A 230686-nucleotide genomic window follows, 5' to 3' on the forward strand; every position below is an offset into this window, starting at 1 on the left:
TTCCAATTAGTCTCAGCTTTGACGGCACGCCACTGTCATTGATCGCCGGTGTGTTGGTCTTTGAAACGATAGCGCTTCTGTTGATGCTCCGGCTTGGCCCACGCGAACAACCGGCAGAGCTGGCCGCCTAAACGCGGCTCTAAACGCGTGCCTTATGGGCAAGATCACGGGCAATCGCAAAGGCGCCTTTGATCTTGTCCTTCTCGCTCTTCCAGTCGCGCCGCACGACGATCTTATTCTCTTTGATCTTCGCAAGGCCCTTTTGTTCCGTAATGAACTCCACAAGACCTTTTGGCGATTTGAACTTATCGTTGTGGAACTGAATCGTCGCGCCCTTTGGCCCACCATCCAGCTTGGCAATGCCCGCCTTTTTACACATCGCCTTGATGCGCACGACTAGTAGCAAAGTGTTGACCTCACGCGGCAATTTCCCAAAGCGGTCAATCAGTTCTGCTGCAAAGCCTTCGAGTTCCACTTTGGTCGACAGACCAGACAGACGGCGGTAAAGACCCAGACGCACATCCAGATCCGGCACGAATTTCTCCGGGATCAGAACTGGGACACCAAGATTGATCTGCGGTGCCCATTGATCGTCAGCCTCTGACAGGCCTTCCATCTCACCCGATTTGATCTTGGCAATCGCGTCTTCCAGCATGGACTGATAAAGCTCATAGCCCACGTCCCGCATCTGGCCCGATTGTTCTTCGCCCAAGAGGTTGCCTGCACCGCGAATATCAAGGTCTTGGCTCGCAAGCGTAAAGCCCGCGCCGAGCGTATCCAGAGAGCCCAGCACGCGTAGACGCTTTTCAGCAGTAGCCGTCAGTTTCTTGCGTGGTTTCGTGGTCAAATAAGCATAGGCGCGAGTCTTAGACCGACCTACACGACCTCGGATTTGGTAAAGCTGGCTCAGGCCAAACATATCCGCACGGTGCACAACCATCGTATTGGCTGTCGGAATATCGAGGCCCGATTCCACAATTGTGGTCGCCAGTAGCACATCGTATTTGCCGTCATAGAAGGCATTCATGCGATCATCGAGCTCTCCCGCCGCCATCTGACCATGGGCAACCACATAGGTCAGCTCTGGCAGTTGTTCTTTCAGAAACTCCTCGATCTCTGGCAGGTCCGAAATGCGCGGCACCACGTAGAAGCTTTGCCCACCACGGTAATGTTCGCGCAACAGCGCCTCGCGGACGGTGATCGCGTCAAACTCACTGACATAGGTGCGGATCGCCAGTCGATCCACTGGTGGGGTACCGATGATCGACAAATCACGCACGCCAGACAGGCTGAGTTGCAGAGTTCGCGGGATTGGCGTTGCGGTCAGCGTCAGAACGTGAATGTCAGACCGCATCTGTTTCAAACGCTCTTTGTGGCCCACCCCAAAATGCTGTTCTTCGTCGACAATCAGCAGGCCTAAGTTTTTGAACCGAATAGATTTTGCCAGCAAAGCGTGGGTACCGACAACGATATCAACGGTGCCTTTTGCAAGGCCCTCACGGGTTTTCTCCGCCTCTTTGGCAGAGACAAATCGGGACAAGCCGCGCACTTCCAACGGGAAACCCCGGAAACGTTCTTGAAAGCTCTTTAAATGCTGACGCGCCAACAAGGTTGTCGGCGCAATCACGGCCACCTGAACACCCGTCATCGCTGCGACAAAGGCTGCGCGCATGGCGACTTCGGTTTTGCCAAAGCCCACGTCACCACAAACTAGTCGATCCATTGGTTGACCATTTGTGAGGTCATCCAAGACATCAGTGATGGCATTCAGCTGATCATCGGTCTCTTGATATGGGAAACGGGCTGAAAAGCTTTCCCAAGCATGATCCGGCGCTTCCAGAATGGGCGCTTTTCGCAAAGCACGTTCAGCGGCCACGCGGATCAGCTTATCCGCCATCTCGCGGATGCGTTCTTTGAGTTTGGCCTTCTTCGCCTGCCAAGCGCCTCCGCCGAGTTTATCCAGTAGCCCTTCATCGTGACCGTAGCGCGACAGGAGTTCGATATTCTCGACCGGCAAATACAGCCGAGAGCTTTCGGCATATTCGAGGCTAAGACACTCATGTGCCGCACCTGCCGCCGTGATAACCTCCATCCCGTGATAGCGACCAATCCCGTGGTCCACATGCACCACCAGATCACCCGGAGACAGAGATTGCGTCTCGGTCAGGAAGTTCTCAGCCTTACGTTTGCGCTTTGGTGCGCGGATCAATCGGTCACCCAGAACGTCTTGTTCGGAAATAACTGTTAGACCGGGGGCTTCAAAGCCATTCTCTAGGGCCCAGACCGTTAGATAAAGCCCTGATTTACCGATGTTTTTGGCGTTATCCACAGGGATCGTCTCGGCCAATCCCTCGTCTTCAATCAGGCCAGATAACCGTTCGCGCGCGCCTTCCGAATAAGAAGCAACAACAACCGGCCCCTCTTGAAGTTTTGCATTAATATGCGTCGCTAGCGAACCAAAAAGACTAATGTTTTCCTGTTGGCGCTCGGGTGAAAAGTTGCGCCCAATCCGCCCCATACTATCGATTGCGCCGGGACCCGAAGCTTGCGGGAGTGGCTTTAAACTCAGCACCCTCTTGCCTGCGACTGCATCGTTCCAAGCGGCCTCATCCAGATAAAGCTGATCCGCAGGAACGGGTTTATATACGGAATCTAGCCGTTTCTTTTGCGTGAGCGCGTGTTTGCGGGTTTCATACTGATCCGCGACCGACTCCCAACGTGCCAACCGCATCGCATCGGATTGATCATCCAATGAGATCGAGGCACCGGGGAGGTAATCAAACAGGGTCTCTAAACGTTCATGGAAAAACGGTAACCAGTGTTCCACACCTTGATGTTTGCGCCCGGCAGAAACTGCTTCGTAAAGCGGATCATCTGTGCCAGCAGCGCCAAACTCGATACGGTAATTCTGCCGAAACCGTGTAATGGCCGCCTCGTCCAGAATGACTTCAGAAACCGGAGCCAGTTCAATGATATCCAGCTTTTCGGTGGTGCGTTGTGTTGCGGGGTCAAAACGACGTGCTCCGTCCAACACATCACCGAACAGATCCAAACGCACTGGTCCCGTTTCACCCGGAGGGAAGATATCGATGATCCCACCTCGTACCGCGTAGTCACCGGGTTCCATAACCGTTGGCGCTTGGGTGAACCCCATACGTACTAAAAACGCACGCAACGCCTGCTCGTCGATGCGATAGTCAACCTGTGCGTGGAAGACTGCGTCTTTCAATACGTCTCGGGCTGGAACGCGCTGAGTGGCAGCGTTCAAAGTGGTGAGCAACACAAACTTCTTGGGCATCGCGCCATGCAGCAACCCGGCCAAGGTCGACATACGGGCCGCAGAAATATCCGCATTTGGAGAGACCCTATCGAATGGAAGGCAATCCCAGCCCGGAAAGGTAACCACAGGCATATCAGGCTGAAAGAACGCCAGGGCCGCCTGCATCGCAGCCATACGCTTGTCATCACGCGCCACATGAATGATCGGACCACCAGATTTGGCAACCTCATCCAAGATCAATTTGGCATCATAGCCTTCGGGCGCCCCGCCCATCGTGACATGCGTTTGTTGCATTTCTACGTCCCAGATAAATGCCGATAAATGCTGTTAGTTCAGAGGAGAAATCTGAAAATTCTGATACATGCCCCAAATGGACGTCACAAAAATTGCAATCATACCAGTAAGTTGAACATAAATCCTATGACGTGCGAGACGCTTATACAGCTCTTCGCCTTGCACCTGATCTGCCTCGATGCTGCGCGCTGTTCCGAGCGTCAAAAGTCCGACAAGGCCCAAAGGAAAAAAGATCAGGAAAACGGCCTGTGCAAACTCAATTTTGTAAACAAACCCCAATACGGCCACGATACTTAAGAGAAAACAGCCAAATGAGGTCATCCATAGACCGGATGTACGACTGATAAACAAAAGTCGCCCGACGTTGATGCGCACAAGATCGTGTAAATCCTCTTCGTGACGCCCGCCTTTACGACGCGCGCGTAAAACCAGATCATTGGGCACGCCCAGGATCCAATGGCTCGCAGAAGACCAGATCACAGCCAGCATGATCCAGAACCACAGGTTCGAAAAACTGCGAAAATCGATCAATTCGAGTACGACGTTATACCATTCCACGGGCGGCATCCTTGACTTCAACGCCTCCACATAACGCGAGAGCGGGCCAATTCCTACCCTTGTCGCCAAGGATTATCCATGGCAACTCTTTCGCAACACATTATGAGGTTCTTATGCGCCCAATCGTAGCTCCCTTTCCCGCAGCACGCCTACGTCGTACGCGTAAATTCCATGCGATCCGCTCCCTTGTGCAGGAAAACACCCTGACCTCTGCAGATCTGATCTGGCCGGTATTCGTACGTGACGGAGACGGCATCGAAGAGCCAATTGAAAGCATGCCGGGCGTGATGCGCTACTCTGTGGACCGCGTTGTTGAAGCGGCAAAACGCGCCCATGATCTGGGCATCCCTGTGATCTGCCTCTTTCCGTATACAGATCCTTCGCTCAAGACTGAAGATTGCGCCGAATCTTGGAACCCTGAGAACCTATCAAACCGCGCCACACGCGCCATCAAAGCTGCTGTGCCAGAGATAGCGGTCATGACCGACGTTGCGCTGGATCCCTATAACATCAATGGCCATGACGGTTTTGTGGAAAACGGCGTGATCGTGAATGACCGCACTGTCGAGGCGCTGATCAAACAAGCTCTCAGCCAGGCCGAAGCAGGCGCTGACATCATCGGGCCGTCTGACATGATGGACAATCGTATTGGCGCCATCCGCGACGCATTGGAGGCGGCCGGCCATCAAGACGTCATGTTGATGAGTTACTCTGCAAAATACGCCAGCGCATTCTATGGCCCGTTCCGTGATGCGGTTGGTGCCTCTGGTGCGCTAAAAGGTGATAAGAAAACCTATCAAATGAACCCTGGCAATTCAGATGAAGCCTTGCGTTTGGTTGAACGTGATCTGCAAGAAGGTGCGGATATGGTCATGGTCAAACCCGGCATGCCCTATTTGGATATTTGTACGCGGGTAAAAGACACTTTCGGGGTGCCGACCTTCGCCTATCAAGTCTCTGGTGAATACGCGATGATCAAAGCCGCCGCTCAAAACGGTTGGATCGATGGCGAGAAGGCTATGTTTGAAAGCTTGCTTGCCTTCAAACGCGCAGGCTGCGACGGCATTTTGACCTATTTTGCACCAGAGGTGGCGCGGTCGCTTTCTCAGCACTAAGTCGCGCATAAGCCGAGCTTTAGATGACAACCTGCGGGGCATTGGCTATAATGCGCATAACGACCGCGAAAACGCGGCGAATTGCAGTTTATTTGGATACGGGCAAGACCATGAAAATGATGAACAGACGGACTTTCGCGATGACCGCATTGGCGGGCGCATCTGTGACCGCGGCCTGCGGCAACGGTATTGGCGGTAATGGCGGCGCAGCGATCGACGCGCGTGTGGATCAAACGCTGAATCACATGTATTCCCAATACCCCAACACCGTTGACTTAAAGGGCAAAGCAGCCGGCATGTTGGTCATGCCACTGGTAACCGAGGCTGGGCTGGGCGTTGGCGGCGCTTATGGCCGCGGTGCGCTTCTGGTAGATGACATTACGGTGGACTACTACTCCACCACCAAAGCCAACTTTGGCTTTCAGATTGGCGCGCAGCAATATGCTCATGTGCTCTTCTTCATGACGCAAGATGCTTTGTTGAATTTCCGTCGCTCTAACGGCTGGGCCGCGGGCGCAGATTTGGAATATGTTTTCACCGATCAAGGCGACAGCCTTGCGACGGAGACCACAACTCTGACAGCTCCGGTTTTGGCGGTCGTCTTTGGCCGCGCAGGCCTGCGAGTTGGCGCGACCCTGGAAGGCACCAAGTACACACGGATTATTCCGTAACCTTTGCTTCTTTTAACTTGTCGACGATTTGTGCGCCGCCCACTGGGCGGCGCACAACACTTTAGAATTGACTAAATCTTGGAGGTTTCTGCAGTAAATTGAATTCTAAACAAAAAATGCGGTTTTTGCGCATCATATGTCAGGTCGAATTCCATTTTCCGCATAAGTTAACGCACAAACATTGACGCAGATCACCCCCGGACGCTAAGCACCTTAAATAACAACATAATTCTTAATTTATGTCATCTGGGGGACTAAATGATTAAGACACTTCTACCTAATGCGCAAAAATTGCTTTGCGCAGGTCTAGCAACTTCGTTGATTTCAATTGTAGCAGCACCTGCACATTCGCAGGCAGTGGTCAGCTGCGATTCACTTGGTACCGTAACGATCGGTGGCTTTTACAGAGGCCTTGGCGAAGGCTCGAAAGTTTTCGATTCTGCAACCGTTATCCTCCGGGGTGTTAACGTCAGCATGAACTCAGGTGACACACTGAATTTTGCGTTGGCAATGGCATTAGAACCGGCGAGCACCGAAGCCACGGCAGAGCCGCCAAAAACCACGCGACCAGGGACAAACGTATCCGTGTTTTTTGACGGGAATAAGGGACTTGTTGAAGTACCAGGCTCCTTTACGGCGAATACAGATGGTGTCGCAGCGGTTGGTGCATACTCCGGCGCGACCACCGTAACTTGTACGCCAGCAGGCACTGCATCAAATCTGATCGATCCACAAGGTCAACCTCATGCAATCCAGACCGCACTGTTCAAGAACGCTCAGTCCCGTCGCGGGAATGGCGGTAACGTTGCCACCCAAAACAGCCTGTTCTTTGCGACACGTAACTTGATCAACGGCACATCCTATCAAGACACTCCAGAATTCAACGCTTGGCTTTCCTTAGAGGGTCGTCGTTTGGACGGCGACACTGATGGTTCAACCGTCGATCTGACTTTTGGCTTTGACCAAGAGATCGGCGACGGCACAATTGTTGGTGGCTTTGCGGGCTTTGGACATCAAAAATTTACCACAGCTGGTGTGACATCGACGGCAAAGTCTCCAGCGGTTGGGGCCTATGCATCCTTTACGCTTGGCACAGAACTGTTTCTTGATGCACACTTGGGTCTTGCGCGCCCTAATTATGAAATCGGCGTCGACTCCTTCGTTGCAGACCGACTGTTTGGTGGCTTGTCACTGAGCGGTCATATCGACACTGTAAAGGCACGTTACACGCCCTTCCTGACACTGCAAGCAGTGCAGGAAAAACGGCCAGCATATGCGGCGGTCGCGGCCAATACGATCCGTTCTAACTTGGGTACTCTTGGTCTTCGGGTGGACGCAAACCAGCCGTTCAGCGGCGGCTTAAAACCCTATGCAAGCGTTGCTGTAGATTTTTCCAAATCTAGCGATAGCACCGGTGCACAAGACGATTTCGTATCACCACGCATTGGCTTTGGCGGATCCTACGAAACCGGCGCGGGTCTTTTGCGATTTGATTTTGACTTGGGCAAAGTCGGAAGCAACACCCGGGATTACGGAGCCAATATTTCCTACGAGCTGAACTTCTAATTCAGATCAGCAAACTTATGATGCGCCGCCCACTGGGCGGCGTTTTCATTTCCGATTGAAAACAACCAGATAAGAACAAATCAAACTGCCTGGCGCATCACCAAAGTAAAGCTCATGGGCATTCCAATATCAGCAGCTTCAACATTCCACCAAAGGTTGGAAATATGCTTCGGTCGTTCTTCAAAATGCTCCAGTTGCAAGCCAGCCTTTACGCAGCTCATCAGAATATCGGACATTTTGTGATTGAATGAGATATTCGGCGTGGCTTCGTAGTGTTCGCCTTTAAAGTAGTCTAACCCGTCCTCATCCACGTAAGGCGCTTTTGTGAAATAGGACAGCTCGAAGTCAACAGGCGCGTCCGCCGGTCCTGGTTCCATCATCAACAAGACCGAGTGGTGTTCATAGATAAAGACAGCGCCACCTCGGCGCAGCAACAGCGCCACACCTGCCATGAAGGTATCTATGTCCGGCATCCAGCTGAGGACGCCAATCGTGATGATTACCAGATCAAATTCAGCGTGATACGTCGCTGGTAGGTCATAGGCGTCACAACAGACAAAGGCGACATCCTGCTGTGCGGCGGCCGCGATCTCGCGCCCTTGATCCAGAAACCCTGAGGCCGCATCAAAGCCAACGCAGCGCGCAGCCCCCATGTTTTTCGCCGAAATCAGCTCGATCCCGTTGTTACAACAGACCTGAGCAACATCTTTGCCGGTGATGTTGAGCGATTGCAGCATCTCGGTCGCGACATCGTCAAAACTCGAGTGCCCCGATGCCTTAAACGCTTTGATCAACCGCGCTTGATTATGCCGCGCATGAATGGGAGCAGCTTCCTCCCATGCGATCCGGTTTTGCGCGGTCACATCTTGCCGGTTTAATCTCTGACTCATCAGATGTCCTTTCGCTGCCCCTAGTCCAGCGCCCGCAACCGTTTAATCAAACTAGACGTATCCCAGCGTCCGCCGCCGATTTTCTGCACATCTTTATAGAATTGATCGACCAGTGCTGTCACAGGTAGGCTTGCGCCGGTTTCATCAGCGGTATCTAGACAAATACCCAAATCCTTGCGCATCCAATCCACGGCAAAGCCGTGATCAAAATGATCGTCCAGCATCGTTTCATACCGGTTGTTCATCTGCCAACTGCCCGCAGCCCCCTGAGAGATCACTTCGACAACCGCGCGTCCATCCAGACCGGCTTTTTCCGCAAAATGCAGCGCTTCAGAAAGGCCCTGCACCAGACCTGCAATGGCAATCTGATTGCACATCTTGGTCATCTGCCCTGCACCGCTTTCACCAATGCGACGACATATGCGCGCGTAGGTCTGCATCACAGGTTCGGCCGCGTCATAGGCGGGCTCATCCCCACCGCACATAATCGACAGGACCGCGTTCTCTGCCCCGGCCTGTCCGCCAGAGATCGGCGCATCGACAAAATTCAAACCAGCGGATTTTGCGGCTGCATAGAGCTCGGAAGTCACTTTGGCCGAAACCGTTGTGTGATCGACAAAGGTCGCGCCCTCTTTCATGCTGTCAAATGCGCCACCGTCGCCAATACAGACCTCGCGCAGATCATCATCATTGCCGACGCAAGCCATGACAAAATCTGCTCCTTCTGCAGCCTCTGCAGGAGTGGCTGCCATGGCCCCTCCGTGCTGCGCCACCCAGGCCTCTGCTTTTGTCATTGTCCGGTTGTAAACCGTGACCTCGTGACCTGCGGCCTGCAGGTGCCCCGCCATCGGAAACCCCATAACGCCCAACCCCAAAAACGCGACCTTCGCCATGTGCTTTCCCCTTCGGATATTTCGCAGTAATACTTGCGCATGATTTCTGGGGGGCAAGCTCCGCGTATGCAAGGCAATAAGGGCAAGTAATGGTAGTAATTTTCAAATGGCTCCTGAGAATCGTCAGCGGCCTTCTGATTCTGGGCGGCTTGACCATCAGCCTTGTGTACTTCTTTGCCTCCCGATCCTTGCCGGAATACGACAAAGACCTGCAAACGGGGTTTGTTTCTGCCCCCGTCGAAATTGTGCGCAACAATGCCAATGTGCCGCATATTTTTGGCGAACGTGACGAGGATGTTTTCTTTGGTCTTGGCTATGCCCATGCCCAAGATCGGCTTTGGCAGATGGTTACTCTGCGCCGCACCGCACAGGGTCGCCTATCTGAAGTCTTTGGCACAGCAACAGTCGATGTGGATCGGCTGATCCGTCGTTTGGACATCTATCCACTTTCGGTGCAATCTGTAGATGCCCTATCTGATGAAACCAAGTCCTTGATGACCGCCTACGCCAATGGCGTGAATACCCGTATCAATGAGGTTAATACCGAAGCCCTTGGGCGTGGTGCGCCAGAAATGTTCATGTTCAACGCCCCCATCGCCCCTTGGCGTGTGGCGGATTCCTTGTCCATTCAACGGGTTATGGCGTTGCAACTGGCGGGACATCTGAAAGAAGACGTGTTGCGCGCGCGTGTTTCTTTGCTGGTACCTGACGAAAAACGCTTGTCTGACATCATGCCTGACTTCCCCGGAACCGGCATCGCAGCACTGCCTGAGTACGCGGCCCTCGTGCCCGGTGCCAAACGGTTTGTCGAGGCCAGCCCTGCCGTACATCACCCGCTGTCCCCATTTAAGCCACGTGGACTGGCCGGTGCGTCCAACGCATGGGCCGCTGCAACATCACGATCCGCTTCTGGCGGGACTTTGCTGGCCAATGATCCGCACCTGCAACTCAGCGCCCCAGCGATCTGGTACCTAGCACGCATGGAGCTGTCTATGGGTGGTGTGATCGGTGGAACCATCCCCGGTATTCCAGCTGTCCTAACCGGACGCAGCGATCGTCTGGGCTGGGGTTTGACCTCTGCCTATCTTGATGATCAGGACGTGCTGATCGAAGAGCTGAACCCCAACAATCCAAATGAATACCGTACCCCAAACGGGTTTAAAGAATTCGAATCCCGCAGCTCTATCATCAATATCAAAGATGCCGCGCCGATCACTTTGACCCTGCGTTGGTCTGACAATGGACCGATCCTGTCGGGCAATCAGTTTGACCTGAAAACCATCACGCCAAAAGGTCATGTAGCTGCGATCAGCTGGACCTCGCTTAGCCCGAATGACACCTCGATGGAGGCCGCCATTGGCCTGATGTATGCCGACAACGTGCGCGGGGCCATTCGGGCCGCCGAAAAATACATTGCCCCAGCGCAAAACCTGACACTGGTGGATCGCGAGACCATCGCAATGAAAACCGTTGGCGCCAACCCGCGCCGTGCGGCCTTGCATCAATCCAAGGGCCGTTTACCCAGCCTTGGCTGGCGGCCAGAGAACCGCTGGCAGGGTCGCCTGCCCTATGCGTCCAATCCAGAGTTCATCTCTCCGATTGGTGGCATCGTGGGCAACACGAACAATAAGATCATCGACCGCGCCTTTCCGCTGCATATGTCCTTCACTTGGGGTGACAGCCAACGTGTGCACCGCTGGGAGCGCCTAATGCAGGGCCGTCAGGTGCATACGCGCGACAGCTTCATCGAAGCACAACTTGATACGGTCAGCTTTACTGCCCGCAGCCTGCTGCCTCTGGTGGCGGCAGACCTTTGGTTTACCGGTGAATCAGCACCCGATGGCACACCAGAGCGTCAACGTCAGCGCGCCTTAGCGTTGCTCGCCGAATGGAACGGCGAAATGAACGAACATCTGCCAGAGCCTCTGATCTATTCCGCTTGGATGCGCGCTTTACAAACTCGGATCATCAAAGACGAGCTGGGACCGCTGGAACCTGAATTCACGCATTTGGAGCCACTATTCATTGAACGCGTCTTCCGCGATGTGGACGGGGCAAGCGTCTGGTGTGACGTGATCCAAAGTGCGGCGACCGAAAGCTGCAGCGATATCGCGCGGCTGGCGCTGGATGACGCCATCATTTGGATCGAAGAAAAATATGGCCGTAACCTTGAAAGCCTGCGCTGGGGCGATGCGCACCAAGCGACCCATGATCACCAAGTCCTGGGCAAAGTCGCGCTGCTACGGAATTTTGTGAACATCCGCCAGTCGACCAGCGGTGGTGACAATACGCTTCAGCGTGGCAAAACCATTGGTCGTGGCCCCGATCCGTTCCTCAATACGCATTCCGCAGCTTACCGTGGGGTCTATGATTTTGCTGATCCAGACAGTTCAGTCTTCATCATTTCCACTGGCCAATCAGGCCATTTCCTGAGCCGCTATTATGATGACATGGCACAGCTGTGGCGGCGTGGGGAATATGTTCCGATGTCTTTGGATGAAGAGCTGGCACGTGCGGCCGCTGTTGGAATCACTCGGCTTCTACCTTAAGTCGGTGGTTAAGGAGCGAGGGGCAGCCCCTCGCAAACTTTAATATTTTAACCACAAGGAATATTAGAGCGTTTTAAATTTAGCAGCCTGGCGCGCGGTCCATTTGACAGTGATGTCAAAACCATTTTCGGTTTGCTCTTCTTGCTCGACGATGTTTTCCGCAAAAAGCCACGCGCGTTCTTTACCCGCTGAGAATGGCAGGTTCAGCGTTTCGATACTCACGTCGCCTTGCAGGCGATTTGTGACCTCTGCGAGCAGAAGATCGATGCCTTCGCCGGTGATCGCAGAGATTGAGAAGATATCTTCGCTACGCAACGCTTTCGCGTTCATGCCTTCGATATCGTCAGCATCCAACAGATCAATTTTATTCCAGACCTCAAGCTGTGGAATGTCTTCGTTCACACCCAATTGGCTAAGAATTGTCGCGACATCTTCGGCTTGGTTCTCGGTCTCTGTATGCGAGATATCCCGCACGTGAAGGATAATGTCGGCCGACAGCACCTCTTCGAGTGTCGCGCGGAAGGCGGCAACCAATTCGGTTGGCAGATCCGAGATGAAACCCACCGTGTCAGATAGAATGACTTCGGGGCCATCTGTCAGCTCAAGGCGGCGCATGGTGGGATCAAGAGTAGCAAAGAGCATGTCTTTGGCCAGCACTTCAGCACCCGTTACGCGGTTGAAAAGCGTGGATTTTCCGGCGTTGGTGTAGCCCACCAAAGCCACAATCGGATAAGGCACTTTGGCGCGTGCACCGCGATGCAACTCGCGGGTTTTAACCACTTTGGCCAGTTGCCGACGCAGACGCACCAATTGATCATCAATTGCTCGACGGTCAGCCTCGATCTGGGTTTCCCCCGGACCACCGACAAAGCCCAAACCACCACGCTGACGTTCCAGGTGGGTCCAAGCCCGCACCAAACGTGTACGCTGATATGACAGAGCCGCCATTTCGACCTGCAGCACGCCTTCACGCGTGCGTGCACGGTCAGAGAAAATCTCAAGGATAAGCCCGGTGCGGTCTAGAAGTTTAACCTTCCATTCCTTTTCCAAGTTGCGTTGCTGCACAGGTGTGACCGGGCCGTCAATCAAGACCAGCTCGACCTCTTCATCGTGCAGACGCGTCTTTAACTCTTCGATTTTGCCTTTGCCAAACAGCTTGCCCGGCTGGATCTTTTGCAGACGCACCACATCAGAGCCGACAACTTCAAGGTTGGGCAAGGCACCCGCAAGCGCAACCGCCTCTTCCAATGCAGAAGAGGCGTCGCGTTTTTGATCGGCTGATTTGACTTCGGGACGCAGCACCCAAGCGCGGGTGACATGCGTTTCATGTTCCATCATAGGATATCTTTACTCGGTATTGGAACCGGGCAGCAGGCTTATTGGGCGTCTTCGCCTTCATACAAGCTGATCGGTTGCGCCGGCATGATCGTAGAGATCGCGTGTTTGTAAACCAGCTGGCTTTGCCCATCGCGACGCAGAAGAACGCAGAAGTTATCAAACCAAGTGATTACACCCTGCAGTTTTACGCCGTTAATGAGGAAGATTGTGACCGGAACCTTGGTCTTACGTACGTGATTTAGGAATGCATCCTGGAGGTTCTGTCTATCCGAAGCCATTGCTTGTTCGCCTTTATTCTTCTTATGCCGCGGTTTGTATACTTTAGCGCGATTATGGAGCGAGTAAGACTAAGTTTCCACCCCCAAAAATCGCATCAATTCACTTAGTTCGCTGTTTCTGCGTCAGTTTCGCCACAGATTTGGCGACAAAAGCGCGATAATGGCAAGGGTTTCCAAGCGGCCAAGCACCATGGCTGCAGATAAGACAACTTTGACGCCCGCACTTTCCGACAGGATATCCACCGGAACAGAGACCGCACTTTGCGCCAAAGGCCCTGTCGTCGACAATGCCGAAATCGCAAGAACCAATCCATCTTGAAATCCAATTCCAAGCCCGGTCAGCAAAAGCGTGACACCCGCCAACGACAGCGCAAAAAGCATAAAGAACACCCAGGCAATGAGCGCCCCTTGGCGGCGAATACGCTTGGTGCGACTGCCAGATCCACTAATAGAGCTTGGATGCACCAAGCGCTCCATCTCACGCAAACCTTGCAGATAAAGAGCATAGACGCGCAGCAGCTTCACACCGCCCGCAGTTGTCGCAACACCGCCACCAATCATCGACAACCCAAGCAGGATCAACCCAGGTGTGCCAAGACCAGACCAGTTCTGCGCGGTTTCCCATTCAGCGCTTTCAAAGCCGGTTGTGGATAAGAAAGACAGGATGGTGAAAACGGCGCCCCATGCGGCTTTGAAAGCCGCAAGAACATTGGCTTCTTCATCCACTTCAATCGCGCCGTACCAATGGCGAAGCAGCAAGAGCGCGGGCACGATAGCCACCAAGAACAGGGCAAAACGGAACTCCGGATCCTGAAACAGGCTTTCGCGACGTGTCGCGCCAAGGTCAGTGGCAAAGGTCTGGCGCGATAGAGCAAAGAACAGGAAGAGAAAGACCAAAACCTCGCCCGCAAGACCCGTGGATGCGTTTTCAACGCCGCCGATGTTTGAAATACCACTGGTTGCCATCACTGACATGGCGTGGGTCATCGCCGTCAGAGATCGTTCGCCAATGACCATCAAAAGGATCCACAAGACCATGGTCAAACCAACGTAGATCGGCAGCAAATGAACCGCAGTGCGACGCCAACGTCGCCCAGCATCCAATCGTCCAAGCCGTTGTCCGTGCTCATTAAATTGGCCAAAATCTCCACGTGCGGAAACTTCAAAGCCACCAAGGCTCAATGGTGAAAACACCGCCACGGCCGCGACCCACATCATCATGCCACCCATCCAGCCCACAAGGGACCGCCACAGGTGCAGCGCCGGCGACAATCTGGATGGGTCATCGAACAGAACCAAACCTGTGGTGGTTAGACAACTGACCATCTCAAGGTAGGCGTTGAGAAAACTGGTGGTACGCAGAGATTCATAAAACGGAAAGGCCAGCGCAATTGGCAGCACCGTGTAGGCTGCAAAAAGCGCAAAGAGATAGCGTTGCAGACGTACGTTTTGCTCATCCGCTTGACGCATCGTGATGGCAATCAGCGAGGTCGCAAAAAGGGTAAGCAAACCGCTATAAAGAAAGCTGCGCGCAATATGGAAGTCTTCCAGTCGCAGCGCATAAATCGCGGGCAAAAACATCGCCAGCCCTGCAATCCCAGCGAATTGCAGTAAAAGTGGCATATTGTAGAAAGCCCGGATCATTGCGCGCTAGAAATAATCGATGGAAACCTGCAACAGGCGCTCCACCTCGCCGACGTCCTTGGACAGGGCAAAAAGCGCAATAATGTCGCCTTCATTAATCCGAGTGTCACCAACGGGCTTGATCAGCTCATCGTCTTTCATGATCCCACCCAGCAAAACACCTTCAGGGAAATCAATATCCCGCAGTTCTTGTCCTGCAATGGGTGAAGTCGAGAGCACCTCGGCTTCGATGATTTCCGCTTCGGCATCGCCAATCGAATAAACGTCCCGCACGCGACCATGGCGGATGTGGCGCAAAATGGACGACACAGTTGTGCCACGCGGGTTGATATGTGCGTCAATGCCCAAAGGCGCCATCAAAGGCACCAAGGTTGGGTCATTGATCAAAGCAATTGTCATCGGGCAGCCTTGGGATTTGGCGCGGACAGCTGACAGGATGTTGGTTTTATCATCGTCGGTGACAGCCAGTACAGCGTCAGCACGAGAAATCCCTGCTTCGCGCAGCAAGGCTGCGTCCATACCATCACCGTTCAAAACAATTGTGCGCTCCAACGCGTCAGCCGAGATCTCAGCGGTTTTACGATCTTTCTCGATCATCTTGGCACGGATCGCGCGGTTTGGCAGGGCTTCAAGCTCCTGCGCAACCATACGACCGACGTTGCCGCCCCCAATCAGGATCACCCGTTCTTGTTTGCGCGAGGTCTTGCCAAAGATCTCCATGGTGCGCTGGGTGTCACGCACATCAGTCATGATGTAGATGTCGTCACCAACAAAAAGCTGATCGCCCGGTTCAGGGGCAAAGAGTGTGCCGTCACGCCGTACACCGACCACAACAGCACGCAGCGTGGAAAAGAGGTCAGACAGCTGCCGTAAAGGCGTGTTCACCACTGGGCAGTCTTCATCCAGCACGATGCCGATCATCTGCATCTTGCCGTCTAGGAAGAATTCCGTATCAAAAGCTTCCGAAGCCGCGAGACGTTTCAACGCCGCTGCAGCGACTTCACGTTCCGGGCTGATCACAACCTCAATCGGCATGTGTTCACGGCGATAAAGGTCGGAATAAATCACGTCCAAATAAGACTGCGCCCGTAGGCGCGCGATTTTGCGCGGCACGTCAAAAACCGAGTGGGCCACCTGACAGGTCACCATATTGACCTCATCAGAATGGGTGGCCGCGATGATCATATCCGCATCCCGCGCCCCTGCCCGATCCAGCACATCAGGATAGCTCGCAAAGCCCGCCACGCCTTGGACGTCCAATGTATCCGTCGCACGGCGCACCAGATCTGGATTGTTGTCGACAACCGTGACGTCATTGCGCTCGTTCGCCAAATGACGGGCGATCTGCCAGCCCACCTGGCCTGCGCCGCAAATGATGACCTTCATACGTGCCTCCGCTTTCGTCGGACCCTTGGTTTGGCAGACCCCAACGGGGGCGTCAACGGCTTGATCAACAAGCCAATCTGCCCCTTATTCGACTTGATCCACGCTGGCGACGCGATTGCCTGCTTTGTTAGAGGTGACAACCCCAAGCGATTTCAGCTTTCTGTGAAGGGCTGAGCGCTCCATGCCCACAAAGGTCGCTGTGCGGCTGATATTGCCACCAAAGCGATTGATTTGGGTCAGCAGGTACTCACGCTCAAAGGCTTCACGCGCCTCGCGTAGCGGCAAGGTCGCCAAGGCACCAGACAACACAACGCGACCATCTTCTTCTGCAGGGCCTTCATTGCCGGGCAATTCTTTGGCTTCAATGTCGCCATTGCCATCCCCAAGGATCAACACACGTTCAATCAGGTTTTTCAACTGACGAACGTTGCCCTGCCAGGTCATGGTCTGCATCAGCGCAATGGCTTCTTCAGACAGTTTGCGCAGCGGCAGGCCTTGGCTGTCGTTGAATTCCGCAATGAAATGTTCGGCCAGAGTTGGGATATCCTCGCGGCGCTCTTCAAGCGATGGCACTGCAATGGGCACCACGTTCAGACGATGGAACAACTCCTGACGAAAACGCTCTGCAGCGATTTCTGCCGCGAGGTCTTTGCTGGTTGAGGAAATCACCCGCAAATCCACCTTCTGCGCATCGCTACCGCCGACACGGGTAAAGCTTTGATCCACCAGAACCCGCAGGATTTTCGACTGCGTGCCCATCGGCATATCAGCCACTTCGTCAAAATAAACCACACCGCCATTTGCCTGTTCCAGCAAACCCGGTTCCACACCCCGTTCTGCAGTTTCGCGGCCAAATAAAACCTCTTCCATGCGTTCAGGTTCCACACCTGCGCAATTCACGGTGACAAAGGGCGCAGAGGCCCGATTGGAATGGGCATGAATGAAGCGTGCGGCCACTTCTTTGCCTGAACCCGCCGGCCCACACAGCATGACACGGCCATTGGATTTGGTGACTTTTTCCAAGTTGGACACAAGCATTTTAAAGGCTGCGCTTTGACCAATCATCTCGGTCGATTTGTTGTCTTGTCGCTTGAGCGCATGATTTTCCTGCCGCAGACGGCTGGTTTCCATCGCACGACGGATCACCACCATCAGCTGATCGATGTTAAAGGGCTTTTCGATGAAATCATAAGCGCCCTGTTTGATCGCTGCGACCGCGATTTCGACATTGCCGTGACCTGAAATGATCACCACCGGCACTTCAGGATAATCGCGCTTCACAACCTTCAGGATGTCGATGCCATCCATGTTGCTGTCTTTCAGCCAAATATCGAGGATCATCAGCGCGGGCTGTTCCGAAGTCACCTGCTGCATGGCCTCATCACTGGTGCCCGCCAGCCTTGTCGTAAAGCCTTCGTCCTCAAGAATATCCGAGACGAGCTCTCTGATATCGCGTTCATCATCAACGATCAGAATGTCACCTGACTTACCACCCATGGTCTTTCCCCCAACCTATTCATTACTCTCGGCAACTGCCGCACTTGTTACAGGCAGAGTGATCTCTGCCATTGCCCCAAAATGGGCATTTCCTTCGAACACCGGCGCATCCAGCAGCGCCAATGTGCCGCCATGTTCTTCGATGATTTTCTTCACAATCGGCAGGCCCAACCCAGTCCCTTTGTCACGTGTCGTGACATAGGGCTCAAACAGTTTGGCCCGATCTTCTGGTAGCCCAATACCGTTGTCCGCAATGCGGATCACACAATCGCTGTCATTCAGGGTCAAAGAGACCCGAATTTCTGGTTGCAAATCTTTGGGTCCATCTTTGTTTTGCAAACTTTCGATGGCCTCGCCTGCGTTTTTGATCAGGTTCGTCAATGCCTGGCCCAGCATGGTTTCATCTGCAAACCCATGCACTTCATGTGTCGGAAAATTAGACACAAATTTCACATTCGGCTGGCCGGCCTCTTGCAAAACAACAGAATCCTTCACGAGCCTTGCGATATCTACATCCCGGCGCTCAGGTTCTGGCATCCGGGCGAATTTAGAGAACTCATCAACGATACGTCGAAGATCATTGGTTTGACGCACAATAACATCTGTCATTTGATCCAGCTTCTCTGAATCGTCGCCAACACGCGGTGAAAATTTCCGTTTGATCCGCTCAGCAGACAGCTGAATCGGTGTCAGCGGATTTTTGATTTCATGTGCAATGCGACGCGCCACATCACCCCAAGCCGCCATCCGCTGCGCGGTAACTAGGTCTGTGACCTCGTCAAAGGCCACTACATAGCCTTCCAGCGCCCCATCTTCACTGCGACGCCGAGCAATGCGCACCAAAAAGCTTTCAAGCTTGCCATCACGCAGAACTTTGATCTCTTCCTGCGCAACTTCAGACCCTGAATGACGCAACGCTTCAAATACTTCGGTGAATTCCGGGATGGCCACACTTAACGGCACCATGGATTCATGCTGCGCACTGTCCAGTACATGTTCTGCAGAGCGATTCAAAAAGGTAATGCGTCCTAGAGGATCCAAACCAATCACACCTGACGTCACTGAACCTAGTACAGAATCGAACAGTCGCCGCCGACGTTCAATCTGGTCGGTGTTTTCCAGCAGAGTGGCGCGCTGGCCTTTCAACTGCCGCGTCATCTGGTTGAAGTAGCGTCCTAGCATGGCGATTTCATCATCGCCCTCTTCTTCGATCACCTGAACATCCAAGTCACCGCCGCCCACTTGCTGGGCCGCATCGGTTAAACGTCCGACAGGGCGGCTCAGGCGCTCTGCAAACATCAATCCCAACCAAGTCGCGGCCAAAATCAAAATGACTGCAAATCCCATGTAGATCAAACCAAAGCGGATCAGGAAATCGCCCCGTTCATTTTCCATCTGGCGATAGAGCTTGGCAGATTCTTTGGTTTCATCAAGAAGGCTAAAGATCGAAGCATCCACATTGCGGCTGACATAAAGGTAGCGATCCATAAACCCTTCCAGCTTGACCAATGCGCGCAGCTCACTTTGCTCAAGATCACGGATAATGACCAATTCACCGGTATTGGCCGTGGCCAATTGATCCTCAGTCGGGTGTTCAAAATCAAAAAGGTAAGATCGATCGCCACGTGCAATAAGTTCTCCACTGCCGTCAACGACAAAGGCCTCGCGCAGTCCACGTTGCACCAATGATTGTGCTTGGCTCAACGATTCACGAAAATCACCTGTGCGGACTATACTCGAATTTGTCTGCCGACTTGCCGTCATAAAGGCCGCAACCGCAATAGCATCCGTTTCAAGACCACTGATATGCTCAGCCTCGTAAGCCTCCGCCGCAGCCACCGAACTGCCAACCACCTTACTGACACGATCAGAAAACCAACCTTCTAAACCCAGGCTAATTGTTAGCCCGGCAAAAATCGCCATTGTCACCGCTGGCGCCAAAGCCATCAAAGCAAAGGCACCGGTTAAACGAAGGTGCAACCGGGATCCCGCCGACTTCGCGCGGCGAGAGGCTATCATACGCACCACACGGTGCATCACCAGCGCGGCGACTAATAATACATAAACCAAATCGGCAAGCAGAATGGAGCGCAGCGCGTCAGACGAGCTCCCTTGTTGCAGAGGTCCAAAGACGTAAAACGTCATCGCTGCCAAAATCGGCCCCAAAATCACCAACCCATAGGTGGCGAGATTCTGCGCACGACGCTGGCGCCTTAGCCGCCTGAGGCGGATCCAATGTGATGTTTTTGCCCGGGTTGCCACCCGTCGCCCCCAATTGATTTTGCGCCCAACGGGCGTATCCCTGCTATATATAGTGGGCGAACTGGCTTATGAGGCCAATTCGCCACGCTATGTGGCAGTTTTACATCAACTTGCGGCGGCGTGTCACGTGAATATCGAGGTCGGTGATTTTCTTACGCAAAGTATTTCGGTTGATCCCCAGCAGATCAGCGCATTTTGCTTGGTTTCCGCCAGTTGCATCCAAGGCAATCTCGATCAGTGGCATCTCAATTTCTTTGAGAATACGACCATACAGACCCGGCGGCGGTAAGATGTTGCCATGCAGATCAAAATAGCGACGAAGATGACGCTCAACAGCGCCGGACAATTTTTCGCTTTCTCCGCCTCCCAAAAGAGGCACCGCCTCGGGCTGACCGCCCAAAATCGACTCCGCTTCAGACCGCGTAATTTCTTCGCCACGCGCAGTCAGAATCAAACGCTTTACTGCATTCTCAAGCTGACGCACGTTGCCTGGCCAACTATAGGCACGGAACAATTCACGGGCTTCTGCAGAAAAGATGCGCATTGGCCCGCCATCGCGTTCTGATCTCATCAAGAAATGCTCGATCAGCAGCGGAATATCATCAACCCGCTCACGCAGACTTGGCACATGAAGCCCAGCTCCGTTCAATCGGTAGAACAAATCTTGGCGCACTTCACCCTTTTCAACCATTTCCATCAAATCGCGCTGGCTGGTTGCCATAAAACGAGGAGCGTGCTCACTAGGATTGTCGATCATCCGCACCAAGCGGGCCTGATCTTCATCATTAAAATCACTGACCTCATCAAAAAGGATCGTGCCCCCTTTGGCGCGCGCAAAGATCCGTGCGGGGCCTTCCAGATCACTGATGTCTGCCTTAGTCACTGTGATAAACGGCAAGTTCCGGCGATCAGAGAAATCATGAATTTCCTTTGCTATCAAAGATTTGCCAGTTCCGCTCTCACCAGAAATCAATACTGGTAGATCCGTATTCATAACGCGCGCCACAACGCGGTAGAGCTGCTGCATCACCGGCGTACGGCCAACCAATGGCAGTTCTTCCGGCCGTTCGCTTTCAGTAGATTGCTGCGCAGATACAACGCGTTTTTGGTTCAACGCCTTCCCGGTACGCTTCATCAGGTCTGGCAAATCAAACGGCTTAGGCAAGTAATCATATGCATCCGCCTCCGCCGCCTGGATGGCTGTCATAATGGTATTCTGCGCTGAGATGACGATGACCGGCAGACCAGGTCGGTCCTCAGAGATCTTAGGCAGCATCTCAAGGCCATTGCCATCTGGCATGGCAACGTCGGTAATCACAACGTCCCCTTTGCCTTCGCTGACCCAACGCATCAGAGTGGTCAGCGAGCTGGTCGCATGCACCTTACAGCCTGCGCGGGTTAAGGCTTGGGTCAAAACGGTTCGGATTGTGCGGTCGTCATCTGCGACGAGTACGGTGCCATCCATGGTTTAGCTCTCCTCTGGAGGGACAAGGTCCTTTGGGGCCCTTGGGAGTGATAATCTAAATACGGTGCGACCCGGGATTGAATCGACAGAGATCCAACCGCCGTGGTCCGACATGATTTTGCTGACAAGCGCGAGGCCGAGCCCGGTGCCGTTTTCCTTGCCTGAAACAAAAGGATCAAAGATATCACCTTTGATGGCTTGTGGTAGTCCGGGGCCGTCATCTATTATTTCAATTTGCAGGGGCAAAGATTGCCCGGTGCCGTCACTGCGACGCAACTTGAAGCTATGTTCAAAATAACTTCTCATGCGGATTGTTCCCTTACTTTCAGCAGCTTCTGATGCATTCTTCAACAAATTCAGAATGACTTGCAGCAGTTGATCCGCATCACCTAAAGCAAATGGTAATGAGGGATCGTAATCCTCGACAATGGCCATATGCCCGCCAAATCCCAACAGTGCAGATTTACGGGCACGGTCCAGAACGTCGTGCAGATTAATGGCGTTTCTTGCAGGCGGCTGGAGGTTTCCAAATTGCTCAACTTGTTCCAGCAGCTTCACAATGCGGCGGCTTTCTTCGACGATCAGATCCGTCAGTTCCAGCTCTTCTTGTGGCAGGTTCATCGACAAGAGCTGCGCCGCACCTGTGATCCCCGCCAACGGGTTTTTAATTTCATGTGCTAGCATTTCAGCCATGCCAATCGCTGATTTTGCAGCACTTTTAACGGTATCAGACTTATTCACGCGACTTGCGAGCTCTCGTGGAGAGATCAAAATGATCATATCCCCATCGCCGTCGCTGATTTGCGCAATCTGAACATTGCACTGCAATGGAGGTGCATTGCCAGTGCCGACGTCAACATCGTTCACAAACAATGGAGTTCCCTGCGTACGAGCACGCTCAAATGCATCTTCTAATGGCGCATCCACAGCAATGCGATCCCAGACGGGGACACCGCGCAATGATTTTGCTGATGCATTCAGAAAACTTTCCGCCAAACCATTGATGTCGGTGATTTCATCCTGAGCATTAACCAAGACCGCTGGTACTGGCAACGAAGCCCAAAGAGACGCATTATCGATCATGCCGCAGTCCTTTCATCCGAAGATGCCAAAGCACGTGGCAACAATGCTAATACTTCAGTTGGAGATTTCGCCGTAAGAACTTGATTTCGCGCCACCTTATTGGTTTGCACGTGATCCATATACCACCCCAGATGTTTCCGCGCGACACGCAAACCCAGCGGCATTCCGTAAAATGACAACATCGCCTCGTAATGCTTTGATACCATATCAATAAATGCATTTTCAGTTGGCACTTCCGGGGCTTTGCCTCCAAACACCTTTGCCGCGACCTGAGCAAGCTTCCAGGGCTGCCCCTGAACACCGCGGCCCATCATGACGCCGTCAGCACCCGATTGCTTCAATGCGCGATTAGCCGTTTCAGCATCCACAATGTCACCATTGGCGATCACCGGCACCGAAACTGCATCTTTCACAGCTCGGATGGCATGCCAATCGGCCTGCCCCTTATAAAACTGACATCGGGTGCGCCCGTGAATCGTGACCATCTGAATGCCCGCATCCTCTGCGCGTTTGGCAAGTTCTGGTGCATTCAAAAGCCGGTCATCCCAGCCAAGGCGGGTTTTTAGGGTAACCGGGACAGTCACCGCGCCCACAACAGCCTCGATCAGGGTCAACGCGTGATCCAAATCGCGCAGCAACGCAGAGCCTGAGGCCCCAGCACCGCTGCTGCTGGTCACTTTTTTCGCCGGGCAGCCCATATTGATATCTATGATCCGGGCGCCACTTGCCTCTGCAAACCGCGCAGCTTCCGCCATCCAATGGCCTTCACAGCCTGCAATCTGCACAGACGTTCCTTCTACACCAAATCCAAGCTCTGCCTTTTCGCGCACACCGGGTTTGGCGTTCAGCAGGTCCTGAGAGGCAATCATTTCAGACACAACAAGCCCTGCCCCAAACTCTGCAACAAGTTCGCGAAACGGCAGGTCTGTGATTCCCGCCAATGGGGCCAAAAATACAGGCGGCTCTAATGTCAGATCTCCGAGGCGAATGCTCAAACGTCTATTCCTTGTCACTTACGCTCAATTTAAGGAGGATTCGGGGAGCCCTCAACGTATTCAAGCGGGATTTTGTATCAAAAAGATGCAAATGCCTAATTTTTAATCAGATGCAAGGGGGTAATTGCGTCTTCGAGCGGCAGCCCATAGACAGGCTGCATGACCTATTCGGATAAAAAATCAGCAGCGAATTTGATCGCGACGGTCGGTGGCACCGGTTATTTGAAACCAGCACCCGGCACTTGGGGCTCTGCAGTTGCGGTCGTCCTTGCACTGCTTTTGCACTTTGCAGGTGGATTTCCAGCCCTATTGATCGGCACCATTTTGGTCTTTCCGCTCGGATGGTGGGCAACTGCAGTTGTGACGCGCAATCAAGAAGACCATGACCCAAGTGAAGTTGTCATTGATGAGGTTGCCGGTCAGTGGATTGCCCTTCTGGTCACCAGCTATGGCGCATGGCATTTGAATGCCAATCCATTGGATCTTTATCCCGGTTGGATTGCGGGTTTTATATTCTTCCGACTGTTTGACATCACCAAACCCAACTTGATTGGCTGGGCTGATCGTCGCGGTGATGCCCTGGGCGTTATGCTGGATGATGTGATTGCAGGTGTCTATGCCGCCATTGCGACGGGTCTTCTCGCCATTCTATTCCACGTGGTGATGTGATGCCTTTGGCAGCAGAGGTTCTGGATCTTGCTAAAACAAAAGGCCTTATGATCACGACCGCAGAAAGCTGCACGGGCGGACTGGTTTTTGCGGCGTTAACGGACGTCGCCGGTTCATCTGCCGTGATGGATCGCGGATTCATCACCTACACCAACGATGCCAAACATGAGATGCTTGGCGTCAAACGCCAAACCCTTTCAGCCTTTGGCGCAGTGTCCGAAGAAGTCGCAAAAGAGATGGCAGAAGGCGCCCGCGCGCGCAGCAATGCTCAGATTGCAGTCTCGATCACCGGCATTGCGGGCCCCGGCGGATCAGATCATAAGCCCGAAGGCCGTGTTTGTTTTGGCGTCACTCACAACACCGAAACAATTACAGAAACGATCGAATTTGGGGCGCTTGGCCGTGAAAATGTGCGGAATGCGGCGCAGAATCACGCCTTAAAGCTGTTACTAAACGCCACTTCGCAATACTGATGCAAAAATAAGCATACACCCAATCTAAGCGCACATTTTTTAATCAATTGCCAAATTGACCTTATATTAAGCATCCTATGACTGCTTGCTGCTTTGTTTTGCACCCGACTTCCGCTTTGACCGCTTGCAACGGAACACTTCTAAGAAGGAACGGGACAATGAACGGAGCGGATACCGCTTGGATTATCGTTGCCACAGCCCTGGTGCTGTTTATGACCTTACCGGGTCTGGCTTTGTTTTATGGTGGCCTTGTGCGCGCGCGCAACGTGCTGAGCGTCTTTATGCACTGCTACGCCATCGCGTGCTTGATGAGCGTCTTGTGGCTGGTCTTTGGCTACTCCATCGCATTTGGCAGCGGCACCTCTGGCTATTGGGGCGGTCTGGACAAGATGTTCTTATCGGGCATCACCGCTGACACGCTGTCGGGCACCCTGCCTGAAGTACTGTTCTTTGCCTTCCAAATGACATTCGCCATCATCACCCCAGCGCTGATCGTTGGTGCCTATGTTGAGCGCATCGGATTTGGCTTTGTGATGCTTTTCTCTGCTCTGTGGATGCTGCTGTGCTACGCACCGGTTGTTCACTGGGTTTGGGGCGGTGGCTTCTTGGCTGACGGCGGCATCTTTGGTGAAACCGGTGTACGTGACTTTGCTGGCGGTATTGTGGTTCACGAGACCGCAGGCCTGGCGGCACTCTTGTTGGCTGTCGTGCTTGGCCCACGCAAAAACAAAAACACCCCGCCACATGCGCCTTGGATGGTCATGATCGGTGCAGCGATGCTTTGGGTTGGCTGGTTTGGCTTTAATGGCGGTTCTCAGCTGGCAGCAGATGGCGGCGCAGCGATGGCATTGACCGTCACACATATCTCTGCGGCAACCGCGTCTTTGACCTGGGCTGTTTGGGAAAAGATCAAATACGGTAAAGCGTCTTTGGTGGGTCTGGTCACCGGTACGATTGCTGGTCTGGCATCCATCACTCCAGCCTCTGGCTTTGTTGGTCCGGTTGAAGCACTGATCATCGGTGCGGTCGCAGGTGTCCTCTGTCAGGAAGCTGTGAACCTGATCCGCAACGGTCTGAAAATCGATGACACATTGGACGTATTCGCAGTCCATGGTGTTGGCGGTATCTTTGGCACAATCATGATCGCTGTCTTTGGTGCAGGCGCTTGGGCGGCTCAGCTGGGTTCGCTGGTGATCGTTGGTGTCTTCACTGTGGTTGTGACTTTGGTTCTGATCTACGTGGTGAAAGCGATCACTCCTCTACGTGTTGACGAAGAAACCGAAACCAACGGTCTGGACCTCGCGGTACACGGCGAGCGTGCCTACGACGTGAGCTCGTAAGCAGCTTCACATACTTTAGATTTGGGCGGCCTTCGGGTCGCCCTTTTTTCTTGCGAGCGGCCGACCTCAAGACATTGATGTGTATCAAGGCGTGAAAATGCCAGAATTCCTAAGCTGAACAGATAATCACATTAGGAGTACTACAATGTTCAAGAAGATTGTTGTTGGTTTAGATGGCTCCGAAACTTCTGAAAACGCCCTGAGAGCCGCCTGTGATCTGGCACACGCCAGTGGGTCCAAGATTTATCTAGTTCATACACCCCAACCGCAAACCGTAGCTTTCGCGATGGGCGCAGTTACCGGCTATCATGCCGTCACCACAATGCCTTCTGATGCAGAAGTCGTGGCGGCTGCGCAAAAGGTCATCAACACTGGCAAGGCCATTGCCCAGGAATTTGGTCAAGACATCACTGAAACGCATCAACGCCGAGGTAATCCAGTGGATGAAATCATTGCCTGCGCCGAAGCTTGCGATGCTGATTTGATTGTCACTGGACGACGGGGATTGGGAAGTATTGAAACGCTTATTCATGGCAGTACCGCGCAAGGCGTAGCCCATAAGGCCAATTGCGCTTGCCTTACCGTCATTTAGGTGGCGAAAAAAACTGCTGCACCCTGTTTCCAAAGCGCGGAAATGAGTAGAACCGCTCGCCTTTCCCCTATTCTCTACCCACTGACTTCCTAGGGTGGGTGCGCCGCATAAAGGGAGCGGCGGTCAGTAAGGGAATGGTATAATGAGTAAGCAGGTTGCCGAATTCATCGGCACGTTCACATTGGTTCTGTTGGGCTGCGGGGCCGCGGTTATCGCTGGCGCAGAGATTGGCTTCACCGGGATTAGCTTTGCCTTTGGGCTCGCGTTGATTGGTATGGCCTATGGCATCGGCGCTGTGTCGGGTTGCCATATTAACCCGGCGGTTTCACTGGGTATGGTGGCGGCTGGCCGTATGGAGATGTCAGAGGCCGTCAAATACATCATCGCGCAGATTGCAGGCGCTGTGGTGGCTGCCTTGGTCTTGCTGATCATTGCAAATGGGACGGCTGATTATTCCGTGTCCGAAAATGGACTTGGTCAGAACGGCTGGGGTGAAGGATATCTTGGCGAATATGGGTTCTTTTCTGCCTTTGTGTTCGAGTTTGTGGCGACCTTCCTCTTTATGGTGGTCATCCTTGGCGCGACAAGCGCGTCAGCCCCTGCTGCGATCGCAGGCCTGGCGATTGGCTTAACGCTTGTGGTCATTCATTTGGTTGGGATCAACATCACCGGCGTCTCCGTGAACCCAGCACGCTCAATTGGGCCTGCGTTATTTTCGGGCTGGTGGTCTATCGCACAGCTGCCAATGTTCATTGTTGCCCCAGTTTTGGGCGCGCTTGCAGCGGGCTGGCTGTTTAAATCAGACCTTCTGACAGTCGAAGACGAAGATACGTCGCCATCTGATGATCAGACCGCCCTGCACGCAGAGTGCAATGCTTTGAAACAAGAGCGCGATCAGCTTGCCGCAGATTTAGCAGCATGTCGGGCGACATCCGCGATGGCATCAGACACAACAGGCACAGGTGAAAAACCGGCCAGTCTGTCCGGGCCACGCGGCGGCGCAGCCGATGATCTGAAGCAAATCAACGGCGTTGGCCCTGCAATGGAAAAACTGTTGCATCGCTTAGGGTTTTACCACTTTGACCAAGTTGCAGCCTGGACACCTTCTGAAGTCATGTGGGTTGATGAAAATCTAGAAGGCTTCAAAGGGCGCGTCACACGCGACAATTGGGTGGAACAAGCCAAGTCTTTAGCTGGCAAATAATCAAACGCCTGCGGTTGCCGATCTAACATTTAGATTGGCAACTGCGCTTTGCTTAAACCGTGCCGTAAAGGTCTGCAGCACGCTTCTCAAACGCCTTCACAATACGCTGCATGGCTTCATTGAACACCACACCGATAATGCCCTGTAAGATCGCATTTTTGAATTCAAAATCGACATAAAATGATACTTCACATCCGCCCTCTACATCCTTGAAATCCCATGTGGATTTGAGAAATTTAAAGGGCCCATCCAAATATTCAGAATCGATACTTTTCTGGTCCGGATGCAACAGGACTTTCGATCCGAACCGTTCGCGAAACACTTTGAAAGAGATCACCAAATCCGCCAGCATCAACTCTGCATCGCCCTCGGGCGTACGAGACCGAATACGCGCGGCTGCGCACCACGGCAAAAACTTGGGATAATCCGCAACATCTGCCACCAGATCGTACATCTGTTGCGCCGTATAGGGCAATTTCCGGGTTTCTGAATGTGATGGCATATGGTTTTTCTGCTCGGATCGTCATAGACAGTGCTCGCCCATTTCGTATGCTGGGCGCGGAAAATCAAGAGGGCAGCATGACACAGCCAGATTATGTGATCGATCAAATGATCTCAGCCAAGAGCATTGCAGCGCGGATCGAAGGGCTGTGTGGTGAAATCCAAAGCGAATTCAGCGGTACAGACAAATTGGTCGTGGTTGGCCTGTTGCGCGGATCCTTTGTGTTTATCGCCGATCTGGTGCGCGAATTGGACCTGCCCGTCGAGGTCGATTTCCTTGAGGCGTCTTCTTATGGCAATGCTATGGAAAGCAGTCGAGAAGTGCGCATTCTCAAAGACTTGCGTGGCGAGATTGAAGGACGTGATGTCCTTGTGGTCGAGGACATCGTCGACACTGGCCACACCCTGCATCAGGTGAAACACCTTCTGGAAAGCCGCTCTCCGCGCAAGATGAAAACCATTGCCTTACTGGATAAACCGAGCCGCCGCGAGGCTGAAGTGCGTGCCGATTGGATTGGTTTTGAAATCCCTGATGAATTTGTTGTCGGCTATGGCATCGACTATGCGCAGCGCAATCGCAACCTGCCGTTTATTGGCAAAGTTCGGTTTGTCGAATGAACCCGCGTTGGTTGATGAAAATGGCGCTTTGGGCGCGCAACCCGCCCTCTAAACGGCGTATCCAGATTGTCATTTTTGCAGTGGTTTGCACCGCCATCTTATATGGATTTGAACAGTATTTCGGCTGGCCCGAAGCGCTGACCGCCGAGAAAATCGGAAATAAAGGCCTGCGCTAAAGGGCTGTCTTCAACTAAATGTGACAATTTTCTAGGTCTCGACACTTCGATTTTACAAAAGTCGGGGTAAGGTGACGTCATAGAATAACGATTTTAGGGAGAAAGCCATGAAACGCCGTATTATGACCGCCGTCCTCGCCATCACGGTTGCAGGATCCGCCTTTGCGGCAGGTCACGCAGACAAAGCCATCCAAGGTGCAATCAAAGCCCGCCAAGGTCAGATGCAACTTTATTCCCACAATCTGGGCATTCTGGGCGCCATGGCGAAAGGCGAAGTTGAATATGACGCGGCGGCGGCTTCTGCTGCAGCCAACAACCTGAAAGCGGTCGCAAATCTGGACGCGATGACGCTTTGGCCACAGGGCTCTGACATGGACAGCGCGGAAAATACGCGCGCCAAGGCGGAAATCTGGACAACCTTCCCTGCTGTTATCGAAAACTCCAAAGCAATGAGCGACGCTGCCAATGCGATGGCAGACGCTGCAGGCAAAGATCTGGCGTCTCTGCAAGCGGCGATGGGCCCGGTTGGCGGCGCATGTGGCTCTTGCCACAAAGCCTTCCGCGGTAAGTAAGAGATCATCGCAATGGCCCGCCTTTTTCGTTTCCTCATCGTCATGGGGCTTGCGGGCCTTGCGGCTTTCTATGTCATCACCATCCCGCGTGGGGTGGATGAAGCGCGATTTGTGGGCCTGACCGGCGACACAACACGTGGTGCAACGGTGTTTCACGCCTCGGGCTGTGCCTCGTGCCACACCGAACCTAAGGCTGACTTTTCACAAACACCCATCTTGGCCGGCGGGCAAAGCTTCCCGTCAGATTTCGGTACGTTCTTAGCCCCCAATATCTCGCCCAGCGTGGAGCATGGGATCGGAGATTGGACTCTGCCTGAATTTGCCAACGCCGTTCAGCGCGGGGTGTCACCGGATGGTAAACACTACTTCCCCGTCTTTCCTTACACGGCATATGCGCAGATGACCGAACAGGACATTGCAGACCTGAAAGCCTTTATGGACACTCTGCCCATCAACGACACACCAAGCCAAGCGCATGAGGTTGGTTTTCCATTCAATATCCGCCGCACGCTTGGCGGCTGGAAATTACTCTTTGCAGGCAATGATTGGGTTTTACAGGATGCAGATACGCCAGAGCTGATCCGTGGGCGCTATCTGGTAGAAGCCCAAGCCCATTGTGGCGAATGCCACACGCCACGCAATGCTTTAGGTGGGCTTGATCGAACTGCATGGCTGACCGGTGCGTTTTTACCGGGTGAAGGCGAGGTGCCGGGGATCACCCCAGCCGGACTGGATTGGTCACCAGAGGATGTCGCCTATTATTTAGAAACCGGGTTCACGCCAGATTTTGACAGCGCAGGCGGGCCAATGGCGCATGTTGTTGAGAACATGGCACAATTGACACCCGACGATCGTCTGGCGATCGCAGCATATCTGCAAGCACTCGCGCCATTACCCCAATAGAACCCCAATAAAAAACGGCGCCAGTTGGCGCCGTTCAACTCTCAAATTCGCAAGTTCTTAGCCCTGACCGAGCTTGGCCATACGGTTGGCACGCAGTTTCGCAAAGTCGTCACCTGCATGGTAAGAACTGCGCGTCAGAGGTGTGGCTGAGACCATTAAAAAGCCTTTACCAAAGGCAGCTTTTTCATAGCTTTCAAACTCTTCCGGCGTCACAAAACGGTCTACGCCGTGGTGTTTTGGCGTAGGCTGCAGGTACTGACCAATGGTCAGGAAATCCACATCCGCCGCGCGGGCGTCATCCATGACCTGCAGCACTGACTGACGGTCTTCACCCAATCCGACCATGATGCCGGATTTGGTAAAGATCGATGGATCCAGTTCTTTCACACGCTGCAACAGGCGCAGGCTATGGAAATAGCGCGCACCCGGACGGACCTCAGGATAAAGCCCCGGCACGGTTTCAAGGTTGTGGTTAAAGACGTCAGGCTTGGCTTCGACAACAGTTTCCAAAACGCTATCGTCGCATTTCAAGAAGTCCGGTGTCAGAATTTCGATTGTGGTTTTTGGCGATCGGTGACGTACGGCGCGAATGGTCTGCGCGAAATGCTCGGCCCCACCATCTTTCAGATCGTCACGGTCCACCGAAGTGATGACCACGTGATTGAGACCCAGCTTCTGAACTGCATCGGCCACGCGGCCCGGCTCAAACGCATCCAAGGTGTCAGGACGACCGGTCGCGATATTACAGAAGGTACAACCGCGCGTACAGATATCACCCATGATCATCATGGTGGCGTGGCCCTGGCTCCAGCATTCGCCAGCATTCGGACAGCCCGCCTCTTCACAAACTGTCACCAGCTTGTTTTCACGCATGATCTTTTTGGTAGCGTTATAGCCCTCGCCGGTCGGCGCTTTCACGCGGATCCACTTGGGTTTCTTCGGCTGGGCATTGTCCGGGCGGTGCGCCTTTTCCGGGTGGCGCTGTTCTGGGATCTTCAGGTCTCGCACGCGCGTATCCTTGCGATGTGGTTTGCGTCAATTCAGGCTAACATAGCGACAGAAGCTGACCAGTACCAGAGATGCAATGCTGTTATGCGTTTTCAAGGATCACCGGTGAAAATCCACGCATTTTTCCGTCGGATGACAACTTCAACAGATCCCAAGCAAATCCAGCGTTGCCCGTTCTTTAGAATCATTTTAAATCGCTTTCCGAGTTCAACCCGAACATTGAGGACCAAACTATGTTTGCAGGCCAAAACCTACCTAAAGTGACCTTCCGCACGCGCGTTCGCGACGAAAGCATCGAAGGCCCGAACCCATTCCGCTGGCAAGACATGAGCACAGATGACTACTTCGCGAATAAGCGCGTTGTTCTGTTCTCACTGCCAGGCGCATTCACACCGACATGCTCCACATACCAGCTGCCAGGTTTCGAAAACGGCTTTGCTGATTTCCAAGCTGAAGGCATCGACGAAATCTACTGCATGTCCGTCAACGACAGCTTTGTGATGAACAAATGGGCCGAAGCTCAGGGCATCAAAAACGTCAAAGTGATCCCAGACGGTTCTGGCGAGTTCACACGTAAAGTTGGCATGCTGGTCGACAAAGACAATGTAGGCTTTGGCATGCGCTCTTGGCGCTACGCAGCTGTGATCAACAACGGTGTTGTTGAATCCTTCTTTGAAGAGCCAGGTCGTGATGACAACCACCCAGAAGATCCATATGGCGAAAGCTCCCCAGAAAACGTTCTGAAGGTGCTAAAAGCGGTAAAAGCAGAAGCTGTCGCATAAGACTGGCGATAAGCTTTAAATAGAAGACCCGGCTGAGTGATCTCGCCGGGTCTTTTTCATTTTCGCTTTTTCTTTTGCGATTTCAGGTATTTCTTAAGATCCGTGTAGCCGCCGACTTTCTGACCATCGATAAAGATCAACGGCGTCGTTGTGACGTTATGCTTGTCTTTAAATGCATCGGTTTCTCGGCGCGTGCGCAGGATGTGTTCGTCAAATGTCATGCCGGAGCCACGCAATAGATCGCGCGCGGCGGTGCCGTAGCCGCAGGTGTATTTGGGCAATTCCATCCGGTATAAAACGGCGTGTGCCATCGGTGTCTCCTTTTTCAGTTCTGCTGAATAAAGGAAGCCTTCTGAAACATCTCAAGCCCCAGACCGTCACGTTTCCGTGCCCTTCTGTAATACTCACCCAATCATGTCATGCGCATCAGAAGGCAGGCCGTTGTAGTACTCGCGCAGTTTAATCAATGCGATCCGCAGCACCACTTTGCCGGACCGCGCCGGCCAGCCAAGACGCTTTTCAACGCTTTCCATGCCTTCTTGGTGACAACAACACCGAAGGGCGACATCAGACAGCCCCTCCCCGAGCATTCCCAATGCGGCTTGCAACCGATCATTGGCATCTTGACTATGGCCGTAACCAAGCCCTGCCCCTACGCTGCTGGTTGCACCCGCTGTTAGGAACCGATCCCAATTCTGCGTAACTGCCGTGCCCAACTGACTGAGTTCGAAATCTTCGCGTAACCGTTCTGATGCAGCCACAAGCTCCGTCGCTAAAAAAGGTTGTCCATCTTTGTCTTTGCGGCGTGCTAACACTGCAACAGGATTTTCATGGGTCGAAAATCGCACACGGCGCGCGCCGGAGGCCGCCACCTTGCCCAATGTTTCCACTTCAAACCCGGCCTGCGCCTCGGCAAATCCCGTGGCAGAATTACTTGCATCCGCCAGAATCTTTGCCAACTCAGCGCGTCCGCTGGCGGTGATTTGGTAGCGAGATATCCGCCCCGGAGATTTGCAACTGATCCAATCCTTCAATGCCATGGCCTGTGCCACTGGGCGGTCCACAACGGCTGTGCGTCGGGTGGATCCATCTGGCAGGTCGCGCACCACAACGGCCTTCTCCATATCCTTGGCGAAGGCCAGAACCGCGCCTGGTACACTCAACCCTTGCAAGACAGTTCCTGCGGCTTTCTTTAAGGATTGATCATTCAGGGATGGGTTAACGGTTTGCTGCTTCATCACATCTGCCTCCAGTTTCGGATTATTGCAGGTAGGATCGGAAACGATCTCTCCCAGTTGCGCTAAAGCTTCATCGATCAATGGATCATCGCGCTTGGTCTCCACGCGTCTGATTTGGCGCATCACGGTGGAGGCATGCACCTGAGAATGCCTTGCCAGTTCCCTGATTGATATGCCTTTTTCTGTATGTGCAAGGTAACGTACAGCGAAGTTTGGAACCCAATTTGGAACTCGGTTTAGCGCTGGATCTTCCTGCCAGTGTTTTTTCATTCTTCCCCCCAGTCGGTCTCTGGTACGGTTCATTAATCCTTAGATGTTCACCCAATTCAGATTGAAAACCTAGAACTCTACCTAGAAATTCGGGGCGCACCGAGGGATCATCGGTTGGTGAAATCCAGTGTGTTTCCAAATCTTAAACAGTTATGAAACGCCCAGCGCGCTGCGTGCGGACTGGACGCAACACCCCTTAAAGTTGTGCGATGCTCCTTTGAAATTCACCCAAAGAAGGAGAATGTCATGCTTGATGTCTTGGAATTAGCTGCTCAATTGAACCGCCCAAAACTCTTGGTGCGTACGGCCAAGGCCGCTGCAGGCAAGTACCGACGAGACACGCATCTGCCGCGGGTTTTACCCGGCAAGAAGGTCTCTCGGCACAGCGAAGCGATATTTAATCTGATAGAACTTGAACGCGACTTCGAAGACCGCCGCCGCGCCAAAGGTGCTGGCTATGCGCTGTCCGATCATCTGGATGTTCTGATTGCTTTGATCGCAGAGGTTCGGTTGCTATCCGAGGCACGCCAGTCTCGATCCTGACGTGCCCAAGCCCCTAAATCAGTAAATCTTGAAGTTCGCGACAAAGGGCAAATGGTCGCTGACTTCATCTTTGAACCATTCCCGCCCCTTATCGAGGCTCCAGTGCATCGGGAACAGTCTAAGACTACCGCGAATGTAATCGGTGGAATAGGTGCGCGAGACCGCAAAGCCGTCCAGCAGATTGGCACGCCCTTTGTCCAGAATATGAGAGAAACGATCTTGAAGATCCCAGTTGCTGACAAAATCCATCAGGTCATCGCCACCCAAATGGTGGAAATTGCTGACATCCTGACCGGGGATCATATTGAAATCCCCCATCAGCAGAATGGTCTTGGTCTTAAAGCCCGGAGTTTCCCGCAGGGTCTTGATGTAATCCCCGATCACCTTGCATTGGCTATCGCGTAGTTTCTGTTCATCGCGATCACGTCCCGACTTCAGGTGCACTCCGATCAACACAGCAGAAAATTTACCGCATTTCACGTCAACAACGATGGCCTTACGCCCATTCGCGTAGTCCCCCTCTGACCCAACTATGAACCGAGGGTTCTTAACCTCCATGCCGCTCTTATGAAGAAAGCCAATATGCAAGCTTCCATGATCTTGCGGCAGGATGGTTTTCTCATAAGACAGCCCTATATCAGCCAGACCTGTAATCAGCTCATCCAGATAGCTCACGGGGTTCACTTCTACGAGGGTGACAAGCTCTGCATCGAGCATGGCAAGCCCTTCGATCTGCTGGGCTTTACGTGCATCCGATATCCCGCCGAACCCGGCAAGGTTCCAAACGGCAATCCGCGCATGGGCATGTTCAAACTTTGGCATTTCAATCTCCCATTCTTAAATCTTTGGTCAAATAAAGTGCGAATAGACTACCACAGGAGCCCAGCGCATTTGTGACAGTGGTTTTTTCTGGCCTCCCAAGGCTTGAAATACCCTATAGAGGCTTGCGCAAATCGCTTTCTGGCCCTAGTCAGCGACCATGACAGAGACATCCCATGACCGCCTCCTCATCATCGACTTCGGCAGCCAGGTTACGCAGCTGATTGCGCGTCGCCTTCGCGAGCTGAACGTCTACTGTGAAATTCACCCTTATCAGAACGTCACGATGGATTTCGTGCGCGAGATGGCCCCTAAGGCGGTTATCTTCTCTGGTGGCCCAGACAGCGTGACCCGCGAAGGCTCTCCGCGTGCGCCGCAAGAGATTTTTGACCTGGGTGTACCTATCCTTGGTATTTGCTATGGTCAGCAGACCATGATGACCCAGCTGGGCGGCAAAGTGGATAGCGGGCATGGCACAGCCGAATTTGGCCGCGCCTATGTGACCCCTCAGAACAAGCTCGACATTCTGGATGGTTGGTTCGCGGATGGCGACGAACAGGTCTGGATGTCCCACGGGGACCACGTATCGCAGATCGCGCCGGGTTTTGAGGTCTATGGGACCTCCCCTAATGCGCCTTATGCGATTACCGCTGATGTCTCTCGTCACTTCTATGCGGTGCAATTCCACCCAGAAGTGCATCACACACCAAATGGTGCCAAGCTCTATGAGAACTTCGTCAAGCTTGCAGGCTTTAAAGGCGATTGGACTATGGGCGCTTACCGCGAGATCATGATTGAAAAGATCCGCGAGCAGGTTGGCGATAAGCAAGTGATCTGTGGCCTCTCTGGTGGTGTTGATAGCTCTGTGGCTGCGATCCTCATTCACGAAGCCATTGGCGATCAGCTGACCTGTGTATTTGTGGATCACGGGTTGCTGCGTAAGGACGAGGCGAAAGAAGTCGTCTCTATGTTCCGCGACAACTATAACATCAAACTGATTGCCGCTGATGAAAGCGATCTGTTCTTGGGCGAGCTGGAAGGCCAGTCTGATCCAGAAACTAAGCGCAAGATCATTGGTAAGCTGTTTATTGACGTGTTCCAGAAATACGCCAATGAGATCGAAGGCGCTGAATTCTTGGCACAAGGCACCTTGTACCCTGATGTGATTGAATCCGTGTCCTTCTCTGGTGGTCCTTCGGTGACCATCAAGTCGCACCACAATGTGGGTGGCTTGCCAGAAAAGATGGGCCTGAAACTGGTTGAGCCTCTGCGTGAACTTTTCAAAGACGAAGTGCGCGCCTTGGGCCGCGAGTTGGGATTGCCCCAATCCTTCATCGGTCGCCACCCCTTCCCAGGACCAGGTCTTGCGATCCGCTGCCCAGGTGAGATCACGCGTGAAAAGCTGGAAATCCTACGCGAAGCAGATGCGGTTTATATCGACCAAATTCGCAAGCATGGCCTCTATGATGAAATCTGGCAGGCCTTTGTTGCGATCCTTCCTGTGAAAACAGTGGGCGTGATGGGCGATGGCCGGACCTATGACTACGCATGTGCAATGCGTGCCGTGAATTCGGTGGATGGTATGACAGCGGACTACTATCCTTTCACCCATGAGTTCCTTGGTGAGACAGCGACCCGGATCATCAACGAAGTCAAAGGCATCAACCGTTGTACTTATGACATCACCTCGAAGCCTCCGGGCACGATCGAGTGGGAATAAGAAAACCATTCAGCAAAGCCCTTCGGGGCTTTGTTTGTTTCTGAGTATAGGTGACGCTGAAAGGGTTTGACATGTGGGGTAGCTTGAAGATCGTATTGATCCTTGGTCTTGTGACACTGCTGTCTGTCACCGCATGGACCTATCTTTGGCCCACCCAAGACGTTACCAAAGTCGACAAAGCCAGCGCAATTATCTGTCTTGGCGGTGGCATGTCTGACGATGGCACATTGCACCCGCCCACAATTAAGCGCGTTGAGACCTGCGTGGCGCTCTATCATGCTCAGCGTGCACCAATCATTGCCTTCTCAGGCGGCAGAGGCATTCCCAATGGACCCGCAGCCGGTGAACAAATGGCTACGTTGGCGAAAACAATGGGCGTGCCGGCTAAGGCCATCGTCACCGAATCCGCCTCGCAATCCACGTTGCAAAACGCTCTCTTCACACTCCCGCTGCTTCGGCAGTCCAATGACTTGATTTTAGTTACCGAGGCGTTTCACCTTCCACGTAGCTGGGCGTCTTTTTGGTGGTTTGGTGGCCGCGACATGAGCCTCTTTGCGTCAGAGCGCATCCGCCGTCACAGCCATAGTGCCGCGGGGTGGACGATGATCCCGCGCGAAGCCATCGCCATCTGGTTCAACATTGGCCGAGCCTCCCTCTGGTCAACGGCCTCGCTCTTTGGCAAACAGGACGATATCTGGCTGTATTAGGAGCACCAAAATGATCCGTCTAACTGGATATATCGACGTCCCCGCAGAACGTTACGCCGATGTCGCGGCAGCCCTGCCCGAGCATATCGCTTTGACGCGCGCAGAGCCGGGTAACTTGACGTTTCATGTCACAGAAAACCCAACCGTACCGCATCGCTACGAGATCTCAGAAACCTTTGTAGACAAAGCCGCCTTTGAATTTCATCAGGCGCGCGCCGGGGCATCACCTTGGGCAGAGATCACCAAAGGCATCCCTCGAAACTTTAAGATCGAAGATATTGCAGATTAAGCCTATGGCCTTTCGGTCTTTTTGCTTATGAACATGCCAAAGACACCCGGAGCCAACATGACCGAAAAACCACCTCATATTGTCGTCACAGGCGCCTCTGGTTTTGTTGGAACACATGTCATGCGGACCCTTGTCGAAGCAGGGGAATATCCGGTCGGACTGTGCCGCAAACCGACCAAAGGTTTGGTGCACGGCTTTGATCTGTCAGATATGGGCGATCTGTCTAACGTTTTAAAAGGTGCGAAGGCCGTTGTGCATTGCGCAGCGCGGGTGCATGGCAAAGAAGACCCTAAAACTGAACGTGAAGATCATTTGAAAGCCAATCGTGACGGGACAGCCGAGTTGCTGCGCCAAGCCGAGGTCGCAGGCGTTCAGCATTTTGTTTTTCTGTCCACAGTTGCCGTCTATGGATTGGAGCAGTCTGATCAGGTGATCGCACTTGATCATCCAACTGCTCCAAACACCGCCTATGGTCAGGCAAAACTGGAAGCTGAGGCTATTTTGCAAGCCAGCCCCATGCGGACCACAATCCTGCGTGTGCCGATGGTCTATGGCCCCCATGCGCCCGGTCTTTGGCGCAAGTTAATGCGTCTCTGCGCAAGTCGCTATCCCCTGCCCTTTAACTATGCCGGCAATCGTCGCAGCATGATGGCCGTACAAAACTTGGCTGATCTGATCCGCCATTGCCTGCAATCTGAGGCCACGCCAGAACTGATCCTTACCACCGACCATGATGACCTTGGCACGACACGCATTTGCACAGAACTTCGCAAAGCCATGGGCAAATCACAGCGGCTGTTTACGGTTCCAAAGGGTTTGATGCGAGGGGCCGCCAATTTGGTGCGTCGCCCATACCTCTACGAGCAGCTTTACGAATCCCTGCAATTCGCACCTACGGATTGTGGCTGGACCCCGCCTTTGACGGCGAATGAAGCCTTGAGACGCTGCGTTCCTGTAAAATAACATCTTTGCTCGCAAAGTTTTCTGGTCCAATCTCCGCCGGAAAGGACTTTCATGCATACCTATGTCAAAGCTGCGCTCTGGATGAGCGGTGCAATCCTGTCGTTCATGGCAATGGCTGTGGCTGGCCGCGCTGCCAGTGCGGAACTCGATACGTTTGAGATCATGACCTACCGCAGCGCATGTGGCGCTATGATCATGGCCGTGGTGATCAGCTATTTTGGCCGCTGGGCAGATATTTCTGGCCGGCACATCAAGCTGCATGCTTTGCGAAATCTGTTTCACTTTATGGGGCAGAACCTGTGGTTCTACGCCCTGACATTGCTGCCGCTGGCTCAGCTATTTGCGCTGGAGTTTACCACGCCAATTTGGGTGATCCTACTGGCACCGTTTTTTTTGGGAAATCCTTTAAGGCCAGCTGGTCTAATCGCCGCCTTAATTGCCTTCTTGGGTATTCTGATCGTCGCGCGTCCTGGGACGGTTCCTCTTGGGGCAGGCACCTATGCCGCCCTTGGCTGTGCGATTGGTTTCGCACTGACCTATATCTACACCAAGAAACTTCTGATGCATGAAAGTATCTATGCGATCCTGTTGCAAATGTTGCTTATGCAAACCGTTCTGGGCCTTGTCTTTGCAGCCTATGACGGTGACCTCACCTGGCCATCCGCTGCGATGCTCCTGCCAATGAGTGTGATCACGATCACCGGTCTCGTGGCCCATCTTTGCATCTCAAAAGCGCTGCAACTGGCGCCCGCTTCAGTCTGCGCTCCGATCGATTTCGTGCGTCTTCCGGCCATAGCGGTGGTGGGCGCGCTGCTCTATTCAGAGCCGCTGGATGCGGTGGTTCTTTTAGGGGCAGTTTTCATATTTGGCGGTAACTATCTGAATATACTGTCAGAAATGAAATCCAGTCAGAACATAACTTCGCGGTAAACTGGTAAGTCTTACCCTTGGTCAACCATTGACTGAGCCGCGCGCGGTTTTCTACCTTTCCTGTCATCATTAAGCACGTGGGGAGGCGTGGATGAAACAGGCATGGAAAACAAGGGCGTTGTCAGCAACGGCAATTGCCACTTTAGCTGCGACATCGGTCGCTGCAGGCGGCGTTGAACGGACCACACAGTCCGTTGGCATTCTTTTCGAAGAAGGCAATGTGGCCGAACTGAGCTTTGGATCGGTGAACCCAACAGTCTCCGGCGTTGGCGCTGGCGCCGCGGCTTCAGCGTTGCAACCAACCCCCGGTGTTCCGTCAGGCGATATGACGGATAGCTACGTCCGGTTTGGTTTTTCATATAAGCACCAATTTAATGAGAACCTGTCTTTCGCATTGATCCACGATCAGCCCTTTGGTGCAAATGTGACCTATCCGCTGACCGGCTATTACGCATCAGGCGCTACCGCAGAGCTGAAAAGCAACGCGCTGACAGGTGTGTTGAAATATACAACAGACAACAATGTCAGTGTCTTCGGCGGCCTGCGCTATCAAACCCTTGAAGCCGTCGCATCTGGCGTGCCAACTGCAGGTGGCGCATACGCTGGTGTCAGCAACAATGACGGCTCGGTCGGTTATCTTGCAGGTGTGGCCTACGAACGGCCTGACATCGCGCTGCGTGTTGCGTTGACCTATAACTCTGCGATTACACATGATTGGTCGATTTCTGAAACCGTCGGCGCTGGCCCTGCGGTGGCGGGCACCACCTCTGTCACCACTCCGCAATCGGTCAACCTTGAGTTCCAGAGCGGCATTGCCCAGGACACATTGGTGTTTGGTAGCATCCGTTGGGTGGATTGGTCAGAAATGCGAGTTGCCCCAGACGTCTATTCTGCGGCGACGGGCGGCGGCGCTCTAGTGGCATACGACGAAGACACAATCACCTACAATCTTGGTCTTGGCCGACGCTTCAACGACACATGGTCCGGGGCGGTTTCGTTAACACATGAACCACAGGTTGGCGGTTTCGCCCGCAATCTGGGTCCGACCGATGGGCGCACGGGTGTGACGCTGGCTGCGACCTACAAGCATGAAAACATGGAGATCACCGGTGGCGTGTCCTACATCTGGATTGGGGATGCCGACACGCGGGTCAGCCACCTTTCGCCCGTTGCGGCAGGCGAATTCAGAGACAACACAGCAATTGCTGGCGGGGTGCGCGTTCGATTCCGCTTCTAAACGCACGAAACCAAGCTCAGACGCAAACCCCGCCACATATGGCGGGGTTTTCTTATGGTCTGTGTTGACCGCCGCTATACTGAGGGCTACCAACGACGCAGTAGTTTGAGGCCCAAGATGATCTATCAATCAGCAGATGACTGGCGCAACGCCAAGCAAAAGAAGGTTTTGCTCTTCGCCATGTCTGGCCTAGGAAAAACCCACCTTTCCAATATGTTGCGCGACACTCGTGAGTGGTTTCATTACTCCGTAGATTACCGCATTGGCACCCGATACATGGGTGAACACATCGCTGACAATGCCAAAGCCGAAGCCATGAAAGTCCCGTTCTTGCGGGAACTCCTGCTGAGCGACAGCATCTATATCGGCTCAAACATCACCTTCAACAATCTGGCGCCGTTGTCGACTTATCTGGGCAAACCCGGCAACCCTGGCAAAGGGGGCGTGGCCTTTGATGAATATATGCGCCGTCAAAACCAGCATCACACAGCAGAAGTCGCCGCCCTTTTAGATACACAGCATTTCATCAACCGTGCGCAGTCGCTGTATGGCTATGACAATTTCATCTGCGACACAGGTGGATCGATCTGCGAAGTAGTAGATCCCCAAAACCCAGATGATCCTGTCTTAAAAACCCTGTCTGAAAACGCTCTGATGGTCTGGATCAAGGGCTCTGATGACCATTCAGCAGAGCTGATCCGCCGGTTCGACAAAGCACCTAAACCAATGTATTATCAGTCAGAATTCCTGATCAATCGTTGGAACGAATACCTCGCGCAAGAAGGTTGCACTGCCGAAGACGTCGACCCTGACGCTTTCGTGCGCTTTGCATACTCCAAGGCGCTCGCCCACCGCCAACCGCGCTACGAGTCGATGGCCAAATGGGGGGTCACTGTGGATGCAGAAGACGTGGCAAAGGTCACATCTGCGTCAGAGTTTGATGCGCTGATTGCCGAGGCTCTTGAGCGTAAGTAACAACTGACTTACATAGGGCTTCCAACATATAGGAAGTCTGTCCAATGCCCATCAAACTGCCCTCCGACCTGCCTGCCTTTGACGTGCTTTCGCGCGAAGGCGTGATGGTCATGTCGGAAGACCAGGCAGCACGGCAGGATATTCGCCCGATCCGCATCGGTCTATTGAACCTGATGCCGAAAAAGATCCAAACCGAGAACCAATTCGCACGGCTGATTGGGGCAACTGCCCTGCAGATCGAGCTGACGCTGATCCGCATGAGCGAGCACAAAACTAAGAATACCGCCGCTGCACATATGGCAGAATTCTACCGCTCTTTTGATGAGGTCAAAGCCTCTGGCGAAAAATTTGACGGTCTGATCATCACTGGTGCGCCGATCGAGCATCTGCCTTTTGATGATGTGACCTATTGGAAAGAGCTTTGCGAGGTCTTTGACTGGACGCAAACCCATGTGCATTCCACCTTTGGCGTCTGCTGGGGCGGCATGGCGATGATCAATTATTTCCACGGTGTGAAGAAACACATCTTGGACGCCAAAGCCTTTGGTTGTTTCCGTCACCAAAACCTAGATGCCTCCAGCCATTACCTGCGCGGCTTCTCGGACGATTGTGTGATCCCTGTGAGCCGCTGGACCGAGATGAAGCAGGAAGAGATCGACGCAGCCCCGGCTCTAAAAACGCTTTTGGGCAGTGACGAAGCTGGGCCCTGCTTGGTCGAGGATCGCCAACATCGCGCGCTCTATATCTTCAATCACTTTGAATATGACAGTGATACGCTAAAGCAGGAATATGATCGCGATGTCGCCGAAGGCACGCCGATTAATGTGCCGATGAACTACTATCCGGATGATGATCCATCCCAGGCGCCACAGAACCGTTGGCGCAGCCACGCGCACCTGCTTTATGGCAATTGGATCACCGAGGTTTATGAAACAACCCATTATGATCTAAATGAAATTGGCAGCTAAGCTGTTGGTTTTCTTGCTGATCCTTTTGGTCGCTTTCGCGGCTATAACCCTATGGAGGGCGCGCAACAACGAGCTGCGCGCCGAGGCCGCTTACCCGCCTGAAGGCAAGTTTCTTACAGTTGATGGCGTGCGCGTGCATGCTCTGGTGCGCGGCGAAGGCCCGGATCTGGTTATGATCCATGGCTCTTCTGGCAGCACGCGGGATTTCACATTTGGTCTGATCAATGCGCTTGAAAAAGACTACCGCGTGATTGCCTTTGATCGTCCCGGATTGGGCTATACCGATCTGATCGATGATCCATCGATCGAGCGTCAGGCCGCGCTGCTTCAAAAAGCGGCAGCACAACTTGGTGCTGACAATCCAATCGTGTTTGGCCAAAGCTACGGCGGCTCGGTTGCGCTGGCTTGGGCGGTCAACCACCCTGATACATTGGCTGCGGTAGTTGCACTTGGCACGCCTTCTATGCCTTGGGCCACCCCTCTTTCAACCTTTTACAAAGCCATGTCTCACCCAATGATTGGTCCGGTCTTTGCACCAGCGCTAACAGCATGGGTCAGTACCCAGCGGGTGTCTGATGCGGTCGAGGCAGTCTTTGCACCGCAAACAGCTCCCGATGGCTATGCGGAACACTTCGGTCCCGGCCTGACTCTGCGTCGCCAGTCTTTGCGCGCCAATGCCATTCAACGCGCCAATATACTTGATGAAATCACAGCCTTGTCACCGCAGTATGAGGCAATCACCGTGCCAGTCGAATTGGTACACGGCGAGGCAGATGACACGGTCTGGATCAGCATCCACTCTGGCCCACTGAGTGAACGCCTGGATAATACCCATTTGACCACTCTGCCCGGGATCGGTCATATGCCACATCACTCTGCGTTGGATGACATCATTGCCGCAGTCCATCGCGCAGCGTCCAGGGCTGCATTGCACTAGCGCCATCCCATTGCCATATTAAGAAAAAAGACGGAGACCACCGATGGATCTGCCCTTTGATGGCGCGATCAGCAGCTTTTATACATCCGATGCTCCTGCAGATGTGCGCAAGGCCATCGCAACAGGCGAAAAGGGTGATATTCTTGATCGTTCCTACCCGCATACAGAACGCATGGGCCGCAAGGAATATGAACGTGAAATGGCGGCGCTGCAGATTGAACTGGTGAAACTGCAAGCCTGGGCCAAAGAAAGCGGCAAACGCATCGCGATTGTCTTTGAAGGGCGCGATGCGGCCGGTAAAGGCGGCACCATCAAACGGTTTCGCGAAAACCTGAACCCACGCGGCGCGCGCGTTGTAGCCCTTTCCAAACCAACAGAGACCGAGCGCACGCAGTGGTATTTCCAGCGCTACATCCAGCACATGCCTGCAGCCGGCGAAATCGTGTTCTTTGATCGCAGTTGGTATAACCGCGGCGTTGTTGAAAAAGTCTTTGGCTTTTGTGACGAGACCCAACGCGAGCATTTTTTCGACCAAGTTCAAGACTTTGAGAAGATGTTGGTTGATGACGGCATCCTCTTGTTCAAGTTTTGGCTCAACGTAGGTCGCGCAGAGCAACTCCGCCGCTTCCTCAGCCGTGAAAGTGATCCGCTAAAACAATGGAAACTCAGCTGGATCGATGTTGAGGGCCTCAAGAAGTGGGACGACTACAGCACCGCGATCCGCGAAACGCTGGAGCGTTCAGACAGCAAGCCCGCCCCTTGGACCATCGTGCGCAGCGACGACAAACGCCGTGCCCGCGTGAATGCGATCCGTCATGTTCTAAGCCACATTGACTACAGCCGCAAAGACGCCAAAGCGGTTGGGACCTGCGATCAGCAGGTCTGTGGCACAAAGGACATCTGGAATGCCTAAACGCGGCTATCACCACGGCAACCTACGCCAAGCCCTAGTTGAGGCGGCCCTGACGCTGATCGAAGCTAAGGGCCCGACGGGTTTCACCCTATCAGAGGCTGCCAAAACCGCTGGTGTCACCCCAGCTGCGGTGTATCGTCACTTTGAGGGCCGCGAAGACCTGATCGCCGAAGCTGCCCGCCAAGGCTATGAAATCTTTGCCGATTTAATGCAATTTGCATATGATAAAGGCCAGCCATCTGCCCTTGCGAGCTTTGAAGCCACGGGCCGCGCCTATTTGGCCTTTGCCCGCAAATACCCTGGCCACTACATCGCAATGTTTGAAAGCGGCATCTCGGTCAACCGGACCCCCGAATTGGCCACCGTCGCCGCCAAAGCCCGTGGCGTGATGGAACAAGCCGCCGCTGACCTTTCAGAGCATATCCCGCCAGAAAAACGCCCCCCCGCCAGTATGTTCTCCGCTCATATTTGGGCCATGAGCCACGGCGTGGTCGAGCTTTTTGCCCGTAACTCCCCCGGAACTCAAAGCCCCTTCCCACCCGAAGATCTGCTTGAAACCGGGATTGGTGTTTATCTGCGCGGCCTCGGCCTCATCAAACCAGACAATTAAATTTGCTATGTCGAATTTGGGTATTTGAACCAAAAAGAAACTAAGATCGGTTTTCTTTTTGGCTGAAGTATCTTGGGGTCTGGGGGTTGGCCCCCAGCTTGCTGACCCGTTGCCTATTGATAGGCCAAGGCCACCCAAATATGCACAATCACCAGCGGGAGAAGCACCGCTGACAAGCCGATATGGCAAAACTGCCAAACGGCGTGAATCCAAGGCTGTCGATATTTCAAAACTTGCCGGTTCAAAACTCCTGTCACCCCAAGCAGAAAAAACACCATCGCGAGCCCCGTCGTCCAGGTATGCCCCATACGCACCGCATGAAGGATAAACATATAGGTTGCTGCTACCCCCACCCAGCGATGCGCCATCATATGAAAGCGTGCATTGCGCGTGTCATTGCACATGCGCTTGAGCAGCAGGATCCATTGGTAGACCACGAAACCCAATAAAGTCAGCCCTGTCACCAACTGCCAAGCAAAGGCAGACATCACAGGCAACCAATCCAAATACTGCTGCCAGACAGTCATGAAAATCAGCCATAGTCCTAAAATAACCCAAGGGACGTGTGGGGCACGCCCAACAAGATCCATCAAAGTACGCATGGTGTTGTTCCCCCGTTGATCTTTCGGGCAAGTCCTAGGGCCATGGCGTCAACGACCTGTAAAGCCACATCTTGGCGGACGCGCTGCATAAAGATTTCAGCACTGGGCAACATCCGCCGCCCTTCCTTGGGCCAAGCCGATCCAATCGCAGGAGGGTCTGAAAAACCGGCGGTTTTATCGAGGTAAATTTGATAGGCCTCAGCGACGGCTGCCAACATCGCTTCAGTTGTGACAATTAGTGTATCTGCTGAAAGCGTCTCTGACGGAAAAGTCCAGGTCGTCGCGCCCATCATGTCATCGATATTCCAATCCTTTTTGGGGCTGTCAGCATGATTATTGTGGCAACTCACACAGGGCTGAACACTGGCGATGTCAGGATACATGGCCACCGCGTTCTCATTGGCATCTGTCAGAAATACGGGCTCACGTGTCTCTTTAACTTTTTTAAAGGCTTCAGCCTGTTTCCCGCTGAAGAGATTAGATTTATTGATCGGCTCGTCTGAACCAAGATAAAGTCCCAACTGCGGCGGCATGCGTTCCAATCGTGCAGCCGTCAGCCGTAGGAATAAAGCCGGTAATGGCCCTTTTTCCACCTCCGGCTGTTCCCAATCTTCGCCAAACTTCAACCCAGCCTTCAACCCGCCGCCGACAATGTTCTTTGTATAAAGCGTGCGCGCCACATCATTGATGGCATTCACACCTTCAAACAAATGTTGCGCCGCATAGCTGCAGGCACCGTCTGCTGATGCTTGCTGGTCTGGCAATTTTGACGGGGCCGATACGCCCAGATAGACCGCCCCGACCAGAAACATGCCGGAGAGTGAGATTTTTGTGATGCTCATTTGCGCTCCCCCTCAAAGAATTTGTCGTCCCCATAAGGCGATGCGCCATCACGCAGGTATGCCCTTATCTCCGCCTCGGGGATCGCATTCCTGACTTCATCAGGCACCACGTGACGGTGGTTACCGTGAAAATCATGACAGCCGAGGCACCTGTCCCAATTCTTCTGCTTAATCAAATCCACATGAGACACATCCAAAGGGTCTGCCTTTAACTTCAGATCGCCATGACAGGCGCGACAGACCTGAGGTTTTGAAAAGACGCGATGGCCTGTGTGTTCGGAATGGCAACCCAAACAAGATGTGGCATCCACTATGCCAGCCGCATCTTGAAAACGAGGTTCATTAAAGCGGTAAATCGGGTGACGTTCGTTAGGCCGTTCATGACAGGCCAAGCATTGCTTGGATGTAATCTCAGCATAGCCGAAATCCACATAGGCTTCTCGCAATCCCAGCCCGTAATGCAGCTTGCCCTGAATTTGCTGCCGCGTGGTCCCAGGACTGGCGATATGGCAGTCCGCGCAGACCAAATCCGTGTGACCATTTTGAATGGGACCATGCGCCACCAAGGTCATTTGCGATGGAAACGTCAGAGCGGCCCAGCCCAACACCGCCACAGGAATGGCGAAGACAAGAGCGATCTTTCGAATGGTCTGAGCACCTGGCAGCACAAGTGACCTCCAGCACGCGGGTTAAGATGTGATAAAATCCCCCGCGACCCTCAAGCCTATCCGTTAAATTTTAGTAAATTTCTCATAAAAACATGCATTGCAAAATGCGCATAAATAAACGGCCGCACCAAGATGCGACCGTTTTGAAAATCGTATGGAAGCGAATTAACGCTTGGAGAACTGGAAGGAACGACGCGCTTTGCGGCGACCGAACTTCTTACGTTCAACAACACGGCTGTCGCGTGTCAGGAAGCCAGCGGCTTTCAGTGCGCCACGCAGGGATGGTTCATAAAGCTGCAAAGCTTTAGAAATACCGTGCTTAACCGCGCCCGCTTGACCGGACAGACCGCCACCTTTCACGGTTGCGTATACGTCGAATTCACCTTCAACGCCTGCAACAGTGAATGGCTGTGCCAGGATCATTTGCAGAACCGGACGTGCGAAATATTCGTTCTGTGGTTTGCCGTTAACAACGACTTTACCAGAACCTGGCTTGATCCAAACACGTGCAACAGCGTCTTTACGCTTGCCGGTTGCGTAGGAACGGCCCAGCTCGTCACGTACAGGCTCACGAGGTGCTGCTACTTCTACAACAGCTTCTTCGCCTGCAACTGCGGACAGCTCTTCAAGGGAGTTGATTTGATCAGTCATGATTAGCTCCGCGTGTTCTTAGAGTTCTTGGACGCAACATCCAGAACTTCTGGTGCTTGCGCTTCATGTGGGTGCTCAGCACCAGCATAGACGCGCAGGTTGGTCATGATCTGACGGGACAGGCGGTTGCCTGGCAGCATGCGCTTAACCGCTTGGGTTACAACGCGCTCAGGGAACTGACCTTCCAGGATTTGACCCACAGTGCGGGACTTGATGCCGCCTGGGTGGCCTGTGTGCCAGTAAACGTTTTTGTCGGTACGTTTCTTGCCAGTCAGCTGAATTTTGTCAGCGTTGATGACAATAACATTGTCGCCGCAATCCATGTGTGGAGTGAAAGACGGCTTGTGCTTGCCGCGTAGGCGAGTAGCAACGATCGATGCAAGACGGCCCAGCACCACGCCTTCAGCGTCGATGATGATCCATTTCTTCTCGATGTCTGCCGGAGTAGCAGAGAAGGTTTTCATAATGGTCTACCTAAGTTTGGTGACAAACATGACGAGTCACTCGACATGTCTTAATTCGATGGCCGGGTTATAAAGCTGTGGAAAACACAGTCAAGCGCATCAAGATTGAAATTAGCACGCAAAAACAATGACTTGTGAAATAGGTATTATTTTACCCCACAAAAACAGCACCAAATCTGGCTTTTTGCTTAGGTTGTGAAGCTACGGGGGGGATTATCCAGTAAAGATCGGACAATCCGCACACCTTTCTCAAAGCGTTCCTGATCCATTTGGCCATTCAACGCGATCCGGACCGCGTGAACAGCACGCCCTTCTCGTAATGTAAACTCATCGGCGGACTTCATTTCAACGCCGCGCGCTTCGGCAGCCTGAGCAAAGGCCGGTGCGCGCCATCCAGTGGGCAATTCAACCCAGACCAAAGGCACATTACTGCGCCACCGAATAGGATAGCCACCCAATTGGTTCACCACATAGCGCAAATCGGCGTTTATCTTGGCCTGAACTTTGTCAATGATTGCTGGCAGTCTTGGGCTTGTCATCACAGAGGCAAAGGCCTCGGTCAAAATCGTAGAGACCCCAAAATGACTGAATTGCACGCTACGCAACATTTCCCCCACCCAGCCTTTGGGCGGAATGGTGAAACCGACGCGCAAGCTGGGAGAAACCAGTTTTGATGGCGAGCTGATGTACCATCCTAGTTCAGGCAACAATGCGCGATAGCTTTCCGCACTATGACGGCCAGTATGATAACAGTCGTCATCCAGTACATGCAGACCATGACGCAGGGCGATTGATGCGATTTCACGACGTCTGCGCGCGCTTGTCGCGCGTGTTGTCGGATTGTTTACTTCAGCCGAGGTACAATAAAGCGTCGCCCCAGTTGATTGTACCAATTTCTCCAAGGCCTGCGGGTCCGGACCCTCGCCATCCCATGGCACGCCAACCACTTTCGCGCGGCAAAGCTCTGCTGCCTTACGAAACCCAGAAAAGCTCACCTCATCCACCAAAACAACCGGATCATTGCCGCGCAATACCGCCTGCATCACGTGCAGAATAGCGTTTTGCCCACCATGGGTGATGACAATGTCATCCAATTCATAATGTCCTAATGGCGCATCACGCATCCAGGCCATGAAGGCTTTGCGCGCAGGTAAATTGGATTCCCGTTTTGGGTATTGCATCAAGGCGTTAGATGGCAACTCTGATGCAACTTTCTTGACCACATCCCGGATCAGAACTTCTTGCCCCATATTCGGAATACGTGGGCTAAAAAAGTCGATCATACCTTCAGAACTGGACGTATCTGTCACCGGGCTGATGTCTGCGACATAGGTTCCGCGACCGACCCCCGCCGTTAAAATCCCATCCTCAACCAAGATGGAATACGCCCGTGCAACAGTGCCCGGAGTGATGTCCAAACGAAAGGCTAGTTCGCGGACAGGAGGCAGCTTTTGCCCTGCTTCCAATGCGCCTTCTGCGATGCCTTTGTTGATACAATCAACCAAAGCACGATATTTTGCACGGCCCGTTTTCTCTAAGAGAGGCTGCCAGTTTGTACTCATTACAATGTTTTCCTAGACCGAACAATTTTCGCATTGTACCCAGCAAGTGTAGTACACCTGATGGTTTGTATCAATACAATTCACTAGGTTTCCGTGACGTAAGCCAAGGTGTCGAAGACCAGTTTACATCCCTTCGCAGCCCACACCTCTTCCGGGTTGTCCAAAGGATTCAGATTGCGACATCGAAGGCCTAAATCACGGATACGCCTGCGCACGATGTGCTTTGTCCTAAAGCGTGCAAAGGCTATGCGGCGTCGGTGTCACTCCCGATTTCGCGGTTGCACTGGGCAACCACCACCCTTCCGGCGGACGCAAACCCCGTCGATCGCTGGAAAACACTTTAGCCGGGGCTCTGCCCCGGCCTTTTTTTCCAGCCTGCAGATGTATTAACGTTTTGGTGGAATAGCGTAGGTCAGGCTTGCATTGGCAACTACATCCGCCTGCCCTTCTGAGCGCAACTTCACATCAATCACCGCCAGACTGCGCCCGAGCTTCAAAAGGCTCGCCGTGGCGATCAAATCTGCATCAGCCGCAGGTTTGCGCATAAAATCTATTGAACAATGGGTGGTCACCGTTAAAGACTCGCGCCCAATCCGCGCCAGGATCGCCACATAGGCCACAACATCAGCCAAAGCGAACATGCTAGGCCCAGATACGGTGCCACCCGGCCTCAGATGCCGTTCAGAGGTTTTTAAGCGCATCACGCTGGTCTCTGCATCCACGTGGTCAATCACAAAGTCGCCGTGAATTTGTGGAAAGACATCTTCCAGAAACCTTGCGATTTCGTCTTTGTCCAACTTCTGCGCCATCTGATCCTCTTGTTCCTATGCCGTAACGTTTCAAATCGCAGCGCTATGCAGCGCACGCCCTTGCGCCTAGGCTTGCGAGAAATGGGAGGCAGAACAAGATGGCAATTCTAGAACGTTACGACACTCAGGCGATTGCGCGGCTGACATTAAATGCGCCTGAACGCCTCAACAGCCTATCTGATGAGATGATGGCAGCCTTACAGGCAGAACTTGAAGCCATCGCCAAAGACGCCTCTATCCGCGCAGTTATTCTTTCGGGCGCAGGCAAAGCCTTCTGCGCCGGTCACGATCTGAAACAAATGACGGCAGGACGCGCAGCAGAAGATGGCGGCAAATCCTATTTCGCTGATCTATTTGCACGCTGTTCAGCCCTGATGTTAACCATCCAATCCATTCCCCAGCCAGTCATCGCCGAAGTTCATGGCATCGCCACTGCAGCGGGCTGTCAATTGGTTGCGACCTGTGACTTGGCCATCGCCGCAGATGACACACGGTTCGGTGTCAACGGCATCAATATTGGCCTCTTTTGCGCAACACCTATGGTGGCCCTTACCCGAAACATTCCGCGTAAAAAAGCCTTTGAGATGTTGACCACGGGCCAGTTTATCCATGCCGATGAGGCGGAGCGCATTGGATTGATTAACGCCGCAGTTCCGGCAGATCAGTTAAGGTCGGAAACAGAAGCGCTGGCACAAAAACTTGTAGAAAAATTAAAGGCCGTCGTAAAAATCGGCAAAGAAGCCTTCTATACGCAAAGCACAATGACAACCGCAGAGGCATATGATTATGCGGCAGATGTCATGGTGCAAAACATGCTTTTCAAAGACACCGAAGAAGGCATTTCAGCCTTTTTGGGCAAACGTGCCCCAAATTGGCAGCAATAGGCAGAATTCCCCGACCAATTGTGGCAAAAACATGGCAAATCGGCACCCATACAGCATGTTAACTGTGCTTTAACCCATTGAATTTGATGGATATAGGCCGAAAATCGACCATTTTATGCATTGTTTCCTATTTTGCGCCCTATTTTTTCCCAATTTGCACTAGCGCGCCTGAAATTCACGTGTCATAACGATCCCAACGAAGGCAACTTCGTAAGATGAACCATTGGGTCGCTGAACGGCGGATCGTCCCTCCAAGGTCAACTCTCTCTGACCTGACAATCCTAGCCTCAGCGACCCAAATGTCTTCCCCCAAGCCGCAAGCCTATTCTGATCGAGCCATCGCAAACGCGTTGCTGGCCTTTTCAAACTCGGCGTTCTGGCCTATGTCGCGCCTATGACAAAAACATTGCACATCATCGGCGGCGGTATGGCCGGATCAGAGGCCGCCTGGCAGGCCGCAAACATGGGCGTTCAAGTGGTTATTCACGAAATGCGCCCCAAGGTGGAAACCTTCGCCCACCAGACCGGTAATCTGGGCGAGATGGTTTGTTCCAACTCTTTCCGTTCTGACGATGACGAGCAAAACGCCGTTGGCCTGCTGCATTGGGAAATGCGCGCGGCAGGTGGTTTGATCATGCAAACCGCAGATAAACACCGCCTTCCTGCCGGGGGGGCTTTGGCCGTGGATCGTGATCCATTTGCCGAAAGCGTCACAGCCGCGTTGAAATCCCATCCGAATATTACGGTTGAGTACGGTGAAATTACTGAACTCCCAACAGACGGGCACTGGATCATCGCAACGGGTCCGCTGACTTCTGCGGGCCTTGGGGCCGCAATTCAGGCCGAAACCGGTGCTGACGCCCTCGCCTTTTTTGATGCCATTGCTCCGATTGTTTATACGGAGTCTGTGAACATGGACGTCGCGTGGTTCCAATCGCGCTATGACAAGGGCGAAACCGAAGAAGAACAGAAAGCCTACCTTAACTGTCCGATGACCGAAGAGCAGTATGAGGCGTTCATCGACGCGCTTTTGGCGGCAGATAAAACCGAATTCCACGAAGGTGAAACTGCTGGCTATTTCGACGGCTGCCTGCCGATCGAAGTGATGGCGGAACGCGGCCGCGAAACGCTTCGGTTTGGTCCGATGAAGCCGGTTGGGCTGACCAATCCGCATGATCCTGAAAATAAAGCCCATGCGGTTGTGCAACTGCGTCATGACAATTCTCTGGGCACATTGATGAACATCGTGGGTTTCCAAACCAAGATGAAATACGGCGCGCAGACCGAGGTCTTTAAGATGATCCCGGGGCTGGAAAACGCATCTTTTGCGCGTTTGGGTGGCATTCACCGCAATACATTTATCAACTCGCCAACCTTGCTTGATGATCAGATGCGGATGAAATCCAAGCCAAATATCCGCTTCGCCGGTCAGATCACTGGCGTAGAAGGCTATGTGGAAAGTGCAGCCATGGGGCTTTTGGCAGGTCGACTGGCCGCCGCGGAAATTCTTGGTCAACCGCTGGAAACAGCACCATTGAACTCGGCCATGGGCGCATTGGTGAACCACATCACAGGCGGTGCAGAGGCAAAAACCTTCCAGCCGATGAATGTGAACTTTGGTCTGTTCCAGCCAGTAGATGGCCTCAAGGGTGGTCGTCGTGGCCGTAAAGACCGGTACAAAGCCTATACAGATCGGGCCAAAGTCGAATGGCAAGCATGGTTGGATGCGCAAGACAGCTCTGCTAAGGTCTAAGGAACTTCTTAGAAGGCATTGAAACCTTTGACCTTTCGAACGCGCTTTGCCCCATCTCCCACGGGTCCACTTCACATTGGTCACGCCTATTCGGCGATAGTCGCCCATGACATGGCCAAAGCCGCTGGGGGCGCGTTTTTGTTGCGGATGGAGGACACAGACCTTCAACGCTCCAAGGCAAAGTGGGATGCGCAGATTATCGAGGATCTGTCTTGGCTGGGCCTCACGTGGGAAGAGCCTGTGCTGCGTCAAGCGCAGCAGCTGCCCTGTTATGATCCGGCGTTAAGGAAACTCGAAGAACTAGGCTTGCTATACCCATGTTCTTGCAGCCGCGCCGACATCCGCGCCGCAATGGCTGCCCCGCAAGAAGGTGTTGATCATGATGTCTATCCCGGCACCTGCAAACATCGCTACATGTCTGATCGCCAAACCGGGGACGCACTCCGCTTGCATTTGGATCGCGCTTTGGACCTACTGAACGACAAAGACGTATCCTTCACTGAAACCGGTGGCACCCATAAAGGGACGCATCGGCTAAACCCAGAACTGACCTTAAAAACCATCGGAGATGTGGTGCTTTCTCGCAAAGGAGAAGAAATCGTCGCCTATTTCCTTGCCTCGGCGCTAGATGACATCACGCAAGGCATCACCCATGTTGTTCGCGGCGAAGACCTTTTTGACTTTACCCAAATTCAAGTGATCTTACTGGCGGTTCTTGATCTGCCAATCCCGATCTATCACCACCACGGGCTGATCCGCGACGATGCAGGCAAACGCCTCGCCAAACGTGATGATGCTCGCGCCATCGCCAAGTATCGTGAAGACGGCGCAAGCCCGTCTGACATTCGCGCCATGGTCGGCCTTTAGCGACGGGGAAGCACTGTCGGCTGTTTGAATGCCTATTTCCAGGCTTGATTTCGAACATTCGCTAAAGATTGAAAATAGTCGTCCCAATGCTGGTACGGCCGCCCAGCGACGGATTCAAAATCACTTGAACAAAAACCGAGTGAACTTTGGATAGACCAATCAAGGGCCTGCTTCCCTATTCTGGTTTTGGAAAAATCAAAATCGCTCTGAAGTCATTCACGTTTGTCAGTGTTGGCCCCGTAACGATTTGGCCACCCGCGTTTGAAAAGAAGCTATGCGCATCATTGTTCAAAAGGGCGGCCTCAGCTTCTGATCGTTGGCTATCTGATTTGATCGTCTCCGGTCCAAAGTAGCCTCCAGCAACTTCGGCCGCACCATCCACGCCATCGGTGTCACAAGCGACTACGTGAATACCTGCGTTTGACCCCAAACCTAGACCTGCGGCCAAGGCATACTCTGCATTTGGGCCCCCGATACCATCGCCGATACGCGTCACTGTGCATTCACCACCCGACAACAGCAAAAGAGGTTTCGATTGGGGCGTCATTTGATCCTGTAGTGACAAGGCAAGCTCGGCATGGGCTTGCCCTAACTCTCTGGCCTCTCCTTCAATCGCATCTCCAAGAAGCTTCACATCACATCCATTCGCACGCCCTATGTCTGCTGCAGCCGCAAGTGATTGAGAAGGCGCTGCAACGATGGCTAATGTACCGTCGGCTTTGTTCTTGAATGCCTTATCTTGGAATTTTGACAGAAACTTCAACACCTTATCGCCAACAGAAATATCGTGTTGTGTGATCACCGCCAGCGCCTTTTCATTGGTCGCAGCGCTAGGGACAGTTGGACCAGAGGCAATTTCGGCGGGATCATCACCGGGTACATCAGAGATGATCAAACTGTGCAATTGTGCAGGTGCAATCGCCGTAGCCAAGCCACCGCCTTTGACCTTTGAAAGCCGCATGCGCACCGTATTCATTTCTCTGATAGGTGCACCTGATGCCAATAGCGCAGCATTGACCGCCTGCTTATCAGCCAGTGTTAAACCGTCAATCGGCGCGCACAGCAGTGCTGAACCACCACCTGATATCAAAGCCAAAACCGTGTCTTCAGCTTGAAGATCCTGCACCAATTCCAACATGCGCGTTGTTGCATCGACACCAGCCTGATCCGGAACAGGATGGGCTGCTTCAATGATTTCAATGCCTTGGCATGGACGTGCATACCCATAACGCGTGATAACCAAACCTTCGCATGGCCCGTAAATAGCCTCGACTGCCTCCGCCATACGCGCGCTTGCTTTACCTGCCCCTATAACCACCAAGCGCCCCTTGGGACGTGGTGGCAGATGCTTTGCTACAACTTGCATGGGGTCCGCAACTGCGACCGCCTCATCAAAAAGATCGGTTAGCAAGCGTCTTGGGTCATTGATTTTCATGGGAATGCCTATTCCATCGATCCGCCGGTATGGGATGCAAAGGTGAAGCACCTTTCCCGCCCGCTTTGCGGTGCAGGTTAGGTGGTTCTTTTGTGGCTATTCAAGCCAAGACTTGTAGTCGCTGACCAACAGATGAGTTGGCGCTTCGTCTTCATCGATGTCGGCAAAGCGCCCGATCGGCTCGCGAAAAATATTATCGGATTCATCGTCATTTACGGTAGAGACTTCGCCGATTAAAACATCGCCGCCCTCACCCCAAAACGCGTGCCAGTCACCGGGTTGCAGGGTGATGCTTTCTCCGGGAGCCAGTTTGAGCTTTTCGCCTGCCGCATAGTCACGACGAATGCCGTCACACCAGACCGTACCCCCCATATCGCTGGCAAACTGCCCCTGATCATCTGACCCAAAGAGTTCGATCACCAAGGTTGCACCACCACGGTTGATTATGTCTTCGGCTTTGATGGCATGCGTGTGCATCGGCGATAGCTGATCTTGTCTAGATATCAATAGCTTCTCGGCATAACACATGCCACCACCGCGCTGAAGATCAGCAAGACGTCCATTGCGGAGCGTGAACAAAAACAGCCCCATATCGTCATAACGCCCTGCGCCATAATCAGTGATGTCCCAGCCGCAACGTGCGTCCACCAGATGCTGTGCATCCTTAGCACGCGCCTTAAACTCATCTGGCGTCCAGTAAGCAAAGGGTGGCAAGGTAAAACCATATTGGCGGATCTTTTCATCGGCTTCCGCCATGATCTGATTAATGCGCGATCGCTTCATGCGACTTCTCCGGTCAGCTTTAAGAACTCGATGACCATGGCCGCAGTCCAAGTGAAATGCAATCCACCACAGGGTTCGCCTGTCATTGGATCAAAATACTCTGCAAAGCCGCCGGTTTCGATCAGCTTCACACTGTCACTGACGATGCGCGCTGCCGTATCGTAATGGCCTTCGCGTTTAAGCCCATCTGAGATCATGTAGTTGACAATCAACCACGCTGGACCACGCCAATACCGGGCCGCATCAAAGTTCTTGTCGTCAGGATGGTGGCTCGGCACTAGATATTTTACACGCTTTCCCAGCTCATCGATATGGTGGGCAATGGCAGCCGAATGCGCTTTGTCGATATGCGCAAAAACGGGGAGCAGGCCACCGATTGAAGGGCTATCGATCAGCTCGCCACTTACACGGTCGAAACACAGATATTGCTGGCGTTTATCGCTCCAAAGCTTGTTAAGCGCCAAAAGCCCCTTCTCTGCGCGCGCGCGCGCCTCTGCAGCGAGTTCAATTTCGCCCAACTCTTCGGCCATCGCGGCAAGATCTTGGCTTGAACGCAAAAGGATTGCGTTGAAGCCCGGGTCGACAACCTGAAACGGCGACGCATCATGCAGCTTCGTGTAATCCCAGTTTAAACTGCGGAAGAGCTGCACCAACCAGATATAACGTTTGTATTGTTCTTGTGTCGGACGATGGGCTGGGTTTGCGTGATGTAAATCGCGCCGTTGGAACTCTTCAACGCCTTCTGTTGGAACCCGCTCAAAGGCTTCATCCCAATCGACCGAGTTATCGCGACCAGATTCCCACGGATGCAGAATGGCCACCAATCCAGTGTGTTCGGGATCGCGGGCGCGGTAGAACCAATCATGCCAAGCGGCAATCTTTGGCAACAGCGCGGCCGCTCGGCGGCGCGCCATATGCTTGTCTTTTGCCCGGTCTAAAAGTCGACGAACGGCAAAGCCCGCGACTGGAGGTTGAGTGATGCCAGTGGTCGGCACCTCGCGGTTGGTCTGCCAAACATCTGGCCCCGGATAGTAGCCGTCATCATCCTTATGAAAGATGATATGGGGCACCATTCCGTCGTCCCATTGATGTGCAAACAGAGTTTCGATTTCTGTCCAAGCACGGGATTCATCCACGTAGTATTGTCCAAGAGAGGACAGCGCGCTGTCCCAATTCCATTGAAACGGATACAGCCCGTGCGTTGGAACCGTGTAGTGACCCAGGTCATTGCGTTCGAGGATTTCGACGGCTTGATCGAATATTTTGGAGGTCATGGTTTTTCCTGAGGGTTACGCAATAGCGAGGCTGGTTTGAGTATCAAACCAACGAATGCGGTCGGTTTGCGGTGCCAAGGCAAGTGTATCGCCGACTTTCAATTGCAGATCGCTTTCCAAAATCGCGCGGAACATGGTGCCATTCACATCGCAGGTCACCAGCAGATGGGCACCCAGAGGTTCGACAAGTCGCACTTTTGCGGGCAGCCCCGCGTCGCTTGGCGCGATATCTTCTGGGCGGATTGCGAATTCAACATTTCCGTTGTTTGCCGCCGGACCATCAAACGTGTTTCCAGCCACTTGCCATTTGCCACCATCCATAGGCTCGGCCGGCAAGAAGTTCATTGGTGGGTTGCCGATAAAGCCAGCCACAAACCGCTCTGCAGGATTGCGATAGACTTCAACCGGTGTGGCCGCCTGAACGATCCGGCCTTGGTGCATGACAGAAATGCGGTCTGCAAGGCTCATGGCCTCAACTTGGTCGTGGGTCACGTAGATCGCGGTGGTATTGCTTTCGGCAAGCACACCTTTGAGTTCTGCACGCATTTCCAGGCGCAACAGCGCATCAAGGTTTGAAAGCGGTTCATCCATCAGGATCACATCCGGTTCCATCGCCAATGCACGTGCAACCGCCACGCGTTGCCGCTGACCCCCTGACAATTCGCCAGAATACCGCCCCAGAAGCTGTTCGATGTGCATCAGCTCTGCCGTACGTTCGACACGTTTTTTGACCTGATCATCTGGCAGTTTCTGCATGCGCAGACCAAAGCCGATGTTTTCAAAAACTGTAAGGTGCGGAAAGACCGCGTAGTTTTGAAACACCATCGAGATGCCCCGATCCTTGGGCGCAAGGTGATCCACGCGGCGGCCGCCGATCCAGACTTCGCCTTCGGTTGCCGTTTCCAAGCCGCAGATGATCCGCAAAAGCGTGGATTTACCACAACCTGAAGCTCCCAAAAGCACCATGAATTCTTGGTCAGCAATGGTTAAATTGATGTCGTGCAGCGCTTGATACTCTCCGAAACGCTTTGCGACGTTTTTGATTTGAATCTCAGCCATATCTAGGCTCCTTAACTTGCAACCGCGATCAGCGGTTGGCGATGCCCCACATCGCGAAGAGGTATTTGCGCACGGCAAAGATGAAAATCAGTGCTGGCACGACGAGGATGAACCCACCCGCAAACTTCAGATGAAGCGGAGATGTGTCTAGGTTTTGAAGAAGGAACGCGGTGAGCGTCCGGTTTTCGATGGTCAAAACAGCGGCCGCAAAAACTTCGTTCCACGAGATTACGAAAGCAAAGATCGCAGAGGCCGTGATGCCCGGAAGGATCAGCGGAAAGACCACTTTTTGGAAAGCCGTAAGCCGATTGCATCCCAAGGTCCAAGCCGCCTCTTCAAGCTCAATCGGGATGCCCGAAAACAGCGAGAAAGTGATCAGCACCGAAAATGGGAGGGCCAAAGTTGTGTGTACCAAAGCCAAGCCAAAGACCGTGTCGTCAATCCCGGTACGGATAAACATGACGGCCAGTGGCAATGCCAGCAACGGCAGTGGGAACGCCCGTGTGAGCAGGATCAAGAACCGGAACAATTCTTTGCCGGGAAACTCAAAGCGCGACAAGGCGTAGCCTGCCGGCGCTCCGATTGTGATCGACATCACCATGGTCAAACCAGCCACCAACACTGAGTTTTTCAGGGCTGTCAGAATGCCCGCGAAATTGGCGAAGAAGGTCAGGCTGCCCAGATCAAACTCTGGAATGAAAGCCTTAGGAAAGGCATTCACAGCTTCTGGCGAGCTGAGCGTGTTGATCAGCAAGAAGTATAGCGGCACCAGAACCCAGGCACATAACATGACCACGGAAGCAACGTAGACGAAGCGACCAGCTTTGCGGGTGTCTGCCGGAGCGGCAGTATCGGTTGCATCGCTCATATCGAAGCTCCTTTCGGAACGCGCAGGGCACGCAGGATCATCAGGGTGAAGCCAATTGAGATCACAAGGATGATCAAGGCGATTGCAGCTGCGGCACCACTGTTCAACAGGTCAAATTGATAGGTGTAGACCTCGCCCATAAGGACTGGGAACAACGTGCCCCCGAGGGCCGACACGACCGCAAAGATTTCAAATGCTAGAATGACGCGCAGCACCAAAGCAGTTTGCAATGAAGGGCGCAAAAGAGGCAGGGTCACTTTGAGGAAGCGTTTCCAAGGAGACGCGCCAAAAACTTCGGCTGCCTCATAATATTCCTTTGGAATAAGGCCGATACCAGCCACAAGGATCACCAACATGATGGCTGTTGCTCGCCAGATTTCTGCCAAGGCAATCGCGAGGAAGACAAGGCCAGGGGTTTGATAAGACAGCAGGTTGAAAGGTTTATCGATCACCCCAATGCCGCTCATCATTGAATTCAGAAAACCTGACTGCTCAAAGATCGCAAGCCAGATGATGCCTGCTGCCAGATCCGAAATCCCAAGTGGGATGGTCCAGATGTAGAGAACCAGATCGCGGCCCCTTTTCATCTTGTTGACCATTGTGGCCATCAAAAGTGCGAGGGCGACTTGTACGGGCACAACAGCGGCCGCAAGAAGCAGAGTGTTCTGCAGTGAAATTGAGAATTTCCAGTGACTAGTGACATCACGGAAATTTTCCAACGTGAAGCCTGCTCCGGTGCTGAAAGCCTGCTGTGCCACCAATACAAACGGGTAAAGGAAGAACAAGCAAAGAAACAACGTGACCGGGAGGATCAGAAAATACGGTAGGAACCGTGCGCTCATGGAATCGCTCCGGGGTTAACGAGGGTTAACTCAAATTTGAGGTCAGTATCGGGTGTCCGGGCCGGCGATGGCCCGGACAATTGTGGGCCCAAGACCCACAACAGGAGAGCATTACTCTACTGGGCAAGCACCTTCAGAAGGCGCATCCGGTGCCCAGCAAGGCGCACCAGTTTCGTTCATGATTTTTTCCAGAGTTTTCTTCTGATCATCAAGAACCGCACGGATTGGCTGGCCCGCAAGAACGATACGCTCGAAGCTATCGACAAACACACGGTTAAAGTCACCGCCCTTGTCACCAAGTCCTGCTGGCAGCAGACCCGGGTTCGCATCGGCGGATGCGCTCATGATTGCAACTGCACCACCTGCAGCCTGTACGGATGGCGGCAGATCATCTGGCAGCGCGACGTCGACTACTGGGAAGAAGTTGGTCGCCCGCAGCGTTGCAATCTGTGTTTCAGGTTTCAGCATATGCGCAACCAAAGCTTTGGCGGCATCCATATCCGGTGCGGTCCGTGGGATCGCGACACCTGCGATGACCGGCATAAAGCCACGGCCTGTTGGACCGGCTGGCGCTGGGAAGGCCACAAAGTCGTCTGGACGTTCGTTAAAGGCTGCGGCCAAGCGAGACGTGTGATCAAAAGCGATCCAGACATCTTCAGACAACAACTGCTCTTGCAAGAATGAGAAGTTGGTTGAAGCTGGGTTGGTTACAGCCCAAAGCTCACGCATTTTTTCCCATGCAGTCACAGCGGCATCAGATGCGAAAGTACGCACAACACCGTCAGTATAGGATGGGTAGAGGTAGCCTTGGAAGAAGCGGTGCTTCAAACCTTTTGGACCCGCAGGGAAACCAAATTTCGCTTCGCCAGTTGCTTTTTTAACATTACCGGACCATTCGATCAGCTGATCATAGGTTAGTGCATTGATGTCTGCACCCGCTGGCAGGTGCTCCAATGCCTTTTTATTGGCAGCCATAATGTAGCTCGCCTGCATCCAAGGGATGTACTGCGAGTCTGCGGTTCCCAGTTTGGCAAGATCGTTAAAGGTTGCGCTTGCTGCGCCTACCCCTAGTTCACCCAGATCAACAAGATCGTCAGGGTTCATCGCCGAGAAGTCACCGTGTAGCGCACCCAAAACACCAATAGAGCCTGAACCGGCCTGCAATTCAGCGTTCAGACGTGTCATCCATGGACCACCATCGTTTGGCTGATAGTCAACATCTTGGCCGCCCAGAACCTGCTCGCGCATCGCCTGCGCTTCTTCGACTGGCTTTGCTTGTGTCGACCAGAACAATACTTCGGCATTCACTGCAGCGGCTGAGACCATAATGGTCAAGCCAGATACTGCACCCGCCAGATTGGCTGTAAATTTCATGGTTTTCTCCCAATTGAATCACAAAGCCTCATTTTTTGAGGCTCCAAATTACATTCGCGATCCACTCCTCCCCTTTGGAGCAAACACCGGTTCCGACCGCCCATTTGGCTAATCAGGAATCGGTGAAGATCTACCTACAGTTTGGTATAACGTTATACCTCACGTCAACAGTTTTTCAGAAATTTGGAAACCAATCATCAATAAATCAGCTATAATTGCTTGTAAAAACCTAGTAATCGCAGGTAAAACTGCTAAAACGTTAAGCCAAAAATACGGAATATGACCCAGAAACCTAAACTTGAAACAGTCGCCAAAGAAGCTGGCGTATCCGTCGCAACGGCGAGTCAGGTCATGCGTGGCACGGGTCGAATTTCCGAAAAAACCCGTGAAAAAGTTCTGAATGCTGCACGTAAATTGCATTACGTGCCCGATGCGCGCGCAGCGTCGATGCGCTCTGGCGAGAACCGAGAAATTGGGTTCACGATCCATCAGATTGCCAACCCTTTTAACGCCGAAGTGATCAGTGGCGTGAGCGATTTGCTCGAAAACGAAGGGTATCTTGTTTCTGTTTTGGATTCCAAAGACGATCCGGAACACCAGCGCCGCCAATTGGAAGCCTTTATCAGAAGCTCTCGTGGCGGCCTGCTATGGGTTCCGGCCCACGACACACCGCAATCCAGTATCGACCTGTTGCGCAACCATCGAATTCCGACGGTGACCTTTCTGCGCCGCGAAGGCGCATCTAACTTTGACCACGTGGGTATTCTAAATACCGAAGCCACAAAAACCGCAACAAACTACCTTGCGGATCTTGGTCACAAAAACATCGCGTTTTTGGGTGGGATGGCAAATGTTGACGTACGAAATCAACGTATTGCAGGATACCAATCTGTCGTCGCGGAGCGCGATCTGGGGCCGGAAATCGTGTGGGATACGACAGATGATAAGCTCGCTGGCCTGAATGCAATGTTAGAACTACGCGCAGCCCACCCCGAAGTCACTGCAGTGGTGTGCAACGGAGACCAAATTGCTCTTGGGGCCTGCTTGGCGTTGGCACGCAAGGGCGAGGAAGCGGGCAAAGACGTCTCGATTGTCGGCTTTGACGATATCCAAGATGCGGCAGTGGCAACGCCGCCACTGACCACCATGGCGACCTCCCCCTATCAATTGGGCCGTCGATTGGCACGCGCCTTGTTAGACCGCTTGCAAAACCCTAATTCGCCCGTCGCCATATCCGAGATTTCGGCAGAACTTGTCATTCGCGAAACCACAGGCCCACGGGTTTAGCAGCCTGACTAGGCGTCATAAATTGTCCGCGATACTTCGAGCGGCAATTTTGACGATGCACCCATGCGTATAAGAGCAATTGGTTGACCAAAACTATTCAGGTTAAGAGAAGATAGGGCCCTAACAAACGCTAGTGGTCGTGATCGTCACACATCGGCTTCATCAGCTCAACGTTCTCGCCATCCCGTACGGCTGTATAAAAGCAAGACCGACGGTTCGTGTGACAGGCTGGGCCTTCTTGTCGCACCACAACCAGGATGCAATCTTGGTCACAGTCATAGCGAAAATCGACCAATTCCTGCGTGTGACCACTGCTTTCACCTTTGATCCAGAACGACTGACGCGACCGAGACCAATAGGTCACCTTCTGCGTTTCTATTGTCTTTTCAATGGCTTTTGCATTCATCCAGGCCATCATCAAGACTTCATGAGTGTCCGCGTCCTGCGCAATTGCTGGGATCAAACCAGCCTCGTTGTATTTCAGCGCATTCACATCAAAAGACATCTCAAGCCCCTTTGCATCTCTGGTTAGGCTCTCTATCTAGGAATCTCATGCAAAAGGAAACAGCCATGTCCGGTGAAACCGATCTGATCAAGCTCTACTCAGGCCAAATTTTGGCACTGGCGTCGGACATGCCTCACACGGACATGCTCGATACTCCTGATGCCACGGTCAAAAAGCGTGCGCCGCTGTGCGGATCGACCATCACTGTCGACGTAAAAACCGAAGACGGCAAAATCGCCGCCTATGGCCAAGACGTCAAAGCCTGTGCTCTTGGCCAAGCAGCCGCCTCGGTTGTTGGGAAATCGATCATCGGCTGCACAAGAGCTCAAGTCGAAGCCGGCCGCGATGGATTGAAAGCCATGTTGAAAGACGGTGGACCTACCCCACCCGCTCCATTTGAGGGCCTCGAAGTCTTGCGCCCTGCTCAGGATTACCGCAATCGTCACGCGTCGATTTTGCTGTCGCTCGAAGCCACTCTGGAAGCTTTTGATCAAGCGGACCAAAGCGCCTGCGCCTAAATCCTAATTCCTAAATCCTAAGTCAAAAAAAACGCCGCACTTCCCGGGGAGGAAGGCGGCGAAGGTTGCGTTCTCGGCGCAGGGTTGTTCGAAATGGGATGTTGTGAGGCAGACCCATAAAGAGACAAACTGAAATCGTTGGGACAGGCAGTGTCAGTGAAACGCACAAATGGGGACAGGTGCGTCGTATGAACAGCCCCGGCCCGAGAACGCCAGGCAGTCAGAGGTTCTTCAAATTCCTTTTGTCAGCTTAGGCAAGGCCCGGGATATGCAGGGCAACAATCATCATCACAGCCAATGCACCAACGCCAATGGCGTCTTGCAGCAAGTTGGAGTGTGAGTTGCGGATCACTGTTTTGATCTGAGACATCATGGCGTTGCTCCTGCGGTTAACTCTTTGTTGCCTATTTGTTCTCATTTTTTGTTCTCCCATGCAAGAACTTTTTGAGAACATCGGGGAACATTTCGCGAAATAAACGCTAACCCACTGAAATCAAACGAATGGCTTGATCCTGTTCCATGAGCCAAAGAAGAACACGCGCCGCCTGCCCGCGTTCTGATGTCAGGTCTGGATCGTCATGCAGCAATTTGCGCGCATCAGATTGCGCCACGGCCATCAACGCAGATTGAGATTCCATATCGGCAATGCGGAATCGCGGCAGGCCTGATTGCGCAGTACCAATCAAATCCCCAGCCCCGCGCATTTCCAGATCTGTTTCCGAAATGCGGAACCCATCATTTGTGTCACGCATCACCTTTAGCCGTTTCTGTCCGTTCTCAGACAGCGGCGCCTGATACATCAGCAAACAGGTCGAGGCCTGATCGCCACGCCCGACGCGCCCACGCAGCTGATGCAGCTGTGCCAAGCCAAAGCTCTCGGCCCGTTCAATCACCATGATCGTGGCATTAGGCACATCAACGCCCACTTCGATCACTGTGGTCGCCACCAAAACCTGCGTTTTGCCGCTGGCGAAATCCGCCATGGCCGCATCTTTTTCAGAGGGTGGCATCTGGCCGTGCACCAATCCACAAACGCCTTCGCCAAGTGTGGCGCGAAGCATCTTGAACCGGTCTTCCGCCGCCGTGAGGTCCATGACCTCACTTTCCTCAACCAACGGACAAACCCAATAGGCCTGTTTGCCTTCCGCCACTGCCTGACGCATCCGCTCGACAACTTCATCGATGCGATAATCGGACACCATCACAGTGGTGATCGGCTGCCGCCCAGGAGGTTTTTCATCCAGAACCGAGACATCCATATCGCCGTATTGCGCCAAGGCAAGTGAGCGTGGGATCGGCGTGGCTGTCATCACCAGAACATCAGCCTGCGCACCTTTTTTTCCCAGTTCTAAACGCTGTCGCACGCCAAATCGGTGCTGTTCGTCCACAATGGCAAGCCGCAGATCCATGAACTCCACGTCTTTCTGGAACACCGCATGCGTGCCGACCAGAATATGGATATTCCCCGTCTTCAATGCCTCAAGCTTGGCTTTGCGTTCCTTGCCTTTATCCCGACCCGTCAGAATTTCGACCACCACTCCGGCCTGTTCCGCCAAGGGGCGCAGCCCCTGCAAATGCTGCCGAGCAAGGATTTCCGTCGGGGCCATCATCACGCCTTGCCCGCCCGCTTCAACCGCGTTCAGCATGGCCATGAAAGCCACCAGCGTTTTCCCGGCACCCACATCGCCCTGCAGCAAACGGTTCATCCGATGCGGGGTCGCCATATCGTCAGCAATTTCGGCAATTGCGCGTTGCTGTGCCCCAGTTGGGCGATAGGGCAAAGCTGCGAGGACCTTGCCTTGCAGCTTACCTGTTGCTTGGCTGATCCGCCCCGGAGCGCGCTTAAGCTGACTTCGCGCCAAGGCCAATGTCAGCTGATGGGCAAAGAATTCATCATAGGCCAGCCGTTCGCGGACCTTAGTGGTTGCAGAAATATCTTTCAGCCCCTGCGGCGCATGGGCCTCGGCAATGGCCTCATTCCAATCGGCCCATTCCGCTTGTTCTTTTTGGGTGGGGTCAATCCATTCCGCCAGCGACGGCACCATCCCCAAAGCGGACCGCGCGGCTTTGGTCATTGTTTTCAGCGTCACCCCAGAGGTCAGCGGGTAGACCGATTCGAATTCTGGAATGCTGCGCGCATCCTCTTCGGCCAACATATGATCTGGGTGCACCATCTGAGCGACACCGTCAAACAGCTCAACCCGGCCAGACACCAAACGCCGCGACCCTTCAGGCAATTGTTTTTGCAGGTAATCCCCGCGCGCATGGAAAAACACCAGTTGGAAACTTGTCTGAGCATCCTGCACCGTAATGCGATAAGCCCCATTGCGGTTGCGGGATGGTCGATGCGTGCCCACGGTCACAGCTACCGTCACAATCCCCGGCAAATCCGCGCCTTGCACCGTGTCACGTCGACGCCGATCGATCACCGAATGCGGCAGGGTAAAGAGCACATCGCGCGGCTTTTCGAGCCCCATCTGCGCCATATGCTGCGCCACTTTCGGACCTACGCCGTCGAGCTTGGTGATCGCCGCAAAAAGCGGGAAAAGGAGTTCGGGACGACTGCTCACAGCCCCCCCTTACAATCCGTCAGTCAACGCGATCCACGCGTCTTCGTCTATGGTTTCCACGCCTAAATCGGCGGCTTTTTTGGCTTTGGAGCCAGCGCCCGGTCCAGCCACCAATAGATCGGTTTTGCCCGATACAGATCCCGCCACTTTCGCACCCAAAGATTCGGCACGCGCTTTGGCTTCGGCACGTGTCATCTTTTCCAAGCTGCCTGTGAAGACCACTGTTTTACCCGCCACAGGGCTCTCTTTTGACGGCGCTTCAGGCGGAATAATCGTCAATTCAGCCACCAACCGTTCAATGGCGGCGCGCTCATCAGGATTGGCGAATGCGTCGGTTAAAGACAGTCCTACTGTCGCGCCGATGCCATCAATGCCGGTCATATCTTGCCAAGCAGCCGTCGACACGATGGAGACATCGCAGGCGGCAATTGTAGCATCGCGGGTTGATTTGATTTTAGCAGACCGGCCTGAAGATTTCGCCGCCAGACGCTCAGCCTCCTCGGCTTCATCCGCCTTGCGCCACGCCACCGCTGCAGGTCGCGCTGTTTCAGCGCCCTTCACCAAGGCACCCCATTCCATGAAATGCAACGCGAGGTCTTTGGCCGCGGTTTCCCCCACATGGCGAATACCAAGGGAAAACAGCATGCGCCCAAATGCGATCTCGCGCTTGTCTTCAATGGCTGCAAAAAGGTTCGCGGCACTTTGCTCGCCCCACCCCATGCGGTTCTTGAGCTTGGTCAACTGAACCGCATCGCGTTTGGCAAGCGTGAAAATATCAGCAGGTTCTTTGATCGGTAGTGTTTCATCATCAAAGAACATCTCGATCTGTTTGGCACCCAGACCTTCGATGTCAAAGGCTTTGCGCGCCACAAAATGTTTCAGCTTTTCCTTGGCTTGCGCCGGACAGATCATGCCGCCTGTACAAAAGCGCACGGAATCCCCTTCGGCACGCACCGCGGGGCTACCGCATTCAGGGCAAACCTCTGGGAATACATATGGTTTTGAATCCGCGGATCGTTTGCTGAGATCCACATCCGCCACTTTCGGGATCACATCCCCTGCGCGGTAAACCTGTACCCAGTCCCCCTCGCGGATGTCTTTGCCTCCGCGAATTTCGTCACCTTTATTGTCTAAGCCACGAATATAATCTTCGTTGTGCAACGTTGCATTCGACACCACAACGCCACCTACCGTCACGGGCGTCAATCGCGCCACAGGGGACAAAGCGCCCGTTCGGCCCACTTGAATGTCGATCCCTTCAAGCTTGGTCCAGGCGGTTTCGGCGGCAAACTTATGCGCAATCGCCCAACGCGGCGTGGTCGAACGGAACCCAAGACGAGCCTGCAGACTCAGATCATTCACCTTATAAACAACGCCATCGATGTCATAGCCAAGAGTGGCACGCTGCTCTTCGATCAACCGATAATGGGCAATCAGTTCTTTGGCAGAATTGCATTTTTGCGTCAGCGGATTGGTTGAAAATCCATAATTTGCAAGCTTCGCGACCGCATCGAATTGCGTGTCAGCCAAGGGTGAACTGAGCTCACCCCAAGCATAGGCAAAAAACTTCAAGGGGCGGGATTTGGTGATCGCGGAATCAAGCTGACGCAATGATCCCGCGGCGGCATTGCGCGGATTGGCAAAGGGTTTATCCCCGGCTGTCTCTTGGCGCTCATTCAAAGCCGCGAAATCGGCGTGGCTCATATAGACCTCGCCGCGCACTTCCAAAACCTTTGGCGCACCCTCGATGTGATGTGGAATATCCGAGATGGTCAGCGCATTCGCTGTAACGTTCTCGCCTGTGGCCCCATCACCACGGGTCGCCGCCTGGATGAGCTTGCCAGATTCGTAGCGCAATGACAGGCTGAGCCCGTCAATTTTTGGCTCTGCAGTGAACTCCAACGGCGTTCCGTTGGCCAATCCGAGAAAACTGCGCACACGATCTGCGAAACCGGTGACATCCTCATCTTCAAACGCATTGCCCAAAGACAACATCGCGACCGCATGGGTGATTTTGCCAAATCCATCTGCGACTGGAGCTCCGACTTGTTCACTGGGGCTATCTGCACGTTTCAGGTCAGGGAAAGCAGCTTCAATAGCAGCATTGCGCCGCTTTAAGCGATCATACTCCGCGTCAGAAATCTCTGGAGCATCTTGCGTGTGATAGGCAGTGTTCGCCGTGGCAAGCAGCCCAGCAAGCTGTTCAAGTTCTGCCTTGGCTTCCTCAGTGTTGAGCTGAGAGATGTCTTTTTCTTGTGTCATTCAGCGCCGTTCCCCTGCTTACCCTTTTAGATAAATCGGGGTGGGCGCTTCGTCCAGAAGGCATGTGACGCCAGAGCCCCCCTCTGGCGTCAATTTTCGACATTAGGCTCGCATCGCCAGTGCTTCAGGCTCTGTGTTTTCTTGCCCCGATGGATCACGTAGCACATAACCCCGCCCCCAAACTGTTTCGATATGGTTTTCGCCCCCGGTGGCTTCGGTCAGCTTTTTACGCAATTTGCAGATAAACACGTCGATAATCTTAAGCTCTGGCTCATCCATGCCGCCATAAAGGTGATTGAGGAACATCTCTTTGGTTAATGTCGTGCCTTTGCGCAATGAAAGCAGTTCAAGCATTTGATATTCTTTGCCAGTCAGATGCACCTGTTCGCCATCCACCTCTGCGGTTTTCGCATCCAGATTGACGGCGATTCGACCGGTATTGATGATGGATTGAGAATGCCCTTTAGAACGTCTGATGATGGCATGAATGCGCGCAACCAGTTCTTCGCGGTGAAACGGCTTAGTCAGATAGTCATCCGCGCCAAAACCAAAGCCCTTTAACTTGCTGTCAGTATCATCCGCGCCAGACAAGATTAAAATTGGCGTTTCAATCCGCGCGAGACGGATTTGACGCAGCACCTCGTGCCCCATCATATCGGGCAACCCAAGATCCAAAAGGATCAAATCGTAATCATATAGCTTGGCAAGATCGACGCCTTCTTCACCAAGGTCCGTCGCATAAACATTCAAATTGGCATGCGTCAGCATCATCTCGATGCTTTTTGCAGTGGCCGGATCATCTTCAATTAATAAGACACGCATACAATTTTCCCGAGACTAGATAAGCTAAAATTAACTTTAAACACCAGAGTCTTAACTTTTAACTAATGTCACGATGAGATTAGAAGCACACCTTATAGTTGTCTATATTTTTGTAGAGCGGTGGTTTTCAAACCATCCTCTCCATGGGTTCGAATGGCTTTAAGCCACTCTAAGAATTCTTCTTCGGTCAGCCCGTAGCGCGTCAAAGCATCATCCTGCGTGATCAAGCCATAAACCACACCTCGCACAACTGCAGCCTTGCGCGACGCCACCCATCGCCGCGTGCTTTCAGGCGGCAGGTCCGCCTGAGAAAACACAGATCCATCCGGCAATGTCACGGATCGAAGCCCATCCACTTTCTTAAGATACATACCACCCCCCTTTCATTTAGGCTTTCTGGCCCATAGGTCCTTAACGACAGATGAAACGAGGGGTTGAGAGTAATTAGGATTTTCCTATATTCCTCACTTTCCCCTCTGCTTGCGCGATGGACTGCAAAATGGCCTTAGACGATACACATCCAATCAACTCGCTTGGTTTTGCGAAACCGCCGTCTGAGACGCGCGTGGTTGTTGCCATGTCTGGTGGCGTGGACAGCTCTGTTGTGGCCGCCAAACTGGCGGACGAAGGTTATGATGTCGTTGGCGTCACCCTGCAGCTTTATGATCATGGGGCGGCCTTAGCTAAAAAAGGCGCCTGCTGTGCTGGTATCGACATTCACGATGCGCGACGTGTGGCAGAGGAAAAAGGATTCCCACATTATGTCTTGGATTATGAAAACATCTTCCAAGATGCGGTGATCGATGAATTCGCAGACAGCTATTTGGCTGGGGCCACACCGGTGCCCTGCATTCGTTGTAATGAACGGGTGAAATTCAAAGACCTGTTGGAAACAGCAAAAGATCTGGACGCGGATTGTATGGCCACTGGCCACTATATTCAGCGCAAAGTTGGCGAACACGGTCCTGAGTTGCATTCAGCTGAGAATGCAAACAAAGACCAGAGCTACTTTTTGTTTTCAACCACACCGGATCAATTGGCCTACCTGCGTTTCCCTTTGGGTCATCTGCCCAACAAAGAAGCAACACGAGCTTTGGCGGCAGAATACGGCCTGTCGGTGGCGGATAAGCCTGACAGCCAAGACATCTGCTTTGTCCCCAACGGCGACTACGCCTCGGTGATCGAAAAACTGCGTCCAGGCGCTGCGGAGCCGGGTGATATTGTGGATCAAGACGGCAATATACTCGGGAAACACGATGGGGTGCTGCACTACACCGTTGGCCAGCGCCGCGGCCTTGGCATCGGCGGCTTGTCTGAACCACTTTACGTCGTGAATCTTGATGTCGAAAACAAGCAAGTGATCGTTGGGCCTAAATCTATGTTGGCAACGCGCACCGTCCCAGTTCGCGAAATCAACTGGCTAGGAGATGAGCCATTTGAGAGCCAAGCAGAACGGCATCTTATGGTCAAAGTGCGTTCCACCCGTCCGCCTCGCGAGGCAATTGTGCGACCAACCGGGCCGACAACTGCAGAAGTTGAGCTGCTGACCCCAGAGGAAGGCGTTTCGCCGGGTCAGGCTTGTGTGTTTTACGCTTCTGAAGGTAGCCGAATCTTTGGCGGCGGTTGGATCTGGAAGGGTTGATCAAACGTAGGCCGGGCTTCAGCCCGGCTTTTCTTTTCCCTGATATATCCGTGGCCTAGCCGGGCTACTTAAGCCCATCCAAAACAGCTTTGGCCGCACGTAACCCCGGGTCTTCTCCACCGCGACCCAGCTTTTCCATCGTGCTTCGTACGATCTGCAATTGGGCTTCTGGTTTCTCAAGAACGCTCAAAACACTCGGCACGATATTATCGACTGTGCAGTCCTCTGTCAGATGCTCTGGTATGATCCGCGTATCCGTAATCAGGTTCGCCAAAGTGACTGTATCGATCTTCAACATACGTTTGAAAATCATACGACTAATCGGGCTGACGTCATAAGCAATGACCATTGGAGTTTCAGAGGCCGCAAGCTCTAATGAAACCGTGCCCGAGGCCGCCAACGCGACATCTGCAGCTTTGAAAGCAGCACGCTTTTCCTCGGCAAAGACCTCAATGTCCTGCCCCGTTGGATCAAGGATCACTGGCGGGTTGGCAATGCCGGCAACCTGTTCTTTGACCATCTCAACCACTGGGCCTGTTGTTGGCAACACAAAGCGCAGATCAGGTCGAGCCTGTTGCAGGGCTTCCATCGCCGGCACAAAGATCGGCAGCAAACGCGAGACCTCGCTTTTGCGACTTCCTGGAAGGATCAAAGCAAGTGGCGCATCAGATAGCCCGTGTGCCGCGCGAAAGGCGTGGGCGTCGTCTGTTGTGGCCACGGGTTCAGACACAACCGGATGGCCAACAAAATCGCAGCGCATGCCAGCGGCTTCCATATAGGGCGGCTCAAATGGCAAAAGCGCTAAGACCTGATCGATATGTTTTGCCATCTTATTCGCCCGTCCCGGCCGCCAAGCCCAGACCGAAGGTGCCACATAATGCACCGTGCGAATTTCACCGGCCGCTTTCACAAGCTTGGCCACCCGCAGGCAAAAATCAGGACTGTCGATGGTGATCATCACATCAGGATTCAGCGCATGAGCAGCCTCAGCGCACTCTTTGATACGGCGTTTCAGCTGAAAATACTTTGGCAAAACCTCAGCGATACCCATCACTGACAGCTCTTCCATTGGAAACTGGCTCTGCAAGCCTTCCGTTTCCATCAATGGGCCGCCAACGCCATGAAACTCCAGTGGTCCCTCATGGAGCGCCTTCAACCCTTGCATCAAGGATGCGCCAAGCTTGTCGCCCGACAGTTCACCGGCGATCAGATAGACCTTCATCCTAAAGGCCCTCCAACCCATAGATGAACACGCCCAAATCTTCTGCGAGCTTAAGTGTCACTTCGCGATCCAATACCAAAACCCGACCCTCAGCAAGCGCAACACCCGCGAGGCCTGCCTGTGCAACATTGCGAATGGTGTCCGGGCCGATGGCGGGCATATCTACGCGCAGATCTTGGCCCGCCTTTGGGGCTTTCACAAAAACCCCTTTGGCACGACGCAAATGCTCCGGCGTGTCAGCTACAAAGCCCAGCATGGCATCGGTGCCCTGAAGGGTTTCAATGCCCAAACACAGGCCACCGGCGACAACAACACCCTGCCCTACATCCAAAGATGACATCGCCGATAGGATATCCGCACCGCGCGCAGCATCCCTCAATGAGACTTCATCAGGTGCAGGACCGGCGATCAGGCCCGTTTTGGCGGTGATCTCTAAAATTTCGTGGGCACCACGAACCGTCAGGCCATTTTCTTCAAACAGCGAAACAACCAGCCGCAAAAGCGCGTCATCCCCCGCCCCAAACGCCACCATCAAACGTGGCGCCGTCGCCTGCATGAAATCGTCAAACGCCGCAGGATCAAGATTTGGTCGCGATATCGCACCGGCGAAGACAACTTCGCTCACGCCTTCGGATTTAAGATCCACGAACAGCGCACCAAGCTTTTCAAATTGATGCTCATGAACCGGGCCGCTTTGATCATGCGCGACCCCCTTCAGCGTTACAATCAAAGCATCAGGAACGGCCCGTGCCAGTTCAACTGGCAAAAGACCTTTGGCCGAGATGATGGCAAGACGCCCCATTACTTTGGCGTCAAATAAGAGCGATCGCTTTCGCCCAGCACAAAGTCGATGATCTCTTTTACATAAGCGCTTTCAGTGGCGTCGCCAACACGTTTGCTGCGCTCAAGGAAAGACCCTTCCCCGTCGCCAAGCTCCTGAAAAGCTTTGCGCAGGGCAGAGATATCTTCGCGCGGCACGCCACGGCGTTTCAATCCAACAAGGTTCAAACCATCCAACTGCCCGCGCGGCCCTTGCACAAGACCATAAGGAATAACGTCGTTGGTCACCATGCACACCGCGCCAATGATCGCGCCTTTACCAATGCGCACAAATTGATGCACGCCAGACAGGCCGCCGACAATCACGTCATCCTCAATGATGCAGTGGCCAGCAACGGCCACGGAGTTTACAAGGATCACACGATCCCCGATCTGAGCGTCATGCGCAACATGGCACCCCGCCATAAAGAGCCCATCGTCGCCGATCTTCGTCACACCGCCGCCGCCTTCGGTGCCGCAATTCATGGTCACATGCTCACGGATGCGATTACGCGCACCAATACTCAGCTTGCTGGCTTCGCCCTTGAACTTCAAATCCTGCGGGATTTCTCCGATCACGGCAAAACTGAAAACAACGGTATCCGCACCGATTTCGGTATTGCCGGTCACAATCGCATGGGACTTCAGCTCGACACGCTCGTGAAGCACGACTTGGGGCCCGACAACGCAAAACGGCCCGACAATACAGCCCGCAGCAATGCTGGCGCCATCTTCGATAACAGCAGATGCGTGAACCTGAGCCTCTGGGGAAATCGCCATGTGCGTTAGGCCTTCGGCAATTCCATCATCGCGGTGAATTCGGCCTCAGCCGCCATTTCACCTTCGACTTCGGCCACACCAGAGAATTTCCAGACCTTACCACCCGGCTTACCGCGCACAGTGGTCAATTTCATTTCCAGCACATCACCCGGCACAACCATGCGACGGAACTTGCACTTGTCGATCGCCATGAAATAAACCTGCATGTTCTTGTCTTCCATGCCCAGCTCTGTGCCCACCATGATAGCCGCAGTTTGCGCCATGGCTTCGATGATGGTCACACCCGGCATAATCGGGTTGCCTGGGAAATGGCCCTGAAAATGAGGCTCGTTCATCGTGACATTTTTGATGCCGGTCGCAGTTTGGAAGCCGTCGATATCAACCACTTTATCCACCAGCAGGAAGGGATAACGATGTGGGATAATCCGTTGAATCATTTGGATGTCGGCGGTTTTCAAAGACTCGCTCATTTTTATCTCCTGCTGTTCTTTTTGCGCATCGTTCTTGTCCCTAACAATAGGCCAATTCAAGGGCAAGAGACCAGCGTTCTATGGCAAACTTTTGGGGTTAGTTTTCTTCAGATTCAGAGTCTGGGGTAGTTGGCCTGCCATCGCCTAAAATCACATTGGCTTGAAGGATCATTTGATCGGTCACATCCAGAGCACGGTTATGGGCAAAAATATCTCGAATTTCGAGCATCAACTGCGCGCCGTTTTCACGCATCACATTGCCTACAACAGGTTGAATTTCCTCAAAGAACCGCCGTTGCTCGGCCTCGAACTTGGTGGCGATTTCAATTTCACGTATTTGCTGTAGATCTCTGATTTCTTCGACGCGCTCATCAAAGGCATCCGCCAATTTGCGAAATTCTTCAGCTGCCATCGTTGGGCGCTTATCCGTTAGGATGCGCTCTTCGTCGGTCAGCTCCGCCTCGATACGCCGATATTCTGCGGCTAGCACCGCAACGTCGGCGTCTCGTTCCGCAATAACACGTTGCCCGAAGGCTGATTGTTCATAGAGCCTTTCTCGATCAACAATCAAAATATTACTGCTAGGTACAAGAGCCGCCTGAGCCTCTAGTATGATCGGCATAAACGCCATGCCGATCATAATCAGTAATCCGCGGACCAAATGGCGCACCTTAGAATTCTGTCCGAATGGTCAGGTTGAAGGTCTGATCTTGGTCAAAGGCTTGCTTATCAACAGCTTTTGACCAGTTAAACCGCAGAGGCCCAATTGGCGTTGTCCAGAAAATGGAGAGACCAACGGTCTGGCGCAGTGTGAAATCATCATACAGAAGGGTGTTACCCGCTGCGGCCGCGCCATCTACCCCCCAAAGGGAGCCTACATCGTAAAAGAGGCCTCCGGAAATACCATATTCCTCGGGCAATCCAAGCGGGAATTCAGCCTCAAAACGCGCAACGGCATAGTATTTACCGCCCAGACCGTCGTTTAACGTAGCACCGTCATCTGCGGTTGAAATTTCACGCGGCCCCATACCAAAAGGTTCAAAACCCCGGAATTGACGGCTGCTCAACGCAAAACGGTTGTGAACGCGCGTATTGTTGTCCGGCGCATGAATTGCACCACCTTCCAAAGTCGCACGCAAGGTGACGTCACCATTGAAAACCTTGCGTTGAGCGACCGCACGTGCGGAAGTTTTGATATATTCAACGTCGCTACCTGGTCCCGCAAAATCCTGCCCAAATTCCAGAAGAACACCCGCATCCGGATTTAGACCACCTATCCGGGAATCAAAAGTATACGTATAGCCAATTGAATTTATCGTTTCTCGTCCACGATCAGCTTCGACTTCTACAATCGCATTTGGATCAATCGATGTGGGAACGACCATATCGACGCTTTCGTAGGTATAGCGAAGTTGCATCGCACTTTGCTCTCCAAGCGAAAACCCAATAAACGGCTGAATTTGCCCGATCGTATTTTCAAAACGAACCGCAGACAAGTTACTATCTTGATAAGACAGGTCAAAGCCAAGTGAGACATCGCGGCCTAAAAACGCCGGTTCAACAAAGCGTAGCTGGTAGTCATTCACATCAGGTGAAGTGGATACATTCACACTCAAAGATTGACCACGGCCCAAGAAATTCCGCTCGGTAAAACCAGCAACCAAACCAAACCCAGAATCCGTAGAATAGGTTCCCCCAAAGGTCAAAGACCCGGTTGGCTGTTCTTCAACATCAACATCTACAATAACCTGATCAGGGCTGGAACCCTGACGAGCATTCACCTCAGATGTTGTGAAGAAGCCCAACGCACGAATTCTCTCGGCTGCCTCACGAATCTCGCGTGGGTTAAACGGATCGCCTTCTGCAGTATTAAACTGGCGACGTACAACTCGGTCCAACGTGGTTGTGTTGCCCTCGATATCGATGCGTTCCACAAACACGCGCGGGCCGCGCACCAAGGCGAACTCGACATCAAGTGTGAGATCGCGATCATTGCGCGAAACTCGTGGTTCAACCCGGATGAAATCGAGCGCCTCTTGTGTGGCCTTGGATTCCATGCGGGCAATGGCGTTTTCCACCAACAGTGGTGAATAGGTTTTACCCGGTTTGATCCGCAGGGTCTTTTCGAAGGTTTCAACATCAACTTCTGGCAGATCACTCACAACAGTGATTTCACCAAAAGAGAACTGCTGCCCCTCTTCAACGTTGAATGTCAGGAAATAGGCGTCGCGCTCGCGCGCCAATTCGGCATTTACGCCTGTCACTCGGAAATCCACATAGCCGCGTGCTTGGTAGAAATCGCGAAGCAGCTGTTTGTCGAACTCAATCCGGTCCTCAACCAAAGTATCCCGCTTCACAACCGCGCGCAAAAGACCAGCTTGTTTGGTGCTGAGTTCGCGGCGAAGTCGACGGTCTGAATAAATTCGGTTTCCAACGAAACTCAGGCGTTCGATTTCAGCAAGTGAACCCTCAAAAATTTCAAAAACCAAATCAGCGCGGTTTTCTGACCGGCGAATAACGCGCGGCGTCACGCGTGCTGCGATTCGACCACTTTGGGCATAGGCTTCAGCAATGGCATCTGCGTCGCGTTCAGCTGTAGCTGGGTTCAGCACGCGGCGAGACTGGGACTCGATCACGGCTTCAAGTACATCGTCTTTCAAACGACGGTTACCTTCAAACTTTACCACGTTGATGGTTGGGAATTCGGTGACTCGAATGACAAGTCGATTGCCAGAGGGCACAAGTTCGACCGTTTCAAACAAACCTGTCGCCAAAATACGCTGATATGCATCATTTAGATCACCGGCAGAAACGACCTGACCGCGAGCGATTCCGGTGTAAGACGCAATGGCGGCATCTTCGATCCGGTTATTGCCTTCAATCAAAAGGGTGGAAAACCGATAATTCTGGGCTTCAGCCATATTCGGCGTGGCCAGAAAGCCCATTGAAACCAATACAGAAAATGCAATTGCCGTTTGGCGCAATGTTGCCTTGCGCATATTGCGGTGGCCGGCAGAGCCCCCAAATTTACTGCTCATTAACCCTAATCCCGTCAGACATCCCAGTCGCCAAATCAGTATCGGGATTAGACCTCAATGTCAAAAGCACAAACCACACGATCGGCAAGATCGCGTGGTCTTATGAAATTCGTTGTAACGCGCTGAAATAATCTTGGAAAACGGGCTAAGCGTTATGGCTGTTCAGTGCCAGAAAAAGCCCATGCTGCCTAGCTGAGCAGCAACGCCCAAGCTCAGCAAAATCGCTGCTGGAAACGCCAAACGTTCCCAATTTACATTCCAAAGAACGTTCATCGCACGGTAACCGTTATGAATCGTTTGCATGGATCTCTCCGCCGCTGAAGTACTGTCTTGCCCAAAATATCGAGGATAAATCGGGCAAGATTAGGGCAGTATAGCGCTTTTTGCGGTTAAGATCCCGTTTTATGGGCAGAAAAGATCGTTCGTCAGACCAAAGGTCATGAGTGAAACAATGATCAATAGACCCAATGTCATCAATACTCGTGTCACTTTTTCATTTGGTTTGCGGCGAGCAACGGCTTCGTAAGCATAAAACACAAGGTGCCCACCATCCAAAACCGGGATCGGGAACAGGTTCAGCAAACCAATCGCTGTGGACAACACCGCAATAAAGCGAATGAAGTCCGCAGAGCCTTGGCTGGCCATGGCGCCAGAGACTTGCGCAATGCCAATCGGGCCCGACAGGTTACAACTGCTGATTGCTCCGGTGATCATATGATAAAGGCCAGAGATCGATCCCTCGATGATATCGCCTGTTCGGGCGACAGCGACGGAGAGCGCAGTACCTAGCCCTGCCGCTTCGGTGGCAGGTTCAAAGGCAAACCCTCCCCCGATGCCAATCCGCCATTGGGTATGAAAGCCGCCTTCGGGCAACGGTTCATCCACGCGTTTTGGGGTCAAATCCATCGCGTTGACTGTGCCCGCACGCCAAACATCCAAGGCTAGGGTCGCGCCATCGGATCCTTCAACCGCAGATTTCAGCTCACTAAATGCGTGGATCGCCTGGCCGTTCACGCCAGTAATGACGTCACCCTCTTTCAACCCACTAGCAAATGCCGCGCTTTGCGGGGCCACTTGCGAAACATAGGGCGGATAAAAGTGCGGTCCTGTGACGGTGATCTCATCGCCATCGCGTTCGACCAGGTAGTCTAAGACTGATGTTTTCGGCAGCCCATCTTGGAAAGCGCGCGAGGCGTTTGCATCCTCCCCGCTCGGGAGCTCTACTCCGTTGATACCCAAGACAATATCACCCTGTTGAAGAGCGTAATCAGAGGTCGGTAGATCGCGTAGCGCGCCAACAATCAGCTTATCACCGACGACCCCTTGCGACAGGACAACGGCGGTGAAAATAAAGATAGATAAAGCGAAGTTAAACAAAGGCCCCGCCGCAACGGTCGCGGTGCGCGCCCAGAGGGGTGCCCCATGCATTGTCGAGCGCAGCTCTTCGTCTGAAAGCGCGGTCATGACGTCATCATCGGCCCCAGCAGAGGCTGCATTGGCATCGCCTTTAAAGCGCACGTAGCCGCCCAAAGGAATGGCCGCCAACTGCCACTTTGTGCCGCGCTTATCAACGCGTGAAAACAGAACTGGACCAAATCCAAGCGAGAACACCTCGGCATGAATGCCAGACCAACGGCCTACGATATAATGGCCATATTCATGGATCGCGACGATGACCGACAAAGCGACAACAAAGGCCACAATGGTCAAAGCACCGCTTTGAAAGCTCGGTAGAAGAGATGACAGATCCAAGGTTATGTATCCTTTGCACGCGTAGATTCGACCCGGTTTAATTGGGCTCTGGTTATTTCTTTGCGCTCACTAGCACAGCCGTCAGGCTTAACGCGAGACACAGCCAGCTTAGGCGCGATAAATATTTCGTAAAACACTTTGTCAATTTCAAGAAAGGCTGACAGCTAGTCTACTGCGCTGCCATCCCAAAAAACTCTGAAGAGGCGCCAAAGCTCGACATCAAGATCAAAACCATCAGTGCAGCCGCCATGAGCCCGTCAAAGCGATCCAACAATCCTCCGTGACCCGGTATCAGGTTACTGCTGTCTTTGACCCCTGCCCGCCGTTTGATCGCGCTTTCCGAAATGTCCCCTAGCTGGCTTGCAAAAGAAACCGCCATGCTTGCCAGACCCAACCAGAGGTTGCCAAAGGCCAAGCCCACCACAAAGGCAGCGACCCAACCAGCAGACGTACCGGCCCAAGTTTTTTTCGGACTTAACGATGGCCAAAATTTCGGGCCGCCAATGACTTTGCCTGCGAAATATCCAGCAACATCAGTGGCAACGACTACAAAGATCAGCCAAAGCACCCATTCCAACCCGCGGAATTCACGCAACGCAATAAGCCCGAAACAGGCCAAAAGCAGCCCGACGGCATAGGCGATAAAGCGAATACGATCTTTTGAAAGCCCGCTAGCACCAACCAACGCAGGCGCGAGTACGATGGGCATAAAGAAAGCAGCTGGCACAAAAAGCAGCGATATAAACGCCAAAATGACAAGTAAGCCCATTTGCAGGGGCCAAGATGGGCGATTTGACGGCATCATCCGTGTCAATTCCCAGATCATGCCCGCACATACAAACGATACCAATACGTGAAAAATCTCTCCGCCGCGCCACAGACCAAACAGGCCAACAGCCAACATCACCAAGGCAGATAAGATACGTGCTTGCAGGTCCCCCCACTTGCCGCGTGTTGTTTCAGAGGCTTTGTCGCGCGCGCTCATGCAGGCACGGCACCAAAACGACGCTTACGTTGGCCAAAACTGCCAACAACTTTTTTGAACTCATCTTCAGAGAAGTCAGGCCAGAGCGTGTTGATAAATTCATATTCCGCATAGGCCGATTGCCACAGCAGGAAGTTTGAAATCCGCGCTTCGCCACTGGTACGAATAACAAGATCAGGATCGGGCAAAACTCTTGTATCTAAATACTTTGGAAGCGTTTCTTCATCCACATCATCAGCAGAAAGTTTGCCGGCTGCCACATCTTTGGCCAAGCGTTTTGTCGCGCGTGCAACCTCATCACGGCCACCGTAGTTGATCGCAATGGTCAGATGTACCAGATCGTTTTCAGCTGTGGCTTCCTCTAGATCGTTCATCAGCTTCACAAGACTTTTGTCAAGCTGCACCCGGTCGCCAATAAACCGAACACGCACACCTTCCGCTTTCAGACTGCGAGTCTCTTTGCGGATATACTGGCGAAAGAGGCTCATCAGACCTGACACTTCGCTTTGTGTGCGCTTCCAATTTTCGGTCGAGAAGGCAAAGATCGTCAGATATTTGACCTCAAGCGGCTTACAGGCCCGCACGATCTCTTTGACGCGGCGCGCACCGGCATGGTGCCCAAACAAACGCGGACGGCCTTTGGCCTGTGCCCAACGTCCATTGCCATCCATGATGATGGCCACATGACGCGGCCCCTTCTGGGGTTCTTCAGTGGCCATACTCATAACCTTTTCACTTAACAGTCCTGACCATCAAACCTGCATGATCTCAGCTTGCTTGGTCTCAAGCGCTTCATCCACGTTTTTGATGTAGCTATCCGTCAACTCTTGCACTTCAGCTTCCCAAAGCTTCTGGTCATCTTCGGACATGCCATCGTTTTTGGCTTTCTTGATCTGATCCATACCGTCGCGGCGCAAATTGCGGATCGAAACCCGCGCGCTTTCCGCATATTGACCAGCCACTTTGCCTAGCTCACGGCGACGTTCTTCGTTCAATTCTGGGATCGGCAACATGATAATTGTACCGTTCAGCTGCGGGTTAATACCCAGACCAGATTCGCGGATCGCTTTTTCGACCTTGCCAACAAGGCCTTTGTCCCAAACGTTGATGGTAACCATACGCGGCTCTGGTACGTTCACTGTGCCGACTTGGTTGATCGGTGTCATGGAACCGTAGGCATCAACCTGAACCGGCTCCAGCATAGAAGCAGATGCTCGGCCTGTACGTAGGGATGCGAATTCTGTTCTCAAATTGCCCATCGCGCCATCCATGCGGCGCATCAGGTCATCGGTATCAAGTTCAAATTCTTCTGACATGGCGTTTGCTCACCTATTTTCGGGCTAAACCCGTGATTGTTTTTGCTACCTTAGCGAGTTTATTGGACCTTTGTATAGGTCCCGCGCCCGGCAAGGATACCCTTAAAGCCACCTGGCTCATCCAAACCAAAGACGATCAGAGGCAGATTGTTGTCCCGCGCCAAGGCAATCGCTGAGGCGTCCATGACCTTCAGGCGTTTAGCGAGAACGTCGTCATAGCTGACCTCGTCATAACGTACCGCGTCGTCGTGTTCTTTGGGGTCTTTGTCGTAGACACCATCAACGCCATTTTTCCCCATAAAGATCGCTTCGCAGGCCATTTCATTGGCGCGCAGCGTCGCAGCAGTATCTGTGGTGAAATAAGGGTTACCTGTGCCTGCGGCAAAGATACAAACCCGTTTCTTTTCCAAGTGACGCACAGCGCGGCGGCGGATGTATGGTTCTGCAACTTCATCCATACGGATCGCTGAAATCACCCGTGTAAAGACGCCGACCTCTTCCAAAGCAGACTGCATTCCTAGTGCGTTCATCACGGTCGCCAACATGCCCATATAGTCGGCAGTGGTGCGTTCCATGCCCTGTGCAGAGCCAGACAACCCGCGGAAAATATTGCCGCCGCCAATAACCAAACAGATTTCGACGCCGAGATCATGAACAGATTTGATTTCCTGCGCGATCCGTTGAACGGTTGGAGGGTGCAGACCAAAGCCTTGATCCCCCATGAGGGCCTCGCCGGAAATTTTTAACATGACACGATTATACTTGGTGTCCGTTTCTAGGGATGAATCGGCCATGTTGCACTCCGTCTACGCTGGGATGTAAATTGGCCGCAAGATGTCTGAATTTGCGGACATGTTCAATCCGAGAAGTCACTTCTTCGTACGGCATGGCCAAAAATTTAGCTAAAGAAACGCGGAAATTGTGAATGATCAACCTAAACGACCTGTCACCGGAGCAACCTGTGTTGATCGCCGGCCCAACCGCCAGCGGCAAAAGCGCACTGGCGCTCGAGATCGTCGCAGCCCAGGGCGGCGTGATTGTAAATGCGGATGCTTTGCAGGTTTATGAAAACTGGCGCGTGCTTTCGGCCCGCCCCCCTGCAGAAGATGAAGCGCAGGCCAGACATGCACTTTATGGGCATGTTGCGCGTGACCAAGACTATTCTGTTGGCCATTGGCTGAAAGACGTCGCGCCATTATTAGACGGTGGCTCACGTCCGATTATCGTGGGTGGCACGGGTCTGAATTTCACTGCACTGACCGAAGGTCTTGCCGATATCCCTCCCACGCCAGCTGATTTGCGCGAAGAGGCCAATCGCCGTGTCGCGAATGAAGGTTTTGAAACGCTTCGTGACGCCTTAGACGACGAAACCCGACGCCGCATTGACGTTCAAAACCCAATGCGCGTTCAGCGGGCTTGGGAAGTGCTGACATTGACCGGAAAACCAATCTGGCACTTCCAAGATCAAACACCCCCTCCTCTGCTGCCCATTGATCAATGCGCAGCCTTCGTGATGGAGGCGGACAAAGACTGGCTCAACGAACGCATCGCTCGGCGATTTGATTTGATGTTGCAGCAAGGAGCGCTCGAAGAGGCAGAGGCCAATCTCGCGGATTGGGATCCTCAATTGGCAAGTTCCAAGGCCATTGGGGCGCCCGAACTCATAGCCTATCTTAAAGGCGATACTACTTTAGATGAGGCACGCGAGCTGGCGACGATCGCCACTCGACAATACGCCAAACGGCAACGCACATGGTTCCGCTCGCGCATGAAAAACTGGCCCAAAGTCATTCTACCCGCCCCTGAAGAACCAAATTGATACAAATCGGACAATTCTAGGTGACTTTAGGGTTAAATAGGCCTACCAACTATCAATTATGATGCCACCTAGTCCTAAAAGTTAAGTCGATGAACGCTGTTCAGGTCATGACACTGGCTCAATTTGGGCAGAATGAACCATGGTTTAATACTTTGGTGCACGTTCAGCGCGGGGGCCTTTTGCTGTGGATCACACGTGGCCAGGGCGTCATCCATATGCACGGCCAAAGACGCGGGTTCAGCGCTAACAATGCCATCTACATTCCGCCTCAACATCTTTGGGCGGTTGATCTGGGACGGCAAACCTTGGGGCAAGCAATGCTTTTGCCCCCTGCACTTGCGAATAGCTTTCCAACTTCTGAAAAACTACTGCGCGTGAATGACGGCCTGTGTCAGAGCGAGCTGACAGGACTGATCGAAGACATGCGTCGCGAAATCCAACAGGATCGCCCGTTTGTCGAAGATGCCGTAGCGGCGCAATCAACCCTCGTGGGCATCTGGCTGCAGCGTCAGGTGGCATTGCATCCAGCGCCAAGCAAACCTAAAGCCTCTGAACGCCTGATGCGTCGGTTTTGCGATTTGGCCGTAAAAGAAGTTGGCACAGGCAAATCCATGGCCGATATCGCCGACAGCTTGAACGTGACCCCGACCCATCTTTCTCGAGTGAGCCGACAATCAGCTGGTATGACCGCAGCAGACATCTTGATCCAAACCTTGGTCCACGAATCCCGCCTGCGACTGACACAATCAACGGCCTCTTTTAAAACAATCTCAGAAGAGCTGAATTTTGGAAGTGCAGCTTATTTTACTAGGTTTATCCAACAGCATTGCGGGATGACCCCAAGCCGGTTGCGTCAAATGGCACAAAAGCAAAACCCATCAGGGTTCAAGTCTGCTCAGTTCCAAGAGCCCAATCGCCAAATTGCTTAGCGCTTAACTGCCCCAAATGATTTTGACGTAATTCTGCGTTTCTTTATAGGGTGGCACGCCGCCGTATTTTTTCACGGCATGCGGACCCGCGTTATAGGCCGCTAAAGCCAGCCGCCACGAGCGGAATTCGCGATATTGCTCAGCCAGATATTTGGCCCCGCCCTCTAGGTTTTCTTGCGGGACATTTGGGTTCACGCCCAGATAGGCTGCGGTGCCGGGCATCAGTTGCGCCAGCCCCATCGCGCCTTTATGCGAGCGCGCCTGTGCATTCCAACCGCTTTCCTGCTGCACCAGCTTCAGAAACAGATCGACCGGCACGCCATGTTTCATCGCCGCATTGCGCGCCATGTCCAGATATGGCCCGCGATACTTACCCTGGTACGACCCATCCCCCCATTTGGTTGGAGTGATCACGCGAGGCGGCGCTAGCCGAATGGCCGTATTGTATTGCTCCTGCGCGCGGGTATCCAATATATTGGTTTGGCTTTTAAAAAGATTGGTTCTGGATTTGCTGCCGATGATCTCTCCGGCCTGCAATGACAGCGGAGCCGCCATTGGAAATACCAAGAGGCCGGCTGCCAAAAGTGCAAAGTACTTACGCATTTTTTAACAAATCCCAGGTTCAATCCAGCGAAATATAACAATGTTCAGAAAGTTTTAAAGACTTACGCCTGTGATAGGGTAAAACCACTGGCAAATTATCGCTGGCCTTCCCCGCCTTAGGGTGGTGTATGTTGGCCCGAAATGAATATCTGATTCAGGGGGTAGGTTGATGGCCGGATCATTGAACAAAGTTATGTTGATTGGCAATTTGGGGCGCGACCCAGAGGTGCGCAGCTTCCAAAACGGCGGCAAAGTCTGCAACCTGCGGATCGCGACATCTGAAACATGGAAAGACCGCAACACCGGCGAACGCCGCGAGAAAACCGAATGGCATTCGGTCGCTGTCTTCAGCGAAGGCCTGGTGCGCGTTTGTGAGCAATACCTGCGCAAAGGCTCCAAAGTCTTTGTCGAAGGCCAGCTGCAGACCCGCAAATGGCAAGATCAAAACGGTCAGGACAAATACAGCACCGAGATCGTCCTTCAGGGCTTTGGTTCCACGTTGACCATGCTCGATGGTCGCGGTGAAGGCGGCGGCGGTGCTGGAGGTGGCGGCGGCTACGGTGGTGGCGCTGGTGGCGGACAAGGCGGTGGTTATGGCGGTGGCTATGACAGCGGCGGTGGCCAAGGTGGTGGTCAGGGCGGTGGCTTTGGCGGCGGTCAACAAGGTGGTGGCGGCAGCCGCGATCTGGACGACGAAATCCCGTTCTAAGCATTACCAGTGTTTAAAAGACCCCGCTCCGGCGGGGTTTTTCTATTTTGCAGGCCTTTTTTATGCAACGCGTTATGATCATCGGCCAACCAGGGTCTGGCAAATCCACTCTTGCCCGGGCGCTGGGCGCGCGTACGGGCTTGCCCGTCCATCACATCGATATGATCCATTGGATGCCCGGTTGGCAGGAACGCTCGCGCGAAGAAAAGACCCGGCTGTGCTTGGAAGTTCACGCCAAAGACCGATGGATTTTCGAAGGCGGACATTCAGTCACTTGGCCAGATCGGCTCGCGCGTTGCGACACGCTGATCTGGATCGATGTCCCCTTGGGAAAACGGTATTGGCGAGTCCTTAAGCGCACAGTGACAAGGTACGGTAAAACTCGGCCAGATCTGCCTGAAGGATGCCCCGAGCAGTTCAGTTTTGAATTCCTGAAATGGATTTGGGACACAAGGCGCAGCGCGCGTCGGAATTGTGCGAAATTCTATGAATTGGCAAAGGTTAACAAAGCGGCTTTCCATCTGACGAGCAATCGCGACGCGGCCAAATTTTTGACTTCTGCCACCGCCGAGCTAAAACACATTCAAGGCTGATGGCGAGAATACAAGGCGTAGCTAGCCTGAAGCGCTACGGCGCTGCATAACCAACAATCCAGCCCCGATGATCATGGCGATGCCAAGCAGCGATGAACTGGTGAGCGCGACGCCGAAGAACAAGACGTCCCAGATCACCACAAAAACGATATAGCTGTATTCAAAGGTCGCAATCGTGGTCGGCGGCGCGATTTGATAGGCTTTGGCCAGCAAAACACCAATCAGTGCGGCGAACACTGCCAAACCTATAAGGGCGGTCCAATCCACAGCCTGTACATCAGACCACAGACCAAACAAGAACGGGTAATTCTCGGCGAGTGCACCCGTGGGCGGCCAAACAGCAAAAACCAAGCTGACAACAAATCCAGCAAGCATCAAAGACGCATTGAACGATAAGGCCAGCGCTTCGGCAGGTACGCCCTGGCAGCGGGTCCGCGTAATCACAATCGCAAGTGCATAGAAGACCGCGCTGGCAAGCGGTAGGGCCGCGAAAACCGTGAAAGCATCAGAGCCCGGGCGCAGCAACACAACTACCCCTAAAAAGCCCAGACACACCCCAAGCCAGCCTAAGGGGTGCAGCGGTTCTTTGACGACAAAAACTGTAATGAGAGCGACAAAGATTGGCGCTAAATAGATTCCTGCTCCAGCCGTGGCCAGGCTGATAAAGGGCAGCGCCCCATAGAAGATTGCAAAGGCCAGCGTCATACACAGCGTACGCATGAGCGCCCAAGGCGCGTAGGCCCCAAGCAGCACATCGCGCAATTGTCTCTGATATCTGGCAACCAACATAAGAAGCGGCAGCGCTATGATCCCGCGGAGTGCAAAAATCTGCCACAACGACATGTTCCCGCTGAACAGCTTAAATGTCAGATCCTGCAGCGAAATCAGCAGGGCAGTGATGACAATCAAGACAACCCCACGCAGAACAGTCGGAGAAAGCACCTGGGTCGTCACGTGATCTCCTTCGTTTTCCTAAGAAATGGTTCTAAGAATTTCGCTAGGCGCGCTATAAAGGCAGTCCGTCTTTGAGCACCTGCACAACGACATCACGTGGCACATCTGCAGTGACAAAGGCCTCGCCAATGCCACGCGCCAGAATGAAGCGGAGTTGACCGTCGACCACTTTTTTGTCCTGCCCCATCAGATCAACAAGAGCCTCAGCGGAAGGCAGTGCGCCTTCAATATCCGCCAGATCAACTTTCATACCCATGGCTTTCAAATGCGCCCGCACGCGGCTGGGGTCTTCTTGGCTACAAAGGCCAAGGCGCGCCGACAGCTCAAACGCCAAAGCACAGCCAATCGCCACGCCTTCACCATGCAACAAACGATCACCATATCCGGTCGCTGCTTCCAGCGCGTGACAGAAAGTATGACCAAGGTTGAGAAGCGCGCGATCGCCCTGCTCGGTCTCATCCCGCTCAACGATGTCAGCCTTCATTTCGCAAGAGCGCTTCACCGCAGCAATTCTTGCAGCCACATCACCAGCTGCGAGTTTGGGGCCGTTGTCTTCAAGCCATTCAAAGAAAGCCGCATCCCCGAGCATGCCGTATTTCACGACTTCGCCGTAGCCTGACAGAAGATCGCGCTGTGTCATCGTACCCAGCACATCCACATCTGCCAAAACCAAAGAAGGTTGATGGAATGCGCCGATCAGGTTCTTGCCCTGAGGGGCGTTGATCCCGGTTTTGCCGCCAACCGAGCTGTCGACCTGCGCCAGCAAAGACGTTGGGATTTGCACAAACCCGACGCCGCGGCGCATCGTTGCCGCAGCGAAGCCCGTCAAATCACCAATGACACCACCGCCAAGGGCAATCACCAAATCTTTGCGCTCGACCTTTTGGGCCAGAAGCCATTCGACAGTTTGCTCAAAGTACGGCCAGCTTTTGGTGCTTTCACCCGCCGGCAGAACCAGCGCATCGCTTTCGATACCAGCCGAGGCCAATCCGTCTTGCAGGCTTTGCAAATGCAGCGCTGCGACGTTTTCTTCGGTCACGATCATCATGCGCTTGCGGTCGCTGATCTGACGGATCAGCTCGCCTGCGCGTGGTAAAAGCCCCTGACCGATGTGGATATCATAGGCACGATCACCCAGGCCAACATGTACGGTTTCCATAGCGCTCATGGATCAAGCCTCCAATACATCAGGACGGGTCAACAGCGCTTGAAACACACGCTCCGCCATGTCTTCGATTGAATATTTAGCATCCGACTTCACCGACAGGTCTGCCTTGGCATAGATCGGCACACGGGCATCGTAAATGTCAGATAGGGTTTGTCGCGGATTGGCTGTGCGTAACAATGGGCGCGTGTCTTTGTGGCGTACCCGCTGCCAAAGCAGATCAAGGTCGGCGTCTAACCAAACGGACACACCTTTTTGTGTGATCAAGTCACGGTTGCCATCCGCCAAAAAGGCACCGCCGCCGGTTGAAAGAATACCGCGTTCTTCATCAAGCAACCGATCAATGACCTGCGTTTCTTTGGTGCGGAAGAACGCTTCGCCGTCGCGGGCAAAAATCTCCGCAATCGACATATTGGCAGCTTTTACGATTTCGGCGTCGGAATCTAAGAAGGGAACATCGAGCTTCGCAGCCAAAGCGCGCCCAACGGCGGTTTTCCCCGCCCCCATCATCCCAACCATGACAACTGTTTTCTTCAGTTTCATATGCAACTGCCCAAATTTTTCGGGGCGTCGGGCCAATTTTCCGGCCAAAATCCGCCATTTGGCATTGAATGACGTGATATTGACGAAAAGGCCAGTTATAAAGTTGAAAACAGCAGTCAAAAACTGAAGCAGCAGCAGGAAAGAAATGGGCAAACTCATCAGAGCATTGTTTTTCCTAATCGTACTATCGGCCATTGGTTTAATTGGTTTTGCGTATCTCGGGCCGATGTTTGGGGCAGATTTTTCTGCCCCCCAAAAGGAGATTCGCGAGTCGGTACCTTTGGATGTTCAATAAGCGCAGCATGGCTGGCTACCTTGTGGCCAGCGCCGCGCTTTTTGCGCCAAACCTGACCCTTGGTCAGGACGAAACGCCTTTGTCAGCCATTGATTGGCTGACGCAAACACCTACGGTCACGATAGATATTAATCCGGAACCCCCTGTCGCAGAAGGCGGCAATACACCTGACGTAGATGTCAGCGAATTGGAGGCATCCGGGCGCGAAGCGGTGGGACTTTTGCCAAGCCGCGTAACTGGGTTGCCTAATGCGCTATGGCAAGAAAGCAGCGCGCATGCCTTGGCCAATTTGATCGCCGATATGCCCGACGAGGGTCTGCCGGCCATACAAGCCCTGCTCTACACACTCCTGTTGGCTGAGGCCAACCCGCCTGCCAATGCTGATGGCACCGATGCGCTTCTATTGGCACGGGTGGATAAGCTCGTCGCGCTTGGGGCAATCGAGCAAGCCAATGCTTTATTAGCGCGCGCAACGCCTGATCGCGCCGATCTTTTTGAACGGTGGTTCGAGGTTTCCCTTCTGATTGGCGAAGAGGCGCAGGCCTGCGATGTGCTGAATTCGGCTCCACACCTTGCACCAAGCTATGCTGCGCGAGTCTTTTGTCACGCGCGCGCCGGGAACTGGGACACGGCAGTCATCACGCTGAACACGGCTAAACTGCTAAAACTCGTCTCGCCTGCAGAAGACGCTCTGTTGCTCAGATTCCTTGATCCTGAACTCTTTGCCGAAGAACCGCTGCTCATCACGGTGACCGATCCCGATCCACTTCAGTTTCGCTTGCTGGAATCAATTGGTGAAACCCAACCAACGCGGCTTTTGCCCCGTGGGTACGCCCATGCGGACTTGCGCGACAATATTGGCTGGAAAACCCAGCTTGAGGCCGCAGAGCGTTTGGCGCGCGTGGGTGCATTGACGGAAAACCGCCTTTTTGGCCTTTACCTTGAACGCAAACCCGCAGCGTCTGGCACCATCTGGGATCGGGTGGCCGCTGTGCAGGCCTTCCAGTCCGCTCTGACACAACAAGACGCAGATAAAACAGCTGCGACTTTGCCAAATGCCTGGGCTGCTATGAAAGGCGCCCATCTGGAAGTCCCGTTTGCACGGTTTTACGGCGATGCCCTAAAAGACCTGCCGCAGGGGTCCGTTGCAGGTACCCTTGCCCGTGAAATTCGCCTTTTGTCTGAATCCTACGAGATCGCAGCGCGCTCTGGACCGCGTGATTTTCTAGCGGGTTTGGCCATGGGCCAACCCCCACGTCGATCCGCCGATCCAACTCGCCTTTCAGTTGCAAATTCCTTTCATGGTGCCGGTGTACCGCAGGTCTGGTCCAACAGACTTGCCAGAGGCCAGTTAGGTGAAGTAATCCTGCTTGCAATGATTTCATTTCAACAGGGTGCGGCGGGTGATCTTCGCGCCTTAACCAATGCATTAGCAACATTTCGGGCCGTGGGATTAGAAGACACGGCGCGGCAAGCAGCACTACAAGTTTTATTACTGGAGCGTGGATTTTAATGAGTAACCTAACGTGGATTTCAACCTTCCTGGAAGCACAGGCAGCAGAGCTCGGCGCATCGAACAATACCCAGATGGCCTATGCGCGCGACCTAAAGGGATTTTCCGAGTGGACCGAAACCCGTGGGCAGGTATTCTCGCAACTTAATCGCGAAGATATCGAAGACTATTTGGTGTATTGCGACAATCAAGGATTGGCGAAATCCACACGTGCACGGCGTCTGTCGGCGATCAAACAACTCTATCGATTTGCCTTTGAAGAAGGTTGGCGGGATACAAACCCAGCCATTCAGATCAAAGGCCCAGGGCTGGACAAACGTCTGCCAAAAACGCTTGAAGTCGAAGAAGTAGACAAGCTGATCGAAGCGGCTCGGCTTTCTGGCCGCAATAAAAACGAACGCACGCGCAATATCTGTCTGATGGAACTGCTTTACGCGACAGGCATGCGCGTATCTGAATTGGTATCGATGCCAGTTTCAGCCAGCCGTGGTGATCCACGCATGCTGCTGATCAAAGGCAAAGGTGGCAAAGAGCGGATGGTGCCCTTAAGCAGTCCAGCGCGCGCCGCTTTGGTGGCGTGGCTGGAGATCCGGGATGCCAATGAAGAAGAAAGCCAACGCAAAGGCAAAGCTGCCTCTTCATTTCTATTCCCAAGTCGCGGCAAGCTGGGCCATCTAACGCGACACCGGTTTTACGCCATGATCAAGGAATTCGCAGTCGCCAGTGGCGTCAATCCAGACAAGGTGACCCCGCACACATTGCGCCACGCCTTTGCGACACATCTATTGGCCAACGGCGCGGATCTGCGCTCGATCCAAACCCTTCTAGGGCACGCAGATGTTGCGACCACCGAAATCTACACCCATGTGCTGGATGAACGGTTGAAATCCTTAGTGCTGGAAAGCCACCCTCTGAGTGAGGCAGGCTGATCTCCTGATCAGGATATCCTCGCTAGGATTTGCGACGACGCATTTCCATCGGCAAAACATCTTCGGATGGCCAGAGCCCTGTTTTCAGGGTGTCATGGTATCCCTGTGTAAGCCCCGCGGCTTGCATATCTCTGAGTGCGCCCTGCCAATCATAAGCAAGTCGATGAAAAGTGACGCTGGAGCCGTCTAAAACCGCAAATTCCGTATCGAGGTTCGTATCGTTACGCGGCAATCCAATTGCGCCCGCATTGATCCAGGTCTTGGCGCCGATCTGCTTTTCAAAAGCGATCCCACTATGGCCAGAAATGACGGCATCAACAGGTCCAATCTGTGCTTCAATGGCTTGAAACTCTTCCATAAAATCTGCACCTGCGGATACCGGCCAAAGAAAGCGATTGTTCGCCGTCGCGCCACCGTGCACCACAGCATAGATCTTGCCATGATGTTCAAACCGCATCATCGCAGGCAGTGTTCCCATCCATTCACGAGTCGCCGCATCAATCTGCTGATCCGCATGAGTAAACCAACCGGCAGAAAGCAAATCGCAGGTGGTGCCGCTTTCAAAGCCACAACCACAATCCATCGCATAGTCTGCCAATTGTTGCTCACAATTGCCTTCCAAGATCGCACAGCCAAATTCGCGCCACAGAGCCACTGTTTCAGCAGGGCGCGCACAATAGGCCACCAAATCACCCGTGCAGATGACACGTTCGGGTTTAAACCCATTCTCTTTTGCAAATTTAAGCAGGGCCTGGCTGGCCTGAAGGTTCGAATATGGCCCACCAAACAGCAAAACCGGTGTGTCTAACCTGCCAAGATCCAATATATACATTGCGCTTTTCCTTGAATGCGCGTCCGCTGCGCCCCATAACACCAGCAGATAAGGGGATAAATTCACTGATGGAAGTCACAAGTCTGACATTGGACACCGCCTTCTGGGTCACCGCAGGCGCAATTGTTGTGCTATTGATGTTCTCTGCCTTTTTTTCAGGCAGTGAAACAGCGCTGACTGCGGCAAGCCGAGGCAAGCTGCGCACGCAGGCCGACAGGGGCAACAAAGGCGCGACACGTGCTTTGCAGATCACCGAAGACAGCGAACGACTGATCGGCTCTGTTCTCTTGGGCAACAACCTCGTGAATATCCTCGCCACATCATTGGCGACAGCGCTCTTTACCCGCCTATTCGGCGAAAGCGGCGTGGCCCTGGCAACCCTGGTCATGACCCTGTTGGTTCTGATCTTTGCTGAAGTTCTTCCTAAAACCTATGCCATCACGGCGCCGGAATCTGCGGCCTCTCGCGTTGCTGGTGTCATTGGTCTTGTGGTCACCCTCTTTGCTCCAATTGTAGCCTTCGTGCGCGTCTTGGTACGCCTTGTGCTGCGCCTTTTTGGTGTCCGCATCGATCCGGACAGCCAAATCTTGGCTGTGCGCGAGGAGATCGCCGGGGCGATCCAACTGGGCCACTCCGAAGGCATCGTGGAAAAGGAAGATCGTGACCGTATTCTGGGCGCGCTTGATCTCAGCGAGCGAACAGTCGAAGAGATCATGCTGCACCGTTCTGGCATTGAGATGATCGATGCCGACGATCCGCCAGCAGACATCGTGCGCCAATGTCTGAAAAGCAACTACACCCGCCTGCCCGTCTATAAAGAGGATCCGGAAAACATCATCGGTGTGATCCACGCCAAAGACTTGCTGCGCGAAATGCATTCAGAAGGCGATGGCAGCGAAACGAGTGGCCTTGGCAAATTCAACCTCTCGTCTGTCGCGAAAACCCCGTACTTTGTGCCAGACACCACGTCGCTCGACGATCAGATGCGCCAATTCCTCAAGCGTCGCAGCCACTTTGCCTTGGTGGTCGACGAATACGGCGCGCTGCGCGGTTTGATCACGCTGGAAGATATTCTGGAAGAAATCGTTGGTGAAATCACCGATGAGTTTGATCCGGCCGCAGAACATCAAATCCGTCAAAGCGAAGACGGGCAATTCTTGATCGATGGCGCGATGACCATCCGTGACCTCAATCGCGCGAGCGACTGGAACCTACCGGATGAAGAGGCCAACACGGTAGCTGGTCTTGTCATTCACGAGGCCCAAACCATCCCGGTTGTGGGACAGGTGTTTGCCTTCCACGGGTTCCGCTTTGAAATTATGGACCGTCAGGACAACCGGATTACCAAACTTAAAATGCGACCGCTTGATCCGCTTAGCCTGCAGCGCGGTTGATCCAAACGTAGAACTTCAGATCAATTTGGTCACCAACCAGATTTGAGTAACCGGTTGCCCCAAAGGTCGACCGGTTCACCGCTCCTGTGATTTCTAAAACCAACCTCGAATTATCCTTTGGGGCATCGGGTTCGCGAATAATACGAGCGTCGACGCTGACGGGGCGCGTGACGCCACGCAGTGTCAGATCACCAAGGATCTCAACCATTTGCCCCTGTTGCTTGATATTGCGACTGACAAATCTCGCGGTTGGAAATTGATTTGCATTCAAAACCTCAGCGCTTTTCATAGCTGTGGTGGCGAACACATCCCCTGTACGCGCTTTTTTGATCGAAAGCGTGACATCAACCGATGAACGGTGGACCTGATTTAAATCCAGCGAAACATTCGCGTCTTCGATCGGTATAAAACCCGCACCGGCAGCGCCATTAAATTTGAACTGAAATCGTACGCGGCTTTTGTCTTTATCAAGCCGGTAACGAACAGCCGCCGCTTGGGCGACATGCGCTGCGTGTGCCAAACCAAAGCTGATCGCGGAAAGTATTAAACTGCGCCGATGATATTTCATGGGCCCAGTTTATCACAGTCCAGAGATGAGCGGCTTCACGCCTTCGTGTCAGAACAACGCATCAACTGCCGCGCAAAGCTGTGGTTAAGCACCTGACGGGCGGTTGGGTAGCTGCGCTCCAGTGGAAGATCGTTCAGGCCCGGCACAAGGCGTGCAATGTTAGAACTGTCTTCTTCGGTCAGGTTTTTGCGAGATTCAGCATCTGGGACAAAACTGTCGATCCAAAGCCCATTCACATTGATCAACTCATGACGAGCCATCATCAACGCAACGCCGCCCAAATCAGCCTGAACTTCACACACACCTTCCAAATGCAGCAGATCCCCTGCCCGCACGAGAATTTCAGCTGTACCGAATTTTTCTTGCACTTCAGGACAGGTCAAAAGAACACCTTGGCGTCCAGACACATGTACCGCGGACCCAGGGATACCTGATCCCATCGCGTCCATTTCGATTTCAACTGTCATCGGAGTCGCTGACGCCTTGCGGATCGATTTCTGCCACAGGAGCGGCTGAAACCCATTGTCACGCGTTAAAAGCATATCACCCTGCGCCAGCGCCTCGATTGGCTTGGCACCTCCACGAGTGATCACCATGGCACCTGCCCCGGCGCATGCCACGCCACGCAGCTGTGCTGGGGAATCTTTGCGAATACGTTCTTTACGATGCGCAGAGAATACCGACGGGCGCAGAATCTGAGCCGTTGGCCGTTCTTCAAGACGTGGGGAAACCGCGCGCGGTGCCGCAATATCGGAAATCTGATGGAAAATATTGTCACCACGTGCCGATGCCATAGACGCAACTACGCCCTCATCCGCAACTCGACGGTTCACTACTCGAACTCTCATGGACAGCCTTTTAAATTTCTTTAAGACGGCCGCTTCTGCAGGCATCGTCAATGAGGATGGTCTAGGCAGAGATCAAGGCTGGAATGGGGCAGAATTCGCAAAATTTTGCGTTTTAAAACAATTCTCTACGCTGCCACATTTCGGGAATATTTTTACGTAAAATTGCCTCAATGCCTTCACAGTCACGCCCGTTTCTGCGCGAATAACCTGTGCTGAACATAAAGCGCGTAGACGCACAAATTAGTAAAACGAGCACATATTCAAATGCCCACTTCAACCACTCTTGATTGGACCAGCGCCGCCGCCAATGGCGACGTGACCCTTGGCACAGGTGATGCGGCGATTGACGTCAGCATTCAAACCAACACCAATACAGATGGCGCAACAGCCACCGTCGACACGCGTGGCGAACCGGCCGTTGAAGCATTATGGGTCGAAAACCTTGAGAACCCTGTCACAACGGAAATGGCTTTTGCTTCTCCGGTACAAGACGTCTCGTTTACGCTTTATGATATCGACGGCTTTGACGACCAATGGGACGAACGCGTAACCATTTTGGCAACCGATGCCGAAGGCAACGTCTTTCCTGTCACATTTACTGCCGATGCAGGTTTTCACGAAACCTCCGGCAACTCAGTTGAATCGATTGGCACGGACGCCACAGGTACAGCCACTGATGGCGCGGGCTCTGTAATTGTGTCCATCCCCGGTCCTATCACCTCTTTGCAGGTGATTTTTGAACCGGGTGCCGACGCAGCAAGCACCGGCATCATGGGCATGTCTGACATCAGTATGACACGCGCGCCTGATGGGATCATCGAAGGCACTGCAGCCGGAGAACTGATCGACGGCGCATTCTTAGACGACCCGGATGGCGAAGCGCCTTCTGATGCCGACGACGTCATTCATGCGGGCGGTGGTGATGACACCATCAACGCAGGCGGTGGGAACGACCATGTTCTGGGCGGCGAAGGTGCCGACATAGCTGAACTCAGTTCTGGCAATGACACGTTTGAAGGCGGTGCCGGCAACGATACGGCAAATGGCGATTACGGCGACGACGTGCTGGATGGCGGTGCCGGAGATGACTTCATCCGCGGCAGCTATGGCAATGACACGCTCCACTCTGGCGGCGCTGGTGAAGGCGATGACTACCTTTGGGGTGGCTTTGGCGATGACACATTCGTTTTAGAAAACGGTTTTGGCAACGATACAATTTCTGCGGAAAACCAGGACGAAGTGAATGGGGACACGCTGGATCTAAGCAATGTCACCGATGATCTGACCATTGATTTGACCCAAGTGACCGCAGGGAACGGCAGCGTTTCTGACGGCACGGATACGGCCACCTACGAAGCCATTGAAAACATTCAACTCTCCCAAGGTCAGGATACTCTGATTCTTGCTGATGGATCGGGTGCGGATCGGGTTATTGGCTTTACCCTGCCCACTGACAATGGCGATGGCACTTATACCGCTGGCGATATGCTGGACGTGACCGGCTTGAGTTATGATTTCGGCGCGCGCGGCATCACAACCCGCGATGTGACTATCTCAGAAGATGGCGAAGGGAACGCGGTTCTCACTTTCCCAGGCGGAGAATCCCTGACGTTGGAGGGTGTTGCCGCGGATGATCTATCTGACCCGGCAGTGCTCGAAACCATGGGCATTCCTGAAGCGCCTGATGGTTATGTGACGGGCACAGATGGCGATGACATCATGATGCCGGAATACCTGGATGCCGATGGTGATTTCATCGACGGCGACGACGCGGCTCTTCCCGGTGCGACCGGCAATGATGATCATGTTCTCGCAGGCGAAGGCAATGACCTCGTTGATGCAGGCGCAGGCCATGACATGATCGATGGCGGCACAGGCAGCGACACACTCTTTGGGGCCGCTGGCAACGACACGTTGATTGGTGGTGAAGGCGCTGACACCATGTATGGCGGCGAAGGCGACGATACCTTTGTCGGAGTGACGGCTGGTGACTACATCTATGGAGACGGAGGCGATGATACGCTGAACCTCTCTGCCCTGGGTGATCACCGTGTTGTTTACGACCCGCTTGATCCCACATCCGGCACCATCGAATTTTTAGACGACTCCGGCAATGTCACCGGAACCGCGAATTTCAAAGACATCGAACACATCGTGCCCTGTTTTACGCCCGGCACGCAGATCATGACTGACCAAGGCATGGCTGCGGTCGAGGACCTGCAGATCGGAGACCTCGTACAAACCCGCGATCATGGCTATCAACCCATTCGCTGGGTCGGACGTCGTGACCTAACCTCAACTGATCTGGCACTTAGCCCTCACCTGCGCGGTGTGCGCATCGAACGCGACACCTTTGGGCCTGACATGCCAAATCGCACAATGGTTGTCAGCCCGAACCACCGACTGATGATCGCTGATGCAAAAGTCGAACTGATGTTGGGCGAATCCGAGGTCTTGGCAGCCGCCAAGCATCTGGTGGGAATGCCGGGCATCACACGCGATGAAAACACCGCAATCAGCTATGTCCATTTCATGTTTGACAGCCATGAAATCGTGAACTCAGATCACATTTGGTCTGAAAGCTTTCAGCCCGGTCAAATGGCACTCGTAGGTTTGGAAACGGCGCAGCGTGCAGAGATTTTCGAACTCTTCCCAGAACTACAGTCAACACCAGACGCCGTCTTTACGTCCGCCCGTCGTGTCGCACTGAAGCATGAAGTAAAGCTTTATAAGCAAACACGCTAAGAGCTTTAAAACAAAAAGAGCGGCCAATGGCCGCTCGTTTTGCACGTGCATAGTGGTACCCAAGGCCGGAGCCCCACACGCATTTTTACCTATAAATTATAGACACTTAAGGGGTACTCTATCTCAAGTGTGTGGTCAATTGTGTATGCAAATCGGGTCAAACAACCGATCTTCAAAAAGGCATAGAGCGGCATCTCTTGACGCCGCCCCCTGTATGGTTTTGCTCTCACGCCTCGCCAGCGCATTCAGTTTTCCACTCGATGAAAACCTTCAGGACCCAAATCCTTATCTCAATCCAGTCAGTTAGTTGGCTCGAAAGTCGCCAGGCATAGAAGTGAGAGTCGTCAGGCCATTTGGGCTGAAAGAAGCAAGAAAGCTCATATTTTCCGATCTTCATTTCCATGTGGGTTCACTCCGCTAAAATCGCGCTTTTGTTTACTTGTTTAGGTTTCTCAAGAATGACGAGGAACGATCCTATACGGGCCTCAGTAAACTCCCAGGTCTTAGACGCACCCTCCAGTACGTAGAGCCACGGCTCACCATCCAACCGGTGCATCCGCATAATTGTGAATAAGTACTTTCCAAATCTCATCGAGATTTTTCCTTCAAAACAGCCTCTTTGAGGCTTGAGCATCACATCAACAAATTAATTCAATCAATTGTTTTTAAACAATAAAACAACATTTGAAAGCACCCCAAAAGTGGTTTGAATTCCGTCGCCAACGAAACGCCTGATCTGGCAGAGAAAAGAGTCACATAGCGGTTTCCCGGATGTGGGACGTTCCCAGAAGTGGGTCGAAGAAAAAAATTAATAGCCGCTCGCGAAACCAGGCGGGACCTCCAGGCTTCCCTAGAAAATCCCGCTCGGGTATCGAACAGATCGTGAAGGTGACCGGAACGGCAAGCCTCCAGTCGGCACTGATAATTGTCGCCCAAGCTTCGGCAGAAGTCTTGTCTCTCAGGTGTTGACCTTATGCGTAATATATACCTCCAGGGTGACCCGCATGGACGCCCATAAAGGGCTATTAGGGAAGACCCCTGACTTCAGATTGCCATCCTCATTCTTTTCTCCTCACTCATCTCATCTTCAAAAGACGAAACGATCTTAGAGACCCTTTGTTTCGAAACACTGACGATTTTTGCTATGTCCACTTGCATCAGAAGTGGGAAGTGTTCCATGAGCCATTTCACCTGACCACGGGTATCCATATCATCAGGATTGTCTCTATCTCGAATGAAGAGCTCCAGACCCTCCTTCGCTATTAGTGCATCTTTAGGAAGTTCATTGATGGAGGATTGAGCTTTCACCCACCTTTGTGCGATCCATTTTTGAGCATCTTCATTTATGACATCGAACTCAAAGCCATTCTTTGGCTTGTTCTGGCGTCCCCAACCCTTCTTCTCGACCCATGGCATTATTCGGGTCCTATTTTTGTGCTCGCCAATGGCGACGAACATAAAGCCCATCTCGATCAGAACGGCTCTGGTCTGCTTAGGGCCAGCACCAAATCGTTTTCCCATTTCACTGATCGTGATCCAGTCGCCAAGACTGATATTCGTCACTTCACCTGTGGAAGGATCAATGATCTCTTTGAAGTATTCCATTCGTCTTCACTTTACTGAGTTACAAAAAGAAAAGGAGACCCCTTGGGGTCCCCTCTATGGCCTTCTGATTTGCTTCTAGTCTTAGAACCCCAGCAGTAGGTTCTCCCGGTCACCTGCCTGGACCTTGTGGACGTTTTGTCCTCTCACTGTCCGATTTCCATACAAAGCGCCGCATTGTTTGCCAGGGCGTCCGCACGTTCATTCGCCGGGTGACCGCTGTGGGCTTTCACGTGTTCAAAGGTGATTTCGCGAGGTTGCATCAGGGCATCAATTTCCAGGATGAGATCGCGGTTCTCGATGGGTTTGCCCTTGGCGGTGCGGAACCCGTTGCCTTTCCACTTGTTAGGCAACCAGTCCGTCAGTGCTTGGATGCAATACATGCTGTCCGACACGATGTGGACCCCGGTGCCTTCAGGTGTGCGCATGATGACATCTTTAATGGCGGAGAGTTCCGCGATGTTGTTGGTGGCGTGTGGCAGGTGCCCTGAGCGCTCGACAAGCGTGCCATCAGGGAGTGCTTCAACATTGGCCCAGCCGCTCTTGCCGGGGTTACCGTGGCTGCTGCCATCTGTGAAGAACATGCGGGCGGTCGGGTGGGTTGCTTTGGTGTTGGTCATGTGGGGGTGCTCCATCTCATTGTTGTGACAAGGGGACGAGGCCAGAACGGCTTCATCTAATACAGCAACCTTATTGGCCAGCCTGCGAAAAACTCGTTCCTTTCAACGCAAAACAGATGAGACAGGAAAGGCCAAAAAACTGTTCGACCCCGCCACGATTTCAGAGCCCCCATCGCTCCAGAGCTTGATCTGAACCCTGCGGGTCGTTCCTAATTCTGATCACGGTTTGGCGGCTCAGCTTGTTCGCGCTAGGCCCAACCATCTCATTGTTCAATGCTGGGTCTGTCGCGTTAACAATTGCGCTGGGACCCTCGCCATCGGCCAACATCTGGCAGACAACTTCATATTGCTGTCGCGTGAAACTGGGTTTCTTGCCTCTGTACTTTGACCTATCAGCCTTCGCCGCTTCGATACCTGCCTGCTGGGCCTCCTTTGTCGCCTCCGCTTGTGCTTGGGCAGTCGCCGCCATGAACGCAATCAAGGCATCCCGAACAGCTTTTTGCATGGGATCCTTGGTGGAACCGTCGAAGGTCAGGTTGTTGATCACGGTTCGAATGACGACGCCCTGGTTCATGAAATGCCGGATAGTCTCGGTGACGTCCTGGTAGTTACGCCCAAGCCGGTCCACCCAGCGAACCACTAGGGTGTCACCATCGCGTAGTTTGTCATAGAGGCGTTTGCCCTCAGCCCGTTCAGACAATTTTGTGCTCACCCCTGACACACCGTGATCAGCAACAACCTCATCAATCTTGAACCCTGCCGCCTCGGCTTGGGTGCGTTGGTGTTCCAGGGTCTGCTCGCTTGTTGAGACACGTGCATATAATAATGTCTTGGTCATTGGGTCCTCGGGCGTACGTTAAGGCAATGTCCGATAGCTAATTTGTCCGTTTAAATAAATCAACTCTTACGTACTCTTATACCGCAACCTAATTAATGTACGATGCGGTATACCCTATCGGTCTCAATCAAACACAAACGAAAAACTCTATTGATAGCCCTTGCGAACTGTAGCTCACCTTAAATGGCCACAACACCCTTTCAAAGAAATCCAGGTTCCCGTATTCAATCTTAAATTGAAGCTTTGAATTTGAGGCAAGCATATGGTTACGCTTAAAGATCTAGGTATCGCATTTCGAAAAGCTAAAGTTGACCTTTACTATTCTTCGCACCCAAGTTTGGACTCTTTGGCGAATTTTGAAGAACATCTTTACGATAACTTGCAGAAACTGCAGAGCAAGATTCAGGGTGTTGATGAATCCTGGGTGACCTCGCAGGATTGGGTGGGAACTTGGACGGTTGCCCCTAAATCCGTAGACATTTCTCACATAACCGAACTGCAGTCCGACGACGGAAATGGCCTAATTTTTTCTTCTCCTACCGAAGAGTGGAAACACCTTTGTTCAAGTCTGGACCACGAGGGAAATCTGGCTCGACCCAAAGCCGAATTCCGAATTATGGGTCAGTGCTCCATGGAAATGCACGTACTCTCCACACTTTGGATTCAAAAGGTTGGGCATAAGTTCGATGGTAAGTTAACTGACTGTGCTTATGGAAATCGACTGCGACGCGGCGAAAAAAAACGAGAGCTGAACCCTGATTCATTGGGATCTTTTAAACCTTACCTAAAACCCTTTCGAGACTGGCGAGACAACGGGATTGCCGCGATGCAGGATGCTCTTGCCAAGGATAAGCAGATAATTGCGATAACAGCGGATGTTTCGTCATTCTATCACGAGCTTAATCCTGGCTTCATGCTGGAGCAGTCTTTCATCTCAGACACACTTAACATTGAGCTAAATGATGACGAAGAAAAGCTGCATCGGCTATTCATACGAGCATTGCAAGCTTGGGCAAAAACGACGCCTATAAAAAAAGGCCTTCCTGTTGGATTGCCAGCTTCAGCCATCGTTGCGAATGTTGCGCTGATCGACTTGGATCGCATTATCGAAGAACAAGTGGTACCAATTTACTATGGGCGTTACGTAGATGACATTCTTCTAATTATGGAGAATGGCTCAGCATTTAATTCAACAACAGAAATTTGGAATTGGCTGTTTGCGAGATCGGACGGAAATCTTGATTGGTCGAACGATGGCAAGAATAATATTTCATTTGAACCAGAATACTTAAAAATCAACGGGCAAGAGTGCCGAATTTGCTTCGCAAACTCAAAAAACAAAGTTTTTGTCATGAGCGGCGACACCGGCAAAACTCTTGTGAGCGCAATTGTCAGCGAAATTCGCGAGCGTTCTAGCGAATGGAGGGCAATGCCAAATTTACCGGCTGAGGCAAGCGAAGTTGGTTCAAGTCTTGTGGTAGCCACGCAAAGTGATGGAGAGGCTGCAGATAATTTGCGAAAGGCGGATGCACTGACAACACGACGCGCGGCTTTTGCAATGAAATTGCGTGACATTGAAGCGTTCGAAAGAGATTTGTCTCCGGAAGCTTGGCAGGAACACCGAACTGCGTTTCTCAGGGCGTTTAGAGAACACATCCTGGTGCTGCCAAATTTTTTTGAGCTCTCAATTTACTTGCCTCGAGTGATCAAATTGGCAGTAGCATGTGAAGAATTCCTTCAGCTACGAAAAATGCTGAATGAATTGGAGGAGTTATACGAACAAGTCACCGCCCACTGCGAAATCGCAGTCAAAGCCTCTGATAATAAAGCTGAAATTGAAAAAAAATATAAAGAGTCGATAGTCCGCCGCTGGAAAGAACAGCTTTTTGATTGTGTGCAACAGAACATCGCAGCGGCATTCCCACCCCGCCTGACGTCTAAGGGAAAAAAAGAATGGGACCTTTACATCAAGGGTTATGCGCCCAAGCACGTAACAAGCAAAAACGTTAGCTGGGAGCTTTCGATCAAAGAGTGGCAAGCACTACAAGCATGGTATTTCTCATTTGATTTAGCTCACTTACCATTCCGTTTTTCAGGTTTGCCATCAGAGATAGTTTCCAATCGTGGAATTCCTGCCAAGAAGACATTTAAAGTTTGTCAAAACCTAGAAGAGCTGTTGCCGCAACGCATTTGGAAAGGAGTTGGTCTCGCCGGACAAGTGGGGAAACTTGATGGCAGATCACATGGATTAGCATTTGCAACACGACCATACAATTTGGCTGAATTAAATATTCTAAGCAGTGGGTTCATATCGCAATCGGGGCAATCAACTCTGACAAACATTATTGCTGCGCTGAGGGGTTTCAAACCTGAAAAAAACATGCCCGCATTTGACAAGAACAATACTCTTGTTTTGCCAGCAGAAGAAATCTCTTCAACGGTTGGTATAGCCGTTTCAAGTTGGCAAACTAACGACGAAAGCTTCGTAGCATCAGTTAAGCGCAAACAAGATTTAAGTCTGGAACGCTACAGCCGCCTAGCTCGCCTCGTAGATGGGGTAATTGCTCAACCGAAATCTAGTCGCTACTTGGTGCTTCCAGAACTCTCGTTGCCCGCCAATTGGTTCATTCGAATTGCACGCAAGTTGCAGGGACGAGGTGTCTCCTTGATTTCTGGTGTCGAGTACATTCATGCCCGACGTTCAACAGTTCGAAATCAAGTTTGGGCATCTTTAGTACACGATGGTTTAGGCTTTCCATCTTTAATGATCTATCGACAGGATAAGCAGCGCCCTGCGCTTCATGAGGAAGCCGAGCTTCATAAAATTGCTGGACTGACCATGAAACCTAGCCCAAAGGGCAAATGGGACAGCCCTCCCATAATTCAACATGGCGATTTTCGCTTTTCCATTCTTGTTTGTAGTGAGTTGACAAACATCAGCTATAGAACGGCCTTGAGAGGAAAAGTTGATGCCTTGTTTGTACCTGAGTGGAACCAAGACATTGAGACATTTAACGCATTAGTTGAGTCCGCAGCGTTAGACATTCATGCTTACGTTATTCAGTGCAACAATCGCAGATTTGGGGACAGTCGAATACGGGCTCCATTCAAAGATAGCTGGAGAAGAGATCTCTTAAGGGTGAAGGGTGGCATCTTGGATTACTGTGTGGTTGGGGAGATCGACCCACTAAGTCTTAGACAATTCCAAAGCAATTTTAGATCGCCAGCCAAGCCGTTCAAACCTTTACCAGACGGTTTTCAAATCAGCCACAGTCGTAAAGTCTTACCAGCATAACCATGACTGAAGCACGCCCTTCGTGTCTCATTGGACCTTAGACCTAGGATTGACACATGTCCCATTGATTGCCTGACAACTCGTGTGGGACAATTGCCCTAAGCCTTCTAAGTGACTAATAGAAGCCTGCCTCAATGAGACACCCGTGGGGTCACCGCAAAGGACATACCCGGTCGATGCGTAGTTTGAAAAAGACCCCTGGTTCCACAAAAGGATGAGTGGGGTCGTCTCTCCGGTCTCCCACAGGTAGGGGTACAGGGGGAATTTGCCTTCGAGACCTATTGAAATACCCGCTCAGAAATTTGACCCAAAAATAGTCCGAGAAGGTCACCCGAATAGCCCACGGTGGTCATGCAGATGGGCAAACGACATGATCCCGAATATCAGAGCTGTTCCGTACATCCCGCGATTTAGCAGGAAAAGTGTTGTTCCAAACATGAACACGAAGCTCAATGCAATGATGACCTTGAAGGTCGCACTAAAAACCCTTTTAGCCATCAAAGGCTCCAATTAGAAAACCGAATAGCTTCAGCATGAGTCCGCATTGGGTTGGGGTCAAGTTACTCCCTGAGAAATTCTCTGGGTGTTTGGCCTGGAGTCACTATCAATCGTAGTTTCCCACCCAATCGGGAGCTGGGCCATTAGGGAATGACCATTCGTAACCTGTCTTTTCCTTGAGCTTGTTAAGAGTTTTTGTAAGCCTCTCATGCATATGGGCATTTACAAAACGCACCAATTCCTCCCATTCATCTCTTCCCCCGACATGGAACCCAAAATTCAAGTGAGTTCCTACATGGAATGAGTCATCCTCAAACTGCACCGAGACACTACTCCCCATGGTCTCGTGTGCATCATTGTGTGCGTATCGTTTGTTGCGGAGCTGCATAATGTCTTCATGGACACCTTGAAGATGTGCAGGTATTCGCGACTTTGAGATGCCGGTTGCTCCCTTCCCACTTGCAAAGAGCTTGGCGTATGAAACAATGAAGGCTGAAGTCAGCATTTCTTGTTCCATAATGCTCTCCATGCTAGCGTCGAATTCTGCGGTTCTTAACCTGTTAAACGCGTAGCTTAAGTTCATTGTAGTCGGGACGGCGTTTGCGAGTTTGATGAGGCCCTGTAGGTCTTTATCGACAACACGAAGTACGTCCATCCCTCGCTGTTTTGTCGTTTCTGCTACCTTTCGGAAGTCCTCCGGGAGGTATTCAAATAGTTCTTCCGGGAAATAGACGTACTTATCATCTTCCCACAAATTTGCCTGTTCGGTCTGCATTTTCGGTAAATTCCCGCATGGTATTTTGGTAATTCTTTGCACATTTAAGCGGACCTACTCTACCAGCAAAAGCGCTTTTGGTTCGCAGCTTTCAGCCGTTCGATCTTCCCTTGCATGATTTCCATAGCTTTGAAGACAAACTCTTCCTCGCTTAGTTCACCTGTGGCAAGTTTCTCCTCACTTTCGATGTAAGCGCCATCCTTACGGATCGCCGGGAGGACCACTTTGGTCACCCAGTCTTGGAACTGAGCAGCTTCCGGTTTGTTGGACCGCATGATCAGCTTGTAGAGGCCGCTTTCAGAAACAAACCAGCGGTTTGGGTTGCTCCGGATACCCTTCAAAGTTTGAAGGTTATTCAAGTTGGCTTGATCCTTTTCATCATCCGCTAGAGACGCGATAATTGTTTTTATCCCTGTACCCTTCAGACCGAGCACGTCCAGCACTTCCTTGGCGATGAACCAAGGGGCACATTCACGGTCCCATACGGTGAAATTCAGGTTGCCCAGTGCGGGGGCCTCAAAGGTTCTCAGTTGGTTGGTCATCGTTCTGTTGGTCTGTACATGATCATTGGTTGCGGTTTCGGTTCTCCGGAAGCAAACTGCTGAAATTACAAATGATTATTGGAGGCGAAAGAATTGTTAGACCCACAATTAGTAGAGTTGGGGGAACGGTTTCAAACAACGATTGTTGGGGTTGTAGGGTTTGTGGGGGTCATTTGGTCTATCCGCTCTTCGGCGCGTCAATCACGATTGCAGCACCAAAGGCAGTTGAAACAGGATCAAATCAAACTCCGTCGCATACTCGCCGCCGAATTCAGGAACTACTCAAGAGCTTTAAAAAAGAACACTGAAGCGGATGTCCCGGACCAGAAACATTTTACCGTTGGAAAGTTAAACGGCATCTATTCAGATGGCCTTGCTAACGACCTAGGGCTTTTAGAGCTTGGTGAAATTGATGTCGTGATAAATGCAATGATCAGCATGCAGGGTCTCAATAGCATCTCGGAACACCTATCATCGAAGAGTTCGGCCACCCGCTACTGGATCGCGCCCAACGCCGTTAGTGAGTACAAAACGTTTGCTCAGAGCACGGTAGATGCATTGGACTTCGCAATCGAAGTGCTCGAGCATTCAGGCGATGCATAGAACGGGTTTCTTGCGAGGCATTCGGGTCAACTATCCCCACGAGTAGAAACTTGGAAATACCTATCTCTCCTGATGGTTGCAGAAATCGAAAAGGGCAAAGCGAACGCTATTGCCATTGCCAGCGTAGCAAAGAATGCAAAGGCTGCTGTTATTATGGAAAACCAGAGCGAGCCAACTGCTAGCTTGTCAAATGCCACCACTACTACTCCAAGCACCACCGTCAGCATAAAAATAGTTACGGCCATCTGCTGTCGAAGGACAGTCCGGTCGTTTTCCCAGGCTATGTCTTTCTCAATGCCACGCCGAGTTTCATTCTTTATGATTACGTCGCTAGATTCAGACGGTTGGGTCGCTGCAAATGTTATGAGCGCGAGAGAAAGGCTAAATATAACGCTGACAGAGGTCACGATGAGCTGCGCCGCATTTATAATGGGCAAAGGCGCTGTGTAGCTGTAACTTCCGACCCAAATTGCGAGAGCAAGCACGATCAAAGTGCAAAATAAGTTTCTTAACTCAGAACGCATTACTGCTCTGCATACCTCTTTTTACTTCGCGGTAGAAAGTCACCATTTCCGCGTGAGCTTGCTGAACGTCAAAACTAGTACCGTCCTTCGCAACTACCACAACTTTATTCAGCATTAGCGTACCACTCTTAATAGGTGTGTCGTTGTTTAGGATGATGGTATACGAGTGCAATTCGTCATCGTTCACCACTTCTTCTGCGACTTCACTAAGCCATTCGTTCTTGTCTTGTTCTTCTATTCCTAACTTTGCCCTCTGCCAAAATCTACTATTTTTTACCTTGAGTTTGGCGACATTTTCTCTACGCCGTTTCAAGGCGTCCCCCATACTGGTGGAACCAAACAGTGCATTGAGTACGTTACCTTTCAGACTTCTAGGAAGCGAACCAATTAAAACGGTTGCGTCGAAATCAATTTCTTTAACGCCATGAGTTCGAATACTCTCAAGGACGTCGCCTCGCGGCAGATTTGTGAAATTGAAGGAAGTGGTATGTGGTATAATTCCGGCACGTGTAGCTAAGTGATAAATAGCTGATGCCAGAGAAGACTTACGTTTGCCAATTCCGCACGAAATTACAATATCTTCGACCGCAAATAGCAAAAAGTTTTGATCTAGATACTCTTCGCCTTCGGCCGCAGGCTGAGTATTAAACCCGAGCTCTTCTGACGATTCCTTAAATGCGAGCGTGCTAATTTCTGCGTCTCTTTGAAATGCGCTAATGACTGCTCCAATGCCAGTATTACTTGGATGACCGAGGAACTTAGAAATAGCAATTGACGTGTCAGTGGAATTCAGAGCTTCGAAAACACGATCCTCATGATTTGGTAGCTGCTGCTTAAGTTGTTCAAGAATTTCCTCAAAGGTAACTTTTGTATCGTCGGTATAAACGACTCGATGGGCAACCAAATTCATTCTTTTGCTATCTGAAGACATCCATCAATTCCAATGCTTTGAGTCCATAGGCTCAACTTGATTGTAAAAGAGGTGATTCCACAACTTAAAAGCGCTTTTTGGTTGTCTCAAACAATTTCTAGCTTGAATTAGATGAGCGGCGCACTCTCGCAAGACGACAGCTTCGACACCCAAAAAGAACGACAAGCATTTGTTATTAAACAGCTTTACATGAACAAGTTGATGAAAATTTGTACCAGAAACTATTGTGGCCGCCGAGGATAACCAGTTAGAGCTTTCTCTAGCGCATCCTGTTTCTGCTCCAATGAAATCTCGCCGCCATACGAGGCATCTTCGCCGGAACTGTAAGCCCGCCCATCAATGGCGTTTGAAACCTCAATGCTAACCTCAGCTCGTCTCATTCGATCCCGCATGTTGTGACGAAGGCTGTAGGGCACATGCTTGGGGTCTTTGGTAAACTTCCTGACGCGCCGCGAAAGCGCCGATGAAAGCCGGTCGAGGCCTCCTTCACTTGCGTACTTGGGAAACACGTAATCATTGCTCGCTGCCCCTTTAAGAAGCTCCTGACACACTGTCAGTGCCCCCTTAATAACGGGTATCTTTCGAACTGACCAAAGTGTCTTGAGAGTCCTGTCATCACGCTCCCGCACCTCTATATGTGGTACATCGCAATCTAGAACTATCTCATCGGACTTAAGCATTCTGATCTCACCGGGTCGAGCACCCGTGAAGTCCATTAGTGTCCAGATTTGCAAGAGAGATTTATTTTTACTTAACTCCCCATAGACTCCATCAATCACCTCTTGAGGCAATGGAAAACGTTCTTTGAGGCGACTTGTCGTAGCCTTAGCGAGTTTCAACCCCACAAAAGGATTGCTCGACCCAGCGTCCAACTCACTGTTTGCAAGGTTGATTACGGCTGAGATGTCATTCTTCTCTCGGCGGATCGTAGAAGTTGTGACCCCCTGGGTTTCCCTCATTTTCCTCCAGGATCGCGCGTGCGCTCTGGTGATCTCAGACACCCTTAGGTCTTCTCCAATCACCGCGATGAGGTTTTTCTCAGCACGCTTCAGCCGCTGTTCCTGCTTCTTCCTCTGCTCAGGAATAGGCTTCTTGTTTTCCTCCAGGTAAAACTCAAAGGCATCCCTGAGGGTTGGCTCCGGGGCCTCTTTGTTCATCCCGCCCAAAAGAGCATTCGCCATCACTTCTTTGCTCTTTGGTACGCCCTCATAATGGCCCGTGCGCGGATTTTGGTGGGGACCAACCAATCTCTCGGCTGCAACCTCCCTCCATGATCTCTCGTTCTCCGATTGACCAGGGCCAAATGGGTCTGCACCCCACTCTTCAAATAGTGCGATGAGCTGAGCTCTCTGCTGCGCCTCTGAAAGGCCAACTACACCATGCTTGGCCAACGCGATAAGATGCTCAATGTGCTCATTGTAGCGGCTGTACTGGCTGAGCGCCTCAGCTTCAGTACGACCCAAGACTTTGAGAAACTCCCGCTTTTGAATGACTTCCGCCAATGCCGCAGGAACGCGTCTACGATAAACGTAGTGCCCAGTTCGTTTGTCATTCGAGACGTATTTCACGGTAAAAGTCCGCATGCAGTTAACCCATTTGTGTAGGTAAACGTGTATGCAAGGCCGATGCAAGAGGACACAAAGTCCTTCTACATCAACAACTTACCGCGGATAAATTGGTACCCAAGGCCGGACTCGAACCGGCACGCCTCGCGGCGGGGGATTTTGAATCCCCTGCGTCTACCATTCCGCCACTTGGGCACGTTCGGTCGAAATAACGAAACCGCGAATTGGCGTCCAGAGGCAAAACACCAATTTACCCAAATTTACCAAAAAAAGTTTCGATCCGATGCGGTGATACCTTCAAGGTGGTATTTAAGTCCCATTTTGAAACACCCACAGGTATGCTGTGAATAACTCCAAATAACCTATTAAATCAAAGTTAAATCGGTCACTTTAACTGTAATGAGTATCTGGATATGTGAATTCGGAGAAGAAACATACATTTCAATGACCTACACTCCAAACCTCACAAAATTATAATAATGTAAAACATCATAAATACCTTATAAGCCACTATGGTTTATACCTAAAAACCGACACCTGATCTATATCCAAATCGTCGAACATAGATACAACAACCAGGCGTCCATATGGAAAATTCACTTGAACTCGAAGGCGAAGTAACGCACCTCACATTTGTGACGAGTTGAGGTGAGCATGCTCAAGAATCTATACAATTGGACGATGCGGCTTGCGGATCATCCGCGTGCGCTTTGGGCACTGGCATTTGTCAGCTTCATTGAAAGCTCTATGTTCCCAATCCCACCTGACATTATGATGATCCCAATGATCTTAGCCGCGCCTCACCGCGCTTGGTTGATCGCCTTGGTTGCAATGATCTCTTCTGTGGCAGGTGGTGTTCTTGGCTATGCGATCGGCTCCTTTGCCTTCGATCAAATCGGCCAACCCATTTTGGAAAGCCTCGGCAAAGGTGACGCCATGGCTGAATTCAACACACGCTTTAATGACTTTGGGTTCTGGGCCGTTCTAGGAGCAGGCATCACGCCCTTCCCTTACAAGGTCATCACCATCATGTCGGGTTGGACCGGCATGCCCATCGCAACGTTCATCGCGACATCCATCCTTGCCCGCGGGCTACGCTTTTTCATCGTTGCCGCGCTGCTTTGGAAATTTGGCGATCCAATCCGCAACTTTATCGAGAAGCGCCTGGGCCTGATGTTCACCCTCTTTCTCATCGTGCTTTTCGGTGGGTTTATGGCTGTGAGGTACATGTAATGTCCCGTCAATCCGCAACGCTGCTTCTGACACTTGCATCAACCGCCATGATCCTTTCGGCATGGGGGTTCCAATACATCGGGAGCTACCCGCCCTGTAAAATGTGTTATTGGCAGCGCTACCCGCATTTCGCAGCCATTGCGATTGGCGCGCTGGCCTTGGCGCTCAAAACACGCATTTTCGCGTGGCTTGGTGCCGCCGCCATGCTGATCACATCGGGCATCGGAGTGTTTCATTCTGGGGTCGAGCGTAAACTCTGGGACGGACCAAGTTCCTGCAGTTCGACATCCATCGATGGTTTGGAGGCCGATGAGCTGTTCAACCAAATCATGAGTGCCCCGCTCGTACGCTGTGATGAGATTCCTTGGGAGATGTTTGGATTCACCATGGCCAATCTGAACGCGATTGCCTCGCTGGCCTTTGCAGCAGGATGGCTTTGGGTCGCCGTTAAGAAAGACTAAGACCGCTTACTTGTCGCCAAAAGAATGCTGGTTTCACTGGTCGACACACCCTGAAACCGACGAATTTGCGCGAGCATCTCGTCAAGCTCGGCCAAAGTATCGGTACCCAACTCCACAATCAGGTCCCAACGACCATTTGTAGAATGCACCGCTTTCACCATCGGCATTCCACGCAGCTGACGCGCAATGCGGTCCGTGCCACGTCCCTCAATCCCAATCATCATCAGCGCGCGGATGGCGTCGGTCTGTACATCTTCCTTCAGAACAACACTGAAGCCGACAATGTCACCACGTTCTTTCAAACGATCCAGCCGCCCTCGAATAGTCGTGCGCGACACCCCAAGCGCTGCAGCAAGATCAGACAAAGACGCCCGTGCGTCATGGCGCAGGGCAGAGATTAGGCTACGGTCGACATCATCCATTTCGGAAACTCTTTTAACCACTTTGATCAATCAGGTTCCGCTTTGTACAATTTGCTGGGTAAATATCAACCCATTTTGCAAGCAAAATTGTCAACAACACAGTGAACCACATTTGATTCAGGTTGAAAAAATGACAAAACACACGTGCATTCTACTGGGCGCACCGGTGGATTCCGGCAAACGGCGTCGCGGGTGCTTGATGGGCCCTGACGCCTATCGCACCGCTGGGTTGAAGGAAAGCCTAGAAGAGCTTGGCCATAAGGTTGAGGATCGCGGCAACGTTAAACGTGCCGATCTGCAAATGACGCCACCAGATGCGAAAATTCACTATTGGTCTGAAACAATCGCCTGGACCGAAGCCTTGGCAGAAGCCGCCGAAGCCGCAATGCAGGATGGACTTCCAATTTTTCTGGGTGGGGATCACAGCTTAGCTGCCGGGTCCGTGACCGGGGTGAGCCGCTTTGCTAACGCACAAAATAGGCCACAATTTGTACTTTGGCTGGATGCGCATAGCGACTACCACACACCAACCTCTACAGATACCGGCAACCTGCATGGAACACCGGTTGCATATTTTACTGGACGCGATGGGTTTGAAGGCTTTCCAAAAGTCGAAAACCCAGTCCCTCAAGAAAACGTCTGTATCATTGGTTTGCGCTCTGTGGACCAAGCGGAACGTGATGCATTGCAAGTCAGCAATATCCATCGCCACGATATGCGCGAGATCGACGAAAGCGGCATCGCCAAACCATTGGCAGCCTTCCTGAAACGCGTCGCAGAGGCAAATGGCATGCTGCATGTCTCGCTAGACGTGGATTTCCTTGACCCGAGTGTTGCCCCTGCCGTTGGCACAACTGTTCCCGGCGGCGCCACCGTGCGCGAAGCCCATTTGGTGATGGAAATGCTTAACGACAGCGGTCTCATGACCTCAATGGATCTGGTCGAGCTTAATCCGTTCTTGGACGAGCGCGGCCGCACCGCAACCCTGATGGTCGATCTAGCGGCCTCATCCCTGGGTCGCAAAATCTTTGACCGTCCAACACGGAGCCACTTTTGAAATCGATTCAAGCCCCACAATCTGTGGTCATGATCCGACCACATCATTTTTGTTCAAACCCAGACACACGCGACGACAACGCGTTTCAGACGCTCAGCAATCGCTCTGCTGATGCAACGTCCGAGGCTGCATTGGCCGAGTTTGATCAGGCGGTCATTGATCTGCGTAACGCAGGCATCAAAGTGCATGTCTTTGACGATCACACTACCAAAACGCCAGACAGCGTATTTCCAAACAACTGGTTCTCAACCCATGCAGGTGGCCATGTCGCAATCTATCCGATGTTCGCACAGAACCGTCGCCTAGAGCGGCGCATGGATGTCATCGAAATGCTGAAAGCCGAGTACCGCGTTCAAGATGTGATCGATTATTCGGGCTTGGAAGCCGACAATCTCGCGTTGGAAGGCACGGGTGCGATGGTGCTCGATCACATGGGGCGCATTGCGTATACGGTGAAATCCAATCGTGCGGATCCGGTCATCCTGGAGCGCTTTTGCACGCATTTCAATTTTGAACCAATCGCCTTTGAAGCCAAAGATGCGCAGGGCCGTGATGTCTACCACACCAACGTGTTGATGGGCATTGGCACCAACTATGCGTTGATCTGCCTCGATATGATTGTAGATGCAGAACGTCGCCGTACGGTTGCCTCCCGCCTCGAAGAATCTGGCTGTGAAGTCATCGACTTAACCCATGATCAGATTGGCGAATTTGCAGGCAACGCGATCGAGCTCACAGGTCACAAACGCCGATTGGCGCTTTCGTCACGCGCGTTGACATCTCTGCGCCCAGATCAGCTTGCGATCATCGAAAAATCGGCAGAGCCCCTGCCCCTTTCCGTTCCAACCATCGAAACCGCCGGCGGGTCCGTGCGCTGCATGATTGCAGGCATTCACCTCACCCGCCGTTCTGCCTGAAGGATTTCCAAATGACCCTACCTTCCGACAAAGCCCTCGTTCCTTTTGTAAGCGTCGACAATATGATGCGCCTTGTGCATCACATTGGCATCGAGACCATGCTGATTGAGATCGCAGGTTATATCGAAGACGATTTCAAACGCTGGGAGCTTTTTGACAAAACCCCGCGTGTTGCATCACATTCCGACGTGGGTGTGATTGAACTGATGCCAACATCTGATGGCGAGGCCTATGGATTCAAATATGTGAACGGCCATCCAAAGAACACCTCTGAAGGCCTGCAGACAGTGACCGCTTTTGGGCTGCTGGCAGATGTTTATACCGGCTACCCCGTGCTTTTGACTGAAATGACCTTGCTCACCGCACTGCGGACTGCGGCTACATCGGCAATGGTGGCAAAACATTTGGCCCCAAAAGGTTCCAAAACCATGGCAATGATTGGCAATGGTGCACAGTCTGAATTCCAAACTCTGGCGATGAAGGCCATTGTCGGCATTAAAGAGGTTCGCCTTTATGATGTAGACCAAGCCGCCACTGATAAATGCGCGACCAACCTGTCAAACATGGGTGTCAGCGTCGTGAAATGCACAACACCCGAAGAGGCGATGCAGGGGGCTCAAATCCTGACCACCTGTACTGCCGATAAGAAAAACGCAACCATTCTGACCGACAACATGGTCGGCGAAGGCGTGCACATCAACGCGATTGGTGGCGACTGCCCGGGCAAAACCGAACTTGCGGCAGGCATTCTGGACCGCGCTGATGTCTTCGTAGAATTCCCAGAGCAAACGCGTATCGAAGGCGAAATCCAACAGATGGCGGATGACTTCCCGGTCACAGAAATGTGGGAAGTGATCACCGGAGCCAAGGTCGGCCGCCGCGATGACAAACAAATTACTTTGTTTGATGGCGTTGGATTTGCAATCGAGGACTTTTCAGCGCTGCGCTATGTGCGCGACCGCGTGAAGAACACTGAATTCGCCGATATGCTGGATATGCTTGCAGACCCAGATGATCCGCGCGATCTGTTTGGAATGTTGCAGCGGTCAAAAGCTGACGCCTAAAGACACAAACACAAGAAGCCCCGGCATTTGCTCTGGGGCTTCTGACGCTTAGGCGTCGAGCTCTGCATCCCAATACAGGAAATCCACCCAGCTATCGTGCAGGAAGTTCGGAGGGAACTTCCGCCCCATATTCCGCAACTCTTCAGCGCGTGGCTGACGCACAGGTTTGCGCAGTTGCATATTGGCGCGCTTGAGGCTCTTTGACCCCTTCTTCAGGTTGCATGGGCTGCAAGCCGCCACCACGTTTTCCCAGCTGGTGACGCCACCGGCCGCGCGTGGGACGACGTGGTCAAAGGTCAAATCGCCCTTAGCCCCGCAGTACTGACACTGAAATTCATCCCTCAAAAAAAGATTAAAGCGCGTGAAGGCCACGCGCTTTACTGGTTTGACGTAATCTCTGAGGACAACCACGGATGGGATCCGTATCTCGGTGCTGGGACTATGCACATAGGTGTCATATTCCGCCACGATATCGACCCTGTCCATGTAAACGGCTTTGATAGCGTCCTGCCAAGGCCAGAGCGACAGCGGGTAATAGGAAAGCGGTCGATAATCCGCGTTCAACACCAATGCAGGATGCTGTTTCAACCCAGCGGGCTGATGTACAAACTCTGTCCTGAAATCGCCATCCATTGGGGACTCAACCTCCACCCAACTGCCTGATTTTCCAGCATTCGGGCGGGACGTCCCGCCCTGCTCTATCTCTACTATATATCGCGGCAACGCCTTGGCAACCCCCACGATATATGTCTTTGAGGTTTGGCTAAGGCGATTCCGTAACGATAGCGTGACAGTCTGGAATTTAGGCGAATGGCCCTGTCAGCCGGCTAGGATGAAGTAACGCCCGATCCCATAAGCATATAAAATCGCAAAAATGACGTTAATGTATTTCAGCTGAGGCTCGTTCCTGAGCCAGGCACAAAATATCCAAATCAAACAGAATGGCAGGCTGAATAGCATCGCGGCGAGTTGCCAGCCTTGCACAATAGAAATAGTGCTCGCGAGGCCTAATACCAGCGCCAGCCACTTCAGCTGCTGCTCAAATGCAGCGAACTTCAGGTAGTTCATTCCTTATACTCTCGGGTAAACAGCGCCGTGAACCCGGCGTTCTGCTAAGGGTAGAATTAGCAGAAAGTTGCTTGAAAATGCAATCTTAGGTTTTCGAAAATTCAATCGACTGGTTTTTTGTTAATCATCTCATCAGAAGCAAGTTTCGATGATCGTCACAACGTATCAAAACCAAGAATTCCCGTAACCGAAAACATACAGGGCAACATGACACTAAACCAAACATTGCGATCAAAAATGGTCAAACGCGTTGCCTTTGGAAGCTTGATGACATTGGTGATTTGCATCAGCAAAACCGTAATTGCTGACCCAATCGACGTAAGGGACATGGTTGCATCAATACGTGATGAAATCACGGACACGACGATTGTCGTAAAACGTCTTTCCGATGGGCAGATTTGGATGAGCAATCCTGAGCGCGCGCATATTCAATATTCGCCCGCATCAACATCGAAAGTTCCCCACACAATAATCGCGCTCAAGAATGGCATAGCAACCACTACCACGATCTTTCCATGGGACGGTGTCTCCAGAAGTGTCCGTGCATGGAATCAAGATCAGACTTTGGCATCGGCCTTTCAAAAATCGGCTGTCTGGGTCTACCAAGAGATTGCGCAGTCTACCGGGCGCGAGGTGATGTCTGATGAATTGCAAAGCCTTGCCTATGGCAACATGGATGTCGGCACATTTGGTGACACCCCCCGTTATTGGCTGGATGGCACCCTTAGGATTTCGGCAATGGAGCAAATAGAGTTTCTATCAAAACTCGCCCAAGAAGCGTTTCCATTGTCTGCATCGACCTATGCTTCCACAAAAGCGATCATGGAAAGCGACCGGGGTTCAAATTGGGTAATGCGATCAAAAACCGGATGGCGCTACAGCAAAGACAATATGGATATTGGTTGGCATGTTGGTTGGGTAGAGTGTTCTAGCGACGAATATATCTTTGCGCTCAATCTAGACATGCCCGATACCAGATATCTCGCGCATCGCACGAAAATCACATATGCCGTTTTACAAGATATCGGGGCTTTTGATTGTGAATAGAGCCAGCAAACGCCTAAGCAAAGAAGGCTAAAGCCCCAACTTATCCCGCATAAACGCCAGAGCCACGCTCAGCCCATCCGGCGCAATCCCGTGCGCGGTGCCCTTCATGATATGCGCAAAGACATCTTTGAACTCGGCTTCCTGCAAAGCTTCTGCCGCCTGCGGCAGGGATTGCACCGGCACAACATCGTCTTGATCGCCATGCACCAGCAACACTGCTGGGCGGCTGACGGTTTCGTCCGCCAAAAGTTCAGGACGTAGCAAACGACCAGAAAAGGCAACAACGCCAGCCACTTCGTCCTCGCGACGCGGGGCGACGTGCAGCGCCATCATCGTGCCTTGTGAGAAGCCAAACAGCACCACCTGTTCTGGCAGAACGTCTTCGTCGACCATCATCGCTTCAAGAAACGCATTCAGATCTTCGACCGCCGCCATCATGCCGCGCTCGCTTTCTTCCTCAGAAGATCCATCAATCCACGGGATCGGGAACCATTGCAGTCCCATTGGCATGCCCGGGATGGTCTCGGGCGCATCAGGTGCCAGAAACAGAGTATCTGGCAGGTGTTCCGCTAGCGGATCCGCCAGACCAATCAAATCCTGCCCATTCGCACCATAGCCGTGCAGAAACACCACCACAGACCGGGTCTCCCCAGAAACGGGTTCTTTGCGAAGTGTGTTTAAAACGCGAGTCATGCGATGCCTTCCCTGTCTTTTGCCACATGGTAGTAGGCCCACAAGAGCCGCGCTGCAACTGATCTCCACGGAGACCAGGCCTCAGCCATGACGCGCAGTTGCTTTTCGGTCGGTCTTTTGGGCAGATCAAACAACAATCGCGCGCTTTCCTGAAGCGCCAAATCCCCCGGAGCAAAGACATCAGCACGCCCTAAAGAGAACATGGCATAGATCTCGGCGGTCCAGACGCCGATGCCGCTAACTTCGGTCAGAGTCTTAATGATGTCTTCGTTCGAAGTGTCTCGTAAGTCTTTGTAATTGATACGCGCTTCGGCCAAGGCTTTGGCATAGCGCACCTTTTGACGACTTAGTCCAGCTGCTCGCAATTCTTCTTCGGTAGCCCACATCACCTTGCGTGGCCCGGTCAATTTCGCATCGCGCATGCGCTTCCAAATCGCGCGTGCAGCTGCGACGCTCACTTGTTGCGAGACAATGGCACTTAAAAGCTGATCAAAACCGTCTTTTCGTAAACGTGTGGGCAATGGACCGGTTACTTCCAGCGCCAGCCGGAAACGTTCATCCTGGCCAGCCAACCATTCCGCGCCCTCTGCGACACAGGCTTCTGTTTTGATGATGCGACCAACCATGCTCACCCCTTACTTTCTTATCGGCATCTGCGCCCATCAAAGCCGCGCTGTCAAATCCGTTTCATGCGGAAAATGAAATGTGAACGAATTGGTTCATTTTATTGTACCAATCCCCTTTTCAAAGTTTCAAAACGCGACTAGCCATTCGTCATGACCCAGATTGCTGATGATATGATTGATGATCGCCGCGCCAAGCGCACTGTTTTCATTTTGGTTTTGGCGCAGGCCATTATCGGCGCGCAGATGCCGATGATTTTCACCATAGGTGGCCTCGCCGGGCAATCTTTGGCGTCAAATGTCTGCTTTGCCACCCTGCCGATTTCCCTGATCGTGCTGGGCTCCATGTTATCAGCGACTCCGATGTCGAATTTCATGCAGAAACACGGCCGTCGTGCTGGTTTCTTTGTGGGGGCTGCTGGTGGCATCATCGGCGCAGCCGTTGGAGCATACGCGCTTTATACGAGCAGCTTTGCGCTCTTTCTGGTGGGCAGCCTCTTCACCGGTATCTATATGAGCGCGCACGGTTTTTACCGATTTGCAGCCGCCGATAGTGCATCTGATGCCTTCCGCCCTAAAGCGATCTCTTATGTTATGGCTGGCGGGCTTGCCGCAGCGGTCTTTGGACCGCAATTGGTGAAAGTGACAGCTGATGCATTTGTGATCCCCTTCATGGGCACCTATGCAGCGGTCTTGATTCTAAACCTTGTCGGAGTGGGTCTTTTTGTATTCCTCGATATTCCGCTGCCTGAGCAACCCAAAGAAGGCGACCGCCCATCACGCAGCCGGTGGGAACTGATCACCACACCGCGCATCGCAGTTGCGGTGATCTGCGCGACCGTCTCTTACGCACTTATGAACCTGATGATGACGTCCACCCCACTAGCGGTTGTGGGCTGCGGTTATACGCAAGATAATGCCGCCGATGTTGTCAGTGGCCACGTATTGGCGATGTTTGCTCCGTCCTTTTTCACAGGCCACCTGATTGCGCGCTTTGGTGTCGAGAAAATCGTCGCCGCAGGTCTTTTGATCCTTGCCGCAGCCGGGGTGGTCGCACTGCAAGATGTGGAACTTGAGAATTTCTTTATCGCGCTGATTTTGCTGGGGATCGGTTGGAACTTCGGGTTTATCGGAGCCACCACCATGCTGACAATGTCGCATGAGCCGCATGAACGCGGTAAAATGCAGGGCATGAACGACCTGATCGTCTTTGGCGGTGTGACTGTGGCCTCGCTGGCCTCTGGCGGATTAATGAATTGCTCGGGCGGTGACGCCGTTCAGGGCTGGACAGCCGTGAATATGGCCATGGCACCATTCTTGGTGCTGGCAGGTGGTGCTTTGATTTGGTTAGCCTTGCGACCATCCGAGAAACTGGCACATTAATTCAAAAAAGAAAGCCCGCACAATAACTTGAACGGGCTTTCTTAAGTGAGATATCAGAACGTTCAGAAGATTTTCACGACACCTTCAACGGCTGAATCCTGCGCCAACAAACCCATTTTCACAGCATGCACCCCATCCATCAATGTGACTTCTGGCGTACCGTTGCCGCGCACCACTTCGAGGAATTTAACATGCTGATAGAAAGTTGAGCCATTGTGGTCGCCCGCATCCAGAATTGTCGGATCCACCGGAACCTCAACGGTTTGTGGCCCCTTTGGAGAACGCGGACTAATAATCACCTGAGACACGGGAGGTTCACCCAAATGTGTCGGCCAGAAACGGCCCGGCCCTGGCACTAACGCTTCTATCTTGCCTTCTGGTCCTACCGCGCTGATTTCTTCCTGGAAGGTACTGCCTTCGGCATACATGCAAAGCTCCAGCATGCCACGCGCACCGTTTTCAAAATCAACGATCACATAAGCCGTGTCCCAGATGTCTGACATCTCGCCATCGTAGTTTTCATCCAAATGGTTCACTTCTTGACCTGCAGAGGCCATGATCCGCACAGGATCCGAGCCAATGATCAAACGCATCAGGTCAAAGAAATGGCAGCATTTTTCAACCAATGTGCCGCCTGAATTCTTATTGAACCGATTCCAGTTGCCAACCTTTTGCAGGAAGGGAAAACGGTGTTCACGGATGGTCAGCATTTTCACGCCCCCCGTCGCTTTTTGCACCTCTTCCACAAAGGTCTGGATCGACGGCATATAACGATATTCCATCGCCACCCAAATCGGTGCCGGGTAGCTCTCTTTGAATGCCAGCAGTTTTTCTTCGTCTGCAGGATCCGTGAACAGCGGCTTTTCCATCAACAAAGGCAACGGGTTACGCGCTGCGATCACCTCAAGCTGTGGCACATGCATGTGGTTTGGACTAACGACCAATAAACAATCCAGATCATCGCGATCCAAAAGATCTTCAAGAGAGTTGCACAGAGCGGCATTCGGCTCGATCGCCTTGGCCGCATTGGCCATGATCTCATCGGGCTCATAGATCGCGGCCACGCGCGCGCCATCCAGCAGCGCGATGTTACGCATGTGTTCATGCCCCATCATGCCGCAACCGATGATGCCGTAATTGATGATACGATCCATTGATCTCTCCATTACTTCAGGCGCTGCACATAGAGCGCCTGGTCTGTATCAAACCATGTTCGGGAAAACTCGATCGGCAAGTCACGGTCAGACCAGCTGTACCGTTCAATATAGCCGACGGGTGTGCCCGGCGTTTTTGTGAATGTCTCTGGTGCCCAACTTGGCACCTCACTGATGCTGACGCGGTCTTCGGCGCGTGTGATCCAGAAGCCAAGCTGCTTCTGGTAGTAGCGATAAAGGGAATCAGACAGGGCGTCTTTCGTGACCTGCCCGGCCGATTCGTCGAGCCAGATTTCCTCAACCGCGATAATTGTATCATTCAGGTAGCGCAGGCGCCGGATGCGCGCGCCCCGTTTTGCATAGCCAAATTCCGGCAGATGATCCGGCTTTGGCAGGGTCTCAACTGATAGCAAATCAGCCCGTGGCAGACCACCACCTTCGGGCAATTCCAGACGGAACATGCCATAGACACTGTCCCGGACCTGGCCGGTCTTGATATAGTTCCCAGAGCCCTGAATTCGCTCTAAAAGTCCTTTATTTGTCAACTCCGCCAGCGCCTTGCGCAGCGTGCCAACAGAGGTGTTAAACTCTGCCGCCATCTCCCGCTCAGGCGGGAGCCGGTCACCATGGCTTAATCGACCAGAGCTGACATCACGTATGATCAGTTCGGCGATCTGCACATAAACCGGTAATGCGTTGCGCTTCTGGTTGGACAAATTGATACAGCCCTTTCGCTGGGTCAGAGGAGCGACAGAAAAAATTGATACACCATTGATGCACCTTTATTTGGATGTTTAACTAAGTCGAAAGCGATGGCAACCCAAAGGAATAAAAATGACAGTCGTTCCGATAACATCTCCGGACCTGCAAGCGGCGGAAGTCTCTTGGTTTTCAGCACTTTGCTCAGACGACTATCAATTTCTGGGTCAGCCAGACGGCGATCTGCGCAGCTCCTGGGAGCATTGCAGCAACATCGTAAAAACGGCTGAAGAACAGGGGTTTAACAACATCCTGTGCCCATCCTCCTATCAGGTTGGGCAAGACACACTGTCTTTTGTAGCGGGCTGTGCGCCAATCACTGACAAGATCAACCTACTCGCGGCTGTGCGCTGCGGGGAAATGCAGCCGATCATGCTGGCCCGCACGGTCGCGACGCTTGATCACATGCTGCAGGGCCGTCTGACGATCAACATCATCAGTTCTGACTTCCCGGGTCAAAAAGAAGACAGCAACTACCGCTATCAGCGCTCCCGCGAAGTGGTGGAGATCTTGAAACAGGCTTGGACACAGGATGAGATCAACTACGAAGGCGAAGTCTATAACTTCAAAGGACTGACAACCGATCCGGTGCGCCCGTATCAGCAAAACGGTGGTCCGCTGCTCTATTTTGGTGGCTACTCCCCGGCTGCGCTGGAACTGTGTGGGCAGCACTGTGACGTCTACCTGATGTGGCCAGAGAAAATGGACGAACTGGCTGGTCGTATGAAAGCAGTACATTCCGTTGCAGATAACTATGATCGTACGCTGGATTATGGCCTGCGCGTGCACATGATCGTGCGCGATACTGAAGCGGAAGCACGTGAATATGCCGATTACATCGTCTCCAAACTGGACGACGAATATGGCCGCATGATCCGTGAACGTGCGCTCGACAGCACCTCTTTGGGTGTGAGCCATCAGGCGAAGAACCGCGAGCTGGCGGATAAGTTCGGCTATATCGAACCAAACCTTTGGACCGGCGTGGGTCGTGCGCGTTCTGGCTGCGGCGCCGCTTTGGTTGGCTCAACCGATCAGGTCATGAGCAAGATCGAAGAATATCAAAAGATGGGCATTCGCGCCTTTATCTTCTCTGGCTATCCGCATATCGACGAAGCCAAACACTTCGGCGCGCGCGTATTGCCAAACCTCAAGACATGCTCTTTGCCGCATGAGTACGGCCGCGTACCTGCTGAAACCCCTGCAACACCTCTTGGTAACGGAGTGCGCCGCTAATGGATCGCGTTAAACTTTCCCCTTCCCTTGAAATGAGCCGCATCGTCTATGGCATGTGGCGTCTGGGTGACGACACAGATACGTCGCCTGCGCATGTTGAGGCGAAAATCCAGTCTTGTCTGGACCAGGGTATCACCACTTTTGACCAAGCTGACATTTATGGCGGCTATGTTGCAGAAGCCGTTCTGGGTGGCGCATTGAAGGCCAACCCGTCTTTGCGCAACAGCATGGAAATCGTGACCAAATGCGACATCGTTGCTCCGATGGGGCGCTATTCCGATGCGAAGGTCAAATATTACGACACCTCACGGGCTCATATTGAAAGGTCCGTCGATCATTCGTTGCAAGATATGGGCATTGATCACATCGATCTGCTGCTGATCCACCGCCCCGACCCGCTGATGGACCACAATGAAACTGGCGCGGCGCTGGATGACATGGTGGCCTCTGGCAAGGTGCGCAATGTCGGCGTGTCGAACTTCCGTCCATGGGATTGGGAGCTGCTGCAATCTGCGATGAAGACCCAATTGGTCACCAACCAAATCGAGATTTCATTGGGAGAAATCAACCCGTTCACCAATGGCGATCTGGCGTTCCACCAAAAGCAAGACGATGCAATCATGGCATGGTCTCCTCTGGGTGGCGGCAGCCTGATGAGCAACGATGGGCAAATCGGTGCCATCATGGATGAAATCGCAAATGCTTACGGTGTGGATCGCGCGGCCGTTGCTGTGGCTTTCTTGCTGGCGCATCCTGCGAAAATTCTACCGGTCATGGGCACCAACAATTTGGACCGGATCGGTCGTATTTCTGACGCATTGAAAGTCCAGCTTGATCGTGTGAGCTGGTACCGGCTCTACGAAGCAGCATTGGGTAAGGAAGTTCCGTGATGAATGCACCTGTGACCAGTTTCGCACCTGACGCAGACAACACCCGCCTTCTGCGCGACGCCTTTGGGCGTTTCGCAACCGGCGTCACCGTTGTTACTGCGATGTCCGAGGACGGCCCTGTTGGCATCACTGCCAACAGCTTTACCTCTGTGTCGCTTGATCCGCCGATGGTGCTGTGGTCACCCAGCAAGACCTCTCGTCGTTTCCCGTATTTTGACGCAGCGCAGTATTATGCCATTCATGTGCTGGGCGCAGATCAAGAAGAGCTGTGTTGGGGTTTTGCAAAAGATGCATTTGCGCTGAAGGATATCGATCACGATGTCAGCCCCGAAGGCGTGCCTTTGCTGCGTAACACACTGGCGCGGTTTGAATGCAAACAGTCGGCCAAGTTTGAAGGTGGCGATCACCGCATCATTCTAGGCGAAGTCATCCGTGCGGAAATGCGCGAAGGTGATGGCTTGGCGTTCTTTGGCGGTAAACACGGTACATTCACGCAAGCATAGGTAAGGTATACGCCCTACCTGACTGATTTCCCTAGTTTTTCACTGGAAAAACAAAACACCGATCTCGTCGCAAGGTCAGTGAAAAACGTGTGCCAGGCTGTGGAATAAACACATTTGGCACCGTCGCTTTCAGCATGCTGCCATCATGTTCCATACGGAACTCCACAAGGCTTTCAGTACCCATAAAGCGCGCGCGTTCCACAATGCCTGCTGCGGCCTGACCATGCGCAGCCGTGACCGCTGGCCCAAGGCCGCCGCGGTTAAAATCCAGATGCAGGTGCTGCGGACGGATAACAATCTCGACCTCAGCACCTTCAGCACAACCCGGCGTTAAAAACTGCCCAAAGGGTGTTTCGGTCAACGCGCCGTTGCTGACGCCTCGAATAACATTAATGTCGCTGAAAAACGCCATCGCATCGCGATCCACTGGCGCGTTGTAGATGTTATAAGGCGAGCCCTGCTGCACAATCTTACCATTGCGCATCAGAGCGATTTCATCGGCCATGCGCAGTGCTTCTTCTGGTTCGTGTGTGACCAACAAAACCGCTGTGTCTTCTTCTTTCAGCAGCGCCAGAGTTTCATCCCGGATCCCATCGCGCAGACGGTTATCAAGGCCTGAAAACGGCTCGTCCATCAACATGATGCGCGGACGCGGTGCAAGCGCGCGCACCAATGCCACACGCTGTTGTTCGCCGCCAGATAGTTGATGTGGGGCCTTATCGATTGCCCAAAACAGCCCAACTTTCTCAAGCAATTCTTCAACGCGCGCACGTTTCTGGGCAGTCGTGCCGTTCAGGCCAAAGGCCACGTTGTCAGCAACCGACATATGCGGAAACAGCGCAAAGTCCTGAAACATCAACCCGATCTGGCGGCGTTCAGGAGGAATGCGGAAATGAGTATCGCAGATCAGCTTGCCGTCGACATAGATCTCGCCGCTGTCCTGCATATCCACGCCTGCAATCATACGCAGCGTTGTGGATTTCCCGCAGCCAGAGGGCCCTAGCAGACAGGTCACCTGCCCCGGTTCAATACGCAGGGAAACCCCATCGACCACCGCACGATTTCCGAATTGACGGAACAGGTTACGGACTTCCAGCCGAGGGGGCGTTGTAGTGGTTTGCTCTGCGCTCACGTGGGCCTCATGCATTGCCCGACGATAATCATGATGAAAACCATCGGGTTTTGCATGGGTGTAGCAGCCCGCCTTTTAGGCTTCAACCCTGCGAGAGCCTACAAGAACCGCTGCAAAGCCGATCACCAGAACAGCAATACAGATTTGTAGAAGCTGTTCGTATTTGTGGCCTTCAACCAAGATGGACGCCACCAGCTCATTGCCGCGCAGGAAATACGCCGCAGCGCCCAACATGGCAGCAGCGAAGCTCACCAGATAGGCCCAAAGTGCAACCACGCGATTGCCCAGAAGGGCTGCAACAATCACCGGCGACAGGAACATGCTGGCCGTGCCAGAAACAGCAACCGCATCAAAGAGCGATTGGTTGCCCCACAGTGTCAAAGCGCCTCCTGCGACCGCAAAAACGACCATCGCCATGCGACCGCCATTCAGAGTTTTCGGAGCCAGACGCAGCTCTTCAACGACCAAACGTGCTGCGGATGAAAGCGCGCTGTCGAGTGTGGAAAGCGCTGAGACAAGCAAAGACACCAAGAGCAGCACAAAGACCCAAGCCGGCAAGATGGTGGCCCAAGTGCCAATCAACTGGCCCTCATATTCAGCACCATCCAGCGCCGCCTGAATGCCAAAGAAACCAAAGGTAATGATGCAAAGCGCCGAAATCCAAAACGCATGGAGAAAGCTTTTACGTGTGGTGTCTTCATCCGCGATGAAGCCTCGATCCATCATTACCGGATCATGTACAGGGTAGGAAAAGACTTGCAAGAAGGCGACCAATAGCAGGATCCAACCGTTGTACTGACCTGACGCACCTTCGGCCGTCAGAACCGCGCCGAGGCTAAAGCCCGGGCTTAGGATGAGCGCCAAAAGGGCCACGGCAAAGACCACAAGAAACAACGACATCTGCATGACGTCCGTTTTCAGTGCGGCGCTCAACCCACCCCAGGCGGAATATGCCAAGGCCAGAAGGCCTATGATCAGGATGCTTCCGACCTCTGCAAATGCGACCCCCGGAAGGGCTGCAGAAAAGATCAGGCCGACAACGATCAGGTTCGCAAAGACCTCGGACAAGAGGCGCAACGCAATTACAAGGTTGTAGCAGCCGGTGCCCACAGTGCCGAAATGGTCCACCAGCCAGTCTTGCACAGACCGCGCGCCACGGGCACGCATGCGGCCAATGATGAAACCTCCAGTCAGGAAGGAACCATAGTAAGCCGCATAGGCTAGAACGCCTGCGATCCCGTAGAAAAACCCCAGAATGGCCGCGTTCATCAATGAGCGTGCAAAAATCCATGTGGTGACTTGGCTGAGCACCAAAGTCCAAAGACCGGGCGCTTGCCCCTCTGCGCCTGATCCAGAGAAGAACCCTTCGACGCTGGCGCGACGCGGGGCAACATAGAGGCTCGCCAAAATAATAAAGGCGAAAATGGCGATGACGGCGGTGGCCTGCATGGTTTTGTCCTGTTTTCCGGTCGTTTAGACCGGCCTAGCAGGACAGATTTGTGCAAACCAGCACCCAGTGCGCTCCCCACGAGAATGTGAAAGCGCGTCAGTGCTGGTCTGAGCATTTACATTGACAGATCAAAACCCGCTTCGCCCAAATGCCGTCCATTCACTTGGATGACCAGCTTATGCGCACCGGGGAAGAGCTTGAAGGTTGTCGCATTGGCCTTAAGCACGTGCTTTTTGGTAAATGTCTGCGCTTTGCCTTTTTTCAAAACCGCCTGTTTCAACTTGAAGACCTTCGGTGAGACCTTCCCGCCTGCCTTTTGAAAATGGATTACATAGTCGATGATAACCGGGCTTTGTTCGTTTGCCTCAAGGTCTAGTTCGAACTGAAAAGCCTCGCCCGCAATTACTTTGTCGCTTTCCAGCGAAAGGCGTTTCAGCGTAACCGGCGCATCTGCCTTGAAGCCTAAAAGGTCCATCGCGCCAACATGACCCTGTTTGATCAGAGTCCGCAACGCATGGCGGGTCATCCAATCCAGCTCTTTGGCATCTTGTTTGCCCGCCGCGTGCCAAGACTTCAGCGTATCAACGACCAAATCGGGATGAGTTTTTGCAATATCATTCAAGTGGTTGGCTACAGATCGCGTGACATAGCGTGTCGGATCGGCATGCAAAGTGTCTAACAATGGCAGGGGCGTTGGCACATCCATATCCAGCTTCTTGGCCCATGGCAGTTTGGGCCGCGTGCCTTCAGAAACAAGCCGGCGCACATGGTAATTGTCATCTACGGCCCAGGCCTTAAGCCGCGCCATGGTTTCTTCGGGCCAGCGATTAAGGAAGGGGCGAATGGGCCACTCCATCGAGAACCGTTTGGTGTTCTCATAGATCAAATCAAGTGCGCGCTCACGGTGGTTTTCAAGCCCGTGACGCACCGCCAGATAGCCGGGCGGCGCATGTGTAAAAAGCCCAAAATCGTCATCAGTCAGAGATGGGTCTAACTCAGGTGGCATGGCTGCCTCTAACTGGCCTGCCATAATGGAAAAATCACTAGACAACCGCTTCTCAATGCAATCCGTGATCCACTCCATTCGTTCCATGAACGCCATGTCTTTGAATTTGGAAACCGCTTCAGCAGTGAACTCTGCAGCGTCAAAATCCTCCACAGCAGCAGCATAATTTTCTGCGATATTTGAAATCGTTTCTTCATTAAACAGCTGATCTGCCAGTGAAAAACCCTGTGTCACGCCCGTACCCCTTGCCATTACACTGTTGTGTTGGTCGCGCCGCCATCGAGCAAAACATTCTGCCCCACGATAAAGCCCGCGTGTTGAGAACACAGGAACGCACAGGTCGCGCCGAATTCCTGACGTGTGCCGTAACGGCCCGCCGGAATGGTTGCAAAACGTTGAGTCTGCGCCTCGTCGTAGGAAATGCCCTGTGCCTGACTTGCACCGGTATCCAGTGACACAGCGCGATCTGTGGCATGAATGCCCGGCTGTAGGTTGTTGATGGTCACGCCCTGCCCGGCCACCTGGCGCGCAGTCCCGGCTACATAACCAGTCAGACCAGCACGCGCAGAATTGGACAGGCCCAACACAGCAATGGGCGCTTTGACGGACACCGAAGTAATGTTCACAACGCGACCCCAGCCTTTGCCCATCATACCCGGCAACAATGCTTTCATCAGGGCAATCGGCGCCAGCATATTGGCATCCAGCGCTTTGATGAAATCGTCACGATCCCAATCGGTCCACATGCCTGGAGGCGGCCCACCAGCATTGGTCACCAGAATATCAACGCCTTGGGCTGCATCAATCACAGCTTTCTGGCCATCTTCAGTGGCGACATCTGCCACAACCGTTTGAACCAAAACACCAAATCGATCTCGGATATCTGCTGCTGCAGCCTCCAAAACCTCTTCACCACGTGCGTTCATCACCAAATCAACACCTGCTTCGGCCAATGCTTCGGCGCAGCCAAGCCCCAGACCTTTCGAGCTTGCGCAGACCAGTGCCTTTTTCCCCGCGATCCCCAAATCCATTTGTGTCATCCTTCTTTTGTGTCACCATCGCGGGATTTTCATGCAACCGCCAGCAAATTGCCGAGGCTGATCCCTCTTGTTGCCATAATTGGTCAGCAGAACTGATGGAAAGCAAGACAAAAGCTATGTTGGGCAACCAGCGGGCGCATGACAAAGGAAAAGGCATGACAACTACTGTGCCACATCAAAATCGTCGGGATCAGCAGCTTCCGGTTTACCGCGCGTCAGAGTTTCGTGTGGTGAACGGGGCCAACGAAGGTGATGGGTTGTCTTTTGCGTCCGAACTTATGCTGGACGACGTATATGAATTGCGTCAGGCGTCCTACCCGGCGGCTTTGGCCATCAAACCCGATGGCGAAAACGCATTTCAAATCACCGCGCGGTCTTCTGTTGGCCGCCCGGCTGCACAGCTTTATCTGGATTGTTGCATCACCCTAATGCGCTCGTCTGGCGACACCCTTGAGGCTTTGGTCTTTGTAGAAGTTGATGCCTTAGGCAATGTTGTTGATATCTACCTGCATGCGCTAGCCGCCCTTGATACCAAGACGCCTTATACATTGGTCGGCATCGACCAAGAGACCGCGCATCGCCGATTGGCATTGATGAATTGCGTATCTTTCACGCGCGGAACACATATCACGATGGCAAATGGCAGCCAGACCGCGATCGAAAACCTAAAAGTCGGAGATCGCGTACTGACACGTGACTCAGGCTCCCAAGAGATTCGCTGGATTGGCCGCTCCACAGTGCGCGCAAGCGGCCCCTACGCTCCCGTCGTGATCACCGCAGGCACGTTGAACAATCTTGGCGATCTCGTCGTAAATCCAGACCATCGACTGTTTGTTTATCAACGTGAAGATAAGTTGGAGGCAGGCCAGTCAGAAATTTTGGTCAAAGCGCGCTATTTGCTGAATGGCGACTCAATCTATACGCAAAACGGCGGATTTGTTGAGTACTTCCAACTGCTGTTTGATGATCACCATATCATCTTTGCAGAAGGTATCGCCGCTGAAACCATGTTGGTGGATGATAAAACGCATTCCGTTTTGCCGGGTGCTCTGAGCAAAAAGTTCAAAAACAGTCAGCCAGGTTTGGGCAATCCAGACAAGGTCGCGGTCGAAGTCAACGAACGCCTGTTGCTGACCGAGAACGCAGCTAAACTTTTGCGCCGCGCATCCACGCGCTAACACCTTCTGCCATTGCGCCAACGCGACCTGAGCGCTATACGCGCGCTCATGTCGAACACCGCTTCAAACCGCCCCGAATTGCCGCCCGAAATTGCGCGTCGTCGCACCTTTGCGATCATCTCGCACCCGGATGCTGGTAAAACCACACTGACTGAAAAGTTCCTCCTTTATGGTGGCGCGATTCAGATGGCGGGCCAGGTGCGTGCAAAAGGTGAAGCGCGTCGGACACGGTCTGACTTTATGCAGATGGAAAAAGACCGCGGAATTTCAGTTTCAGCCTCCGCAATGTCTTTTGATTTCAATAACTTCCGCTTCAATTTGGTAGATACTCCGGGCCACTCGGACTTCTCCGAAGACACCTACCGTACCCTGACCGCGGTAGATGCAGCTGTCATGGTGATCGACGGCGCGAAAGGTGTTGAAAGCCAAACGCAAAAACTGTTTGAAGTCTGTCGCCTGCGCGATCTGCCGATCCTAACCTTCTGTAACAAGATGGACCGCGAGAGCCGCGATACATTCGACATCATAGACGAGATCCAAGAAAACCTTGCGATTGATGTAACGCCAGCCTCTTGGCCCATCGGCGTTGGTCGCGATTTTGTTGGCTGCTATGATCTGTTGCGCGACCGGCTGGAGCTGATGGACCGTGCGGACCGCAACAAGATTGCGGAAACCGTTGAGATTTCTGGTCTGGATGATCCGAAACTTGCGGAACATGTTCCAGCAGAATTGCTAGAAAAATTCCTTGAAGAAGTTGAGATGGCGAAGGAGTTGCTGCCCAAACTTGATCCGCAATCGGTTCTTGAAGGTCACATGACCCCGATTTGGTTTGGTTCTGCGATCAACTCTTTTGGGGTGCAAGAACTGATGCACGGCATTGCGAACTACGGTCCTGAACCACAGGTGCAAACCGCCTCTCCACGTGAAATTTCTCCTGAAGAAAAGAAGGTTGCGGGCTTTGTCTTCAAAGTTCAGGCGAACATGGACCCAAAACACCGCGACCGCGTGGCCTTTGTACGCATGGCGTCCGGGCACTTTAAACGTGGTATGAAACTGACCCATGTGCGCACCAAAAAGCCGATGGCAATTTCGAACCCTGTGCTGTTTTTGGCCTCAGACCGTGAGCTCGCTGAAGAAGCGTGGGCTGGCGATATCATCGGTATTCCAAACCATGGCCAGCTGCGCATCGGGGACACACTGACCGAAGGCGAAGCTCTGCGCGTCTCAGGCATTCCGTCCTTTGCGCCGGAACTGCTGCAAGGCGTGCGCGCAGGCGATCCAATGAAGGCCAAGCACTTGGAAAAGGCGCTGATGCAGTTTGCTGAAGAAGGCGCCGCCAAGGTATTCAAACCCTCTATTGGCTCTGGCTTTATTGTTGGTGTCGTGGGTGCACTGCAATTTGAAGTGCTCGCCAGCCGGATCGAAATGGAATACGGCCTGCCGGTACGTTTCGAAGCCAGCCAGTTTACTTCAGCCCGTTGGGTGAGTGGTGACAAAGCCGCAGTCGAGAAATTTGCAGACGCCAACAAACAGCATATCTCGCATGACCATGATGGCGATATTGTGTACCTGACGCGTTTGCAGTGGGATATTGACCGCGTCGGAAGGGACTACCCAGACGTGACATTGACCGCTACAAAGGAAATGATGGTCTAACTGGCCCCATGCAAAACCGTGTGGGCTGGTTAGAATAGACAGCCCACGCGAGCAGATGGCAAAAAGCAAAACATATCAAGGCAGTTACGACACGCTTTTAAAGAAGCCTCTTATCCTTGTGTTGTGTCGCAAATCAGTTCGCACCCTTTGTCGCATGCCGATTGAAAAGCACATCGCTTGGAAGGATAAAGCGCAATGAGCCAACCGTCTTGGGGCATCGTTTCTACAATCAAAGCGCCCACAGAAACTGTACTGAAATTCGTGTCCTACCACCTGGATCAGGGCGCTTCAGATATCACTGTTTTTCTGGATGACGCCAATCTTGAAACAGCGCGCGCGTTACAATCCCACCCCAAGGTTCAAGCCGTTTTAACAGATGATGCCTATTGGCAGGATTGGCTGGGTCGTCGCCCCCCAAAACATCAGCTCAGACAAGTTCGAAACGCCACGCGGCACTATCGGAAAAACCAGCATTTGGACTGGATCGCACATATTGATGTGGATGAGTTCTTGTGCACCGAGGGCAGTATCGCAGATGAATTGTCAAAATGCCCACCTGAGGCCTCGGAATTTCGCATCGCCCCTTGTGAATCGCTTTGTTTGGATGACCAAACAGACCTCGACCCAGAACTCACCTACTGCAAAACACTAACCGGAAAAGGGGACGCGGGGCTTCGATTAGAGCAGAAACTCTATCCACAGTTCGGAGGCGTGCTCAAAAGCGGATTCGTGAGTCATGTGGTCGGAAAGGTCTTTGTGCGATCTGGGTTAAAAAACGCAAAGATTGCCATTCACAGAGCATTTGAAAACAAAGATCAACGTGTCCCGGACTACCAATGTTCCACTATCGAACTCTGCCACAAACACATCGAGAACTGGGAAAAATGGCTGTCCATAATGCAGTTCCGCCTAGAAAGAGGCTCCTACCGGGCCGAGCTTGAGACCAATTTGTCGCCTGCCTCGGGACGCATTCAACGGCATCAGTTATTTTCATCGCTCACCGAAGATGGCACCGCTGACCTGCGTGCTTTTTTTGAAGAGGTCTGTTTGGCAACGCCACGCCTGCGAGGATTGCTGGCTGAAGAAGGCTGTTTGCGTGAATATCGATTGGATCTGGATGCGAAATTGGCAAAACACTTTCCAGATTATGATTAGTTTTGTTTCGAATTTGTCAACAAATTCAGCTAGGGCGCGAGTTAACCGGACCTGTCGTTGACGCATTTCAAGGAATGCTATAGGGGGTCCAATAAGGATCACCATAGTGTTGTAACGCTGGGCCAAACGGGCCTGATCCACCTAGATGCTACGGGCGCGTGATGTCCGTAAACCACGGATACGCATGACAAAGTTCTCCGATCTGAATCTGAACAAAAAAGTTCTGAAAGCCGTTGAAGAAGCGGGCTACGAAAGCCCGACCCCGATTCAAGCGGATGCCATCCCCCCTGCTCTAGAAGGCAAAGACGTTCTGGGGATTGCGCAAACCGGCACCGGTAAAACCGCAAGTTTCACTCTACCGATGATATCACTGCTGGCCCGTGGACGCGCTCGTGCGCGCATGCCGCGCAGCTTGGTATTGTGCCCAACACGCGAGTTGGCGGCACAGGTGGCAGAAAACTTCGACACCTACACCAAACACCTGAAACTGACGAAAGCCCTGTTGATTGGCGGCGTCAGCTTTAAGGAGCAAGAAACCATTATCGACAAAGGCGTTGATGTTCTGATCGCAACGCCAGGCCGTTTGCTCGACCATTTCGAACGCGGCAAACTGATCTTGTCTGATGTAAAAGTCATGGTTGTCGACGAAGCTGACCGTATGCTGGATATGGGCTTTATCCCTGATATCGAACGCATTTTCGGCCTGACACCTTTCACACGTCAAACGCTGTTCTTCTCGGCCACTATGGCGCCAGAGATCGAGCGGATCACGAACACCTTCCTTTCTGCCCCAGTGCGGATCGAGGTTGCGCGTCAGGCGACGGCCTCTGAGAACATCGAACAAGGCGTTGTGATGTTCAAAGCCTCCCGCCGGGATCGTGAAGGCAGCGAAAAACGCAAGGTTCTGCGCGAGCTGATCAAGCTTGAAGGCGAAGCTTGTTCCAACGCGATTATTTTCTGCAACCGTAAGACCGACGTCGATATCTGTGCGAAATCGATGAAAAAATACGGTTTGAACGCAGCACCAATCCACGGCGATCTGGATCAATCTCAGCGTATGAAAACGCTGGATGCTTTCCGCAACGGCGAACTACGATTCCTTGTGGCCTCTGATGTGGCCGCGCGTGGTATCGATATTCCAAACGTGACCCATGTCTTTAACTTTGACGTTCCGGGCCACGCCGAGGACTATGTCCACCGTATCGGTCGTACTGGTCGCGCAGGTCGCAGCGGTAAGGCTGTGATGATCTGCTCCGGACGGGACGAAAAGCAATTTGCAGCAGTCGAAGCCCTGATCCAAAAGGAAATCCCGCGGATCGAAAACCCGGTCAAACCGGCGGAGCGCAAGCCGCGTGTCAAAGCCGAAGACAAGACCGAGGATAAGGCCAAGGAAGCACCGGCGAAATCCGCAGCACCAGCAGCTGAAAAACCCGATAATGCTAAGCAAAACAATCGCAGCCGTCCGCGCGGACGCGGTGGACGTGGGCGTGACAATGATGCGCCCGTGATTGGTATGGGTGATCACCTGCCAAGCTTTATCGCCCTTAGCTTTGAGGAACGCCGCGCAGGGTAAACTGCGCGGGTTTCCGCAAGCTGCAAATTTCAGACGTGCACGCAGGTACTGTTACTATATAACACTTCAAAACATTGGAGTGTATACATGCGTCTCGCCGCCATCTTTGCCATCACGGCCTCTTTGTTCACAACGCCGGCTTATGCCGAAGACAGCGACCATGTGTCTGAATTGGGCGAGGTACGCCTGTTGCACGGTTGGGCACGCGAGCCTGAAGGCCACGGTGACACATTGCAGGTCTATTTTGAACTCGAGCATAATGGCGCGACCCCTGCTACATTGACCGGCGCGGCTTCAGAGATCGCCACATCCGCACAGGTCATGGCAGCGTCTTTAAAGGCTGGCGAAACCCCGGTCGTGCTCGGCACATTTCCACTGACACCGGGCGAACACTTTGACCTTGGACCTGAAACCGTGTTCATTCAGCTAGGCGGCATCACGGATCACCTGCATGAGGGTGACGAGATCGAGATGACCGTGGCAATTGAACCCTTTGGCGAGGTAGAGCTACATGTGGAAATTCTGGACCATGACGCGGACAACCACGCGCACGCTGGCCATAACCACTAGCCTCGTAATTGGCGGGTTCGCGCCGTTCACAGCTTTGGCCTTATCGCCGGAAGCCGTTTGGAATGAACTCGCCCAAGGCATGGCTGTAGAACAGTCTGATTATACTTGGAAAAAAGATTACCCCGGCACCTTGTCCGATGGCATGTCCTTGACGGTAACGGGCTTTATTGTGCCGGTGCAGGTGCAGGCCTATTTTGATGCGTTCTTACTGGTGGATGACCCGCAGAACTGTCCGTTTTGTGGCAATGGCGAAGGCTATGGGCCAGTCTTGGAAGTACAGTTGAAACGCGCGATTCCTGAAACCGGGGAGTTCGCGCAGATCACTGTCGAAGGCACATTGGAATTTGTCGGCGATGAATATTCATCGCAGCTGTTCCGGCTGAAAGACGCAAGGGTGATCGATTGACGTAGACCGGGCTTCAGCCCGGCCTACCCTTAGCTCAAACGGCTGATAATCACCGTACATTCCGGCTTTTTGCCAATCTCGTCCCGTGCAGAGTTCCGCGCGACGCGACGCAGGCCCTCTTCCAACTTATCGTCATCCGCCAAGGTCTTTTGACCCGCACGACCCAGGAATTGCGATAGGTCCTGTTCCAGCACATCCACCAGAGGTGCAAAGCTGCTGCCCTGCTCTGACAGGCCCATAACCTCGACCCATGGTTCACCCAGTGGCTCGTCATCTTCATCAAGGATCACATTCACGATCACATGGCCGTTCAGCGCCATGCGGATACGATCCCGCACAACCCCGTCCAGTGCACCGATTTTCACAGAACCATCCAGATAGGTGCGCCCGGTTTCAACAAACTCAGTGACCTTTAGTTCATTGCCTGACAGATCCAGCATCGTGCCATTCACAGCCACCGCGCTTTGACGGCCTTTGCTTTCGGCAAGTTTTGCATGCTCGCGCAAATGACGGTGTTCACCATGCATCGGGATCACCATCTGCGGGTTAACAATGTCATGCATACGCTCAAGATCAGGGCGATTGGCGTGACCAGACACATGATACAGACCAGAGCTGTCATCCACTACATCCACACCACGTTCAGAGAACTGGTTGATAATGCGGAACACACCCTTTTCATTGCCCGGAATGGTTTTTGAGCTGAAGAGGAACAGATCACCTTCTTTCAGCGTGATCCCATTGTGTTTTCCTCGCGCGAGTTGCGCTGACGCCGCACGGCGTTCACCCTGCGAACCGGTTGCCAGCAACATCAGGCTTTCGCGTGGGATATTGTTGGCATCCTCGGGGCTAACAACCTTTGGAAAGTCTTTCAGAACGCCGGTTTCAATCGCCGCTTCTACCATACGACGCATCGCGCGGCCCATGAGGCAGATAGAACGCCCTGCCCGCTCACCCGCTTCTGCCAGTGTTTTCACCCGCGCAACGTTAGAGGCAAAAGTGGTCGCAACCACCATGTTTGGCGCTGCAGAAACAAGCTTTTCGATCTCTGGACCAACCTCGGCTTCCGAGCGACCGGCGTTTCGCGAAAACACATTGGTAGAGTCACAGACCAAAGCCTTCACACCACCTTTAGATACAGACGCCCAAAGCTCTGGATCAAAGGCTTCGCCCACAATCGGGGTCTCGTCCAGTTTGAAATCGCCTGTGTGAATGACACGCCCATCTGGGCAGTCGATCACCAAAGCAGCACTTTCAGGTATGGAGTGAGAAATCGGCAAGAAGCCCACTTTGAACGGGCCGGCATCTGTCGTTTCCGGCCATGCAGATACCGTGCGAATGGCTTCATCAGGCTGTCCACGATCACGCATCTTATGGCGCGCAAGATTTGCTGTGAAAGAGCGCGCATAAACCGGTGCGCCCAGCTTTTCCCAGAATTGGCCAATGGCGCCAATGTGGTCCTCATGGCCGTGGGTGATATAGATCGCCTCAAGGCGTTCTTTGTTTTCAATCAGCCAGGTCATATCCGGGAAGATCAGGTCTACACCCGGTGTGGTCTCCATATCAGAAAAAGTCACACCCAGATCGACGAGGATCAGGCGTTCTTTGCCTTGCGGTCCATAGCCATAGACATAGGCGTTCATACCAATTTCACCCGCCCCTCCGAGAGGCAGGTAGATCAAACGGTCACTGCTCATATTGCGTCAGTTGTCCTTATTATATTGATGGATCACGGTCAGACCGTGCATCGTTAAGTCATCTTCAAACGCGTCAAACAACGCGTAGCTCTGTTGGAACAACGGGGCGAGCCCCCCCGTAGAAATCACTTTCATTGGCCGGTCACGTTCGGCTTTGATCCGGTCGCAAACCTCGCGCACAAGGCCCACATAGCCCCAGAAGACACCCGATTGCATACATTCAACGGTGTTGGTGCCAATCACCTTTTGCGGCTTTGCAATATCGATATGCGGCAGGGCGGCTGCGGCTTGGTGTAGCGCCTCAAGGCTAAGGTTCACACCGGGCGCAATCACGCCGCCAATGTAAGCCCCATCTTTGGCCACAACGTCAAATGTGGTCGCTGTGCCAAAATCTACAAGGATCAAATCACCACCATGGCGATCAAAGCCAGCTACCGTATTCACCAAACGATCCGGCCCGACCTGCGTGCCTTCATCAACACGCACATCCACTGGCAACAGACAATCCGGTTTGCCCACCACCAGCGGACGACAACCAAAGAAGCGATCTGCAAATACGCGCAGGTTGAACACAACCCGCGGCACGGTGGATGAGATAATCACATCCTGAATATCCAACTTGATCCCGTAGTGACTGATCAGGGTTGAGAACCAGGTGAAGTAGGCATCGGCTGTGCGCGCATGGTGCGTGGATGTGCGCAGGGTACAGAGAAATTTTTTCCCGTCCCAGATTGAAAAAACCGTATTTGTGTTACCGCAGTCAATTGCCAGAAGCATGGGCACCTGCCTTAGAAAAAGATATCTGCCGCCGGGATCGACACGGGGCCTTGAGCGGTCTTCAACACCAGATTGCCGGATTTGTCCACTGTGTCAAAGGTGCCCACAAATTCTTCCCGCATTGTGCGAGCTGTGATCACTTCGCCAATGCGTGCAGCCCGGGCGATCCAAGCGGTACGAATGGGCTCAAACCCATAGGTGACAAATTGATGCTCCCATGCCGCATAGGCTGGCGCGAGCACATCCAAGAATTCTTCGGGCGTCACCCGCGCACCACATTCAGACAACAGAGAAACCGGTCGCGTCGCGGTGGTTTCAAGCTGCGCAGCATCCGGGGCATGCGCTAGGTTCACACCAATACCAATTGCAATGTGGGTTGGAAGGCCGCCCGCAAACCCCGCGCTTTCAAGCAGGATGCCAGCCACTTTACCGCCATTCAGCAAAACATCATTAGGCCACTTCAATGAAAAGGCCTGTGGCCGTGCCGTCACCGCAACAAAGGCATCAAACAACGCAAGTGACGCCACAAAGCTGCGCAGCGCAATCACATCCGGCGCTTCATTAGGCTGCATCACCAATGTTGCTGCAAAATTCCCATCCTGAGAGCGCCAATCCCGCCCCCGACGCCCTCGACCAGAGGTCTGACGCAGCCCCAATATCCACTCAGGCCCAGCCAATGTTCGCGCAATCCGCGCGGCTTCCGCGTTGGTGCTGTCCACCTCAGCCAAAACCCGTCGCCCGTATCCAATTGGCCAATCTGACATAGAAACCCCTGTTTTCTTATTGGCGAAAATATTCCCGCCGAAGGCATTCTAACAAAAAGACGCGCCTAAAAGGCGCGCCATTTTCACAAGTTTTATTCGCTTAATTCAAAAGCGCCGCAGCCGCCGTTTCAGCAATGCTTTCCACACCCAAAAGGTTCAACCCCGGCAACCAGGCCAGACCGATGATCGCAGCTGAGCCCATCAACATGGCAAAAAGCACCGGGCTGCGGTTTTTGTCCAAAGCATCACCTTCGTCGCCAAAGTACATGTAGAAAACAATGCGTAGATAGTAGAAGGCACCAATCACCGAGGCGATCACACCCGCGATGGCCAACCATGCGAGACCGGCATCATAGGCCGCGCGCAGCACGTAGAACTTGCCAAAGAAACCCACCAACGGCGGAACCCCGGCCAATGAGAACATCAGGACCAGAACCGCCAGCGCTTTGCCCGGCTCGCGTTTGGAATACATGTGCAAAGCATCAATGCTGGTGACAGGTTGACCGTCACGCGACATGGACAGGATGAAGGCAAAAGTACCGACATTCATCGTCACATAGATTGCCATATAGATCAGCATCGCCTGAACACCAAAGGCCGTGCCAGCCGCGAGGCCCATCAAGGCGTAGCCCATATGCGCAATCGACGAATAAGCCATCAAGCGTTTGATGTCGGTCTGGCCAATCGCAGCCACCGCCCCAAGGAACATGGACAAGAGCGATAGCGCAGCAACAATCTGCTGCCAGTCGCCAACAACCCCGCCAAAAGCGTCATGAACCACACGGGCAAAGAGCCCCATCGCAGCCATCTTAGGCGCCGTTGCAAAGAATGCTGTAATTGGTGTCGGCGCACCTTCATAAACATCCGGGGTCCACATATGGAACGGAACAGCCGAGACTTTGAAAGCCAAACCTGACACGATGAAAGTCAGGCCAAACAACAGACCCAACGAGGTCTGACCTTCTCCAACCGCCTGAATGATGCCTGTAAAGTTCGTGGTGCCTGAGAAGCCATAGACCAGCGACGAACCATATAGCAGCAAGCCTGACGACAACGCACCCAGCACGAAGTATTTCATGCCAGCTTCAGTAGATTTCACGGAATCCCGACGCAGCGACGCAATCACGTAGAGCGACAGCGATTGCAACTCGAGCCCCATGTAAAGCGCCATCAGGTCGCCCGCAGAGACCATCATCATCATGCCGACAACAGCCAGAACGATCAGTACCGGATATTCAAACCGCAGCAAACCGCGGCGCTGCATATACTCTTGGCTCATGATCAGCACGGCTGCAGCAGATAGCAGGATCACAACCTTGGCAAACCGCGCAAAACCGTCGTCTTGGAACATACCGTTAAAGGCCAGATTTGTACCTTCACCGTTTAGTCCAATCCAGACGCCCATGGCCGCCAAAACACCAGCAGTCGCCCATGTCAACAAAGGCGCAAGCCCGTCTTTACCCGTATAAACCGCTCCGATAAGGGCGATCATCGCATACACAGCCAGCAAGATTTCCGGCAGGATGATATTCAGATCAGCAGAGATCATCGTGGAAAGCTCCCTCAGTGTGCCGTTGCGACTTGGTTTGCAGCTTCAGACTGCACCAAGGCGGTGTCATAATTGTTGATCAGCGCTTCAACCGAAGGGCCAATGATGTCGGTAACGAGTGCCGGATAAACACCCAGCAAGAGTGTCATCACGACGAGCGGCGCAAAAATCCATTTCTCGCGCGCAGTCATGTCGTTGATGGTCTTCAGGCTCTCTTTGATCAGATCCCCCATCACAACCCGGCGATAGAGCCACAGCGCATAGGCCGCTGACAGGATCACGCCAGAAGTGGCGATCGCCGCCACCCAGGTGTTGGCCTTAAAGGCTCCCATGAGAGTCAGGAATTCACCGACAAAACCAGATGTCCCCGGCAGGCCGACATTGGCCATGGTGAAGAACATGAAGATCAGCGCATAGGCTGGCATGCGGTTCACAAGACCACCGTAAGCGTCAATCTCACGCGTGTGCATGCGGTCGTAGATCACACCCACACAGAGGAAGAGGGCGCCAGAGATGAAGCCATGGCTGATCATCTGGAAGATCGCGCCATCGATCCCCTGCTGGTTCGCAGCGAAAATACCCATGGTTACATAGCCCATGTGCGCAACCGAAGAATAAGCGATCAGCTTTTTCATATCTTCCTGCACGAGTGCCACCAGCGATGTGTAGACAATCGCAATTGCTGACATCCACAAAACGAGATCGGTCAGCACATCGGCTCCCACAGGGAACATTGGTAAGCTGAACCGCAAGAAACCGTAGCCGCCCATTTTCAAAAGGATCGCAGCTAGCACAACGGAACCCGCTGTCGGTGCTTGAACGTGTGCATCCGGCAACCAAGTATGCACCGGCCACATGGGCATTTTCACGGCAAAGCTTGCGAAGAAGGCCAAGAACAGAAGCGTCTGCAAACCGCCTACAACGTGAATGCCGAGCAGATTAAAGCTTTCAAAGCTGAACGTATGGTTCATCAGCGTTGGGATATCGGTAGTGCCTGCATCTGCAAACATACCAACCATCGCCACCAGCATCAGAACCGACCCGAGGAAGGTATAAAGGAAGAACTTAAAGCTCGCGTAGATGCGGTTCGCGCCCCCCCAGATGCCGATGATCAAGAACATCGGGATCAGACCGGCTTCGAAGAACAGGTAGAAGAGCACCAGATCCAGTGCCATGAAAACGCCCAGCATCAGCGTTTCCAGCAGCAGGAAGGCGATCATATATTCTTTGACGCGGACCTTCACATTCCATGAGGCCGCAATAGTTATTGGCATCATGAAGGTGGTCAGCATTACAAAGAGTACGGAAATGCCGTCAACGCCCAGCTTGTATTTCAGACCCAGCAACCAGTCGCGTTCTTCGACGAATTGCATGCCTGTATCGTTCGGGTCAAACTCTGCCAGAATGAACAGCGACACCAAGAAGGTGATCCCTGTTGCGATCAAAGCCACCCATTTTGCGTTACGCGCTGAGGTTTCACTATCCCCGCCCGGCAGGAAGATCAGCAGGATCGCCGCTGCAATTGCGGGGATAAAGGTAACAATGGAAAGAAGGTTATCCATCAGTGCGCTCCTCCGCTGAGCGTCATCCACGTGATCAGAACCACAATCCCGATCACCATCGCAAAGGCGTAAGTAAAGATGTAGCCAGACTGCGCACGACCGGCGAGCCTAGTAAAGAAAGGCACGATGCCCATCGCAATCCCGTTCAACGAACCGTCAATCACATTGCCATCGCCGCGTTTCCACAGGAAACGACCGAGGGCGCTGGCTGGACGGACGAAAAGGAAATCGTAGATCTCGTCAAAGTACCATTTGTTCAGCAAGAACAGATAGAGCGGACGCAAATTGTCAGCCATGATCCGCGGCATCGCCGGGTTCCAGATGTAGAACCACATAGCGACAATGAACCCAAGCAGCATCGAGACGAAAGGTGATAGTTTCACCCAGGTCGGCACATAATGCGCTTCGTGCAGGATGGTGTTCTCAGGTGCCATATAGATCGCGGCCTCACCCGGCTCGCCTGCCATAACGTATTTCAGCTTAGAGGCCTTCGGGTTGGCCTCAGCCACTGATGCCGCCAGCTCTTTCGCAGGCTCTTCATATTGGCCGCCAAAGAATTTCACGACTTCATTGGTTTTGCCAAAGAAGCTCCCGTACCAGATCGCGCCCGCGAAGACCGCGCCAACGGCCAGCACACCCAGAGGGATCAGCATCACGCGCGGGCTTTCATGCGCATGGTCATGCGTATGCGCATCACCCCTTGGTGTGCCGTAGAACGTGAGGAAGATCAGGCGCCAGCTGTAGAAACTGGTGAAGAGCGCAGCAATGACCAGCATCCAGAAGGCATAGCCGCCATTGGTTGCTGCGAAGGCTGATTCAATCACCGCGTCTTTAGAGGCAAAGCCCGCAAAGCCGATCCAGCCAGACAGAGGGATACCCACGCCGGTGATCGCCAATGTGCCGATCATCATGGCTGCAAAGGTAAACGGCAGCTTCTTACGCAGCCCACCATAGTTCCGCATGTCTTGCTCATGGTGCATACCGTGGATTACAGAGCCTGCCCCCAAGAACAGCATCGCTTTAAAGAAAGCGTGCGTGAAAAGGTGGAACATCGCAACTGAGTAAACGCCCACACCCGCTGCCACGAACATGTAACCAAGCTGAGAACAAGTCGAATAAGCAATCACACGCTTGATGTCGTTTTGCACAAGACCCACAGTTGCCGCGAAGAAGGCTGTCGTCGCACCGAGGAAAGTCACAAAGGCCATCGTGTCAGGTGCGAACTCCATCAACGGAGACATGCGGCACACAAGGAAGACACCGGCAGTCACCATGGTTGCGGCGTGAATAAGTGCCGACACAGGTGTCGGACCTTCCATCGCATCTGGCAACCATGTGTGCAGGATTAGCTGAGCTGATTTACCCATCGCGCCGACAAACAACAAGAAGGCCAGCAGGTTCGCAGCGTTCCAGTCTGTCCAGAGGAAACGAATGGTTGTTTCCGCGAGCTCAGGCGCTGACGCAAAGATCACATCAAAGTCGATGCTGTCGGTCAGCATGAAAAGGCCAAAGATACCCAGCGCAAAGCCGAAGTCACCAACTCGGTTCACCACAAAGGCTTTGATCGCTGCAGCCCCTGCACTTTGTTTCTTCCAGTAGAAACCAATCAACAAGTAAGACGCGACACCCACGCCTTCCCAGCCAAAGAACATTTGAACAAGGTTATCTGCTGTCACCAGCATCAGCATGGCGAAAGTAAAGAAGCTCAGATAGGCGAAGAAACGCGCTTTATAGTGCTGATCTTCCGAGAAATTCTCGTCATGCGCCATGTAACCGAAAGAATATAGGTGCACGAGTGCTGAGACTGTTGTCACTACGATCAGCATCGTGGACGTCAGGCGGTCCAGACGGATCGACCAGCTTGTGTCCAGCGTCCCAGATTGGATGAAATCCAAGATATGGATGTGCTGCGTTCCAGACCCGTGTGTTAAGAACACGATCCAAGACAGCAGCGCAGCAAGGAACAAAAGCCCTGTCGTCACATATTGCGCAGCAGTTTCGCCGATGTAGCGCCATCCGAAGCCTGCAATGATGGCCCCGACGAGAGGCGCAAAGAGGATGATCGTTTCCATGCTCGATTAGCCTTTCATCACATTGACGTCTTCAACCGCGATGGTGCCACGGTTGCGGAAGAAGCTGACAAGGATCGCAAGGCCAATTGCGGCCTCAGCCGCAGCCACGGTCAGAACAAAGAGTGTGAACACCTGCCCGACCAAGTCCCCAAGGAAACTGGAGAAGGCCACAAGGTTGATATTCACCGCCAACAGCATCAGTTCAATCGACATCAAAAGGATGATGACGTTCTTTCGGTTCAGGAAGAGCCCGAAAATGCCAATGACGAACAGCGTCGCCGCCACCGTCAGGTAATGTTCAAGTCCGATCATCGAGCGACCTCACTATTCAATTCCGGATAGAAGTTTTTGCATCCACACATCACGTCAAATCTATCCTTACGTTTTTCCTGCATGTTCCAGCGTTCGGCGGAAAGCCAAACATCCAAGTCGAGTTGTCTGGCAGCTACCACCGCTTCGCTAAGCGGTTTTGATGAATCAATCTGAAGATTTCCTTCGGGCGAAAGCAGCCCTTCGGCTCTGTGTTCTGGACCGCAGGATGTCTCACCCACGATTGGACCAAGGACAACGATTGACTCAGAAGTAGAACAATCAGATACGACTAAGCCGCTGGTAAAAAAGGCGCGAACAATTTGAACGGTCTTCCCATCGCCTAAATCCTGGGCAGCGTCTCCTGTTATCCATTCCTGAGAACCGCCGTTTTCGAAACTGCAATCAGAAGCCTGCTCCACTCTCTTATTTTGCAAAGGCGGTACAGGTTCGAAAGAGCATGCAAACGCTCCGGTCGAGGCAACCGCCAGAATGCTTGCTGTTATTAGAGCCAATGGCTTCATACTTACAGGCCCTGCCCCGGTTTAATGTCTTTCAGTTCCATCGCATCCGCTGGATCACGCCACATCTGCTCCAGAACATTCTGGCGTTTCACATCGCGGCGATGGCGGATGGTCAGCACAATTGCACCGATCATCGCGACCAGCAGGATCAGCCCAGCAAGTTGGAACAGAAGGAAATATTGGTCGTAAATCAGCAGACCAAGCGCGGCGGTGTTTTCCACACCTTCCGGTGCAACGGCCTCACGCAGGCTCGCGGCCTGCTCCGCTTCGGTCCAAGAGCCGAAAGCGAGACCGAACTGCATCAGGAGCACGACCCCGATGAGGATCGCGATGGGCATATACTGCGCCATACCGGCTTTGAGTTCGGCAAAGTCCACATCCAGCATCATGACGACAAACAGGAAAAGGACGGCCACCGCGCCCACGTAGACGATGATCAAAAGCATTGCGACGAATTCAGCACCGAGCAGAACAAAAAGCCCTGCCGAGCTGATGAAGGCCAAGATCAGCCAAAGCACGGAATGCACGGGGTTCTTGCTGATGACCGTCAACAAACCGCCTGCAATCACGCAGAAGGCAAACAGGTAAAATGCCAGAGCTGCAATTGTCATGTGTCGTCTTCCTCGCTCTCGTCCATGACCTCTTGCGCGAGTTCCATCACTTTGGTCATGGCTGGAATGCCTGCAAACATCGACATCTGGCCGATCGTTTCGACAATCTCTTGTTTCGTGGCCCCTGCTTCTAGCAGGTGCTTCACGGTCAGTCGCACCTGCGCCTCTGCCTGCCCGCCTAGCACGGTCAACGCACCTAGGGTCAGCAGCAGACGGGTTTTGGCGTCCAAACCGTCTTTGTTCAAGGTGTTGCCAAAGAACATTTCCATCATGTCCTTGGGCATCGTTGGCATCAGGTTTTCAAACCCTTTCGGGGTGAAGGACTCCAGCGCAGGATTCAGCGATTTCGCCATATCCTGATACTGCTGGATCATTTTTTCGAATGGGTTCGATCCGTCTGTCATCGGTAAGGTGCATCCATTTCTAGGTTGCGCGCGATCTCGGATTCCCAGCGTTCGCCGTTCGCAAGGAGTTTGTCCTTGTCGTAAAACAGCTCCTCCCGGGTTTCGGTCGCGAATTCAAAGTTTGGACCTTCAACAATGGCATCCACAGGGCAGGCTTCTTGGCAGAAACCGCAGTAGATGCATTTGGTCATGTCGATGTCATAGCGCGTGGTGCGGCGGCTGCCATCTTCGCGCGGTTCTGCATCAATTGTGATCGCCTGCGCCGGGCAGATCGCTTCGCAGAGTTTGCAAGCAATGCAGCGCTCTTCGCCGTTTGGATAGCGCCGCAGCGCGTGTTCGCCGCGGAAACGCGGGGACAGCGGCCCCTTTTCATGCGGGTAGTTCAGCGTCGCCTTAGGGGCAAAAAAGTATTTGAACCCAAGCCTGAAGCCTTTGACGAAATCCGCCAGCAGGAAATATTTGGCAGCGCGGGTGTAGTCGATCTGGGTCATCGATCAGCCTCCAATCGCCCAGCGAGCATAGGCCCCGCCGAAAGCTTCGAATTTTGCGAGGAATGCCACCACGACCACCCAAACGAGGGAGAGCGGCAGGAAGACTTTCCAACCGATACGCATCAGTTGGTCATAGCGGTAGCGCGGGGTGATCGCCTTCACCATCGCAAAGATGAAGAAGAAGAAGGCCATTTTGCCCACCATCCACAGCACACCATCTGGCAGGCCTGGAATTGGAGAGAGCCAACCACCGAAGAACAACAAACTTGTCAGAGCGCACATCAGGAAGATGGCGATATATTCACCGGCCATGAACAGCAGGAACGGCGTCGAGGAATACTCCACCTGATAACCCGCAACCAATTCGGATTCCGCTTCAGGTAGGTCGAACGGTGGGCGGTTTGTTTCCGCCAAGGCGCTGATAAAGAACAGGAAAACCATCGGGAAGTGCGGCAGCCAGTACCAGCTAAAGAAGCCATAGTCGCCGTCTTGTGCTTTTACGATATCGCCGAAGTTCATGGAACCTGTCGTGATAATCACACCGATGATGATCAGACCGATGGAAACCTCATAAGAGATCATCTGCGCCGCAGAGCGCAAGCTCCCGAGGAATGGATATTTGGAGTTCGATGCCCAGCCCCCCATGATCACGCCGTAAACTTCCAATGAGGAAACCGCGAAGACATAAAGGATCGCGACGTTGATGTCTGAGAGCACCCAGCCATCGTTAAACGGGATAACGGCCCAAGCGATCATCGCCAGAACAAAGGACGTGAGCGGTGCGAGCAGGAAAACTGTTTTGTCAGCCCCCGCAGGCACAACGATCTCTTTCACGATGTATTTCAGCGCGTCGGCCACGGTTTGCAGAAGGCCCCAAGCGCCAACCACGTTTGGTCCGCGCCGCATTTGTACAGCCGCCCAGATCTTGCGGTCCCCATAGACAAGGAAAAGAAGCGAGATCATCACAAAGCCAACAACGGCCAGCACTTGCGCGACGATCAACACGCCTAGTCCGAGGGGAGTGGTAAAGAAGTCAGCCATAAGTCCTCACACCGTGGGTATTCTATTTTCAGCGCAGTTTGAAACCGTGACTTCTGCGTCAATGGTTTTCAATCCACGGGGCAACGCGGCAGAGATGGTATAAACCGCATCCCCGCTCCAGGTATCGCCCTTTGTTTCAATTGTTGTGCGCACGTGGCGTGCAAATCCATAACCACGGATCAGCGCGTATTGCGCGGCAGCACATTCTGCATAGGCGTGTACGTCCGCCCCATTGCGCGCGCCGCTCATTTCCACGTGGAAATTCACCAAATCGCCATCCAGCAAATCGGTGCGCACATTTCCATAAGTCGGTTCAAAGGCCAGATCATCACGCGCAACACCATCATCCTGCATCGCACAAGCAGACAGGCTGGCGGTTGCCAGTGTCAAAGCTGTGATATGAAAGTGGTTGCGCATGTCTCGAGTTACTCCGCTGCGATCTTAGTTTCGCCACGCGCTTTGGCATTGGCAGAGAGTTCCGCCATCAAAGTGCTTGCACGGGCGATTGGGTTGGTAAGGTAGAAGTCTTTGAACGCATGGCGGAAGCTCGCGCTTCCTAGGCTATCCAGATCCAATGGTTGCCATTCGTTTTCAACGACTTGATCAACCTTCTTCAAGTGCGGCACATCTTTAATCATCGCCGTACGCAGCTGCGCAAGATTGTCATAAGGGAGCGCCTCACCAAGCTCTGCAGACAGTGCCCGCAAGATCGCCCAGTTTTCTTTTGCTTCACCCGGTGCGAAGTTCGCGCGCATCGCCAATTGAGGCCGCCCTTCGGTGTTCACAAAGAGGCCGTTTTCCTCGGTATAAGCCGCTGCAGGCAGGATCACGTCTGCGCGGTTTGCACCACGGTCGCCGTGTGAACCTTGGTAGATCACAAACGGGCCAGCATCGATCTCGACCTCGTCAGCGCCAAGATTATAGATAACTTCAGCGCCTTCGGTCGCGGCCAGAAGACCACCCTCGGTCACGGCACCGACATCCATCGCACCCACGCGAGACGCTGCGCTGTGTAGGATCATGATTTTGCCATTGGTGCTTTCCGCGGCGCGCATTGCATGTGCCAGAACCGCGAGACCATCGGCCTCGCTCAATGCGCCCTGGCCTACAATGATCACAGATGGTTTTTCTTTGATCTCTTTGAATTCGTAGTTCTCAAGACCTGCTAGCGTGTCACGCCCTTCACCCATCTGGAAGACGTCGTAAGTCAGATCCGCCACCGGGCCAATATTGGCAATCTTAGCGCCGTTCAGCCAAGCTTTGCGCAGACGCGCATTCAAGACAGGCGCTTCGACAACCGGGTTGGTACCAATCAGCAGAACATATTCTGCGCTATCAATATCTTCGATGGAAGCCGTTCCAACGTAGCCAGAACGGTTACCAATCGGCAGGCGCGCATTGTCTGTACGGCATTCGACGTTGCCGCCCTGCCCTTCGATCATCGCCTTCAAGGCATAAGCCGCTTCGGTGGAAACAAGATCCCCCACCAGACCCGCGACTTTCTTGCCCTTCATCGCTTCAGAAGCTTTGCCTAAAGCTTCGCCCCAAGTTGCAGGACGTAGCTTTCCATTTTCGCGCACATATGGGCGATCCAGACGCTGACGGCGCAACCCGTCCCAGACAAAGCGGGTTTTGTCTGAAATCCACTCTTCATTCACGCCATCATGGTTGCGTGGCAGAATGCGCATGACTTCACGACCTTTGGTATCAACACGGATGTTTGATCCCAGAGCGTCCATCACATCGATGGTTTCTGTCTTGGTCAATTCCCATGGGCGCGCGGTAAAGGCGTATGGCTTAGAGGTCAGCGCGCCTACTGGACAAAGATCAATGATATTGCCTTGCAGGTTGCTGTCCAAAGTCTGGTTCAGGTAGCTGGTGATCTCTGCATCTTCGCCGCGACCAGTCTGGCCCATTTGCGAAATGCCCGCAATTTCCGTCGTGAAACGCACGCAGCGAGTACAAGAAATGCAACGCGTCATAGTGGTGGATACCAGCGGCCCCAAATCCAGATCATCCACCGCACGTTTGGCTTCTTTAAAACGCGTATCAGAGATGCCGTAAGCCATCGCCTGATCCTGCAGGTCGCACTCACCACCTTGGTCGCAAATCGGGCAATCCAGCGGGTGGTTGATCAGCATGAATTCCATCACGCCTTCGCGGGCCTTTTTAACCATTGGCGAGTTGGTTTTCACCACCGGCGCCTGACCTTCAGGACCGGGACGTAGATCACGCACCTGCATGGCGCAGGAGGCGGCCGGTTTTGGTGGGCCGCCTACGACCTCAACAAGACACATCCGGCAGTTGCCGGCGATGGACAAACGTTCGTGGTAGCAGAAACGCGGGACTTCGACCCCGGCCGCTTCGCAGGCCTGGATCAGCGTCATCGCGCCGTCTACTTCGACTTCAATGCCATCAATGTTGATCTTGCGTAGGTCAGACATAGTTAGTTCGCCCTTAAAAGCGTGCCAATTTGGCTCGATTTTGCGATTTCCGCACGGCCAAGCGTGCAGTAGGTTTCCGTGTCACCCAAGGTGACTCCGTTTGCTTGTAGATAAATCTCTCCGCGACGGCGCAGCTCTGCTTTATTAGTGTCGCTTTTGCGGAAGGTATCAATTTCAGCTTTGCTATAGCCCAGCGATTTGGCTTCGCTTTGAATACCGCTGATGCGGTTATAGGCGCGCAGCATCCGGGCTGAGATCGATGGGCAGGTCTTACGGATCTCATCAGCAATGCCAATCCACAGCAGACCATCGGTGATGCTTGCCACCTCTTCCAAAGGCCGTTTTGCCTGGGCAACGCCTGTCGAGGACATCAATGTGGTGGCAACAAGGCCTGCAATCATAATCATACGCATGTCAAATCTCCGTTCATGCCAAATGAGGCGCCGATTTGGCACCTGTCTTGGCTTACATCAGGGATTTGCGCGCTTGATATGCAATAACAAGCCGCTAATGCGCTGAAATTAGCGCATTTTTGCCGAAGGCAAGCTGAGCGGTTGCTCGGATATGCCAGCACGGAAATCACGGCTTGCACTGTCCTTCCAGAACCAGACGGTCACCATCAAACCGTGGCTCATCCTCTGGGCCATGCGCCCAAGAAATCACAGACGTTCCGTATTGCGCGATACAGTATTCGGTCCCGCCATAAGCAGCTGCTTCACGCGCACCATCGATGGATTTTGATGCCGGGGACGCCGCCACAACAAACCGGCTGCGATCATCCTTGTCGAGTTTAGACGCTTTGATGCGGAATTTTTCACCGTCAAAACGCAAACCCACATCTTTTTTCAAACGTGAGCAGGCAGAGGTTGCAACTGCTGCTGTCAGCAACGTGATTGTAAGAATTTTGATACCGTTCATAGCATGAATGCCTCGTTCATGGCGTCGCCGCATTTGAAATAACGAATGTTAGAACTGCGCCCATTATCAGCAACAAAATGATCATCGGAGCGTTGTCCCAAGAAAACGTCTTTGGACGTTTGTGCTTCGGAACCGTGTAACCGCAGTTTTCGCAAGTTGGATTTGGAAACGGTCGCGTTCCACACTTCGGACAAGAGTTCGGCCCGTGATTCAAACTCGTCGGATAAACTACCATTCATTCCGCTTCGATATATTGATTTGTCAGTTGCGAAGTTCATGATTCACTCCGCCGCGATCGCGCTCACGCGACCGGTCTTTTTAGCTTTCATTCGGTCTTCGATCTCTTCGCGAAAATTGCGAATGAGACCTTGAATTGGCCAAGCCGCCGCATCGCCAAGGGCACAAATCGTATGGCCTTCGACCTGTTTGGTCACATCCCACAGCATATCAATCTCTTCAGGTTCCGCTTCGCCTTTCACCAGACGATCCATCACCCGCATCATCCAGCCGGTGCCTTCGCGGCACGGCGTACATTGGCCGCAGCTTTCGTGTTTATAAAACTTCGCCAGTCGCCAGATCGCTTTGATGATGTCAGTCTGCTTGTCCATGACGATGACAGCCGCGGTACCAAGGCCTGACCCAAGCTCATTGCGCAGGTAGTCGAAATCCATGGTCGCATCGCGCATGTTTTCACCGCGCACGCAGGGGACGGATGACCCACCCGGAATAACCGCTAGCAGATTGTCCCAGCCGCCGCGAATGCCGCCGCAGTGTTTTTCGATCAGCTCTTCAAAGGAGATGGACATGGCTTCTTCGACAACACATGGGTTGTTCACATGGCCCGAGATCGCAAAGAGCTTCGTGCCCGCGTTATTTGCACGACCAAAGCCCGCAAACCACTCGGCCCCACGACGCAAAATAGTAGGTACAACAGCGATGGATTCCACGTTGTTCACAGTGGTTGGGCAACCATAAAGCCCCGCGCCGGCCGGGAATGGCGGCTTCATGCGTGGCATACCTTTTTTGCCTTCGAGGCTTTCGATCAACGCAGTCTCTTCACCGCAGATATAGGCGCCCGCTCCATGGTGTAGGAAAACATCAAAGTCCCAACCAGACCCAGCCGCATTGCGGCCCAACAGACCCGCGTCGTAGCATTCATCTATGGCGGCCTGCAGCGCTTCACGCTCGCGGATATATTCGCCTCGCAGGTAGATGTAGCAGGTGTGCGCATTCATGGCGAAAGAGGCAATCAACGCGCCTTCGATCAACGTATGCGGATCATGGCGCATGATCTCACGGTCTTTGCAGGTTCCTGGCTCGGATTCATCGGCATTGATCACAAGATACGCAGGACGCCCATCGCTTTCTTTTGGCATGAAGGACCACTTCAGACCCGTCGGGAAACCCGCACCACCGCGACCACGCAGGCCAGAAGCCTTCATGTTGTCGATGATCCAATCGCGGCCTTTTTCAATGATGCCCGCCGTACCATCCCAATGGCCGCGCTGCTTCGCGCCTGCAAGCGTGCGCTCGTGCATTCCGTAAAGGTTGGTAAAGATACGATCTTGATCTTTAAGCATCCCGATTAACCTTCTTGTTCCCGGCGCGCGCGCCAGAGCTGAAAGACATTGATCAGCGCCCAAACCAAGGCCGCCATCGCCGCAAAATCAAACAGCAAAGCAAAACGCCCTGGCAGTCCGATCATTGGTGAAATCACCTGTAGAAGCATCCACAGAACCAATGTCCCAGCAATCACAAGGCTAAGCATCCGCCCCTTGCGTGCCATCATCTGATCCCGGTCTGTCCCCGTCATATTCCACCATCTTTATGACGTGCCCCGTGAGGCACGCCGTTATCTTAACTTGTGTTACTTACCAGCCAGCTCTTTAGCCTGACCGATCCAATTATCGCGATCGATACGACCTTTGAACGACAGCTTGTCATCCATATCAGCCACATCGCTTGGCCCCCACGCCGCGATCTGAGCAAAGCTTGTCACACCAGCGGCATGCAGCTTTTTCTCAAGCGCAGGACCAACGCCCTTTAACAGTTTCAAATCATCTGCAGCACCGTCATTGCTTGAGGCAACTGCAGGTGCTTCCGCTACACTTTCTTCACTTTCAGCCGGTGCTTCGACTGCGACTTCCGGTTCCGCCGCAGGGGCTTCTTCTTCTACAGGTGCCGATGCTGGTTCAGCCGCAGCTGGTTCAGAAACCGGCGCCGCGGGTGCCACCTCAGGCGCTGCAGCTGGTGCTGCTGAAGCCGCAGGTGCCGCTGATGCAACCTCTTCAGAGGAACAGAAGAATTTCTTAAACAACATCGCCAAAATCACTGCAGCGATCACTGCTAGGATCAATGCCATAAGCAATGCAACCGCAGGCTTGAGCAAGAAGAACAGAATGATCCCCAATACCGCTGCGATGACCCAGCAAACCATAGCGCAGGTTTTGTTTTGTTCTGTATGTCCCATCGATTTTCCCCCGTTTAGAACCAATTAATAGATGTCACCCTTTTTGACTTTCTTTGAAAACTCGGTGGCCTCCCCAGCCGCGAGCCTTTTTGCTTGTTCAACCCATCCATCGCGCTCAATGCGTCCTTTGAAGGACAGTTTGTCATCCATGTCGGCAATGTCAGCCGGACCCCATTCAGCAATCTGCGCAAATGTTGTCACGCCTTGGGCATGCAATTTCTTCTCAAGTGCTGGACCAACACCCTTTAGCTCTTTGAGATCATCCGCACCCGAAGTTGCTTTCTTGGCCGGTTTCTTCGCAGCAGGCTTTTTGGCTGGCGTTTTGTCAGACGCCGCAGCCTTCTTTGCCTCTTCGGCCTGCTTGGCAGCCGGTTTTGCGGGTGCAGGCGCTTTTGGCGTTGGTTCCGCTGTATCCCGGCCCGCCACCTTACCATCCTTGCCAATCCAAGGCGTGGTCAATGGCACTTCAGAGCCATCAATCCGCCTAATGCTGTCACCCAGATCCGTCGCCAATTGCGCAGAGGCATTGTACTGCGTCTTGCCGCTATCAAACTCCGTCAAAGACGTCAGCCCAGACAAAGGCTCTGCCGCATACCGCCCATTCTGAGGACCCGGTACAGGCACATTCCCTGCGGCCATGTCATCAATCATCTTGCCAAGGCCTTTCGCGGTCAGATCTTCGTAGTAATCCTTACCGATCTGCGCCATCGGAGCATTGGTACAAGCGCCCAAGCACTCGACTTCTTCCCAGCTGAATTTGCCATCTGCAGACAGTTCATGTGGGTTTGCCGCAATCTTTTCTTTGCAAACCGCAATCAGATCTTCAGCACCGCAAATCATGCAGGACGTGGTTCCACAAATCTGCAAATGCGCAACAGAACCAACAGGTTGCATCTGAAACATAAAGTAGAAAGATGTCACTTCCAACACGCGGATATAAGCCATATCCAGCATGTCGGCGATATATTCAATCGCGGGTTTGGTGACCCAGCCTTCTTGTTCCTGCGCGCGCCACAATAGCGGGATCACAGCAGAGGCCTGACGGCCTTCTGGGAATTTGGTCATTTGCGCTTCGGCCCAGGCCTGGTTGGCAGGGGTGAAAGCGAATGTATCCGGTTGTTCGTGGTAAAGACGGCGGAGCATTATATCCTCTCCAAATCGTCAAATGATTTCAAACTTGGTTTGTCAGACGAAAGCTTGCGCAATCGAGCACCCCTTGCGACAGGATAGAAACGCTCCCAATCGTCTAAAGAATGGAAAGCGATCTCCATACGATAGCCATCCTCGAAAGGTTCGAGTGAATACTCTTCACCGGTCTTGCGGTCGCGGAAGCGTACTGTCACCGATCGATCTCCCCAAACACGATGTCCATGGTGCCGATAATCGCGGCAACGTCAGCCAATTGGTGGCCTTTAGACATGTGGTCCATGGCTTGCAAGTGCGCGTAGCCCGGCGCACGAATTTTGCTGCGGTATGGTTTGTTGGTGCCATCGGCCACCAAATACACACCGAACTCGCCTTTTGGCGCTTCAACCGCGCAGTAAACTTCGCCCACAGGCACGTGGAAGCCTTCAGTGTAAAGCTTGAAGTGGTGGATCAGGCTTTCCATCGAGGTTTTCATCTCAGCACGTTTTGGCGGCGTGACTTTACCCCGCGCCAGAACATCGCCTGTGGCCTCGCGCAGTTTCACGATGGCTTGGCGGATGATGCTAACGGACTGACGCATCTCTTCCATGCGCATCAGGTAGCGGTCATAGCAGTCGCCGTTTTTACCAATCGGCACTTGGAACTCGAATTCATCGTAGCATTCATATGGCTGCGCGCGACGCAGGTCCCAAGCCAGCCCAGCAGAGCGTGCCATGACGCCGGAAAAGCCCCATTCTTGCACGTCTTTTGCAGTGATGACGCCAATTTCAACATTACGCTGTTTGAAGATACGGTTTTCCGTCAACAGCCCGTCGATATCATCCAGACGATCAGGGAAGGTAAACGCCCATTCTTCGATGTCATCCACCAGCTTGTCATCAATATCCTGATGCACCCCGCCCGGGCGGAAGTAAGCGGCGTGAAGGCGCGCGCCACAGGCCCGTTCGTAGAAGATCATTAGCTTTTCACGTTCTTCAAAGCCCCACAAAGGAGGCGTCAAAGCGCCAACGTCCATCGCTTGCGTGGTCACGTTCATCAGGTGGTTCAACACTCGACCGATTTCGCAGAACAAAACGCGGATCAACTGGCCACGGCGTGGCACTTCGGTGCCGGTCAACTTTTCAATGGCCAGACACCAAGCGTGTTCCTGGTTCATCGGTGCCACATAATCCAGCCGGTCAAAATACGGCAGGTTCTGCAAATACGTGCGGCTTTCCATCAGCTTTTCGGTGCCACGGTGCAGCAGGCCGACGTGCGGATCACAACGTTCGACAATCTCGCCATCAAGCTCAAGCACAAGACGCAAAACCCCATGCGCCGCAGGGTGTTGCGGGCCGAAGTTCAGGTTAAAATTGCGGATTTTCTGTTCGCCCTGCAGCGCATCTACGCTGCCGTCATCGAATTTGGAGCCGTCCATCATTTATCGATCCCCGGCAACTTGAATTTGTCGCGAAAGGCCATCAGCCACAAAAGCGGAATCACGGTGAACGGTGTTAGCGAAAAGATCGCGAACCATGATGGCAGTTTGAACTTTGGCAGAAAGACCCAGAACGGCACAAAGGTCAGCGCCGCCATGATCAGATATCCAATCGTGCTCATGCTTTCTCCCCTTCTTTCTCATCCCCCGGCAGAATGTAATTCGCGCCCTCCCATGGGGACATGAAATCAAACTGGCGGTATTCCTGTGGCAGGCTAACCGGCTCATAGACGACGCGCTTAAGCTCTTCGTCATAGCGCACTTCGGTATAGCCTGTGGTTGGGAAATCTTTGCGCAGTGGATGGCCGCGGAACCCATAGTCGGTCAGCAAGCGGCGCAGGTCTGGATGATCCGTAAAGATGATCCCAAACATGTCAAAGGTTTCGCGTTCAAACCAATTGGCGCCCGGATGCACCTCGGTGACCGAAGGCACCATTTCGTCATCGCGAATCGACACCCGCAGACGCACGCGTTGGTTCTGGTGCATCGACAACAGGTGATAGATCACATCAAACCGCTTATCGCGATCCGGGTAGTCCACAGCAGTTTGGTCAATCAAAACCGTGAATTTACAGGTTGGTTCGGTTTTCAGAAAGTCCAGAAAATCAACGATGTTAGATGGGGCGACGTCGATGTTCAGCTCGCCATGGGTGACATCCCAGGCCAGAACACAGTCCGCACGTTTGGCCTCGATCAGAGCGCCGAGTTCTGTCAGGGCATTGCTCATCGTACCAAAGTCCCCGTGCGGCGGATTTTGCGTTGCAACTGCAAGATACCATACAGCAATGCTTCTGCGGTTGGAGGGCAGCCCGGAACATAAACATCCACCGGCACCACGCGGTCACAACCACGTACAACCGAATAAGAATAATGGTAATACCCACCGCCATTGGCGCAGGAGCCCATGGAGATCACGTAACGTGGCTCGGGCATCTGGTCGTAAACCTTACGCAACGCAGGTGCCATTTTGTTGGTCAGGGTTCCAGCGACAATCATCAGATCAGACTGACGCGGGGACGCCCGTGGGGCTGTGCCAAACCGTTCAAGGTCATAGCGCGGCATGGAAAGCTGGATCATCTCAACCGCGCAGCAGGCCAGACCAAAGGTCATCCAGTGCAATGATCCGGTGCGCGCCCAGTTGATAATGTCTTCTGTGGAGGTCAGCAGAAAGCCTTTGTCTTGCAGCTCTGCATTCAACGCCTGGGTGGCGACTTCTTTGTCGACGCCAGCCGTATTGGAACCCGTCATCACTCCCATTCCAGCGCTCCTTTTTTCCACTCATAGGCGAACCCAATGGTCAGAACGCCGAGGAATACCATCATCGACCAGAAGCCCACCATGCTGATGTCTTTAAAAGCTACGGCCCATGGGAAGAGCATCGCAATTTCCAAATCGAAGATAATAAAGAGGATCGACACCAGGTAGAAACGCACATCGAATTTCATCCGTGCATCGTCAAAAGCGTTAAAACCGCATTCGTAAGCAGACACTTTTTCAGGGTCGGGATTGCGAACAGCAGCAACAACAGCGGCAAGGATCAAAACAAGGCCAAGTGCGATCGCGATGGCCAGAAAGACGAGGATGGGAAGGTATTCCCTCAGCATCTCTTCCACAGGTGGCTCCTTTCATGCGGCCCGGCGCTTAGTAAGACACGGCGAGAGGCGGCATTTCAGATGGCTGTATAGTCCTGATGGTTGTAGTTCTGCCTAAGGGGATGGTCAACTAAATCTGCCCATATCGCGACGCATTATCCCGGTCACAAGAGGTACATGTGTCGCACCCCTGCATTTTATTGCGCTGACAAGCCCTGAAAGCAGGATTGAAACGCAATTTTGTGGATAAGTTTTCGCACCCTCACGGCAAATTTACAGCTTTCAGGCCATGAGTCGCCCAGATCAATGGGCCATATCTAGAGGATGGCGTCGCAATCTCCGCTAAGTATGCGACTCACCCACGACAAACGCGACACAAATGCCCGTGCGCATTTGAGGCACGCGCCTTATGGCTACATCCAGCCCGCTTTGCGTTTTTCAAAGAAGGCGCCGACCCCCTCTTTGGCTTCTTCGCCATCCCAACAGGCCACCAATTCGCGAATGGTATGATCAATGACCTCATCATCAATCCGAGGTCCCAAACGGCGTGCCAATTTCTTGGCCCGCGCCACCGCTTCTGGCGCGCACGTCAGATAAGGCACAACTTCAGCTTCGATAGCCTCATCTAAGGTCTCTGCTGGCACGGCCTTGGCCAAAAGTCCTAATTTGACGGCTTCCTCTGCGCCAAACAGACGGGCCGACATAAACACACGTCGCGCCATGGCCTCACCCATGCGTGAAAGAACATAGGGACCAATCGTGGCCGGGATCAATCCAAGACGCGTTTCGGTCAGTCCCATGGTCAGGCTATCGACGCCTATCGCCACATCGCAAACCGATGCCATTCCGACACCGCCGCCAAAGGCATTACCCTGCAAGCGACCGATCAGTGGTTTTGGCATTGTGTTCAAGGCCTGAAGCATTTCTGCTAGTTTGCGCGCCTCAACAAAGCGCGTCTCTGAGTCCGCAGCCATCTGCTCTTTCATCCAGCCAAGGTCACCCCCAGCACAAAAGGACTTACCTGCGCCCGTCAAAACAACCACACGCACAGATTTATCTGCCCCCAAAGCATGTGCCGCCTCAGTCAACTCGCGCATCATCTCAGCGGACATGGCGTTGTGCTTTTCTGCTCGATCGAGCGTCAGAGTAGCGACACCCCGAGCATCCGTGGTGATTGAGATGGTATTATACATGGTCTTAGCTCCCTGCCCGCATGGCACGCGCCATTTCGGCGGCTTGATCAATCACCGCAGCGTCCAGCCCGGTGTCATACCCGAGCGCTTTCAAACGCGCATCGACGGCTTCAGTTGCAACATTGCCTGCCGCGCCGGGCGCATAGGGGCATCCACCCAGACCGCCCACGGCGGCATCAAAGACACGTACGCCAAATTCCAATGAGGCTTCGATATTCTCAAGCGCGCGCCCAGACGTGTCATGATAATGACCCGCCAGCCGATCCGCTGGGACAACTTCTGTCACAGCCTTGAGCATGGTGCGAATGCTGTCTGGTGTTGCTTGCCCAATCGTATCGCCCAAAGAGATTTCGTAGCAGCCCAAATCAAGCAAAGCCTTCGCAACGCGCGCCACATCCGCAGGGTCGGTTTTGCCATCATAGGGGCAATCGGTCACACAGCTCACGTAGCCCCTCATTGGAATACCCGCTACTTTAGCTGCCTCTGCGATGGGTTCGAACCGCGCAAGGCTCTCAGCGATTGTCGCGTTGATATTGGCCTTAGAAAAACCTTCTGATGCCGAAGCGAATATCGCGATTTCATCAGCATGCGCATCTAAGGCCCGTTCAAGCCCCTTCATATTTGGCGTCAGCGCCGCATATGAAATGCCATCCTTTCGCGTAATCCCAGCAAGAACATCGGCTGAATCTGCCATTTGTGGCACCCATTTAGGTGAAACAAAGCTGGCGATTTCAATGCGTTTGAAGCCCGCAGAGCTTAACACGTCAACCAATGCGACCTTAGATTCAGTGCTGATCTGAGCCTTTTCATTTTGCAGACCATCCCGTGGTCCGACCTCAAAAATCTCAACAAATTCAGTCATCTCAGGCATAGTCCTCAGGCGCATAAAATGGCTTGTCGTAAAACTCCTGCGCGCCGTCATTGGCACGCGCACGTTTGAATGCAGGGCGCGCTTCCATGCGATCCAAATACGCCAAGATGTTGGGGTACTCTGTCAGATCGACAAAGTATTTCACGGCAAACAGATTAAAGCCTAGCAAAGTATCAGCCGCTGAAAATCCAGCCTCAAGCAACCAGTCCTGCGTATCTAGAACGGCCTCTAAGGGGGCCAGCGTCGCTTTTAATCGAGCCACTTCCAGCTTCAAAACAATCACCGAGGGTTTTGCTGGAGGCCGTAAAAACACCATCTGCAAATTCAACGAGGCAATGATACTGGCCTGCGTTTCCGCAAAGGCCAGCCATTGCAGATAATCCACCCGTTCAGGCTCATCCTGCTTGGGTGCCAGCCCCGACAAAGGCCGAGATTCACACAGATACTGAGTGATTGCCTGGCTCTCGAAAATCACCTTCCCGTCCACTTCCAACGCAGGCACACGGCCCGCAGGAGAAATCTCCAGAAAGGCCGGGTCACGCAGGGACCCATCGCGGATCTTGTAGTGTTTCACCGCATAGGGCAGCCCCAGCTCTTCCAATAGCCAGAGCGTGCGAAACGACCGGGACGCCGCCACATGGTGAAGGGTGATCATCGATTACTCCTCATCTTCCAAGCGGATCAAAGCCGCCCCGGCTTCGACCTGCCCGCCAGCCTCTGCCAGCACTTCGGCCACCGTACCATCTCGTGCGGCCAGCAGGGAATGTTCCATTTTCATGGCCTCGAGGATCGCCAGTCGATCGCCCTCGGCAACCGTTTCACCTGCTTTGACAAAGACCGCTTTTACAAGACCCGGCATCGGGGCCTCGATGATATTCCCCGCAGCGGCACCTGCAGCTGATTGATCCAGCGGATCAACCACCTCAAAGGCCACTCCGTAATTTTCAAAAACAGTGACCTCAGCATTTGCCACAACAGCCTTGGCGGCCAGCTTGCCACCCATGCGCCATCCCTTTGGCGTGCGCGTTGCAGTGATCTCTGTGTCATGAACCTCGACGACAACCTCATCAGAGGATGGAAACTTAATTTTCGCAGTGATCTCTTCTTCGCCTTTGCGCAGATAAACAGAGCGGCGCAATGGACGCCACAAAGAAAAGCCAAGCGCGTCGGCTGGTTGATCCAACACGCCCGCCACAGCCAAAGCCGCCTGCGCAATGATCTCAGCAGACACTTCTTTTGAGGCCGTCAATTCAACGATATCGCGTGCGATAAGATCGGTATCCACTTCACCCTTCGCAAATCCCTCATGCGCACAAAGCGCACCTAGGAATTCAAGGTTGGTGACAGTGCCTGCCACTTCGCATCCCTCCAAAGCCTGACGCATCTTGGACAATGCCGCTGAACGGGATGGGCCGTGTACAATCACCTTCGCGATCATTGGATCATAGAAAGGACTGATCGTGTCGCCAGTGCGCACACCGCTATCGGCGCGGCAGCCTTCCGGAAAGGTCAGATGGCTCAAAGTACCTGTCGCTGGCAAAAACCCTTTTGGGACGTCTTCGGCATAAAGACGCGATTCAAACGACCAGCCATTGATGCTGAGGTCTTCCTGCGCAACAGGAATGGGCTCACCCGAGGCCACCCGCAATTGCCATTCAACCAGATCGACACCGGTGATCAGTTCTGTCACCGGGTGTTCCACTTGCAAACGTGTGTTCATTTCCATGAACCAGAACCCATCGACGCGCAGACCATCAGATCCATCGACGATGAACTCCACTGTCCCTGCCCCTTTGTAACCGATGGCCTCAGCCGCGCGCACCGCTGCCGAGCCCATGGCTTCACGCACATCCAAAGGCATGTCGGGCGCGGGCGCCTCTTCGATGACCTTCTGGTGACGGCGCTGTAGCGAACAATCGCGCTCAAATAGATGCACGGCAGTTTGGCCGTCGCCAAAAACTTGCACTTCGATGTGGCGCGGTTTTTGAATGTATTTCTCAATCAGGACATCGGGATTGCCAAAAGCCGTCGTTGCTTCGTTCTGCGCTGATGCCAAAGCATCCTTAAACTCACCTGTGGCTTCGACTAAACGCATGCCTTTGCCTCCGCCGCCAGCAACGGCTTTGATTAAAACCGGATAGCCGATGTCATCCGCCTGCGCCTGTAAGAACGCCGCATCTTGGTTTTCACCATGATAGCCCGGAACCACGGGCACGCCGGCCTCATGCATCAAGACCTTGGCGGCATCCTTCAGGCCCATGGCACGAATGGCCTTTGCAGATGGCCCAATAAACGTCAGTCCTGCCGCCTCTACGGCATCCACAAAATCGGGGTTTTCTGACAGGAAGCCATATCCTGGATGGATGCCCTGCGCGCCAGTGTCCAGCGCCGCTTGAATGATCACATCGCCTTTCAGATAACTCTCAGCCGGTGTGGAGCCTCCGATATGCACAGCCTCATCGGCCATGGCCACGTGTTTCGCACCCGCATCCGCGTCCGAGTAAACCGCTACGGTTTTCACACCCAAATCGCGCGCAGTTTCCATAACGCGGCAGGCAATTTCACCACGGTTGGCGATCAAAATTTTATCAAACATCGGCAGTCTCCACCAAATTTGTTAGCACCAACCGCGACGTTTTCCTCCTGAATAAGGAACCGCATAACCGGCTGAGATCATTATATTTTGCAAAGGTGTCTGATCTACCCAGACCTGCAATAAAATGCGTTGATATCGGTCGCGCCCCTCTGACTGCAGAATTAGCGACTGTGACCCGGCCAAGGCTTTCAACAATTCCCAATTCGCGACAATCGCGAGCACATGTTCTTTCGCGCAGGACGGGCTGAAAAGTTCTGGCGCGTCGTAACCCATCAGGCGTGCAGTTTGACGTTTGCCTCGCTCGCAACGGAGCTTGACGGTATCCCCGTCCACGACCGAGACAATTCTGCAACTTCCCATTCCCTCTTGAGGCAAATAGGCGATCCAAAACTCTGTTGCCCGGAATGAAACCAGCAAAGTGACAAAAAGGACCAAAATCACTTTGATCGTCGCGGCAATCGGGGATTTCCACGGAGGTGGTTTCTTCTTCGGCAAACCCATGTCGAATTTCATTGCTCGACGGTAGTCGCGACTGAAACTGATTACCTTTCGGCCTTTGCGTGCCATTCACTAAGTCTTCCACAAAGATCGCAGTTGCGCAAATCGAGTGCATAATAGCAAAGAAACCAAGACCAGGCCGGTAGTTTGATGAAGTTTTCGGCACCATAGCGATTACATCCGGAACACACCGAACTTCGTCGGTTCAATCGGCGCACATAACGAGGCGCTCAATGATAAGGCCAAGACGTCTCGCGTCTTGCGCGGGTCTACGATCCCGTCATCCCAAAGCCGAGCGGAGGCATAAAGCGGATGGCTTTGCTCTTCGAACATATCGATGGTTGGCTGCTTGAAGGCCGCTTCCTCATCGGCTGACCAACTGCCTCCCTGACGTTCGATTGCATCTCGTTTCACTGTCGCCAGAACACCCGCCGCCTGCTCGCCGCCCATCACGGAAATCCGCGAATTTGGCCAGCTCCACAGGAAGCGCGGCGAATAAGCCCGCCCAGCCATACCGTAGTTGCCTGCTCCAAAGGAGCCGCCAACCAGCATGGTGATCTTCGGCACATTGGTGGAGGCCACGGCCGTCACCATTTTAGCCCCGTGCCGCGCAATGCCTTCGCTTTCGTATTTCCGACCGACCATGAAGCCCGTGATATTCTGCAAGAAAACCAAAGGGATATTGCGCTGCGAGCAAAGCTCGACAAAATGCGCGCCTTTGATCGCGGCTTCGCTAAAGAGAACGCCATTGTTGGCTACGATACCAACCGGACAACCTTTGACGTGGGCAAAACCTGTCACCAACGTTTCACCAAAACGCGGTTTGAACTCATCAAAACGACTGCCATCCACAACCCGCGCAATCACTTCACGGATGTCATAAGGCGTACGTAAATCTGCAGGTACAACACCAAAGATCTCGGCCGGATCATAGGCAGGCTCTTCTGGGCTTTCCCAGCGCACGGTAGATGGTTTTTCACGGTTCAGGCTCAGCACTGCACGACGCGCCAGCGCCAAGGCGTGGGCGTCATCTTCTGCCAGATAATCTGCAACGCCAGACAGACGTGTGTGTACATCGCCACCACCAAGATCCTCAGCGGAAACGACTTCACCCGTTGCGGCTTTCACCAGCGGAGGACCAGCTAGGAAAATTGTGCCCTGTTCTTTCACGATGATGGTCACATCAGACATCGCCGGAACATAAGCGCCGCCTGCTGTACAAGAACCCATCACAACGGCAATCTGTGGAATACCTTTCGCGCTCATCCGGGCCTGATTATAGAAAATTCGGCCAAAGTGATCGCGGTCGGGGAAAACCTCGTCCTGATTGGGGAGGTTCGCCCCGCCGCTGTCCACCAAGTATATGCAGGGGAGGTTGCATTCCTCGGCGATCTCCTGCGCGCGCAGGTGCTTCTTTACGGTTAACGGATAATAGGTGCCGCCTTTGACGGTTGCGTCGTTGCAAACCACCATGACTTCTTGGCCATGTACGCGGCCAATACCAGCCACAACACCCGCACAAGGTGCTGCGCCATCATACATACCATGTGCTGCTGTCGCGCCGACCTCCAAAAACGGAGAGCCAGCATCAAGCAAGTTTGCCACCCGCTCACGCGGTAGCATTTTGCCGCGGCTGATGTGACGTTCGCGGGAGCGTTCACCGCCACCCAATGCAGCTGCCTGCGCAACCTCAGACACAACCTTCAAGGCTTCAAGATGCCCTGCAACATTGGCTTTAAAGCCTTCGGATGATGGCATCGCGCTTGAATTCAGCTTCATCGCGTAACCTCCTGAAAATTCAATTCTTTGACCCTTAGGCCATCTTACCCATCAACTCGCGGCCAATCAGCATCCGGCGAATTTCGCTGGTACCTGCACCGATCTCCATCAGCTTCGCGTCACGGAAGATACGGCTGACGGGAGTTTCGTTCATAAAGCCCGCCCCGCCCATGGATTGCACCGCTTGGTGCGCCACAACCATGGCTTCTTCAGAAGCATAAAGCACGCAAGCTGCGGCGTCCTGACGGGTCACCTGACCGCGATCACAGGCGCGCGCCACTTCATAAGTATAAGCCCGTGCAGAGTTCATTTTGGTGTACATGTCTGCGATCTTAGCCTGCATCAGTTGGAAGTCGCCAATTGGGCGACCAAACTGTTTGCGTTCGACCATGTACGGCATGACTTCATCCAAGCAAGCCGCCATGATGCCGGTGCCAATGCCCGACAGAACCACACGTTCGTAATCCAGACCAGACATCAGAACGCGTACGCCGCGCCCCTCTTCGCCCAGCACGTTTTCAAACGGCACTTCGACGTCTTCAAAGATCAGCTCGGCTGTGTTGGAGCCGCGCATGCCCAGCTTGTCGAAATGCTGAGAGGTTGAGAAACCCTTCATGTCCTTTTCAACGATAAAGGCTGTGATGCCTTTGGAGCCTGCTTCTGGATCGGTCTTGGCGTAGACAACCAAGGTATCTGCATCAGGACCATTAGTGATCCAGAATTTGTTGCCGTTCAGCACATAGCGGTCATTTTTCTTTTCAGCCCGCAGTTTCATAGAAACAACGTCAGATCCTGCGCTGGTTTCAGACATCGCCAAGGCGCCCACGTGCTCACCTGACACAAGCTTTGGCAGGTATTTGGCTTTTTGCTCGGCGTTGCCGTTCAATTTGATCTGATTGACGCAGAGGTTAGAGTGCGCGCCGTAAGACAGAGACACAGAAGCTGACGCCCGCGCCAGTTCTTCTGTCACAATCACATGCGCCAGATAGCTCATGCCTGCGCCACCAAATTCTTCTGGCACGGTCACGCCCAGAAGACCAAGCTCGCCCATTTCTTTCCATAGCTCGGCTGGAAATTCGTTTTTTTCATCAACTTCCTGCGCGATTGGGCGCACACGGTCCTGCGCCCAGCGATGCACCATCTCGCGCAGTGCGTTTACGTCTTCGCCTAGATCGAAATTCATTGTGTGCATAAACATGGGCAACCCCGTTATTGAACGTTTGTTCATTTATACGAGATCACACCAAGCGCAGGCAAGCACCATCGCGCCTTTGCGACGCGACGTTCTTTCTTATGCAAGCCACCTACGCCCTCAGGAAATCGATTGCCTCCACCGGGGATTCCCGCCACAAATTGTAGATAAACTCCCGCCGAAGCGGTGTTAATGAGGCAATCAAACCATGCAGACCCAAACCCTCGCTTCTCTGACGTTGGTCGGTGCTACCTCGGTTTGGGGTCTATACTGGGTGCCGCTTTATTACCTTGAGGCCCAAGGCATGCATGGGATGATGGCCATGGTGGCGCTGAACCTAGCCCCTGCGATCGTTATGTTGATCGCGGCATTTGGTTTTGGCCCCAAACAGCCCCACGCCATACGCGCGCTTTATGTAGGCATTATCGCAGGGCTTGGCTTTGGGCTATACTCTGCAGGCATTGTTTACGGCTCTGTTGTGCGCGCCACCTTGCTGTTTTACCTGACCCCGATCTGGTCGACCCTGATTAGCATCGCAGTTTTATCAGAACGCGTGACATGGCGCAGGTGGCTTGGGATTGGCCTGGGTCTAAGCGGCGTTGCGCTGCTGGTTGGTTCAAGCGAGCAAAGCGGCTTCACTCTCGGAGATGGTTTTGCACTGGCCTCAGGCTTTGCGTGGGCCGTGGCGGCGGTTTTGATCAAACGCAGCCCAGAGCTTCCCCTGCGCGCAATGACGGGAGCGCAGTTTCTATGCATCACACTTTTGGGTGTTGGGATCGCTGCAGTCATGGGCGTGGAATGGCCAAGCCTAGACATCATGGCCCGCAACCTGCCGATCGCTTCTGCCGTATCTTTGCTGGTCTTTATCCCAAGTGCATTCGCGATTTTCTGGGCTCAGAAACACGTCTTTCCCGGTCGCGCAGGGCTATTGATGATGTCTGAAGTTCTGGTGGCTGTCGTTTCAGCATCGATCTTCCTGCCAGAAGAACGCCTTGGGCTGCTACAATGGATCGGAGCCGTCATGATTGTCGGCACCTTCTTTATAGAAACGGTCAGCCTGCCCTCTTCAAAACGCCGTCAAGCGCCGTGAAAGACGGCGCCGACTTCGGCTTTGATGATCCGCGCCAGCAATTGGCAATCCTCGACCGAAAAGGTCAGCGGAATGCGCATATCGACGACACCTTTCAAAACACGATCGCTTTTCGGCATTGGTTCCGATGGGGCATAGCGCCAGCTGTCATAGCGCGACGTAAAGGCCACAGGCTCCGCGCCGCCAAACCACTTAAGTTCCACGCCGCGTTTGCCACAGCGCGCGATCACGTCATGGATCTTGGCTTCATCCCAATCCAGCAGCAGGAATTGGATCGATGAGCCAACGTAATATTCTTCGTCAGGCCGATTGATGCGGGTTAAGCCCGGTGTTGCGGCCAGCCCGTCATCGATGGTGCGGTAACGCAGGTTCCAAGCCTCGCATTGCGCGTCCAGATTTCGCAATTGCGGACGCAGAATGGCGGCGCGCAAATGATCCATACGGCCAGAGACATTCGGCGTATGGTACTTCACCTTCTCAAAGACCTCTGGTGCAGGCGCCGCAAGGTGGCGCCCATACAGCATATAGGACCCAGACAAGATCGTAGCCCGCGCCATCAATTCAGCATCATTAGACACGAGCAAACCGCCCTCGCCTGAATTCACGTGCTTATAGGTCTGCGTTGAATAACAGGCCATATCACCCCACAGCCCGGAAGGCTTTCCGCGCCAGCTGGCCCCCATTGTATGGGCGCAGTCTTCGATCACGCCCAAATTGCTGGCCTCGCAGATCTCCATGAGGCGATCCATATCGCACAGATGGCCGCGCATATGCGAGAGCATTAGCACATCGGCCTGATCCGCTTTGGCTTCCAAGTCATCAAGATCAATCACCAAATCTTCGGTGACGCCGACAAAGACTGGCACCGCGCCAACTGATGCAATTGCACCAGGCACCGGGGCCAATGTGAAAGCATTGGTGAGAACGCGAGCACCCGGTGCCACGCCCATAGCGCGCAAAGCCGCCCCCATCGCATAGCCACCAGACGCAACCGCAAGGCAATATTTCACGCCCAGTTGGTCAGCGAATTCCTTTTCTAACAACGCGGTCTCGCCGTCTTCGCCTTCAGCGACATTATAGCGATGGATACGCCCAGAGCGCATGACCTCGATGGCGGCCTGAATGCCCTCTTCGGGGATGGGTTCTTGCTGGGTGAAGTTACCGGTAAAAATCTCTGTCATTTGTGTACTTTGCGCAGTTCGTCAAAGAGCGTCAACGCGACGTTGCCGACCTTTGGAAAATTGAAATCTGTTCTTTAGCGAGACGGGCCGATCAACGCCTGCACCACCTGTGGGAGAGTGGCGTAGTCGTGCAATAGCGCCTCTGGTTCCAACGCTGCCATGTCCTCGCCACTTGGACCAAAGGTCACTAAGACCGAGGGCACACCCGCCGCTTTAGCGGTGTTGCGATCCGTATCACTGTCACCAACCAACAAGGTTTGTTGAGGATCACCGCCCAGCCTAAGCGCCGTTTCGATCAAAGGCGCAGGATCTGGTTTACGAACTGGCAAAGTATCCGCCCCCACCAAAGCCCCGAACTGATGTAAGACGCCAAGCTCCCGCATCAATTGCACCGCTAAACCCTCAGGTTTATTGGTGCAGATGCCCACACCATATCCAAGCGACTTAAGCGCTTCGACCGCATCCATTGCTCCATCGTAAAGCTGCGTGTGCACCGATATCGCCTGCGCGTAAGCCTCTAACAATACTGGATAATATTCGTCAATAGTTGCTGCTTCCAAGGCGTCAACTCGCTTTAACCCCTCTGTCAGCATCATGCGCCCGCCTCGCAGGGCCACGCCTGAATCTCTACCTGGTTCAAGAACATCTCCGTGACCCATTGCACGAAAACAATGATTTGCCGCTGCGAGCAAATCGCCAGACGTATCCGCAAGCGTTCCGTCTAAATCAAAAATGACTGTTTTCATCTCTGTCCGTCCCTAAGTCGTCCGATTTCGCCAATACAGCAGAAAACCGCCGGCGTTGTTACAAAATCGCAACCTACTTTGATGGCGCAAACACTTGCGCACGTCTCACAACCGGATAAAACGTGCCGGAAACAATTACAAAGAGAAATCATTATGAGCACGGCCCTGGTCATTCTTGCCGCAGGCAAAGGCACGCGGATGAATTCCGACCTTCCTAAAGTCCTGCACGAAATTGCCGGTGCTCCGATGTTGGTGCACGCCATGAAAGCTGGGGCGACGCTGGATCCTGAACGCACAGTTGTAGTAGCGGGCCATGGATTTGATGCAGTGCAGGCAGCAGCCCAAGATCATGACCCAGAAGCACAAGTTGTTTTGCAGGCTGAGCAAAATGGCACAGGCCACGCAGTGATGGTCACACGCGAAGCGCTGGCAGGATTTGAGGGTGATGTTGTCGTCTTATTTGGTGACACGCCATTCATTCAGCCAGAAACCCTTCAACGAATGACGGCAGCCCGTGCCGACCATGCGGTGGTTGTGCTTGGTTTTGATGCAGATACATCAGAGAAATACGGTCGTCTGGTGATGGAAGACGATGCGCTCAAAGCGATCGTTGAATATGCCGATGCATCCGAAGACATCCGCCAGATCAACTTTTGCAACAGCGGAGTTATGCTGGCCAAAAGCGATGTTCTGTTTGATCTGCTTGATGCGATCAACAATGAAAACGCATCGGGCGAATATTATCTGACCGACGTCGTAAAGACCGCCAATGATGCAGGCCTTACTGCAACGGCGGTTTCCTGTGATGAAACAGAGACCATGGGTGTGAACTCTCGCGCACATTTGGCAGAGGCTGAAACGGCCTTTCAAACCCGCGCACGTGCGGCTTTGATGGCAGATGGCGTGACGCTTGTTGATCCAAACACCACTTGGCTTAGCCATGATACGGTGATTGGCCGCGATACAGTAATTGAACCCCATGTGTTCTTTGGCCCTGATGTCACCGTTGAAAGCGGCGTGCGCATCCGCGCCTTTAGCCATCTTGAAGGCGCACATGTTTCTCGTGGCGGCGTTGTCGGCCCGTACGCACGCCTGCGTCCTGGAACGGAACTGGCTGAAGATGTGAAAATCGGCAATTTTGTCGAAACCAAAAACGCGATCATCGATGAGGGCGCGAAGGTCAATCACCTTTCTTATGTGGGCGACGCCCATGTGGGTGAGAAGTCCAATATTGGCGCGGGCACAATCACCTGCAACTACGACGGTGTCTTGAAACACAAGACCACGATTGGGAAAAATGCCTTTATCGGATCAAACACTATGCTGGTGGCCCCCGTGACAATTGGCGACGATGCCATGACGGCCAGCGGATCCGTGATCACCAAATCTGTTGAAGATGGCGCTCTGGCGTTGGCGAGAGCTCAACAGGTGAGCAAACCCAATATGGCAAGAAAACTATTTGAAATGTTGCGCGCTAAAAAGGCGAAGCAAACAAAAGGTAAAGTGTAATGTGTGGAATTGTTGGTGTACTAGGTAAACACGAGGCCGCCCCAATTTTGGTAGAGGCCCTAAAACGACTGGAATATCGTGGCTATGACAGCGCCGGAATTGCAACTGTAAACGAAGGCAATTTGGGCCGTCGTCGAGCAGTAGGCAAACTTGTGAACTTGTCCGATACACTGGTACATGATCCGCTTCCTGGAAAATCAGGTATTGGCCATACTCGCTGGGCGACACATGGTGCGCCAACAATTGACAACGCCCATCCGCATCAAGCGGGTTCGGTTGCTGTCGTACACAATGGCATCATCGAAAACTTCCGCGAATTGCGTGAGGAACTGGCCACAGCAGGTTTTAAATTCGTTACAGAAACTGACACCGAAACCGTCGCGCTGCTAACGCAAATGTATCTGGAACAGGGCTTTGCACCTGTGGACGCCGCGCGCAAATCGCTTTCTCGCTTGGATGGCGCCTTTGCATTGGCCTTCCTGTTTGACGGCGAAGAAGACCTGATTGTTGCCGCCCGCAAAGGCTCACCTCTGGCCATTGGCCACGGGGATGGCGAAATGTTTGTTGGCTCTGACGCCATCGCGCTCGCGCCGATGACAGACGAAGTCACCTATCTCGAAGAAGGCGACAGCGCAGTCCTAACACGCACCTCACTGGAGATCCGCAACGAAGCGGGCGAGATCGCCAACCGTGAAAAGCGCAAGATTCAGCTGAGCTCGGCGAATGTCGACAAGGCCGGCCACAAACACTTTATGTCCAAAGAAATTGCCGAACAGCCCACCGTCATTGGCGAAGCTGTGCGTCACTATCTATCCAAAGATGGCTCTAATATCGAACTGCCCGGCGCGGATATCGATTTTACAACGATCGACCGCATGACCATGGTGGCTTGTGGTACTGCATTCTATGCCTGCCTGACTGCGAAATATTGGTTTGAGCAGCTCGCCGGCATCCCTGTTGAGGTCGATATCGCCTCAGAATTCCGCTACCGTGAACCTCCGATTTCCAAAGGCACCGTTGCGCTATTTGTCAGCCAATCCGGCGAGACAGCTGATACATTGGCCGCCCTGCGCTATTGTGAAGGCAAAACCGACAAAATCCTATCTGTAGTCAATGTCGCGGAAAGCTCCATCGCGCGGGAAAGTGATATAGCTTTGCCGATTTTGGCAGGCGCGGAAATTGGCGTTGCCTCAACTAAAGCCTTCACTTGCCAGCTGACCGTTTTATTGATGCTGGCTATGAAAGCCGCCAAAGATCGCGGTCAGATGGATGAGGAAAAGTTCGCGGACGTGCTCTCAAAACTGCGCGGTCTTCCGGCGCTTTTGAATGAAACGCTCGAGTGTGACGACGCCACTGCCAAAGCTGCGCGTAAGCTTGCCGAAGCGCGTGATATCCTCTTCTTAGGCCGCGGCTTGATGTACCCTCTTGCGCTTGAGGGCGCATTAAAACTGAAAGAAATCAGCTACATACACGCCGAAGCTTACGCCAGTGGCGAGTTGAAGCACGGGCCAATTGCTTTGATCGACAAACACGTTCCTGTTGTGGTTATGGCCCCAAAAGACGAGCTGTTTGATAAGTCGATCTCAAACATGCAAGAGGTCATGGCACGTAATGGTAAGGTTCTGATGATCACCGATAAAGCTGGTAAAGCCGAAGGATCAGAAGGTGTTTGGCAGACGATCGTCCTGCCGGAAGTCGACCCAATCCTGTCTCCGATCCTCTACGCACTTCCAGCGCAGTTATTGGCCTATCACACCGCGATTGCCAAAGGCACGGATGTGGATCAGCCACGCAACTTGGCCAAGTCTGTTACGGTGGAGTAATGGGCAAGCAGTTTCCTGAAATCGAAGACCATCATCGTGCCTTTATCGAAGAACAGCATATGTTCTTCGTAGGTACGGCAGCTGAAGACGGGCGCGTAAATATATCGCCCAAAGGTATGGATTCGCTCAGGGTTCTCGGCCCCAATCGCATTGTATGGCGTAATTTAACAGGCAGCGGCAATGAAACCGCTGGCCATTTGCTTCGCGTTAATCGCATGACCGTGATGTGGTGCGGCTTTGAAAAGAGGCCGATGATCATGCGCGCCTATGGAAATGCTAAGACCATCCATGAAACCGACACTGACTTCGAAGAGCTGAATGGCTTGTTTCCTGAAAGCCCTGGCGCGCGCCAAATCTATGATATGACTGTGGAAATGCTACAAACCTCTTGCGGGTTTGCAGTTCCGTTCTTTGATCATGTCGGCGAGCGCGATGTTTTGGCAAACTGGGCCGAAGGCAAAGGCCGGGACGGCGTTCACGAGTACTGGGCTGAGCGCAATCAAAAGACAATCGATGGCCTGCCAACCAACACACCAGTGATCACGAAATGAAATTAGACCACGCCCTTGCACAGCTGCGCGAATTGGCCGAACCCGACCGGGCTGAACAGATGGCGGCTTATCACAAACAAAACCGCGATGTGATCGGCGTGCCCAATCCGGCCACAAATGACTTAACCAAAACTTGGCGCCAAACTCTCAGCGTTGAAGATCGTGTGACTTTGGCAGCGGAGCTGTGGGATACGGACATCTTTGAGGCTCGTATTGCAGCCTCAAAGCTGCTTACGCAAGCGCGCCTACGCCCAGATGACGAGGCATGGGACTTGATTCAAACATGGGTGCCGTCTTTTGACAGCTGGGCGATCGCAGATCACGCCTGCACCGCTGGCCAGAAACGTTTGGTGGTTGACCCGTCGCGCATTGATCAGGTCGAGGCTTGGACGACATCTGATCACATGTGGACACGGCGTGCGGCACTCGTGATCACCCTGCCCTGGACCAAACAGAATTTCCCCAAGCCTTCTGAACTTGAGACGCGTGATCGGGTGCTCGGTTGGGCTGCGTCATATGTGGATGACCACGAATGGTTTATTCAAAAGGCAATCGCTTGGTGGCTTAGGGATCTTTCACGGCACGATGCAGAGCGCACACGCGCGTTTTTGGATCAATATGCCGACCGTATGAAACCCTTTGCGCGCAAAGAAGCCGCGCGGCATTTGACGTCTGAGGCGTAACCGGGCGAAAGCGATTTCAGCCCATCAACGCTGCCAAACACATTCAATTAACTAAGATCATGAACGCAAATAACACGTTCTGCGGCGCAATGGCCCTTGCCGAGGGTGTCAGTGCGACCTAAATCGTAATCATGACCGTCCCATTGATCGATCCCTTCCAGCGCGCCATTAACTATTTGCGCGTCTCCGTAACAGACCGCTGCGATTTTCGCTGCGTCTATTGCATGTCCGAGGACATGACCTTTCTGCCCAAGAAAGACCTGCTGACACTGGAAGAGTTGGAGCGCATGTGTTCGACTTTCGTACGTTTAGGTGTTGAAAAACTGCGCATCACAGGCGGTGAGCCGCTGGTGCGCCGAGACATCATGACTTTCTTCAAAGCCATGGGGCAGCATCTGGAAACAGGTGCCCTCAAAGAGCTGACCCTAACCACCAATGGCAGCCAGCTACATCGCTTTGCAGATGAGCTTTATGACTGTGGCGTGCGCCGCGTGAATGTCTCACTCGACACGCTTGATCCTGAAAAATTCAAACGCGTCACCCGTTGGGGACGCTTAGAAAACGTGATCCGCGGCATCGATGCGGCGCAAAAAGCCGGGTTGCGCGTTAAGATCAACGCCGTCGCTTTGAAAGAATTCAACGAAGACGAGATGATCACCATCACCGAATGGTGCGCCGAACGTGACATGGATCTGACTTGGATCGAAGTCATGCCGATGGGTGATATGGGCGAAGAGGATCGCATTGGTCAGTATTGGTCCCTCAAGGACCTACGCCGCGAGCTCGCGCAATCATATACGATGACCGAACTCTCAGAACGTACCGGCGGCCCTGCCCGCTATGTGCGACTGGAAGAAACTGGCCAAAAAATCGGATTTATCACACCGCTCACACATAATTTCTGCGAAAGCTGCAACCGCGTGCGCCTGACCTGCACGGGCGAGCTTTACATGTGCTTGGGCCAAGAAGACATGGCCGATCTACGCGCGCCTTTGCGTGCTAGCGAAGACGATACCCTGCTTGAAGATGCGATCCGCAAAGCGATATTACTTAAGCCTAAAGGGCATGATTTCGACTATTCCCGGCAGGTTGTTGACGGACAAATGACCCGCCATATGAGCCATACGGGCGGGTGAAGAAGCAGGCTGAAAGAGCCTATACTACCGGATGCTGCGCCACGCACGTATGGCAGTCATCTGCTAGTGAACGAGCAATCAAACAGAAACTTGCGACAGGGATTTCTGTTTGAACGTCGCCCATGCCTGTAACAAGTTGAGTGAAATCAGGAGCGATACGACCAACCCTGGTGCGAGTATCATTGGAAATTGGAAGATGAATTCAAATCCTGGTTCAGCCATCCAATAGGTCATCGGTATGAACGTTGGTAAAACGATCAGGGCAAACCCGAAAAGGTTCCAACTGATGAGAAGGCTAGGTTTGATTTGTCGACTCCAAACCAACCATGCGACAGCCAGAGCTGAAAGCCCGAACAGGAAATCGGGAATGCCAATCCAAAAGATATAGTCAGAAATAATCTCGCCCTGCAGCCCTTTCACGATGCCACCGATTGCACCGATACGCAGAACTTGGATCGCCACCAGCCAATGGGCCGGAGTAGTATTAACGATCTGCCAAAGTGCCTGCCTGAAGGTGGGCGAGAGGGCAAACGGCACCATCCAGATGATCATCGGTACAAAGGCTTGCCACAGGAACGGTATCGTCTGCATCAGCTGAATGTGGGTATCACTTAGACCCAGTAGCGTAAGAAAACCCGTCCAAACTGCCAATGCGAACAGGAGCGCGTAGATCGCATACGACTCTGTCATCGACAGCGCGCCCCTGCGCGCCGCCCGCACCGAAAGTGCCAGACAAATTAAGGCGACAACTATTGCATAGACCGGGAGAATTGACACTGGTGAGCCCCTATTTGAGTTTTATTGATGGTGACCAAACGACTACCGCGTTCGTTGCTAGTATCAGGCGCTTTGCTCATATTTTACGATGGTCATATCCGCTGCTTCTTCGCGCAGAGAGATCAGCTCTTTGTAGTCATTAGAAGCAAACAGTGCGTCGATTTCTGCGACACTGGGAAAGCGCACAATGACCGACATCTGATGATCTAGCGCACCTGTTATCGTACCTTGTGCTGGTCCCCTAAAGACCAGCTCCGCACCATATCGCGCGCCAAGTTGAGACACCTTGGGCAGATACTCCCCGAGTTTAGCCTCATTCTTCACAGTTATTGTCGAAATCATTAGCGCGACCATGGTTCGCTTCCTTTTAGATGTTGATTGTCATCTATATAGATGACCTATATCATCTAAAAATCAAGGCCTAATTTGGGAGAACACGATGCCAAGAGTTTCCGCAGACGAGAAAGAGCGCAGCCACGCCCGTATTATAAAGGAAGCATCCAAGGCATTTCGTAGCAACGGTTTGGCCGGAACAAGAGTTGCCGATGTCATGAAGGCCGCAGGCCTGACCCACGGAGGATTTTACCGGCACTTTTCATCCAGGGCAGAGCTATTGGCGTCGGCATTGGAGGACGCGATAAAAGACGCGATGTCTGACTTAGAACATGCGACGACACCAGAGGCACAAAGAGATGCTTTATTGCGCTATGTCGATTTATATCTATCCCCGGAACATGTGCAAAACGTGCAAGAAGGATGCCCTCTTGCGGCAGCTGCGACCGAAGCGGGACGCGGCGATGCCACAGTACGCCAAGCAGCAAGTGCTGGAAGTCAATATGTTGTTCTGCTTCTGTCTCGCGCTTTGGCAAATACGACCGAAAACCCTGAGGCAAAGGCGCATGCGCTGCTTTCACTCCTTATTGGCACAGTTACATTTGCGCGGATTGCCAATGGAGTTCACGACGTGGACGATTGGTTGAATGCAGCCAAATTGACGGCGCACCAAATATTAAAAGGGTGAGCCCTGCTCTACAGCGCTAACCCAGAAATTTCGAAAGCCGCTGTTGGTTGTATCGCATAAGTTCGATTGAAAACGCCCAAGGTCCGTTTTGCCCGCGTGGCCAACATTCAGGCCATCAGGTTAGACTTGGACGTTTCCAAGCCCCCCAACGTCATCACGCCCCCTTCAAGGGCATCCGCTGCTCCGCCATTTCAGCCCACCAAGAACAGCCCGCTGGAATGACCTCGTCATTAAAGTTGTACTTCGGATGGTGCACCATCGCAGTGTCACCATTTCCCACTAGAATATACGCCCCCGGACGCTCCTCGAGCATATAGGCGAAATCTTCGCCGCCCATCACCAAAGGTGCTTCGTCACATTGGCCTGAAACGGACTTGGCCACTTCTGCTGCGAATTCGGTTTCTGCGTCATGGTTCACCATCACCGGATAACCGCGCATATAGTTGATCTCTGCTACGCCGCCATAGCTTTCGGCCTGCAGTGTGCAGATCGCCTTGATGCGTTCTTCGGCCAGTTCGCGCATCTCTTTGCTCATAGTGCGAACGGTGCCTTTGATGGTCACGCTTTGCGGAATGACATTGAACGCATTCGAGCTGGTTTCAAACGAAGTCACCGACACAACAAGCCGGTCAATCGGGTCGGCATTGCGGCTGGCAATGGTTTGCAGCGCCATGACGATATGGCTGGCCATCACGGTTGGATCGATCCCCTCCTGCGGTTTCGCCGCATGGGTGCCCTTGCCGACCAAAGTGATCTTAAACTGATCGGTTGCTGCAAAAAACGCCCCCGGACGGATGGCGAATTCACCTGCAGGTTGGCCGGGCCAATTGTGCATGCCGTAGACTTCCTGGATGCCAAAGCGATCCATCAGCCCGTCTTCGCACATCTCACGGCCACCACCGCCGCCTTCTTCGGCAGGCTGGAAAATCACCACGACAGTTCCGTCAAAATTCCGCGTTTCTGCAAGGTATTTCGCAGCGCCTAACAGCATCGATGTATGGCCGTCATGACCACAGGCATGCATAGCCCCTGCCGTTTGCGATGCGTAATCCAGCCCGGTTTCCTCATGGATTGGCAGCGCGTCCATATCTGCCCGCAGACCAACAACCTTGCCTGAACTGGTTTCACGCCCTTTGATCACGCCCACAACACCAGTGCGCCCAAGGCCTGTCACCACGTCATCACAGCCAAATTTCTTAAGCTTTTCAGCGACAAGCGCGGATGTGCGATGGGTTTCAAATAGAATTTCAGGATGAGCGTGAATGTCACGACGCCATTCTGTAATTTCAGGCAGAAGCTCGGCAAAACGGTTTTTAACAGGCATGTAAGTCTCCGGCTTGCGGGTCTATCCCGCCAATTCTTTTATCAATTTGTGCATGAATTCCTGACCAGCCTCAAGCTGAGAAACTTCTAGAAATTCATTGGGTTGATGCGCTTGAGCAATGTCTCCGGGGCCACAGACAACGGCCGAATAGCCGGCTTCCTGAAATTGCCCGCCTTCGGTGGCATAACTCACCACATGTGCTGCATTATCCCCAGTTAGACGCCGCACCAAAGCCTCTGCTTCACCATCCACTTCTGGGGCCAATGCCGGTACATTAAACGCCTCTTCCAGATCAATCCCAGTCTGCGGCACAACGGCCTGCATCTCTACTTCGACCTCAGCAACTTTCGCCAAAAACGCGGCCTGCCATTCTGACAAGGCCTCACCCGGCACGGTACGGAAATCGAGCTCAAACCGGCAATCCTTGGCTGTGATATTATGCGCGACCCCGCCTTCGATCATGCCCACATGGACCGTGGTGAAGGCAGGATTGAACACAGAGGCCAATTCACTTGGTGTGGCCGCCTGCCCTTCGGTGTTTTTCTGGTTGGCCCACTCAATCAGCTTGGCCCCCGACATCACCGCGCTGACCCCTTCGTGCAGCATCGACGAATGCACCTCAAAGCCGCGCAGATGCACCCGATAGCCCATGGTGCCTTTATGGCCCGAAACAGCCTTCATCATAGACGGCTCGCCCACAATCACAGCACTGGCTTTGGGCAACGCCTTTTGCATGGCTTGGATCATACCCGGCGCGCCCACACAGCCGATTTCTTCGTCATAACTTAACCCCAACTGCAGCGGACGTTTTATCCCAGCGTACCGCGCCTCTACCAAGGCCCAGATGGCCAAGGCGTCAAAGCCCTTCATGTCGCAGGTGCCGCGGCCATATAGACGGCCATCTTTTTCGATCACAGTAAAGGGATCGCTGTCCCAGGGCTGCCCTTCGATCGGCACCACATCCGTATGCCCCGAAAGAATAACACCACCGGTCTCGTCAGGCCCCACATGAGCGAACAGCGCCGCCTTTTCACCTGTCTCATCATAATGACGATGTGCGATGATCCCGTGGCTTTTCAGGTAGCTTTCGACCCAGTCCACCAAATCAAGATTGCTCACGGAACTGACCGTTGGAAATCCAACCAGCTTTTCTAACACTGCAAGTGGAGACAGACGTTCCGCCATAAGAGACCTCGCTACTTCACCAGCACCCTAGTCCCGCCCTTGAGGCAATCCAAGCAACTAGTGCATCCGTGCTTTGATTTTCCGCACCATGTACCAAACCGCCCCTACAACAGGCAGGGTAAGCAAGGCCAACAACATGCCTTTGGAAATCCCGAAAGCCTCGGTGAAGGGGTAAAACAAATAGCCCGCGAGTGAGACCGCATAGTAGCTGATCGCCACCACAGAAAGGCCTTCCACAGTTTCCTGCAGTCGCAGCGCCAAATCCGCGCGCCGATCCATGCTTTCCAGCAAGCTTTGGTTTTGCGCCGACCGTGCAACATCCACTTTGGTACGCAACAGCTCACCCGCCCGCATGGCCCGATCCGCCAATGATTGTAGACGCGTTTCTGTCGAGGCCACCGTACGCATCGCAGGATCATAGCGACGCATCATAAATTCGGCGAAGGTCTGGCGCGATTCATACCGCTCCTCACGCAAAACTCCGATCCGTTGCTGTACAATCGCCTCGTAAGCCTTTGACGCCCCAAACCGAAATGACGCTTTGGCTGACATGCCTTCAAGCTGCGCTGAAATACCCAAAAGCTCATTCAGGGTTTCTTCGGCTTCCGTCTCACTGATTTCACCAATCAAGCTCATCAAGCGCGGCTCAATCCGGCCCATGTGTTCCGACATTTCTTTAGCGCGCGAAAACCCGAGCATCGACATGGATTTATAGGTTTCGATCTCGCAAAGACGTTGCACAACCCGGCCAATGCGTTGCTGCCCGGTGTCGTCACCTGGGAAAACGGCAAATCGCAAATGGCCCGCAGAGTCGATACGGAAGTCCCCAGCGATGACGGCGGAATTATCCAGCACCGAGCTCACCGCCAGACTTTCTGGCACAAACCAATCGTTAAGATGTTGTGCGATCTTTTCACGATCTGGACGAGGTACAATACGCACCAACGCTGATGTGTAACGTACGCCCGGAGCCGCAGCGAGCCAATCCTCTGGAAAGACTTCAAATTCAGCTGGATCAAAAGGCCGCGGAGACAGCCCCTCGGTGAACACCGTGTAGGTTACAAATTCAGTATGCTGTTCCCATTTTAGATGATGACGTCCAATCTGCCCTTGGTAATGGGTGGCACCCGGCTGCGGATGTGTTGCCCCGAAACGGTCCAGCAATTTGATCAGATACTTTAGATCTTCATCGCGATCCCGCGCGGCTGCGTCTTTGGGTTTTTTAATGGCTAAAAACGCCGCCGTCGCAGGTGCCAAAAGCGACGGGAACGGCCGCGCGTGCAGCTCATTAGCCAGCGCAAAACGCTGTGGATGATCGCCAATCGGAGTCATAGTGGTCCCTTTCAAGAAGTCACCCTAGACAGGAAACAGAGGCTGTAAAGAAATTTCTCATGTGTTTCATAGCGTTACAAGGATACTTTTGTATACGAGAGGCTACAATTTACGCTAAGTGATTGGGATTGCCGCGTTATTGGAATTCCCTGCCCATATGGTCAAATTTTACTGTCAGGCAGGAGGCTCCCAGAGTTCGATCGGATTGCCTTCTGGGTCGTGAATACGCGCGAACTTGCCATACTCGCCATCCCACTCTTCGCGGGTCTCCACAGCGATATCGGCGGCCTCAAGCTGGGCAATCATCGCAGCCAGATCGATGACCCGAAGGTTCAGCATCCACTGCTGATTGTCACGGCCAAAATAATCGGTGTCTTTGGCAAAGGGAGAAAAGACCGTGTGCCCCGCTTCTGTCGACCATGGCACCGCCCCAACTGGATCAATACCAAGGTTCGTGTCATACCACTCTGCCAAGACTTGCGGGTTCTCGGCTTTGAAAAAGAAGCCGCCAATTCCAGTTACTTTTTGCATGTTTGCCTCCGGTTTTGGGATCAATTCACACTAGCATGAAAAAAGGGCGCAGATGTAAGCGCCCCCTCAACAAGCCTATCAGGTGGAGATTTTACTCTCTGCGATCAGTGCAATGCGCCGCCCATAATCCCGCGCTGATGCGAGATCACCTGCGCGAGGGGCCTGCTCGGCGGACGCATCAGACGGCGAGAGCGCCAGGGCTCCACCACTACCACCAAGCCAGTTTCGATCTTCAGGGCCACTTTCAAGCGTGTTGGCTGGCATTTGCGCAAGCGGAACCCACAACATGCCCTGCTGTCCCGCCAGCGTGCGGAAGTAGTTAATGGTCTCTCCCTTGTCCCCGACGGCACTGGCGGAATTTGTGAACCCACCCGCAAACTTATCTTTCCAAGCCTGCTCCATCCAGCGATTGGAACTTTCGTCAGCAAAGCGTTTAAATTGCCAAGCTGGGCCGCCCATGTAGGTTGGCGAACCAAAAATCACAGCGTCAGCATTGTCGAGTGCGGTCCAAACTGTCTCATCGATCACGCCATCTTCTGGAATTTGCCACAGCTGAGCATTGCCCGCCGCTTGGGCCCCTTCAAACACGGCATTTGCCTGATTAGTTGTGTGGCCATAGCCTGAAAAATAGATGATTTCTATACGCGCCATTGTTTGCTCCTGTCGTTGCGTGACACAGAGATGATCTCTTTACTTTCAAAAAGTAAGTAATTATCTTTTGGTAACTAGTTACCGAAAAGAAAGAAACGTGATGAAGGCCAACTCCTGCCCGGTCGATCCTCTGCTGCGAACCATTACTGGGCGATGGACGACCTATATTCTCTGGCTTCTTTTCAACGAAGGGCGTTTACGTTTTGGCGAGTTAATGGGTCTGATGCCGGATATCTCTGCCAAAGTTTTGACCGACCGCCTGCGGATGCTGGAAGAAAACGGCATCATCTTGCGCACCCACAAGCCAACCATTCCGCCTCAGGTTAGTTATGAACTGACCGCGCACGGTCATGCGTTACATGATGTAATCAAGGCCTTAAATGATGTGGCAATCGAATGGGAGGCGGCCGGATGGGAAGCAAACAAAGGGTTTCCAGACCAGGATGCACCAGCGACCGCCGCAGAATAAAACCATAAACAGAATAAAACCGTGAAATGAAAAAGCCCCACCAAATTGGCGGGGCTTTCTGTTTCCATTGTCCAAAGACTTAGCTGATCATGGTCAGCAAAGTGTCCAAGGATGCTTTCGCATCGCCATAGAACATGCGGGTGTTTTCTTTGTAGAACAGCGGGTTTTCGATACCGGAATACCCGGTACCTTGACCACGTTTTGATACAAACACCTGCTTGGCTTTCCAGCATTCCAGAACCGGCATACCCGCGATTGGGGAGTTCGGATCTTCTTGCGCCGCTGGGTTCACGATGTCATTGGAGCCGATTACGATCGCAACATCCGTTTCCGGGAAGTCCTCGTTGATCTCATCCATTTCCATCACGATGTCATATGGCACTTTGGCTTCCGCCAAAAGAACGTTCATGTGACCTGGCAAACGACCCGCAACCGGGTGGATCGCAAAGCGAACCTCTTTGCCTTTGGCACGCAAACGACGTGTCAGTTCAGCAACGTTCTGCTGCGCCTGCGCCACTGCCATTCCGTAGCCTGGGATGATGATGACGCTGTCTGCTTCTTCCAAAGCAGTTGCAACACCGTCGGCATCGATTGCGATTTGCTCGCCTTCGACTTCCATCGCTGGACCTGTTGTGCCGCCAAAGCCACCAAGGATAACGCTGACGAACGACCGGTTCATCGCCTTACACATGATGTAGCTGAGGATCGCACCAGAGGAACCAACCAGCGCACCCACAACGATCAAAAGGTCGTTGCCAAGCGAGAAACCAATCGCTGCCGCTGCCCAACCCGAGTAGGAGTTCAGCATAGACACAACAACCGGCATATCCGCGCCGCCGATGCCCATGATCAGGTGATACCCGATAAAGAGCGCTGCCGCTGTCATCAGAACCAGTGGCAATGCGCCACCGGAGTTACAGTACCAAACCAAGCAAATTACGGACAGAGCCGCAGCCCCTGCGTTCAGCATGTGACCGCCCGGCAGTTTCGTTGCCGCAGAGCCAACCTTGCCTGCCAATTTGCCATAAGCAATGACAGAACCAGTAAAGGTAACTGCACCAATGAAGACACCAAGGAACAGCTCGACCCGAAGGATGCCAATCTCGACGCCATCTTTCTTGGCCAGAAGCGCTGCAAAGCCTTCAAGAGCTTTCTTTTCCGCTTCGTCCATCGCCATAACGCGACCCAGTTCGATGTGCGCGATCACGCCCACAAAGACAGCCGCCAGACCCACAAGCGAGTGCATCGCGGCAACCAGCTGAGGCATCTCGGTCATTTGGACCTTTGTTGCCACGTAGTAACCAATCATGCCGCCGCCTGCGATCAGCAGGATAGACAGGAGCCACAAGCCAGAGCCCGGGCCCATCAGCGTTGCGACCACGGCCAAAGCCATACCCACGATGCCATACCAAACAGCGCGTTTTGCGCTTTCTTGTCCGCTCAGACCACCCAAAGACAGGATGAAAAGAACTGCTGCGACCACGTAAGCCGCTGTAGTGAAACCAAATTCCATTGTCTCAGCCCTTTAAGATTTCTGGAACATGGCGAGCATGCGCCGTGTCACAAGGAAGCCACCGAAAATGTTGATCCCGGCCATAAAGACCGAAAGCGCGGCAAGAATAATCACTATGGCCGACCCAGATCCGATCTGCATCAGAGCGCCCAGAATGATAATCGATGAAATCGCGTTGGTCACCGCCATCAAAGGAGTGTGCAGGCTGTGCGCCACACCCCAGATCACTTGGAAACCAACAAAGACCGCCAGAACAAATACGATGAAGTGCTGCATGAAGCTGGCTGGGGCAAACAGACCCGCACCCAAGATCAATGCGCCACCAACCGCCAACAGAATTACCTGTTGTTTGGTCTGCGCTTTAAAGGCAGCTGCCTCTTCGGCTTTCTTCTCTTCTGGTGTCAGCTCTTTGACTTCAGCTTTTGGCTGAGCCGCAATGGCTTTCACTTTCGGAGGTGGCGGTGGGAAGGTGATTTCACCTTTAAAGGTCACAGTTGAACCGCGAATAACATCGTCTTCCATGTCATGATTGATCTGACCGTCTTTTTCAGGGGTCAGGTCTGTCATCATATGGCGGATGTTGGTCGCATAAAGTGTCGATGCCTGTGCAGCCATCCGAGATGGGAAATCGGTGTAGCCGACAATGGTCACACCATTCTCAGTCACGATTTTCTCATCCATCACAGTGCCTTCGGCGTTGCCGCCGCGCTCTGCTGCAAGGTCAACAATCACAGAACCCGGCTTCATCGCTGCGATCATATCCTCAAGCCACAGCTTTGGTGCTGGGCGGTTTGGAATAAGCGCGGTAGTGATGACGATGTCGATCTCTGGTGCCAGTTCACGGAACTTCGCCAGCTGTGCTTCACGGAACTCAGGGGAAGATACAGAAGCATAACCGCCAGTCACGGCCCCGTCCTGCTGTTCCTCTTCAAAATCCAGATAGACGAACTCAGCGCCCATAGATTCAACCTGCTCAGCCACCTCAGGACGCACATCAAAGGCGTAGGTGATCGCGCCGAGCGATGTGGAGGTGCCAATCGCTGCGAGACCCGCAACACCCGCACCCACAACCAGAACCTTCGCTGGTGGGACTTTACCCGCCGCGGTGATCTGACCGGTGAAGAAGCGACCAAAATTGTTACCCGCTTCGATAACAGCGCGGTAACCCGCGATGTTTGCCATCGAGGACAGGGCGTCCATCTTCTGTGCACGAGAGATACGTGGCACCATTTCCATGGCGATCACGTTTGCGCCTTTGGCTTTGGCGGTCTCCATGCCGTCTTCATTGCCCGCAGGGTTGAAGAAGGAGATCAGCGTTTTGTCCGCTGTCAGGCGTTTCATCTCGGTGGCGTCTGGCTGACGCACCTTTGCGATGATGTCGACGTCTTTCCAAAGCGCGGCCGGTGTTTTGATGATCTCAACACCCGAGGCTTCGTAAAGCGCATCCGAAAAGCCCGCGGCTTCGCCTGCGCCTTTTTCGATTGCGCATTCATAACCAAGCTTTTGAAGCTGCTTGGCGGAGTCCGGGGTCATAGCGACACGCGCTTCTCCCTCAAAGACTTCCCTTGGCGTTCCGATTTTCACGTTTCCAGTCCCCCTATTCAGAACTTTCTATTCCCCGATACGGTCTTTGCCGCTCGACGTTCGTTTACTAAGCCCGTCGAGAATTCACAAGAAATTGTCGCTTCCTTGCGGTTCTGTGTCACAACCTGTGACCCATTTTTTGACGAAGAACGCTCGGTAGTACCGATTAATTACGGTGATACGTTGCTTTGACACGCAGTGGCGTCGGTGACGTTTTAGCTGTAACAGCCAGAAAACAAAAAGAAATTATACATGCGATGGTTAATGTCATGGGCGTCTCCATATTACTCATGTGTTTCGGTCTCGCTCTGTCCTGTTGATCAGCTGCCCACCGGCCTCACAAATCGAATACGAACGATGATTTCACACCTAGGGTATATATGTGTAATTTTATTACTTTCGCAAGTGTTTTTTCTGCGATGCAGAAACCATCTTTGCGTTCGCCAAAAGAAGCGAATTGAAATCCAATGCTTAAAGTCTAGGATCAACGCCATGACACGAGACGAGTTCAACGCCTATTGCGGCGCAAAAGTCGCCACTTCTCATGTGGTACAATGGGGCAATGCAGATGTTTGGAAGGTCGGTGGCAAAGTCTTTGCCATCTGCGGCTGGGCTGACGGACGCGACGCCTTTACCTTCAAAGTCACCCCTTTGGCCTTTGAAGTTTTGCAAGAGCAGCCCGGCGTGCGCCCCGCGCCCTATCTGGCCTCGCGCGGTATGAAGTGGCTGCAGCATTACGACAAACCGGGATTGTCTGACACTGAACTCAAGACGCATATTGATGTGTCTTATGATCTGGTGTCTTCAGGGTTATCAAAGAAAAAGCGCTCGGAGTTGGGCATTCCTGAACCACAAAGCAATTAAGTCACTTCGGTGGAATAGACCGCCACCCTACGCTGACAAGGCCCGTCCGAATACCTTCGCCAGGAGGTCACATCTCACAGCGTAATCCTCATAGCTGGGCAGGTCACACTTCAACCCTTCGAGGGCTTTCAACATGACCTCAGCCACCTCGGTGGGATCCTTTGAGATATCCGAATGGTCCATACGCCCAACTTCGACCTGAACCGAAAGCCAATCCGCATAAACCCGTTTCAACGCTTGATTGCCCTCGTCTACAACATCCCGTGCGGCGGATTTCACGTCAATGATCTCGGCCCCATGTGGGGAATTCAACAGCGCTTTGAACGCTTCACCCGATTGCGCAAAGAACCCGGCCTTCAGCTGATCACCAATGGCACCACCCCGCGCCAAGGCCTCTGCCACATCCGCGCAGGATTGGGCGTAATAGGCCTCGATCATGCTGCGAAAAATGTCGTCTTTATTTTTGAAATGCATGTAAAGCGCCGCGCGCGACAGGCCGGCCCCTTCGGCGATATCCGCCATAGAGGTGCGCTTGAACCCATATTTTGCAAAGGCATCAAAGGCCGCATACAAAATATTTTTCAACTTAGGATCTTGGTATTGCTCGACTTTTTTATCCATGAGCAACCTTCTGACAGTTTTTGCACATTTTGTCAATTGACATACTGACACTTTAAACCAAATATGTCATCAAGTCAGAAACGCAACCGCACTGCCATGCGGAACAAGGAGACCCACAATGACCAACCTCGCTCTCATCACCGGTGCATCTTCTGGTATCGGCAAGGAATTCGCCCGTTATCATGCCTCTAAAGGGGGCGACTTGATCATCACCGCCCGTCGCGAAGAGGCACTGAACACACTCAAAGACGAGCTTGAGCGCAAACATAGCGTGACCGTGCAGACGATTGCTTTGGATCTGGCGGCCGAAGGCGGCGCCCGTAAACTGATCGATGAAGTTGCCGCACGCGGGTTGAACGTAGACATCTTGATCAACAATGCTGGCTTTGGTGGTCATGGATTGCACACACAGCGTGATTGGGCGGCTGAAAAGGCGATGATCGATCTAAACATCACCGCTTTGGTCGAGTTGTCCCACGGAATTGGTAAAGGCATGGTAAATCGCGGTGGTGGTAAAATCCTAAACGTTGCCTCGACCGCAGCCATGATGCCTGGACCACTTCAAGCCAATTACTTTGCAACCAAGGCCTATGTCATGTCCTATTCACAGGCATTGGACGAAGAACTTCGCGAGCATGGCGTGACTGTGTCGTCGCTAAACCCTGGGTTCGTTCACACAGAATTTGCAGCGGCTGCAGATCTAGAAGGAACAGGTCTAGCAGCCCAAAAAGGTGCCACCGCTGAAAGTGTTGCCAAAATCGGTTATGACGGCATGATGAAAGGCAAATTGGTGATCATCAACGAAGGACGCCTGTCCTTCCTGCTGAACTGGATCACTCCCCTGCTACCGCGTCGCACTGTGCTTAAAATGGTTCGTGGTATGCAGACAAAATCTGCCTAATCAAGCACAGAGACGTTTGACATCAAAAGGTTGGGCACCATGCGCCCAATCTTTCACAGCCGTCCCAAAGGCTTCAAACAAAAGCCGACTGACCGGATCATTGGCCGCGTTCCACTCTGGGTGCCATTGCACCGCCAGCGTAAACCCAGCAGCGCCTTCTATGTAGATCGCTTCAGGGGTGCCATCCGGCGCGTGCCCATCAATCTCGATCCGATCTCCGGCCTGCTTGATCCCCTGCCCGTGCAGCGTGTTGGTCATAACTTTTTCCGCACCCATTAGACCGTGAAACACGCCATCTTTGGCGAATGTCACTTCGTGACGCAGCTCAAACTTTTCTTCCAAAGTGCCATCCGGCGGCATGCGGTGGTTTGTGCGCCCTGGCAGGTCCCGGATTTCGGGATAAAGCGAGCCACCCATAGCAACGTTTACCTCTTGGAACCCGCGACAGACCCCAAGGAACGGCTGACCACTGTCCACACAGGCCCGCACAAGCGGCAAAACAATCGCATCCCGTGCCTGATCAAATTCGCCATGCGCCTCAGTGGCGTCTTCGCCATATTCATTCGGGTGCACATTTGGACGACCACCCGTTAAAAGGAAACCATCACAGGCCTCAAGCAATTCTGGCACGGAAACAAGCCGAGGATCAGCGGGGATCAAAAGTGGCAGACACTCTGATACCCCAGCAATTGCCTCAGAGTTCATGCGTCCGCCCGCGTGCACCGGGTATTGATCATTTTGAAGGTATTGATTGCCGATAATGCCAACAACGGGTCGTTTCATGCGTCGATCTTCCTTATTCAAAGATCAACCTATGCAAGGAACGCGCTTAGGACAAAGGCAATTTGCGCGCAAGCGGTTGTGCAGATTTGCACCTCCGCTTGGCCACTGTGCGTTTACGCTTCGCCTTCAAGGCCCGCGCCGGCGATGCCTGCTAGGCCGACTTCGGCATCATTGTCAGAGGTGTCACCCGTCACACCAACGGCTCCAATGATGGCCCCTTTTTTGTCGCGCACCAAAAGACCGCCGGGCACAGGCACAACTTGCCCGCCATAAACTCCATTGAGCGCAGCCATGAAATAGGCTTGCTGTTCCGCGCGTTCCATTTGCGCGCGCCCGGCCATGCCCAGCATCACCGCACCGTAGGCTTTTCCCTGTGCAATCCCAAACCGGCCAGGAGCTGAATCATCTTCGCGTTCAAAGGCAATCACATGCCCGCCCGCATCAAGCACTACAACTGAAATAGGCCGAAGCTCCATTTCACGTGCGCGCTCCATGGTTTTTCTAATGATCGTCCGCGCTTTGCGCTGATTGATGTCTGCCATGTCTGACTCCTTGCCCCTATCGGATTATCTAGTGCGATATCCATGCTCTTGCCCCATCAGGACGCAGTTGCGCCCTTGATGCAAGAGCTTTCACCCCTTTGTTTAAGGGTGTTGTTTTAACAAACCATCTTAGGCCTGAGCCGCTTTCAGTTCCAAACGACGCGCATGAAGTACCGGCTCGGTATATCCCGAAGGCTGTGCACGCCCCTTAAAGATCAGATCGCAAGCCGCTTGAAAGGCGATGCCCTCATAACCCGGCGCCATGGCGTGATAAGCTGGATCATCAGCATTCTGCGCATCCACAACCAACGCCATTTTACGCATGGTGGCCATCACGTCCTGAGCTGTGATCACCTCATTGTGCAGCCAGTTTGCGATGTGCTGCGCGCTGATACGACAGGTGGCGCGGTCTTCCATCAGACCCACGTTGTTTATGTCTGGCACTTTGGAACAGCCAACCCCCATATCCACCCAGCGCACCACATATCCAAGGATGCCCTGCGCGTTGTTTTCAACTTCGCGCTTGATGTCTTCTGCGGACCAATTTGGATCCACCGACAATGGGATGTCTAAGATGTCATCCACCGCAGCGCGGCGGCCTGCTGCCTTTAATGTGTCCTGACGCGCCATGACATCAACTTGATGATAATGCATCGCATGTAAGGTCGCTGCAGTTGGGCTTGGCACCCATGCACAGGTCGCGCCGGCCTCAGGGTGGCCGATCTTTTGTTCCAGCATCGCCGCCATCATGTCAGGCATGGCCCACATGCCCTTGCCGATCTGCGCCTTGCCTTTCAGCCCACATTCCAAACCGATGTCCACATTCAACGCCTCATAGGCTGCGATCCAGCCTTGGGCTTTGATATCGTCTTTGCGCAGGAACGCCCCTGCCTCCATCGAAGTATGGATTTCATCACCTGTGCGATCCAAAAAGCCCGTATTGATGAAAGCCACACGCGATTTTGCGGCGCGAATGCATTCTTTGAGGTTCACAGATGTGCGGCGTTCCTCGTCCATAATGCCGATTTTCACGGTGTGGCGCGGCAAGCCGAGAATGTCTTCGACCACATCAAAAATCCGGTCTGTAAAAGCGACTTCTTTCGGGCCATGCATCTTAGGTTTTACAATGTAAACAGAGCCATGCACCGAATTCCCGCTGTCACGCTTAAGGTCATGTTTAGCGATCAGCACTGTGGTCAACGCATCCAGCAGACCTTCCATGATCTCATTGCCATCACGATCCAGCACCGTCGGGTTGCTCATCAAATGGCCGACGTTTCTGATCCAAAGCAGAGCGCGGCCCTTTAGTGTCACCGCTGTGCCGTCAGGAGCGTTAAAAGCGAGATCATCATTAAGCTTACGCTCGACCGTCTTACCGCCCTTTTCAAAGCTGGTGACCAGATCGCCCTTCATCAGACCCAGCCAATTGGCGTAGGCCAGAACTTTGTCTTCGGCATCCACGCAGGCCACAGAGTCTTCGCAATCCATAATCGCGGAAACCGCGCTTTCAATGATCACATCGGCGATCCCCGCTGGGTCTGTCTGCCCGATGGGATGTTTGGGGTTGATCTGAACGCGAATGTGTAACCCGTTCTTGATGAACAGCAGTTCCGACAGATCCTCTTTGATACCCACAAACTGAGCTTGATCCACAAGTGGCGCGGTTTTTTGCGCTGTCACCCCGACGAAAACACTATCGTGATAGTCAAATCCAGTGACATCCGCCCAGCTGATGCCATCAAAAGGCAGAACCTGATCCAGGTGCGCTTTGACAGCGGCGACCACACGCCCGCCACGCGCAGCATCATAGTCAGCACCCGCTGGAAGATCACCCAGCGCATCAGTGCCGTAAAATGCATCGTACAAAGAGCCCCAACGGGCATTGGCTGCATTCAGAGCATAGCGCGCATTGGTGATCGGCACGACAAGCTGCGGACCGGGAACCAAGGCGATTTCAGGATCTACGTTCTGCGTGTCGATCTCAAAATCAGCTCCTTCCGGGACCAGATAGCCGATTTCTTCCAAAAAGGCTTTATAGGCTGCGGCATCATGTGGGGCACCTTTACGTGCGCCATGCCAGGCGTCGATCTGCTGCTGAATGACTTCACGTTCTTCCAGCAAGGCACGGTTTTCAGGGCCAAAATCATGGGTCAACTGTGCAAGCCCAGACCAGAAGGCATCCGACGACACTCCGGTTCCTGGCAGCGCCTTGGCTTCGATAAATGCAGCGTATTTTGACGAAACTTGAAGTTCGTGAATCTCGACACGGGCCATCAGTTTCTCCCCTTCCAAACAGCGTTTCCCCTTGGTTAGAGCAGCAAACCCCATCGAGCAACCTGATTGGCTTTCAAATATTACCAGAGAATGCGGCAGTTTTTCCGGGAAAAGCGCCTATCTCTGGTCATATGCCATACGATTTGCTTTGACCGCTGGGTGATTTCGGTCGGCCCAGATCACCATTGTCTTCTGCAGCTCCATCAGCTCTTGACCCAAATCGGTGAGCTCATAATGCACTTCCACGGGGGGGCCCGGTACCACCTCGCGGGCCAGATAGCCGTCCCTCTCAAGGTTTCTCAGGTTTTCGGTGAGTACACGCTGGGTCACGTCCCCGATTTCACGTTTAATCTGGCCAAAGCGCATCGCCCCATCCCGGAGGGCCAGCACAATCAGTACCTGCCACTTGCCAGAGACCTTCGCCAAAACCTGCCTTACAGGGCAATTGTCCACATCGATTTTTGACTCAGCGGTTACCTTAAGCATACCTAGTTCCTAATTAGTGCGTAATTGATACTTGGTATGTTTTTGGTACCACATTGGATCAGAAGTTCAAAACTGATTCTAAGGATAAATCCATGACCCCGACTGAAACTGTACTAAGTGCCCTTACCGCCCTCTTCGTGAATTTTGATGGCGAGGCCGCACGCGATCTGCTGGCCCCCGGCTATATCCAACACAATCCAAATGTCCCAACCGGGGCAGAGGCCGTCATTGGTTTTCTACCTGCCTTAAAAGATAGCGGCTTTGAGGCCACCACCCACCGTGTGATCAGCGAAGGCGATCTGATTGTGACACACAACACATATAACAATTCTCAGCTGCTGGGTGCTGACTCTCTTGTGTCCTTTGATGTCTTCCGCGTTGAAGATGGCAAGGTTGTTGAACACTGGGATAATTTACAGGCTCCATTGGCAGAAACCGCCTCTGGGCGTTCTATGACAGACGGCACAGCGACAGTGACCGATCTGGATAAAACGGCAGAGAACAAAGCGCTGGTGAAAGGTTTCGTGACAGATGTTCTGCATGGCAAAGCGCCAGAGAAGATCACCGATTACATCTCTACCGAGACCTATATGCAGCACAATCCCTATGTGGCGGACGGGCTGGAAGGATTGGGAACTTTCCTCGCAGGCCTTGCTGAGTCTGGCACCACACTGGCCTATACCGAGACCCATATGGTGGTGGCACAGGGCAACTTTGTCTTTACGGCGTCCGAAGGTGTCTTTGGTGATGCCCCAACAGCCTTCTTTGATCTTTTCCGGGTCGAAGACGGCAAGATCGTAGAACACTGGGATACGGTCGAAGAAATCCCAGCTGAGATGGCACATGAGAACGGTAAGTTTTAAGATAAAATTCGGCGCGCGAGTTCCGCTCGTGCGCCGTTCTAGAAAATTCAGCTCAGCGAACGTCAGGTTAAGTTGCCCGGGCGGCGGCCACGATCTGGCTCATGTGGCGCATATCGGTTCCACAACACCCTCCCAAAATCTGTATATGGGGAAAGCGTTTTCTGATGTCGGCCAGCTGAGCACCCAATTCAGTCGGATTGCCGTCGTCCAGTTCTTCGGCCTCGTCAAGTTCAGCATGGCTACAACGTGATGCGTTGGCAATAATGCCTCTTACGCGCTGCATCCACGGAGCGTCTTCAAGAATTTGGGAAAAATGCTCTGGGTGCGCACAGTTTATCATGAAGTAAGCAGCATAGCCGTCAGTCGCAGCATCGACCTTCGATATTGCGTCCTTCAGGGATACTCCGGTTGGCAACCGCCCGTCGGTTTCCACCGTGAAGGAGATGACCACCGGCAATCCGAACCGACGGGCCGACCTGACCATGCCAATCGCCTCGGCTGGATACGCCAAAGTGTACCCGCTGATCACGTCCACATCTGTTTCTGCCAGAACGGATACTTGCTCCGAGTGATAGCGTTCTGCCTCATTCGCGTTCATCTGCACTTCCGGAGCGTATGCATCATTGCGTGGTCCAATATTTGCACTGATTACTGTCGGAGCATGATTGCTTTCTGAGCGTACTGCCGCCATCAATGCGATGGCGGCTTGATTGAGTTTTTTGAGGTCATCGAATGTGTAACCAATCTCAGCCCCTCGGTCTCGGTTTGCAACCCATGTCGGGCTTTCAAGGATAACGCCGACACCTGCTTCCTTGCCCAAAGCGATCAGGTCGATCAGATACCCTCTGAGAAGCTCTCGGCCCTTATTGGTTTTTAAAAGTGGGTATGAAGCAAAGCCGGGCAACTCGACGTCTTGATTGAATATCAAATCGGTTTCCATCCCCACATAGGCCAAGAATAAATCGGCATTGCTGGGAGGAAATGTGTCTCGATAGATTGCCATCGGAGAAGTCCAGTCTCTAAAATTGCCCTTTGACCATAGCGACAGGTGTACAATTTGTCATCGATTGCAATTTGGATGAACCGGTCATTAAGGCCGCTGTACCGAAAACTCAGTTTATCCCCACAGCCGACACGCAATTCAGCTCAGCTCAAGCACACAAAGCTTTCCTGCTTGCAGGTCCTGCGTCACCCATTACATCTAACTCCAAGACATAATTTCTGGAGTGCCCAATGCGCGACGCTGCCCCGCAGACCATTTACCTGAAAGACTATACCCCCTTCGGCTACCTGATCGACAGCGTGTCGCTGACCTTCAAGCTGCATCCAACCGAAACCCGGGTCCTGTCGCGCATTGCCTTTCGTCCAAATCCAGACGCCACGGATCAGACATTCTTTCTGCATGGCGAAGAGCTGAAACTGATCTCAGCCAAGATCGACGGCGCAGAGGTCTCCCCTGTTGTGACCGACGAAGGCCTCACTATTGAAAATGCGCCCAGCGCGCCGTTTATCTGGGAATCCGAGGTCGAGATTTCACCTTCCACCAATACCGCGCTTGAGGGGCTTTATATGTCAAACGGCATGTACTGCACCCAGTGTGAGGCCGAAGGGTTCCGCAAGATCACCTATTATCCAGACCGTCCTGACGTCATGGCGACCTTTGATGTGCGCATAGAAGGCTCTGAAAACGTCCTACTGTCTAACGGCAACCCCGGTGCCTCTGGCGAAGGGTTCGCGGAATGGTCTGATCCTTGGAAAAAACCGGCCTACCTCTTTGCCTTGGTGGCGGGCGATCTGAACAACCATCCGGGGTCATTCACCACTCGCTCTGGCAAAGACGTCGAACTCAATATTTGGGTACGCCCCGGGGATGAGGATAAATGCGCCTTTGGCATGCAGGCTCTGAAGGATTCCATGAAATGGGATGAGGATGTCTATGGCCGGGAATATGACCTTGATATCTTCAACATCGTCGCCGTGGATGACTTCAACATGGGCGCGATGGAGAACAAAGGGCTGAACATCTTCAACTCGTCCTGCGTGTTGGCCTCGCAAGCCACATCGACAGATGCGGATTTTGAGCGGATCGAAGCCATCATTGCCCATGAGTACTTTCACAACTGGACCGGCAACCGCATCACCTGCCGCGATTGGTTCCAGCTTTGCTTGAAAGAGGGTCTGACAGTCTTTCGTGACGCGCAGTTCACGGCGGATATGCGCTCTGAGCCAGTGAAACGCATTGATGATGTGATTGCACTGCGCGCGCGTCAGTTCCCAGAGGATCAAGGGCCGCTCTCGCACCCTGTGCGTCCAGAGGAATTCCAAGAGATCAACAACTTTTACACGGCGACTGTCTATGAAAAGGGTGCCGAGGTCATCGGCATGCTGAAGACCCTCGTTGGCCATGACGCCTATTACAAAGCGCTGGATCTTTATTTTGAGCGTCATGACGGCGATGCTGCGACCATCGAAGACTGGATCAAAGTCTTTGAGGACAGCACAGGCCGTGATCTGGCGCAGTTCAAACGCTGGTACAGTCAATCTGGTACGCCAAAGGTTTCCGTACGCGAAGAGTGGGACGCTGAGGGCGGCACCTTCACGCTGCATTTCAACCAATCCACGGCTCCAACGCCAGGTCAGGATGTCAAAGACCCGCGCGTCATTCCAATTGCCTTGGGCCTGCTTAATCCAAATGGGGATGAGACACACTCGACGCAGATCTTTGAAATGACTGAGGCAGAACAGGCTCTGACCTTCACTGGTCTTTCTGCTCGCCCGGTGCCTTCGATCCTGCGTGGCTTCTCTGCTCCTGTGATGCTGGAACAGGACATTGACAATACCCGCCGTGCTTTCTTGCTGGCCCATGACACGGATGCTTTCAATCGCTGGGAAGCAGGCCGAGAGCTGGCGCGCGATGCTCTGCTCAAGATGATCCTAGAAGATGCAGCACCTGATGCGGCTTATCTGGAAGGTCTGAAGCGTGTGGTCACCGATACCTCCCTGGATGCCGCCTATCGGGCGCTGATGCTGAACCAGCCAAGTGAGACCGAACTGGCGGGCGTGATTGCGGAAATGGGCCAGACCCCTGATCCGGTAAAAATCCACGCAGCCGCTAAAGCGCTTTCTAAAGCAAAAGCAGAGAGCCTCGCTGACGCCCTGCCCGCGCTTTACACCGAAAATCAGCCATCTGGTGCCTACGCACCTGATGCGAAAGGCAGTGGTCAGCGTGCTTTGGCGAATTCAGCCATGTCTTTGATGGGTAAGTTAGGCGATGTGGAAAAGGCGCGCGCGCAATATGCCTCTGCTGATAATATGACCCAGCAGATCGCTGCTCTGGCGACATTAGTGCGTGAAGGTGAAGGCGACGCTGAGGTCCAAGCCTTCTATGACCAATGGCAAGAAGACCGTCTGGTCATCAACAAATGGTTTGGTCTGCAAATCTCACTGGCCAAGCCAGAAGAGGCCGCGGCCGTTACCGAACGCCTGACACAGCACCCTGACTTTGACATGAAGAACCCAAACCGCTTCCGCGGCACATTGGGGGCACTTGCGGGCAACCATGCGGGCTTTCACCATGCAAGCGGCGCTGGCTATAAGCTGCTCGCGGATTGGTTGATCAAGCTGGATGCCCTGAACCCACAGACCACGGCGCGTATGTGTACATCTTTCCAAACATGGAAACGCTATGATGATGGCCGGCAAGCTATGATCAAGGCGCAGCTTGAGCGGATTCTGGCAACGCCGAACCTCAGCCGAGACACGCATGAGATGATCTCTCGTATTCTTGGCTAAACAGGAATCTATCTCCCTCGGCGAAAGGTTAACCAATCGTTAACTGTGCGCGATTTGGAGACAATACTCGTGTGATTGGGGCAATTTAGCAGGCTGACCTGCCAATTGCCTCATTCATGCCTCAACCAGACGTGCAAAGGTCTGCGAGTTTCCCTGCACCTGCCCATTTCCCGCCTAAATTGAACGCGACAAAGGCTCTAAGATTTACGGAGCCCGCGATGAAGTTCGATTTTTCCAAACCGGTGTTGCAGAAGCCACGCCTTCCAGAGCCACTAAAGGCCTTGATGCGCAAGTTTTCTGCCCCGCAGGATTCCGCCCCGCTGGCGTTTTTGCCAGAGAGCGGAACTTCTGAAGAGGATTTGATCGAGCGCGTTAAAATTCCCGTTAACAATGCCACGATGCGCGTGAAGGCGGACAACGAAGTACGCGAGAATGCGCAGTTCCTTGCACGTCAAGAGCGCTGGGATAGCCTAAGCGAACGCATTCGAATGGCTGATAAAACACGTGACACCACGATGCAGGGTACACCGGTTGTGGACCTGATGCTCTTTGGCGCCCGCGCCGATGTCGTCAGCGCCGCAGAACACGCATTGCTGCATGGCAAACCGGCGAAGGGTTCGAATTTCTTTGATGGAATCGAAGATTTTGAAATCGTTTTGTCTGAAAACCCAGATGATTACGCCATCGCGCTGATCGTCGCCCATATGCATATCGATATTGGCTGGGCATGGCGTGGTACGGTGCCTGAGGCTGAGCTAAAGGACACCAATCGCGAAGCCTTTCTAGCGCATTTCACCCGCGCGAGCGAAATCCTTGATGGGTTCTGCGCCCATGAACTTGGTTCGGCCGCTTTGACCGCAGCACGTTGTGCGCTTTTACCCGGCAGTGATCACCCCGGTGACCGCGTGGCGGATGATTTCGAAGATCTGATTGATCTTGATCCTGAAAATCCCCGTCATATGCGCGCGCTTGGCACTTACATGCTACCGCAGTGGTACGGAGATCTACCTGCGCTTGATCTGCAGGCCCGCCGCACCGCCGCGCGTACCTTTGATCTCTGGGGCGCAGGTGCCTATGCATGGGTTTGGTTTGATGCCATTCTGGCCGATCCAAATGGGCTTGCGCATATCGACATTGATTACTTTGTAGATGGTATCCACGACATTCTGGAACGCCAACCGGATCAGGCCACGGCCAATCTGGTGGCGGCGCAAATCTACTGCGCTTGGCAGGCAGCCCGCCAGCGTTATCGCGAATCCGGTAGCGGGTCTGTGCAATTGGCTAGCCTACGTACCGCCTTTGAGGCCGTGGTGCATCGCTCGTTACGCGAAGTGCACCCGCTGATCTGGGGCCATGCAGAGATGGGGTTTGACAATGGCGTGCGCAGTGTCTCGATTGAGCGTCTGGCGCAGAAAGGACGTGCTTTTGCAATGAACGCAGTAGCGCAGCCTTTTATGAAGAACCTTGAGCAAGGTCTGACCATTCACTTCGGGCCGGATGGGATTACGGAAATTCAGCCGTAAGCCCAATCAACTTTTAATACTTCAACTATACTGCAAACAAATGATAAATTTCAGTTTTGACACGAACGGCTTTCGCGATTCTCACGAAAGGCTGCGCGAAAACGTTAACAACATCGGCGGATCCGAATTAGCGAAGTTTATCGCTGAAACGTTGAGGTTTGAAGGTTTCCAACCTGAAGAGGTTTTCAGCGAAGACTTTGGATGGGCCTTTTACGCGACACGCGAAGGGTCCCAATATTTTTGCACTACATCCGTTGAACCTGTTGCACCAGTGGATGGCGGAAGTCTCGAACTCTACGCCAATCTAAGCATTGAAAAACAGCACTCGTTCATCGATAGGCTTCGCGGCCGGAACAAAATGACCCAAAATGATGCTGCTGCGCGGGTAATCTTCGAATCTTTGAAGAACCACACCGATGTTAAAAACTTGGCGTCGCCTGAATGCGGATAAATGATCTGTCCACTACTTCAAAGCATCCGCATTGAGATTTGTAGGGTGGGGTTTCCCCCCGCCGTCTGCCCATAACATTTGAAATTTGGAGGGGTAGAACCCCACCCTACGGGTTGCCCCTTCCCCCGCCCTGTCTTAGAACGCGATCTGAACATTACAGATGGAGCGACGGCAGATGCTGGACCTGACATATGAAACCCCAAAACCAAAAGTCATCGCAGGTGCGAAACATGACTGGGAACTGGTCATCGGGATGGAAGTGCACGCGCAGGTCAGCTCGAATGCGAAACTCTTTTCTGGCGCTTCCACCAAATTCGGTGCGGAGCCGAATGCAAACGTTTCTTTCGTTGATGCGGCGATGCCGGGCATGCTGCCAACCATCAATGAATATTGTGTTGAGCAAGCCGTGCGCACAGGTCTAGGCCTGAAAGCGGACATCAACCTTTGGTCGGCGTTTGACCGTAAGAACTATTTCTATCCTGACCTTCCGCAGGGCTATCAAATTTCTCAGCTCTATCACCCGATTGTGGGTGAAGGCGAAATTTTGGTCGACATGGGTCCGGGCGTTGCGCGTCTGGTGCGTGTCGAACGCATTCACCTCGAACAAGACGCTGGTAAATCCGTGCACGACATGGACCCGAACATGTCTTTCGTCGATCTAAACCGCACCGGTGTTGCGCTGATGGAGATTGTGTCTCGTCCAGACATCCGTGGCCCTGAAGAGGCCGCCGCTTATGTGACCAAACTGCGCCAGATCCTGCGCTATCTGGGCACATGTGATGGCAATATGCAAAACGGCAACCTGCGGGCTGACGTGAACGTATCTATCTGCCGTCCGGGTCAGTACGAAAAATACATGGAAACGCAGGACTTCGCTCATCTCGGCACCCGCTGTGAGATCAAGAACATGAACTCCATGCGCTTTATCCAAGCGGCGATTGAATATGAAGCGCGTCGTCAGATCGCGATTGTCGAAGCTGGTGGCACGGTTGATCAGGAAACCCGTCTGTATGACGCGGATAAGAACGAAACACGTTCCATGCGTTCTAAAGAAGAAGCGCATGACTATCGTTACTTCCCGGATCCAGACCTGCTGCCATTGGAGATCGAGCAAGGCTGGGTCGATGACATCGCAGCATCCTTGCCAGAGCTGCCAGACGCAAAAAAAGCGCGCTTTGTGAATGATTTCGGCCTGTCTGAATATGACGCGTCAGTGCTGACTGCAGAGGCAGAAAACGCGAGCTTCTTTGAAGAGGTTGCGAATGGTCGCAATGGTAAGCTGGCCGCAAACTGGGTGATCAATGAACTCTTTGGTCGTCTGAAGAAAGATGACAAGGGAATTTCCGAAAGCCCAATCTCGCCAGCACAACTGGGTGGCGTGATCGACCTGATCAGCTCTGACGCGATTTCCGGTAAGATCGCGAAAGACCTGTTTGAAATCGTCTATACCGAAGGCGGCGACCCTGCGCAGATCGTGGAAGAGCGCGGCATGAAGCAGGTGACAGATACTGGTGCCATTGAAGCTGCATTGGATGAGATCATCGCGGCGAACCCGGCACAGGTGGAAAAAGCCAAAGAAAATCCAAAACTGGCAGGCTGGTTTGTGGGTCAGGTCATGAAAGCGACCGGCGGCAAAGCGAACCCAAAGGCTGTAAACCAATTGGTGGCGCAAAAGCTGAAAGGTTAATGCGCAGCTGAAATGCAACTCTTAAGGCGGTCCTGGCGGGCCGCCTTTTTTTGTTTATGCCGCCCACAAGACCGCCGGCGTCACCACCCATGCGCGACTCAGCTGCAACACCTGCACTTCTGTGAATTTCCTGTGGATAAATCGCCAGACATTGTGGGTAAGTTCGGCTACACTGCCCGCAAAAAGAGGCAGGCCCAGAAATGGATCGATTTGAATACAAGGTGGTTCCGGCCCCATTAAAGGGCCGCAAGGCGCGCGGCGTGCGACGCTCTGAGGACAAATTTGCCTATTCTGTTCAAGAAGTTATGAATGACATGGCACTGGATGGGTGGGAATATCAGCGCAGTGAAACCCTGCCCCATGAAGAACGATCTGGCCTAACATCGACCTCTCGGACATTTCGCAGCGTTTTGGTGTTCAGGCGTCAATTGGCGGGTTCCGTTTCTAGTGCCCCGGTCGAGGAACCGGCGGTAACGGAAATAGCCGCACCGGTTGAAATCACCCCGGCTTCCGAGCCTGAAAATCCTGACCCTGTCGCTGTTCGGCCTAAGCGCGTGCGCCCGGTTGCGGTGCCGGTTGTTGATGTGGATGAAGACGATGGTTTCTTTGCCGCCTCACCAAATCCAGCACCAAAACCTGGGTTAAACACTTTGCCTGTGGCGCTGCGCCAACGCGCAACACAACAGCGTGCAAAGGACGATATCGCCGCGGAATAACCTAGGCGCCAATGTCCAATGCAAGGGCGTGAATCCGGGCAACAATGTCTTTCCCAATGGCGTCATGCACAGCGCGGTGACGTTTAATTCGCGACATATCTTCAAAGGCTTGCGCGCGTATCCTCACGTTGAAATGGCTTTCGCCACCCTCTTGAAAGCCCGCATGACCACGGTGGCTTTCGCTGTCATCTACGACCACCAACTCTGTGGGGTGAAATACAGCGGACAACCGCTCATGAATTTCGTCTTTGACGCTCATTTTTTTACTCTGCCCTCTTCAATCTTGCGTCTAATAGATTAAACTCTCCGCTCCGAGTCGAAAAGGTGAGAGAATGCCTAAATCAGATCCCTTCGGATTCGATATGTCCGTTTCTTCTGCTAAGAAGAAAAACCCGCGGGGCCGCCGGAGCATGTCCGGTGAATCCGCGACGTCGACACGAGTCTGCGAAGCGCCTGGATGCAATGAGCCGGGTAAATTCCGCGCGCCAAAAGCGCCGGACGTTCTGGATGAGTTCCGCTGGTTCTGTAAAGATCACGTGCGTGAATATAACGCCAAGTGGAGTTTCTTTGACGGCAAAACCGAAGCAGAAACCAACGCTCAGAATTCCAAGGACAAAGTCTGGGAGCGAGAGACCAAAAAGATGGGTGACCCCGAGGCCCGTGCTTGGGCGCGCCTCGGCATTGAGGACCCACATCAGGTTCTTGGCGGCAACGCCACGCAGAACCCGGGTCGTTCTACCGGCCGCCGCCTGCCGCCGACCGAGCAGCGGGCAATAGATATTCTTGAGGCTGAAGCCACTTGGACCAAGGCGGATGTCCGCAAGGCATACAAGAAGCTCATCAAAGTGCTGCACCCAGATATGAATGGTGGAGACCGAAGCCAAGAAGAGCAGCTGCAAGAAGTTGTTTGGGCTTGGGACCAAATCAAGGATTCCAGCAACTTCAAGTAAGGTGCTGATCTAAAATAGAAAAGCCGCTCAGTTGAGCGGCTTTTTTTGTGGTGAACCGAATTTCCTCAGAGAGGGTTTCCTAAGAGACTATGGGGATCAAGCGGATTTGAAGACCAACGAGGCCCCATTCAGGCAATGACGCTTGCCCGTTGGCTTAGGTCCATCGTCAAAGATATGGCCCAGGTGGCTGCCACATCGGCGGCAATGCACTTCGGTACGTACGCGCAACAGCTTGCGGTCAGGCTGGGTGCCAACAGCGTTTGGCAGGGATTTGTAAAAGCTCGGCCAGCCAGTGCCGCTGTCATATTTATGCTTTGACGCATAGATATCCAGATCACACCCACGGCAATGATAGGTGCCCTTCGCAGTGTTCTTATCCAGCGGAGAAGAAAACGCCCGTTCTGTGCCGTGTTCTCGCATGACCTTATACTGCAGAGGCGTCAGCATCGCTTTCCACTCTGCCTTACTGCGGGTGACCTCAAAGGTACCGGCTGAATGCGCCGGCAATGCAGCCGTCAGCCCAAGTGCCGCAGTTCCCAACAATACATCGCGACGTTTCATAGCGCTCTCCAGTAACTTCATTGGGCAAATACTCAGATGAGGCTTATGATTTATCAAGGAAACTCAGCTCACTTCCCTGTGATGTAACGCGAAAATTCTAAAGTTTTGAGACAAAAAGTCTCATTCTCGACAATCCAATCAAAAGTGCTTATGAGTCCACCCACGAAAAAACGGCTCTTTTTCGCAGGGTTTCGGGGGGATTTGCTACTTTTGCTCTTTCCCTTCGGAAAGCCAACGATATTGTGGCCAGCGAACGTTTGGACAAGCTGCGCGACGCGTAACGAATAGAAGGATCCGCGACATGGCTGACGGCATGATCGACATCAATGCAAAACCAACCGAAGATATCTCGGTCCGTGAGGTGTTTGGCATCGACACTGACATGGTTGTCAAAGGGTTCGCGGAAGCCACAGATCGTGTTCCGGCGATTGATCCGACCTACAAATTTGACCCAGATACAACGTTGGCCATTCTGGCGGGCTTTAGCCACAATCGCCGCGTGATGATCCAAGGTTATCACGGTACAGGGAAATCCACACACATTGAACAGGTTGCGGCCCGTTTGAAGTGGCCATCTGTACGTGTGAACCTTGATAGCCACATCAGCCGGATCGACTTGATCGGTAAAGACGCGATCAAGCTGAAAGACGGCAAACAGGTTACTGAATTCCACGAAGGCATCCTGCCTTGGGCGCTGCGCAACCCTGTTGCGATTGTGTTTGATGAATATGACGCGGGCCGCGCAGACGTTATGTTTGTGATTCAGCGTGTTCTGGAAACCGATGGTAAACTGACCCTGCTGGATCAGAACGAAATCATCACTCCGCACCAGCACTTCCGCCTGTTTGCGACTGCGAACACAGTCGGTCTGGGTGACACAACTGGCCTGTACCACGGTACACAACAGATCAACCAAGCGCAGATGGACCGTTGGTCTTTGGTGAGCACGCTCAACTACCTGAGCATCGATGCGGAAACCAACATCGTTCTCTCTAAAGCGCCGCATTACAACACCGAGGCGGGTCGCAAGACTGTGCGCCAAATGGTGACTGTCGCGGACCTGACCCGGACTGCGTTTATGAATGGCGATCTGTCCACGGTCATGTCGCCGCGCACGGTGATCAACTGGGCACAGAACTCTGAAATTCTGCGCGATGTGGGTTATGCTTTCCGCCTGACCTTTCTCAACAAATGTGACGAGCTTGAGCGCCAGACAGTGGCCGAGTTCTATCAGCGTTTGTTTGACGAAGAACTGCCGGAATCCGCGGCCAGCATGAGCCTCGGCTAAAGTTATCGCCCGGTCACCAGACCGGGCAGCGCCCGACCCGCCCCCATGGGCGGGCGCTTTGCACCCACCCGCGGGACGGGCGCTGCCCGACCGTTTGTTGTTAGGTCTTTCGCAGTTGGGGAGCGAGAGTGCTGAGGCACAAAGGAACTAGGCGGCATGTCAAAACCATCTGATAACCCAGCCGATCCGTTCAAAAAGGCTCTGGCCGAAGCGACCAAAGTGATGGCGCATGATCCGGAATTGGCAGTGACTTACACTGTTGATCCGTCTGGCCTGTCTGGCGATCAGATGCGCCTGCCGCAGATTTCTCGCCGTATGACCCGCGATGAGGTTATGCTGGCACGCGGCACCGCAGACAGCCTTGCGCTGCACCGCCGCTATCACAACGACAACACGTTCAATAAATATGCCCCTCCGGGTGGCAGCATGGCGCGGCAACTGTTTGAATCCATGGAAATCGCGCGTTGCGAGGCCATGGGTGCGCGTGACATGCCGGGCACGGCTGTCAATATCGACACCAAGATCGAACACGAAGCGCTGGGGCGCAAGTTTGACAAGATCACCACCGCGGCGGATGCACCGTTGGAAATGGCGGCAAACTATCTGATCCGCCATCTCGCCACTGGGCGCGAACTGCCCCCGGCCGCGACCAACGTCATGAACCTGTGGCGTGGTTTCATTGAACAAAACGCCGGTGGCACGCTGGATGATTTGCAGGACATGCTGTCAGATCAATCCAAATTCGCAAAATTCGCGCGTCAAATCATCGACGAGCTGGGCTATGGCGATCAGCTGGGCGACGATCCGGATGATCTGAACGAAGACCAGCAAGATGAAGCCGAGGAGCAGCCGGAAGAAGAAAACGATCCGGATTCCCAAGGCGACGATCAAAGCGAAGAAGAAAACACTGATGCGACGCCTGAGAGTTCTCAGGAAGAGCAGCAGGATAGCTCTGAAGCGCAGGTCACCATGGACGATATGTCTGATGATGACATGGCGGATGAGGCAGAGATGCCGGAAGGTGAAGCCCCACTAGAGCCGCCTGCCCCACAGCCGGTTTCTGATGCGGACCCTGATTATCAAGTTTTCAACACCGAGTTTGACGAAGAAATCCGGGCTGAGGATCTGGCCGAACAGGCCGAGCTAGAACGCCTGCGTGCCTATCTGGATCAGCAGCTGGAGCCTTTGAAAGGTGCCGTCAGCCGTCTTGCCAATAAGTTGCAGCGTCGTCTGCAGGCGCAGCAGAACCGCAGTTGGTCCTTTGATCAGGAAGAAGGCATTCTGGACGCTGGCCGTTTGGCGCGGGTTGTCGCCAACCCGACGACGCCGCTGTCCTTTAAGGTCGAGCAGGACACCGAGTTCCGCGATACCGTGGTGACATTGCTGCTGGATAACTCCGGCTCTATGCGTGGCCGCCCAATTTCGATTGCCGCGATCTGTGCAGATGTTCTCGCGCGTACACTCGAGCGTTGCTCGGTGAAAGTTGAAATCCTTGGGTTTACAACGCGCGCCTGGAAAGGTGGGCAGAGCCGCGAGCAATGGCTGGCAGACGGTCGTCCACAGCAGCCGGGTCGTTTGAACGATCTGCGCCACATCATCTATAAATCTGCCGATGCCCCATGGCGTCGGGCACGGCCAAATCTGGGCCTGATGATGAAAGAAGGGCTGTTGAAAGAAAACATCGACGGCGAGGCGCTGGAATGGGCGCATCGTCGGATGATTGGCCGCTCTGAAGCGCGCAAAATCCTGATGGTGATTTCAGATGGTGCGCCGGTGGATGATTCAACTTTGTCCGTTAACCCCGCAAATTATTTGGAAAAACACCTGCGCGACGTGATCGAATTGGTCGAGAAACGCAAACAGGTGGAATTGCTGGCAATCGGGATTGGTCACGATGTGACACGCTATTACGAGCGTGCGGTTACCATCACCGATGTCGAGCAATTGGCGGGCGCTATGACTGAACAGCTGGCAAGCCTATTTGACAGTGATCCGCGCGCCCGTGCCCGTGTGATGGGTATGCGCAGAGTTTAGCCCCTGAAAGCGGCGGGTCCTTCGCCGCTTTCATGCGGCTGATACCTTTTCCCGCCGCGACGTTACAGCCAAGATTTTGGCTGTGGCGTTGGGATTGGGCTAGACGCTTTAGCGCAGGATCGATACCTCTAGCGCTAACACCTAACATTGATGAGCTTCTTATGTTTCAGACTTTTGTCTCTTCTGCTGATCCATCCCATGGCCCTGCCCGTTTGAATGCGCTGCGCGCCGCAATGCGTGACGCTAGCGTTGATGGGTTTCTGGTTCCGCGCGCAGATGCCCATCAGGGGGAATATGTGGCGGCGCGCGATGAGCGGCTGTCTTGGCTCACGGGCTTCACCGGCTCCGCCGGGTTCGCTTGTGTGTTGCAAGAAAAAGCAGGCGTCTTTGTCGACGGACGTTACCGTTTGCAGGTGCGCGAACAGGTGGCCGATGTGTTTACGCCGGTGGACTGGCCAGAGGTGCAATTGGGCGATTGGGTCCTTGAGAACCTTGGCTCTGGCACCTTAGGGTTTGACCCTTGGCTCCACTCGGTTGAGCAGGTCGAACAGCTAACCAAGATATTTGCCGGCAAGGGCATCACCCTGCAACCGGTCGAAAATCTGATCGATGCGGTTTGGGCGGATCAACCTGCAGCGCCAAATGCGAAGGCCTTCGCGCAAGCGATTGAATTCGCAGGAGAAGGCCATGCGGCAAAGCGCATTCGTCTTGGTGCAGATATTGCTGCGACAAGCGCAAGCGCCGCTGTGATCACCCTGCCGGACAGCATTTGCTGGCTGCTGAACATCCGCGGCGCGGACATTCCCAAGAACCCAGTGGTTCAAGCCTTTGCGATCCTGCATGCGGATGGCAAAGTGGCGCTGTTCATTGATCCCGCCAAATGCGCGGATGTGGATGACCATCTTGGCGCGGACATCACTGTGCATTCCCCGGAGCAATTTGTTGACGCGCTGACAGCGCTGACCGGGCGCGTGCGTTTGGACAAATCCACGGCCCCAATGGCAGTCGCTTCCGTTCTTTCTGCGCAAGGCACCGACATCAGTTTTGGCGCAGAGCCTTGTGCCCTTCCCAAAGCCCGCAAGAATGCACAAGAACTTGCAGGCGCCACAGAAGCACACCTGCGCGATGGTGCTGCAGTGGCCAATTTCCTGGCGTGGTTTGATGAAAACAGCGAAAGTGGCATCACTGAAATCGATGTGGCGCAGCATTTGGAAGCCTGCCGGACAGCCACCAACCAGCTCAAAGACATCAGTTTTGACTCGATTGTCGGCGCGGGTCCGCATGGTGCCGTTATCCATTACCGCGTCACCCACGACACCTCACGCACGTTGCAAAGCGGTGAGATCATGGTTGTCGATAGTGGTGGGCAATATGTGGACGGAACCACTGACATCACCCGGACCTTGCCAATAGGCACGATTGGAGACGAAGAAAAACGCGCCTTTACGCTGGTTCTAAAAGGCATGATCAATGTTTCTCAACTGCGTTGGCCGGTTGGCCTTGCTGGACGCGATATCGAGGCCTTTGGCCGTCGCCCGCTATGGCTAGCTGGGCTCGATTTTGACCATGGTCTGGGCCACGGCGTTGGGGTTTACCTCAGCGTACATGAAGGTCCGCAGCGCCTCAGCAAAGTCAGCCACGTCCCGCTTGAGCCGGGCATGATCCTGTCTAACGAACCCGGCTATTACAAGCCGGGGCAATTTGGCATTCGCATTGAAAACCTTGTTGTGGTAGAGCAAGCTCCATCACTGGAAGGTGGCGACGATCACCGGCAGATGTTGCGGTTCCGCACATTGACCTATGCGCCAATTGATCGGCGCCTGATCGTCCCAGACATGCTAACCCTAGACGAACGGGATTGGCTGAATACCTACCATCAGGAGTGTTATGCGCGCCTCTCCCCACGGGTAGAGGAGAAAACAAGGGCTTGGCTGTCGCAGGCGACACAGCCCCTGTAAGAATTCGCAGTGACATACTCCTGTAACAGTCTGCCTGTCTTAGGACAGAACGAAGATCGAGGAGCGAGGAAAGAGACATGAACAGCTATATTACAATCCGTAAGGCCCCCGGAAAGTGGAGCGTACGCGCCGGCGGTGCTGTGCTGGCGGAATCCGCTAATGCGCTGGAGCTGTCTGAGGGCGATTATCCGTCTGTGATCTATTTTCCGCGCGCTGATATTGCGATGGCCTTTCTTGATGACAGCGATCACACCAGTCATTGCCCTCACAAAGGCGACGCCAGCTATTTCTCGATTGTGACCAAAAGCAAAACCATCAAAAACGCGGCCTGGAGCTATACAGACCCGAAAGATGATGTGGCACGGATTAAAGACCATCTGGCCTTTTATACCAGCGATGAGGTTGCCGTCGAACAAATCTAAGCCTAAGACCCTTAGCTTGCTGTGACTCGGGGCCGCTTGGCCCCGTTTTGCGTTTGACCTTTTGATTTTCGAGTATTCCGTGACCTCTGACACCCAAGATAAAACTAGCTCTGCAATCCTATTGATCCTGATCCTCTTTGGCGCAGGTCTGGGTGCCTCTATGCAATTTGCGAAGGTCACCGTGGGATTTGGCATATTGAAATCCACATATGCGGGATCGGACACGGTATTGGGTCTGCTGCTGTCTTCGATCAGCTTGCTTGGAGTGATCCTTGGATTGGTGGCTGGTTTGTTGGTTGCGTCCTATGGATTTCGCCGCATGCTGCTTTGGGCTTTGTTCGGGGGCGCCCTGTTTTCCGCAGTGCAGGCCTTTTTGCCACCGGTTGGCCTATTCATGGTCAGCAGGATCCTTGAAGGTGTATCTCATCTTGGGATTGTTGTAGCGGCCCCGACCTTGATGGCACTTCTGGCACCTGCAAATTGGCGCTTTCTGGCCATGACACTCTGGAGCGCATTCTTTGGGGTGGGATTTGCCATCACAACGGCAGTTGGGCCGCATATTATTGAAGCCTATGGCGCATTTGGTCTGTTCTTTGGCCATGCGGCATACATGGTTTTGATGGCTCTGCTCGTCGCGCTATACCTGCCCAAAGGTGCTGCCAAACGCGAAGCCTTCCCTAATTTCCCTGACCTTCTACGCCGCCATTGGACCGCTTATAGCTCGCCTTATGAATTTGCGCCCGGCGCGGGCTGGCTGTTTTACACCTGCACGTTTGTGTCGATCATGACCGTGGTTCCGCCGCTCTTGAACGAGTTTGAACGCAACGTTCTTGTGCCACTCATGCCGATTGCAAGCATCGTGTCATCATTCACATTAAACGCGTTCTTGCTGCGTTATCTATCGGCCATTCGGGTTATTCAGATTGGCCTGATCGGCGCGGTCTTGTTTAGCCTGTCCGGCTTCTGGATGCCTTTGTCGGGTTGGCTTTTCATTGGGGTTTTCGCCTCAATGGGTCTTGTGCAATCTGCGAGTTTTGCATCAATCCCGCAGTTAAATCCTACAGCGACCTCTCAGGCCTTGGCCAATGGGGCCATGTCGCAGATGGGTAACTTGGGTAACCTGATTGGCACGCCTTTGATGTTTGCATTGTTCACTTCTTTTGGTGTGAACAGTATTTATCTGATGTTGGTGGTCTGCTATGGCGCGGCTTTTGTCGCCCATGTTTGGCTTGCTCGCCTTCGTAACAGGCATGAAACTCTGGCATAGGATTGCCGCAGAAAATCACTCTAATTCAAAGTGATAATCAGATTTATGAATGTTCTTCAGCAGCCGTTTCCGCCAGGGCTTTGTTGTAGGCTTTAAAGGTATCCACGTCGTGAATAACCCCGATCAATTCCGGCCCTTCGCGTTCACCCCGTAGCCGTACAACCGGGATAAAACGCAGGCTTGGATCATCAAACATCGGCATGATGCCTTCTAGAGTCGCGTTCGCATTGGTATAGACGCCCTGCTCGATCAGCGACCAACATGCTTCCGAGGTCGGGCCCTGGTTTTGATCGATGTCACGCATCAGTTTGGACACGGCGAAAGTGCTCAGCAAATATGCCTGTGGGCCAGCGGCCACGTGAATGCCACGGCGTTCAAGTTGGGTGAGGAAGAACGATCTGTCTACAAGACGTGATCCGAGTGCCGTCGAAATAGACACAGTAACCATCACCGCAAGCCCGGTCTGCCAGTCACCGGTCAGTTCAAAAACAATCAGCGTGGTGGAAATCGGTGCACCTAAGACCGCAGCGGCGACACCACCCATACCCGCCAAAGCATAAAGCGTATGAGATCCGGATACCTCTGGGAAAATCGAGGTCGCGATGAGGCCAAAAGCCAGCCCGGTCATCGCGCCAACCATCAATGCCGGGGAAAACACCCCGCCCCCCATGCGCCCAGCCATTGTGATGGCAACGGCGATGATCTTTAGCACCACAAAGACAATGGCCTCGTGCATCAAGAGTTCGCCCGTTAAGGCCGCAGACGTCGTCTCGTAGCCGACCCCGATGATGTGCGGGTAAAAGATGGCAATGACACCCAATAGCGCGCCAGAAATCACCGGACGCATCCAGCGTTTCAGCGGCGTGTAAGTCATGATCTGGTTGCCCATGTCTTCGGCCCAAAAGATGGTCCACATCAAAGCAACAGCAACAAACCCACATAGACCACCTAGCAGCAAAAAGGCCGGCAGTTCTTGATAAAAGGCCAAGGCAGAGCCAGTGGGCAGGACAAATTCGGTCACATTGCCGAATTCCAATCGACTGATCACTGTACCAGCGACAGAGGCAATCACGATGGGGGCGAAGGCGTGGACTGCGAAATGGCGCAACACCACTTCGAGCGCGAACAGCGCCCCTGCGATAGGGGCATTGAATGAGGCAGACACGGCCGCAGCGACGGCGCAGCCCAGAAGGTCACGGCCTGTGATGCCATTGGCGCGGATTTTCTCGCTGACCCATGTGGAAATCACAGCGGCTATATGCACAACCGGCCCTTCACGGCCTGTGGAACCACCAGAACTGAGCGTGATCAACGAGGCCACGGCAGAGACCAGACCCTCGCGGATACTGACACGGCCTTCTCGGATCGCGGCCCCTTCAATGACATCCGCCGGACCTTGTGCACGGGCATCAGTGGAGAACCGATCCAGCAGCAGTCCGACAACCAGACCGCCCAGAATGGGGACAATCAAAATCCAATACCATGGCAGGGTCTCGGCAAAACTGTGCAGCCGGTTGATGTTTTCAGTGCCGTAGATTGCACTTTGCAGCCATTCAATCGCCTTGCGAAACAAGAGCGCGGCAAAGCCAGAGGCGGTGCCGATCAGTAGCGCAATCAGCCAGAATTGAAACTTACTGGGTCCTTTGGTGCGCAGCACTTTCCAACCACCACGGCAGGTACGGGCAGCCTGTCGTGCACTATCGATCAGAAAGGATCCAAGCGGATGTGCCATAACACCTCTAAGATGGGTAAAGACTTAGCTTTAAGCGCTTGCTTGCGTGGATAAAAGCCTTTGCGGCCTTTAGATGTGTCACTTCTTGTGACGAAGCTGAAAAATTGGCGCATTTCACGCAATGAGCGTGAAGTTAGCCCGCCAACAAGGCTTCTGCTGCACTCCGCGCCTGTTCTGTAATCTTGTCACCTGAAATCATACGCGCGATTTCGTCCACACGATCATCGCTATCCAATGACACAACAGTCGAGAGCGTTACGCCTTCGTTCACATCTTTCTGAACACGCCAATGGTGTGCACCAAGCGCTGCAACTTGCGGGCTATGAGTGACCACTAGGATCTGACCGCCCTCTGACAGAGATGACAGACGACGTCCAACAGCATCCGCTGTGGCGCCGCCAACACCGCGATCGATCTCATCAAAGATCATCGTTGTATTGCGCTCTTCAGATGTCAGGCAGACCTTCAACGCCAAGAGGAAGCGGCTTAATTCACCACCAGATGCGATTTTGGCCAGCGGACCAGATGGGGCACCGGGGTTGGTGGCAACTGTAAACGAAACCGCATCGATACCCTCTGGCCCAGCATTTTCGGCGTCGAACTGAGTAGTGAAAACGGCGCGTTCCATTTTTAACGGCGCCAACTCTGCCATTACAGCCTGATCCAAACGCGATGCGGCGGCTTGGCGGGCCTTAGACAGAGCATTGGCAGAGGTTTCATAGGCCTTTTCAGCCGATGCCACAGCTTGCTTTAACTCGGCAATCTCCCCTTCGCCTGCATCCAGCGCTGCCATCTTACCGCGTAAATCATTGGCAAAATTGCCCAATTCATCCGGCACAACGTTGTGTTTGCGCGCAAGGCCACGGATCGCAAACAACCGCTCTTCGGTCTGTTCAAGCTCGATCGGATTGAAATCCAGCGCATCCATGCAGCGCTCCACACCAGAGATGGCATCGCCAAGCTCAGACATAGCGCGACCTAAAGCCGCCAGCGGTTCATCCAATTGATCGCCAACCGTTGCGCCCGCGTCTTCAAGCCAACGCAACGCGTTGCCCATCGCCCCTTCGGCGCCATTATATCCCATAGCCGTATGGGCCTGACTGACGTCTTCTTTGATCTTCTCAGCTGCTTGCATCATGCGGCGACGACTATCCAATTCGCCTTCTTCACCAGGTTGCGGATCAAGCACATCCAGCTCACTGACGGCGTGGCGCAGGAATTCTTCTTCGTCTTGAACAGCCTTTAAGGCGTCCTCGGCAGACTTAAGCGTCTTGCGCACTTTGCTAAGGTTTGACCATGTTAGCCGTGTCTTTGCGATCAGATCACCAAGGTCACCGAATTGATCTAACAATTGGCGATGGCCTTTGGGATCTAGCAAACCACGGTCATCATGTTGACCGTGAAGTTCAACAAGCGTTTCAGACAGGGCACGCAGGACATCGCCGGAGCAACGCCGATCATTGATCCAAGCGGTCTTACGCCCGTCTTTGCGATTCACACGCCGCAGGATTAACTCTTCGCCGCCCGGAAGACCGGCGTCTTCCAGAATGGCGTGCGCAGGATGGCTATCAGGTAGTTCGAATTCGGCAACCACTTCGCCCTGCTCAGCGCCCGTGCGCACCAATTCAGCACGACCGCGCCAGCCCAAAACAAAGCCTAGGGAATCAAGTAAGATTGACTTACCTGCCCCGGTTTCACCAGTAAGCACGTTCAAGCCGGGCTGAAAATCCAGCTCCAGATGGTCAATGATCAGAAGATCACGAATTTCGAGGGCACGCAGCATTTACGATTTGCCAAACGGGCTTATAGCCAGTCGCCTTTGATGGTCTGACGATAGATCGAAGCCAACCAACCATCACCTTTGACACGCGGTTTCAAACCATTGTTCGTCAAGAGTTGGAAACTGTCCTCATACCATTCAGTCGAGCGGAAGTTATGCCCCAGGATCGCACCTGCGGTCTGTGCTTCGTTGGTCAAGCCAAGTGAAAGATACGCCTCGACTAGCCGGTGCAGCGCTTCTGGCGTGTGCGTGGTGGTTTGGAAGTCTTCGACAACGACGCGGAAGCGGTTCACTGAGGCAGCGAATTGGTCGCGCTTCAGATAGTAACGGCCAATTTCCATTTCCTTGGCAGCCAGATGATCAAAGGCCAGATCGAATTTCAGCACCGAAGACCGTGCGTATTCGCTGTCCGGATAGGTTTCGATCACATTGCGCAGGGATTGCAGAGCCAAGAAGGTCAGGCCTTGGTCGCGGCCCACTTCGTCAATTTGGTCATAGTAGCTTAGAGCCAACAGATACTGTGCGTAGGCGGCATCATCATCGAGTGGGTAGAAATCGACATAACGCTGCGCTGCCGAGCGGCTGTTTTCGTAGTCCTTATCCTGATGATAGGAATAAGCCTGCATGATCAGCGCGCGTTTGGCCCAATCAGAATACGGATAGAGGCGTTCAACTTCGGAAAAATAAAAGGCCGCATCGTCTGCTTTGTTCCGCTCGAGTTCAAATTCGCCCCGGCCATAGATCTGTTCAGCCGTGTAATTTTCCAAAGGGATATCAGCACCGAACAAGACTTGGTTGCCGCCGCCGCCGCCACAGCCCGCAAGAACCGTTGCGGATAAAACCGCTGCAACCACAAACTGACGAGGAGTGCGACGTGCCATGCTGCTCAACCTTTATTACTATTGTCCCGAGACAAGCCCGTTCCCACTGCTGTTAGCACAGAATTTTGCGAGGCAAAATGGCTTTGGTGGGATTTCGCAAAATGGCTGTGTTCACCTTTAGGCGACAGCAGGCATTTCAGACATTGTTGCACCCACGCCAGGCAGGCGCGCCGCTGTTTCAGCAGAGCATTCGACGATGCAAAACGCATCTGGATCTGACATCAAAGCACGCAGCAATTTGTTGGTCATGGCATGGCCAGATCGATGGCCGACGTAACGCCCTAGGATTGGCAAACCAGCCGTATAGAGATCGCCCAAAGCGTCGAGCATCTTATGGCGGACAGGTTCGTCACGGCGACGCAGCCCCTTGCCTGATTGGACATGTGCCCCATCAAACACCACGGCATTTTCACCCGGCACACCGCCCAAGGCCAAACCATTGGCTTGCATGGTGTCTACATCGGCCTGCAGGCAGAAAGTGCGGCAATCACAAAGCTCGCGCACAAAGGTGCCGTTGGCCATATTCAACGAACGGTGCTGCGTACCAATGGATTCATCCGCGAATTCGATTTGGAAATCGATTTCCAGATTGTCATGCGGGTGGATTTCCGCCCAAGCGTCATCACGGTCCGCGCGCACAGGCTTTAGAACCTTGATCGCCCGGATCGGAGCAGCCTGTTCAGCCAAGCCACGTACCAGAATAGTTTTTACAAATGCAGCGCTGCTGCCATCCATGATTGGCACTTCGGGCCCATCTAAAGAAATAAGCGCGTTATGCACACCGCAACCAGCCAGCGCAGCCATGATGTGTTCAATGGTGGAAACGGTCACACCATCGGAATTCTTGATTTTCGTGCAAAGTGGGGATTGTTCTACGACGTCCCAACGGGCTGGGATCATCTGATCCCCTTCCATGACGTCAGTGCGTTTGAACCAAATGCCATATCCTGCAGAAGCCGGTTCGATCACCATGCGCACAGGTTTGCCCGTATGTAGACCAATACCGTTAAACCGGATTGCTGATTTGACAGTCTTCTGCAAAGAATTTCCCCAAATTCCGCGCCTTCTTTAAGCGCACAATAGCCCTATGCGGTGGGGGCCAAATGCTCAACTCAAAGATTGTAACGGACTGAAACATGGGCGTTTCCATTCGGCAGATAATTGCGCAAGTTTAAATATAAACATTAAATATCAACAACTTAAGCCACGTCCGACACACGAAACATTCCGCAAAGGAATGACATAAATAATGTGAAATTATTGTAAATGAAGACAAACCGTAACGCGGCAAGGTGCTGGCCTTAACCACGTACTACGGCGCGTTTTGAGCCGCGTCGATAAACGTTTTCACAACTGAATTCTTCATTTTGAAGAAATTTGTCGATGCGCGTTCAGTGGCGAGTGAAAGCGCTTTGGTGTAGCAGTCCATAGCCGCGCGATACTGATTTAACGGTACCAATAAATCCGCTCGGGCAGCCCAAAAAGGTTGAAACCTGACCCAATTCTGGCGGCTGGGCCGTACATGGAAATATCCAGGCCGGATCAGATGTCAGATAAGGGTTAAAGCGTTGTTAGCACGCATTCGAGCTCGCCAGAGCTAGAATAGCTTGTCGGGCTGCAGCCAAAGTGGCTTGGCGTTCAACATGTACATGACTCGGAAGCAAAAGCGTTTCAACACCGGTGACTGCGATGAAACCCAATGCCCCGGCAAAAATCGTAAAAAATGGCATTGGTTTCCTCTTGGATTGCCCAAAGGCAAACACGCCTTCAATAACATGACGAACGAAGGTCACTCCAATGGACATAGAAAGCGATTTTTTGATAAAAAAAAGCAAGCCCCTATTTTCAAACGAACTTATCAAACGAAAAAAGCCGCCCAGTGGGCGGCTTCTTCCTAAATTTCGTTCAGCTTAGTTTGCCTGGCGACGCAGGAACGCCGGAATTTCGATCCGCTCTTGCTCTGGATCTTCCGCCGGAGCCGGTGCTGGCGCAGGCGCCGCTTGCAGGTTTGGCTGTTGACGCGCTGCAGGCTGTGCTGCTGGTGCTTCTTGGCCATGGCCTGTCATGCGGTTGATCAAAGAGTTGATGCCAAAACGTGGCTTTTCTTCTTCGCTTGGTGCCTCTTCAGCCACCACTTGCTGACGCGGTTGTGGCGCAGAAGGAGCCTTGCTGACTGCTGAGCGCAAGCGCGCCATCGCTTCCGGAGAAGGTGTGCCCGGTGCTGGTGCTTTTGGCGCAACAAAAGCGGCCTCGGCTTCTTCTTCGTATTCGTCTACACGCGGCTGGAACTGAGCAACCTGTGGCTGGTAAGCCGGAGGTGGCAGATCGTCCTGTGCAGCAACAGGTGCAGCTGGCTCTTCGAACATCTCAACTGGCTCTTCAGCTGCCAGATGTGCGTCCATTTCTTCAAAGAGGCTCGGTTCAGAAACCGGTGCTGTTGGTGCAACTGCAGCCACTTGTGTCGGAGCTTCTTCAGCAACTGGCGCTTCGTCGATCGCGGCTGGCTTCAGCGGCTCTTTCAAAGAGCGGCGTGGCACTGGCATATCGGATTGAACAGTTGTGGCGTCGATACCTGTCGCAACAACGGAAACCCGCATGCCGCCTTCCAGATCGGTGTCCAGTGTGGAACCCACGATGATATTCGCGTCTGGATCGACTTCTTCGCGAATGCGGTTCGCCGCTTCGTCCAATTCGAACAGAGTAAGGTCGTGACCACCGGTGATGTTGATCAGAACGCCGTTTGCACCGCGCAGTGAGATCTCGTCCAGCAGCGGGTTGGCAATCGCCTTCTCTGCCGCCTGAACCGCGCGATCTTCGCCAGTTGCTTCGCCAGTCCCCATCATCGCTTTGCCCATTTCGTCCATTACGGCGCGAACGTCAGCAAAGTCGAGGTTGATCAGGCCCGGACGGACCATCAGGTCTGTCACACCTTTAACGCCTTGATACAGAACATCGTCTGCCATGGCGAAGGCTTCGGTGAATGTGGTTTTCTCATTCGCCAACCGGAACAGGTTCTGGTTGGGAATGATGATCAGCGTGTCCACGACCTTTTGCAGAGCTTCAACACCTGCTTCGGCCTGGCGCATCCGCTTTGCACCTTCAAATTGGAAGGGTTTGGTCACAACACCAACGGTCAGAACGCCGAGTTCACGCGCGGCCTGCGCGATGATTGGAGCAGCACCTGTCCCTGTGCCGCCGCCCATACCTGCTGTGATAAAGCACATGTGCGCGCCAGCCAGATGATCCACAATCTGTTCGATGCTTTCTTCTGCCGCTGCGGCCCCCACCGCTGGACGTGCACCTGCACCCAGACCTTCGGTGACTTTCACACCAAGCTGAACGCGAGATTGAGATTGGTTTTGCTGTAGCGCTTGCGCGTCTGTGTTGGCGACGACAAATTCAACGCCCTCCAGCTGCTTTGCGATCATGTTGTTGACCGCGTTGCCACCGGCACCACCTACACCAAATACCGTAATACGGGGTTTCAAGTCTTCCTGCTCGGGGAAGGTCAAATTCAAAGCCATAAGAGCGTCCGCCTGTCATTTTTTTCCATGCCATTCGGCACGTGTTTTTCGTCTACTCGTGAATGATTGTAGCGATAGACAGGCGCATCGTCACGCCAAAAAGCGTCACGAGCCACAAAATATGGACAAAATTCTGCCACAATTTGCGGCATTTCGCCGATCACGGCAGATATTGGGGAGGAAACCTGAACATAACACAACGTAAGGCTGTAGCCCTAGGGATAACCCTGTGGATAAGCGACTCATTTCAGTTGTTTGGCAAACTGCTCGGTTCGCCTTGTTCTGTTTTATGCACCTTTAAAGATGCTTGGCCTCTTTTTATACGAAGTTTTCCAATTTGTCGACGGGTCACGCTCCTCTAGGGGTGAATTCAGAATTACCAATTGGCTTTAAACCAGCGCACGGCGCGGCCAATGGATTTGATGCGTTGGTTCTGCGCGGGCAGATCAAAGTCCCAGCATTCGTCCTGCGGACGCGTTGCAAAGAGGCACATGCCAACCGATGCCGAGAAGCCCGGCCCTGTGGTGGCCTGCGGCAGGCCATGCACGCGCATGGGTCGACCTAGACGCACTTGTTGACCCAGAATGCGGCTGGCAAGCGTATCCAGACCCGGGATCTGGCTCCCTGCCCCAGTCAGAACGATTTTCTGACTGGGCAGGTGCTCAAATCCAGCGGCGTCCAGACGCGCACGCGCCTCTTCCAAAATTTCTTCGACACGCGGACGAATGATCCCGATCAGTTCTGCACGACTTACGGTGCGGCGATCATGCTCCCAATCGCCGGTGTCGCCACCGATTTCGATCATCTCACGATCGTCCATGCCCGTGGCATGCACGCCGCCATAAAAGGTCTTAATGCGTTCGGCGTTCGCGACCGGCACCTGTAGTGCCATTGAGATATCACCTGTCACGTGATCCCCGCCCATACGCACGCTATCGGCATAGATCATGTGTTTCTTCATAAAGATCGAAATGCTGGTGGATCCGCCACCCAGATCGATACAAGCTGCTCCGAGCTCTTGCTCGTCCTCAACCAGCGCCGACAAACCAGACACGTAAGCCGAGTTTGCAATCCCAGCCAATTCTAGATCACAACGTTTGATACAATGCGCGAGGTTCGCGACGACATTGGCGTCAACCGTCAGCATATGCATGTCACAAGCCAAACGTTGTCCCATTTGACCACGCGGGTCTGCCAGACCAGAGCGGCTGTCCAAAGCAAAGTTCACGGGATGAGCGTGCAGGACTTCGCGGCCTTCGCCGTAAGCTGGCACATCGCAATTCGCAAGCACGCTGGCAACATCTTGTTCGGTGACCATATTGTCTTGCAACTCGATCTGACCATCCAGTCCATAAGAACGAGGTGTCGCGCCTGAGAAACAAGCGATCACGTGATCGACACGGATCTGCGCCATTTTCTGCGCTGCTTGAACCGCCGTACGGATCGCGCGTTCGGTTTCGCCCATCGCAGAGATTTCGCCAAACTTCACACCGCGAGACTTGGTAGAGGCTGCGCCAATCACGCGAAAGCCGCTTTGCCCCGCCAAAGATCCAATACCATCGATGTCAGTTAAATGGTCCGCGCCATCAAAACGCAAAACCAAACAGGCGATTTTGGATGTCCCCACATCCAGTACCGCCACAACACCGCGTTGCATCGCCGCTTTGCGCATGGCCCGCATTGCGCGTTGGGATTGATACAATTCAAACATTACTCTTGCCCCACTCGGATCTCACGGATGCGCCACCAGGCCTCAACCGATCTTTCTGCTATTCTTATTGTTGGTCTGTCACCCAGACGCATGTCGACAACGCTTAAGTCGCGTTGCAGCATTTCTTCAATTTGGCTCAAGGCCACCACACGTTCCAAGGCCTGTACAGCCCCCCATTCAGGCAACATGATGCGTTGATCACGATCCAGCACCAGATCCCAGCGTCGCTCGCCTACGCGGACCAAACCCCGCATACGATCGCGCAATGGTCCCGCCGCTTGCATCAGTTGCAGGGCTTCTGCGGTTTCGGCCTCTGCGCCTTCCCCTGCCATCACCGGCAAGTTCGGATGCAGCGCACGCAAAGTGCCTTCTGCAACGACAAATCCTTCGGCATCCACCAGATGAAGCCCATCACGCAAGCGCCATAGGATCACAGGTTTGCGTTCTTCGACATTAACCTGCAAGACGCCACCAGGCTTTACCCGCAATGTCGCAGCCTTGACGGGAGACAGGCCATCTACGGTGGTTTTCATCGTATCCAGATCGAGGTCAAAGCTACTGACCGGGAAATCGACTGGAAGAATTTCGCGAATATCATCCGCCACACTTGAGCTCGCGCCTTCGATTGACATGGCTTTCACCAAGAACTCCGGGCGTTCGACAATGCTCGTGCGGATATCACGCATGAACATACGCACCTGATCACGGCGATCTTGATCGGAAAACCAAACCGCCGTTGCCAAGGCGGCTACGCCGAAAGGCAGCACAACCCGCATCCCAAAACGGAAAAGTGGAGTGAGCATCAAGCGTTCGTATCGATAGTTCAGGCGCTCATAGCGACGAGATACGTGGGAGCCTGCTGGATCTGGGCGTTGGTTTACCTGTCGCATGAGGCATCCTCCACCAACCAGCGGCACAGGTCCGGGAAGGACATTCCAACTGCGCCAGCCTGTTCTGGACTTAAAGAGGTTGGGGTCATGCCCGGCTGTGTGTTGGTTTCCAACAGGACTAGTCCGTCGAGCCCGCGCTCTTCATCCCAGCGGAAATCCGTGCGGCTCAGGCCCCGGCAGCCTAAAAGCTGATGCGCGCGCAAAGCGTAGTCCATGCAGGCATCAAAAATCTCTTGCGGGATCTGGGCTGGCACTTCGTGACGTGAGCCGCCCTCTTTATACTTGGCATCATAATCATACCAACCGTCAGTGATGATGTCAGTGACGGTTAAAGCCTTGTCGCCAAGCACGCTCGCCGTCAGCTCGCGGCCCGCTACAAATTTTTCGACCATCAGCTCATTCGGCATGTCATCCGCCAGCTTCGGCGGGCCATTCGCGGCTTCATGCACAATATAAATACCAACCGAGGAGCCTTCGTTATAAGGCTTCACCACATAAGGTGGCGCCATCATATGGCGGCTTTCGATGTCATCTCGCGCAGCAACAACACTGTCTGCAATCGGAAGGCCCGCGGCACGATAGGCGGATTTCGTGCGCTCTTTGTCCATTGCTAACGACGAGGCTAAAACGCCTGAATGCGTATAGGGAATGCCCAACCATTCCAGCAGGCCCTGTACACAACCGTCTTCGCCCCAGCGACCATGCAGGGCGTTAAACACAACATCAGGTTTGAATTTTTGCAGCTCAGACGCCAAATCGCGATCTGCGATCACTTCAATGACGTCAAATCCACCTTCCCTCAACGCAGCGGCACATTCCTGCCCAGATGACATAGACACCTCGCGCTCAGCCGAGAGTCCGCCCATCAGTACCGCTACTTTCGGAGTTGTCCTGCTCGACATACCCGCTCCAGCGCCTCAAATTATCGGTCGTTTTTTGACCTGTGTTATTGCCCGTTATCGGGCTTTTTATATGCCCATTTCGGGCTTGTTCTGCGCCCTTTTGGGCATTTTCTGATGGCTTAACAGATCGGTTCTCCGGTTCCCACCATCATTTTAATTTTTTGTAAACCGGGTCATTTCTTGCCCAGCTTTTGCTTTAGTTGGTTAAAATTCGCCAACCCGCTTAATTTCCCACTCTAGCGTCAAACCGCTTTTTTCAAAAACCTTTTTTCGCACTTCTTCACCAAGGTTTTCTAAATCTGCGGCAGATGCGCCACCGGTGTTGATCATAAAGTTGGAATGCTTTTCGCTCATCTGCGCACCCCCAATTGTAGCGCCGCGCATCCCTGCATCATCAATCACCTTCCAGGCCTTTAGATCATGCACGTCGTCATCACGGCCTGTAGAAGAATAGCCCGCCGGATTGCGGAAGGTACTGCCAGCGGAACGATCTTTGGTCGGCTGCGTCGCATCGCGTTTTTCCAGCTGATGTTGCATGCGAGCTGCCAATTCTTCTGCGTCGCCAGCCGGGCCTTCAAAGGTTGCCTCAACCAGCACCCAGCCTTGCGGCAGATCACTTTGACGGTATTGGAAATTCAAATCATCAGCAGACAGAGTGACCAATTCACCTGCGCGTGTCACAGCTTTTGCAGAAACAAAAACATCAGCAATATAAGACCCATAGCAGCCGGCGTTCATGCAGACCGCACCACCAATTGCGCCGGGAATGGTGCGTAGGAATGTTAGATCTACACCCGCCTCAGCCGCTTTGCGCGCCACATGAGCATCCAGTGCCGCAACGCCTGCCGTCACACGCTTTCCTTCAACAGAGATCTGATTAAATCCCCGCCCCATGCGGATCACGACAGCGCGCAAACCGCCATCACGGACGATCAGGTTGCTGCCCACACCCATCGGAAAGACGTCCACAGCCTCATCCAAATTTGCCAAAAAATGCTGCAAGTCTTCGACGTCAGCAGGCTGAAACAACCAATCAGCTGGCCCACCAACGCGCAACCAGGTCAGATCGGAAAGCACTCGGTTTTGCGTGAGTTTACCGCGCACCTCAGGCAGGTTGGTCATTAATCGATGATCCTTGGCTTCGGCAGCGGTTTTTGCCGCTTGGTTTTATCTTTTACAGGCTTTTGCGCAGTTTTCATCCGACGCTTGGCCTTTGGGTAGGTTGGACGAATGTGCGAGATGCGCCAATTCACCAAACTGCCCACGATGGCTCCAATACCGACCCCAAGAAGCGGAGGCAACAGAGCGGCCAGCCAAAACAGCACCAAACGACGTGCGCTCCAGCCTTGCAGGATTTCCGCCCAAATAAAGGCCCCTATGTTCAGAGCGCCAAAAAACACCACCAATAAAAGCACGGCCTTCCAGGCATTTTTTTGAGTCAGCACAAAACTGGCAACGGCCATCATCAGGGCCATTGTGCCCCCGATGATCAGCAGGATTTCGGGGTTCATTGCCCCACCTGACGGCGGATCCAGCGCGATAAGTAAATCACGGGCCAACGCATCACCCACATGGCCCCGACCAGCAATATCGCAGCCAAACCGATGCCGTGGTCGATATAGACCCAGGCCAGGATCGGCAGGCCGATCGCAATCATGACATAGGCAAATTTCCAGTGGTTGTCTTTGCTGGGAAACATGGCGCGCAGATTAACCACGATCATCCAAATCAGTGCAGCTATGAATGATAAACTCATGTTTCCCCTCGTTTTTATGCTTCCAGCCGTGCGGGCAACCCATTCGCCCATGCGCTGATGGTACCAGCTCCGAGGCAAACAACAATGTCACCTGGCTTTGCCTGTTCACGCACCAGACGCTCCAAGTCCTCTTCAGACATAATCGCGCGTGCATTGCGGTGACCGTGTGCAATCAGCCCGGCGACCAGATCATCTTGCCCAGCACCGGGAATTGGATCTTCGCCTGCCGCAAAGACCTCGGCAATGGCCACAACATCTGCTTCGTTAAAACAGGTGCAGAAATCATCAAACAGGCTGGACAGACGGCTATAGCGGTGCGGCTGATGTACAGCGATGACGCGCCCTTCGCTGGCCTGACGTGCAGCCTTTAGAACCGCTGCGATTTCAACTGGGTGGTGGCCATAGTCATCGATGATGGTCACGCCATCCACTTCGCCCACCTTGGTGAAACGACGATTCACGCCACCAAAATTCGCCAGAGCCTCACGGATTTCCTCGTGTTTCATGCCAAGATGCAGCGCAATCGCTACGGCACTCAAGGCATTGGAAACGTTGTGATCACCGGGCATTGGTAGTGTGCAGCCTTCAATGGCCTTTTCCTCGGCCTGTAGCTCGATATCAAAATGGGCAACGCCCGCTTTATACGTCAGATTAGTCGCGCGCACGTCCGCTTGGGCATTGAAACCAAAGGTCGTCACCCGGCGATCAGTGATCTTACCCACCAGCGCTTGCACCTCTGGGTGGTCGGTGCAGCAGACTGCCAGACCATAAAATGGGATGTTAGAGACAAACTCGTGGAAACCCGCCCGCAGCGTATCAAAATCGCCCCAATGCTCCATGTGCTCGGGGTCGATATTGGTCACAATCGCGATGGTTGCTGGCAGGCGGTTGAATGTACCGTCAGACTCATCCGCCTCAACCACCATCCATTCGCCCTCGCCCACGCGGGCGTTCGAGCCATAGGCGTGGATGATACCGCCGTTGATCACCGTAGGATCAATATCGCCATGGTCTAGAACCGCGGCAACCATTGTGGTAGTGGTGGTTTTACCATGTGTCCCGGCAACGGCGATGTTGGATTTCAGGCGCATCAGCTCGGCCAGCATTTCAGCGCGGCGCACAACCGGTAGGCCCTGACGGCGGGCTTCATCCAGCTCGGCATTGCCCGGTTTGATCGCAGAGGAAATCACGACGACCGCTGCATTTTTAAGATTTTCAGCCTTTTGACCAATAAAAACCGTCGCACCTATTTCGGCCAGACGCTGGGTGATTTTGCTGTCTTTCAGATCAGATCCCTGCACCGTGTAGCCATGGTTTAACAGGACTTCTGCAATACCGGACATGCCAATTCCACCGATACCAACAAAGTGGATCGGTCCAACATCGGTGGGGAGTTTGGTGGCTGCTGCGTTCATTCTGCTTGTTCTTTCTGTAGCGTACCGTTTGCAAGCGCCTCGACCATGGCGACCAGATTTTCGGTCGCGTCAGGCTTGCCAACGGAAAGGGCGGCACGTGACATTTGCAGCGCGCCGTCTGAATTCAAAAGGACGGTTTTGATTTGCTCGGACAGAGCGTCAACCTCAAAGAGGGCTTCGGGCATGACGATCGCCGCCCCTGCGTCGGCAAGACCCCGCGCATTGGCTGTTTGATGATCAGCCGTGGCCGCGCCGTAAGGCACCAGAATCGACGGGCGTCCAATGATAGAAATATCTGCAACCGACGACGCGCCAGAGCGAGAGATCACCAACTGAGCTTCGCTCATGCGTTCGGGGATATCGGTAAAGAACTCCTGAACATCCGCATTGATGCCTTGATCTGCATAGAACTGCGCAACACGTTGAAAATCTTCACCGCGCGCTTGATGGCTGACGCGGATATGACGACGCATTTCGCTGGGAAGATTGTCAATCGCAGGCGGCACAACGTCAGACAAAATGCGCGCGCCTTGTGAGCCACCGATGACCAAGATCGACATCGGGTAATCGCCGGGTGGGATATAACCAGCCCCTGCCCGTTCCAACACAACTCCACGCACGGGATTGCCGGTGTGAAACCCTTCGACGCCTTCAGGCAATTCGGTTGGCCATGTGCCGCAGGCAATCGCTTGAACCTTCTTAGCAAACAGTTCGTTCACGCGGCCAAGTACGCCATTTTGTTCATGAATCATGCGCGGCAGACCCAAAATCCAAGCCGCGCCCATGGCTGGTATTGTTGGGTATCCACCAAATCCTACTACCGCAGTTGGCTTGTCTTTGCGCAGCTTCAAGACAGCACCTAGAACGCCGCCCAAAATGCGAAATGGCACCATGGCTTTGTTGACCAAACCACCACGCGCGAAGGTCGCTGATGCGACCTGTTCAATCTCAACCTGCTCTGGGAAACCGCCAGTATAACGCGCGCCCCGCGCATCGGTTGAAAGTTTGACCCGCCAGCCTTTAGCCAGCATGGCTTCTGCCAAGGCCTGCGCCGGGAACATATGGCCCCCGGTGCCTCCGGCTGCAATTACCAGCAGCGGTTGGTTTGTCATCTTACGTGACCCCGTAGAATATCATTGATTTCGCCCTGTGGACGGCTGCGGGTAAAGGCCAAAAGCATGCCCACTGCAATCCCGCCAGCAATCAAGGAACTACCGCCATAGCTGACAAAGGGCAATGTCATGCCCTTCGCTGGTAGGAGGCGAACCGCCACCCCCATGTTGATCATGGCCTGAACACCAAACATCGCCACAAGACCCGTGCCAGCTAGGCGGATGAATGTGTCGCGTTCTTTCATCAGACGCAGGAAGCTGCGCAGAACGATAATCGCGTAAAGAGCGATGATCGCGAGCACCAAAATCAGGCCGTATTCTTCAGCAGCAACCGCAATGATGAAATCCGTATGCGCATCCGGCAGGCTCCATTTCACCTGCCCTTCGCCGACGCCAACGCCGAAAAAGCCGCCTTCGCGGATCGCATTGGTGGCATAACCAAGCTGAGTGGTTGGATCGACATCAGCACTGAGGAAGCCATCAATCCGGCGCGCAAAGTGTTCGGATGCATTGTAAGCCACCATGCCACCGATGATCACGAGGCACATCATGGCAACCAACAAGGTCATTGGTGCTCCGGCGATGAAATACATCACACCCCATGCAAAGAGGATCAAACAGGCCTGTCCGAAATCTGGCTGCATCACAAGGATAAGCGCAATGGTCACGGTCAACATAAAGGACCATAGCTTGCCGGGAGGGCCGTTGATCTCTTGGCTGGCGGCCATAAGCCATGCGGCCACAACAATAAATCCGGGCTTTAGGAATTCAGATGGCTGCACCGAGGCGAAACCAAGGGAGTACCAGCGCGTCGCGCCTTTACCGAAGTCCGTGCCAAAAAACGGCAAGAAAATCAGAGCGATAAAGGCCCCGAGAAACCCTAGAACCGCCAGTCGACGGACCAGTTTCGGGCTCATCATCGAGGTAATAAACATGGCAATCAGCGCAGCACCTCCAAAGATGCTTTGGCGTGTCACATAGTAGAAATGGGCAAATCCGTTCTTTTCCGCCAAAGGCGGGCTTGCGGCCAGCCCCAACAAAAGGCCAACGCCAAACAACATCAGGATGCAGGACATCGTCCATTTATCCAAAGTGCGCCACCATTTCGGGAGAATCGGCTCAACATCACGCGCCGGAAGCGCGCCATAGACCATTTCTGTCATCGTAACCTGCCAACAATTGCCTCAAACGCCCGGTTCTCCGGGTCATTGCGGCGATTCTAACAGGTCACGACTCACTTGGGAAGTATTCAGATTACGTAGATTTATGCAGGACGTTGGCGGGCATATTTCCGTGAATACTGAAAAGGTGAAGCTATTATATGTTTTGTCTGAACGACTTGGTTAATGTCTGTTTTGAGCCCATTTTGTAATAATCGATGGTACTAAAATCGGCTTTCAGAAATTGAGAGGTTGGCACTGCCGTAGTGCCGCGGCAGTGGCGAGCTAAATTAAGAATGAATAGGATTAACTTACTTGGTTACTTGCCGAATAGATAAAATTTTCTCAATCGTGTTGATTTCAAACCGATCCAAACTGCGAATAAGGTCGCTAAGTTTTTTATATCCATAGGTACGCGTGTCAAAATCTGAATTCGCAGCCATAATTTGCTTTCCCAAAGCCGAAAGCGAACACCAACCATCATCTTGTTCAATTTTATCCATTGCAGCAATTATCAGCGGAGCAGCCTTTTTTGCAGGTAGTTTGTTGTTTTTGATTTGCGCCCCATCTTTGGCGGAAGTCGGTTCGTCAATTATATTCTCGATAAGCACAAAACGGTTACAGACATTGCGCAAACTCTCTGGGGTTTTGCGCTCGCCGATACCAATAACTTCCAAGCCTTGCTCACGTATACGATTAGCAAGCGCGGTTAAATCGCTGTCAGAGCTAACCAGAACAAACCCATCGAAACGGCCGGCATGCAATATATCCATCGCATCAATTACTAAGCCGATATCACTGGCATTCTTTCCTTTGGTATTTGCAGTTTCTTGATGTGCTACCAATCCGTGTTCACGAACGGTTTCAGCCCAACCTTGAAGTTGCTCGCTAGACCAGTCGCCATAGACACGTCGCAACGCTAGCTCGCCAAAGGTAGCAATCTCTGTAAGGATTGACTCAGCATGCTTGGCCGGAATGTTGTCTGCGTCGATCAGGACAGCATAAAGTGGTCGGTTTCGATTTACCATTTAAGTTCCCTAGCCAGCATCTCCAGTTTAAGTAAGCTGTTATCATTTTTTCCTTTTTCAACAGCCTATTCAAGCTCTCCTGCAGTTAACTCAACGTGAAACGTCTCACCTACCCAGCTTACTGCCCAATTTGGACAAAAAAGCCCCACCATGACAACAGGGCTTTTTATTATTTTGTCTAATGACGTCAGCTTAACCGACCAGACCACCGTCGGTACGCTTAACTGCAACAACACAAGACCGTGGCAAAGTGCCTGGACCATCAGGGAAGTCAGCCGCCGGGTGCTGGATGCCCACGAAAGCCGTACGGCGGTCCAGTGAGAAGCACAGGCCAGTGACTTCGCAGTTGTTTGGACCGGTCATAAAGCGAACAATCTCACCGGTTGCTGGATCACCGATCAGCATCTGGTTGTTGCCCTGTCCTTCAAAATCACCTTCGTTCTTGAAGTTGCCATCGGTCTGAATCCACAGCAGACCCTTGCTGTCAAACACCATCCCGTCTGGGCTGTTGAACATGTTGCCTTCGTTGACGTTGTCCGAACCTGCCAGTGGACCCGTTGGGTGCACTTTTGGGTTGCCTGCCATCACATAAAGATCCCATGTGAAGGCGTCGTCTGTGTGCTCGCCACCGGTTGGACGCCAGCGCACGATCTGACCGTATTTGTTGGCTTCGCGTGGGTTTGGACCTCCAACTGGGGTTTCGTCACCACCGGCATTGGTTTTGATGCCACGGTTCTTGTTGTTGGTCAGCGCACAATAAGCTTCAACACGCAGCGGGTTCACAGCGACCCATTCAGGACGGTCCATAGTGGTTGCGCCTACTTTGGAACCAGCCACACGGGTATGCAGGCAGATTTCTTCCTTGGACATGCCGGTCACTTCTGGGGTCAAAGCAAGCCATTCACCTGTCAGGTCGTCGTTAAATTTCGCAACGTAGAGCTGACCTTCAGACAGCAGACCGTCGGTATCGCCGCCTTCAACGTACATGTCTTCAGAAACGAATTTGTAAAGGAACTCACCGCGCTCATCGTCGCCCATGTAGACAACAACACGACCGTCAGACGCCAAAACCACTTCGGCGTTTTCGTGCTTGAAACGGCCCAAAGCTGAGCGTTTCTTCGGTGTAGATGTTGGATCTGTCGCGTCGATTTCTACGATGAAACCGTGACGGTTCGGCTCGTTGATGTTTTTAGACAGATCAAAACGCGTGTCGAACTTTTCAAACCCATAGCGGGACTTGGTTTTGATACCGTAGCGCTTGAACTCTGCTGGCAGTTCTTGGTTCTCATCTGCGGAACCGAAGTAGCCGTTAAAGTTCTCTTCACAGGTCAGGTATGTGCCCCAAGGGGTTTCACCGTTACCGCAGTTGTTCCATGTACCCAGAACGGTTTTGCCTTCTGGATCGGCATCCGTCTTGACCATGTCATGACCTGCCAGCGGACCAGTCAGTTCCATTGGTGTGTCGATGGTGATGCGGCGGTTGTATTCAGAGTCCAGAACCGGAGCCCAGCCATTCGCGCCTTCTTCGATTTCCAAGATGGAAATGCCGTGGGCATTTTTCATCTTCTGGATGTCGTCCGCGTTGGTGGCTTTACCGTCTTCACGGTTTTTCAGCAGGACTTTGTTCTGAATATATTCATTATTAACAGCGAGGATCTGTTTGTCGCCTTTGGCAAACACGGCCATACCGTCGGTGTTGTCCCCAAAGGACATCGCTTGCGTTTCTGCAGTACCACCGGTTGCCTGATCCACATCTTCAACACCAGACCACAGTGGCTGTCCCCAGCGCACAACAGTTTCCCACTCATAGCCTTCCGGTAGTGTGATAGTGTTCGCTGTCGATGTTGGGATCGGCGTGAAGCCAAAACGGTTGGCCGTCACAGCCTGTGCTTCGGACGCAAGGAAGGTCGTGCCCATCGCCGCAGCGCCGGATCCGAATGCAAGAACGCCACCTAGAAAACCGCGGCGTGAAATTGCTGCGTCTACGACTGCATCAAATTCATTGTTATCCGGGCGCGGGTCGCGCAGTTCATCATAATCGTCAAAAGACAGGTCATCGTTATCGTGCTCACGCATGGGAAATCTCCGCGTTGGCTGGTTATTTTCGAGGCCTCCTTCTGAAGCAGCATGATGACAGTTTCCCTGCAGTTTCTTAGCACTTTCGTAACACGGGATATTTTGCGGATTTGGTCACATGCTTGACCCGCGCCCCCGCCTAAGGCAGAGCACAGCCATGATGTGGAAAACGATCATTTTGGGCGCTGGCGCTGCTGGCATGATGTGCGCGGTTCATGCAGGCCCGGGCACGTTGGTATTGGATCACGCGAAGGCCCCAGGCGAGAAAATCCGCATTTCTGGCGGCGGGCGTTGTAATTTCACCAATATCTATGCCGGGCCTGAAAACTTCCTCTCCCAAAATCCGCATTTCTGCAAAAGCGCGCTCAGCCGCTATACGCAATGGGATTTCATCGACCTCGTGCAAAAACACGGGATCGCCTATCATGAAAAGACACTTGGGCAGCTTTTCTGCGATGACAGCGCCAAAGACATCATTCAGATGCTTTTGTCTGAAATGCAAAAAGCCGGTGCAGAACTGCACCTTAAGACCGGCATCCAATCTGTGCAAAAAACCGACGCGGGTTTTGAAATCAAAACCGAACGTGAAGGTCGCACGGAAACCTTTTCATGCCGCAATCTCGTCCTTGCGACGGGCGGTAAATCCATTCCCAAAATGGGGGCAACGGGATTGGCCTATGACATTGCCCAGCAATTTGACCTCAATATTCTGCCCACCCGCGCAGGCCTTGTGCCGTTCACTTTCCCAGACGGGCGCTTTAAACCGCTCGCTGGTGTTGCTCATCCCGTAAGTGCCAGTGCCAATGGCACCAGCTTTGAAGAGGCAATTCTCTTTACGCACCGTGGCCTTTCTGGCCCGTCGATGTTGCAAATCTCTAGCTACTGGCAGGAAAGCCAGCCAATCTCTGTCAATTTCTTTCCCGACAACAACCTGTTCGAGGCGCTCAAAGCGCGGCGTAAAACAGATGGTCGCAAACAGCTCGCCACGGTTCTTGGCTATGAAATGCCCGGCAAGCTTGCGGATCATTTCGCTGTAGAACTGAACCTCAAAGGAAACCTTGCCGACCAATCAGACGCAAAGCTACGCGCCATCGCAGACGCGCTCTCAAATTGGCAAGTGACCCCTGCTGGCACCGAGGGCTACCGTACAGCCGAAGTCACCCTTGGCGGGATTGATACAGATGCGCTTTCGTCCAAAACCATGGAAGCCAAAGCCCTACCCGGTCTTTATGCAATTGGCGAAGCCGTCGATGTCACCGGTTGGCTTGGCGGCTTTAATTTCCAATGGGCTTGGAGCTCAGG

227 protein-coding genes and 1 tRNA gene (2 of these 228 running past the window's edge) are annotated in these 230686 nt (G+C 53.2%); 81 read left to right on the plus strand and 147 right to left on the minus strand.

Annotated elements, in window-relative coordinates:
• Positions 1-131: the final stretch of a multidrug effflux MFS transporter gene (locus JXQ85_RS12240; RefSeq protein ID WP_421749217.1), read on the plus strand. It extends 1081 nt beyond the left edge of the window; only the last 131 of its 1212 coding nucleotides appear in the window; the start codon falls outside the window, past its left edge; its stop codon occupies positions 129-131.
• An 8-nt stretch (positions 132-139) separates the two neighbouring features.
• Here the strand turns inward: JXQ85_RS12240 and mfd are convergent, their stop codons facing one another.
• Positions 140-3574 carry a transcription-repair coupling factor gene (gene mfd, locus JXQ85_RS12245; RefSeq protein WP_421749218.1) on the minus strand — a complete coding sequence of 1145 codons (3435 nt, stop codon included), beginning with the start codon at positions 3572-3574 and terminating at the stop codon, positions 140-142.
• Between the two features lie 33 nt (positions 3575-3607).
• Positions 3608-4132, minus strand: coding sequence for a component of SufBCD complex (locus JXQ85_RS12250; RefSeq protein ID WP_421749219.1), 525 nt, complete (start codon positions 4130-4132; stop codon positions 3608-3610).
• A 113-nt stretch (positions 4133-4245) separates the two neighbouring features.
• On the opposite strand from JXQ85_RS12250, the gene hemB reads away from it, so the two are divergent.
• The 3 genes from hemB to JXQ85_RS12265 all read left to right on the plus strand — a co-directional run bounded on the left by hemB (position 4246) and on the right by JXQ85_RS12265 (position 7484).
• Positions 4246-5247, plus strand: a complete 1002-nt coding sequence (gene hemB, locus JXQ85_RS12255) for a porphobilinogen synthase (RefSeq protein WP_421749220.1) — start codon at positions 4246-4248, stop codon at positions 5245-5247.
• Between the two features lie 110 nt (positions 5248-5357).
• Entirely contained in the window at positions 5358-5918 is a 561-nt protein-coding gene (locus JXQ85_RS12260) for a YSC84-related protein (RefSeq protein ID WP_421749221.1), read from the plus strand.
• Positions 5919-6176: 258 nt separating this feature from the next.
• Positions 6177-7484 (plus strand): autotransporter outer membrane beta-barrel domain-containing protein, encoded by a 1308-nt coding sequence (locus JXQ85_RS12265; protein ID WP_421749222.1) that lies wholly within the window; start codon positions 6177-6179, stop codon positions 7482-7484.
• A gap of 80 nt (positions 7485-7564) precedes the next feature.
• On the opposite strand, the gene JXQ85_RS12270 is transcribed toward JXQ85_RS12265, so the two are convergent.
• Complete coding sequence (locus JXQ85_RS12270) at positions 7565-8374, minus strand: class I SAM-dependent methyltransferase (protein ID WP_421749223.1); 810 nt, start codon at positions 8372-8374, stop codon at positions 7565-7567.
• A 20-nt stretch (positions 8375-8394) separates the two neighbouring features.
• A complete protein-coding gene (locus JXQ85_RS12275; RefSeq protein WP_421749224.1) occupies positions 8395-9267 on the minus strand; it encodes an NAD(P)-dependent oxidoreductase in 873 nt (290 codons plus the stop codon).
• An 89-nt stretch (positions 9268-9356) separates the two neighbouring features.
• Here JXQ85_RS12275 and JXQ85_RS12280 point away from each other — a divergent pair, with 89 nt between their 5' ends.
• The gene (locus JXQ85_RS12280; protein WP_421749225.1) at positions 9357-11816 is read left to right on the plus strand and encodes a penicillin acylase family protein; all 2460 of its coding nucleotides are present in this window, start codon (positions 9357-9359) and stop codon (positions 11814-11816) included.
• A 63-nt stretch (positions 11817-11879) separates the two neighbouring features.
• On the opposite strand, the gene hflX is transcribed toward JXQ85_RS12280, so the two are convergent.
• From hflX to dusB, 9 genes are all read right to left on the minus strand, one after another.
• Positions 11880-13151 (minus strand): GTPase HflX, encoded by a 1272-nt coding sequence (gene hflX / locus JXQ85_RS12285; RefSeq protein ID WP_421749226.1) that lies wholly within the window; start codon positions 13149-13151, stop codon positions 11880-11882.
• A gap of 41 nt (positions 13152-13192) precedes the next feature.
• Complete coding sequence (gene hfq / locus JXQ85_RS12290) at positions 13193-13432, minus strand: RNA chaperone Hfq (RefSeq protein WP_058314310.1); 240 nt, start codon at positions 13430-13432, stop codon at positions 13193-13195.
• 123 nt (positions 13433-13555) lie between these two features.
• Positions 13556-15055, minus strand: coding sequence for a TrkH family potassium uptake protein (locus JXQ85_RS12295; protein WP_421749227.1), 1500 nt, complete (start codon positions 15053-15055; stop codon positions 13556-13558).
• Positions 15056-15082: 27 nt separating this feature from the next.
• On the minus strand, positions 15083-16462 hold the full coding sequence (gene trkA / locus JXQ85_RS12300; protein ID WP_421749228.1) for a Trk system potassium transporter TrkA: 1380 nt from the start codon (positions 16460-16462) through the stop codon (positions 15083-15085).
• Positions 16463-16546: 84 nt separating this feature from the next.
• Positions 16547-17959, minus strand: a complete 1413-nt coding sequence (locus tag JXQ85_RS12305; protein ID WP_421749229.1) for a sigma-54-dependent transcriptional regulator — start codon at positions 17957-17959, stop codon at positions 16547-16549.
• 15 nt (positions 17960-17974) lie between these two features.
• Positions 17975-20221, minus strand: a complete 2247-nt coding sequence (locus JXQ85_RS12310) for an ATP-binding protein (RefSeq protein WP_421749230.1) — start codon at positions 20219-20221, stop codon at positions 17975-17977.
• A 100-nt stretch (positions 20222-20321) separates the two neighbouring features.
• Positions 20322-21686 carry a response regulator gene (locus JXQ85_RS12315; RefSeq protein ID WP_421749231.1) on the minus strand — a complete coding sequence of 455 codons (1365 nt, stop codon included), beginning with the start codon at positions 21684-21686 and terminating at the stop codon, positions 20322-20324.
• Positions 21687-21689: 3 nt separating this feature from the next.
• On the minus strand, positions 21690-22769 hold the full coding sequence (locus JXQ85_RS12320; protein ID WP_421749232.1) for a two-component system sensor histidine kinase NtrB: 1080 nt from the start codon (positions 22767-22769) through the stop codon (positions 21690-21692).
• Positions 22766-23764 carry a tRNA dihydrouridine synthase DusB gene (gene dusB / locus JXQ85_RS12325; protein ID WP_421749233.1) on the minus strand — a complete coding sequence of 333 codons (999 nt, stop codon included), beginning with the start codon at positions 23762-23764 and terminating at the stop codon, positions 22766-22768. The genes JXQ85_RS12320 and dusB overlap by 4 nt, the downstream gene beginning before the upstream one ends.
• A 159-nt stretch (positions 23765-23923) precedes the next feature.
• Between dusB and JXQ85_RS12330 the strand changes: the two genes are divergently transcribed.
• The 5 genes from JXQ85_RS12330 (at position 23924) to JXQ85_RS12350 (ending at position 28042) form a co-directional block, all read left to right on the plus strand.
• Complete coding sequence (locus JXQ85_RS12330) at positions 23924-24433, plus strand: phosphatidylglycerophosphatase A (RefSeq protein WP_421749234.1); 510 nt, start codon at positions 23924-23926, stop codon at positions 24431-24433.
• Positions 24433-24906: a CinA family protein gene (locus JXQ85_RS12335; protein ID WP_421749235.1), complete on the plus strand. Its 474-nt coding sequence runs from the start codon at positions 24433-24435 to the stop codon at positions 24904-24906. The genes JXQ85_RS12330 and JXQ85_RS12335 overlap by 1 nt, the downstream gene beginning before the upstream one ends.
• Positions 24907-25064: 158 nt before the next feature.
• Complete coding sequence (locus tag JXQ85_RS12340; protein ID WP_421749236.1) at positions 25065-26246, plus strand: ammonium transporter; 1182 nt, start codon at positions 25065-25067, stop codon at positions 26244-26246.
• 145 nt (positions 26247-26391) lie between these two features.
• Positions 26392-26838: a universal stress protein gene (locus tag JXQ85_RS12345; RefSeq protein WP_421749237.1), complete on the plus strand. Its 447-nt coding sequence runs from the start codon at positions 26392-26394 to the stop codon at positions 26836-26838.
• 142 nt (positions 26839-26980) lie between these two features.
• Positions 26981-28042: an aquaporin gene (locus JXQ85_RS12350; RefSeq protein WP_421749238.1), complete on the plus strand. Its 1062-nt coding sequence runs from the start codon at positions 26981-26983 to the stop codon at positions 28040-28042.
• Between the two features lie 52 nt (positions 28043-28094).
• Here JXQ85_RS12350 and JXQ85_RS12355 read toward each other — a convergent pair whose 3' ends face one another.
• On the minus strand, positions 28095-28544 hold the full coding sequence (locus tag JXQ85_RS12355) for a type II toxin-antitoxin system RatA family toxin (RefSeq protein ID WP_421749239.1): 450 nt from the start codon (positions 28542-28544) through the stop codon (positions 28095-28097).
• Between the two features lie 77 nt (positions 28545-28621).
• Between JXQ85_RS12355 and hpt the strand changes: the two genes are divergently transcribed.
• The 4 genes from hpt (at position 28622) to JXQ85_RS12375 (ending at position 30812) form a co-directional block, all read left to right on the plus strand.
• Complete coding sequence (gene hpt / locus JXQ85_RS12360; protein ID WP_421749240.1) at positions 28622-29161, plus strand: hypoxanthine phosphoribosyltransferase; 540 nt, start codon at positions 28622-28624, stop codon at positions 29159-29161.
• Positions 29158-29337: a hypothetical protein gene (locus tag JXQ85_RS12365; protein ID WP_421749241.1), complete on the plus strand. Its 180-nt coding sequence runs from the start codon at positions 29158-29160 to the stop codon at positions 29335-29337. Before hpt ends, JXQ85_RS12365 begins: the two co-directional genes overlap by 4 nt.
• A gap of 107 nt (positions 29338-29444) precedes the next feature.
• Positions 29445-29909: a c-type cytochrome gene (locus JXQ85_RS12370; protein WP_421749242.1), complete on the plus strand. Its 465-nt coding sequence runs from the start codon at positions 29445-29447 to the stop codon at positions 29907-29909.
• A gap of 12 nt (positions 29910-29921) precedes the next feature.
• Entirely contained in the window at positions 29922-30812 is an 891-nt protein-coding gene (locus JXQ85_RS12375) for a c-type cytochrome (protein ID WP_421749243.1), read from the plus strand.
• A 57-nt stretch (positions 30813-30869) separates the two neighbouring features.
• Here the strand turns inward: JXQ85_RS12375 and lipA are convergent, their stop codons facing one another.
• Positions 30870-31820 (minus strand): lipoyl synthase, encoded by a 951-nt coding sequence (lipA, locus tag JXQ85_RS12380; RefSeq protein WP_421749244.1) that lies wholly within the window; start codon positions 31818-31820, stop codon positions 30870-30872.
• 233 nt (positions 31821-32053) lie between these two features.
• Here lipA and JXQ85_RS12385 point away from each other — a divergent pair, with 233 nt between their 5' ends.
• The gene (locus JXQ85_RS12385; protein WP_421749245.1) at positions 32054-32602 is read left to right on the plus strand and encodes a peroxiredoxin; all 549 of its coding nucleotides are present in this window, start codon (positions 32054-32056) and stop codon (positions 32600-32602) included.
• 56 nt (positions 32603-32658) lie between these two features.
• On the opposite strand, the gene JXQ85_RS12390 is transcribed toward JXQ85_RS12385, so the two are convergent.
• Positions 32659-32913 carry a glutaredoxin family protein gene (locus tag JXQ85_RS12390; protein WP_421749246.1) on the minus strand — a complete coding sequence of 85 codons (255 nt, stop codon included), beginning with the start codon at positions 32911-32913 and terminating at the stop codon, positions 32659-32661.
• 93 nt (positions 32914-33006) lie between these two features.
• Positions 33007-34110 (minus strand): DUF6456 domain-containing protein, encoded by a 1104-nt coding sequence (locus JXQ85_RS12395; RefSeq protein WP_421749247.1) that lies wholly within the window; start codon positions 34108-34110, stop codon positions 33007-33009.
• A 246-nt stretch (positions 34111-34356) separates the two neighbouring features.
• On the opposite strand from JXQ85_RS12395, the gene JXQ85_RS12400 reads away from it, so the two are divergent.
• Positions 34357-34653, plus strand: coding sequence for a DUF6477 family protein (locus JXQ85_RS12400; protein WP_421749248.1), 297 nt, complete (start codon positions 34357-34359; stop codon positions 34651-34653).
• 18 nt (positions 34654-34671) lie between these two features.
• Here the strand turns inward: JXQ85_RS12400 and JXQ85_RS12405 are convergent, their stop codons facing one another.
• Positions 34672-35475 carry a GMP synthase gene (locus tag JXQ85_RS12405; RefSeq protein WP_421749249.1) on the minus strand — a complete coding sequence of 268 codons (804 nt, stop codon included), beginning with the start codon at positions 35473-35475 and terminating at the stop codon, positions 34672-34674.
• Positions 35476-35632: 157 nt separating this feature from the next.
• On the opposite strand from JXQ85_RS12405, the gene guaA reads away from it, so the two are divergent.
• From guaA to JXQ85_RS12460, 11 genes are all read left to right on the plus strand, one after another.
• A complete protein-coding gene (gene guaA / locus JXQ85_RS12410) occupies positions 35633-37192 on the plus strand; it encodes a glutamine-hydrolyzing GMP synthase (protein ID WP_421749250.1) in 1560 nt (519 codons plus the stop codon).
• A gap of 71 nt (positions 37193-37263) precedes the next feature.
• On the plus strand, positions 37264-37899 hold the full coding sequence (locus JXQ85_RS12415; RefSeq protein ID WP_421749251.1) for a YdcF family protein: 636 nt from the start codon (positions 37264-37266) through the stop codon (positions 37897-37899).
• Positions 37900-37909: 10 nt separating this feature from the next.
• The gene (locus JXQ85_RS12420) at positions 37910-38188 is read left to right on the plus strand and encodes a putative quinol monooxygenase (RefSeq protein WP_421749252.1); all 279 of its coding nucleotides are present in this window, start codon (positions 37910-37912) and stop codon (positions 38186-38188) included.
• A gap of 57 nt (positions 38189-38245) precedes the next feature.
• Positions 38246-39151 (plus strand): NAD-dependent epimerase/dehydratase family protein, encoded by a 906-nt coding sequence (locus JXQ85_RS12425; protein WP_421749253.1) that lies wholly within the window; start codon positions 38246-38248, stop codon positions 39149-39151.
• Positions 39152-39202: 51 nt separating this feature from the next.
• On the plus strand, positions 39203-40081 hold the full coding sequence (locus JXQ85_RS12430; RefSeq protein WP_421749254.1) for a DMT family transporter: 879 nt from the start codon (positions 39203-39205) through the stop codon (positions 40079-40081).
• A 91-nt stretch (positions 40082-40172) separates the two neighbouring features.
• Complete coding sequence (locus tag JXQ85_RS12435; protein ID WP_421749255.1) at positions 40173-41318, plus strand: OmpP1/FadL family transporter; 1146 nt, start codon at positions 40173-40175, stop codon at positions 41316-41318.
• A gap of 117 nt (positions 41319-41435) precedes the next feature.
• A complete protein-coding gene (locus JXQ85_RS12440; RefSeq protein WP_421749256.1) occupies positions 41436-42293 on the plus strand; it encodes an ATPase in 858 nt (285 codons plus the stop codon).
• A gap of 44 nt (positions 42294-42337) precedes the next feature.
• Entirely contained in the window at positions 42338-43261 is a 924-nt protein-coding gene (gene metA / locus JXQ85_RS12445; protein WP_421749258.1) for a homoserine O-acetyltransferase MetA, read from the plus strand.
• Positions 43245-44198: an alpha/beta fold hydrolase gene (locus JXQ85_RS12450; RefSeq protein ID WP_421749259.1), complete on the plus strand. Its 954-nt coding sequence runs from the start codon at positions 43245-43247 to the stop codon at positions 44196-44198. The genes metA and JXQ85_RS12450 overlap by 17 nt, the downstream gene beginning before the upstream one ends.
• Before the next feature lie 43 nt (positions 44199-44241).
• The gene (gene ppk2, locus JXQ85_RS12455; protein ID WP_421749260.1) at positions 44242-45111 is read left to right on the plus strand and encodes a polyphosphate kinase 2; all 870 of its coding nucleotides are present in this window, start codon (positions 44242-44244) and stop codon (positions 45109-45111) included.
• Complete coding sequence (locus tag JXQ85_RS12460) at positions 45104-45721, plus strand: TetR/AcrR family transcriptional regulator (RefSeq protein WP_421749261.1); 618 nt, start codon at positions 45104-45106, stop codon at positions 45719-45721. Before ppk2 ends, JXQ85_RS12460 begins: the two co-directional genes overlap by 8 nt.
• Positions 45722-45834: 113 nt before the next feature.
• Here JXQ85_RS12460 and JXQ85_RS12465 read toward each other — a convergent pair whose 3' ends face one another.
• The 7 genes from JXQ85_RS12465 to JXQ85_RS12495 form a co-directional block, all read right to left on the minus strand.
• The gene (locus JXQ85_RS12465) at positions 45835-46323 is read right to left on the minus strand and encodes a hypothetical protein (protein ID WP_421749262.1); all 489 of its coding nucleotides are present in this window, start codon (positions 46321-46323) and stop codon (positions 45835-45837) included.
• Positions 46311-47165 (minus strand): c-type heme family protein, encoded by an 855-nt coding sequence (locus JXQ85_RS12470; RefSeq protein ID WP_421749263.1) that lies wholly within the window; start codon positions 47163-47165, stop codon positions 46311-46313. Before JXQ85_RS12470 ends, JXQ85_RS12465 begins: the two co-directional genes overlap by 13 nt.
• Positions 47162-47833, minus strand: coding sequence for a cytochrome c3 family protein (locus JXQ85_RS12475; protein WP_421749264.1), 672 nt, complete (start codon positions 47831-47833; stop codon positions 47162-47164). Before JXQ85_RS12475 ends, JXQ85_RS12470 begins: the two co-directional genes overlap by 4 nt.
• 165 nt (positions 47834-47998) lie before the next feature.
• Positions 47999-48484, minus strand: coding sequence for a 30S ribosomal protein S9 (rpsI, locus tag JXQ85_RS12480; RefSeq protein WP_421749265.1), 486 nt, complete (start codon positions 48482-48484; stop codon positions 47999-48001).
• Between the two features lie 2 nt (positions 48485-48486).
• Positions 48487-48948 carry a 50S ribosomal protein L13 gene (rplM, locus tag JXQ85_RS12485; protein WP_421749266.1) on the minus strand — a complete coding sequence of 154 codons (462 nt, stop codon included), beginning with the start codon at positions 48946-48948 and terminating at the stop codon, positions 48487-48489.
• 188 nt (positions 48949-49136) lie between these two features.
• Complete coding sequence (locus JXQ85_RS12490; RefSeq protein WP_421749267.1) at positions 49137-50510, minus strand: PLP-dependent aminotransferase family protein; 1374 nt, start codon at positions 50508-50510, stop codon at positions 49137-49139.
• Positions 50511-50896: 386 nt separating this feature from the next.
• Complete coding sequence (locus JXQ85_RS12495; protein ID WP_421749268.1) at positions 50897-51319, minus strand: PaaI family thioesterase; 423 nt, start codon at positions 51317-51319, stop codon at positions 50897-50899.
• Positions 51320-51417: 98 nt separating this feature from the next.
• Here JXQ85_RS12495 and JXQ85_RS12500 point away from each other — a divergent pair, with 98 nt between their 5' ends.
• The 3 genes from JXQ85_RS12500 to gluQRS all read left to right on the plus strand — a co-directional run bounded on the left by JXQ85_RS12500 (position 51418) and on the right by gluQRS (position 54823).
• Positions 51418-52203 (plus strand): enoyl-CoA hydratase, encoded by a 786-nt coding sequence (locus tag JXQ85_RS12500; RefSeq protein ID WP_421749269.1) that lies wholly within the window; start codon positions 51418-51420, stop codon positions 52201-52203.
• A gap of 394 nt (positions 52204-52597) precedes the next feature.
• Entirely contained in the window at positions 52598-53956 is a 1359-nt protein-coding gene (gene trmFO, locus JXQ85_RS12505; protein WP_421749270.1) for a methylenetetrahydrofolate--tRNA-(uracil(54)-C(5))-methyltransferase (FADH(2)-oxidizing) TrmFO, read from the plus strand.
• 27 nt (positions 53957-53983) lie between these two features.
• Entirely contained in the window at positions 53984-54823 is an 840-nt protein-coding gene (gene gluQRS / locus JXQ85_RS12510) for a tRNA glutamyl-Q(34) synthetase GluQRS (RefSeq protein ID WP_421749271.1), read from the plus strand.
• A 175-nt stretch (positions 54824-54998) separates the two neighbouring features.
• Here gluQRS and JXQ85_RS12515 read toward each other — a convergent pair whose 3' ends face one another.
• The 7 genes from JXQ85_RS12515 to JXQ85_RS12545 all read right to left on the minus strand — a co-directional run bounded on the left by JXQ85_RS12515 (position 54999) and on the right by JXQ85_RS12545 (position 62458).
• Positions 54999-56258, minus strand: a complete 1260-nt coding sequence (locus JXQ85_RS12515) for a glycerate kinase type-2 family protein (protein ID WP_421749272.1) — start codon at positions 56256-56258, stop codon at positions 54999-55001.
• 96 nt (positions 56259-56354) lie between these two features.
• Positions 56355-57041 carry a D-lyxose/D-mannose family sugar isomerase gene (locus tag JXQ85_RS12520; RefSeq protein WP_421749273.1) on the minus strand — a complete coding sequence of 229 codons (687 nt, stop codon included), beginning with the start codon at positions 57039-57041 and terminating at the stop codon, positions 56355-56357.
• The gene (locus JXQ85_RS12525; RefSeq protein ID WP_421749274.1) at positions 57038-58315 is read right to left on the minus strand and encodes an MGH1-like glycoside hydrolase domain-containing protein; all 1278 of its coding nucleotides are present in this window, start codon (positions 58313-58315) and stop codon (positions 57038-57040) included. The genes JXQ85_RS12520 and JXQ85_RS12525 overlap by 4 nt, the downstream gene beginning before the upstream one ends.
• Before the next feature lie 15 nt (positions 58316-58330).
• Entirely contained in the window at positions 58331-59374 is a 1044-nt protein-coding gene (locus JXQ85_RS12530; protein ID WP_421749275.1) for an ABC transporter ATP-binding protein, read from the minus strand.
• Positions 59375-59402: 28 nt separating this feature from the next.
• Complete coding sequence (locus tag JXQ85_RS12535) at positions 59403-60242, minus strand: carbohydrate ABC transporter permease (RefSeq protein ID WP_421749276.1); 840 nt, start codon at positions 60240-60242, stop codon at positions 59403-59405.
• Positions 60239-61084 carry a carbohydrate ABC transporter permease gene (locus tag JXQ85_RS12540; protein ID WP_421749277.1) on the minus strand — a complete coding sequence of 282 codons (846 nt, stop codon included), beginning with the start codon at positions 61082-61084 and terminating at the stop codon, positions 60239-60241. Before JXQ85_RS12540 ends, JXQ85_RS12535 begins: the two co-directional genes overlap by 4 nt.
• Positions 61085-61195: 111 nt before the next feature.
• Positions 61196-62458: an ABC transporter substrate-binding protein gene (locus JXQ85_RS12545; RefSeq protein ID WP_421749278.1), complete on the minus strand. Its 1263-nt coding sequence runs from the start codon at positions 62456-62458 to the stop codon at positions 61196-61198.
• A gap of 279 nt (positions 62459-62737) precedes the next feature.
• Between JXQ85_RS12545 and JXQ85_RS12550 the strand changes: the two genes are divergently transcribed.
• Positions 62738-63745, plus strand: a complete 1008-nt coding sequence (locus tag JXQ85_RS12550) for a LacI family DNA-binding transcriptional regulator (protein ID WP_421749279.1) — start codon at positions 62738-62740, stop codon at positions 63743-63745.
• Between the two features lie 130 nt (positions 63746-63875).
• On the opposite strand, the gene hisI is transcribed toward JXQ85_RS12550, so the two are convergent.
• A complete protein-coding gene (gene hisI, locus JXQ85_RS12555) occupies positions 63876-64250 on the minus strand; it encodes a phosphoribosyl-AMP cyclohydrolase (protein WP_421749280.1) in 375 nt (124 codons plus the stop codon).
• A 65-nt stretch (positions 64251-64315) separates the two neighbouring features.
• Here hisI and JXQ85_RS12560 point away from each other — a divergent pair, with 65 nt between their 5' ends.
• A complete protein-coding gene (locus JXQ85_RS12560) occupies positions 64316-64768 on the plus strand; it encodes an iron-sulfur cluster assembly scaffold protein (protein WP_421749281.1) in 453 nt (150 codons plus the stop codon).
• Positions 64769-65018: 250 nt separating this feature from the next.
• Here the strand turns inward: JXQ85_RS12560 and JXQ85_RS12565 are convergent, their stop codons facing one another.
• From JXQ85_RS12565 to JXQ85_RS12585, 5 genes are all read right to left on the minus strand, one after another.
• A complete protein-coding gene (locus JXQ85_RS12565) occupies positions 65019-65141 on the minus strand; it encodes a hypothetical protein (RefSeq protein WP_421749282.1) in 123 nt (40 codons plus the stop codon).
• Between the two features lie 106 nt (positions 65142-65247).
• Positions 65248-67338, minus strand: coding sequence for an ATP-dependent DNA helicase RecG (recG, locus tag JXQ85_RS12570; RefSeq protein WP_421749283.1), 2091 nt, complete (start codon positions 67336-67338; stop codon positions 65248-65250).
• Between the two features lie 9 nt (positions 67339-67347).
• On the minus strand, positions 67348-69600 hold the full coding sequence (gene ligA, locus JXQ85_RS12575; protein ID WP_421749284.1) for an NAD-dependent DNA ligase LigA: 2253 nt from the start codon (positions 69598-69600) through the stop codon (positions 67348-67350).
• A gap of 102 nt (positions 69601-69702) precedes the next feature.
• Positions 69703-70422, minus strand: coding sequence for a response regulator transcription factor CtrA (gene ctrA, locus JXQ85_RS12580; RefSeq protein WP_421749285.1), 720 nt, complete (start codon positions 70420-70422; stop codon positions 69703-69705).
• Between the two features lie 92 nt (positions 70423-70514).
• The gene (locus JXQ85_RS12585; RefSeq protein WP_421749286.1) at positions 70515-70793 is read right to left on the minus strand and encodes a DUF1153 domain-containing protein; all 279 of its coding nucleotides are present in this window, start codon (positions 70791-70793) and stop codon (positions 70515-70517) included.
• 128 nt (positions 70794-70921) lie between these two features.
• Between JXQ85_RS12585 and mnmA the strand changes: the two genes are divergently transcribed.
• Positions 70922-72064: a tRNA 2-thiouridine(34) synthase MnmA gene (gene mnmA / locus JXQ85_RS12590; protein ID WP_421749287.1), complete on the plus strand. Its 1143-nt coding sequence runs from the start codon at positions 70922-70924 to the stop codon at positions 72062-72064.
• A 64-nt stretch (positions 72065-72128) separates the two neighbouring features.
• Here the strand turns inward: mnmA and lpxB are convergent, their stop codons facing one another.
• From lpxB to pyrH, 12 genes are all read right to left on the minus strand, one after another.
• The gene (lpxB, locus tag JXQ85_RS12595; protein ID WP_421749288.1) at positions 72129-73286 is read right to left on the minus strand and encodes a lipid-A-disaccharide synthase; all 1158 of its coding nucleotides are present in this window, start codon (positions 73284-73286) and stop codon (positions 72129-72131) included.
• Between the two features lies 1 nt (position 73287).
• Positions 73288-74088, minus strand: coding sequence for an LpxI family protein (locus JXQ85_RS12600; protein WP_421749289.1), 801 nt, complete (start codon positions 74086-74088; stop codon positions 73288-73290).
• Positions 74088-74885 carry an acyl-ACP--UDP-N-acetylglucosamine O-acyltransferase gene (gene lpxA / locus JXQ85_RS12605; RefSeq protein WP_421749290.1) on the minus strand — a complete coding sequence of 266 codons (798 nt, stop codon included), beginning with the start codon at positions 74883-74885 and terminating at the stop codon, positions 74088-74090. Before lpxA ends, JXQ85_RS12600 begins: the two co-directional genes overlap by 1 nt.
• 5 nt (positions 74886-74890) lie before the next feature.
• A complete protein-coding gene (fabZ, locus tag JXQ85_RS12610; RefSeq protein WP_421749291.1) occupies positions 74891-75355 on the minus strand; it encodes a 3-hydroxyacyl-ACP dehydratase FabZ in 465 nt (154 codons plus the stop codon).
• Positions 75356-75452: 97 nt separating this feature from the next.
• Entirely contained in the window at positions 75453-76016 is a 564-nt protein-coding gene (locus tag JXQ85_RS12615) for an OmpH family outer membrane protein (RefSeq protein WP_421749292.1), read from the minus strand.
• A 10-nt stretch (positions 76017-76026) separates the two neighbouring features.
• Positions 76027-78393 (minus strand): outer membrane protein assembly factor BamA, encoded by a 2367-nt coding sequence (gene bamA, locus JXQ85_RS12620; protein ID WP_421749293.1) that lies wholly within the window; start codon positions 78391-78393, stop codon positions 76027-76029.
• 162 nt (positions 78394-78555) lie between these two features.
• Positions 78556-78696 (minus strand): hypothetical protein, encoded by a 141-nt coding sequence (locus tag JXQ85_RS12625; protein ID WP_421749294.1) that lies wholly within the window; start codon positions 78694-78696, stop codon positions 78556-78558.
• 99 nt (positions 78697-78795) lie between these two features.
• Positions 78796-80145: an RIP metalloprotease RseP gene (gene rseP / locus JXQ85_RS12630; protein ID WP_421749295.1), complete on the minus strand. Its 1350-nt coding sequence runs from the start codon at positions 80143-80145 to the stop codon at positions 78796-78798.
• Positions 80146-80314: 169 nt separating this feature from the next.
• A complete protein-coding gene (locus tag JXQ85_RS12635; protein WP_421749296.1) occupies positions 80315-81130 on the minus strand; it encodes a phosphatidate cytidylyltransferase in 816 nt (271 codons plus the stop codon).
• Positions 81127-81855 (minus strand): isoprenyl transferase, encoded by a 729-nt coding sequence (locus JXQ85_RS12640; RefSeq protein ID WP_421749297.1) that lies wholly within the window; start codon positions 81853-81855, stop codon positions 81127-81129. The genes JXQ85_RS12635 and JXQ85_RS12640 overlap by 4 nt, the downstream gene beginning before the upstream one ends.
• Positions 81856-81882: 27 nt before the next feature.
• Positions 81883-82446 (minus strand): ribosome recycling factor, encoded by a 564-nt coding sequence (gene frr, locus JXQ85_RS12645; RefSeq protein ID WP_421749298.1) that lies wholly within the window; start codon positions 82444-82446, stop codon positions 81883-81885.
• Between the two features lie 59 nt (positions 82447-82505).
• Positions 82506-83240 carry a UMP kinase gene (pyrH, locus tag JXQ85_RS12650; RefSeq protein ID WP_421749299.1) on the minus strand — a complete coding sequence of 245 codons (735 nt, stop codon included), beginning with the start codon at positions 83238-83240 and terminating at the stop codon, positions 82506-82508.
• Positions 83241-83371: 131 nt separating this feature from the next.
• Here pyrH and miaA point away from each other — a divergent pair, with 131 nt between their 5' ends.
• Both miaA and JXQ85_RS12660 read left to right on the plus strand, forming a co-directional pair.
• The gene (gene miaA / locus JXQ85_RS12655) at positions 83372-84265 is read left to right on the plus strand and encodes a tRNA (adenosine(37)-N6)-dimethylallyltransferase MiaA (RefSeq protein ID WP_421749300.1); all 894 of its coding nucleotides are present in this window, start codon (positions 83372-83374) and stop codon (positions 84263-84265) included.
• Between the two features lie 89 nt (positions 84266-84354).
• Entirely contained in the window at positions 84355-85194 is an 840-nt protein-coding gene (locus tag JXQ85_RS12660) for a helix-turn-helix transcriptional regulator (protein WP_421749301.1), read from the plus strand.
• Positions 85195-85197: 3 nt separating this feature from the next.
• Here the strand turns inward: JXQ85_RS12660 and JXQ85_RS12665 are convergent, their stop codons facing one another.
• Positions 85198-85749 carry a lytic transglycosylase domain-containing protein gene (locus JXQ85_RS12665; protein ID WP_421749830.1) on the minus strand — a complete coding sequence of 184 codons (552 nt, stop codon included), beginning with the start codon at positions 85747-85749 and terminating at the stop codon, positions 85198-85200.
• 217 nt (positions 85750-85966) lie between these two features.
• On the opposite strand from JXQ85_RS12665, the gene ssb reads away from it, so the two are divergent.
• Complete coding sequence (ssb, locus tag JXQ85_RS12670; RefSeq protein WP_421749302.1) at positions 85967-86506, plus strand: single-stranded DNA-binding protein; 540 nt, start codon at positions 85967-85969, stop codon at positions 86504-86506.
• A gap of 62 nt (positions 86507-86568) precedes the next feature.
• Complete coding sequence (locus JXQ85_RS12675) at positions 86569-87099, plus strand: AAA family ATPase (RefSeq protein ID WP_421749303.1); 531 nt, start codon at positions 86569-86571, stop codon at positions 87097-87099.
• 21 nt (positions 87100-87120) lie between these two features.
• On the opposite strand, the gene JXQ85_RS12680 is transcribed toward JXQ85_RS12675, so the two are convergent.
• From JXQ85_RS12680 to JXQ85_RS12690, 3 genes are read right to left on the minus strand one after another with little or no spacing between them, the layout of a single operon-like run.
• The gene (locus tag JXQ85_RS12680; protein ID WP_421749304.1) at positions 87121-88053 is read right to left on the minus strand and encodes a DMT family transporter; all 933 of its coding nucleotides are present in this window, start codon (positions 88051-88053) and stop codon (positions 87121-87123) included.
• 52 nt (positions 88054-88105) lie between these two features.
• The gene (aroB, locus tag JXQ85_RS12685; protein ID WP_421749305.1) at positions 88106-89221 is read right to left on the minus strand and encodes a 3-dehydroquinate synthase; all 1116 of its coding nucleotides are present in this window, start codon (positions 89219-89221) and stop codon (positions 88106-88108) included.
• 3 nt (positions 89222-89224) lie between these two features.
• Positions 89225-89761 carry a shikimate kinase gene (locus JXQ85_RS12690; protein ID WP_421749306.1) on the minus strand — a complete coding sequence of 179 codons (537 nt, stop codon included), beginning with the start codon at positions 89759-89761 and terminating at the stop codon, positions 89225-89227.
• Positions 89762-90063: 302 nt separating this feature from the next.
• Between JXQ85_RS12690 and JXQ85_RS12695 the strand changes: the two genes are divergently transcribed.
• Entirely contained in the window at positions 90064-91569 is a 1506-nt protein-coding gene (locus JXQ85_RS12695; RefSeq protein WP_421749307.1) for a hypothetical protein, read from the plus strand.
• Positions 91569-92498: a site-specific tyrosine recombinase XerD gene (locus JXQ85_RS12700; RefSeq protein WP_421749308.1), complete on the plus strand. Its 930-nt coding sequence runs from the start codon at positions 91569-91571 to the stop codon at positions 92496-92498. The genes JXQ85_RS12695 and JXQ85_RS12700 overlap by 1 nt, the downstream gene beginning before the upstream one ends.
• Before the next feature lie 22 nt (positions 92499-92520).
• Here the strand turns inward: JXQ85_RS12700 and JXQ85_RS12705 are convergent, their stop codons facing one another.
• Positions 92521-93330: a metallophosphoesterase family protein gene (locus JXQ85_RS12705; RefSeq protein WP_421749309.1), complete on the minus strand. Its 810-nt coding sequence runs from the start codon at positions 93328-93330 to the stop codon at positions 92521-92523.
• 68 nt (positions 93331-93398) lie between these two features.
• On the opposite strand from JXQ85_RS12705, the gene JXQ85_RS12710 reads away from it, so the two are divergent.
• On the plus strand, positions 93399-94724 hold the full coding sequence (locus JXQ85_RS12710; protein WP_421749310.1) for an HlyC/CorC family transporter: 1326 nt from the start codon (positions 93399-93401) through the stop codon (positions 94722-94724).
• Here the strand turns inward: JXQ85_RS12710 and JXQ85_RS12715 are convergent.
• Both JXQ85_RS12715 and JXQ85_RS12720 read right to left on the minus strand, forming a co-directional pair.
• Positions 94705-95292, minus strand: coding sequence for a YceI family protein (locus JXQ85_RS12715; protein ID WP_421749311.1), 588 nt, complete (start codon positions 95290-95292; stop codon positions 94705-94707). The two genes, JXQ85_RS12710 and JXQ85_RS12715, sit on opposite strands and share 20 nt — an antisense overlap.
• A 35-nt stretch (positions 95293-95327) precedes the next feature.
• The gene (locus tag JXQ85_RS12720; protein WP_421749312.1) at positions 95328-96140 is read right to left on the minus strand and encodes a Hint domain-containing protein; all 813 of its coding nucleotides are present in this window, start codon (positions 96138-96140) and stop codon (positions 95328-95330) included.
• A gap of 264 nt (positions 96141-96404) precedes the next feature.
• Between JXQ85_RS12720 and JXQ85_RS12725 the strand changes: the two genes are divergently transcribed.
• Positions 96405-98885, plus strand: coding sequence for a Hint domain-containing protein (locus JXQ85_RS12725; RefSeq protein ID WP_421749313.1), 2481 nt, complete (start codon positions 96405-96407; stop codon positions 98883-98885).
• A 1044-nt stretch (positions 98886-99929) separates the two neighbouring features.
• Here the strand turns inward: JXQ85_RS12725 and JXQ85_RS12730 are convergent.
• From JXQ85_RS12730 to JXQ85_RS12740, 3 genes are all read right to left on the minus strand, one after another.
• Complete coding sequence (locus JXQ85_RS12730; protein ID WP_421749314.1) at positions 99930-100490, minus strand: hypothetical protein; 561 nt, start codon at positions 100488-100490, stop codon at positions 99930-99932.
• A gap of 143 nt (positions 100491-100633) precedes the next feature.
• Positions 100634-101107, minus strand: coding sequence for a ribonuclease H family protein (locus JXQ85_RS12735; RefSeq protein WP_421749315.1), 474 nt, complete (start codon positions 101105-101107; stop codon positions 100634-100636).
• 160 nt (positions 101108-101267) lie between these two features.
• A complete protein-coding gene (locus JXQ85_RS12740) occupies positions 101268-101945 on the minus strand; it encodes a recombinase family protein (protein ID WP_421749316.1) in 678 nt (225 codons plus the stop codon).
• A gap of 262 nt (positions 101946-102207) precedes the next feature.
• Between JXQ85_RS12740 and JXQ85_RS12745 the strand changes: the two genes are divergently transcribed.
• The gene (locus JXQ85_RS12745) at positions 102208-105240 is read left to right on the plus strand and encodes an RNA-directed DNA polymerase (RefSeq protein ID WP_421749318.1); all 3033 of its coding nucleotides are present in this window, start codon (positions 102208-102210) and stop codon (positions 105238-105240) included.
• A 604-nt stretch (positions 105241-105844) separates the two neighbouring features.
• Here JXQ85_RS12745 and JXQ85_RS12750 read toward each other — a convergent pair.
• Both JXQ85_RS12750 and JXQ85_RS12755 read right to left on the minus strand, forming a co-directional pair.
• Positions 105845-106513, minus strand: coding sequence for a hypothetical protein (locus JXQ85_RS12750; protein WP_421749319.1), 669 nt, complete (start codon positions 106511-106513; stop codon positions 105845-105847).
• 59 nt (positions 106514-106572) lie between these two features.
• Positions 106573-107055, minus strand: a complete 483-nt coding sequence (locus JXQ85_RS12755; RefSeq protein WP_421749320.1) for a Bro-N domain-containing protein — start codon at positions 107053-107055, stop codon at positions 106573-106575.
• A gap of 93 nt (positions 107056-107148) precedes the next feature.
• Between JXQ85_RS12755 and JXQ85_RS12760 the strand changes: the two genes are divergently transcribed.
• A complete protein-coding gene (locus tag JXQ85_RS12760) occupies positions 107149-107658 on the plus strand; it encodes a hypothetical protein (RefSeq protein WP_421749321.1) in 510 nt (169 codons plus the stop codon).
• Between the two features lie 26 nt (positions 107659-107684).
• Here the strand turns inward: JXQ85_RS12760 and JXQ85_RS12765 are convergent, their stop codons facing one another.
• From JXQ85_RS12765 to JXQ85_RS12780, 4 genes are all read right to left on the minus strand, one after another.
• Positions 107685-108182 carry a hypothetical protein gene (locus tag JXQ85_RS12765; protein ID WP_421749322.1) on the minus strand — a complete coding sequence of 166 codons (498 nt, stop codon included), beginning with the start codon at positions 108180-108182 and terminating at the stop codon, positions 107685-107687.
• Positions 108172-109113: a hypothetical protein gene (locus tag JXQ85_RS12770; protein ID WP_421749323.1), complete on the minus strand. Its 942-nt coding sequence runs from the start codon at positions 109111-109113 to the stop codon at positions 108172-108174. Before JXQ85_RS12770 ends, JXQ85_RS12765 begins: the two co-directional genes overlap by 11 nt.
• A gap of 221 nt (positions 109114-109334) precedes the next feature.
• Positions 109335-110696 carry an integrase gene (locus JXQ85_RS12775; RefSeq protein ID WP_421749324.1) on the minus strand — a complete coding sequence of 454 codons (1362 nt, stop codon included), beginning with the start codon at positions 110694-110696 and terminating at the stop codon, positions 109335-109337.
• A 93-nt stretch (positions 110697-110789) separates the two neighbouring features.
• Positions 110790-110873 (minus strand) — tRNA-Leu (locus tag JXQ85_RS12780).
• Positions 110874-111332: 459 nt separating this feature from the next.
• Here JXQ85_RS12780 and JXQ85_RS12785 point away from each other — a divergent pair.
• Together JXQ85_RS12785 and JXQ85_RS12790 are read left to right on the plus strand one after the other, a co-directional pair.
• Positions 111333-111911: a YqaA family protein gene (locus JXQ85_RS12785; RefSeq protein WP_421749325.1), complete on the plus strand. Its 579-nt coding sequence runs from the start codon at positions 111333-111335 to the stop codon at positions 111909-111911.
• Complete coding sequence (locus tag JXQ85_RS12790; RefSeq protein WP_421749326.1) at positions 111911-112372, plus strand: disulfide bond formation protein B; 462 nt, start codon at positions 111911-111913, stop codon at positions 112370-112372. The genes JXQ85_RS12785 and JXQ85_RS12790 overlap by 1 nt, the downstream gene beginning before the upstream one ends.
• On the opposite strand, the gene JXQ85_RS12795 is transcribed toward JXQ85_RS12790, so the two are convergent.
• Positions 112369-112794: an Lrp/AsnC family transcriptional regulator gene (locus tag JXQ85_RS12795; protein WP_421749327.1), complete on the minus strand. Its 426-nt coding sequence runs from the start codon at positions 112792-112794 to the stop codon at positions 112369-112371. The genes JXQ85_RS12790 and JXQ85_RS12795 overlap by 4 nt on opposite strands.
• 130 nt (positions 112795-112924) lie before the next feature.
• Here JXQ85_RS12795 and rocF point away from each other — a divergent pair, with 130 nt between their 5' ends.
• Genes rocF through JXQ85_RS12810 form a run of 3 tightly spaced genes read left to right on the plus strand, consistent with a single transcriptional unit; the run spans position 112925 to position 115832 of the window.
• Positions 112925-113851: an arginase gene (gene rocF / locus JXQ85_RS12800; RefSeq protein ID WP_421749328.1), complete on the plus strand. Its 927-nt coding sequence runs from the start codon at positions 112925-112927 to the stop codon at positions 113849-113851.
• Positions 113848-114768 carry a citrulline utilization hydrolase CtlX gene (gene ctlX / locus JXQ85_RS12805; RefSeq protein WP_421749329.1) on the plus strand — a complete coding sequence of 307 codons (921 nt, stop codon included), beginning with the start codon at positions 113848-113850 and terminating at the stop codon, positions 114766-114768. Before rocF ends, ctlX begins: the two co-directional genes overlap by 4 nt.
• Positions 114769-114779: 11 nt before the next feature.
• Positions 114780-115832, plus strand: a complete 1053-nt coding sequence (locus tag JXQ85_RS12810; RefSeq protein ID WP_421749330.1) for an ornithine cyclodeaminase — start codon at positions 114780-114782, stop codon at positions 115830-115832.
• 48 nt (positions 115833-115880) lie between these two features.
• Here the strand turns inward: JXQ85_RS12810 and JXQ85_RS12815 are convergent, their stop codons facing one another.
• On the minus strand, positions 115881-116465 hold the full coding sequence (locus tag JXQ85_RS12815) for an HNH endonuclease (protein ID WP_421749331.1): 585 nt from the start codon (positions 116463-116465) through the stop codon (positions 115881-115883).
• A gap of 186 nt (positions 116466-116651) precedes the next feature.
• Positions 116652-116900, minus strand: coding sequence for a peptidase (locus JXQ85_RS12820; protein ID WP_421749332.1), 249 nt, complete (start codon positions 116898-116900; stop codon positions 116652-116654).
• A gap of 267 nt (positions 116901-117167) precedes the next feature.
• Between JXQ85_RS12820 and JXQ85_RS12825 the strand changes: the two genes are divergently transcribed.
• Entirely contained in the window at positions 117168-117947 is a 780-nt protein-coding gene (locus JXQ85_RS12825) for a penicillin-binding transpeptidase domain-containing protein (protein WP_421749333.1), read from the plus strand.
• 27 nt (positions 117948-117974) lie between these two features.
• Here the strand turns inward: JXQ85_RS12825 and JXQ85_RS12830 are convergent, their stop codons facing one another.
• Together JXQ85_RS12830 and JXQ85_RS12835 are read right to left on the minus strand one after the other, a co-directional pair.
• The gene (locus tag JXQ85_RS12830) at positions 117975-118640 is read right to left on the minus strand and encodes an alpha/beta hydrolase (RefSeq protein WP_421749334.1); all 666 of its coding nucleotides are present in this window, start codon (positions 118638-118640) and stop codon (positions 117975-117977) included.
• On the minus strand, positions 118637-119266 hold the full coding sequence (locus tag JXQ85_RS12835; protein ID WP_421749335.1) for a DNA-3-methyladenine glycosylase family protein: 630 nt from the start codon (positions 119264-119266) through the stop codon (positions 118637-118639). Before JXQ85_RS12835 ends, JXQ85_RS12830 begins: the two co-directional genes overlap by 4 nt.
• A gap of 150 nt (positions 119267-119416) precedes the next feature.
• Between JXQ85_RS12835 and JXQ85_RS12840 the strand changes: the two genes are divergently transcribed.
• Positions 119417-120646 (plus strand): MFS transporter, encoded by a 1230-nt coding sequence (locus JXQ85_RS12840; protein WP_421749336.1) that lies wholly within the window; start codon positions 119417-119419, stop codon positions 120644-120646.
• Between the two features lie 62 nt (positions 120647-120708).
• Here JXQ85_RS12840 and JXQ85_RS12845 read toward each other — a convergent pair whose 3' ends face one another.
• Together JXQ85_RS12845 and JXQ85_RS12850 are read right to left on the minus strand one after the other, a co-directional pair.
• The gene (locus tag JXQ85_RS12845) at positions 120709-121800 is read right to left on the minus strand and encodes a Gfo/Idh/MocA family protein (protein WP_421749337.1); all 1092 of its coding nucleotides are present in this window, start codon (positions 121798-121800) and stop codon (positions 120709-120711) included.
• An 11-nt stretch (positions 121801-121811) separates the two neighbouring features.
• The gene (locus JXQ85_RS12850) at positions 121812-122522 is read right to left on the minus strand and encodes a GntR family transcriptional regulator (RefSeq protein ID WP_421749831.1); all 711 of its coding nucleotides are present in this window, start codon (positions 122520-122522) and stop codon (positions 121812-121814) included.
• Positions 122523-122634: 112 nt separating this feature from the next.
• Between JXQ85_RS12850 and JXQ85_RS12855 the strand changes: the two genes are divergently transcribed.
• Genes JXQ85_RS12855 through JXQ85_RS12865 form a run of 3 tightly spaced genes read left to right on the plus strand, consistent with a single transcriptional unit; the run spans position 122635 to position 125185 of the window.
• Complete coding sequence (locus JXQ85_RS12855) at positions 122635-123792, plus strand: LLM class flavin-dependent oxidoreductase (RefSeq protein ID WP_421749338.1); 1158 nt, start codon at positions 122635-122637, stop codon at positions 123790-123792.
• Positions 123792-124682, plus strand: a complete 891-nt coding sequence (locus tag JXQ85_RS12860) for an aldo/keto reductase (protein WP_421749339.1) — start codon at positions 123792-123794, stop codon at positions 124680-124682. The genes JXQ85_RS12855 and JXQ85_RS12860 overlap by 1 nt, the downstream gene beginning before the upstream one ends.
• Positions 124682-125185, plus strand: a complete 504-nt coding sequence (locus tag JXQ85_RS12865) for a flavin reductase family protein (protein ID WP_421749340.1) — start codon at positions 124682-124684, stop codon at positions 125183-125185. Before JXQ85_RS12860 ends, JXQ85_RS12865 begins: the two co-directional genes overlap by 1 nt.
• Positions 125186-125216: 31 nt before the next feature.
• Here JXQ85_RS12865 and JXQ85_RS12870 read toward each other — a convergent pair whose 3' ends face one another.
• The 4 genes from JXQ85_RS12870 to JXQ85_RS12885 all read right to left on the minus strand — a co-directional run bounded on the left by JXQ85_RS12870 (position 125217) and on the right by JXQ85_RS12885 (position 129804).
• The gene (locus JXQ85_RS12870) at positions 125217-126317 is read right to left on the minus strand and encodes an ABC transporter ATP-binding protein (RefSeq protein ID WP_421749341.1); all 1101 of its coding nucleotides are present in this window, start codon (positions 126315-126317) and stop codon (positions 125217-125219) included.
• 75 nt (positions 126318-126392) lie between these two features.
• Positions 126393-127766 (minus strand): sodium:proline symporter, encoded by a 1374-nt coding sequence (locus tag JXQ85_RS12875; protein ID WP_421749343.1) that lies wholly within the window; start codon positions 127764-127766, stop codon positions 126393-126395.
• Positions 127767-127882: 116 nt separating this feature from the next.
• On the minus strand, positions 127883-129007 hold the full coding sequence (locus JXQ85_RS12880) for a DNA alkylation repair protein (RefSeq protein WP_421749344.1): 1125 nt from the start codon (positions 129005-129007) through the stop codon (positions 127883-127885).
• A gap of 17 nt (positions 129008-129024) precedes the next feature.
• The gene (locus JXQ85_RS12885) at positions 129025-129804 is read right to left on the minus strand and encodes an SDR family oxidoreductase (RefSeq protein WP_421749345.1); all 780 of its coding nucleotides are present in this window, start codon (positions 129802-129804) and stop codon (positions 129025-129027) included.
• A gap of 164 nt (positions 129805-129968) precedes the next feature.
• On the opposite strand from JXQ85_RS12885, the gene JXQ85_RS12890 reads away from it, so the two are divergent.
• From JXQ85_RS12890 to JXQ85_RS12915, 6 genes are all read left to right on the plus strand, one after another.
• Positions 129969-130991 (plus strand): Hint domain-containing protein, encoded by a 1023-nt coding sequence (locus JXQ85_RS12890; protein WP_421749346.1) that lies wholly within the window; start codon positions 129969-129971, stop codon positions 130989-130991.
• 48 nt (positions 130992-131039) lie between these two features.
• On the plus strand, positions 131040-132647 hold the full coding sequence (locus JXQ85_RS12895; RefSeq protein WP_421749347.1) for a peptide chain release factor 3: 1608 nt from the start codon (positions 131040-131042) through the stop codon (positions 132645-132647).
• Between the two features lie 195 nt (positions 132648-132842).
• Complete coding sequence (locus JXQ85_RS12900; RefSeq protein ID WP_421749348.1) at positions 132843-133802, plus strand: glycosyltransferase family 2 protein; 960 nt, start codon at positions 132843-132845, stop codon at positions 133800-133802.
• 184 nt (positions 133803-133986) lie between these two features.
• Positions 133987-135375, plus strand: coding sequence for a DEAD/DEAH box helicase (locus tag JXQ85_RS12905; protein WP_421749349.1), 1389 nt, complete (start codon positions 133987-133989; stop codon positions 135373-135375).
• An 87-nt stretch (positions 135376-135462) separates the two neighbouring features.
• Positions 135463-135945, plus strand: coding sequence for a copper chaperone PCu(A)C (locus JXQ85_RS12910; protein ID WP_421749350.1), 483 nt, complete (start codon positions 135463-135465; stop codon positions 135943-135945).
• Positions 135905-136351 carry a hypothetical protein gene (locus JXQ85_RS12915; RefSeq protein ID WP_421749351.1) on the plus strand — a complete coding sequence of 149 codons (447 nt, stop codon included), beginning with the start codon at positions 135905-135907 and terminating at the stop codon, positions 136349-136351. The genes JXQ85_RS12910 and JXQ85_RS12915 overlap by 41 nt, the downstream gene beginning before the upstream one ends.
• A gap of 29 nt (positions 136352-136380) precedes the next feature.
• On the opposite strand, the gene JXQ85_RS12920 is transcribed toward JXQ85_RS12915, so the two are convergent.
• From JXQ85_RS12920 to JXQ85_RS13085, 34 genes are all read right to left on the minus strand, one after another.
• Positions 136381-138048 carry a ribonuclease J gene (locus JXQ85_RS12920; RefSeq protein ID WP_421749352.1) on the minus strand — a complete coding sequence of 556 codons (1668 nt, stop codon included), beginning with the start codon at positions 138046-138048 and terminating at the stop codon, positions 136381-136383.
• A 6-nt stretch (positions 138049-138054) separates the two neighbouring features.
• Positions 138055-138825, minus strand: a complete 771-nt coding sequence (locus tag JXQ85_RS12925) for a type III pantothenate kinase (protein ID WP_421749353.1) — start codon at positions 138823-138825, stop codon at positions 138055-138057.
• Positions 138826-138836: 11 nt separating this feature from the next.
• On the minus strand, positions 138837-139589 hold the full coding sequence (locus JXQ85_RS12930) for a biotin--[acetyl-CoA-carboxylase] ligase (protein ID WP_421749354.1): 753 nt from the start codon (positions 139587-139589) through the stop codon (positions 138837-138839).
• 100 nt (positions 139590-139689) lie between these two features.
• Positions 139690-141138: an NADH-quinone oxidoreductase subunit NuoN gene (nuoN, locus tag JXQ85_RS12935; RefSeq protein ID WP_421749355.1), complete on the minus strand. Its 1449-nt coding sequence runs from the start codon at positions 141136-141138 to the stop codon at positions 139690-139692.
• 14 nt (positions 141139-141152) lie between these two features.
• Positions 141153-142700 (minus strand): NADH-quinone oxidoreductase subunit M, encoded by a 1548-nt coding sequence (locus JXQ85_RS12940; RefSeq protein ID WP_421749356.1) that lies wholly within the window; start codon positions 142698-142700, stop codon positions 141153-141155.
• On the minus strand, positions 142700-144772 hold the full coding sequence (nuoL, locus tag JXQ85_RS12945; RefSeq protein ID WP_421749357.1) for an NADH-quinone oxidoreductase subunit L: 2073 nt from the start codon (positions 144770-144772) through the stop codon (positions 142700-142702). Before nuoL ends, JXQ85_RS12940 begins: the two co-directional genes overlap by 1 nt.
• A 6-nt stretch (positions 144773-144778) precedes the next feature.
• On the minus strand, positions 144779-145084 hold the full coding sequence (gene nuoK / locus JXQ85_RS12950; protein ID WP_072794219.1) for an NADH-quinone oxidoreductase subunit NuoK: 306 nt from the start codon (positions 145082-145084) through the stop codon (positions 144779-144781).
• Positions 145081-145605: a hypothetical protein gene (locus JXQ85_RS12955; RefSeq protein WP_421749358.1), complete on the minus strand. Its 525-nt coding sequence runs from the start codon at positions 145603-145605 to the stop codon at positions 145081-145083. The genes nuoK and JXQ85_RS12955 overlap by 4 nt, the downstream gene beginning before the upstream one ends.
• Before the next feature lie 2 nt (positions 145606-145607).
• The gene (locus JXQ85_RS12960; protein ID WP_265020413.1) at positions 145608-146216 is read right to left on the minus strand and encodes an NADH-quinone oxidoreductase subunit J; all 609 of its coding nucleotides are present in this window, start codon (positions 146214-146216) and stop codon (positions 145608-145610) included.
• Positions 146213-146620 (minus strand): carboxymuconolactone decarboxylase family protein, encoded by a 408-nt coding sequence (locus JXQ85_RS12965; RefSeq protein WP_421749359.1) that lies wholly within the window; start codon positions 146618-146620, stop codon positions 146213-146215. The genes JXQ85_RS12960 and JXQ85_RS12965 overlap by 4 nt, the downstream gene beginning before the upstream one ends.
• Entirely contained in the window at positions 146617-147111 is a 495-nt protein-coding gene (gene nuoI, locus JXQ85_RS12970) for an NADH-quinone oxidoreductase subunit NuoI (RefSeq protein ID WP_421749360.1), read from the minus strand. The genes JXQ85_RS12965 and nuoI overlap by 4 nt, the downstream gene beginning before the upstream one ends.
• A 3-nt stretch (positions 147112-147114) precedes the next feature.
• Complete coding sequence (gene nuoH / locus JXQ85_RS12975; RefSeq protein WP_072794224.1) at positions 147115-148152, minus strand: NADH-quinone oxidoreductase subunit NuoH; 1038 nt, start codon at positions 148150-148152, stop codon at positions 147115-147117.
• 6 nt (positions 148153-148158) lie between these two features.
• Positions 148159-148569: a hypothetical protein gene (locus JXQ85_RS12980; RefSeq protein WP_421749361.1), complete on the minus strand. Its 411-nt coding sequence runs from the start codon at positions 148567-148569 to the stop codon at positions 148159-148161.
• 8 nt (positions 148570-148577) lie between these two features.
• Positions 148578-150596 (minus strand): NADH-quinone oxidoreductase subunit NuoG, encoded by a 2019-nt coding sequence (gene nuoG, locus JXQ85_RS12985; RefSeq protein ID WP_421749362.1) that lies wholly within the window; start codon positions 150594-150596, stop codon positions 148578-148580.
• Positions 150597-150598: 2 nt separating this feature from the next.
• On the minus strand, positions 150599-151009 hold the full coding sequence (locus tag JXQ85_RS12990) for a DUF5333 domain-containing protein (protein WP_421749363.1): 411 nt from the start codon (positions 151007-151009) through the stop codon (positions 150599-150601).
• Positions 151010-151175: 166 nt separating this feature from the next.
• Positions 151176-151514, minus strand: coding sequence for a hypothetical protein (locus JXQ85_RS12995; protein ID WP_421749364.1), 339 nt, complete (start codon positions 151512-151514; stop codon positions 151176-151178).
• Positions 151511-151792, minus strand: a complete 282-nt coding sequence (locus JXQ85_RS13000) for a hypothetical protein (protein WP_421749365.1) — start codon at positions 151790-151792, stop codon at positions 151511-151513. Before JXQ85_RS13000 ends, JXQ85_RS12995 begins: the two co-directional genes overlap by 4 nt.
• Positions 151793-151795: 3 nt before the next feature.
• Complete coding sequence (gene nuoF, locus JXQ85_RS13005; protein WP_421749366.1) at positions 151796-153094, minus strand: NADH-quinone oxidoreductase subunit NuoF; 1299 nt, start codon at positions 153092-153094, stop codon at positions 151796-151798.
• Positions 153095-153099: 5 nt separating this feature from the next.
• Complete coding sequence (locus JXQ85_RS13010) at positions 153100-153327, minus strand: DUF5337 domain-containing protein (protein ID WP_421749367.1); 228 nt, start codon at positions 153325-153327, stop codon at positions 153100-153102.
• Between the two features lie 54 nt (positions 153328-153381).
• Complete coding sequence (locus JXQ85_RS13015) at positions 153382-153984, minus strand: NADH:ubiquinone oxidoreductase (protein ID WP_421749368.1); 603 nt, start codon at positions 153982-153984, stop codon at positions 153382-153384.
• Positions 153985-154008: 24 nt separating this feature from the next.
• Entirely contained in the window at positions 154009-155127 is a 1119-nt protein-coding gene (gene nuoE / locus JXQ85_RS13020) for an NADH-quinone oxidoreductase subunit NuoE (RefSeq protein WP_421749369.1), read from the minus strand.
• The gene (locus tag JXQ85_RS13025; RefSeq protein ID WP_421749370.1) at positions 155127-155327 is read right to left on the minus strand and encodes a hypothetical protein; all 201 of its coding nucleotides are present in this window, start codon (positions 155325-155327) and stop codon (positions 155127-155129) included. The genes nuoE and JXQ85_RS13025 overlap by 1 nt, the downstream gene beginning before the upstream one ends.
• Complete coding sequence (locus tag JXQ85_RS13030; protein WP_421749832.1) at positions 155324-156547, minus strand: NADH-quinone oxidoreductase subunit D; 1224 nt, start codon at positions 156545-156547, stop codon at positions 155324-155326. Before JXQ85_RS13030 ends, JXQ85_RS13025 begins: the two co-directional genes overlap by 4 nt.
• The gene (locus tag JXQ85_RS13035; protein ID WP_421749371.1) at positions 156547-156729 is read right to left on the minus strand and encodes a hypothetical protein; all 183 of its coding nucleotides are present in this window, start codon (positions 156727-156729) and stop codon (positions 156547-156549) included. The genes JXQ85_RS13030 and JXQ85_RS13035 overlap by 1 nt, the downstream gene beginning before the upstream one ends.
• On the minus strand, positions 156726-157334 hold the full coding sequence (locus JXQ85_RS13040) for an NADH-quinone oxidoreductase subunit C (protein WP_421749372.1): 609 nt from the start codon (positions 157332-157334) through the stop codon (positions 156726-156728). Before JXQ85_RS13040 ends, JXQ85_RS13035 begins: the two co-directional genes overlap by 4 nt.
• Complete coding sequence (locus tag JXQ85_RS13045; RefSeq protein WP_421749833.1) at positions 157331-157855, minus strand: NuoB/complex I 20 kDa subunit family protein; 525 nt, start codon at positions 157853-157855, stop codon at positions 157331-157333. Before JXQ85_RS13045 ends, JXQ85_RS13040 begins: the two co-directional genes overlap by 4 nt.
• Positions 157855-158220, minus strand: a complete 366-nt coding sequence (locus JXQ85_RS13050; RefSeq protein WP_265020398.1) for an NADH-quinone oxidoreductase subunit A — start codon at positions 158218-158220, stop codon at positions 157855-157857. The genes JXQ85_RS13045 and JXQ85_RS13050 overlap by 1 nt, the downstream gene beginning before the upstream one ends.
• 392 nt (positions 158221-158612) lie before the next feature.
• The gene (locus JXQ85_RS13055; protein ID WP_421749373.1) at positions 158613-159392 is read right to left on the minus strand and encodes a crotonase/enoyl-CoA hydratase family protein; all 780 of its coding nucleotides are present in this window, start codon (positions 159390-159392) and stop codon (positions 158613-158615) included.
• Between the two features lie 4 nt (positions 159393-159396).
• Positions 159397-160254: a hydroxymethylglutaryl-CoA lyase gene (locus tag JXQ85_RS13060; protein ID WP_421749374.1), complete on the minus strand. Its 858-nt coding sequence runs from the start codon at positions 160252-160254 to the stop codon at positions 159397-159399.
• A gap of 1 nt (position 160255) precedes the next feature.
• Positions 160256-160918, minus strand: coding sequence for a glutathione S-transferase family protein (locus JXQ85_RS13065; RefSeq protein WP_421749375.1), 663 nt, complete (start codon positions 160916-160918; stop codon positions 160256-160258).
• 3 nt (positions 160919-160921) lie between these two features.
• On the minus strand, positions 160922-162859 hold the full coding sequence (locus JXQ85_RS13070) for a biotin carboxylase N-terminal domain-containing protein (RefSeq protein WP_421749376.1): 1938 nt from the start codon (positions 162857-162859) through the stop codon (positions 160922-160924).
• Positions 162860-162880: 21 nt separating this feature from the next.
• Positions 162881-163426, minus strand: a complete 546-nt coding sequence (locus JXQ85_RS13075; protein WP_421749377.1) for a thermonuclease family protein — start codon at positions 163424-163426, stop codon at positions 162881-162883.
• Positions 163427-163531: 105 nt separating this feature from the next.
• Positions 163532-165136, minus strand: coding sequence for a carboxyl transferase domain-containing protein (locus JXQ85_RS13080; RefSeq protein WP_421749378.1), 1605 nt, complete (start codon positions 165134-165136; stop codon positions 163532-163534).
• A 34-nt stretch (positions 165137-165170) separates the two neighbouring features.
• Complete coding sequence (locus JXQ85_RS13085; protein ID WP_421749379.1) at positions 165171-166334, minus strand: isovaleryl-CoA dehydrogenase; 1164 nt, start codon at positions 166332-166334, stop codon at positions 165171-165173.
• Positions 166335-166536: 202 nt separating this feature from the next.
• Here JXQ85_RS13085 and JXQ85_RS13090 point away from each other — a divergent pair, with 202 nt between their 5' ends.
• Entirely contained in the window at positions 166537-167418 is an 882-nt protein-coding gene (locus JXQ85_RS13090) for a DMT family transporter (RefSeq protein ID WP_421749380.1), read from the plus strand.
• Here JXQ85_RS13090 and JXQ85_RS13095 read toward each other — a convergent pair.
• Together JXQ85_RS13095 and JXQ85_RS13100 are read right to left on the minus strand one after the other, a co-directional pair.
• Positions 167406-168599: a DegT/DnrJ/EryC1/StrS family aminotransferase gene (locus tag JXQ85_RS13095; protein ID WP_421749381.1), complete on the minus strand. Its 1194-nt coding sequence runs from the start codon at positions 168597-168599 to the stop codon at positions 167406-167408. The genes JXQ85_RS13090 and JXQ85_RS13095 overlap by 13 nt on opposite strands.
• Positions 168600-168673: 74 nt before the next feature.
• Entirely contained in the window at positions 168674-169345 is a 672-nt protein-coding gene (locus JXQ85_RS13100) for an HAD-IA family hydrolase (RefSeq protein ID WP_421749382.1), read from the minus strand.
• Positions 169346-169498: 153 nt separating this feature from the next.
• On the opposite strand from JXQ85_RS13100, the gene glmU reads away from it, so the two are divergent.
• From glmU to moaA, 5 genes are all read left to right on the plus strand, one after another.
• Positions 169499-170854, plus strand: a complete 1356-nt coding sequence (glmU, locus tag JXQ85_RS13105) for a bifunctional UDP-N-acetylglucosamine diphosphorylase/glucosamine-1-phosphate N-acetyltransferase GlmU (RefSeq protein ID WP_421749383.1) — start codon at positions 169499-169501, stop codon at positions 170852-170854.
• On the plus strand, positions 170854-172677 hold the full coding sequence (gene glmS / locus JXQ85_RS13110) for a glutamine--fructose-6-phosphate transaminase (isomerizing) (protein WP_421749384.1): 1824 nt from the start codon (positions 170854-170856) through the stop codon (positions 172675-172677). Before glmU ends, glmS begins: the two co-directional genes overlap by 1 nt.
• Positions 172677-173228 carry a pyridoxamine 5'-phosphate oxidase family protein gene (locus JXQ85_RS13115; RefSeq protein ID WP_421749385.1) on the plus strand — a complete coding sequence of 184 codons (552 nt, stop codon included), beginning with the start codon at positions 172677-172679 and terminating at the stop codon, positions 173226-173228. The genes glmS and JXQ85_RS13115 overlap by 1 nt, the downstream gene beginning before the upstream one ends.
• The gene (locus JXQ85_RS13120) at positions 173225-173911 is read left to right on the plus strand and encodes a DNA alkylation repair protein (protein WP_421749386.1); all 687 of its coding nucleotides are present in this window, start codon (positions 173225-173227) and stop codon (positions 173909-173911) included. Before JXQ85_RS13115 ends, JXQ85_RS13120 begins: the two co-directional genes overlap by 4 nt.
• Before the next feature lie 131 nt (positions 173912-174042).
• Entirely contained in the window at positions 174043-175047 is a 1005-nt protein-coding gene (moaA, locus tag JXQ85_RS13125; RefSeq protein ID WP_421749387.1) for a GTP 3',8-cyclase MoaA, read from the plus strand.
• A gap of 78 nt (positions 175048-175125) precedes the next feature.
• Here the strand turns inward: moaA and JXQ85_RS13130 are convergent, their stop codons facing one another.
• Positions 175126-175737 (minus strand): hypothetical protein, encoded by a 612-nt coding sequence (locus JXQ85_RS13130; protein ID WP_421749388.1) that lies wholly within the window; start codon positions 175735-175737, stop codon positions 175126-175128.
• A gap of 150 nt (positions 175738-175887) precedes the next feature.
• A complete protein-coding gene (locus JXQ85_RS13135) occupies positions 175888-176178 on the minus strand; it encodes a DUF1330 domain-containing protein (protein WP_421749389.1) in 291 nt (96 codons plus the stop codon).
• Between the two features lie 85 nt (positions 176179-176263).
• Between JXQ85_RS13135 and JXQ85_RS13140 the strand changes: the two genes are divergently transcribed.
• The gene (locus JXQ85_RS13140) at positions 176264-176845 is read left to right on the plus strand and encodes a TetR/AcrR family transcriptional regulator (RefSeq protein WP_421749390.1); all 582 of its coding nucleotides are present in this window, start codon (positions 176264-176266) and stop codon (positions 176843-176845) included.
• Between the two features lie 154 nt (positions 176846-176999).
• Here the strand turns inward: JXQ85_RS13140 and JXQ85_RS13145 are convergent, their stop codons facing one another.
• The 5 genes from JXQ85_RS13145 to JXQ85_RS13165 all read right to left on the minus strand — a co-directional run bounded on the left by JXQ85_RS13145 (position 177000) and on the right by JXQ85_RS13165 (position 181868).
• The gene (locus JXQ85_RS13145; protein WP_421749391.1) at positions 177000-178169 is read right to left on the minus strand and encodes a M20 aminoacylase family protein; all 1170 of its coding nucleotides are present in this window, start codon (positions 178167-178169) and stop codon (positions 177000-177002) included.
• Positions 178170-178190: 21 nt separating this feature from the next.
• Positions 178191-179354 carry an acetylornithine deacetylase gene (gene argE / locus JXQ85_RS13150; protein WP_421749392.1) on the minus strand — a complete coding sequence of 388 codons (1164 nt, stop codon included), beginning with the start codon at positions 179352-179354 and terminating at the stop codon, positions 178191-178193.
• A 57-nt stretch (positions 179355-179411) separates the two neighbouring features.
• Positions 179412-180686: a DUF3422 family protein gene (locus JXQ85_RS13155; RefSeq protein ID WP_421749393.1), complete on the minus strand. Its 1275-nt coding sequence runs from the start codon at positions 180684-180686 to the stop codon at positions 179412-179414.
• 174 nt (positions 180687-180860) lie between these two features.
• A complete protein-coding gene (locus tag JXQ85_RS13160) occupies positions 180861-181217 on the minus strand; it encodes a VOC family protein (protein ID WP_421749394.1) in 357 nt (118 codons plus the stop codon).
• Positions 181218-181295: 78 nt separating this feature from the next.
• The gene (locus JXQ85_RS13165) at positions 181296-181868 is read right to left on the minus strand and encodes a flavodoxin family protein (protein WP_421749395.1); all 573 of its coding nucleotides are present in this window, start codon (positions 181866-181868) and stop codon (positions 181296-181298) included.
• Between the two features lie 100 nt (positions 181869-181968).
• Between JXQ85_RS13165 and JXQ85_RS13170 the strand changes: the two genes are divergently transcribed.
• The gene (locus JXQ85_RS13170; protein WP_421749396.1) at positions 181969-182337 is read left to right on the plus strand and encodes a winged helix-turn-helix transcriptional regulator; all 369 of its coding nucleotides are present in this window, start codon (positions 181969-181971) and stop codon (positions 182335-182337) included.
• Between the two features lie 79 nt (positions 182338-182416).
• Here JXQ85_RS13170 and JXQ85_RS13175 read toward each other — a convergent pair whose 3' ends face one another.
• Both JXQ85_RS13175 and JXQ85_RS13180 read right to left on the minus strand, forming a co-directional pair.
• Positions 182417-183850: an NAD(P)(+) transhydrogenase (Re/Si-specific) subunit beta gene (locus JXQ85_RS13175; protein ID WP_421749397.1), complete on the minus strand. Its 1434-nt coding sequence runs from the start codon at positions 183848-183850 to the stop codon at positions 182417-182419.
• 12 nt (positions 183851-183862) lie between these two features.
• Positions 183863-185434 (minus strand): Re/Si-specific NAD(P)(+) transhydrogenase subunit alpha, encoded by a 1572-nt coding sequence (locus tag JXQ85_RS13180; protein WP_421749398.1) that lies wholly within the window; start codon positions 185432-185434, stop codon positions 183863-183865.
• 492 nt (positions 185435-185926) lie between these two features.
• On the opposite strand from JXQ85_RS13180, the gene JXQ85_RS13185 reads away from it, so the two are divergent.
• Positions 185927-186298: an MmcQ/YjbR family DNA-binding protein gene (locus tag JXQ85_RS13185; protein WP_421749399.1), complete on the plus strand. Its 372-nt coding sequence runs from the start codon at positions 185927-185929 to the stop codon at positions 186296-186298.
• 27 nt (positions 186299-186325) lie between these two features.
• On the opposite strand, the gene JXQ85_RS13190 is transcribed toward JXQ85_RS13185, so the two are convergent.
• Entirely contained in the window at positions 186326-186919 is a 594-nt protein-coding gene (locus tag JXQ85_RS13190; RefSeq protein WP_421749400.1) for a TetR/AcrR family transcriptional regulator, read from the minus strand.
• A 118-nt stretch (positions 186920-187037) separates the two neighbouring features.
• On the opposite strand from JXQ85_RS13190, the gene JXQ85_RS13195 reads away from it, so the two are divergent.
• Positions 187038-187820, plus strand: a complete 783-nt coding sequence (locus tag JXQ85_RS13195; RefSeq protein WP_421749401.1) for an SDR family NAD(P)-dependent oxidoreductase — start codon at positions 187038-187040, stop codon at positions 187818-187820.
• Here the strand turns inward: JXQ85_RS13195 and JXQ85_RS13200 are convergent, their stop codons facing one another.
• The 4 genes from JXQ85_RS13200 to JXQ85_RS13215 all read right to left on the minus strand — a co-directional run bounded on the left by JXQ85_RS13200 (position 187821) and on the right by JXQ85_RS13215 (position 191905).
• Positions 187821-188603, minus strand: a complete 783-nt coding sequence (locus JXQ85_RS13200; RefSeq protein WP_421749402.1) for a gamma-glutamyl-gamma-aminobutyrate hydrolase family protein — start codon at positions 188601-188603, stop codon at positions 187821-187823.
• A gap of 113 nt (positions 188604-188716) precedes the next feature.
• The gene (locus JXQ85_RS13205) at positions 188717-189145 is read right to left on the minus strand and encodes a GlcG/HbpS family heme-binding protein (protein WP_421749403.1); all 429 of its coding nucleotides are present in this window, start codon (positions 189143-189145) and stop codon (positions 188717-188719) included.
• A gap of 129 nt (positions 189146-189274) precedes the next feature.
• Positions 189275-191419 (minus strand): malate synthase G, encoded by a 2145-nt coding sequence (locus tag JXQ85_RS13210; protein WP_421749404.1) that lies wholly within the window; start codon positions 191417-191419, stop codon positions 189275-189277.
• A 117-nt stretch (positions 191420-191536) separates the two neighbouring features.
• Positions 191537-191905, minus strand: coding sequence for a winged helix-turn-helix transcriptional regulator (locus JXQ85_RS13215; RefSeq protein WP_421749405.1), 369 nt, complete (start codon positions 191903-191905; stop codon positions 191537-191539).
• 92 nt (positions 191906-191997) lie between these two features.
• Between JXQ85_RS13215 and JXQ85_RS13220 the strand changes: the two genes are divergently transcribed.
• Complete coding sequence (locus JXQ85_RS13220) at positions 191998-192768, plus strand: nuclear transport factor 2 family protein (protein WP_421749406.1); 771 nt, start codon at positions 191998-192000, stop codon at positions 192766-192768.
• A 67-nt stretch (positions 192769-192835) separates the two neighbouring features.
• Here JXQ85_RS13220 and JXQ85_RS13225 read toward each other — a convergent pair whose 3' ends face one another.
• Positions 192836-193771: a homocysteine S-methyltransferase family protein gene (locus tag JXQ85_RS13225; RefSeq protein ID WP_421749407.1), complete on the minus strand. Its 936-nt coding sequence runs from the start codon at positions 193769-193771 to the stop codon at positions 192836-192838.
• A gap of 230 nt (positions 193772-194001) precedes the next feature.
• Between JXQ85_RS13225 and pepN the strand changes: the two genes are divergently transcribed.
• The 4 genes from pepN (at position 194002) to JXQ85_RS13245 (ending at position 200937) form a co-directional block, all read left to right on the plus strand.
• Positions 194002-196560 (plus strand): aminopeptidase N, encoded by a 2559-nt coding sequence (gene pepN, locus JXQ85_RS13230; RefSeq protein ID WP_421749408.1) that lies wholly within the window; start codon positions 194002-194004, stop codon positions 196558-196560.
• Positions 196561-196778: 218 nt separating this feature from the next.
• Positions 196779-198083 (plus strand): hypothetical protein, encoded by a 1305-nt coding sequence (locus JXQ85_RS13235; RefSeq protein ID WP_421749409.1) that lies wholly within the window; start codon positions 196779-196781, stop codon positions 198081-198083.
• A 626-nt stretch (positions 198084-198709) separates the two neighbouring features.
• Entirely contained in the window at positions 198710-200221 is a 1512-nt protein-coding gene (gene gatB / locus JXQ85_RS13240) for an Asp-tRNA(Asn)/Glu-tRNA(Gln) amidotransferase subunit GatB (RefSeq protein ID WP_421749410.1), read from the plus strand.
• A gap of 200 nt (positions 200222-200421) precedes the next feature.
• Entirely contained in the window at positions 200422-200937 is a 516-nt protein-coding gene (locus tag JXQ85_RS13245) for a DUF4177 domain-containing protein (RefSeq protein ID WP_421749411.1), read from the plus strand.
• 1 nt (position 200938) lies between these two features.
• Here the strand turns inward: JXQ85_RS13245 and JXQ85_RS13250 are convergent, their stop codons facing one another.
• The gene (locus tag JXQ85_RS13250; protein ID WP_421749412.1) at positions 200939-201196 is read right to left on the minus strand and encodes a BolA family protein; all 258 of its coding nucleotides are present in this window, start codon (positions 201194-201196) and stop codon (positions 200939-200941) included.
• Positions 201197-201269: 73 nt separating this feature from the next.
• Here JXQ85_RS13250 and JXQ85_RS13255 point away from each other — a divergent pair, with 73 nt between their 5' ends.
• Complete coding sequence (locus JXQ85_RS13255) at positions 201270-201887, plus strand: J domain-containing protein (RefSeq protein ID WP_421749413.1); 618 nt, start codon at positions 201270-201272, stop codon at positions 201885-201887.
• Positions 201888-201983: 96 nt separating this feature from the next.
• Here JXQ85_RS13255 and msrB read toward each other — a convergent pair whose 3' ends face one another.
• The gene (gene msrB, locus JXQ85_RS13260) at positions 201984-202448 is read right to left on the minus strand and encodes a peptide-methionine (R)-S-oxide reductase MsrB (protein WP_421749414.1); all 465 of its coding nucleotides are present in this window, start codon (positions 202446-202448) and stop codon (positions 201984-201986) included.
• Positions 202449-202749: 301 nt separating this feature from the next.
• Here msrB and cobS point away from each other — a divergent pair, with 301 nt between their 5' ends.
• From cobS to JXQ85_RS13285, 5 genes are all read left to right on the plus strand, one after another.
• A complete protein-coding gene (gene cobS / locus JXQ85_RS13265) occupies positions 202750-203736 on the plus strand; it encodes a cobaltochelatase subunit CobS (protein WP_421749416.1) in 987 nt (328 codons plus the stop codon).
• A gap of 156 nt (positions 203737-203892) precedes the next feature.
• Positions 203893-205770, plus strand: a complete 1878-nt coding sequence (gene cobT / locus JXQ85_RS13270; protein ID WP_421749417.1) for a cobaltochelatase subunit CobT — start codon at positions 203893-203895, stop codon at positions 205768-205770.
• Positions 205771-205931: 161 nt separating this feature from the next.
• Positions 205932-207728: an aminopeptidase P family protein gene (locus tag JXQ85_RS13275; protein WP_421749418.1), complete on the plus strand. Its 1797-nt coding sequence runs from the start codon at positions 205932-205934 to the stop codon at positions 207726-207728.
• Between the two features lie 77 nt (positions 207729-207805).
• Complete coding sequence (locus JXQ85_RS13280; RefSeq protein WP_421749419.1) at positions 207806-208150, plus strand: DUF427 domain-containing protein; 345 nt, start codon at positions 207806-207808, stop codon at positions 208148-208150.
• Between the two features lie 79 nt (positions 208151-208229).
• Positions 208230-209417 carry an MFS transporter gene (locus JXQ85_RS13285; RefSeq protein ID WP_421749420.1) on the plus strand — a complete coding sequence of 396 codons (1188 nt, stop codon included), beginning with the start codon at positions 208230-208232 and terminating at the stop codon, positions 209415-209417.
• Positions 209418-209460: 43 nt separating this feature from the next.
• Here the strand turns inward: JXQ85_RS13285 and JXQ85_RS13290 are convergent, their stop codons facing one another.
• The 17 genes from JXQ85_RS13290 to JXQ85_RS13370 all read right to left on the minus strand — a co-directional run bounded on the left by JXQ85_RS13290 (position 209461) and on the right by JXQ85_RS13370 (position 229384).
• On the minus strand, positions 209461-211149 hold the full coding sequence (locus tag JXQ85_RS13290) for a chloride channel protein (protein ID WP_421749421.1): 1689 nt from the start codon (positions 211147-211149) through the stop codon (positions 209461-209463).
• A 133-nt stretch (positions 211150-211282) separates the two neighbouring features.
• Positions 211283-212932, minus strand: coding sequence for a DNA repair protein RecN (gene recN, locus JXQ85_RS13295; protein WP_421749423.1), 1650 nt, complete (start codon positions 212930-212932; stop codon positions 211283-211285).
• Positions 212933-212952: 20 nt separating this feature from the next.
• The gene (locus JXQ85_RS13300) at positions 212953-213810 is read right to left on the minus strand and encodes an outer membrane protein assembly factor BamD (protein ID WP_421749424.1); all 858 of its coding nucleotides are present in this window, start codon (positions 213808-213810) and stop codon (positions 212953-212955) included.
• A 117-nt stretch (positions 213811-213927) separates the two neighbouring features.
• Positions 213928-214851 (minus strand): UDP-3-O-acyl-N-acetylglucosamine deacetylase, encoded by a 924-nt coding sequence (gene lpxC / locus JXQ85_RS13305; protein ID WP_421749425.1) that lies wholly within the window; start codon positions 214849-214851, stop codon positions 213928-213930.
• Between the two features lie 530 nt (positions 214852-215381).
• Positions 215382-215540: a hypothetical protein gene (locus JXQ85_RS13310; protein ID WP_421749426.1), complete on the minus strand. Its 159-nt coding sequence runs from the start codon at positions 215538-215540 to the stop codon at positions 215382-215384.
• Between the two features lie 180 nt (positions 215541-215720).
• A complete protein-coding gene (ftsZ, locus tag JXQ85_RS13315) occupies positions 215721-217334 on the minus strand; it encodes a cell division protein FtsZ (RefSeq protein ID WP_421749427.1) in 1614 nt (537 codons plus the stop codon).
• A 376-nt stretch (positions 217335-217710) separates the two neighbouring features.
• Positions 217711-219045, minus strand: coding sequence for a cell division protein FtsA (gene ftsA / locus JXQ85_RS13320; RefSeq protein ID WP_421749428.1), 1335 nt, complete (start codon positions 219043-219045; stop codon positions 217711-217713).
• On the minus strand, positions 219045-219935 hold the full coding sequence (locus tag JXQ85_RS13325; RefSeq protein WP_421749429.1) for a cell division protein FtsQ/DivIB: 891 nt from the start codon (positions 219933-219935) through the stop codon (positions 219045-219047). The genes ftsA and JXQ85_RS13325 overlap by 1 nt, the downstream gene beginning before the upstream one ends.
• Positions 219923-220837 (minus strand): D-alanine--D-alanine ligase, encoded by a 915-nt coding sequence (locus tag JXQ85_RS13330; protein ID WP_421749430.1) that lies wholly within the window; start codon positions 220835-220837, stop codon positions 219923-219925. Before JXQ85_RS13330 ends, JXQ85_RS13325 begins: the two co-directional genes overlap by 13 nt.
• 204 nt (positions 220838-221041) lie before the next feature.
• Entirely contained in the window at positions 221042-221959 is a 918-nt protein-coding gene (murB, locus tag JXQ85_RS13335) for a UDP-N-acetylmuramate dehydrogenase (protein WP_421749431.1), read from the minus strand.
• Complete coding sequence (locus JXQ85_RS13340) at positions 221959-222348, minus strand: hypothetical protein (protein WP_421749432.1); 390 nt, start codon at positions 222346-222348, stop codon at positions 221959-221961. The genes murB and JXQ85_RS13340 overlap by 1 nt, the downstream gene beginning before the upstream one ends.
• Positions 222345-222593, minus strand: coding sequence for a DUF2484 family protein (locus JXQ85_RS13345; RefSeq protein WP_421749433.1), 249 nt, complete (start codon positions 222591-222593; stop codon positions 222345-222347). The genes JXQ85_RS13340 and JXQ85_RS13345 overlap by 4 nt, the downstream gene beginning before the upstream one ends.
• A gap of 14 nt (positions 222594-222607) precedes the next feature.
• Positions 222608-224008: a UDP-N-acetylmuramate--L-alanine ligase gene (gene murC, locus JXQ85_RS13350; RefSeq protein ID WP_421749434.1), complete on the minus strand. Its 1401-nt coding sequence runs from the start codon at positions 224006-224008 to the stop codon at positions 222608-222610.
• Complete coding sequence (locus JXQ85_RS13355) at positions 224005-225120, minus strand: UDP-N-acetylglucosamine--N-acetylmuramyl-(pentapeptide) pyrophosphoryl-undecaprenol N-acetylglucosamine transferase (RefSeq protein ID WP_421749435.1); 1116 nt, start codon at positions 225118-225120, stop codon at positions 224005-224007. The genes murC and JXQ85_RS13355 overlap by 4 nt, the downstream gene beginning before the upstream one ends.
• Entirely contained in the window at positions 225117-226283 is a 1167-nt protein-coding gene (gene ftsW, locus JXQ85_RS13360; protein ID WP_421749436.1) for a putative lipid II flippase FtsW, read from the minus strand. Before ftsW ends, JXQ85_RS13355 begins: the two co-directional genes overlap by 4 nt.
• A 308-nt stretch (positions 226284-226591) precedes the next feature.
• On the minus strand, positions 226592-227308 hold the full coding sequence (locus JXQ85_RS13365) for an NYN domain-containing protein (protein ID WP_421749437.1): 717 nt from the start codon (positions 227306-227308) through the stop codon (positions 226592-226594).
• Positions 227309-227500: 192 nt separating this feature from the next.
• A complete protein-coding gene (locus JXQ85_RS13370) occupies positions 227501-229384 on the minus strand; it encodes a PhoX family protein (protein ID WP_421749438.1) in 1884 nt (627 codons plus the stop codon).
• A 157-nt stretch (positions 229385-229541) separates the two neighbouring features.
• On the opposite strand from JXQ85_RS13370, the gene JXQ85_RS13375 reads away from it, so the two are divergent.
• Positions 229542-230686, plus strand: the 5' portion of a protein-coding gene (locus JXQ85_RS13375) for an NAD(P)/FAD-dependent oxidoreductase (RefSeq protein ID WP_421749439.1). The gene runs 37 nt beyond the window's last position; only the first 1145 of its 1182 coding nucleotides appear in the window; its start codon is at positions 229542-229544; its stop codon lies beyond the right edge, outside the window.

The sequence above is a fragment of the Cognatishimia sp. genome (assembly GCF_049116455.1).
In the GTDB taxonomy this organism is placed as follows: Bacteria; Pseudomonadota; Alphaproteobacteria; order Rhodobacterales; family Rhodobacteraceae; genus Cognatishimia.

Bases quoted from the DNA above. Each gene is read 5' to 3' on its own strand.
- mfd (WP_421749218.1), bottom strand. From the start codon at position 3,574: ATGCAACAAACGCATGTCACGATGGGCGGGGCGCCCGAAGGCTATGAT.
- hemB (WP_421749220.1), top strand. From the start codon at position 4,246: ATGCGCCCAATCGTAGCTCCCTTTCCCGCAGCACGCCTACGTCGTACG.
- JXQ85_RS12260 (WP_421749221.1), top strand. From the start codon at position 5,358: ATGAAAATGATGAACAGACGGACTTTCGCGATGACCGCATTGGCGGGC.
- JXQ85_RS12265 (WP_421749222.1), top strand. From the start codon at position 6,177: ATGATTAAGACACTTCTACCTAATGCGCAAAAATTGCTTTGCGCAGGT.
- JXQ85_RS12270 (WP_421749223.1), bottom strand. From the start codon at position 8,374: ATGAGTCAGAGATTAAACCGGCAAGATGTGACCGCGCAAAACCGGATC.
- JXQ85_RS12275 (WP_421749224.1), bottom strand. From the start codon at position 9,267: ATGGCGAAGGTCGCGTTTTTGGGGTTGGGCGTTATGGGGTTTCCGATG.
- JXQ85_RS12280 (WP_421749225.1), top strand. From the start codon at position 9,357: ATGGTAGTAATTTTCAAATGGCTCCTGAGAATCGTCAGCGGCCTTCTG.
- hflX (WP_421749226.1), bottom strand. From the start codon at position 13,151: ATGGAACATGAAACGCATGTCACCCGCGCTTGGGTGCTGCGTCCCGAA.
- hfq (WP_058314310.1), bottom strand. From the start codon at position 13,432: ATGGCTTCGGATAGACAGAACCTCCAGGATGCATTCCTAAATCACGTA.
- JXQ85_RS12295 (WP_421749227.1), bottom strand. From the start codon at position 15,055: ATGCCACTTTTACTGCAATTCGCTGGGATTGCAGGGCTGGCGATGTTT.
- trkA (WP_421749228.1), bottom strand. From the start codon at position 16,462: ATGAAGGTCATCATTTGCGGCGCAGGCCAGGTGGGCTGGCAGATCGCC.
- JXQ85_RS12305 (WP_421749229.1), bottom strand. From the start codon at position 17,959: ATGGGTGGTAAGTCAGGTGACATTCTGATCGTTGATGATGAACGCGAT.
- JXQ85_RS12315 (WP_421749231.1), bottom strand. From the start codon at position 21,686: ATGGATGGCACCGTACTCGTCGCAGATGACGACCGCACAATCCGAACC.
- JXQ85_RS12320 (WP_421749232.1), bottom strand. From the start codon at position 22,769: ATGATCGATAATGCGTCTCTTTGGGCTTCGTTGCCAGTACCAGCGGTC.
- JXQ85_RS12330 (WP_421749234.1), top strand. From the start codon at position 23,924: ATGACCTATTCGGATAAAAAATCAGCAGCGAATTTGATCGCGACGGTC.
- JXQ85_RS12335 (WP_421749235.1), top strand. From the start codon at position 24,433: ATGCCTTTGGCAGCAGAGGTTCTGGATCTTGCTAAAACAAAAGGCCTT.
- JXQ85_RS12340 (WP_421749236.1), top strand. From the start codon at position 25,065: ATGAACGGAGCGGATACCGCTTGGATTATCGTTGCCACAGCCCTGGTG.
- JXQ85_RS12345 (WP_421749237.1), top strand. From the start codon at position 26,392: ATGTTCAAGAAGATTGTTGTTGGTTTAGATGGCTCCGAAACTTCTGAA.
- JXQ85_RS12350 (WP_421749238.1), top strand. From the start codon at position 26,981: ATGAGTAAGCAGGTTGCCGAATTCATCGGCACGTTCACATTGGTTCTG.
- JXQ85_RS12355 (WP_421749239.1), bottom strand. From the start codon at position 28,544: ATGCCATCACATTCAGAAACCCGGAAATTGCCCTATACGGCGCAACAG.
- hpt (WP_421749240.1), top strand. From the start codon at position 28,622: ATGACACAGCCAGATTATGTGATCGATCAAATGATCTCAGCCAAGAGC.
- JXQ85_RS12365 (WP_421749241.1), top strand. From the start codon at position 29,158: ATGAACCCGCGTTGGTTGATGAAAATGGCGCTTTGGGCGCGCAACCCG.
- JXQ85_RS12370 (WP_421749242.1), top strand. From the start codon at position 29,445: ATGAAACGCCGTATTATGACCGCCGTCCTCGCCATCACGGTTGCAGGA.
- JXQ85_RS12375 (WP_421749243.1), top strand. From the start codon at position 29,922: ATGGCCCGCCTTTTTCGTTTCCTCATCGTCATGGGGCTTGCGGGCCTT.
- JXQ85_RS12385 (WP_421749245.1), top strand. From the start codon at position 32,054: ATGTTTGCAGGCCAAAACCTACCTAAAGTGACCTTCCGCACGCGCGTT.
- JXQ85_RS12390 (WP_421749246.1), bottom strand. From the start codon at position 32,913: ATGGCACACGCCGTTTTATACCGGATGGAATTGCCCAAATACACCTGC.
- JXQ85_RS12395 (WP_421749247.1), bottom strand. From the start codon at position 34,110: ATGAAAAAACACTGGCAGGAAGATCCAGCGCTAAACCGAGTTCCAAAT.
- JXQ85_RS12400 (WP_421749248.1), top strand. From the start codon at position 34,357: ATGCTTGATGTCTTGGAATTAGCTGCTCAATTGAACCGCCCAAAACTC.
- JXQ85_RS12405 (WP_421749249.1), bottom strand. From the start codon at position 35,475: ATGCCAAAGTTTGAACATGCCCATGCGCGGATTGCCGTTTGGAACCTT.
- guaA (WP_421749250.1), top strand. From the start codon at position 35,633: ATGACAGAGACATCCCATGACCGCCTCCTCATCATCGACTTCGGCAGC.
- JXQ85_RS12415 (WP_421749251.1), top strand. From the start codon at position 37,264: ATGTGGGGTAGCTTGAAGATCGTATTGATCCTTGGTCTTGTGACACTG.
- JXQ85_RS12420 (WP_421749252.1), top strand. From the start codon at position 37,910: ATGATCCGTCTAACTGGATATATCGACGTCCCCGCAGAACGTTACGCC.
- JXQ85_RS12425 (WP_421749253.1), top strand. From the start codon at position 38,246: ATGACCGAAAAACCACCTCATATTGTCGTCACAGGCGCCTCTGGTTTT.
- JXQ85_RS12430 (WP_421749254.1), top strand. From the start codon at position 39,203: ATGCATACCTATGTCAAAGCTGCGCTCTGGATGAGCGGTGCAATCCTG.
- JXQ85_RS12435 (WP_421749255.1), top strand. From the start codon at position 40,173: ATGAAACAGGCATGGAAAACAAGGGCGTTGTCAGCAACGGCAATTGCC.
- JXQ85_RS12440 (WP_421749256.1), top strand. From the start codon at position 41,436: ATGATCTATCAATCAGCAGATGACTGGCGCAACGCCAAGCAAAAGAAG.
- metA (WP_421749258.1), top strand. From the start codon at position 42,338: ATGCCCATCAAACTGCCCTCCGACCTGCCTGCCTTTGACGTGCTTTCG.
- JXQ85_RS12450 (WP_421749259.1), top strand. From the start codon at position 43,245: ATGAAATTGGCAGCTAAGCTGTTGGTTTTCTTGCTGATCCTTTTGGTC.
- ppk2 (WP_421749260.1), top strand. From the start codon at position 44,242: ATGGATCTGCCCTTTGATGGCGCGATCAGCAGCTTTTATACATCCGAT.
- JXQ85_RS12460 (WP_421749261.1), top strand. From the start codon at position 45,104: ATGCCTAAACGCGGCTATCACCACGGCAACCTACGCCAAGCCCTAGTT.
- JXQ85_RS12465 (WP_421749262.1), bottom strand. From the start codon at position 46,323: ATGCGTACTTTGATGGATCTTGTTGGGCGTGCCCCACACGTCCCTTGG.
- JXQ85_RS12470 (WP_421749263.1), bottom strand. From the start codon at position 47,165: ATGAGCATCACAAAAATCTCACTCTCCGGCATGTTTCTGGTCGGGGCG.
- rpsI (WP_421749265.1), bottom strand. From the start codon at position 48,484: ATGACTGATCAAATCAACTCCCTTGAAGAGCTGTCCGCAGTTGCAGGC.
- rplM (WP_421749266.1), bottom strand. From the start codon at position 48,948: ATGAAAACCTTCTCTGCTACTCCGGCAGACATCGAGAAGAAATGGATC.
- JXQ85_RS12490 (WP_421749267.1), bottom strand. From the start codon at position 50,510: ATGAGTACAAACTGGCAGCCTCTCTTAGAGAAAACGGGCCGTGCAAAA.
- JXQ85_RS12495 (WP_421749268.1), bottom strand. From the start codon at position 51,319: ATGGCGCAGAAGTTGGACAAAGACGAAATCGCAAGGTTTCTGGAAGAT.
- JXQ85_RS12500 (WP_421749269.1), top strand. From the start codon at position 51,418: ATGGCAATTCTAGAACGTTACGACACTCAGGCGATTGCGCGGCTGACA.
- trmFO (WP_421749270.1), top strand. From the start codon at position 52,598: ATGACAAAAACATTGCACATCATCGGCGGCGGTATGGCCGGATCAGAG.
- JXQ85_RS12515 (WP_421749272.1), bottom strand. From the start codon at position 56,258: ATGAAAATCAATGACCCAAGACGCTTGCTAACCGATCTTTTTGATGAG.
- JXQ85_RS12520 (WP_421749273.1), bottom strand. From the start codon at position 57,041: ATGAAGCGATCGCGCATTAATCAGATCATGGCGGAAGCCGATGAAAAG.
- JXQ85_RS12525 (WP_421749274.1), bottom strand. From the start codon at position 58,315: ATGACCTCCAAAATATTCGATCAAGCCGTCGAAATCCTCGAACGCAAT.
- JXQ85_RS12530 (WP_421749275.1), bottom strand. From the start codon at position 59,374: ATGGCTGAGATTCAAATCAAAAACGTCGCAAAGCGTTTCGGAGAGTAT.
- JXQ85_RS12535 (WP_421749276.1), bottom strand. From the start codon at position 60,242: ATGAGCGATGCAACCGATACTGCCGCTCCGGCAGACACCCGCAAAGCT.
- JXQ85_RS12540 (WP_421749277.1), bottom strand. From the start codon at position 61,084: ATGAGCGCACGGTTCCTACCGTATTTTCTGATCCTCCCGGTCACGTTG.
- JXQ85_RS12545 (WP_421749278.1), bottom strand. From the start codon at position 62,458: ATGAAATTTACAGCCAATCTGGCGGGTGCAGTATCTGGCTTGACCATT.
- JXQ85_RS12550 (WP_421749279.1), top strand. From the start codon at position 62,738: ATGACCCAGAAACCTAAACTTGAAACAGTCGCCAAAGAAGCTGGCGTA.
- hisI (WP_421749280.1), bottom strand. From the start codon at position 64,250: ATGTCTTTTGATGTGAATGCGCTGAAATACAACGAGGCTGGTTTGATC.
- JXQ85_RS12560 (WP_421749281.1), top strand. From the start codon at position 64,316: ATGTCCGGTGAAACCGATCTGATCAAGCTCTACTCAGGCCAAATTTTG.
- JXQ85_RS12565 (WP_421749282.1), bottom strand. From the start codon at position 65,141: ATGATGTCTCAGATCAAAACAGTGATCCGCAACTCACACTCCAACTTG.
- ligA (WP_421749284.1), bottom strand. From the start codon at position 69,600: ATGACACAAGAAAAAGACATCTCTCAGCTCAACACTGAGGAAGCCAAG.
- ctrA (WP_421749285.1), bottom strand. From the start codon at position 70,422: ATGCGTGTCTTATTAATTGAAGATGATCCGGCCACTGCAAAAAGCATC.
- JXQ85_RS12585 (WP_421749286.1), bottom strand. From the start codon at position 70,793: ATGTATCTTAAGAAAGTGGATGGGCTTCGATCCGTGACATTGCCGGAT.
- mnmA (WP_421749287.1), top strand. From the start codon at position 70,922: ATGGCCTTAGACGATACACATCCAATCAACTCGCTTGGTTTTGCGAAA.
- lpxB (WP_421749288.1), bottom strand. From the start codon at position 73,286: ATGAAGGTCTATCTGATCGCCGGTGAACTGTCGGGCGACAAGCTTGGC.
- JXQ85_RS12600 (WP_421749289.1), bottom strand. From the start codon at position 74,088: ATGGGGCGTCTTGCCATCATCTCGGCCAAAGGTCTTTTGCCAGTTGAA.
- lpxA (WP_421749290.1), bottom strand. From the start codon at position 74,885: ATGGCGATTTCCCCAGAGGCTCAGGTTCACGCATCTGCTGTTATCGAA.
- fabZ (WP_421749291.1), bottom strand. From the start codon at position 75,355: ATGAGCGAGTCTTTGAAAACCGCCGACATCCAAATGATTCAACGGATT.
- bamA (WP_421749293.1), bottom strand. From the start codon at position 78,393: ATGAGCAGTAAATTTGGGGGCTCTGCCGGCCACCGCAATATGCGCAAG.
- JXQ85_RS12625 (WP_421749294.1), bottom strand. From the start codon at position 78,696: ATGCAAACGATTCATAACGGTTACCGTGCGATGAACGTTCTTTGGAAT.
- JXQ85_RS12635 (WP_421749296.1), bottom strand. From the start codon at position 81,130: ATGAGCGCGCGCGACAAAGCCTCTGAAACAACACGCGGCAAGTGGGGG.
- JXQ85_RS12640 (WP_421749297.1), bottom strand. From the start codon at position 81,855: ATGAGTATGGCCACTGAAGAACCCCAGAAGGGGCCGCGTCATGTGGCC.
- frr (WP_421749298.1), bottom strand. From the start codon at position 82,446: ATGTCAGAAGAATTTGAACTTGATACCGATGACCTGATGCGCCGCATG.
- pyrH (WP_421749299.1), bottom strand. From the start codon at position 83,240: ATGGCCGATTCATCCCTAGAAACGGACACCAAGTATAATCGTGTCATG.
- miaA (WP_421749300.1), top strand. From the start codon at position 83,372: ATGATCAACCTAAACGACCTGTCACCGGAGCAACCTGTGTTGATCGCC.
- JXQ85_RS12660 (WP_421749301.1), top strand. From the start codon at position 84,355: ATGAACGCTGTTCAGGTCATGACACTGGCTCAATTTGGGCAGAATGAA.
- JXQ85_RS12665 (WP_421749830.1), bottom strand. From the start codon at position 85,749: ATGGCGGCTCCGCTGTCATTGCAGGCCGGAGAGATCATCGGCAGCAAA.
- ssb (WP_421749302.1), top strand. From the start codon at position 85,967: ATGGCCGGATCATTGAACAAAGTTATGTTGATTGGCAATTTGGGGCGC.
- JXQ85_RS12675 (WP_421749303.1), top strand. From the start codon at position 86,569: ATGCAACGCGTTATGATCATCGGCCAACCAGGGTCTGGCAAATCCACT.
- aroB (WP_421749305.1), bottom strand. From the start codon at position 89,221: ATGAGCGCTATGGAAACCGTACATGTTGGCCTGGGTGATCGTGCCTAT.
- JXQ85_RS12690 (WP_421749306.1), bottom strand. From the start codon at position 89,761: ATGAAACTGAAGAAAACAGTTGTCATGGTTGGGATGATGGGGGCGGGG.
- JXQ85_RS12695 (WP_421749307.1), top strand. From the start codon at position 90,064: ATGGCTGGCTACCTTGTGGCCAGCGCCGCGCTTTTTGCGCCAAACCTG.
- JXQ85_RS12700 (WP_421749308.1), top strand. From the start codon at position 91,569: ATGAGTAACCTAACGTGGATTTCAACCTTCCTGGAAGCACAGGCAGCA.
- JXQ85_RS12705 (WP_421749309.1), bottom strand. From the start codon at position 93,330: ATGTATATATTGGATCTTGGCAGGTTAGACACACCGGTTTTGCTGTTT.
- JXQ85_RS12710 (WP_421749310.1), top strand. From the start codon at position 93,399: ATGGAAGTCACAAGTCTGACATTGGACACCGCCTTCTGGGTCACCGCA.
- JXQ85_RS12715 (WP_421749311.1), bottom strand. From the start codon at position 95,292: ATGAAATATCATCGGCGCAGTTTAATACTTTCCGCGATCAGCTTTGGT.
- JXQ85_RS12720 (WP_421749312.1), bottom strand. From the start codon at position 96,140: ATGAGAGTTCGAGTAGTGAACCGTCGAGTTGCGGATGAGGGCGTAGTT.
- JXQ85_RS12725 (WP_421749313.1), top strand. From the start codon at position 96,405: ATGCCCACTTCAACCACTCTTGATTGGACCAGCGCCGCCGCCAATGGC.
- JXQ85_RS12730 (WP_421749314.1), bottom strand. From the start codon at position 100,490: ATGGAATACTTCAAAGAGATCATTGATCCTTCCACAGGTGAAGTGACG.
- JXQ85_RS12735 (WP_421749315.1), bottom strand. From the start codon at position 101,107: ATGACCAACACCAAAGCAACCCACCCGACCGCCCGCATGTTCTTCACA.
- JXQ85_RS12740 (WP_421749316.1), bottom strand. From the start codon at position 101,945: ATGACCAAGACATTATTATATGCACGTGTCTCAACAAGCGAGCAGACC.
- JXQ85_RS12745 (WP_421749318.1), top strand. From the start codon at position 102,208: ATGGTTACGCTTAAAGATCTAGGTATCGCATTTCGAAAAGCTAAAGTT.
- JXQ85_RS12750 (WP_421749319.1), bottom strand. From the start codon at position 106,513: ATGCAGACCGAACAGGCAAATTTGTGGGAAGATGATAAGTACGTCTAT.
- JXQ85_RS12755 (WP_421749320.1), bottom strand. From the start codon at position 107,055: ATGACCAACCAACTGAGAACCTTTGAGGCCCCCGCACTGGGCAACCTG.
- JXQ85_RS12765 (WP_421749322.1), bottom strand. From the start codon at position 108,182: ATGCGTTCTGAGTTAAGAAACTTATTTTGCACTTTGATCGTGCTTGCT.
- JXQ85_RS12770 (WP_421749323.1), bottom strand. From the start codon at position 109,113: ATGTCTTCAGATAGCAAAAGAATGAATTTGGTTGCCCATCGAGTCGTT.
- JXQ85_RS12775 (WP_421749324.1), bottom strand. From the start codon at position 110,696: ATGCGGACTTTTACCGTGAAATACGTCTCGAATGACAAACGAACTGGG.
- JXQ85_RS12785 (WP_421749325.1), top strand. From the start codon at position 111,333: ATGCTCAAGAATCTATACAATTGGACGATGCGGCTTGCGGATCATCCG.
- JXQ85_RS12790 (WP_421749326.1), top strand. From the start codon at position 111,911: ATGTCCCGTCAATCCGCAACGCTGCTTCTGACACTTGCATCAACCGCC.
- JXQ85_RS12795 (WP_421749327.1), bottom strand. From the start codon at position 112,794: ATGGATGATGTCGACCGTAGCCTAATCTCTGCCCTGCGCCATGACGCA.
- rocF (WP_421749328.1), top strand. From the start codon at position 112,925: ATGACAAAACACACGTGCATTCTACTGGGCGCACCGGTGGATTCCGGC.
- JXQ85_RS12810 (WP_421749330.1), top strand. From the start codon at position 114,780: ATGACCCTACCTTCCGACAAAGCCCTCGTTCCTTTTGTAAGCGTCGAC.
- JXQ85_RS12815 (WP_421749331.1), bottom strand. From the start codon at position 116,465: ATGGATGGCGATTTCAGGACAGAGTTTGTACATCAGCCCGCTGGGTTG.
- JXQ85_RS12820 (WP_421749332.1), bottom strand. From the start codon at position 116,900: ATGAACTACCTGAAGTTCGCTGCATTTGAGCAGCAGCTGAAGTGGCTG.
- JXQ85_RS12825 (WP_421749333.1), top strand. From the start codon at position 117,168: ATGACATTGGTGATTTGCATCAGCAAAACCGTAATTGCTGACCCAATC.
- JXQ85_RS12830 (WP_421749334.1), bottom strand. From the start codon at position 118,640: ATGACTCGCGTTTTAAACACACTTCGCAAAGAACCCGTTTCTGGGGAG.
- JXQ85_RS12835 (WP_421749335.1), bottom strand. From the start codon at position 119,266: ATGGTTGGTCGCATCATCAAAACAGAAGCCTGTGTCGCAGAGGGCGCG.
- JXQ85_RS12840 (WP_421749336.1), top strand. From the start codon at position 119,417: ATGACCCAGATTGCTGATGATATGATTGATGATCGCCGCGCCAAGCGC.
- JXQ85_RS12845 (WP_421749337.1), bottom strand. From the start codon at position 121,800: ATGGATCGTATCATCAATTACGGCATCATCGGTTGCGGCATGATGGGG.
- JXQ85_RS12855 (WP_421749338.1), top strand. From the start codon at position 122,635: ATGACAGTCGTTCCGATAACATCTCCGGACCTGCAAGCGGCGGAAGTC.
- JXQ85_RS12860 (WP_421749339.1), top strand. From the start codon at position 123,792: ATGGATCGCGTTAAACTTTCCCCTTCCCTTGAAATGAGCCGCATCGTC.
- JXQ85_RS12865 (WP_421749340.1), top strand. From the start codon at position 124,682: ATGAATGCACCTGTGACCAGTTTCGCACCTGACGCAGACAACACCCGC.
- JXQ85_RS12875 (WP_421749343.1), bottom strand. From the start codon at position 127,766: ATGCAGGCCACCGCCGTCATCGCCATTTTCGCCTTTATTATTTTGGCG.
- JXQ85_RS12885 (WP_421749345.1), bottom strand. From the start codon at position 129,804: ATGGATTTGGGGATCGCGGGGAAAAAGGCACTGGTCTGCGCAAGCTCG.
- JXQ85_RS12890 (WP_421749346.1), top strand. From the start codon at position 129,969: ATGACAACTACTGTGCCACATCAAAATCGTCGGGATCAGCAGCTTCCG.
- JXQ85_RS12895 (WP_421749347.1), top strand. From the start codon at position 131,040: ATGTCGAACACCGCTTCAAACCGCCCCGAATTGCCGCCCGAAATTGCG.
- JXQ85_RS12900 (WP_421749348.1), top strand. From the start codon at position 132,843: ATGAGCCAACCGTCTTGGGGCATCGTTTCTACAATCAAAGCGCCCACA.
- JXQ85_RS12905 (WP_421749349.1), top strand. From the start codon at position 133,987: ATGACAAAGTTCTCCGATCTGAATCTGAACAAAAAAGTTCTGAAAGCC.
- JXQ85_RS12910 (WP_421749350.1), top strand. From the start codon at position 135,463: ATGCGTCTCGCCGCCATCTTTGCCATCACGGCCTCTTTGTTCACAACG.
- JXQ85_RS12915 (WP_421749351.1), top strand. From the start codon at position 135,905: ATGACGCGGACAACCACGCGCACGCTGGCCATAACCACTAGCCTCGTA.
- JXQ85_RS12920 (WP_421749352.1), bottom strand. From the start codon at position 138,048: ATGAGCAGTGACCGTTTGATCTACCTGCCTCTCGGAGGGGCGGGTGAA.
- JXQ85_RS12925 (WP_421749353.1), bottom strand. From the start codon at position 138,825: ATGCTTCTGGCAATTGACTGCGGTAACACAAATACGGTTTTTTCAATC.
- JXQ85_RS12930 (WP_421749354.1), bottom strand. From the start codon at position 139,589: ATGTCAGATTGGCCAATTGGATACGGGCGACGGGTTTTGGCTGAGGTG.
- nuoN (WP_421749355.1), bottom strand. From the start codon at position 141,138: ATGATCTCTGCTGATCTGAATATCATCCTGCCGGAAATCTTGCTGGCT.
- JXQ85_RS12940 (WP_421749356.1), bottom strand. From the start codon at position 142,700: ATGGATAACCTTCTTTCCATTGTTACCTTTATCCCCGCAATTGCAGCG.
- nuoL (WP_421749357.1), bottom strand. From the start codon at position 144,772: ATGGAAACGATCATCCTCTTTGCGCCTCTCGTCGGGGCCATCATTGCA.
- nuoK (WP_072794219.1), bottom strand. From the start codon at position 145,084: ATGATCGGACTTGAACATTACCTGACGGTGGCGGCGACGCTGTTCGTC.
- JXQ85_RS12955 (WP_421749358.1), bottom strand. From the start codon at position 145,605: ATGAAGCCATTGGCTCTAATAACAGCAAGCATTCTGGCGGTTGCCTCG.
- JXQ85_RS12960 (WP_265020413.1), bottom strand. From the start codon at position 146,216: ATGACAATTGCAGCTCTGGCATTTTACCTGTTTGCCTTCTGCGTGATT.
- JXQ85_RS12965 (WP_421749359.1), bottom strand. From the start codon at position 146,620: ATGACAGACGGATCGAACCCATTCGAAAAAATGATCCAGCAGTATCAG.
- nuoI (WP_421749360.1), bottom strand. From the start codon at position 147,111: ATGACCCAGATCGACTACACCCGCGCTGCCAAATATTTCCTGCTGGCG.
- nuoH (WP_072794224.1), bottom strand. From the start codon at position 148,152: ATGGCTGACTTCTTTACCACTCCCCTCGGACTAGGCGTGTTGATCGTC.
- JXQ85_RS12980 (WP_421749361.1), bottom strand. From the start codon at position 148,569: ATGCGCAACCACTTTCATATCACAGCTTTGACACTGGCAACCGCCAGC.
- nuoG (WP_421749362.1), bottom strand. From the start codon at position 150,596: ATGTCTGACCTACGCAAGATCAACATTGATGGCATTGAAGTCGAAGTA.
- JXQ85_RS12990 (WP_421749363.1), bottom strand. From the start codon at position 151,009: ATGCGTATGATTATGATTGCAGGCCTTGTTGCCACCACATTGATGTCC.
- JXQ85_RS12995 (WP_421749364.1), bottom strand. From the start codon at position 151,514: ATGAACGGTATCAAAATTCTTACAATCACGTTGCTGACAGCAGCAGTT.
- JXQ85_RS13000 (WP_421749365.1), bottom strand. From the start codon at position 151,792: ATGAACTTCGCAACTGACAAATCAATATATCGAAGCGGAATGAATGGT.
- nuoF (WP_421749366.1), bottom strand. From the start codon at position 153,094: ATGCTTAAAGATCAAGATCGTATCTTTACCAACCTTTACGGAATGCAC.
- JXQ85_RS13010 (WP_421749367.1), bottom strand. From the start codon at position 153,327: ATGACGGGGACAGACCGGGATCAGATGATGGCACGCAAGGGGCGGATG.
- JXQ85_RS13015 (WP_421749368.1), bottom strand. From the start codon at position 153,984: ATGGGACATACAGAACAAAACAAAACCTGCGCTATGGTTTGCTGGGTC.
- nuoE (WP_421749369.1), bottom strand. From the start codon at position 155,127: ATGCTCCGCCGTCTTTACCACGAACAACCGGATACATTCGCTTTCACC.
- JXQ85_RS13030 (WP_421749832.1), bottom strand. From the start codon at position 156,547: ATGGACGGCTCCAAATTCGATGACGGCAGCGTAGATGCGCTGCAGGGC.
- JXQ85_RS13035 (WP_421749371.1), bottom strand. From the start codon at position 156,729: ATGAGCACGATTGGATATCTGATCATGGCGGCGCTGACCTTTGTGCCG.
- JXQ85_RS13040 (WP_421749372.1), bottom strand. From the start codon at position 157,334: ATGAGCAATGCCCTGACAGAACTCGGCGCTCTGATCGAGGCCAAACGT.
- JXQ85_RS13045 (WP_421749833.1), bottom strand. From the start codon at position 157,855: ATGACGGGTTCCAATACGGCTGGCGTCGACAAAGAAGTCGCCACCCAG.
- JXQ85_RS13055 (WP_421749373.1), bottom strand. From the start codon at position 159,392: ATGTATAATACCATCTCAATCACCACGGATGCTCGGGGTGTCGCTACT.
- JXQ85_RS13060 (WP_421749374.1), bottom strand. From the start codon at position 160,254: ATGACTGAATTTGTTGAGATTTTTGAGGTCGGACCACGGGATGGTCTG.
- JXQ85_RS13065 (WP_421749375.1), bottom strand. From the start codon at position 160,918: ATGATCACCCTTCACCATGTGGCGGCGTCCCGGTCGTTTCGCACGCTC.
- JXQ85_RS13070 (WP_421749376.1), bottom strand. From the start codon at position 162,859: ATGTTTGATAAAATTTTGATCGCCAACCGTGGTGAAATTGCCTGCCGC.
- JXQ85_RS13075 (WP_421749377.1), bottom strand. From the start codon at position 163,426: ATGGCACGCAAAGGCCGAAAGGTAATCAGTTTCAGTCGCGACTACCGT.
- JXQ85_RS13080 (WP_421749378.1), bottom strand. From the start codon at position 165,136: ATGAAGCTGAATTCAAGCGCGATGCCATCATCCGAAGGCTTTAAAGCC.
- JXQ85_RS13085 (WP_421749379.1), bottom strand. From the start codon at position 166,334: ATGTTTATGCACACAATGAATTTCGATCTAGGCGAAGACGTAAACGCA.
- JXQ85_RS13090 (WP_421749380.1), top strand. From the start codon at position 166,537: ATGCAGACCCAAACCCTCGCTTCTCTGACGTTGGTCGGTGCTACCTCG.
- JXQ85_RS13095 (WP_421749381.1), bottom strand. From the start codon at position 168,599: ATGACAGAGATTTTTACCGGTAACTTCACCCAGCAAGAACCCATCCCC.
- JXQ85_RS13100 (WP_421749382.1), bottom strand. From the start codon at position 169,345: ATGAAAACAGTCATTTTTGATTTAGACGGAACGCTTGCGGATACGTCT.
- glmU (WP_421749383.1), top strand. From the start codon at position 169,499: ATGAGCACGGCCCTGGTCATTCTTGCCGCAGGCAAAGGCACGCGGATG.
- glmS (WP_421749384.1), top strand. From the start codon at position 170,854: ATGTGTGGAATTGTTGGTGTACTAGGTAAACACGAGGCCGCCCCAATT.
- JXQ85_RS13115 (WP_421749385.1), top strand. From the start codon at position 172,677: ATGGGCAAGCAGTTTCCTGAAATCGAAGACCATCATCGTGCCTTTATC.
- JXQ85_RS13120 (WP_421749386.1), top strand. From the start codon at position 173,225: ATGAAATTAGACCACGCCCTTGCACAGCTGCGCGAATTGGCCGAACCC.
- moaA (WP_421749387.1), top strand. From the start codon at position 174,043: ATGACCGTCCCATTGATCGATCCCTTCCAGCGCGCCATTAACTATTTG.
- JXQ85_RS13130 (WP_421749388.1), bottom strand. From the start codon at position 175,737: ATGACAGAGTCGTATGCGATCTACGCGCTCCTGTTCGCATTGGCAGTT.
- JXQ85_RS13135 (WP_421749389.1), bottom strand. From the start codon at position 176,178: ATGGTCGCGCTAATGATTTCGACAATAACTGTGAAGAATGAGGCTAAA.
- JXQ85_RS13140 (WP_421749390.1), top strand. From the start codon at position 176,264: ATGCCAAGAGTTTCCGCAGACGAGAAAGAGCGCAGCCACGCCCGTATT.
- JXQ85_RS13145 (WP_421749391.1), bottom strand. From the start codon at position 178,169: ATGCCTGTTAAAAACCGTTTTGCCGAGCTTCTGCCTGAAATTACAGAA.
- argE (WP_421749392.1), bottom strand. From the start codon at position 179,354: ATGGCGGAACGTCTGTCTCCACTTGCAGTGTTAGAAAAGCTGGTTGGA.
- JXQ85_RS13155 (WP_421749393.1), bottom strand. From the start codon at position 180,686: ATGACTCCGATTGGCGATCATCCACAGCGTTTTGCGCTGGCTAATGAG.
- JXQ85_RS13160 (WP_421749394.1), bottom strand. From the start codon at position 181,217: ATGCAAAAAGTAACTGGAATTGGCGGCTTCTTTTTCAAAGCCGAGAAC.
- JXQ85_RS13165 (WP_421749395.1), bottom strand. From the start codon at position 181,868: ATGGCGCGTATAGAAATCATCTATTTTTCAGGCTATGGCCACACAACT.
- JXQ85_RS13170 (WP_421749396.1), top strand. From the start codon at position 181,969: ATGAAGGCCAACTCCTGCCCGGTCGATCCTCTGCTGCGAACCATTACT.
- JXQ85_RS13175 (WP_421749397.1), bottom strand. From the start codon at position 183,850: ATGGAATTTGGTTTCACTACAGCGGCTTACGTGGTCGCAGCAGTTCTT.
- JXQ85_RS13185 (WP_421749399.1), top strand. From the start codon at position 185,927: ATGACACGAGACGAGTTCAACGCCTATTGCGGCGCAAAAGTCGCCACT.
- JXQ85_RS13190 (WP_421749400.1), bottom strand. From the start codon at position 186,919: ATGGATAAAAAAGTCGAGCAATACCAAGATCCTAAGTTGAAAAATATT.
- JXQ85_RS13195 (WP_421749401.1), top strand. From the start codon at position 187,038: ATGACCAACCTCGCTCTCATCACCGGTGCATCTTCTGGTATCGGCAAG.
- JXQ85_RS13200 (WP_421749402.1), bottom strand. From the start codon at position 188,603: ATGAAACGACCCGTTGTTGGCATTATCGGCAATCAATACCTTCAAAAT.
- JXQ85_RS13205 (WP_421749403.1), bottom strand. From the start codon at position 189,145: ATGGCAGACATCAATCAGCGCAAAGCGCGGACGATCATTAGAAAAACC.
- JXQ85_RS13210 (WP_421749404.1), bottom strand. From the start codon at position 191,419: ATGGCCCGTGTCGAGATTCACGAACTTCAAGTTTCGTCAAAATACGCT.
- JXQ85_RS13215 (WP_421749405.1), bottom strand. From the start codon at position 191,905: ATGCTTAAGGTAACCGCTGAGTCAAAAATCGATGTGGACAATTGCCCT.
- JXQ85_RS13220 (WP_421749406.1), top strand. From the start codon at position 191,998: ATGACCCCGACTGAAACTGTACTAAGTGCCCTTACCGCCCTCTTCGTG.
- JXQ85_RS13225 (WP_421749407.1), bottom strand. From the start codon at position 193,771: ATGGCAATCTATCGAGACACATTTCCTCCCAGCAATGCCGATTTATTC.
- pepN (WP_421749408.1), top strand. From the start codon at position 194,002: ATGCGCGACGCTGCCCCGCAGACCATTTACCTGAAAGACTATACCCCC.
- JXQ85_RS13235 (WP_421749409.1), top strand. From the start codon at position 196,779: ATGAAGTTCGATTTTTCCAAACCGGTGTTGCAGAAGCCACGCCTTCCA.
- gatB (WP_421749410.1), top strand. From the start codon at position 198,710: ATGCTGGACCTGACATATGAAACCCCAAAACCAAAAGTCATCGCAGGT.
- JXQ85_RS13245 (WP_421749411.1), top strand. From the start codon at position 200,422: ATGGATCGATTTGAATACAAGGTGGTTCCGGCCCCATTAAAGGGCCGC.
- JXQ85_RS13250 (WP_421749412.1), bottom strand. From the start codon at position 201,196: ATGAGCGTCAAAGACGAAATTCATGAGCGGTTGTCCGCTGTATTTCAC.
- JXQ85_RS13255 (WP_421749413.1), top strand. From the start codon at position 201,270: ATGCCTAAATCAGATCCCTTCGGATTCGATATGTCCGTTTCTTCTGCT.
- msrB (WP_421749414.1), bottom strand. From the start codon at position 202,448: ATGAAACGTCGCGATGTATTGTTGGGAACTGCGGCACTTGGGCTGACG.
- cobS (WP_421749416.1), top strand. From the start codon at position 202,750: ATGGCTGACGGCATGATCGACATCAATGCAAAACCAACCGAAGATATC.
- cobT (WP_421749417.1), top strand. From the start codon at position 203,893: ATGTCAAAACCATCTGATAACCCAGCCGATCCGTTCAAAAAGGCTCTG.
- JXQ85_RS13275 (WP_421749418.1), top strand. From the start codon at position 205,932: ATGTTTCAGACTTTTGTCTCTTCTGCTGATCCATCCCATGGCCCTGCC.
- JXQ85_RS13280 (WP_421749419.1), top strand. From the start codon at position 207,806: ATGAACAGCTATATTACAATCCGTAAGGCCCCCGGAAAGTGGAGCGTA.
- JXQ85_RS13290 (WP_421749421.1), bottom strand. From the start codon at position 211,149: ATGGCACATCCGCTTGGATCCTTTCTGATCGATAGTGCACGACAGGCT.
- recN (WP_421749423.1), bottom strand. From the start codon at position 212,932: ATGCTGCGTGCCCTCGAAATTCGTGATCTTCTGATCATTGACCATCTG.
- JXQ85_RS13300 (WP_421749424.1), bottom strand. From the start codon at position 213,810: ATGGCACGTCGCACTCCTCGTCAGTTTGTGGTTGCAGCGGTTTTATCC.
- JXQ85_RS13310 (WP_421749426.1), bottom strand. From the start codon at position 215,540: ATGCCATTTTTTACGATTTTTGCCGGGGCATTGGGTTTCATCGCAGTC.
- ftsZ (WP_421749427.1), bottom strand. From the start codon at position 217,334: ATGGCTTTGAATTTGACCTTCCCCGAGCAGGAAGACTTGAAACCCCGT.
- ftsA (WP_421749428.1), bottom strand. From the start codon at position 219,045: ATGTTTGAATTGTATCAATCCCAACGCGCAATGCGGGCCATGCGCAAA.
- JXQ85_RS13325 (WP_421749429.1), bottom strand. From the start codon at position 219,935: ATGCGACAGGTAAACCAACGCCCAGATCCAGCAGGCTCCCACGTATCT.
- JXQ85_RS13330 (WP_421749430.1), bottom strand. From the start codon at position 220,837: ATGTCGAGCAGGACAACTCCGAAAGTAGCGGTACTGATGGGCGGACTC.
- murB (WP_421749431.1), bottom strand. From the start codon at position 221,959: ATGACCAACCTGCCTGAGGTGCGCGGTAAACTCACGCAAAACCGAGTG.
- JXQ85_RS13340 (WP_421749432.1), bottom strand. From the start codon at position 222,348: ATGAACCCCGAAATCCTGCTGATCATCGGGGGCACAATGGCCCTGATG.
- JXQ85_RS13345 (WP_421749433.1), bottom strand. From the start codon at position 222,593: ATGAGTTTATCATTCATAGCTGCACTGATTTGGATGATCGTGGTTAAT.
- murC (WP_421749434.1), bottom strand. From the start codon at position 224,008: ATGAACGCAGCAGCCACCAAACTCCCCACCGATGTTGGACCGATCCAC.
- JXQ85_RS13355 (WP_421749435.1), bottom strand. From the start codon at position 225,120: ATGACAAACCAACCGCTGCTGGTAATTGCAGCCGGAGGCACCGGGGGC.
- ftsW (WP_421749436.1), bottom strand. From the start codon at position 226,283: ATGACAGAAATGGTCTATGGCGCGCTTCCGGCGCGTGATGTTGAGCCG.
- JXQ85_RS13365 (WP_421749437.1), bottom strand. From the start codon at position 227,308: ATGGTAAATCGAAACCGACCACTTTATGCTGTCCTGATCGACGCAGAC.
- JXQ85_RS13370 (WP_421749438.1), bottom strand. From the start codon at position 229,384: ATGCGTGAGCACGATAACGATGACCTGTCTTTTGACGATTATGATGAA.